The following is a 230,686-nucleotide window of genomic DNA, read 5'->3' on the forward strand; positions in this document are numbered from 1 at the left end:
GAGATACGGGGCGCTTTGTTGTTGCTGTTGTAATTGATGGTTATTTCAGCGTAATGCTGGTTTTGCCCATCGTATAACCGTCGGCATATAAAATAATAGTATAAGTGCCTTTTTGGAAGGGTAGTGGGTTAACCCAGTCAATAGTATACAAGCTACCATCATCGCGATAGTCAATGGCAGTCTTATAAGTGTATTGCAAATCCTGACTATCGGCATTAAAAGTGCCTGAATCCGTTTGTGTGATGAGGTTACCTGTTGGGTCTATCACACGTACATAAACATCGTGAAGGGCTTTTTCAGCAACAGCATTGGTCGCAACGGTGAAGTTTATTTTAAGTTTGGTAGCCTGCTTAGCTTTGGTAACGTCGCTTTCTTTACCACTGTTCTTCACTTTATAAGCTACTACTTCAGCAGTGGCTACCTTTATGGCTGATGCTACTTTTACTTTGTTATCCAGCTCCTGGTTTTTTTGTTCGAGCGCAGTAGCTTTCTGGCTAACGGTGGCCAGGTTGTTTTTCAAGGTATCGCGCTCGGTGGCTAAGGTGTTGTTTTGTTTTTTTAACTCCTCAATATCGGCAGTATACTTGGTTACAAAATAACGTAGCTGTTTAATATCTTCCTGGGCTTTGTTTAGTTCGGCTTTTGTCAGTTTTCCCTTAGCGAGTTCGCTGCGTAATACCCTAATCTTTAGCTGCAGCGAATCGTTTTTAGCCTGCATGGCTGCTGTCATTTTAGAACGACCAGCGTTTACCTGCTCAATTTGCGCCTCCAGGCTATCCAATTCAGTTTGTAGTCGTGTTCTCTCGTCATTTTGGTAAACGATCTTAATATCCGACTTGTTTTTTTGCATGTATAGGTAAACATCCGTACCTAAAAGTGCCACCACAACAGCTATCAAAAAATAAATAACGTTGGAGTTCTTCTTGGCAGATTGCCCCTGTTGGTTATTCTCTGGTTGGTTTTCCATAGTAATAGTTAAAGATTGATACAGCCTCTCCCGGCAATGCCAGCGAGACTATGGGCTTCAATAATATTAATAAATGCCGGTAAAAACTAAATAAACCTAAGTTTTACACGCCTTGTTTGCGTTTTACAGCACACAGGCTAAAATAAGTACAATATGATTAAAACACAAAACAGGCGTATTTATTATACCAATACTAAAACTGCTTAATGATGAGTTTATATCTTTGGGCACCAAATAAAACAACGCTTAATGCATTTATATAAATATATCCTGTCTGCTTTTCTTTGCGCGTTTCTTTACTCTTCTTTATCTGCACACCCTACAGCTGCACGTGATACTTCTACTCAAATATTGCTTGATACTATAAAGCAGCCAAAAAGGGAGTTCAGAGGTGTATGGATAGCTACGGTTGTAAATCTGGACTGGCCAACCAATGCGAGGGCAGGTGCAGAGGCGCAAAAGCGTGAGCTTGCCAGCGAAATGAATACTTTACAGCAAACCGGTATAAACGCGATAATGTTTCAGGTGCGGCCTGCTGCAGATGCATTTTATGCCCACAGCCGAGAGCCCTGGTCAAAATATCTTACAGGCAGGCAGGGGCAAAGCCCGGGCTATGATCCGCTGGACTTTGCGATAACAGAAGCGCACAAGCGCGGAATGGAACTGCATGCGTGGTTTAATCCGTACAGGGCAACGTTTGATGGCCGCTTTGCTATGCTTGCGCCAGAACACATTACCAGAGTTAAGCCCGAATGGTTTTTTATTTATGACGGAATAAAATTATTTAACCCCGGCATCCCTGAGGTTCGCGAATATATAGTACAAGTGGTGCTTGATGTGGTAAAGAACTATGATGTTGACGGGATACACATGGATGATTATTTTTATCCGTATCCGGTGCGTGGACAGGTGATCAATGATGTAGCCACGTTTGCACAGTATGGTGAAGGGTTTGATAACATACGCGACTGGCGCCGCAACAATGTAGATCAGCTTATACATATGCTGGCCGATAGCATACATAAATATAAGCCTCATATGAAATTTGGTATAAGCCCGTTCGGGATATGGGCCAACAAAAGCCAGCACCCTGATGGTTCGGCCACAAGCGGCGGATCTTCTTATGTTGAGAACTTTGCTGATACCCGCAAGTGGATGCAGGAGGGTTGGATAGACTATATCAATCCGCAGATATACTGGCAAATAGGTAACCGTTCGGCGGCTTTTGATGTTCTGCTGAATTGGTGGAGTAATAATACTTTTAACCGGCATTTATATGTTGGACAAGCGCCTTACAGGTTTTATGAGGCGCGTAGCCCCGCATTTAAAAACCCATCGGAAATTCCCAATCAATTAAGAATGATACGTGCTAACCCGAGAGCGCAGGGTAGTGTTTATTTTAGGGCGCAATCAATTATTGGCAATGCTAACCATATTGCCGATTCGCTCAGGCAGGATTTTTACAGGCATCCGGCCCTTCCGCCGGAGATGCTCTGGCTCGACTCTGTACCGCCTAATCCGGTACAAAATTTTACGGCGAGGCCGGAGAACAAGGGTATTATGTTAAAATGGGCAGCACCGTTACCCGCGAGTGATAATGAGCCTGTTTATGGCTATGTGATTTATCGTTTTCAGGGAAACGAAAAGTTTGATCTTGCTGACCCTAAAAATATTCTGCACATACAATACGATACAGAGGCTGCGTATTTTGACACTAATGTAAGGCCTGGTGCAACTTACTTTTATGTGGTTACCGCTCTTGATAGATTAAAGAACGAAAGTGAACGGTCGCCAACTATAGCCGTTACTCTCCCGTGATCCAGGATAGTAATCACAAAAAAAACCTTCGCGCTTTAGAGCGGAGGTTTTTTTATTTTAAAGCCTGTATATATTAACGGGAAGCTGTCTTATTACCAAGTGTAATGTAATCTGTCAGAACCTGGCCCGCTTCTTTTTGTAAAAAGTCAAGGTCTTCTTTCTTTGGTTTGGCTTCGCCTTTCTTAAGAGGGCGCAGGCCTAAGGCTACTCGCCTTAGGTTGTTTCGTTCAAAAGCTTTCTGCTCATCGGCGTCTCTTTCTTTTTTGAGCTCAGCCTCATTCAAAGTAATCGTCTTAACAGTGTCCTGCTTTCTGGCATCTTGTATATCCTCTAACAGGTATTTATAGCTAAGGCTGCTGTTCATTCTCTCATCGTGCAATTTACGCAGTTGCGGAATAACGGTTGAGAAATTGCCCACAACAGAAAAGTCTGTTTTAGGGATTATATCAAACGGCATAGCCGAAGGCTCTGTATCTTCTCCATACTTATCCAATGGAATAATGGATGGGAACTGAACATCCGGAATTACACCTTTATGCTGTGTTGAATTACCGCTGATGCGATAAAACTTAGCTATGGTAAGATTAAGCTGGCCAAATTTGTTCTGGCTGCCCGTTGCTACTGCTTTAGGCTTCCCTACCATTGCCATAAGCTTATCTTTCAACGTTGGTGATATGATCTTATCCAGGTCAATAGCGTTTTGAACAGACCCCTTTCCGTAGGTTTGGGTGCCGATGATAAGGCCGCGGCCATAATCCTGTATAGCGCCGGAGAAGATCTCTGAAGCTGACGCGCTGAATCTATCCACCAATACAGCAAATGGGCCTGAATAAGCAATGCCGTCATCCTCATCCTTGTCAACTTCTATCTGGTTGCGGGCATCACGAACCTGTACCACCGGGCCGTTTTTTATGAACAGGCCGGTAAGTTCAATAGCTTCCATTAACGAGCCGCCACCATTTTGGCGAAGGTCCATAATAACGCCATCAACATTTTCGCGTTTAAGGCTATCCAAAATAAGCTTAACATCGCGTGTTGTGCTTTTATAGTTAGGGTTGCCGGCTTTGTAATCGGCAAAGTCCAGGTAAAATGCAGGTACCGAGATAATACCTATCTTAATGGTTTTACCATTGCTGTTATACGTTCTGATATCTTTTTTTGCAGAAACATCCTTTAAGATGATTTTTTCGCGTACCAGCTCTATGATTCTTGGTTTTGATGTGGCTGCTGCTCCCTTTGCCAGCAATTGAAGCCTTACAGTAGTTCCTTTAGGGCCGCGTATTAAAGCTATAGCGTTATCAATGCGCCAGCCAACAATATCCTGCCACTCGCCGTTCTTTCCCTGCGCCACAGCAACTATCCGGTCCTCGGCATTTACCAGTTTACTCTTATCAGCCGGGCCGCCAGGAGTTACGCTCTTAATGGTTACATATTCGTTTTCAGTCATTAGCGACGCGCCAATTCCCTCAAGAGAACGCGACATGTCAATATTGAAATTAGCCGCGTTTGACGGATTGAAATAGTTGGTGTGCGGATCAATAGCTTCGGTAAATGAATCCATAAAAACCTGGAAAACATCCTGGCTCGACAATTTATTGGCCTGGGAAAGTACGCTGGTGTAGCGTTTCTTTAGCGTAACCTTATTGGCCGCATCGTCCTTACCGGTAAGCTTAAGGTTAAGCAGGTCATATTTGACGCGTTTTGACCAAATATCATGCAACTCGGCATCAGACTTGGCCCATGGTAAGCTGTCGCGGTCAAAAGTGAACATTTCATTTTTAGTGTAGTCGAAATTTTTGGAAAGTTCCGCTACAGAAAAGTTTACATATTCGGTATATCGTTTTTGAAAAACGTTAAAGATGTAAAATACATCATTCAGGTTTCCTGATTTTATATCGTCATCCAATACATTTCTGTACTGTTCAAAGTCTTTAATATCTCCTGCTGTTAGATAATTGTGGTTTTCGTCAAGTTTTTTTATGTACCTGTCAAAAATGATGCTCGATATCGAATCGTTAAGCGGCACTTTTTTATAGTTATAATCCGTAATCAGCTTGGCGACATAAGTAAGTACTACGCTTTGTTGTTCTTCTGGCTTTATATCATTGGGGCCAGCTTTTTTATAAGCTGGTCTTGAGGGTGACGCGTTGCAGGCAAGCGCGGCCGCTAAAACCAGCATTAAATATAATTTCTTAAACATATCTTTAACAGTATTTATACCCGGAACTTGTTGAAACATCAATACTTGTGCCTTTTACTTTTACATACAAAAAAAGACAGCAATAAAGCCGTCCCCTAAATGTATTGAATAAACAATATTACAATAATGTTTGGTTTGTTTTAAAGTAGGATGCCTGTTTTACGCAAAAGTTACAATAACAGGCTTTTATTTTGATTTTGCGGTAACTTCTGCAGCATCAGCGTAGCGCAATTCTGATTTAGGAAGCCAGTTTTTATTAGTTTGCAGAAACTTCATTTTTTCTTCAATAAATTTTATGTCCTGAGGGCGGCCGTTGGCGCGTGCCAGTTCACGGGCTTCGATAAGGTCCTGCTGCGCTTGGGTCATGTCTCCAAGGTCGGCTTTAACCATTGCCAGGTTAACCAGGTTGCTGATGGTGTGCTGATGATCGTTCTGTTGCCTTGATATGAGATTGCTTTGCAGGTAATACCATTTTGCTTCGGACAGGCGATTCTCTTTTACATAGATCTGTGCTAATTCACTAAAACGGTAGCTGGCAGGCCCATATTCACGGAAACGCATACTGTGCTGCGCGGCACGCATTACAATACGCTCGTTTACCTCTAACTGGTACTGGCTTTGTATGTAGGGAAGGTGGTCTATACAATCAATATTAACCGTATTGCTTGTGGCTTTCATCCTGGCCAGGCTGTTGTCTTTTACGCGCGAAATCATTGGGTACCGTGCATGCTTTTTAAAATCAAGGCGCCACCATTGTGCAGATGCAGTAAGGCTGTAAGCGCAAAGCATAACTAATACTAAAAAATATCTCATTTAAATTTAGCGGAGGGTGGTAAATAAATTTTAACCGTTATACAAACTTATAAATTAGTTTTCTGATATACAATAGCTTAATGCAATAACGCAGAACCTTTTATTTAAATACTATCCTATTATCCCAAGGGTGCTGTAGAAAATTACTGCCTTGTGTTTAATTTAAAGTTTCAAATGTTTCAAACGCAGGTTTTTAGGTATTATTATAATAAAAACCAGTTACTTTTTGCGCACGCTGAGATAAAAATGCCATAACAGCATACTGGCAATGGTTCGGTACGGTTTCCAATCATCTGCTATTAATAATAGCTGCTCTCGAGGCGTATCTTTAGATAAGGTCTTTAGGTTTTTAATGGCATTTACAATCGCCAGATCGCCTAAAGGCAAAATATCTGTGTGGTGCAGCACGAACATGAGGTAAACGTCAACAGTCCAGTTCCCTATTCCTTTTAGGGCGGTTAGTTGAGCGCGTATATCCTCGTCATTCATTTCTTCAAAGGCATTGAGGTTAATCGTTCCGGCTAATATGGCTTCTGCCAGGTACCTGATGTAGGTCGTTTTTTGTCTGCTGCAATAGCACTCGCGCATTTCGGCATCTGTTAGCAATAAAATCCGGGCAGGGGTAACCTCGCCAAGCCGGTCGCGCAGTTTATTTAGTGCCGATAATGCCGAAGCCAGCGATACCTGCTGTTCCAGAATAATATGTACAAGGCTTTCAAATGTATTGGGCCTGCTCCAATAGGGCGGGTATCCGTAAAGATGAATAATGTTTGCCAAGTCGGCATCCCGCAGGGCCAACTCGTCACATAGCTGGTGGTAATTATTTGTATTAAACTGTTGTGGCATTTCTGTTGTTGTAATATTACTAAGTTTTTTAGGATTTAGTGTTTCAATTGCTGAATTTTACCATATGAATAATTTGCCGCCCTTAGCCGAACGCATGCGCCCTGCCTCACTGGATGATTATGCAGGCCAGAAACACCTTGTAGGTAAAGGGGCAGTTTTGCGCAAAGCGATAGAAAGCGGAGCTTTGCCGTCCATGATATTTTGGGGGCCTCCGGGCGTCGGGAAAACTACACTGGCCTATATTATTTCCCAATCGCTTTTCAGGCCGTTTTTTTCACTTAGCGCCATCAACTCGGGTGTAAAAGATGTGCGGGAGGTAATTGAAAAGGCTACATTACTTAAAGAGCAAGGTGATGTGTTGCCGGTATTGTTTATTGATGAGATCCATCGTTTCTCCAAATCACAACAGGATTCGCTCCTTGGTGCGGTTGAGCGTGGGATTGTAACACTGATAGGTGCTACTACAGAAAACCCATCATTTGAGGTGATCTCCGCTTTGTTATCACGATGCCAGGTTTACATCCTGAAACCACTTGAGGAGCAAGACCTGCTCGACCTGCTCAACAAGGCAATGAAAGAGGATATTGTACTGCGTAAAAGGGATATTATCATAAAAGAGCATGAAGCACTTTTACGATTAAGCGGCGGCGATGCGCGCAAATTGCTTAATATTTTTGAGTTGTTGGTAAGCGCCATTGATGCTAAAAAAATTGTGCTTACCAATGATGTGGTACTGGAACATGTGCAGCAGAACATGGCCTTGTATGATAAGGCTGGTGAGCAGCATTATGATATTATTTCTGCATTTATTAAATCCATGCGGGGGAGCGACCCCAACGGCGCTGTTTATTGGCTGGCCCGTATGATAGCCGGAGGTGAAGACCCCTTGTTTATTGCCCGCCGCATGCTCATCCTCGCGTCAGAAGATATTGGCAATGCCAACCCTAACGCATTACTTCTGGCACAAAGCTGCTTTAATGCCGTGCAGGTAATAGGTATGCCCGAGTCGCAGCTTATACTTTCGCAAACCTGTATCTATCTGGCTACCTCGGCTAAAAGCAATTCTGCCACTACAGCCATTGGAACGGCTATGTCGCTGGTGCGCGAAAACGGCGACCTCCCGGTGCCTTTGCATTTACGAAATGCGCCAACCAAATTGATGAAGAACATAGGCTACGGAAAAAACTACAAATACGCCCACAGCTACGAAGGCAATTTCGCCGAACTCGATTTTCTTCCGGAGCAAATAGCCGGTACAAAAATTTATGAGCCGGGTAACAACGCGCGCGAAGCGGAGTCAAAAGAAAGGTTAAAAAAATTGTGGGGCAGCAGGTACAATTATTAGTATCTTAAGCACCGCAATCTAAACGTACTTTTCTTTACACTCAGCTGAATGATCTTAACCTTTTTCAACCATGAACTGAAAGCCTTTTGGCGTTCAAAAAATACCGGTAAAAGCATAGCGGTAAAAGTATTTCTTGGCCTCATGATGCTTTACCTGTTGGCCTGTGTATTGTTTTTGAGCTTTGTGCTCGATAAGCTATTGGGCGAGCTGTTTCCGAAAGATGATCTGGTGGTTGCCTTCTGCGGCATTTTACTGGTATACTTTTTATACGATATGGTAATGCGCCTGCAATTGCAGGAATTGCCAACTTTAAAAGTACAGCCATACCTGCATTTGCCGGTAAAGCGTAACACCATTATCAGCTATCTGGCCTTAACCGCTCTTTTCTCTTTTTTTAACCTTTGGCCAATTGTTCTTTTTACCCCTTTTATAGTAAAAATTATACTGCCTGAAAATGGAGCGTCAGTAGCCTCGGCCATATGGCTGTCCATCGTTGGTATTTCCGTATTTAATAATTATTTGGCCCTGTACATCAAAAGGAGGGCTAACCTAAATGGCTGGATTTTTCTGGCGGTTGGCGGTTTGCTATCGCTTATTGTGTGTGGCGACTATATTTGGCATCTATACTCCATACAAAAAGCCTCCAATCTGGTATTCGGTAATCTGTTAAAGACGCCGGTGTTGGTAATGGTGCCTTTGTTAATGGCAATAGCCATGTTTTACATCAACTTTTTTTACCTGAAGGATAACTTATACCTGGAAGAGTTAAGCTCTAAAAAGGCAGAAGACCGTAAAAGCAGCACCGAGATACCTTTGCTGGGTAGGTTTGGCCATATTGGCGATTTGGTAGCTAACGAGATAAAGCTGATATTAAGAAATAAGCGCCCAAGAAGCGCCCTGGTGATGGGTTTGTTCTTTTTGTTTTATGGGCTCATCTTTTACACCCAAAAAGTTTATGGCGAAGGCATGAAGGTTTTTGTGGGCATGTTCATGACCGGCTTCTTTATTATCAGCTATGGGCAGTTTATGTATAGCTGGCAGGCTGCGCATTTTGATGGTATATTGGTAAGTAAAGTTAAGTTCCGCGATTTTTTGCGAGCAAAGTACCTGCTGTTTGCCATGGTATCTACCGTAGCCTTTGTGTTAACCACACCTTATGCTTATTTTGGCTGGCGTACAGTAATGATACATTTTGTGATGTACCTGTGGAACATCGGTATCAATACTACCATAGTGCTTTGGTTTGCCAACTTTAATCAAAAACGTATTGATCTTACAAAGGGAGCTTCCTTTAACTGGGAGGGGGTGGGCGCCAGTCAGCTCCTGTTATCATTCCCGCTATTAATATGCCCATACCTCATTTATCTGCCATTCAGATACCTGCTGCACAGCAGCGACTGGGGCTTTGGCGCAATGGCTATTATAGCCGTTGTGGGCATTGCTACACGCGACTTTTGGATAAAACAGCTTGAGAGGGATTTTTACAACAAACGATATAAAATAGCCGAAGGCTTCAGGAATAAATAACATGATAGAGATTAAAAACCTAAAAAAAGTTTATAACGGGGTAACGGTTGTAAACATACCCGCTTTGCAGATACAGAAAGGCGAAAGCGTTGGTCTGGTAGGAAACAACGGCGCGGGTAAAACAACCTTGTTCCGTATGATACTGGATCTGATACGCCCGCAGGCAGGTGAGGTGCTTTCAAAAGGCGAAGTGGTAGCGGGCGGAGAAGCCTGGAAGCAATATACCGCAGCCTACCTTGATGAGGGCTTTTTAATAGATTACCTTACCCCCGAAGAGTACCTTTATTTTATTGGTGGCCTGCATCAGCAAAGTAAGGCGCAGGTAGACGAGGAGATGAATGCCCTGTCTGATTTTTTCAATGGGGAGATCATCAAAAAAGGTAAATATATACGTGATCTTTCAAAAGGTAACCAATGTAAGGTTGGTGTAGCCAGTTGCCTGCTGCAAAATCCCGAGCTATTGATGCTGGATGAACCCTTTGCCAATATTGACCCCAGTACACAGTTCAGGCTAAAAAACATACTGAAAGACCAGAACAAGAATAAAGGTGTAACCACCATCGTATCCAGCCATGACCTTAACCACGTTACGGACGTCTGTGACCGGATCCTGCTGATGGAAAAGGGTGTAGTCATTAAAGATATTGCTACCAGTTCATCCACCCTTGCGGAACTGGAAGAGTATTTTGGCGTTGGGCAAACCTCAGGCACGGTAAATTATACAGCGCCGGGCATCGATCAGGAAGAGAATCACTAATGCTATGCTGAAACCTTTATCCTTACTATTATCGCTACTCTTTACATCAGTTGTCTTGGCGCAACAACCAGGGGCGCCTGTTGATGTGCTTAAATACAGGTTTGCCATCACCCTTACTGATGCTAATAATGTTATAAAAGGGAAGGCTGCCATAAGTACTCGTGTTTTAAAGCCGGTAAAGCAGGTGGTGTTTGACCTTGTGGGTAAAAATACTTCGGGTAAAGGTATGCAGGTGACTACGGTTACCGAAAATGGGCGGCCGCTTAAATTTAATCAGGATAGCAGCAAGCTATTTATTAATACCGCGGCGCTGCAAGGAAGCACACATGTATATAATATTACTTACCAGGGCATACCTGCCGATGGCTTGATCATATCAACCAGTAAGTACGGCAAGCGCACTTTTTTTGGCGATAACTGGCCAACGAGGGCTCATAACTGGCTGCCTTGTGTTGATGACCCTGCCGATAAGGCTTCTGTTGAATTCGCGGTAACAGCTCCCGCTAAATATACCGTTGTAGCTAATGGCCTGAAAGTATTGGATAAAGCGCTTCCGGGCGGCCGACGATTTACCCTCTGGAAAGAAACAGTAAAGTTGCCAACAAAGGTAATGGTAATAGGTGTAGCAGAATTCGCCGTCGCGCAAGCAGGTACTCCGGAAAATATCCCGGTGAGCAGCTACGTATTCCCGGAAGATAAAGACGTGGGTTTAAAGGCTTATGCTGTTGCTGCTGAAATTTTACCCTGGTACACCAAACGGATAGGCCCGTTCCCTTATAGAAAGCTGGCCAATGTGCAATCAAAAACCATTTTTGGTGGCATGGAGAATGCCGGTGCTATATTTTACTTTGAAGAATCTGTACGGGACAAAGGCATTGAAGCATTAATGGCGCACGAAATAGCCCATCAATGGTTTGGCGATGCGGTGAGTGAAAAAAATTGGGCCAATCTATGGCTGAGTGAAGGGCTCGCCACTTACATGACCAACCTTTACCTGGAAGGCAAATATGGCGTTGACAGCCTGAACAAACGCCTGATAGCGGACCGGAAGGTAATATTCGATTTTGAGAAAAGCTATAATGCGCCTGTGGTGGATACAGCGTTTAAGGGGCCAATGATGCAATTGCTCAATGCCAACGCATACCAAAAAGGTGGTTGGTTTTTGCATATGTTACGCCGCCGTATTGGCAACAAGGCCTTTTGGACTGGGATTGCTGCATACTATAAGCAGTACAGCGGCGGTAATGCCAATACTAATGACCTGTGCTATCTAATGGAGAAAGCAAGCGGCATGAAATTAAGCGCCTTTTTTAACCAGTGGTTGCGCCAGGCAGGGCATCCGATTTTAAATGTGAAATGGGAATACCTGCCACAGAACAGGCAGGTAGTTATTCACGTTAACCAAATGCAGGTTAAGCCGTATCAGTTAAATTTAGAGATCATGGTAGACGGAAAATTATATCGGGCGGATATAAAAGATGTGGCAACTAATTTCACTTTTCCTGCTTTACATGATAAACCTGTCGTAAAAATCGATCCTAATATAAATCTGCTCGCCACGTATAACTTAGAAGGCGGCGATACCGGCAAATGAGAATTGCCCGTTTAATATAGTTCGGTCAATCTGATCCGTTTGTAAATTTTATTTCGAAAAAATAAATTTTACAAAACTTTATACTTTTTTGGTTTGTTTTACGTATAATTGAATAATAAGCCATACGGGCTTTTCTATTGTTACACCAACTAAAATTAACCATCATGACAAAAGCCTATCAATCCATTTATGTAGCGTTTTACAGGTGGAGTTTCAAAAATTTTGGTCAGGGTAGTTTACCCCAGTTTAAGTCGTTATTTAACGTGAGCTTTTTGCTGGTGGTATTGCTTACCAATGTGATGTTATTTACCAAGCTTATGTTAAAGGCTAATTGGCTCACTTTAAACATGGGTACTATGGTTATCATAACCGGCGGCGCTGTCTGCTTTTTATTAATGAGTCATTTTATTTTGCTTAACAACCGTATGCTTAAATCGCTTAACGCAAAGCTTGCCGTAGTGAGCAGACATAATAAAAATCGCTTTGGCGCTTTGCTGCTGCTTAATGTATTGTTCGCTTGCACCCTTTGTTTTATTTGAACTACCCTTTAATTATATTGAGGCTCCGTTTAGTTTTAATTGAACGGGGCTTTTGTTTTAAACTGGTTAATGAAACTTTTAAAATACTTTTTTATTTTATTGCTCTGCCTGTGGTTTACAGCTTGCCAGCATGGTCCCCAAAAGCGATTAGTGTCTTTATCGTTGTATAATGGGGGGCGGTCTGTTAAGTTTACGGGTTTAGAGCAATTGGTGATCAATGAAATTGCACGTGATACAAACAGGGAGGTTTGGCAGAGCCTGATACCGGTTTACAAGATGCCTGCCGATACCGACCTTAAAGGCTACCAGCCCCTGCAGCCGGGAAAATATGTTATCAAACAAAACTCGATCATCTTTACGCCCGACACGCCTTTCGTAAAGGGAAAGACGTATTTCGTTCGTAGCTATCAATTGGGGCAGGGTACTTCCTTTGCCGATTACCTGCAAGGACGCGCACAGTTGGGGAAATTAAAATTTATTGATTTGGTTTTTAAGCCCTAACCATTTGAATATCCGCAAAAAAGTATTTATATTTGCATTGAAAATTAAAAAAGAGGGGGCGGATAGTCCCCTCTTTTATTTTATCGATTAATTTTCCCCGCCGTAAAAACAGGAAGAAATTACAGATAATGAACATTGAAAAGCGAGTAACGGAATTAGTTGAGGAAAAAATCGCCGAAATGCCCCACCTGTTCCTGGTTGATGTTAAAATGCAGCCGAACGGCAAACTAATCATTTTAGTTGATGGCGATAACGGAGCAGGCATTGCTGACTGCGCTGCAATTAGCAGGCATGTAGGCTTTCATCTCGAAGAAGAAAATGTTATCGAGAACGCTTACAATTTGGAGGTATCATCGCCGGGTATTGATACCCCGCTGAAACTCAAAAGGCAATACGCCAAAAATATAGGCCGCAACCTAAGCATCAAGACGGATGATGGCGCCAAGAGGGAAGGGACGCTGTTAGCGGTTAACGAAGATGCCATACAAGTAGCTGAAACGATAAAAGAAAAAGGTAAAAAAGCGGAGATAGTGGAAAACACCATACCGTTTGATAAAATAACAGAAACAAAAGTTTTAATATCATTCAAGTAACAAAGAGAAGATGAGCAATATTAATTTAATTGATTCTTTTCAGGAGTTTAAAGACTTCAAGAATATTGACCGCCCAACCATGATGAGCGTGCTGGAAGACGTTTTCAGAAGCATGATCAGAAAAAAATATGGTACGGATGAGAACTGCGACGTAATTGTGAATACCGATAACGGTGACTTGGAGATATGGCGCACGCGTACCGTTATGGAAGACGGCTTTAGCGAGGATGATGACCTGGAAATTGAATTGGCAGAGGCTCACAAAGTAGACCCTGACCTGGAAGTTGGCGACGACTTTATAGAGCAGATTACTTTAGAAAGCTTTGGCCGCCGTGCTATTTTAGCGGCACGCCAAACATTGGTTTCAAAGATCCTTGAACTGGAAAAAGACGAGATCTTCAAAAAATATAAAGACCGCGTTGGTGAAATTGTTACCGGCGAGGTTTACCAGGTTTGGAAAAAAGAAACCCTGGTGCTGGATGATGAAGGTAACGAATTGTTGCTGCCAAAAACTGAGCAAATACCTGCCGATTACTTTAAAAAAGGCGACAGCGTACGTGCAGTAGTTTCTAAGGTAGATATGATGAACAGCAACCCTAAGATCATCATTTCGCGTACAGCCCCTGAGTTCTTACAACGTTTGTTTGAACTGGAAGTTCCGGAGATATTCGACGGGTTGATCACTATCAAAAAGATCGTTCGCGAACCGGGCGAGCGTGCAAAAGTTGCTGTTGAGTCTTATGACGACCGTATTGATCCTGTTGGTGCCTGCGTAGGTATGAAAGGTTCACGTATCCACGGTATCGTTCGTGAATTAAAGAACGAGAACATTGACGTAATTAACTACACTAACAACGTACAACTATACATACAGCGTGCATTGTCTCCGGCTAAGATCACTTCAATTAAGCTTGATGATGAGAAAAAAACCGCTGCTGTTTATTTAAAACCCGATCAGGTTTCTTTGGCTATCGGTCGTGGTGGCCATAACATAAAACTGGCAGGTAAATTGACGGGTTATGAAATTGATGTTTACCGTGAGGCTGATGAGCACGATGAGGATGTGGACATCGAAGAGTTCTCAGACGAAATAGACAGCTGGATATTGGACGAATTCAAACGTATTGGTTTGGATACGGCAAAATCAGTACTTGCACTGTCTGTTGGTGAGTTGGTAAAGCGTACCGATCTGGAAGAAGAAACGGTAAAAGAAGTTTTATCTATTCTGCAGGCGGAGTTTGAATAAAACCGAATAACAAATTAAAAATCGTATTTTTGCGATAATTAGAGAGAAAATTTAATAAATGTCAGAAGACAAATCCATAAAATTAATTAAAGCAGTAAAGGAATTGAACATTGGTATGGGTACCATTGTCGACTTTCTTGCGTCAAAAGGTTACAAAGTAGAAAAGCAACCTATGGCCAAGCTTGACGGCGAAATGTACAACGTACTATTGAAAGAATTTGCTGCTGATAAAGTTATTAAGGAGGAGGCCAAACAGATCAGCATCGGCAAGATCAGGAAGGAGGAAGCCCCCGTGGCTCCCGAGCAGCGCCCTGCAGAGCAGCGTCGCAACCGTGATTTTGAGAACGAAGAGATACTGATTAAAAATGTGGGCCAGTTTACTCCGGCACCGGCTGATAAGCCAAAGCCGGCCGAACAAGCTGCACCATCCAAAAATGACGAGCGCAGTGATGCGTTACCAGGTGTTAAAGTTGTGGGGAAAATAGACCTGGATAACCTTGGTAAACCGGCCCCGGCTACAAAACCAGCTCCTGAACCAACACCAGAGCCTCCTGCAAAAGAGCCGGAAGTGGTAAAACCAGAGCCAGTTATTGAAAAACCAGTAGCTGCAAAACCAGTTGTTGAAGAGCCAAAACCTGAACCGGTTGTTGAAAAGCCGGTTGTTGAAGCGCCAAAACCAGCAGCGCCGGTTGAAACACCTGTTGCTGAATCAGCTCCGGCTGCGAATGATAATGACGACCAGGATGAGGTTATACGTGCCAATGCCGAGCGCCTTTCAGGCCCTAAGATCATTGGTAAGATACAGTTGCCTGTTGAGCAGCCTAAACGTGGTGGCCCGGTAGCATCTTCATCAAATGCGGCCAATAATAATAATGCCGACCACAAACGTAAACGTAAACGTAAAGAGGGTGGTGGCCAGCAACCATTAACTGGCAACATTAACCCTAACCGTCCCGATTTCAGGAACCGCCCACCGCAACCGCAAGGTGGTCCGGGTGGCAACAACAATCGCCCTGATTTCAGAAATAATAGAAATAACCCGCCTGCAGGCCCTAAAGAGGAGCCCTCAGAAAAGGATATACAAGACCAAATTAAGGCTACCCTTGCTCGCTTAAGCGGTGCAGGTAAGTCTGGTAAGTTCTCACAGCGTGCTAAATTCCGTCGTCAGAAACGTGACGACGTAGCGGCAAGTGCTGAAGAGCTGGCAATGGAGCAGGAACTTCAATCAAAAATATTGAAGGTTACAGAGTTTGTTACGGCAAACGAGTTAGCATCCATGATGGATGTGCCGGTAACACAAATTATCGGTACCTGTATGAGCCTGGGTATGTTCGTGTCTATCAACCAGCGTTTAGATGCTGAGACGTTGAGCATTGTGGCCGATGAATTTGGCTACCAGGTGGAATTTGTTAAACCGCAGGACGAAGAAGCCAACCTTGACCAACCGGATGATCCGGCAGACCTGGTTCCGCGCTCGCCTATAGTTACCATCATGGGTCACGTTGACCATGGTAAAACATCATTGCTTGACTTTATCCGCAAAACCAACGTAATTGGCGGTGAGGCTGGTGGTATAACCCAGCACATTGGTGCTTACGAAGTTACATTGCCTGAGAATAAAGGAAAGATTACCTTCCTGGATACACCGGGCCACGAAGCGTTTACCGCTATGCGTGCCCGTGGTGCGCAGGTTACGGATATTGTTATCATCGTAATAGCAGCTGATGATAGTGTGATGCCGCAAACCCGTGAGGCGATAAACCACGCCCAGGCTGCCGGTGCACCCATCATCTTTGCATTCAACAAAATTGATAAACCGGGTGCAAATGCCGATAAGGTACGCGAGCAGCTGTCTGGTATGAACATACTGGTTGAAGAATGGGGTGGTAAATACCAAACCCAGGAAATATCAGCTAAAACAGGCTTAAATGTGGACCTTTTGTTAGAAAAGGTATTATTGGAGGCCGAATTGTTAGAGCTTAAAGCTAATCCTAACAAACGTGCCGTAGGTACAGTTATTGAAGCGGCGCTTGATAAAGGCCGTGGTATCGTTACCACTGTATTGGTACAGGCTGGTCGCTTAAAAGTTGGGGATCCTATATTAGCGGGTTGTTATAGCGGCCGTGTGAAGGCCTTAACCAACGAGCGTGGTCAACGCGTAGAATCGGCAGGCCCATCAACACCGGTACAGGTGTTGGGTATGCAGGGTGCGCCAACCGCGGGCGATAAATTTAACGCGCTGGAAAGTGAAGTTGAAGCGCGTGAAATTGCTAACAAGCGCCTGCAATTACAGCGCGAACAAGGCTTGCGTACGCAGAAACACATTACCCTTGATGAAATTGGTCGTCGTTTGGCAGTGGGTAACTTTAAGGAACTTAACGTTATTGTTAAAGGTGACGTGGATGGTTCTATTGAAGCGCTATCCGATTCATTGCTGAAATTATCAACCGAGCAGATACAGGTGAATATTATTTCGAAAGCTGTTGGTCAGATATCCGAATCGGATGTATTGCTGGCCTCTGCTTCTGATGCGATCATCATTGGTTTCCAGGTACGTCCGTCACAAAACGCGCGTAAACTGGCCGAGCAGGAACAGATCGACATCAGGCTGTACTCCATCATTTACGACGCGATCAACGAGATCAAAGCGGCGATGGAAGGTATGCTTGCGCCAACCTTTGAAGAGAAAATTGTTGCCAACGTTGAGATCCGCGAAACATTCAAGATCAGCAAGGTGGGTACCATTGCAGGTTGTATGGTGTTAGACGGTACGATCACGCGTAACAGTAAGATCCGCATCATTCGAGATGGTGTGGTAGTACATACCGGCGAGCTGGCTTCACTTAAACGCTTTAAAGACGATGTTAAAGAAGTTAAACAAGGCTACGAGTGCGGTTTAAATATTGCCAACTACAACAACATAGAAGTAGGCGACATTGTAGAAGCTTATGAAAACGTTGAGGTAAAACGTAAGCTGTAACGCTAATAAGCATATAGAAACAGGATGTTCATTAAATGGACGTCCTGTTTTTGTTTTATAGAGTTTCTTAAAATCCTTTTTTTCTCACTACGCCTGGTTTTCTTGAGCGGGGTTTAACCGGTTCGGGTACGTCATCAACCTCATACCTGCGGGCCATTTTAGCGATACGTTCTTCCATCGTTTCGGTGGTGAGGCGCTCCCTGCCCAGGCTATCAACCAGTATCGGAAACGCGAAAGGGGTGGGGCGCTCTATATTTTTCAGGATGATATTTTGCTTTGCTATGCGCTGCAGAGCCGCGCGCAGCCTGAACTCTTCCAACTGAAAAGCGAGCGCTTCATTATAAGATTGCCTTACCAATAGGTTATCGGGTTCGTACTCGTTAAATACTTCAAATAACAACGAAGTAGATGCTTGCAAGTGCTTGTTTTTAATTTGCTGGCCGGGGTAACCGGTAAAAACCAACCCCCCTATATGGGCAATATCCCTGAACCGCCGGCGGGCCATTTCGTTGGCATTCAAGCTGTGCTGTATGTCTTCAACCAGGTTTTCTATCGAAAAGAATGCCGCGTCTTCCAATGCTTCCTCAATAGGAATATCCTCATCAGCGAGCAGTTCAAACCCATAATCGTTCATAGCTATGGAGAAGCTTGCCGGCTTTATAGCCGATATTCGGTAAGCCAGCAGCGATGCCATCCCCTCATGCACCAGGCGCCCCTCGAAAGGGTAAAAAATCAAGTGATGGCCCTCTTTGGACTTGAAGGATTCAATCAGGAACTCGTGGCTTTGTGGTAAGTGCGACAAGCGCGCTTGCAGATCAAATAGGGGTTTAAGTGCTTTTACCTCAATATCCTGCTCTATGCCATGTGCCACCTCGTCCAGCTTATCCCTGAATACAGCCGATAGTTGCGACGACAAAGGCATGCGGCCGCCCGCCCAGCTGGGTATTAAACCTTTTGTGGCCTTTGATTTTTTTACATAGGCGGTCATGTCTTTTACCTTAACAAACTCCAGGCTTCGGCCGGCAAACCAAAATGTGTTACCTGGCTTTAGTTTGGATATAAAACCCTCCTCCAAAGTACCCAAACTGCCGCCGCTGAGCCATTTTACACGGATGCTCAGTTCGCTGGTAATGGTGCCGATGCTCAACCTGTGGCGCATAGCTACACGGCGGCTGTTCACCTTGTAAAGGCCGTTTTCAACTTCTACCTTTAAAAATTCGTCGTACTGGGCCAGTGTTTTACCGCCGCTAACAATAAAATCAAGCAACTGGTTAAACTCCTCACGGCGCAGATCGGCAAAAGCGAATGTTGATTTAACCTCTTCGAACAGATCATTAGCATAAAATCCGTCAGATACCGCGAGCGTTACCATGTATTGTATTAGCACATCGTAGGTAAGCAACATAGGGTCGCGGCTCTCAAATACTCCTTGTTTGATAGCGTTTTTTAGCGCGGCACCTTCCAGTAGCTCAAGAGAATGGGTAGGAACAAAATATGCTTTTGAAATAGCTCCGGGATGGTGGCCGCTACGCCCGGCGCGCTGCATAAAGCGGGCCACGCCTTTAGGGCTGCCTACCTGTATCACCGTGTCGACAGGCCTGAAATCGACGCCTAGATCAAGGCTTGATGTGCATACCACCAGTTTAAGTGCTTCGGCGTGCAGAGCCTGTTCTACCCAGTTACGCAGTTCGTTATCCAGCGAACCATGGTGCATGGCCATAATACCCGCATATTCAGGATAATTGTCAATTATAGCATGGTACCATATTTCGCTTTGCGACCGGGTATTGGTGAAAATAAGCGTGGTTTTACTCTTAGCCACAATTTCCATTACCTGTGGCAGCAGCTTAACGCCAATATGCCCGGCCCATGAGTAGTTCTCGATATTTTCGGGGATAACAGATTCTATGACGATACGCTTATCCACATTGGCCCTTACCATCCGCACATATTCAGGATCAAAACTGTTCCCTAACAAAACCTCCGCAGCCTGTTCAAGATTACCAATGGTTGCCGATATCCCCCATATTTTGAGTTTGCGTTTTGCAGTTGCCAGTTGGCTTTCTTCATCCTTTTCTGCAAACTGGCGAGAGCTAACTACAGCGAGAGCCTTTAACCGCGAGAGGCCTAATTCTACCTGTACGCCGCGTTTGGTACCCAATAATTCGTGCCACTCGTCACATACAAATACCTGAAGGTTTTTAAACACTTTAGCATATTCCTTTTGTGCCAGCATCAGATGCAGGCTTTCGGGGGTGGTGAGCAATACTTCAGGTAATTTCCGCTTTAAAGCAGCTTTGTCGGCAGATGAAGTATCGCCTGTGCGGGTCATAATTCGCCAGGGGAGGCCGAGATCGTCACATACCTCCTGCATGGCTTTCCGTATATCATTAGTGAGGGCTCGTAATGGCGTAATCCAGAGCATTAGCAGGCCATTATCTTTCCGTGTTTGGTAGTCGGTTGGGTGCTGGTTAATAAAACCCGCCAGGAAGGGCAAAAACAACGCGAATGTTTTACCACTGCCAGTAGGGGCATTAAGCAAACCGGAGTACCCGGAAAGGTAAACTTGTTCCATTTCTTTCTGAAACGGAAACTGGTGCCAGCTTTTTTTACTGTACCATTCCTTAATTACCTTTTGCCCCGGTGATATCATCGTTCAAACAACAAAATATATGGTTATTAGTTATAAGTAACAAAAAGTAAATACAACAATCGGTATTATATGAAATTAAGACACTATGTAGGCATACTGTGTGTTTGCGTGGCGGTAGCCTGTAAACAAAAAGCAGATACCAATGAAACAGACACCACAGCCACAGCTATCCAAAAGGAAGAGTCTGATACGCTAAAAGGGACCTCTGAAAGAAAAAGCGAACCGGTATCGTCCGACTGGTTGATTACACCTGGAATAGGCATAGGACAAACGGTTTTAAACGAAGCCGGTGAAAAAGTAATTGCCCGCCTGGGCAAGCCGGATGGCGGTGATGCCGCTATGGGTAAAAGCGTTTCGGTATGGTACGCTGACCATAACAAGCGGGGTTACGTAACGCAAGTATATTTTACAAAAAATATGGGAAATGACGACGCCGCGCGTGTTAAGGTGATCAGGGTGTCTTCCCCATCATTCAAGACAGATAAAGCGATATATACCGGCGTGCTACTAAAGGAAGCGGAAGCTCGCTTTCAGTTAAAAAAGATAGGCTCTTTTAAAGCGGAGCTATCCGATCGTAATATTTTTGACGACCAGGCTGCCGGTATTGCCTTTGATACTGATCGCAGCGGCACAATTACCGGTATAGCGGTGCATGAGAAAGGAGTGAGCGCTCTAAACGCTTACATGGCTTTCTTCAGTAATGTTAAGGCCGAATAAAAAATGCCCGCTAATTGCGGGGCATTTTTTATTATTTTTTCTCTGGCATCAGAATCACTTTTGCCAGGTTGGCTGTGTTAAGGTATTTATTAGCTGTTTCCTTAACACTTTGTATGGTTACATTATCCAGATCCTTAACATGAGATAGTATCTGTTCCGGATCCTCATTATTCTGAGCGGCCGATGATAAAATGCCCAGCCATGCTACATTTTGCTTTAACTGTACCTGTGTTGAGCGGGCTTCCTCGGCTTTAAATTTATCAATATCTGTTTGCTGCGCACCACTTTGCTTTATCTTGTTTATCTCGTCAAGCGTAGCGGCTATCAATTTATCCACGTTGGCCGAAGCACAGGTAAAGTTAATAGTAGCCGTATAGCGCGCCTCAGGGTTCTTGTTATAATTGATCTTTATGCCCGGCGAATAGATGCCGCTTTCCTGCTCACGAAGACGTTCGATCAGTTTAATGTTCAAGACCTCTTCGAGCGCGTCCAACTGCATGTTGTTGGCGTTATTATATGTATAGCTGCCACTAAATATAAGTTGTACTACTGCCTTATCGTCCATGCCTTTGTAAACCGTTTTATTGATTTGCCCGGCAGCCGGGTAAAGTTTAAGATTATTAAAGCTTTCCTTTTTATTAGTTACCGGTAGCGAGCCAAGGTAGGTTTCAAGTGTAGGGCGTATGAGTTCGGGATTAAAGCTACCTACCAGTACAAATGTGAAGTTGCTGGCATCGGCAAACCTGTTTTTATAAAAGGTATAAGCCTTATCTAAACTTGCAGCGTTAAGGCGGTCAACAGTGGCCGGCATACCTCTGAAATTATAATTGCTTAACACTGCCGATAAGGTATCCTGGTAAACGCTGCCCGGGTCAAGCCCGCGGTTAGCCAGCAGTGCCTTGGTTTGGTTAATGTTACCCTGCCATATGTCGGCATCTTTACGCGGTTGGGTAAAGTAAAGGTAAACCAACTGCATAGCGGTTTGCAGATCCCGGGGTGAGAAGCTGCCGCGTACACCTTCGGTTATTTCTGTAATATAAGGCGAAATATCGACATTTTTATCAGACAGCATCTTATCCAGCATACCCTGGTTAAACTCGGATAAACCACTGCTGCCAATAATAGCCGCGGCTAAACTGGCTGATGTATAATCATTGTCGCTGGCTAAAGAGGTGCCTCCCGGTGCAAAGCCATTCAGTAATATCTGGTCGTTTTTAAACTCGGTAGGTTTCAGGATAACTTTTATACCGTTGGAAAGGGTTAGCGTAGTAGTACCTAAAGCATCATTTTGCGTTTCAGATACTATTTTTCCTGGTTCCGGCGCTTTTTCCATCAGAGGCTTACTGGTCACATTATCAACATAAGCTGTTACGCCATTGCCTGCTGTGTTCACCCAATTTAAAATGGTTTTGTCATCAGGTAGTTTGTCCTTGTCCTTTTCAGGGCCTTCTACAATTATCACCCGATTTTGATCGGTAATTAACTTTTTGGCCATAGCGTTAACCTCTTCCAGGTTAACTTTATTCATGTTAGATACGTAGTAGTTGTATTCGTACTCAATACCAGGGATACCTTCGCCTTTCAGGAAATTTTGCTGATATTCCCTCACGTAATTAGCCGAATTGGTTTTGTCCCGCTCATAATAGGCGTTTTGTATGCCCACCAAAGCAGCCTGTTTGGCCCTTTCAAACTCTGTTGAGGTAAACCCGAATTTACGGGCACGTTCTGTTTCGGCAGCAACGGCTTTTACCGCTTTCTCAAATGCGTCGGGCTTGCCTACCACCACGGCTGTAAAGGCATCCATTTTACCTAAAAAGCCACCGTAATTTAAACGAGCGTATAAGAATGGAGGTTCGGGTTTTTGTTGCAGCTCGCTTATGCGTTGTGCCAGCATATAATTAAACAATTGCACACGCATACCTTGTAGCATACCCAGATCTGTTTTTATAACTATTTGTGGGTGCCGCACAATAATTTGAGCCAGCATGTAAGGAAACTCTTTGTCTGTAGCAACTTTTACCGCTGTACCGGGGCTTGGAGGCACCGTATATTCAGCGCGCGGTTTTTCAGGCGTTGGATTTTTGAGGTCGGAGAAGTTGGCTTTAATAAGCGCTTCTACCTTTTTTACATCAAAGTCGCCAACAGCTATCACGGCCTGCAGGTCGGGCCTGTACCAATCATGGTAAAAGCTTTTGATAGTTTCGGGGGTAAATGTTTTTAATATATCTTCTTTACCAATAGGCAGGCGGGTTGCATAGCGCGAGTTATTAAGCAAAGTAGGAAGCGTTTGCTGGCTCAGGCGCTCCTGGGCATTTTTGCCTCGCAGGCGCTCCTCCTCCAAAACCACACCGCGTTCTTTATCAATTTCCGAAGGATCGAAGGTTACACGACCGGCCCAGTTGGCCAGTATTTTAAAGCCGTTGGCAAAAACCGCGGCGCTGTCTGTAGGCAGGGGAAGCTGATATACCGTTTCGTCAAAAGAGGTGTACGCGTTAAGATCGGCACCAAAGCGTACGCCTGATTTTTGCAGGTAATTGATCAAATCGTTCTTAGGGAAATCGCGCGTGCCGTTAAAGGCCATGTGTTCTGTAAAGTGCGCCAGTCCCTGTTGCGCGTCTGTTTCAAGGATCGATCCAACTTTATTCACCAAATAAAGCTCGGCACGGTTCTGTGGCTGCTCGTTGTGCCTGATGTAATAGGTTAAACCATTAGGTAATTTCCCAATAATTACATCTTTATCAACAGGTAGTGGATTGGCTCCTAACTGTGCCAGAGCGGAAACAGGTCTATTGCGGGGAGAGGTTTGCGGACGCTTTTTTATTTGCGCATCTGCATGTCCGTAAGCAATTACCAGTGCCAGGGCGGCTACTGATAAGGTCTTGTTAAAATTCATAGTTTAATTAGGGAATAGTCTACTAAGATGATAAACGAATATCTTAGTTACAAATTGTTATTGCTGTTCTTTAAATGCGTCCTGCAGCATTTGCTGGAGCTCTACCTGGTGGCTCTGTACCATTTGCTGCCCCAAAACCATAGATCTTTGCATGATAACAGGCTGTTTCGCATTGAGCTTTTTGCCTAAGGGCGTTCTGTAAAAAGCTGTGATCTGCTTAAGCTCCTGCTCGGTAAACTCAGCGGCGTATATGGCTGCCAGTTGGTCCTTCAACAGGTCCCAACTGATGTATTTAGCAAAGAAGCTATTCATTACCTCCATAAATTTTTCTCGTTTATCTGCAGGTATGTTGGCGCTGCTTTGTTTAAGTGATAACTGCATACTGCTTTTAAAAAGCGAATCGGCACCCGAGATCTTCAGTAATTCATCCGCAGCTTTTAAGTGCGATGGTGTAATGTTAGGAGTATTTTGCGCTTTCACCGTAATACCGAACAGCAGCGCGATGATTAGAAGTTTTAGTTTCATTGCTGGTTTAGATGATGTTCTAAAATCGGCCTTAAGTTAAGTAAAAAAGGGCGGCTGTATCAAATGCGTCATTATTTAATTTAAAGCAGGTAGCGCATTAAATTGTTGAGGCAGCCATTTTGTAATGAACTGGTTAATAACGTATATTTGTTATATGATGAGAAAAGCGGGAATATTAATGTTGGTTTTGCTGTATACAGTTACAGCATCCGGCTTTAACCTGCATTTACATTATTGCGGCAACCGTGTTGCTGATGTGCAGATAAATGCCCCCGCCAAAAGCTGCGTTAAGCCAATGGCGAAAAGCAAAATGAAGTGCTGCAAGGATTCGAAACTGGATGTTAAAGTTAAAGACAGCCACGAGCTTCAGCAGTACAATGCACCCAAGGCCCCGTCGCCTGTACAGTTGCCCCATGTTTCATTTAATGATTTTTTCCTGCCGGTACAGCAGGCCATTATTGAGACACTGTTTGACAGAGGGCCGCCCAATGTACCCCGAACAACGGGAGCTATCTTTATTAAAAATTGCATGCTGAGGATTTGATGACAGGTTTACGCAACCTTATCCAGTCAAATTCAGGAATTACACATGCAAAATTTAATAAAATGAAATCTCTAAAAATCTTCATCATTATACTAATCGCCTCCGCTACTTTCGCAAAGGCGCAATCAACCAAGGCTGAACTTCAGGTTAGTGGCCTTACCTGCTCTTTGTGTGCTAAAACAACAGAGAAGTCGCTCAAGTCTTTACCCTTTATCAGCGAGATAAAGCCCGATCTGATGCGCAATGTGTATAACATCACTTTCAAGGATGGCGTACCGATGGACCTGGCACAGATCAGCAAAAAAGTAAAAGACTCGGGCTTTTCAGTAAGTTACTTTAAAACTACGCTCAATTTTGACGATATTAAAGTGGCCGATAATACCTTTACTTATGGCGGCAACACCTTTAAACTCATCAATGCTCAAAAACCGCTGAGTGGCCCGGTTGCATTAACCATTGTAGACAAAGGTTTTGCGCCAGGCTCCGTTACCAAAAAGCACCTGGGAAAACTGAATGAGGAGAGTGGCGCAACAAGCGGCCCGGTTTACCACGTAATTATTTAAGCAGTTGTTCATGAAAACGAGCTTACTGGCATTATGCCTTATGGCGTGCTGCTGCGTTGCTTTTGGGCAGGAGTTGTATATAAATACCGAGCCTGCCAGCAACATGGCAGCCCGTTCACTGGGTATACGTATGGAAAACCAAGGGTTTTTCGATCCGGAGTTTAAGAACCGTACTACATTGGAGGCTATGTATGGCGCCAGCGGAAAGCTTATGCTACATGGCGCCGCATACCTGTCCGACTTTTATCAGCCCCGGCAGCGTTTTGAGGGGGGGAGCTTTTATGCTAAATACCGTTTCCTTTCTGTTGATGATGTGCAGCGGCATTTTAGGGGTGCTGTTTTTGGCAAGCTGGCGGGTAGCCGCAATCCCTACGCGGTACAGGAACTGGCCCTTGAAGGGGATAATTCCGGCGTGCAGAGTGGTTTAGTGTTTACCCAACTGTTGCATAAACTGGCCCTGTCGGCATCGGGCAGTTATATACGCGGGCTGAATAGTGATAACGCATCGGGGCGTATTACCGGCGCCAAAGAAGCTTTAGGCTATACCCTCTCAGCCGGTTACCTGTTATTTCCTAAAAACTACAGGAGTTATGACCAGGTCAATGTAAACCTTTACGCCGAGTTATTAGGAAAAACCAACCCGGGTTATGGGCAAAGCTATCTTGATGCAGCGCCCGCTATCCAGTTTATTTTTAACAGTGTGTGCCGGCTCGACTTCTCGTACCGCGCACCATTATACAATAACATGTTACGTAACAGTGCCAATATGTATCTGCTGCGTTTCGAGTATAATTTTTTCGAACTATGAAATATCTGCCTTTTATAATCATTAATTTACTGTGCTTTGCTGCAACAGCTCAGGAGCATCCTATGCATCATATGCAAAAGGATAGTACAGTACAGAAATCCATGCATGCTCAGCATATGCAAATGATGCCCAATATGCAGCATGATACCATGAAATATATGATGAGCAGCCAGTTCTCCCGCGATTTACCGATGAACCGTGATGGTTCCGGAACTTCATGGGTGCCCGATGAAACCCCTATGTATATGTATATGGTGCATGGTAAAAACTGGATGCACATGTTTCATGGCAGCGTGTTTATGCGCTACAACAAGCAGGACCTGTTTAACCGGGGATCGCGGGGCGGCAGCCAGTTTGACGCGCCCAACTGGTTTATGTACATGGCCCAGAGAAAAGTAGGTAAAAACGGCCTTTTTGCTATCAATACCATGTTTTCATTTGACCCTTTCACAGTTGGTCCGGGTGGCTACCCGTTGCTTTATCAAACCGGGGAATCATACAAAGGCGCTAAGCTGGTAGATAAGCAACATCCACACGATCTGTTTGCAGAGTTAAGTGTGGCTTACACCCAACGGGTAGCGAAAAATACCGATGTATATCTATCGGTGGGTATGCCGGGCGAACCTGCGCTTGGCCCCCCGGTATTTATGCACCGCCTTTCGGCCATGAACAACCCAGATGCCCCGCTAACGCATCATTACGCCGATGCTACACACATTACCTTTGGTACGGCAACATTGGGTTTCAGGTATAAAAATGTAAAGCTGGAAGGCTCGGTATTTACCGGCCGCGAGCCTGACGAATACCGGTATAATTTTGATAAACCTAAGTTCGACTCCTATTCACTGCGCCTGTCCGTAAATCCTTCAAAGGAATGGGCCTTACAGGTATCTAACGGGTGGTTAAAGAGCCCCGAGGAGGCCGAACCTAACGATAATGTTAACCGCTTTACGGCCTCGGCCATACATACTAAAATGCTGGGCGACGACAGCTACGTAGCTACCACTTTAGTTTATGGCCAAAACCGGCATCATGGCGTAACGCAGCCATCTGTGCTGTTAGAGAATAGCTTACAGCTGCACAAAACCGCTATTTACGGGCGGTATGAATTTGTACAGAAAGATGCCGACGAGCTGGACCTGGAAACGATGTTCCCTGCTAATCCTAATTTTAATATCAACGCGGTAACGCTTGGTGTGAATCATGTTTTGACCACACTAAAGCAAACCAATTTAACAGCGGGTGTTCAAACAACGCTCAATGTGTCACCACGGGCATTACAAACTTTATATGGTAGTAGCCCGGTTGGCTTTCAGGTATATTTGCGAATAACACCCGCGTTAATGAAAATGGGTAGTTCCAAAAGTAGGCATCATTCCATGATGAATATGTAATTGTAAAACGGGGCGAAAAGCCCCGCTTTACTTTCGTACAAGCGCTAAAGACGTGTATATTGCAGCATTAACCAAACTTAAGCATGCAAAAAGCCGGTGTAATAGGGATTGATATGGGCGCCACTAATATGAAGGGCGCTGTGGTAAGTAACAGTGTATTATCAGCAATAACCACTATACCTGTTAACCGCCAAAGCAATGCCGGTGAAGTACTTGCAGATGTGTATAAACTGGTTGATGGGCTTTTACAAATCGGCAATGTTGCTGCCATTGGTATAGGGGTCCCCAGCATAGTTGATGTGCATGAGGGAATTGTATACGATGTGGTAAACATTCCCGCGTGGAAAGAAGTGCCTTTAAAAAGGCTATTAGAACAACGTTTTGGGTTGCCGGTGTATGTGAATAATGATGCAAACTGTTTTGCCGCCGGTGAATATTACTATGGTAAGGGCGTTGGATTTAGTTCAATGGTAGGGCTAACACTTGGTACCGGCCTGGGTGCGGGCGTTATTATAAATAAGCAATTGTACGAGGGCTATAACTGTGGCGCAGGTGAGTTTGGCTTGCTGCCTTATGCCGATAGTGTGCTTGATGAATACGCCAGCGGCACGTTCTTTACATTGAAAAACGGTATTGACGGAAAGCTGGCATACGAGCGGGCTTATGCAGGAGACAGGCAGACACTGGAGCTATATCAGCAATTTGGAAAGAATCTCGGGCATGCGGTTAAAATGGTCATGTACACGGTTGATCCTGAGCTTATCGTACTGGGTGGCTCCGTACGTGTTGCCTATGATTATTTTAAAGACAGCATGTGGGGGGAGATAGAGACCTCGGTTTACCCTGCCGCGGTTAAACGTTTAAAGATAGAAGTATCCGCTTTAGAAAACAGCGGTATATTAGGTGCCGCCGCCTTGCCTTTGATAAAGTAAATAATAAATATGGACGAAAGAGAAAAGATCATCTCAAATTACATTAATGCCTATAACGCATTTGATACTGACGGAATGGCAGTTGACATGGCTGAAGATATATATTTTGAAAACATTTCTAACGGGGAGCCGACAATGGTTTTAAACGGGATAGCAGCCTTTAAAGAACAGGCCAACCAGGCTAAAAGTTATTTTACTGAGCGTGAGCAAACCATCAACTCAATTAAACATCATGGAAATGAAAGTGATGTTTCCATTAGTTATCATGCGGTTTTAGCCATTGATATACCCGGCGGACCTCAAAAAGGAGCGGTTTTGGAGCTTTCCGGTAGGTCGGTGTTTGTATTTAACGGCAATAAGATCGTTAGGTTAACAGATATCAGTTAAGGCCTCACTTAAGCAGAGGTGAGAAGAACTGCAGCTTGATTTCAGCATTCCTGAAACCACCTTATCGCATACTGGAATACTTTTTGAAACGGGATAAATATAACTATTGAAAGATATGATGAGTTTATTATTCATTCCGTATAATTCTGCATGGCTGCTCATGATTGTGATAGCCCTTGGCAGTTTTGTTGTACAGTGGCGTTTCAGAAATAAATTTAAGGAGTATGCGGAGATGCCGTTACTTTCGGGCATGTCTGGCCGCGAGGTGGCCGAGCGGATGCTTCAAGACCACGGTATTTATGATGTGCAGGTAATTTCTGTTGAAGGCCAGCTAACCGACCATTACAACCCGGAAAATAAAACGGTAAACCTTAGTCCGGATGTGTATAACAGCCGTAGCGTGGCCGCGGCGGCGGTTGCCGCTCACGAGTGTGGCCATGCCGTACAACACGCGCGGGCCTACAGCTGGCTTAGTTTCCGCTCGGCTATGGTACCGGTGGTAAATGTAGCATCAACCCTTACGCAATGGACATTGATGATAGGCATTATGCTGTTGTTTTTTACCCATAACCCTTTTGTGTTAGCGATAGGGGTAGGTGCCCTGGCGTTGGTAACGTTGTTCAGCTTTATTACCCTGCCTGTAGAGTTTGATGCCAGTAACAGGGCCTTAGCCTGGCTGAATAACAACTATTCTGTAATGCAAACGCGCGAAGAACATGAGCAGGCTAAGGACGCGCTTTGGTGGGCAGCCATGACCTACGTGGTAGCCGCGCTTAGTGCATTGGCTACTCTTGTTTATTACGCTTCGTTCCTGTTTAACAGGCGTAACTAAACATAGGTGTATTTAATTATAGCATCTAATAACGATACATAGTATAACAATAAAAGCCTCCGAGGAGGCTTTTATTGTTATACAGATTTTATCAGCTGCGCTGAAATACTTTGACTAATAGAATACTAATTATTTCAGTGCTTTGCTGCTATAAATGTGATACTCGCCCGGAGCATATATTGTTGTGAACGGCGTAGTAATGCTTACGGTGCTGCCTGACATGTAATCATACCAGGTGCCAGCACTTGGAAAGGCGATTGTAGCTCCCTGGCTGTTTACATCAAAATTACCTGCTACAACCACATTTGTACCATCGGCACCTGTGAGGCTGGCGGTTTTAATAGAGCCCGACGAGCTATAAGTAATATTTGATGTTGCAAATACCGGGTTATTGATCTTCATCCGGATCAGCTTGGCAAAAGTAGCATAAAGTTTATGGCGTAAAGGATCATTATTATATTCCCAATGAAGCGGTTTTTCGCCGGTGCGGCCATTCACATCAATAGAGATGTCATAACCCACTTCGCCAAACTGCCAAACCATTTTTGGGCCCGGTGCGGTAAATAAAAAGGCGGCAGCGGCTTCCTGGCGGGCCAGGGCTGTAGCGAGTGTTTTAACATTATACCCATTGGCACCACTGCTGTTACCATAAGTAATATTTTTAAACATCAGGCGCTCCTCATCGTGGCTTTCCATATAGCTCACAATATTATCAGGCTGGGTAAAGCCGGTATGATTGCTAAAGTATAGCCGCGAGAAATTTGAAGTAGGTACATAACCCATTGTTGCCTCGTTAAAATTATAATTAATGTTATTCCACAGCATCATGCCATTATCTGAGAGCTCTTTCTCTTCGCGGTCGCCGCCAAAAAACTCCAGGATGGTGTAAAAGTTATTGTTGTCTATGCTATTGATAAAGTTCTTATAATCGTTCCAGATGGCTACGCGGCTGGCATCGTAGGCGGCAAAGGAAGCGTCATCCGTGCTTAGTGTTTGGGTAAAACCTTTGGCAAGGTCAAAGCGGTAGCCATCAATATGGTACTGCTGCATATAAAACTTCATTACGTTTTTGGCGAAGTATTTTGTGGCCGCGCTTTGGTGGTTAAAATCGTAACCTACATTGTATGGGTGCCTTGGGTCAACATTAAACCAGGGATTGGTACTTAAAGGCTTCTGGGTTGTTTTATCGAAGTACAATTGTACCATAGGAGACTGACCGAAAGAATGGTTAAGTACCATATCCAATATCACGGCCATACCGCGGGCATGGCAGGCATCTATCAGTGCTTTGAGGTCGTTTTTGGTGCCATAGTATTTATCAACCGCAAAGTAGAACGAAGGATTATAGCCCCACGATGAATTGCCTTCAAACTCGTTTACAGGCATCAGTTCAACCGCGTTTACGCCTAAATTGCTCAGGTAATTAAGCGTATCAGCAATGGTTTTGTAAGAGTGGGTGCCCACAAAGTCGCGCACATGTAATTCATATATCACCAGCTTATTTTTATCCGGCCGGGTAAAGTTAGGGTACTTCCAGGTGTAAGTTGGTTGGTTTGCCTGCATCACGCTAACAATACCTGTTTGGCCAGCTGGGTAAGCTTTTAAGTTAGGGTAAACTGATGCCGGTATGTACTTATCATTATCAGGGTCGAGGACTTTCTCGCAATACGGGTCGGCTACTTTTAAAGTGCCATCCGCAAGGTATTGGTAAGCGTATTCTTTGTTAGGGTCCAGGTTATCTATTTGTACCCACCAATTATTTCCATCTGGTGTAACGGTCATGGCTGTTGGTGCCCAGTTATTAAACTCGCCAATTACCGCCATGGATGTTTTGCCCGGCGCGTAAATATTAAAAATGGCTGATGTCCCTGAGTTAATATACGTAACGCCGTCCCCTGCACCTGATGGTAATGGTTTGCCGTTAGGTACAGTAACCCCACCGCCACCGCCTGTATTGGTAGGTGTTGAGGGATCAATGTTTTTTTTGCTGCAACTTGCCGTTCCTAACAGCAGGGCAATGATCCCGGTAAATAAAATGATTCTTCTCATGTCCTGGTTATGTTTTTTAGCGTGATGTTTCTCTATAAATTTTTACTGATATAAAATATACGCGGTAGTTGCAGGTACACTAATGGTTTGCGTGCTGGTACCCAACCCAAGTTCGTTCACCTTATCGCCGTTTGCAGCTATTGTCCATTTGCCTCCGGGTAGATTAATTTCACAGGCAGAAGTATTTCCGTTCAGTATCACCAAGATGTTTTTCCATCTATCGCCATTAGCATTCCCTGTTAAGCTAAAGGCGATCAGGTCGTTATCGTTAGTTTGGTTAAACTTCAAATGCTGCTGAACCATTTCGGCAGTAGGCATCCTAAACGCCGGATGATTTTTGCGTAGCGCAATTAGCCCTTTGTAATAATTGTAAACTTGCCTGTATTGCGCCTTGCGGTGCCAACCTATCTGGTTAATACTATCCGGTGACTTGTATGAATTAGCGACACCCTTTTTAGTGCGTAAAAATTCGGCACCCGAATGTAAAAACGCAACGCCCTGGGCGGTAAGCACCGCTGTTTGGCTTAGTTTGTCCATTTTAATGAGCTGCTCTTCTGTAGCATAGGGGTTGGCAATTTTCAGGCGGTCAAACAAGGTATTATCATCATGGCACGATACATAATCAATGGCTTGTGATGGTTGTGCCGCCCACGGGGCTTTTGAATAGTTTACCTCCGTATAATTGATCTGCGGATGCTGTACGGCACCGGCAATGCCAAATTTTACGCTTTCGGCCGTTCCCGGCTGTCCGCTTACAAATCCTTTTGATTTTACATCGCTGAAACCACCTTTTAAACCATCGCGCATATCGTCGCCAAACGCGGCTATTTGATGCAGTTGATTGGTGTGGGCTTTTGTGGCACGCAGGGTTTCAGGCAAAGCGCTTTCGCCCGCTGTCCAGCCCTCTCCGTAGATAAATATCGATGGGTCGTATTTGTGCAGGGCATCGCTCAGGGCGTTCATCGTAGCTATATCGTGTATACCCATCAAGTCAAACCTAAAACCATCTATATGATATTCCTTAGCCCAGTACAATACTGACTCTATCATAAATTTACGCATCATAGGCTGCTCTGAGGCTGTTTCGTTGCCGCAGCCTGTACCGTTTGCATACTGGCCCGAAGCCGTTTTACGATAAAAATAGCCGGGTACAAACTGGTTAAATACGGAGTTTTCGGTGTCGCTGGTATGGTTATATACTACATCAAGCACCACGCGCAAGCCGTTGGCGTGCATAGCCTGTACCATTTGCTTAAACTCGCGGATGCGTACATTACCGTCATACGCGTTAGTAGCATAGCTACCTTCCGGAACGTTGTAGTTTTGTGGGTCGTAGCCCCAGTTATATTGGCCGTTGGACGGTTTGGTTTCATCAATGGATGCAAAGTCAAAAGAAGGCAGCAAATGCACATGCGTTGCACCCAGTTCTTTAATATGGCTAAGCCCGGTGGTTAAACCGTCGGCGCTTTTGGTGCCAACTTCTGCAAGGCCCAGGAACTTTCCTTTATGTGTAATGCCGGAGTTGGGATCTACAGAAATATCGCGTACATGCGTTTCATATATAACGATATCTGTAAAATTTTTTAAGGGGGGCTTTTTATCATTTGCCCAGCCGCCGGGATTGGTTTGTGCAAGGTTAACTACCATGCCTCTTTTGCCGTTTACACCAACCGCTTTAGCATACATATCCGGAGTCTCCTGCAGCCATTTGCCATCCTGCATTACCTGGAAGGTATAATACCGGTTTTTAATATTCCCGGGGATGCTAATGGCCCAGGTTCCATTATCCTTCCTGGTCAGATCGATAGTCTGTAAGGCAGTGTCGCCTTCCCCATTGGCATATAAACGTAACTTAACAGCAGACGCGCCGGGTGCCCAAACTTTAAATAAGGTTTTGGCAGGCGAGTAAGTAACGCCAAGGTCGGTGCCGTTATATACAGGATAAACAGTACCAGTCTCCGCAACAGAAGCAGCCCCGATCATAAATAATAATAACGCGCTATAAAATTTCATCCCTCTCATCTATAATTTCCTCATCTACTTTTTGGCGTATGTATATTTTTACCATCCTGAACATAAATCACCGAGATGGCCGCACATAGCATAAAAATACCTGCAAGTACAAGGGCATATATAGCCTGACCGCCAAACAGGTTTTTTACTACCCATCCGCCAAAAAAGCCATTTACTATTTGCGGAAATGTGATAAAGAAGTTGAAGATGCCCATGTAAACGCCCATCTTTTTAGCCGGAATAGAACCCGAAAGGATAGCGTAAGGCATGGCCAGTATACTTGCCCATGCTAAGCCTATACCTACCATACTTAAGATGAGCATATTGGGGTTTTGAATAAAGAAGATGGATATTAAGCCAATACCCCCTGCAATTAATGAAAAAGAGTGCGCCAGCTTGCGGCTGGTTGCCCGCGCAATGGCCGATAGAAAAAGCGCATAAATAGCCGATACGCCATTGTAAATACCAAACATCAGGGTAACCCAGTCACCCGCTTTTGCGGCGTTTACGGAGGTGGTATCTTTTAAATCTACGTGGAATATGTGCGTGGCAATAGCCGGTGATGCAAAAACCCACATGGAGAATAATGCAAACCAGGAGAAGAACTGTACCAGGCCCAACTGGCGCATGGCCATTGGCATGTTTTTAAAGTCGTGAAATATCTGGCCCAAACCGCGTTTGGGTTCTGCTTCGTCTTCTTCGGGATGAAATTTAGCGTACTCTGCCGGTGAGTATTCTTTGGTTCGTAAAACGGTCCACAACAAGCAAATAATCATCACCAGCGCGCCTACGTAAAAAGAATAGGTAACATTCGGCTGCACATGGCCCGGCTGCGCTGTTTGTGTACCTATAAAGTAACTAATTACCCAGGGGAGTACCGAGCCGGTGACCGCTCCAATACCTATGAGAAAGGTTTGTACGGAAAAACCCAGACTGCGCTGGCTATCGGGCAGGTTGTCGCCAATAAGTGCGCGGAAAGGTTCCATGGCCACGTTAAAAGAGGCATCCATGATCATTAAAATACCCGCGCCCACCATTACCGGCGGTAAAAACATCAATACTGCCGAATTGGGAAGGAAAAAAAGCGCAAGCGCAGATAAAATACCCCCTGTTAGGAAGTATGGTTTACGCCGGCCAAGGCGGTTCCAGGTACGGTCGCTATAATGGCCTATGATGGGCTGCACGATCATGCCGGTGATGGGTGCCGCCAACCAAAACAGCGACAAATGTTCCACATCGGCCCCAAAGCTTTGTAGTATACGCGAAGCATTGCCGTTTTGTAAAGCAAAGCCAAACTGTATACCCAAAAAGCCAAAGCTCATGTTAAAGATCTGCCAAAAGGTAAGCTTTGGCTTTTCCACAGCTTTTCGCGTATCTGCTAAAGGCTGTGTGGTGTTTTTATGTTCAGCGGCGATCATTTGCTTAATTCAATTATAAGGGTGGTTTTTGCAGGAATAAGCAATTGTTTGATGTTGCTTATTTTTTGCCCGGTAATTACATCTATGCCGCTGCTGAAGCCCGCCATACGTTCAGTAAAGTAATCAGTATCTAAAGCGGATTCCTTTTCGCTGCCGTTGTAGGCTATCATAACGGTTTTCTTGTCATCATACCTGAAATAGGTATAGATGCCATTACGTGGAATGTACTGCATAAGCTTACCGGTTTGTAAGGCGGTTGTTTTTTTACGGTAATTAGCCAGAGTGCGTATGTAGTTAAAGGCTTCGTTCTCTTTTTTATCGCGACCGGCGGCGGTAAATTTGTCCTTTTTATCGCCATCCCAGCCACCCGGGAAATCCTCGCGAACCAAACCGTCGGGATTGGAATAACCTTTAAGTAATATTTCATCGCCGTAATACATTTGCGGCACTCCGCGCATAGTAAGCAACATCGCCATACCCGATTTAAACTTGGTAAAGTCTTCATTTACTATCGAGTAAAAGCGGCTCATGTCATGGTTATCCAGGAATATGGTATTACGTGTCGGGTCTTGGTACATAAAGTCCTGCGCCACAACGTTATATATCCTGTTTACGCCATCAGTCCAGCCTTCTTTGCCATTGAGCGCTTCCGCAATGGCATCTTTTATCTGGGCGTCGGTTATGCCTGGCAGCTGTGTGTCAAACCCACGGTTCACAGTATTTCCCTGGGTAAAGAATGACTGGTTAGCTACAGACCACACCAGCGTTTCGCCAAAGATGGACAGGTTCGGAAACTCCGCTTTTACTTTTTTTGCCCAGTCGGCCATGTAAACAGCGTCGTTGTATGGGTAAGTATCTAAACGCAGGCCGTCTATCCCCGCGTATTCTATCCACCAGATATGGTTCTGGGTGAGGTAATTTTGCACGTACGGGTTGTTTTGGTTCAGATCGGCCATACGCTTATCAAACCAGCCGTCGAGCATTTGTTTTTTATCTGCCGCGGCACCATGCGGGTCCATCACCGCTGCATCACGGAAATTAGAGTTGGTATATTTAGGCCACTGGTGTACCCAGCTTTTCATGGGCATGTCCTGTATCAGCCAGCTTTCGGTACCAATATGGTTATGCACCAAATCTTTAATTACCTTCAAACCCATGGCATGGCATTTAGCCACATAGCTTTTAAATAGCTCGTTTGTACCATAGCGAGGGTCAATTTTATAGTAATCGGTAACCGCGTAGCCGTGATAAGAGGCGTGCGGCTCGTTATTCTCTATTTCGGGCGTCATCCATATGGCGGTTACTCCCAGGTCTTTTAAATAGTTGAGATGGTTGATCACCCCCTGTATATCGCCACCGTGGCGTGAATACATGGAATCGCGGTGTAAACCGGTTTCAAGCATACCTTTAACCACATCGTTAGACGGGTCGCCGTTTGAAAAACGATCCGGCATTAGCAGGTAGATCAGATCTTTGTTGGTTACGCCCTGCGCACCCTGCGCTGTGTTGCGCTGTTTAAGTTCATAATTATAAACCAGGTCTTTTTTACCGGTCTGTTTAAACGTAATAGGAAATTTCCCTGGCCGTGCAGCAGCGCTGATAGTGAGGTCAAGAAATAAGTAGTTGCTGTTTTCTACCTTATGTACTGCTGTTAACTTCACGCCGGGATAATTTAAGCTCGCATGGCTTGCCCCAATTTTATCGCCGTGAACAATGAGTTGTACTTTAGGGTTCTTGAACCCTACCCACCAAAATGCAGGTTCTACTCTTTCTAAAGCCGGTAGTTGTGCCAGCACGCATTGTGATAACAGCAAAAGGGCCAGGGTAATTTTTAGCTTCGGTCTTGTCATTTTTAATTCGTCTCTACCAATGATACCCGGAACGGGTGTAAAAAAGTAGGGGGGGGATAAAAAGAAGCCGGTATGCCAACGCATACCGGCTGTAGTATATATCACTGTTTAACTACGGTGTATTTAGCCGTAAGCGATCTGTCGATTTTACCCAATTTGCTTATATCAGTGCTAAAATCGCTGTACACAGTGGTGATGCTCACCTTGTAATTTCCAGCTGCAGAGATCGGCAGGTTGTTATTGTCGGTATTGTTTAGGAAAGTACCATCGGCACCGGTTTTAGGTATGCCGTAGCTGTTGTCCCAGGCATGGTTCATCCTGAATTTAAATTCGCCTGCAACCATTGGTACAACACCTTCCCATGCCAGGGTGCCGTTATTGTACTTCAAATCAATATCGGCACTCCAGTTACTTCCTACGGGGGCATTACCAATAACAGACATATAATCTGCAGGTACCATTACCAATGTACCGGCGTTTAGATCAACCTTGAGGTAATATTGGCCTGCCGCGGGAGCTTTAATGTTACCGCCGCTTGTGCCAATAGTGCCGCTACCGGTGGTTCCGTAAGCTACATCCCATTTCTTTTGAGGTGTGATCTTAAACTCAAGGTTACCCGCTGTGAAGTTGATGATACCAGTGTATACACCATTTCCGGTAGGCGACTGTAAGCTATCCGCAGTTGGCGGGTTCCAGCCCTGGTATGCGCCCGGTACGTATATGTATGATACTAAAGCAAACGGCGTAGCAGTTACTGTAACCACGTTTGAATAAGCAGTACCTTCGGTAGCCGATGAACTAAGTGAACTCTTCAGCCTCATCTCTAATTGAGCTGGTGTACCTGTTGGCAAATTCATAGATAATAACAGGTTATTAAAGTCCTGTACATTATAGCTTTTGGTAAACACACCAACAGGTAGCGTAACCTCGGTCGGCGTAGCGAAATTGGTTCCTTTAACGGCTATTTGAAAGGTGTAGGTTGGTGCCGCGCTGTATCCGTATGACTGTGCAGTGCCGGTTAAGGTGATGGCATTAGCGCTAAGGTTAGACTTTGTTAAAGCTGGAGTGGTAGTTGATACCGTTAACGAGCCGCCTTTGGCAGGCTGCGCTACTGTACGTACCTCATCTTTTTTGCAAGATGCCAGTACCACAATGGCCAGGCAGCTGAACGCTAAAAATTTAGTAATAAATTTTTTCATGTTATTATTTGTTAAAACACGTTTATGATTTGGTATAGCAGGAGCTGCATACACAGCTCCCGCTGATTTAGTTTTTTAGTAACCCGGATTTTGTTTTAGCGTAGGGTTAGCTGTAATATCATCTGCAGGGATAGGGTAAATATTTCTGTAATCCTCTACAGCCCTGCCACCGGCAACACCGCCTTTAAACGGCCATACATAAGCGGCTGTGGTAAACCTGCCATAACGTACAAGGTCTGTACGGCGGAAACCTTCCCAGTAAAGCTCGCGTGCCCTTTCGTCCAGAATAAAGTCGAGGTTAATAGTAGCCACGTTACCGCTGGCATTGCCATAGGCACGGGTACGTATCCTGTTCACATAATCTATAGCTGTAGCCAGGTTGCCACCTGCGCCGCCGCGTAAAACCGCTTCGGCATAGATCAGGTACATCTCCGGCAGGCGGAACAATGGAAAGTCAACGTCCGCATAGTCGAGGCTTTGGCCCGGTGCGCCTGCGCGGGTTACATTACGGTATTTGGTTACGGCAAAGCCATCGGTAAACACCGTTTGGTCTTTTATCTCCAGGTTTTGGCCGTTGGTATAAAACTGTGACCTTTTATCTGCAGTACCGGTATAATCAGGGAACAGGTTAGGCAGATTCTTGGTAGTACGTGCGCCACCCCAGCCGCCATTAATACCGAAATAGCTTGCCGACTCTGAACCACCAACCGGTGCGTGAGTTAAAAATGTAGTACCACCATAGCTTTGTGTGCGTAGGCCATCATAGTTAATGGTAAGTATATTTTCGCTGGTATTTTGCTGATTGTCAGCAAGCATTAACCACTGGTAGTTGCTGATAAGCGAATAGCCGGCATTGATCACTTTATTTGAATAAACAATGGCGTCGTCGTATCTTTTTGTCCCGGTGTATACTTCGGCGTTCAGGTATAGCCTTGCCAGTAACGCCCACTCTGCTGCCTGGTCTGCACGGCCATACTCATTTGTTTTTGGCGCGGCAAGCGTCGGCTCAATCGCTTTCAATTCCGATTCAACATAGTTGAACAAGGTTTTACGATCTGCTTGTTTTGGCACCGTTTTGCCTATCACATCATTTTCAGTTACCAGCGGAACGTTTCCGTAAAGATCTAATAACACCCAGTATTGGTAGGCACGTATGAAGCGAGCTTCTGCACGGAAGCGACGGATAGCGTCAGCATCAGCCCCTGAAATACCACGGCTGCTCAGTTCAGCGTCAGACGATTGCCTTATAAAGTCGTTCGCCAGTGTAACCTGGTATAAACTGCGGTAGTATAAGCCTTTTAAGAAAGGGTTGGCAGCAGACCAGTTCATGTTGTGGAAATCCTGTATACCGGCGTCGCCCCAGGCAATAACTGCTTCATCGGTACTTAGTTCCTGGGCCTTCCAGTAAAGGCGTAAAAAATCTGAGGTACCCTCATCAATGCCTTGCACGTCGCCATTACCTGCAGGGCCCTGGTTGCCGGTAAGCGCATATGCGCCATACACTTTTGCAAAAGCCTGTTTGTAACCGGCCGGCGTAGCGTATACAGTAGCCGCTGTAATATCATTGGTAGGCAGTAAGTCCAGCTTTTTGGTGCAGGCTGTTAAACTGCCTGCAAGCAGTACTACAGTTGCTGCCTTTATCATCAAGTTCTTTTTCATATCGCTTTATTATTAGCTGTATGTATATGTTAGTATACTATTGAATTAAAATTTAAGGTTTAAGCCTAATACATAGGTACGCGGGCGTGGGTAGAGATTATTATCAATACCGCCGTTCACCTCGGGGTCAACACCTTTGTATTTGGTAATCACAAAAACGTTCTGCACGTTTCCGCTAACGCTTAACTGTGCTTTACCGCGTAGTATTTTACCAAAGTTGTAACCAAGACTCGCGTTATCCATTTTCAGGAACGACGCGTTCTGTACATAGTAATCTGATAGTACGTTTTTGTCGTTAGCGCCAATTAAACCGCTTTCTAATGCGTTGGTAGAACCATTGTTAAGGTACTGGAGCGGGTTGATGATGTTATTCCTTGTGCCGGTGTTGGAGAACACGTTATTGTAAGCATAGTTACCCAGGTTGGCACGCATCACTACTGCCAGATTAAAGTTTTTGTAAGTAACATTACTTGAGAAACCGAAAATGTATTTTGGATCGGGCTGTTTGTACAGATAGCGATCTTTATCATTGATGACGCCATCATTATTACGGTCCACATAAACATTGTCCAGTGGTTTTCCGTCGCTGCCGTAAACCTGCTGGTATACATAGAATACACCGCGTGGCTGGCCTACATAGAAGCGCTCTACGTTGTTTCCTGTACCGCCTGATATACCGCCTGTGGCGATACCTGTAGAATTTGGATCGTTTACGAAAGTTAACTTGGTTACCTTGTTTACGTTATAAGTGGCGTTTAAGGCTACATCCCAGGTAACGCTGTTGCTGCGTACAATTTGCGCGTTGATAGTTGCCTCTATACCCTTATTGGTCATGCTGCCTACGTTGGTAACAATCACATTAGAAAAGCCTGCACCTGCCGAAACGTTAACCGGGGCAATAAGATCCTTGGTTGTTTTATAATAAGCATCTATACTACCGCTGATACGACCGTTAAGGAAGCCATAGTCGATACCCGCGTTGGTGGTGGCACTTTGTTCCCACTTGCGGTTAGGGTCATAAGCCGATGGGCGGTATAACTGGTAAAAGCTGTTACCCAACTGGTATGATGCTGTTTGAGTGCTTAACGCATAATATGAAGTGTAAGCATAGTTATCTATCGCGTCCTGCTGGCCGGTAACACCATAACCTACACGTAATTTCAGGTCTGATAATACCTTGTTATCTTTCAGGAAAGATTCTTCCTTGATCTTCCACGCGAAAGCTCCTGAAGGGAACACGGCATAACGGTTGGTTGGGCTAAACCTTGATGAACCATCACGACGGATAGTACCTGTTAATAAATATTTATCGTCAAACGTGTAGTTTAAACGGGCGTAGTAAGACAACAGCCTGTGCTGTGGCTTATCAAACGGAAAGTTAGGCTGGCTTACAACTGTACCATTACCGTCTGAAGTAATATCAGGGAAATTGTAGTTTTTAGTAGAATAATCATAATAAGCATAACCCGCAACCGCGTCAATGCGGCTGTTGATAGACTTAATATCCTTGGCATAATTTAAATAAGCCTCAAAAGTGGTGTTCAGGATGTTGGTACGATACTGGTTGTTCACACCGCTGTGTAAAACATTATCAGCGTCTTTAAAACGATAATAGCTGGCTGCCGCGGTTGGCGGGATATAGATGGTTCCTTTACCCTGTGATACATCGTAGCCAAAGTTTACGTTGGCGTGCAGATCCGGCAGGAAGTGGAATTTATAATCTAACTGGGCATTACCAATGCTTCTTTGCACCTGGCTTTTATCAAATTTCTGCTGAAGCAAGCCAACGGGGTTGCGTGGCGCCAATGCTTTTAAGCCTGATGCTGAGCTTGGGTCAAGGTACTCGAAGTAACCACCAAAATTATTATTGCCTGAAAATACCGGTTTGGTTGGGTCAAAAGTAACGGCCGCGCCAATAGCATCCTGATTGGCAAAGCGAGCCCTGCTGTCAGATCCTTTTAAATTAATGTCGATCTTTAAATGGTTATCAAACAACCTTGGCGACAAGTTAACCGCTGCCGAAGCCCTTTGCAGATAGCCGGTTTTTAGGATACCTTTTTGATCCAGGTAACCTGCCGATACACGGTAAGGCATATTTTTTAAACCACCGCTTACACTTACGTTATTATCGGTACTTACCGCAGTTTGGTAAATCTCTTTTTGCCAGTCGGTATTGGCATTGCCCAATAATGCCTGGAAGGCAGCGCTGCCGTTAGCCTTAACATAGGCACGTAGCTGGTCGCCGGTAAAAACAGGTACTTCTTTAGATAGGGTGGATACCGATACCTGCGAATTGATGTTTACAACAGGTTTGCCCACCACGCCTTTTTTAGTGGTGATAATGATAACACCGTTTGAAGCCCTTGAACCGTAAATAGCGGTAGCCGACGCGTCTTTTAAAACGCTGAAGGTTTCAATGTCGTTAGGGTTGATGAGTGTTAACGGGCTTGGAGAGCCTGGTATACCATCATTACTTAACTGTACACCATCTACCACAATAAGGGGATCATTACTTGCGCTTAAAGACGCACCGCCGCGGATGCGGATAGTACTTCCGGCGCCCGGAGCACCACCATTAGAAACGATGGATACACCGGCTACTTTACCCGCAATTAATTGCTCTGGTGAAGTAATGTTACCGGTTTGAAAATCCTTTGAGCTTACCGTAGTGATAGAGCCTGTTAAGTCTTTCTTTTTAACGGTACCGTAACCAATCACCACAATTTCGTTGAGTGATTTTGACGACGGCTGCATATTGAAGTTTACCGTTACACTGCCCGCGCCTACCGTAACCGTTTTGGGTTGTGATGTGTAACCAATAAAACTGGCCGTTAAGGTATAGGTGCCGGCTTTAACGCCGTTTATACGGTAAACACCATTAGCATCAGCCGAACCGGCTATGGTGGTGCCTGATATCAAGACCGTTGCGCCGGGTAACGACTGGTTGTTGTCGTCGACCACTTTACCGGTAATGCTGCCTGATTGTGCGAATATCACCTGCGATATCAACAGCACTGCAAAAAGGAGCACAAACTTTTTAAAGTAATTGTTTCTCATTTAAAATTTGATTTTGAATTAATTAGTTAAGATGGTGTGTTTAAATGTTAATCATTTGGCCGCTATTGATAGGTACGTATCTGCGTGAGGTGCAACCATAGCAAGAGAGATCAGGACCTTCATCAATTTGAGTCGTTAAAATTTAATTGAGCCAGCCACAAAAAACCGCATTGCGCTCACGCGAAACGGCAGATAAATTGAGGCATGAAAAAATTATAATTGGTTTTTGTGAAGTGTAAGCGTTGGTTAAGCAGCTCGTTATCTTCAACAATACAAATTTCCTGAGCTAAAAAACCGTAACCTATTTTTTTACATAAAATTTAATAAAATTGAGATTTATTTAAATTTTAGCCGTTGATAATCAGATTATTAAAATAAATTAAAATCAAAAAATTTAACGCACATAGCATCATTTCAATACACTAAGCGTATAATTTACACTATTAAAGTGGGCGTTTTTATGAGGTGTTTTCAACGTGAAATTTTCCTGACTGATCTCGGCCTCAAGCGTTGTTGTGCATGACATTGATGGCAACAATGGCCTTAGTAGCAGCATTGCCGCTGTTTGGCAATAAAGTATAAGTGTATGGGGTTGGCATCCAAAAGGGTTTTCTGTTTACCCTCTCAGTAATGCGTGTTTCAGGAAGAGTAGAGAATGATCAGTCAGCGTACACTAAGCTTTTTTGCCGTTGGTATCAACCGCTTTAATGGCCATAACGCGCTGGTCAAATTCATCGCCGTGAATAAGCGCCTTGGCTTTGATGCGCATTTTGTAAACGTAAATGGTTTTTTCAGAATACTCTAATATCTTGGCAATGGTTTCGGTATCGGTAATACCCATCCGCATCAGGGCGAATATGCGCAGGTCGGTAGTGAGTACCTCGTTTTCTTTAGGCCATATCTGGTTCTCTTTTGTGAATAGTTTATTAAACTCTTCCACAAAATTAGGGAATATCTTAATGAACACCTGGTCAAAGGTGTTGAACAGCGTTTCCCGCTCTTTTTTAATGTTGATGTTGTTGGCCATCAACTGGATGTCCTCATATTTTTTGGCGGGTAGTTTAGTATCAACAGACCGCTTGATGCGCTCTAACTGGAGGATGTAGCCCGAGATAATATTGAAAAAGTAACCTATGTAGTCTTCTTTGATCTTGGTGCCTTCCATCAGTTTCTCGTTCACCCTTTCAATGATCTTTTCTTTCGACTTCAGCTTTTTATTGCGCTTATACAGCAGTATAGATACCACAATAATTACCGCTGCCAGTACCGTTATCAGGCTAAGGCTTCTTATGTAAAGTTTTTCCTCGCGTTCTATAAACAACAATTTCTCCGAAGCCACAATAGGCAGGAGCGAAGCTATCTGCACTTTACGCTGCCTCGCGCCATAAAACTCAGCATCGTCAAGCGCGTGTTCGAGGGCTAAATAGGCGTTTTTAATATCGCCTTTTTTGTACAATATCTCTGCCAACCAAAATAAGGCGATAGTTTCTTTAGTAGACGAGCGAATATCGCTTATGGTAGCTTTAACAAGCAGGCCTATGCTTTTATCAGGCTGCCCCATACTTTGATAAACGTTGCTCAGGGTTGATTGCACTATCGCGTCCTGGTGCTCGGTCAATTTCTTTGAATCCAGAAGCCGGTTAAATAATACAGCGGCAGAATCATTCGCGCCATTCTTGTATTCTTTATAACCGGTAAGGTAGATATTATCATATGAGCCAGGGCTGCTGATGGCAATGGCCGAATCAATGTAGTTATTGGCCTGGCGGGTGTAAACGGGCGTAAAATGCCGGTCGTTATTATAGGCTGCTAAATCATAATAGGCCCTCATGGTAATGGAGTAATACTCCAACTTTACAGGGTTTTGCAGGCTTTGTACATTAATGCCCCGCATACTTTCAAAGGTTTCTTTAAACATTCCTGAAGAAAGCAGGATGAAGCCCATTTTTATCTTACTGAAATCTTCTTTAGGCTTGTCCTTAAGGGTTTGGCTTATGAGTAATAATTTATTGGCATAAACGTAAGCCGAATCGTACTGATAGGATTTATACTCATCATACAATTTATTACAAACTTCAAACTGGTTTTGCAGGTCGGTGGGGGCAAGGCGTCGCAGCTTTGATTTTAAAGCTTTTATCTGCGCTTCTTTTTGATGGTCGTAGAATCCTTTTTTAGAAAATTCCGCTTTCAGCTGTTCAAACAAGTCGCCGTTTGAGGCAGCGGCAGGCAATGTAATCGGCAATAAAATAAAAATAAGGAACAAAACCCTTCTCATAATCAACAGTTATCCACTATCGCCTGTGCAGAAACAAGCTTGCACTAAATTAGTAACTTTCAACAGAATAAAATCCGGTTAGTCAGAAAAGAAATAAGTTAAACAAATTAAGCATATAGTTTAACGGTAGTTAAATAAGGCAAATGCCTAAGTAACAAAAAGCCTCTCAGATTTCTGTAAGAGGCATTTTGTTTTTTCGGTAGAGGGAGCGGGACTCGAACCTACGACCATTTACCACTTCATCAGGCACTTAGAAATCTTTTTAATCACTATATACCTTATTGTGTACCGGGATGCTATTAATGAAAGTGCCATCTTCACTGAAATCCTAAAAAGTAACGAAGACAAGTAGCTTGCAAAACTCAACTCAGAAAAAGTTAAGATTTCTTGTTTATAGGGGTAGACAAAATCCTGAATTGGAAACTTTAATAGGAACATTTTACAGTAAGGACATACGCCCTTTGATAATATCTGTCCAAATGATTATTGTTGATTCGGTGTGCCCAACATTGTCATATCAATGATTTTTGATAATACCGGAGGCCCTACTATTCAATCGACGACATGATTGAATAGCAGGGCGATTCTATCCCATTTAAACATACCATAACACATCTCCTTGCCCAAAATCAGTCTAATAATAATGATATACATATAAAATTAATTAAACATGGCTTCAATTTCTGGTTATAAGTTGCTTGAGATAATACAACTATAGCTTAATAGTTATAATTTTAATTAGCGTTAAGAAAATATTCATAGATTTGCCGCACAAATAGGATAAAACACTACACGTGCAATTAATAATTGCGTGTTTGTGTGATATTCTAATAATAAAATCTAAATCAATCACAAAAAATGAAAAAAGTATTACTTATTATTCCGCTCATCGGAATGTTGTGGTCATGCAAAAAAAATGACCAACTCTCAAAATCAATTTCCATTACAAAGCAGCCCCGCTTAGAGACCAAAGCAGCACGCGACGGTGTATATGATGTGCTAGGATATGGCTACAATGTTGGTGGCTCAAGCCCATATGCTGTGACAAGTGCGACAACGCTTCCCGTAATCAACGTGGCGGCATTTGTTGCTGCGCAGCCAACTTTGTATACATACAATCAAAACACGGTTAATAGCACTAAGTTTGCATATGGCGAAAATGCGGAGAGTTATTCTAAAAAGTTCACAGCTAACCTAAACGTCACTGGTGGTTTTGCACTTTTTAAGGGAAATCTAACGTCGAGTTACAGTTCTTCAGATGCCTGGAATTCAAAATATATGTATGGGAGCTTTGAACAGATCGTTCAGGAAAAGAATTTAAGGATGACCAATGATCCTAGTATCTTACGGAATTACTTATCACCAGGATTTGTGAGTGCCATTGCGAATAGTACGCCGCAGTCCATCATTGAAAATTTTGGGCCGTACGTTCTTACAAATATTAATTTAGGAGCAAAGCTTGTAGTTATGTATCAGGGCCAAACTACTGCTGACAACAGAAGCGAAACCGTTGCAGCATCGCTCAACGTTAGTGTTTCGTCATTTATCAGCGTCGATGCAAAAATCACCAATGATAATACGGCAAGCAAAAATGCTTCTAATACCTATTTGCATTATGCAAGTTATGGAGGTGATCCGACCAAGAGTCTCACTCCGACAACAATCTCTTGGAGCCCTTCAACTGCACCGCTTGATTATGGTAACTGGATTAACAGCGTGACCCCCGCAAATGCCGAGTTCATTGGCATTGGTGATAATGGTCTCGTTGCAATTTGGGATTTGATTGCCGATCCGGCAAAAGCACAAGCGGTACATGACTATTATACTAACGTATATGTTCCAGCTAATCAAGTTTCTACGATATGGCAAACAGCTACATTGTATAGATGCTTAAACACTTCAACTGGTGATTATTTATTAACGACGTCACCATCTGAAGTGTCTGGTCAAAGCAATTGGAGAGTTGAGGGTGCACTGGGAAAAGTATTTGTTGACGAAGGACATCCTAATACAGCACAGTTTTTCAGATGGTTTTTGAAAAATGGCGGTACCCACTTTTTTACTGCCGATCCAAACGAAATCCCAAGTAATGCAACTTTTGAGGGACGTTGCGGATATATCACCACAACCGCTACTGCAGGATATAATGCTATATATCGGTATTCGAAAAAGACCGGAAACGGAGCTCATTTTTACTCTAATAGCTATAATGAACTTGGTGCGGGAAATGGTACCTGGAAGTACGACGGCATCGCCGGTTATTTGCAACCAGCAAATTAATTTTGACTTTAAAGAGAGTGGCCTCATTGATTACTCTCTTTTTTATGTAAACAAAAAAGCCTCTCAGATTTCTCTAAGAGGCTTTTTTGTTTTCAGGTAGCGGGAGCAGGACTCGAACCTACGACCTTCGGGTTATGAGCCCGACGAGCTACCAACTGCTCCATCCCGCACTATCTTGTTGGTATTATACATAACGGGCATAACTCCGAAATGTTTGCTCCAATTGTCAAAAAAGCAATTTGCTCTCCGTTTTAATTGGACTGCAAAGATATAATTCGTTTCTTTGCAGTCCAAATAATATTTTAAAATAATTTTTATGTCGCACAAAGCAGGTTTCGTAAGTATCATTGGTAAGCCTAATGCAGGCAAGTCAACCCTTATGAACGCGCTGGTTGGCGAAAAAATGTCTATCATCACCCCCAAGGCCCAAACCACGCGTCACCGCATATTGGGTATCGTTAATGATGAGGACTACCAGATCGTTTTTTCTGATACCCCCGGCATTATTAAACCGCATTACGCCCTGCACGAGAGCATGATGCACCAGGTTGAAGGCTCTATTGTTGATGCCGACCTGATACTGCTGGTTACCGATATTAAAGAAGAGTACGATGAGCAGGATGTGCTTAAAAAGCTTGAAAAGAGCGATGCGCCACTTGCGGTATTGATCAACAAGATAGACCTCAGCAACGAGGAAGAAGTACGTGCCAAAGCTGCTTACTGGCAGGAAAAACTGAATCCGAAAGCGGTTTTTGCGGTATCTGCCCTTCATGATCATAACATTAAAGGTATCTTTGATTTCGTGCTGGAGAACCTGCCTGAGCATCCACCTTATTATGAGAAAGATGCCTTGACTGACCGAAACGACCGCTTCTTCGCATCAGAAATGATACGTGCGCAGGTATTTAAACAGTATAAAAAAGAAATACCCTACAGCACCGAGGTGATTGTTACGGCCTTTAAGGAAGACCCTAAGATCTATCGCATCAGTGCAGAGATCATTGTGGAGCGCGAGTCGCAAAAAAACATCATCATAGGTAACAAAGGCGAGATGCTGAAAATTGTAGGCACTTATGCCCGCCGGGACATGGAAGAATTTTTTCAGCGCAAAATATTCCTGGAGATGTTTGTAAAGGTGATCCCCGACTGGCGCAGCAAAAAAAATTACCTGAAGAAATTCGGGTACGAATAATTCGAATTACGATTTACGAATTACGATTTTAGATTTTTGCTTATCGGGTTTGTAAATTTGCATGGATTTAGCGTTAACGGTTTCAAATCGTAACTCAAGAATCTAAAATCTAAAATCAAAAATGAGTAACATAGTAGCTATAGTAGGCCGCCCTAACGTTGGCAAAAGCACATTATATAATCGTTTAACCGAAAGCCGCAAGGCCATTGTTGACGACTTTAGCGGCGTTACCCGCGACAGGCATTACGGCGCTTCCGAGTGGACCAACCACCAGTTTACCGTAGTTGATACCGGCGGCTACGTGGCCAATTCTGCCGATGTTTTTGAAGCCGCCATCCGCGAGCAGGTGATCATTGCTATTGAGGAGGCTACTGCTATCCTTTTTGTAGTTGATGTTACGACAGGTATCACCGATCTGGATGATGAGATTGCTACCCTTTTACGTAAAGGTAACAAGCCTGTATTTGTGGTGGTGAACAAGGTCGATAACACATCCCAGGTTGCTGATGCCAGCGAGTTTTACAGCCTTGGCCTGGGCGAGATATACACCATCTCTTCTATGACCGGCTCGGGTACCGGCGAATTGCTTGATGAAGTGGTAAAACATTTTGAGGATGTTCCGCTGGAAGAGAATACCCGCCCTAAGTATGCCATTGTTGGTCGCCCTAACGTAGGTAAATCATCTATCATCAACGCTTTAATAGGTAAAGACCGCAACATCGTAACGCCAATTGCCGGCACCACGCGCGATTCTATACACATCCACTACAACCAGTACGGGCATGATTTTATGCTGATAGATACTGCGGGGATGCGTAAAAAAACCAAGGTGAAAGAAAACATTGAGTTCTATTCGGTGATGCGTACCATCAAGGCTTTGGAAGAGGCGGATGTGATTATTCTGATGGTTGACGCGGTTGAAGGTGTCGAGTCGCAGGATATCAATATTTTCCACCTGGCCGAAAAGAATAAAAAAGGCGTTGTTATTGTAGTGAACAAGTGGGACCTGATTGAAAAGAACAGCAAAACCATCAAGGTATTTGAAGAGCAGATACGCCAGAAGATAGCGCCGTTTACAGATGTGCCTATCGTATTTACTTCGGTATTGGAAAAACAGCGTGTTTTGAAGGTGATTGATGTGGCCAATAAGGTTTATGAGAACAGGGCCCGCAAAATCCCTACTTCAAAGCTGAATGAGGTGATGTTGCCAATCATTGAGAAATACCCTCCGCCATCAATTAAGGGTAAATATGTCAAGATAAAATATATTACGCAGATAGCCGGCGCTACGCCAATGTTCGCTTTCTTCTGTAACCTGCCGCAATACATTAAAGACCCTTACTACCGCTTTATAGAAAATCAGCTTCGCGAGAATTTTGAATTTAACGGTGCGCCTATTCAGGTTTGGTTCAGGCAAAAGTAATAGCTTTTTCCACCCGGGAGCTGATTAGTAAGGGTGTACCGGAAGCGTAAAGTAAAACCGGCTGCCTTGGTTAACCTGGCTTTCTACGCCAATTTGGCCGTTTTGGGCAGTAATAAAATCTTTCGCGATGGCGAGCCCCAAGCCGGTGCCTGATACATTGGAGTCTTCGCCTGGCACTTTAAAATAACGCTCAAATAATCGCGAAAGATAACTTTCTTTGATGCCTTCTCCGTGGTCTGTTACAGAAAATTCAAGCACGTAATCGGCAATACGGTTTACTGTTACCTCAACTATACCATTGTCTGGGCTGTATTTAATGGCATTGGTAAGCAAGTTAATTAATACCCATGCGGTTTTGTCAGGGTCAGCCCATATTTCGGGCAGGTCTTCTGCACAACCTATCTGTAAGGAAATGCCCTTTTGGTCTGCCAATACCTTTATACTTTTTTGAGCATAGCTCACAATGCTAATGGGTTTTGTCGCGGTAAAGTTGAGCAGTAGCTTTCCGGTTTGTACCTGGCCCATGTCAAGCAGTTCAGAGGTGATCCTGAGCAGCCTGTCGCTGTCTTCCTCAATATTATCTATCAATTCCTGCTGAAATTCGGTAATAGCGCCGTACCGTTCATTTTGTAACAGCGCGGTACTCATTTTAATGGAACCTATAGGCGTCTTTAGTTCATGCGATATGGTGGCTATAAAGTTAGTTTTCGCTTCATCCAGGTGGTAAAACCTGGTGATGTTTTTGAGCAATACAAAGTGGCCTATCTTGCTTTCGCCAGATTTATTTGAAGGCAGGTGTATCTCAAAAAACTCTCTGGTAAAATAAGTTTGTTCTCCGTCCAGATCAAGCTTCAGGTCATAAATAGCGTTTTCTGATTGGATAAGTTTAGAGATCACATAGTTCCAGGCGGCAATTTCTTTAAGCTTTCTGCCTTTTATTTCATCCTCGGCAACCCCCAGTATTTTAAGAGCCATAGGGTTAGCAAAAATTATACGTTCGTTTCCATCGAAGCCAATAATAGCGTCAGTAACGTTTTGCACAAGGGTTTCAACCCGTAATCGTTCAAATCTGATACTTTGCAGGTTCCCATCCTCGTAGTCGCGCAGTTTATGTACCATCTCATTAAACGAGCGGCCAAGGCTTTGGAACTCGCTATTCTCGGGAAAACGGACATTCACTTCATAGTTCTTTTTTGATATCTCACCAAAAGCCGATATAAACCGCTTGATGGGAGCGCTGATGTAATTGGGGAACTTAAAAAGGAATAGAAGGGTAATTAATAAACTAATTAGTCCGAGCATGCTCATATTCAGCATGGCCCGGTTTACGCCGATATTGGCTTTCGCGTTACGCTCATAAATGGCTTTTAGGTTAACGGTTGAAATACGATATACGGCATCCTTCATCCTGGCACGGAAAACCGCTCTTTTAAGCGGATCGTTGCTGTACTGCTTAAATTTTATAAAGTTTGCGAACAGGGTGTCGGTATATTCCTGTTCATGCGGTTCGGTAATGTTTTTTTCCTCTTTGGTGATATTTTGCTGAATGATCTGCTGTTGCACATCATTTGGGATGTCGGGCATATCAAGTGCTTCATTAATATTTTTAATGAATATAAGCGATTCGTAATTGTCGCGCAGAATGGCCTTGTCATCCCGTGCTATTCTATGCAGGTTAACAATGGCCAATGCTGAAATAAGCGACGTAAGCGCGAATAATACACCAAACCCTATACGTAGTAAATTTTTAATGGTCATTTGAACCTTAATTAGCTGTAGCTGCTGAGCCTACACAATGGCAATGCCATTGCATTTATGATAAGAGCCATGCGGCTCAAAACAGGCTTATAAACGATATAATTATTTTTAGTCCTCAAAATGCTATGTTATTCCGGGCCGTATATGTTTTCATTTTGAAAATATGCTTTCCCAAAATGACAAGGCGGAGTTTATATACAGATATGAATAAGTCGCCTATACGTGCCTATGAATGGGTAATAATGGCTCACAATGAAAACGGGCATGTTTTTAGCAGTGCGCGCGAATTGTATGATAGCAGGAAATATTTTGATTATAGAAGATGAAGGCAAGTTCAGGGATTTGCTTTCACGAATAATAGAGAACGAAGAGTTTAACGTATTTAAAGCACCAAACGCGGCCGCTGGTTTAAAACTGCTTGGAGAGAACGAGATAGCAGTGGTGATTAGTGATGTAAAACTGCCCGACGCGAACGGGGTTGAACTGGTTAAAAAGATAAAAGACCGCTTTGAGAAAGTAGAGGTGGTGGTACTAACCGCCTTTGGGTCTATTAAGGATTGCGTAAAAGCGGTAAAGAACGGCGCCTTTGATTATATTATGAAAGGCGATGACAACGCGCGTATTGTACCCATTGTTAAAAGTGCCGCCGAAAAAGCCCGGTTAGGCATGCAAGTAAAAGCTTTAAGAAAGCATATCCCGCATGAATACAGTTTTGATTACATCATTGGAAACTCGCCGGTAACTAAACAAGCAGTTGCCATGGCGCAGCAAGTAGCCGATACGGATACTACCGTATTGCTTCTCGGGGAAACCGGGACCGGTAAAGAGGTGTTTGCACAGGCGCTACATAAGGCAAGCGCAAGGCGCGATAAACCGTTTGTTGCCGTTAACTGTAGCTCTTTCTCAGGCGATCTGTTAAAAAGTGAGCTGTTTGGGCATGTGGCCGGTTCGTTTACCGGTGCCTTAAAAGATAAAAAGGGCCTTTTTGAAGAGGCTGATGGCGGTACACTTTTTCTGGACGAGATAGGTGAAATGAATATTGAACTACAGGCACAACTGCTACGCGTGTTGGAGAACGGTGTTTTTAACCGTGTAGGCGAGGCCCGTACCACGCGTGTAAATACCCGCATTGTGGCTGCCACCAACAGAAAACTTAAAAGCGAGGCCATTAATGGCAAATTCCGCCTGGACCTGTATTACCGGCTTGCTGTTTACACTATACCGCTCCCGCCTTTGCGCAAGCGTAGCGATGACATACAAGCCCTTGCCGGGCATTTTGCATTAGTGTTTGCTAAACAGTTTAATAAACCGGTGCCCGCTATTAACCCCGAACTGTTAAAATGTTTGCGGGAACATCAGTGGCCGGGGAATATCCGTGAGTTACGAAACCTGATGGAGCGCCTGTTGATCATCAATTGCGGTGAAGATTTGACCATTGCTTCGCTTCCCGCCGATTTTTTTGAAGATACTTTTGCAGAACAAGGTGATTCTTTTGATCTGAGCGACCTGGAAACCCGTTACATTCGCAGGGCCTTACACCAGGCTAACGGTAATAAACGCGAAGCAGCACAAATGCTGGGGATCAGCCTGTCAACCTTGTATCGCAAGATGGAAGAATACCATATCTGATATTCTCAATCTGACAACTATTTTCCTATTCTAAAAATAATATGGCTGCTATATTGAATGTGTTTTGTTATAAAATGCTGATAAGCAGCTATTTATTTATTGCTTAAAATTTGGCATCTGTGTGGTATACGCCAATCGGATAGTTGATCTATCCCAAATAAACAGAAGTAAAATTTAAGCAAGTAAACATGAAAAAAATCTTTACCGCACTAACCTTCGCGCTCGCCTGCAGCACCATCACGGGTATGGCCCAAACGGCTACTGCACTTAAGCCTGGGCAGGATTCCACCAAAAAGAAATTCGAGATACCTAAGGATGCAGAGCCGCTAAGCTATGCTGATTTCTCGTGGATAAACGGCCAGAACCGCCAAACATCAAAACTACTGGATAATAAATACTTTACCGGCGACTTTACGTTCGACATGAACTATACCCGCTCTAACCATAACCCTATTGATAATACGGTAACGGGTTCAACAGCGCTTGCGCGGAACGGTGAGGTGGCTGTATCATTTGTAGGTATTGGCGGCGATTTCCATTACGACAATGTGCGCGGCCGTATCATGACGCAGTTTGGTACCCGCTCAACCGTTGTGCCGCGTAATGATTACAGCGGTTACAAGGGGCAGTATGACCTGCCCGACGCTTACCGATACCTTAGTGAAGCCTATGGTGGTTACCACTTTAACGCATGGCATGGTATCAACGTGGATATGGGTATCTTCATGTCATATATAGGTATGTACTCGTATAATAACTTCGAGAACTGGAGCTACCAGCCATCTTATACCTCTGATAATACCCCATGGTTTTTTAATGGTATAAGGGTACAGGCTTTCCCATCGGTAACTACCAAAGTGGAGTTATGGATCATTAACGGCTGGCAGTCTTACGGCGTGTTTAACAAAATGCCGGGGTTCGGTTTTTCGGTTAATACCAGGCCAAGCCCAACCTTTTCTTTTGTAAGTAATAACTATTTTGGTACAGACGTAGCCGGCGCGCCCGGAGTAAAAAGATACCATACAGATAACTCTATACAGCATTTATATTTTGATGCGGCAAACAAGAGCACATCGGGTATAAAACGTGCCGCTTTCACACTTACTGCTGATTTTGGTTTTCAGAATGGTACAGCGCCGGGCAATGTGGTTTATTCGGCATTTGGCAAAAACGCCTCAAACTTTATCAGCGCGATGGCCTATAACCGTTTGTGGTTTGGTAAGGAAATGAAATGGGGATGGACCCTCGGTGGGGGCTTTATGAGCAACCCAAGCCGCTACCTGGCATTAGTACCCCCCGGCCAGGCAACAGATTCGTTCCTGGCAGCATCAACGCCCGGTTCTAAAATGGCCGGCTGGGATGGGTCAACCTGTTTGGACTATAATCCTAACCAATTCCTTACTGTACGTTTTGAGTTAGTACACCGGTTTATGAACGTTCCGTATTTTAACGGTAATGGTGGGGTTACCAGCGCATCAGGTTACCAAACCAACCCGGCAACATCATTCAACCCTAACTCATACATACCGGCCGACCCATCTTTTACGCCCGACCTTGTAAAATCAGAGAACAGGTTTGTCATCGCTTTAATGACTCGTTTTTAATTAAACTTTTCAGTAAGATCATGAAACAATCATTCAGAATTTATGGTATCGCATCCTTATTTGTTGCGACCATGCTGCTAACCATAACAGTGAAAGCACAATCATCATCCGGCATTTACCTGTCTGCGGATGACTTTATTAATCACAAATTAAGCTATACAGCCGAAGCAGAAGCCGGGCAAATCCGTTTTAACGGACTGTTTGACTGGGCTAATGTAAAAATAAAGCAAGGTGCCTCACCCGTTTATCTGCGCAAGGACAAAATCTTTGGCTACAGGCTAAAAGGTGCCGATTATCGCTACTTTAAAAACACGGCGTACAAGATCATAGCTGAAAAGGGTATTTATCTGTATTCTGCTTACCAGTTGGAGCCTAATACGAGGGGCGTTAAAAGGGTAGAAGATTTCTATTTTAGCCAAAAACCTGATACAGCCATAAAAGCGCTTACTATGAATAATTTAGAGGCCGTGTTTCAAAACGATACGCAGTTTTTGTATGCTGTTGAAGGCTTTTTTAGGTCTGACAGGCAACTGGCCGATTATGATAGTAAGCTCAAAGAATATAAGCTGGAATATATTTATGCGCAAACCGTGAAGTAAACCGGCTCCAATCACCGGATTATACGACCATAATCAAAAGCCCCGATCATAACAAAGTGATCGGGGCTTTTCTTTTTGTAGGATTAATAGGGTTATGACTGATTGGCATCGGGTTTAGTTTCGCTTTCCCTTTGCAGTTTTTTCAGCATTTCGTTACCTATCAGGGCATCTATCATGCCGTTGCTGCCGCCGTCTCTACCGCTTACCAGTATTTCAGGCACCAGTTTTATGCCGTTGCTGGCCAGGGCTTCCGCTACGCGAACTATAGCATATTGTTCGGTACCCATTGCTTCGGTTTTTTGCTTGGTAACTTCTGCTTCTGCCAAACCTATCGCTTTAATTTTTCCGGCATCGGCATTACCGTTTACTTCCGTAGCTGCGGCATCGGCTTTGGCATTAATGGTTTTGGCCTCTGCATCTGCTTTTGCGGTAATGGTTTTATTTTCCGCATCTGCTTTGGCGTTGATAATGCGAGATTCGGCATCACCTTTAGCAGCGGCAACCTTTGAGGCGGCCAGTTGCGTATTGATCTCCACCTGCCGGGTTGATTTTACCACCTCGGGCTGCATGTCGGCACCGGCTTTAGCGCTTTCAAACTCTTTACGTTCTATTTGCGCGCTTTTCTGTATCTCGTAGGTAACACGTTCCTGCTCGGCTATCTTACGGTCGGTAAGGGTTTTCATCAGCGCTTCCGGCGGTACGATGTCACCAATTAAGGTATCTACGCCCTCCACATTATAAGCGGCGAGTACTTTGCTTATTTGCTGGCGGGCATCTTCCTGCCGTTGCGAACGATTGGTCAGGAACTCTATCACACCGCTTTTTTGTGCCGAGTTACGGAAGTAGTTGGCGATGGTTGGTTCCAATACCTGTGATACCAGGTTTTTCATATTACCAAAGCGGGCAATCACTTTAGGCGCCTCATTACGCGGTATGTGGATGATCTGCGAAACATCAAGGTTAAAGGTAAAACCATCTGATGAACGCACGCTTATGGTGCACAGGTTCTTATCCAACTCGTGCGATTCGGTGCGGCTGTTTGCCCAGTTCAACACAATGTTGGTTGTAGGCACTATCTCTACCGCATGGGTGTAGATGTTGATGGGGTGTTTACCCGGGTCAAGCGGTTCGTCCCAAACACCTTTCTCGTTTTTAGCTACGATGTTGCCATGGGTAAAGCCAACGCCGCTGGTGTCGAGCCCTTCGGGGCCTACGAAAGAGTTTACCACACCCACATAACCTATATGGATATGTATCATATCTACCTGCTCCACAATGGCAAACCAGGGGTTTAGGTAGTAAGTACCTGCGAGGATCACGTCCTCCTGCAAACCTTTTTTACCGCCGGCTTTAATAAAGGCCATGGGGTCCTGGTAGTTACGGTGCCCTTCAACCGAGCCGCCGGCAATTTCGCCTTTATCCAAAGGCTCCCCGTCCAGCGTGGTCACAATGCCCACTTTGTTTTCCTGTATACGGGTGATGGGCACCATCACAATTTCGAACAGGAAGGTGTTGATACGGTAACTACCCGGCGTAAGGAATGCAGCCTGCGGGCCTTTTTGCCCGTTGTTTTCTAAAAAGGCACGCCCATCCTGAAACTTGTCGCAATCAACCGGTTTGCCCAATACACGACCGGTATCCATTGGCGCACCGTCTTTGGCTTTTACGAGGCCCAGCTTATCCTGTGGGATAATGGTAAACTGCTCCATGGTAATGGCATACTGCCATGGCCACATGCGCCAGTACAGGCCCGGCGCAAGCGGCGCCGCCTGCATACCGGCTTCGCCTTTTGTGGCAATAATGCGCCCATCGGGCAGTCGCGTATCGCCATAAAGCGTAAATTTTTTAACAACTAAACCAATACGGTCATCCGGAACGATGATCATACCAAAGAAAACACGCAGTACAAATTTGTACAGCAGAACAGCAGCTACCAGCGGAAATACCCACCAGAACTGGATCAATAAATTTTCAGACATTTTGTTTAAGTGATTTATTTAACGGAACCCTTAAGGTGCGGGCCCTCACAATAACTTGCAGCTTTATGAGACCTTGGCTGCATAGCGATTATAAGATGCTGCTGTATTACGCTTGTTACACAAAATTTTGAAAATATTTTAGATAGCGGCACCCAATGCCCTGGGTTTACTCACCCCGACATCGCTGCGCTCGTCGACCCTCTCTGCTAAGCAAAGAGGGTGTTAAGAGAGAATCCTTTTTACAGAGTAGAAAGAGGAAAGGATGAGTCTAAACTAATCTCCCCCTTGCGTAGCAGAGAGGGGCAGGGGGGAGTCCACAAACGATTTAATTATAAGCCTTTTATATATTTAAAATTAATTATACCTTTGCGTCCCCGCAGAAAGAACTCCGGGGGTAATGTTGAATACATAAAAAACAAAGAATGGCAACTAAGATCAGATTGCAAAGACACGGTAAAAAAGGAAAACCTTTTTACTACATCGTAGTAGCAGATGCCCGTGCACCAAGGGATGGTAGGTTTATTGAGCGTATTGGCTCTTATAACCCAAACACTAACCCGGCTACAATTGACATCAATTTTGATAAAACTTTTGAGTGGGTTAACAATGGCGCACAGCCAACTGATACCTGCCGTGCAATACTTTCTTACAAAGGGGTATTATACAAAAAACACTTACAGGGTGGCGTTACTAAAGGTGCTTTAACCCAAGAGCAGGCAGATGAAAAATTTGCTGCATGGTTAGAGCAAAAAGACGGTAAAATAACCGGTAAGAAATCAAACCTGGCATCAGCTAAGGAAGAGGCCCGCAAAGCTGCTTTAATTGCTGAAGCTAAAAAGAAAGAAGATAAAGCCGCTGCTATTGCTGCTAAAAACACGCCTCCGGCTGAAGAAGTTGCAGAAGAAACTACTGCTGCTGAAGAAGGTGCTGCAACTGAAGAAGCTGCAGAAAGCGCTGAGTAATTTATTAAGAGAGGAAGGACATCAGTTCTTGAATCTTACAAATGGCGAAGGACGTATGTTCTTCGCCATTATTGTTTTGGTGATACACTAAGTCCCGTGTTCCGGTTAGAATATATGGCGTTGGTGGTACGGTGGTAATGCCCTGGTTGATAGCTGGTTGAGGCTGACAATTTTTTGTCAGTAAAATGATGCGTTTTGATATTAAAATGCTGACAATCAATTAAATGGAATTTCCCTTAGGTGTTCCGCGCGGAACGCTTTTGGAAACTAAGAACGGTACACTTAGCCCTGCTTAAAACAAGGAGCTTAAACAGATATTTGCAAATGAAAACAGAAGAACATTTCCGGATAGGGAGTATATTAAAAACCAAGGGCCTGAAAGGCGAAATGGTGATGTATACCGATTTTGACGGTATTGAGCAGATCAAATTCAACTCGGTGTTTATTGAGATAGCCGGTAAACTGGTGCCGTACTTCATTAGCTCAATTAAATACCTGCAAAACAACCAGGCTTACCTTAACCTGGAGGATGTAGATACCGTTGAGAAAGCGGCCTTACTGGCTAAAAAGGATATCTACCTGCCCAACAAACTAAAGCCCAAAAAGAAAAAAGAAGAGTTTACATTAAAAGACCTAAAAGGCTTTTTGGTGGTGGATGAAAAGCAGGGCGAGCTTGGCGAGATAGACAGTGTTATGGAATATCCGCAGCAGTTGATCGCCTCGGTGTATTTTAATAACAAGGAAGTGCTTTTCCCGCTCAACGTGGAAATTATTAAAGGCATTGATGTGGAAGGCGAAGAAGTATACGTTGACCTCCCGGAAGGCCTGCTGGATATTTACTTAGAAGGTTGATAACCAAATGTTATTGCCTAACTTAGGTATATGGCAAACCAGGTTTTCGCACCAATGCTGATTATTCCCAACGGGCTTAAAGAAGTGAGTTTTTATAACGACGCTTTCGGTGCAAAAGAAATACGTCGGTTCAGTAATGATGATGGCAGCATCCATGTGCTGGAACTGAGTTTGAACGGCGCGATATTTCACCTGCACGAGCAGTGGGAAACAAAGTTGATCAGTCCGGAAAAGGCTGGTGCCAGCACCGTATCAGTCAATATATTTGTTGATGATGTGGATGCGGTAGTAGCAAGCGCCGTTGCGGCCGGCGCGAAAGTCACCTCTCCCGCGCGGGATTACGACTACGGCTACCGCCAGGCCGATATTACAGACCCATACGGCCACTGCTGGCAAATACAGAAAGAGATATAAGACATTAGAGTCAAGAACCAAGAGTCAAGAATTTGGAATTAAGTTGTATAGCTCTTGTTTCTTGATTCTTGGCTCTTGCCTCTATTAAAAGTATCTTTGCCCCATGCGTTTTGATATTATTTCGGTATTGCCGGGTTTGCTGGAGAGCCCTTTTGCCCATTCTATTTTGCAGCGTGCCCAAAAAAAGGGCATCAGCGAGATTGTGGTGCATAACCTGCGCGATTACTCTACCAACAAACATAAAAGCGTGGATGATTACCCATACGGCGGTGGCAGTGGCATGGTGATGGCCATACAGCCTTTTGCCGCCTGTATTGAAAAGCTGAAAAGTGAACGCGAGTACGACGAGGTGATTTTTATGACACCCGATGGCGAAACCTTAAACCAGGGTATTGCCAACCAGCTATCCATCAAAAAAAACATCATTGTGCTTTGCGGTCATTATAAAGGGATCGACCAGCGCATACGCGATATTTATGTAACCCGCGAAATTTCCATAGGAGACTACGTACTATCCGGCGGTGAACTGCCCGCGGCTGTTTTGGTAGATGCCGTGGTAAGATTGATACCGGGCGTTTTGAGCGATGAGACCTCGGCCTTGTCTGACTCTTTTCAGGATGATATGCTGGACGCGCCCATTTATACCCGTCCGGCAGACTGGAATGGCCATAAAGTGCCGGATGTTTTACTGAGCGGCCATGCAGGCGATATAGAAAAATGGCGTTTTGAACAGGCGCTGGAACGTACCAAACAACGCCGGCCTGACCTGTTGGAGTAAATGCCCCCTAACCCCCTGAAGGGAGAATAGAATGTGTAAGGTGGGTCGGTAGGCTGTTTCTTAACCATTCACGTAATCAACCAGTTCACCCAATCGCCAACTAAAATTGTTAACAACAAATATTTTGTGGAAATTTTTTAAAAGTGTTTTCTAATTAAAACATTTTCCGTATTATTGCACTCCGATTTTTACGGGTTAAAAATCGGTTTTAAGAGCTAAAAATCATGGATTTAGTAAAATTTGTAGAAGAGCAATCAGTAGTTAAAAATACCTTCCCCGCTTTTAAAGCCGGTGACACTGTAAGCGTACATTATAAAATCAGAGAAGGTAACAAAGAGCGTATCCAGGTTTACCAAGGTGTTGTATTACAACGTAACAGCGTTGGTAACAGCGAAACCTTCACTGTACGTAAAGTTTCTAATGGTATTGGTGTTGAGCGTATCTTCCCTTTTAACTCTCCAAACATTGATAAAATTGAAGTAAACAATGTTGGTAAAGTGCGCCGTGCTAAATTGTACTACCTGCGTGCCCTTACCGGTAAAGCTGCCCGTATCAAATCAAAACGAGTTTAATTACTATCGCTTAATCAGCGATTGCTTTATAAAATCATTCAAAAAACCTGCGTTTTTCAACGCAGGTTTTTTGTTTTGTCGTGATGGCAATCTCACTGGTAGGCGAATATTTGTTTGTCCTCTGAGGTTGCCGCGCTTCGCTCGCAATGACATAGTTTAACCTTGGTGCAATACAGTAGAACATTGAGTTTTGCTGACGGAAAAGTATTTGTTGTCATTCTGAGCGGTAGCGAAGAATCTAATGTGCTTCAAGTTCTATAATAGATGCTTTGTACCTCGGCATGAACTGTGTATAACCAAAGCACAGACAGAACCACACCGAACAAATGCGACATGGTGTAACGTACGGGTACCACAGGCGTTGCCTTAGCATTGGCATTGTAGTACGTTACCAAGTCGCGAGTTTTCTTTGGTTACTTTCTTTTGCGGAAAAAGAAAGTAACATCCAGTGGCTTTCATAAGGCATTACCATTACTAACGAAGAACTGCCTATGAAATTGCCACGTCGCTAACGCTCCCCGCAATGACATGTAGAAGTATAAAACAAAAGCCCCGGCAGAAAAACTACCGGGGCTTAAATATTTTCAGTGTAGAAGTTTAATTCAATCGGTAAGGGGCTATCAGGTAAAACTCTGGTATTTTTACGTTAAAGGTTGAGCTATCCAGCAGGCGCTCCATCAGGTACTCGCCTTTCATGCTGCCCATGTCGGTCTTTAAGTTACAGCCGCTCACATATTCGTGGCTGTTGCCCGGCTCTATAATAGGTTGTACACCTACTACACCTTCACCTTCAACCTCGCGTTTAGCGCCGTTTGAATCAAAAATATACCAATGCCTGCTAATTAAACGTACCGCGTAATTACCCATGTTCTCAATACTCACGCGGTAAGCGAACATAAAGTGGTCGTTAGCCGGGTTTGAGTACTCTGGCTGGTAAATGGTTTCAACCGAAACCTTAACACCCTCAGTAATAGTAGTAGCCATGTTATTATCTTGATCTCCTTATTCAAATATATCGGTTGTAATTCAAAAATTAAGCCATCTCCAGGCTATATTTTTTATCAACCTGTTCCAATATATCCATTATCTCTTCAACGGATGAGGCAACAACAAGTTTCATTCTAAATTCCTTAAAATCAGGCAACCCCTTAAAATAGTTGCTGTAATGGCGACGCATCTCAAAAATCCCCGTTTTGGGGCCTTTCCACTCCATTGATTTAAGCAGGTGTGTTTTACAAACATCAATGCGCTCGGCAATGGTTGGCTTATCCAGATGCTCGCCGGTAGCAAAAAAATGTTTCACCTCGCGGAATATCCAGGGGTAGCCAATAGCCGCACGGCCTATCATCATACCGTCAACCCCGTATTCCAGCCGCCAGTTGGCCGCCTTTTCGGGCGAGTCGATATCGCCGTTGCCAAATATGGGGATTTTTATACGCGGGTTCTTTTTTATTTCACGTATCAGCGTCCAGTCGGCAACGCCTTTATACATCTGCGCGCGTGTGCGGCCATGTATGGTTAGTGCCTTAATACCTACATCCTGCAGGCGTTCGGCCACCTCGTAAATGTTTTTGGTATTATCGTCCCAGCCCAGGCGGGTCTTCACCGTAACGGGCAGGTGGGTAGCTTCCACCACGGCTTTGGTCATGGCTACCATTTTGTCAATATCCTGCAAAAGGCTGGCACCCGCGCCACGGCAAGCCACATTTTTTACCGGGCAGCCATAGTTAATATCCATCAGGTCGGGGCCTGCCTGTGTAGCTATCTCGGTAGCTTCGCGCATGTGCTCAATGTCGCTCCCGAAGATCTGGATGCCGATAGGGCGCTCATATTCAAAAATATCCAGCTTCTGGCGACTTTTGGCCGCGTCGCGTATCAAACCTTCTGATGAGATGAACTCCGTGTACATAATATCGGCCCCGTTTTGCTTACACACATAACGGAAAGGCGGATCGCTCACATCTTCCATCGGCGCCAGCAGCAACGGAAATTCCCCTAAATCTATGTTCCCTATTTGTACAGACATGATTATATTTACGCTGCAAATTTACGCAATTTGAGCTATATGACGAAAGCGCCTGTAAATCAAACATCTGCAAGAAGGCAATTCTTTTACTTTTTAGTGATATGTGCAGGGCTTTGGGTAATCATGAACGTGGTGGCCGTTATTGGATTGTTGGTGTACGATAGTCAACTTGTTAAAGATATAGCTACTGTAAATACTGATAACCCCAAAGTTATACCCGCGCTTTATTTTTTGCAGTTGGTAACCATGACCATCCCTCTTTTTGCCGGGCCGGTAATATTTGCCGCATGGGTAATGCGTAAACCAGCTGAATATCTGAAAACAACCTGGCGCTTTACACCCATACTTTTTGTGGTGGTATTTTTTGTTATGATGGTTTCATCGCCTTTGATAGAACTATTGAGTAACATTAACCATCAAATGGTTTTGCCTTCATGGCTAAAGTGGTTGGAGGATTGGATGAAGCAAAGCGAAGAAAATGCTAAACAGCTTACCACGGCTCTTTTGCAGATGAACAGCCTGTGGGATTGCATTAAGAATGTATTATTGGTAGGCCTGTTCACCGCCATTGCCGAAGAGTTCCTGTTCAGAGGGGGGATGCAAACCATATTGTTGAAATGGACTAAGAACAAGCATACCGCTATTTGGGTAACGGCGGCTATTTTCAGCGCTTTTCATTTGGAGTTTTACGGCTTTTTGCCACGTATGCTGCTTGGCGCGCTGTTCGGTTACTTTGTGGTTTACAGCGGTAGCATATGGCCCGCGGTTTGGGGCCACTTTTTAAACAATGGTACAGCGGTGGTGGCCACTTACCTGTACCAGAATAAACGTATAAAACTTAACCCCGACGACCAGCATATATTTACTTTTTGGCAGTATGCTTTTAGCCTGATAATTATTATAATTTTGCTGCTGGTTTACAAAAAAATAGCCGGGGGTAAAAACAGTCCCGAATTAAATGGAGAAAAACTGGGTTAAAGTATTTACGTCTTCCAATTACTATCAGTCGGAAATTGTTAAGCAAATGCTTACCGGGAACCATATTAACGCTGTTTTACTCAACAGGCAGGCATCATCCCATCAAAACTTTGGCGAAGTGGAAGTTTATGTGCACCAGGATAATTTTAGCCGGGCTATTGAGATGATGATCCTGAACCAGATAACATTATGAAAACACGCGCCATAACCGGCTTCTTCTTTTTAATTGTAATGATCGGCTCGCTGCTACTGGGGCCGCAGGTGTTTATGGGTTTTTACCTGTTGCTTACCCTGTTGTGCCTGCACGAGTTTTACGGCCTCATTATTAAGAGCGGTATTACGGTAAACCGTGGCACCGGGTTTATAAACGCGGTTGCCATATTTGTGTTGTTTGGCCTCATCAACTATCACGATGAACCTGTTTATCATCAACTGCTGTTTTTGCTAACGCTTACGCTGGCCGCCGTATTTATACAGGAGCTCTACAAAATATCCGTATCGCCCTTCGCCAACATTGGCTTTACCTTGTTAGGCCTGGTGTTCACGGTAATTCCGTTTACTTTTTTTCATGCGCTCGCTTACGTCAAGGGCGCTTATAATTTCCATTTCCCGCTGGCGTTTCTGCTGATGCTTTGGAGCAATGATACCGGCGCGTACCTTACGGGGCGTGCATTTGGGCGTACCAAATTGTTTGAACGCCATTCGCCCAAAAAAACCTGGGAGGGCTTCATTGGCGGGGTGCTTATTGCCGCCGGTGTGGCATTTGTTATCAGCCACTATTATACCGACCTCGACTGGAAGCACTGGGTAAGCATGGCTATTATTATAGGGGTAATCGGTACCACCGGCGACCTGATAGAATCTATGTTTAAGCGCAGTATAAATGTAAAGGACTCGGGTGGTTTATTGCCTGGCCACGGTGGCGTGCTTGACCGCTTTGACGGGCTATTGTTTGCCGCGCCGGTTGTATATACCTATCTGCACTTTATTTTAAATGCTTAGTTTTGTAATAAATACCATATAATAATGAGATTTCATAAAGAAGGATATACCTCCCTTGCACTTTGCATCCTGTTTATTTTTGTGATAAACGCGCTGATGCAATTTTATTTCCCCGAAGCGCTTGTGGTAAAGTGGATCGTGTATATCCTGTCGTTCCTGCTGTTTGTAATTATTGTTCAGTTTTTCCGTAGCCCGGTATTTGATATTGAGGTGAACGAAACCCAGGTACTTTGCCCAGCCGACGGCAAAGTGGTAGTGATTGAGGAAACCGACGAGCCGGAATTTTTAAAAGACCGCCGCATACAGCTGTCGGTATTTATGTCGCCAGTAAATGTGCATGTTAACCGTAACCCTATCAGCGGGTTCATTAAATATTTTAAATATCACCCCGGCAAATATTTGGTAGCGTGGCATCCAAAATCATCTACCGAAAATGAGCGTACCACCATTGTAACAGAAAATAGCGATGGCGTGCAGGTACTGTTCAGGCAGATAGCCGGCGCACTGGCCCGCCGCATTGTATGGTATGTAAAAGAAGGCGATGTGGTAAAGCAGGGCGACCAGTTTGGGTTTATCAAATTCGGCTCGCGCGTAGATGTTTTTTTACCCCTTGGCACCAAAATAAACGTGGAGCTTAACCAGGTGGTTAAAGGCGGTCGCACCGTTCTGGCGGAACTGGTGAGTCCAAAAAAAGCTTCGACTAAAGCCACCGCTACAGTGCCCGACCGCCAGGAGCCGCTTTCTGACGAGCAAGCCGAGCCTACCTTGGTAATTACTCATGATGCCCCCGAAGCGCATACTGATACCCCTAAAGAGGAAATTAAGAAACCGGCAAAACCCCGCCCGGCAAAAAAACCTGCAGGAGAGAAAGCCCCAGCTCCTAAAAAAGCTAAGGAATAACATACAAAGAGAAGCGCCGGTAAACCTATCGGCGCTTTTTTAGTTTTATATCTGAGTATAGGAAAAGATACCGACGATCACTGTGTTTAAAATTTGAGCCGTACACGCCTGATAATTGAGCCGTACACGAAACTTAAAAGCCATTTTTAGAATGATCTTTGTGTATGAAAAACATGGAAAAAATTCAGTTGGGCCATAATGGCCCTTATGTATCACGGCTTGGCTTAGGCTGTATGCGTATGTCATCTATATGGGGAGGCTCCACACCTGATGAAACCGAAAGCATAGCCACGATCAACCAGGCGTTAGATGAAGGCATCAACTTTTTAAACACCGGCGATTTTTATGGCGCCGGGCATAATGAGATGCTAATAGGCAGGGCCATTAAAAACCGAAGAGATGATGCATTTATCAGCGTAAAGTTTGGCGCCATATTCCACAACGGGCACTGGCTGGGGCTTGATCTGCGGCCTTTATCTATTAAAAATTTTATCAACTACTCGTTAACCCGCCTGGGTGTTGAAACCATAGACCTGTACCAACCCAGCCGCATGGATGGCAGCGTGCCGGTAGAGGATATTATTGGTACCGTTGCCGATCTGGTTAAAGAGGGCAAGGTAAGATACATTGGCGTATCAGAAATAACGGCAGATCAGCTGCGCCAGGCAAACAGCGTTCATCCCATCAGCGCGCTGGAGATAGGCTACTCACTGGCTGATCGACAGATTGAGAAAGACCTGTTACCGGCCGCCAAAGAGTTGGGCATTGGTGTTGTGGCATTCGCCAATACCGCCGAGGGTTTACTAACCGGCGACTTGAAAGCTCCGCTTCCGGAAAATGATTATCGTAATGCTTTTACCCGTTTCAAGGGTGAGAACCTTATTCATAACTTGGAGAAGGTAGAGGTGCTTAAGCAGCTGGCCGGCGATAAAAATTGCACGCCAACACAGCTGGCCATTGCATGGGTAAAGGAGCAGGGCGAACATATAATGCCTTTGGTAAGTATGAGCCGCCGCACCCGCCTGCCCGAAAACCTGGCCGCCATGGATATAACCTTTACTCCCGATGAGATAAACACTTTGAACACTACTTTTGCTCCCGGTGCCATAACCGGTGATACCTACTTGCAGCGCTCATAAATGATCAGTCCAGAAGAGATTCTTCCCGGTGTGTTATTTTATTCGTACCTCTCTACAGCGTGTAAAGAGAAGGTGTGCCTGTGGAACTACCATACGCTGGTGATGCAGTTGTCTGGCACTTTAACGCTGCAAACCGCCACGCAGCGGATCTCCATATCCGCGGGAGAAACATTGCTGATCGCGAAGAATCAGGTAGGTACACTTAGTAAACAACCGCCACCCGGCGGGCAATATGAAACTATTGTGATATCCCTGCAGGAAGACCTGTTGCGCAGAATAGCATTAGAGGAAAAAATAGCGGCAAACGGGAAATATACCGGCCCGTTAAACCGGCTGGTCCCCGCTAATGAATTTCTGCAGGGGTATTTTAAATCGGTGGTTCCGTACGCGCGCGAATCAGGGGTGGAGATGACTGACAAGCTGGGCATCCTGAAAGTGAAAGAGGGAGTTACCTTACTCATTGATGCATTGCCCGCACTGCGCGACCTTTTCTTCGACTTTTCCGAGCCGCATAAGATCGACCTGCAAAAGTTTATGCTCCATAATTTTCATTTTAATATTCCTGTTGAGCAATTCGCGCTTTTAACCGGCCGCAGCCTGGCTGGTTTTAAACGCGATTTCCAAAAAACCTTCCAATCGCCGCCCCGGCAATGGCTGCAAGGTAAACGGCTGGAAACAGCCAGGTACCTTATTGAACATGAACGGAAAAAGCCCTCGGCCATTTATCTCGACCTGGGCTTTAAAAGCTTATCGCATTTTTCTTATTCCTTTAAAGAAAAGTATGGCGTATCGCCTAACCAACTTACTTCGTAGCTGGCAGTTGGGTATTTGTTCCGGCAGAGCTATCAAACGCGGGCAAAAGCCGGGTTTAGCTGTAACGATAATTAAATGTCGTGTTTTTTCACGATGGTTTATCAATAATTATCATTTATGAAGGTTAAAGTTTGACATATTATTCTAATCTCCTTAAAATAAGATATATAGCATTGTAATTTAACATATAGTTTATATCTTATATAACTTTTCGCGAAAGGTAAAGGAGCATGCACTTTGGTAATACATGCGGCCAATTGCAGGGTTCGTCTGCAACAAAAGATAAATACGATTATGAAAAAATTTGCTAAATTAACCAGAACAGAAATGAAAGATGTTTTAGGTGGCACAGGAAATCCAAATTGTGCGGGCTCAACAGGTACAAGCACCTGGTACTGTTGCGCTGCGGCCGGCGGTGTTGCACACACCTATGAAAATGTTACATGTGAATCAGCTTCGGCAAGTTGTGGTGCCGGAATGATAACAAATGATAAAAGTCGTTGTGGGGCGGTGACACCTCCACCCCCACCGCCTGCTGTTTAAAATAAATATACCCTTATGGTTATTTACCGGAGGGGTATTTGTCACTTAACACTCAAATGAAACCTAATCTTATTATTACTATTCTTTTAGGTGTACTTATCAATAGCTCATGTAGCAATAAGGCAACTATTACTATTACAGGCTTAATTGATAGCTCAAGCGGTACAACGGTTAAGCTTGAAAGCTACCATCCTAAAACCTTTTATGACTCAACGCTAATACACAATGGCAGATTTAAGTTCTCGATAACCTTACCTGAAGAGGGTTTTTACCATGTTTCATTCAATACGCCGAGTAAAGACTATGGCATAATTTCGCGATACTTATTGATATATGCCGAAAACGGGCAATCTTATCATATTTCAGCAAAGGGGCTCAACACTATTTATGCAAATGATAGCATCCGGTCAACATCCTATCATCAGCATAAATTAAACGAGTACCAGCATATGGCAAATACGGAAAGAGACAAACTCCTACACAAAAAGAAATATTTTTTGACGGAAGCTGACAAGGCTTTGAATGCCGCTAACAACAAATTATATAGCGCGTATCTTGATTCTGTGAGTCAGGTTGATAATGACATCACAAACGTCTATTTATTTGCACGGCACCGTTTTATTCGCAATAACCCCAACACTATTGTTACTCCGTTTTTGATATCGGATGTGCCCGATATGTTTGAGAATTATCAATTATATAAAAAGGCACTTGATGGACTTAGCCCGGATATTAAAAAGAGCAAATATTACAAGGAATCGGCAGCCCTATTGTCGGCTGTGAGCAAAATAAACATTGGTACGCGGGCGCCTTTACCGGTCGGCAGCCAGCCCGATGGAACAGAATTAAGGTTAAATTATCGGGGCAAAAAAATTATTCTGTTAGATTTTTGGGCCTCCTATTGTATCCCCTGCCGGGAGCAGGTGCCGCAGCTTAAGCAATTGTATCAAAAATATCGTCAAAAAGGATTTGAAATTGTTTCCATTTCTATAGATGAGGATAAAGCTAAGTGGAAAAGGGCGCTTACACAGGATGCGCCAACCTGGCCAAATATCGCGGAATGCGTAGATCAGGCCAATTCAAAGAACATCAGGAACTTTGTGATAAAGGTTATCCCAGCTAATTATATCTTAAATAGTAAGGGCGAGCTTATAGCTCGTGATGTTGACATGGCTACATTGGAAACTATGCTTAAAAAGCTGTGATATTTCCTGCCTTTGATAGCACAATCCTTTTACACAAGCATAAGGTCTCAAACTTATGCGTTGATTATATTTCCGGCATTGAGTATTTGTTTCCACAGTAAAATTTGGCCGGCTTAACCCTTTGCTTAGTTAAATTACGGGCATGGATTTTGCCTAAAACGCAAAAAACAAATTATCTGAATAAAATTTTACTTTCTTAATGAAACCTTATCTTAAAATTGCCCTGCCATTATTAGCGTTTGTTATATTGCTAAACGCCTCATGTAAAAAAAATGATGTAGCGGTAAATAAAAAGCCAGCTATTGATACCGCGTTAATGGCTAAAAGCTGCGACTTTGTACTGAATTTTAACAAGTCATTCCAAAAAAGCCTTTCTAATACTCCGGAGAATGCTTCCAAAACCAGCAATGGTGTAAATACCGTACGCGTTTTTGACGCTCAAAACCCATGCGGTTCATCGGTGGTTAAGAAAACCAATTATACCAATGTTATTGGTGGTGATATTTATAGCTATGTGGGCAATTCTGTTTTTACCTACCTGTGTAATGGTGCTTTTAATAATGGGTACAATGTAGATGCTTACGCGTTAAAGGACACCTTATCAGTTTATGGCGGCGGCCCGGAATCTCCCAATAGCGAATACACTGCTTTTAACTATGTAGTTAAAGCGGCAGATACCCTTTACCAAACCATTACCATCAGTGGTTCGCAGGCGCATAAAACTACCCGTATACAAATTGGCTTCGGTATTAATGAAAAAACAGACGAAGCTTATGAGTGGCAGAATGTTTTCGCGAAGCGTACAGACAAGAACCCTATTATTGTATCGGGGACCATTACTTTCAATATCAGCTATGCCAACTATTTTATGGGTAAAGGTGATGTTGGGGATCTGATCGGTACCATGGAATACCTGCCTAATGATCTTATCCGTGTTAGTATATACAAATCGGGCACTGTTAACCAGGTTTATTACATTAACAGGACCACCGGCAAGATCACCCAGTAGTAAACAATAATTTGTGCAAGTTAAAGAAGAAATCCCGCCCTCAAGGTGGGGTTTCTTGTTTCCGGCCATTGGGCTTATCAAACTAAACCGCGTTTTATTGCGTTCCTAACACATGAAGCGGTTAATGTTTATACTGTTAGTGATGCTGGCGTTTGCAACTCGCCTTTCAGCACAGAACCGCCCGGTAATGGCCTTTGCCAGCGATACACAGGAACCCATGTGGGTAGAGAAGATCTTCCTGCGATCAAACCATAACCTGCAAGCCACTAAGATGATATTTAAGGATGTGGACAGCCTGCGGCCAAAAGCGTTTTTTATACTGGGCGATGTGGTATCACTCGGCAAGAGCAAAAAAGCCTGGAAAAACATCGACCGTTACCTGGAGCAAACGGTTAAAGATTCCATCCCTGTTTATGCTACGCTGGGTAACCATGAGGTAATGTTTAATACCGATAAGGGTACCGTTAATTTCCGTAAGCGTTTCCCGGCTTATGACCCTTCCGGTTATGCCGTTGTGATTGATTCTGTCGCGGTAGTGTTGCTTAACTCCAACTTTGGGCAAATGCCGGTAGAAGCTATTGTAAAACAGGATAAGTGGTATACCGCCAAATTGGAAGCCCTGGATGCCGACCCGGCGGTTAAGCTGGTTGTTGTAGGCTGCCATCATTCGCCCTATACCAACAGTAAAATTGTAAGCCCATCCACAGCGGTGCGCGACAATTTTGTGCCGCAGTTTATTAAATCAAAAAAGGCTGTGCTATTCCTTTCGGGGCATTCGCATAATTTTGAGCGTTACCAAATGCAGGGCAAAACCTTTTTGGTAATAGGCGGGGGCGGGGGGCTGCACCAGCCTTTAAAAGCTAATAACGCGGCAATGAATGATATGGCTATTCAATACAAGCCCGAGTTCCATTACCTGCAAATTACCCGCTCAGGCGAAAAGCTCGATATCACTTCGCGCAGGCTAAAACCCGATTTTTCCGCTTTCGATGATGGATATCACCTGCAGGTTGGGCAGTAGCGTTACAGTTGGCAGTTCCCGGTTGGCAGTTCCCAATTGGCAGTTTGCATAAAAATGTAATGACAAATGCTTGCTGCTAACTTCCTACTGCTAACTGCCAACTATCATTGCCTCTTTACCATTTCGTTTATCCAAATTGGCGCGAAGGGCGAAACACAACCTTTTGATACCGGGTAGTCGCGGTAAATGCCCAGCCGTTCGCCGATCTGTAGCGCACGCTCCCGGTAGGCAGCGTGGTGTATACCAATATTGGCTAAGGCGTAATTCATGGTCCACTGTACATTTGGCGGGGCTATGGGCATTTCATTTTCCAGTTGGGTAAGTATGGCCCCGAGGTCCATGTCGCCTGCATCGCGTACAATACGGCTGCTGGTAAGGCTCCAGGCCAGGCGGTTAAGCATGGGGTGTTTATCGGCCATCCATTTTATCCTCAGTTCTTCCTTATCCGGGCGGTCTTTAATGAGATTAGTGTACAGCCAGTCGATCACGTGCGTAAACTGCTCCGAGCGGGCCATGTCGCTTAATTCGTCAGCGGTAAGTTTTTGAGGATCCATGATCAGGCAGGCTACAAAGCGCGCGTCAACATTGCCGGTTGCCCATAGGGCTTTTCCCAACTCATGGTCGGCTTTGATTTTTTTGCCCATCGCCCTTATATCCCCCATTTTAACACCGAACTGGTTATCGCCGGCGCCGAATTTGCTATTGTGCGTGCGCACCTTTTGGTTGCCGAGGGCCTCTAAACTGCTTAATATTTCTGCTGCGTTCATGTGGTTGAATAATTAGGTAGGGGTTACCCTAAAATAGCGATTATTTTAAGGCCTGCAAGTTTGCGCATTCGGCCAAATTTAATATGTTTGGCACTGTGAACCAGCAAGCTGCACCCGCTAACCCGGTTGGCCGTATACTTACCGCCAGCCTTATTGGCACCACTATAGAGTTTTTTGATTTTTACATTTACGCCACCGCCGCGGTACTGGTGTTCCCTAAATTGTTTTTTTCGAGCTCCGATCCGGCGTCGGCCACGCTGGAATCACTGGCTACGTTCGCGCTGGCGTTCCTGGCCCGGCCGCTGGGGGCCGCTATATTTGGCCACTTTGGCGACAGGAAGGGGCGCAAAGCCACACTTGTGGCCGCTTTAATGACCATGGGGCCATCAACCGTGGCCATAGGGCTTTTGCCCGGCTATCATACCATCGGCATATGGGCACCGGTATTGCTGGCGCTGTTCCGCTTTGGGCAGGGGCTTGGCCTCGGCGGTGAGTGGGGCGGCGCCGTGTTGCTGGCCACAGAGAACGCGCCGGCACATAAAAAAGCCTGGTACGGCATGTTTCCGCAGTTAGGCGCGCCGATAGGTTTCCTGCTGTCAACCGGTACATTTTTTATATTGAGCAAAGTAATGAGCGAGGCTGCCTTTATCAGCTACGGCTGGCGTTTCCCTTTTATTGCCAGTGCCCTTTTGGTATGGCTGGGGCTGTATGTACGCCTTAAAATTGCCGAAACGCCCGAGTTTGTGAAGGTGATAGACAACAACGAGCGCTCTAATGTGCCCTTCGCCGATGTGTTTACCAAACATACCAAAGCCATTACGTTAGGGACGATAGTGACCATCACCACGTTCTTGCTGTTCTACCTCATGACGGTGTTTACACTCAGTTGGGGTACTTCGGCGCTTAAGTATACCAAAAGCTCGTTTCTTATCCTTCAAATGATCTCTATGCTGGCCTTCGCCCTGGGAATACCCCTGTCTGCCAAATTAGCGGATAAATACGGGCAAAGCCGTATGCTGATGGCTTCGCTACTGCTGATAGGCATTTTTGGCTTAACATTCGCCGCTTTTTTTACCTCTGGCGGGATGGTTACTACCGGACTGTTCCTATCGGCCGGGATGTTTTTAATGGGGATCAATTATGGCCCTATCGGCACGGCGCTGGCTGGGATATTTCCGCCCGCGGTACGCTACACCGGGGCTTCACTGGCTTTTACGCTCGCGGGCATATTCGGTGCCTCGCTTACGCCATATCTGGCTACTATGCTGGCCACCCATTACGGGCTGGCTTATGTAGGTTATTATTTAACAGCAGCCGCCATCGCCTCACTTTTGGCCTTGCTGGGTTCGCGTAAAATGATGTCGGGGAAATTATAATTATTTTTAAAGCAATTGCGCCAGCCGCTCCAGCGCCATACCTCTTGATCCTTTAATTAATATAGTGGCATTAATAAATGAACTTTGTTGTATAGCAGCAATAGCATCTTCGGCGGTTAGGTAAAACGTGGCGCAGGTTTTTTCGTCGTCTTGTACAGCATCCTGCTGGCTGTAAAAATCCTTACCAATAAATATCCGTTGGTCAACGCTGGCATCCATCGCTTTTTTAATTACCGCGTGATGTTCTGCCGCGGATTCATCGCCCATTTCAAACATATCGCCAAGGATCATGATCTTGTTAGCGGCTTTCAGTTTATCCATATTATCAATGGCCACAAACATGCTGCTGGGGTTGGCATTATAAAAATCGCAAATGAGTGTGTTATGCGCCGTTCTCATGATCTGCGACCGGTTGTTTTTTGGCTGATAACCTTCTATACCTGCGTTGATCTCATCAGACTCGAGCCCGAAGAAAGAACCGATACAAGCGGCAGCCAGTATATTATCAAGGTTGTATGAGCCGGTGAGCTGCGTTTTAACATTGTACGACGAGCTGTCGCGGTTGTTCCATTTGAGGCTCAATAAAGGGCCACTGTCAATGGCTTTCCCGCTTACCAGGTTGTCAGGATTGGTGTTTTTGCCGTAGTACACCACATTAGGCAGGTTCCTGTTGCGCTGCATTTCCATTAATACCTTGTCATCGCTGTTAATGAAAGCTACACGGCCTGCCTCGTCATGCAGGAAGTCGTAAAGTTCGCCCTTGCCCTTTTTTACCCCTTCAACGCCGCCAAAGCCTTCCAGGTGCGCCTTGCCCACATTGGTAATAAGGCCGTGTGAGGGTTGGGCGATACTGCAAAGCAACGCTATTTCCTTTTGGTGATTAGCGCCCATTTCAATAACCGCCATCTGGTGCGATGCATTGACGCTCAGGATGGTTAAAGGCACCCCTATATGATTATTAAGATTACCCTGTGTGGCCAGGGTGTTAAAACGCTGTGATAATACCGCGTTGATGAGCTCTTTGGTAGTGGTTTTACCGTTGGTACCGGTAAGGCCTATCACAGGAATGGTCAATTGCCTGCGGTGATGCCTTGCCAGGTCTTGCAATGCACTCAGCACATCTTCTACCAGTAGAAATTTATCGCCTTTTGCAAATTCAGGGTTATCAATAATGGCGTAAGCCGCTCCGGCCTCTATAGCTTTTTCGGCAAAGGTGTTGGCATCAAATTTTTCTCCCTTCAGGGCAAAGAACAGGCTGCCGGGCGCAATATTTCGTGTATCGGTACTGATAACCGGGTGCTGCAGGTATAGCGGGTAAATTTCTTCGGTAGTGATCATGGTATACGAATATATAAAACGGCTTTGAGCTTTTATGTGTTTGCCCGCTGCATAAAATTTATCCAGGCAACAACGGCTTTTATCTCGCCATAGCTGTAAGCTTCGCCCAAAACTTCCTTAAGCGGGGCCAGGCGTTCCGCTCCGTAGCTCTCTATGGCGTTCTGTATAGCGGGTATCTTATCGGCAGAAACAAATGCACTTACATCCAGTTCGTCGGTCTGGATAAACGCGGTCAAATGGCCTTCAATGGTAACAGGAGATAAGCCCCGTTCATGAGCGATCTCTGCTACTGATAAGCCTTGCCGGAATAGCTCCAGGCTGACTTTATTGGTGTCAGACGTTTTGGCCCTTTTAGGTTTCCGTTCGCGCCTGGCTGACTTTAATTTAATGCGGGATGCTAGGCCTTTAGTCTTACTGTAATTAACAATGATCTCCAAAAACTCACGGCCATAACGCGCCAGTTTTACATCACCAAAGCCCGAGATGAGCCTTAGCTCATCCATTTTTTGGGGCAGGTAGGTAGCCATTTCCTGCAGGGTGGCATCAGATAAGATGATATAAGCCGGTAAATTTTCGCTTTCAGCAAAATCATGGCGGCGCTGGCGTAAGGCGTTCAATAATTCCGCTTCGTAAGCCGGCGTTTCCTGTTCCTGCTCTTCCATTACGTGGTGCGCTATCAGCTCAACTTTTTGTTCACCTTTGAGTACCGCCTCACTTTTTGGAGTAAGTTTAAGGGTTGGATAACCATTTTCATCCACCTGTTGCAGGAAGCCCTGCGCGGTAAGCTCGCGCAGGTAGCGCTGCCAGTCGGCTTTGCTGATATCGGCCCCGGCACCATAGGTTTTAAGCGCCTTATGGTCGGCCCAGATCTTTTCACTTTTTGATCCGCGCAGAAAATCAACCACGTAATTAGCGCCAAAGCGTTCCTTTAAACGCGCTACTGCCGAAAGTGCTTTCTGCGCGATAAGCGTGCCATCAAACCGGGTGAACTCGCTTAAACAAAAATCGCACGAGCCGCAATGGTCGGGATACTCCTCGTCGAAATAGTTCATGAGGTATTGGCGGCGGCAGGCATGCAGCTGGCAATAATTCACCATATCGTCAAGCTTTTTAAGCATGATGGCGCTTTGCCCGGCATTGTTCTCTACCATGGCAAAGCCGCGGAGCTTAATGGCATCGCCGGGCGAGTACAGCAGCATGGCATCAGATGGTAGGCCGTCGCGCCCGGCACGGCCGGTTTCCTGGTAGTAGCCCTCTATGTTTTTGGGCAGGTCCATGTGTACCACATAACGCACGTTTGATTTATTGATGCCCATCCCAAAAGCAATGGTGGCCACCATGATCTTCACATCATCGCGCAGAAAAGCCTCCTGGTTTTGGGCTTTAACCTCATTACTTAAACCGGCATGATAAGCTTCAACAGCATAGCCTTCTTCTTTCAGGTCGGCAGCTAAAGCTTCGGTTGATTTGCGTGACAGGCAATAAATAATGCCCGATTGGTCCTTACGTTGCTCGAGGAAGTCCAGCAATTGATCTAAACCCTTACGCCTCGGCACTACCCTGTAGGTAATGTTGGCCCGGTTAAAAGAGGAAACAAAAACCGAGGGTTGTTGCAGGTTCAGCTTTTCTAAAATGTCTTTTTGGGTAAGCTTATCTGCGGTAGCAGTTAGAGCGATCACAGGTACACCCGGAAATTCTTTTTTTAACCCGGCAAGCATCAGGTATTCAGGCCTGAAATCGTGCCCCCATTGCGAGATACAATGTGCCTCGTCAATGGCAAACTGCACTACAGGCAGCGTTTTCAGGAAAGCCATCATCCGGTTATCCGGCGCGAATAAACGCTCGGGCGCTATGTAGAGCAGGCGCAGCTGATTATTCTGTAGCTGAATGGCAATGTCCTTTTGTTCTTCGGCAGATTGGCTGGAGTTGAGATAGGCCGCCGGGACGCCGCTTAGGTTAAGGCTATCTACCTGGTCCTTCATCAGGGCTATCAGGGGCGATATTACTATGGTTAAGCCATTCAGCAAAACCGCGGGCAACTGGTAGCATAACGATTTACCACCGCCGGTGGGCATCAGCACCATTACATCCTGCTTGTTTAAAACAGTATTAATAATAGCTTCCTGCGAGTGCCGGAACTCCGAATAACCAAAATACTTTTGAAGAGCTTGCAAGGGTGTCATCACTGCAGCAAAGGTGCAGATTTGAAATTGCAGCCCCATGTGTATCAGCAAAAAAATATCCTTAGATTAGCTTTATTGATGCAACCACCGCACATGATAAAAAAACTAATTACTACTTTTATAGCTTCCTTTTGCATTGCGGCAACATTCGCCCAACAATTGCAAACCCCCGAACAGTTCCTTGGGTACAAGCTGGGAGAGCACTTTACGCCGCATTACCGCATTGTTGAGTACTTTAAGTATGTGGCATCCGCAGCTAAAAATATTAAACTGCAACAATTTGGTACTACCAATGAAGGCCGCCCGCAAATAGCGGCATTTATCGCGTCGGCAGATAATATTAACCGGCTGGATGAGATAAGGCATAATAACCTGCGACTGGCCGGTATAGAAAGTGGAACCGCATCTGCAAACGCACCGGCAATAACTTATTTAAGTTATAATGTTCATGGTAACGAGCCCGCATCAAGCGAGGCCGCCATGTGGACACTTTATGACCTGGTTGACCCTAACAACACCAAAGCGCAGGCCGAATTAAAGAACATGGTGGTGATCATTGACCCATGTTTAAACCCGGACGGTCGCGAACGATATGTTAATTTCTATAATTCGGTTGTTGGTGCCGCGCCAAACGCCAACTCCACGGCGCGAGAGCACCTGGAGCCTTGGCCAGGCGGCAGGGTAAACCATTACTACTTTGACCTTAACCGCGATTGGGCATGGCAGGCACAAAAAGAAACGCAGGCCAGGGTAGCCTTATACAATCAATGGCTGCCGCAAATACATGTTGATTTTCATGAGCAGGGTTACAATAACCCTTATTATTTTGCCCCAGCCGCCGAGCCTTACCACAAGGACATTACCCAATGGCAGCGCGATTTCCAGGTGACCATTGGAAAGAACAACGCAAAACATTTTGATGCCAATGGCTGGATGTATTTTACCAAGCAAGAGTTTGATTTACTATACCCTTCTTATGGCGATACCTATCCGCTTTACAATGGCTCCATCGGCATGACCTATGAGCAGGGTGGCATAGGCGCGGGCCTGGCCGTGGTTACCGCCACCGGAGATACGCTTACGCTTGCCCAACGTATAGCGCACCACCATGAAACCAGCATGGCTACCATTGAGGTGGTTGCCGCAAACAGCCAGCGTGTGGTAAACGAGTTTAAAAAGTTTTATGATATCAGCCGCCAAAACCCGCCCGGGCAGTTTAAAACCTATGTGATAAAGAACGATAACAACGAAAAGGTTGAGCAATTGGCCAAACTGCTCAACCGTAACGGCATAAAGTTCGGCTATGGACTAGCTAATAAGTCGGTAACCGGATATAATTATTTTAGCGGCGCGGACGAGCGTTATAATGTTGGTACTAATGACCTGGTGGTGAATGCTTATCAACCCAAATCGGTACTGCTTCATGTTTTGCTGGAACCGAAAACTTTTATCCCCGATTCGGCAACGTATGATATAACCGCCTGGTCGTTACCTTATGCTTATGGTTTAAAAGCTTATGGTTTAAAGGAATCGTATCAGCCGGCTAATGCCAGCTGGAGCGTGGTAAAGCCAGCGGCATTGAGTAATACCAAAGCTTACGCGTATGTATCTGCCTGGCAATCTATTGCTGATGTAAGGTTTCTCTCCGCATTGTTAAAACAGGGCGTTAAGGTGCGGTATTCCCAGGAACCTTTTGAAGCTGGCGGCAAAAAGTTTACGGCAGGATCTTTATTAATTACGCGCGCCGGGAATGACAGGCCCGACTTTGACCGGATGATCACGCAGATCGCGGCTGATCTGGGGCATGAGATCACTCCGCTTTCAACCGGGTTTGTGGATAAAGGATCAGATATCGGCTCGTTCGATATACGATACATTAAAAAGCCGCGTATGGCATTGGTATCAGGTGATGGCATCAACGCGGAGGCCATGGGCGAGGTTTGGCATTTTATGGAACAGCAGATCGGTTACCCGGTTACCCTTATCAGGTACCAGGACCTTAATCGCTTAAAACTTGCGGATTACGATGTGATTATTTTGCCCGATGGCCGCTATAATGACCTGGCAACGGATAACCTGCAAAAGTGGGTAAGCGACGGCGGTAAACTTATCGCTATGGAAAATGCCGTGGCATCGTTGGTGGATAAAAAAGGGTTTGATATTAAGGCCAAAGAAGATAAGAAAAGCGATAAGCCGGATGCTAAAGCGAAACCGCAAAAACGTATTTATGCTGATCGCAATCGCGACGCATTACGTTCAAGTATCCCGGGTGCCATATTTAAGGTAAATATGGATAACACCCACCCACTGGGCTATGGTTTCCCTAAATATTACTATACCCTAAAACTCAGCGAGGATATTTATGAACCGCTTGGCGAAGATGACTGGAGCGTAGGCACCATTGATAATAAAGCTTATGTAGCGGGCTTCGCGGGTTTTCTTACTAAACAGAAATTAACCAGTGGCATGCTCATGGGCGTGCAGGGCCTTGGCCGGGGCTCGGTAGTTTACCTGGCCGACGATCCGCTGTTCCGCAGTTTCTGGGAAAACGGCAAGCTGTTATTCAGCAACGCGCTGTTTATGGTCGGGCAGTGACCCCCCAAGCCCCTGAAGGGGGAGCTTTTGAAAAGCATAACGCCCGTTCATGTTTTTATGAACGGGCGTTACATTAATGCTTAATATCGAATGGTAAAGAAATAATTCTACTCCCCCTTCAGGGGGCTTGGGGGGTTAATTCCCGCTTTTCACACGGCCTTTTTCATCGTCGGCGCCGCTTTGGTGCTGGCGAATTTTGATCTTGCTGTTACCGAAATTATAGGTAAGCGTTAAACGCGCCAAACGTGTCTCGTTTTTCTGGCGAACATCCAGGTTTACGTTCTGGTAATGGCTGCTCACGTTGTTACGGCGGGTATCAAAAATATCGCTCACGCTGAATTTAATGTTCAGTTTTTTCTGGGCAAAAGAGCGGCTCACACCGGCATCAACAGAATACTGCGGTTTAATATCAAACAAACCATATCTTAAAGAAGACTGGTAATTGCCCGATACCTCTGCCTTAAGGCCTGCAAACAGAAAGTTTTGCGTTAAGCGTGCCTGATAAGCAAACTTGCCCGCGTTTAATTGCCCGCCTAATAACGAGTCTGATTTAAACTTTTGGTAGAAAGCCGTAGCGTTTATGTTACCTGTCCACCATTTGGTAATAGTGAAGGGGCTGTTGATGTTGGCGTTGTAAGAATCCTGCGAGTTTAAATTCAGGTTGGTTTGGTAGGTGGCCTTAGTAATAGTGTCAGTAAGCACAACCTGTGTGTTTACATCTGTTGTATGGCTGTATCCTAATGTTAAGTTTATTGTTTTATTATAGGTATAGCTTAACTCAAACGAGTTGGTATACTGCGGCCTCAGGAATGGGTTACCTTGTTCGTAAGTATACTGGTCAAGGTAAAACCTGAAAGGGTTGAGGTTATCATAATTTGGCCTGTCTATACGGCGGCTGTAGCTAAAACCGATCTCGTTTTTATCTGATAGGGTGTGGTTAATAAATAAGCTCGGGAACAGGTTGAGGTAATTACGCTTAACCACCTGGTTGTAAGTGACCAGGTTGCCGGTTGATGAGGTATTCTCGGCCCTTAAACCTAATTGTACCGATGTTTTGGCGAAAGTTTTACCCAAATTAACGTAACCTGCGGCAATCCGCTCATCGTAAATGAAGCGATTGGTGCGGGTGGGGTCGTTAACAAACTGGTGATTATTAACTGTACCGGTACTATCCACCTGTGCTTGCAGATCATTATCTGTTTTTACAGAGCTGAATTTTGCACCGGCCTCAAACTTAAGTGTTTTGCTCAGCGGCAAGGTATAGTCAACTTTTTGCGTCCATATGGTTATGGTAGAAGGTGTCTGGTTGGCTATAAATAAAGGGCGCCTCTGTGTAGTACCATCCGGGCGGAAAAAGTAAGTATCATATATCGCATCAGAGTTATTGCGATATTTAGAGTAGTCAGCATCCACGCTTATTTCCTGCCCAAGCGTATCTATCTGGTATTTATCGTTAAGGTTTGCTGAGAAGCTGCGATAGGTTTGCTTCATGTCAGCAATAGTGGTTTGGTAAGAGTCGGCGGCGGCAGGTGTTACACCCAGTCGGGTAATGCCTGTATTGTCATTATACTCATTAGTATAATCGCCATTGATCACAAAGCCCAGTGTGTTCTTTTTTGATGTAGCATAGTCGGCCCCGAAGCGATAATTATTATAGTGGATATGATTAAGCATATTGGTTTGCTGCTTAAAGTAGGTGCTTTTAGAAGCGCTATCCACACGGCGATCAATTTGAATCATATTCTCGCGGTTAATATCTCCGCGAGTAAGCGTAGCAAATACATTAAGATTGCCGTTTTTATGGTTAAGCGTAAGGCTGGTGTTGTCGCGGAAGTTTTTGCCATAAGCTCCGTTTACGGTTAAGCTGCCATTGGTCCCTATCATCTTATTTTTTTTAAGCTTGATATTGATGATACCCGAGTTGCCTGCCGCGTCATATTTGGATGATGGGTTGGTAATGAGTTCTATAGATTGGATGTTAGAGCCATCGGTAGAGCGTAGGTAAGTAGTTAATTGCTGTGCCGACATGTAAGTAAGCTTGTCGTTTATCATCACGGTTACACCCTGTTTACCTTTAAGGCTGATGTTGTCGTCTTTATCAATGGTAACACCAGGGGCGCGTTCCAATATTTCCAGGGCGTTGTTGCCTGCGGCCAATACACTGTTTTCCACGTTCATCACGGTGCGGTCGAGTTTGCGCTCGATAAGCGGTTTACTGGCTACTATATTAACACCCTGTAAACTGCGGCTTGCCGATGTCATGTTAAGCACAGGCGCGGTAACAGAAGTTTGTCCGTTGACAACATCAAATGCCGCAGTAAATGCCGGCTGGTAGCCAACGCTTGTACCTTTAATAATATATTTTCCTTCGGTTATCTTATCAAAAATGTATCGGCCTGCATCGTTGGTTAAAGTGCCTTTTACAACGGTGGAGTCTTTTGCTCTCAATAAGGTTACAGTTGCATAATCAACCGGTTTGGTTTGGTCGTTAACAAAGGTACCGGTTATAGTGGCACGTGGTGGTGAGGTGGTTTGTGCATTTAAGCGCCCGCCGGCAAAAGCCAGGGCAGCCATCAGTAATATGCTGGTTAATTGTTTCATGGTTTAAAAGTTTGGGCAATACAAATCCACGGGACGCTGGCCCCCGATTTTTTTTGCCGGTAAAAAATTAGTGTTTGCGGTTACCCGCTTAGGTTAGATGTAGTTTAAGCTTTGTAGTTGTTTCCCATATGTTAGATACCCTCGTCGTGTTCGTCCCGGCTTGCCGGATGTTCTGTTAATAAGATGCAGGTATGGGGGTAAAGGTTACAAGAAAAGTTTAAAATTTTAATGCAGGGGCAATAAATTCAATGATCTGGGCTGGGCTAAAATATGTCGGGGCCGTGGCGGCAGGTGCCGGAGCGGCAGATGCCGGAGCCTTTATTATGGCAGGGCTTTTTACAGTGCCGCTAAGGTGAATACAAAAGGGTAATATAAGCCCGCTGAAAACCAGCAGGCTTATATATTTTATTAATGCGTTCATTTTTTAGTGGTATCAGTTTTAAGGCTGTCTGTTTTTAGCTTAGAGGGCGTTGTTACCAGCGTATCAATTTTGCACTGCAGGCCGTTATCCGTCATAATAAAATTGGCGAACGGGGCATTCTCCTGTTTGTTATCGCTTTTACAATTATAAACGCTGATGCCGTTTAACATGCCGTCCATATTGTCGTCAATAACCAGCTTGCTGTTCATCGGTATTTTCAGCGTGAGATATACCCTTTGATTGCGCCAAGGATGATCGGCGTCTTTCTGGAAGCGGCGATTAAATTTTAAAAGGTTACCGGTTTGCTCAAAGTGATAGGTGGTGCCGCGCGCGTTATCCAGGGCATCCTCGTAATCGGCACCGCGTGAGCTGAACGACTCGATGAGCACAGGCTGGGCAACATCGCTGCGCTCTACATTAATAGATACTTCAGCATCTGGCATCTCAAAATTTTCTTCATTATCATCGAGTATGATGCCGCCCTTAAAGTTTTTGATGTTATAACGAGCGCTGTCTTCGGCGGTCAGGAATTTAATATCGTTACGGGTTAAATGATAGGTACTGTCTTTTGATGGCGTAATGTTGATGGTACGGCTGTAACTGGCGCCTGACCTGAACTGGCTGCTCAATTTTACCGCATAAAATATAACCACACATAACGATACGACCCAGCATAATAGCAAGGCCGAGCCCACTGTACGGCCTATGTTCTTTGTGTTGAACACGTAGCTAAGTATGGCAAAAATAATGGCCAGGAGTGGGATAATTGCCAACAATACGGCCGATATCAGGAAAATGTTGTTAAAGGCGCTGCTGGTCATGCTGAAAGGGAAAAGATGATAAATGGTAGGATGGCCGGTAGCCAGTGCCACTATTACCGTTCCAACAATAGCGATGATGCCACCAAAGCAGGATAATAATACGAGTATGGCAATCAGTTTAAAGATGAGTTTACCGGTGGTACCTAAAAAGTTGGCGAAATGGCTAAAGAAATCGCCGGCGAAATCGCGGGTTTTGTAGATGAAGGGGCGGGCTTCGTTGCTGAAGCTGGAAAGATTGTTTCGCAAGCCGCTCATTTCCTCTTCAAAATTAGTTTTAAAGCCTTGCAGGTCCAGGCGCTGGCCTTTCATAGCCATACGGTCGGCCCGGGTAACCGCTTTGGGTACCACTATCCATAATATAATATAAAGGATAAGGCCGGTACCGCCAAAGGCAACCATTATGGCAAATAGTAAGCGCACCCATACGGCGTTAAAATCAAAGTAGTTGGCTATGCCCGAGCAAACGCCGGCTACAAGATGGTCATCCGGGTCGCGGAAAAGGCGGCGGGGCTCGCTGCCGCTGTTAAAGGCCTGTTGGCCAGCAGGGCCTGCGTTGTCTTCAACGGTTTCAAAGTCTTTAACCGAGCCCATTTGCTCAAGAACGGAATTAACATCTTGCTCCACAATTACCTGTTTGCCTTCTTTGAGTAATATCTCATTAAACATTTCGGCAATGCGGTTTTCAATGTCGGTAGTGATTTCAAGGCTGTCGGCCGATCCCATGAAGTGGCGCTGCACTTCGGTCATGTAGTTTTTAAGGATCTCGTACGCGGTTTCCTCTATATGGAAAACGATGCCGTTTATATTGATGATAATAGTTTTATTCATGATGATAGTGATGTGAGATTATTGGTTATTGGTGTTATTGCGGTTGCCTATGGATGTTTGCACGGCAAAGGCAAGTTCCTGCCAGGTGCTGTCGAGCTGTTCAAGCACTTTTCGACCTTCGTCAGAAAGTACATAATACTTGCGTGGCGGCCCGGATGTAGACTCTACCCAGTTGTAGGCAAGCAGTCCATTATTCTTCAGTCGGGTAAGCAGGGGGTAAAGCGTTCCCTCTACTACCAGTAGCCGGGCTTTCTTTAATTCAGCAATAATATCTGACGCATATATCTCACCCTTAGCTATAATAGAAAGGATGCAATACTCCAGTATGCCCTTCCTCATTTGGGTTTGTGTGTTTTCAACAATCATAATACAAAGATATATGCTTTGGAATGTATTATGCAATACATAGTACTAAATATTTTTACTTTTTTTAAAATTTTTATGAAAAAGCTTCTTTTTTCACTTTTTAATTTGATTTATTGATAACTGAACATTACTTTTATGATTAATTAACTATTAACTGATCTTATTATTAACAAACATGAAAAAACTTCTACTAGTAAGTTTGTGTTTCCTGTCGTTGTTTGTAACGCAGGTTTATGCACAAAATCGTACGATTACCGGTACAGTAGTAGCGAAGGATGACGGTCTTCCGATTCCAGGTGTTACTGTGAAGGTTAAAGGTACCACAATTGGTACTCAGACCTCTCCGTCCGGAAAGTATTCATTAAGTGTTCCGGCCAATTCCACTCTCGTGGTTTCATTTATTGGCTACAATGCACAGGAAATTAAAGTAGGCGGCAGTAGCGTGGTGAATGTTACGCTTGAGCCTTCTGTAAACCAGATAGGCGAGGTGTTGGTTACCGGCGCGCTGGGTATTAAAAAGGCAAAAAGGGAAACAGCCTTTGCCACTACCAACGTAAGTGGAAAGGATATTAACCAAACTAACGTAACCAACTTTGCAAACGGTTTAACTGCTAAGGTTGCGGGTTTGGCTATCCAAACTGTTGATAACAGTATTGACCCTAACGTAACTATCAAACTGCGTGGTAACCGTTCAATTGCGGGTAACAACAATGCGTTGATCGTTATTGACGGTATTCCTGCTCCTTACGGTGCTATTAACTCTATTAACCCTGATGACATTGCTGAAACCCAAATACTGAAAGGTGCCGGTGCGGCAGCTATCTACGGTTCTGAGGCATCAAACGGTGCGGTATTGATTACCACCAAAAGAGGTGCAAGCAACGGTAAACCCGTTATTAGCTACAACAACTCTTTCCAGCTTCAGCAGGTAGGTTTCTTCCCTAAATTCCAGAATACTTATGGTATGTATGGTGGTGAGGGCGATCCATACATCGATCCTCTAACCGGCGGCGCTTTGTATGTGCCTTACGAGAACCAGTTGTACGGACCAGCTTATGACCCAACAGGTAACACCAAAGTACAGGTAGGTTACCCTGCGGGTAGCGCTACCGGCCCAACCCTGGTTGTTCCTTACAAAGCACTTAAGAAAAACCCTATCGAATCATTCTTCAATACAGGTATTGTTGAGCAGAACGAGGTTTCGGTGCAGCAGGGAGATGCCAACAACTCTTTTTACCTTTCTGCACAGAACGTATACTCTAAAGGCGTAGTTCCGAATGATAAGAACCTGCGTACCAGCGTAAGTTCACGCGGTGCAAGAACTTTGGGTATGTTTAAAGCCGATTACTCTGTAAGCTATACTAAAACTGATGTTAGTACTTATGGTACAGGTTATAACGGATCAATACTGTATACAAACTTAATGCAGTGGCCTGCGTTCCTTGATATTAAACAGTTCAGGAACTCAAATAGCGGTACTTTCTCAAATCCGAGCGACTTTTACGACGCTTACGCGATCAATCCTTATTGGATTGTGGATAACTCAAGATACAATACTTCAAGAGATGTATTCTTGTCAAATCTGAAGTTAAGTTTAACGCCAACCAAGTGGATGGATCTGGCTTATCACGTGTCATACAATTTTGGTATCAACCAGCGTCGTTTTACCCGTAAACAGGTTACTTTTACACCTTACGGCGTAAGTGACCCTTACGGAGCGAGCAGTGTACAGGCCTCATTTAAAAATACTTTATTAGCTCCTGGTCAGGTAGAGGACGTTTATCAGTTTGGTGACGGCACCTTAAACGGATATCCGGGTGGTTATGCAAGGTTACAGGGCGATGCGACTGTTAACTTGCACCACACCTTCTTCAATGATTTTAAAACAAGCTTATTATTAGGTAATACCGTATGGCAGCAACGTTATAAAACTCAAACAACCTCAAGCAACAGCTTGTTAGTACCTGATGTTTATAACGTAGCGTTTATTGGTGGTATACCTACAGCAAGCGAGTCTGAATCAAAAATCCGCCAGATCGCATTCTTTGCTGACCTGAACATCGGTTACAAAAACTACGCGTTTTTTGAAGGTACTTTAAGAAATGACCGCGACTCAAGGCTGCCATCTAAAAATCGTTCTTTCTACTACCCATCTGGTAAACTTTCATTTGTACCAACAGACGCGTTCTCATTCATGAAAGACAACAAGGTGTTGAATTACTTGAAACTTTACGGATCATTAAGCCGTGTAGGTAATATCTCTATCGGGTCTTACCAAATCAATAACATCTACGGTGTTACCTCTGGTTTCCCTTACGGTTCTTTAGGAGGCTTATCTGCTGGTACCACTAACTATAGTCCGGATTTGAAACCTGAGCAGATCACTGAAATTGAAACAGGTTTTGAAGCGGCGTTATTCAACAGCCGTTTAAATGTAAACGCTACTTACTATAAACAAAATAGTAAAAACCAAACCCTTAGGGTTCAAACATCCGCGGCTACCGGTTATAACTTTTCATTACTTAACGTAGGTGAGGTACAATCATCAGGTTTTGAGTTCGAGGCAAACGGCGACATTTTAACTAAAGCCGCCAACAACTTTGGCTGGAGATTGGGTGGTAACTTCTCTATCAACGATTCAAAAGTTATCTCTCTGATCCCTGGTGTAAATACTTTTGACGTACTTACTTTTGGTACTGCTTCTGTATCTGCAAAAGTTGGCCAGCCATTCCCGTTATTGAGAGGTACCGATCTTAACCGTGACCCACAAGGACGTGTGATTGTAGATGCCAAAACAGGCTTACCATCTACAAACCAGGCTCCTATTGATTTCGGCAGAACAACACCTAAATATATCTTAGGCGTAACCTCTGCATGGAGTTACAAATTTGTGACCTTAAACGCGGTTGCTGAATACAGAGGTGGTTACGTGATCTATAACCAGGTAGGTAGCACCATGAACTTCGGTGGTTCATCATATGTATCCGCTTCTGCCGGTCGTTCACGTTTTATCTTCCCTAATTCAGTTATTAACACTGGTACTGCTGCCAACCCTGTGTATACGCCAAACACTTCAGTATCAATACAGGATGGTAACTACGGTTTCTGGCAGAGCTCACCGTACAACACCGCTAACTCTCCGCTGGTGTCAAGCGCGGCATTCTGGAAACTTCGTGAGGTATCATTAAACTTCGATCTTAGCCAGTTTATCAAACGCACAGGCTTTATTAAAGGCTTAAATTTTGCGTTAACCGGCCGTAACCTTGCTTTATGGAAACCAAAAAGCAACCCATGGACCGACCCAGAGTTTGCTGATACCAGCGGTAATGGCGTAGGTACTACCAGTGCGGCCCAAACCCCTGCTACACGTATTTATGGTGCAGACCTTAAAGTAACATTTTAATTAACAGACGACAATGAAAAAGAATATAATTACCATAGCTCTTTTAACGCTCGGGTTAACCGCGTGTAAAAAGGACTTCCTAAGTTTGGAAACGAACCCGAACTCGCCGTCATCAACAACCCCCCAGTTTACTTTGGCCGGAGCACTAAAAACAGCTGCGGATATCGCTATCACGAGCGGCCAGTATAACGCGTATGCAACCTGGGCAGGTCAATGGGCGCCAAGCGGTAACTATGTACCAAGTGTACCGTTACAGCAATACAACTTTGATAATACCGCTTACCAAACATGGAGCAACTTATATCAGAATGCTACCAACTTTAACAACCTGGTTAAATTTGGCACAGCCGATGCCTCATTGGCCAAATTCCAGGCTATAGGTATGATCATGAAGGTGTACGATTTCCAGCAATTGGTGGATAGCTACAACAACGTGCCTTACACAGACGCATTTAAAGCACCCGACGTACTTTTCCCTAAATATGACAACGGTGCCGATATCTACAAGGATTTGGTAACCAAATTGGATGATGCTATAAAACTGATCAACGCGAGCGGCTCGGCAACTGATCCGGGCAGTTCAGACATCATGTTCAAAGGCGACATGACCAAATGGAAAAAATTCGCGAACACCTTAAAATTACGTCTGGCCATCCGCCAAAGTAATTTAGATGGTGGTACGGCGAAAGCTGCTTTAGCTGCTACAGCAGGCGAAGGTTACATTGATGATACTTTCCAGGCTTCTTTAAACCCGGGTTACACCAATAGCGACGCTTTCGGTGGCCAGGCCAGCCCTTTCTGGAGAGTTTACGGTTTTGACCAAAATGGTAACCTGATAGGTGGCTCAAATGACTATTGGAGAGCCAACGCTTTTGAAGTTAACCTGTTAAAATCATTAAACGACGACAGGTTATCACGCATATACGCGCCGATCACTTCTGATGCATCAGGCAACACTTACACTGGTATTGTTTTTGGTTCTTCTACAGCTGCTCCAAATCCAAATACAAGCGGCATCGGCCCGGGCTTGCTTAAGTCTCCTACAATGGACGCAATTATATTATCGTCGGCACAATCATTGTTCTTACAAGCAGAAGCCGCGGCACGTGGTTACATTACCGGTGATGCCGCAACGCTTTACAACAAGGCGATAACCGCTTCTTATGTAAACTTCGGCGTGGCGAATGCAACTGCGTTAGCAACAGCATACTACACTCAGGCATCGGTTGCTTATCCTGTAGCAGGCACCTTAGATGATAAAGTGAAGGCTATCATCACTCAAAAGTACATCGCTGTTACAGGTTATGAAAGAAGCGAAGCATTCTATGAGTTTAAAAGAACAGGTTATCCTACCGGTGTTCCTCGTTCTGTGGATCCTAAAGCTTTAGGTACAACTATACCTAATCGTGTATACTATCCACAATCTGAATATTCTCAAAATGCTAACCAGGTAGCCACTCAAGGAAAGATCGATATTTTTTCATCACAAATATTCTGGGCCAAGAAAAGCAATTAATTATACATTGACATGAAAAGAAATCTTAAAATCAAATCATATATCATGCTCGGGGTAACGGCTCTCTTAGGCCTTAGCTCATGTTTAAAAGACAGCAGATATATTGATTTCAGCAAAAATGAGCCATTGGTTGAGTTTCCTCTGGCCGCTAACGCGGGAGTATTACAGTCCGCAGCTTTTGATATCAGCAATAACCCAAGCAACCTGCAGGTAGCGGTAAATGTTGCTTCTCCTGCTCCGTTAACATCTGCATTAGATGTTACTGTGGGTGTTCAGAATCAAGCCGCGCTGGATGCTTTTAATACAGCGAATGGTACAACTTATACTTTGCTGCCAGCTGCCGCTTATTCTTTACCTGCTAAAGTAACTGTACCTGCCAATCAACGTATTGGTATATTAAATGTTACTATCAACAGCAGTAAGATAGACCCATCTGGTAATTATGCCCTGCCATTGATCATTACTGATGCCAGCGGCAAAAAAATCAGTAATTACAACACCATCGTTTACGGCGTTTCGGTAAAGAACCAGTATGACGGTGTTTACACCAGTACAGGTACAAGGGTTCACCCAACTTTAGGTCCGTTCCCTTTCAACTACACTGTAACTATGTCTACAGCAGGTGCTACTTCAATTACCGGTGGTGCTTTGGCCGACTTACGTTCAGATCTGAAAATTACAGTTAACGCTGATAATTCAGTTTCTCTGTCAAGTAATGCTCAGCCAAGTGTTACGTTAACTCCGGGTGGTGTTAACAAGTATGACCCAGCAACCAAAACATTCACGCTGACTTATTACTACAACACTGCAGCTCCGCGTACCATTACGCAGGTATTGAAGAAACAGTAAATAATTAACTTAAATAATTAAATAAGCCGCCTCGTAATTAAACTATGAGGCGGCTTTTTTGTCTAAATACTAAAATTATCACACTATGAAAACATCTATCATTCTTTTTTCGGGCTTGTTAATTTCTTTATCAGCTGCTGCTCAAAAGTCAGTATTAGTAAAAGGTAATATCGTTGATAAACAAAGCCAAGGTGTGCCCTACGCCTTTGTAAGATCAATAGGAAGTACCAATGCTGTTTATGCTGATTCTACCGGAGCTTTCTCCATTAAGGCCGACCCCTCTTCTAAATTGCAGGTGAGCGTAAATAACCAGGTGGTTAAAACTGTACCTGCAAACCAAGGTAACATTACGCTCGATATAGATGCATCTGCCTTGCCTAAAGCCTCAGCAGGTTCTGACAAAGGCATTTTTAGTGTACACAAAGATGCAGCGACAACACGTTTCGCCGGCGTTATCAGTACACAGTCAAAAGAGGTAAAGGGTAAGCGGTTTGTATCAGAAAATTGGCTGAGGGGCTATGTTGTAGATAAACAGGATTCTGTACTAAGCGATGCCGGCTATTACTTCAATTATGATATGCTGGATGGTGATATGGTTTATACTACAGACAAAAATAATGTAAGCAAAATTGCCAAAGACGAGTACAAAAAGATCGTATTATTTGATAATGCCGGTAAGCAATACGCTTTTGCTTATGTACCCTCTATAGACAATTCACATTTTGTTATGGTGGTTGCCGACGGTAAAAAGTATAAAGTATATAAGAAAATGTATGTTAAGTTTGTTAAAGCTACTTTCCAAACAAATGGTATTGCTTCAACCGGTAACAATTATGATGAATACCAGGAGGATGACACCTATTTTCTTGTAAAGGACGGAGCCGCGCCTCTAAAGCTTAATTTAAAGAAGAAAGCCCTTAAAGAAGCATTTGGATTAACCGATGATCAATTAAATAAATATATGCCGTCATCGAATAAGATAGATGATGCTTATGTTGACGAGCTGGTTGCGAAAATAGAAGGTAATTAAAAAAATAGGCTAAAGAAATTTAGCCTATTTTTTATCCACACTATATCTTCCCGGGCCAATAAACAATAAACCCGCAAATATGAGCGCGTCGTCAATAGCGTGAGAGGCGCCCATGAGGCCGTCGCCGCTGCCGAGGTGGCTGGCTGCCGCTACGATCATGTTAATGATGAGTAGCAAACATACCGGGCGAAAGACTAACCCTACAATTAATAAAAAGCCACCGAGCGCTTCAACAATGGCTGCCATAAAACCCCAGAATACCGGCGCAAAGGTAATGCCCACATATTTGGTTGCCGAGCCTATCTCGCCCCATAAATGAGGGCCGCCCATCAGTTTAGGGTAGCCATGATAGATAAACATGGCGCCGAGGCCAACACGGGTAATAAGTAAGCCAAAATCTTTATACTGGTTTAATTTGCTTAGGTATGCCATGGTATATGGTTTAGTAATTAATGATCGTTTGGTTTTCCTGCACATCTAAATATACGGATTGCCCCAATATTAAACTGCAGTTATTGGAAATATGCCCGGCTGGGAAATCAAAGCACACCGGGTAATGATAGTCTTTTACTATATCCATCACTATTTCGGGGAGCGTTTGCCCGAAGGGGATGTCGTTATCTTTCAAATCAGTAAACCCGCCGATGATGAACCCAGCTAAATGCTCCAGCTTACCCGCTCTTTTAAGGCAGCGCAGCATACGGTCAACCGCGTATAGGTACTCGCCAACATCTTCCAGGAATAGTATTTTACCTGTGTAATCCACATCGCTCGCCGAGCCGGATATAGCTACCATTAACGACAGGTTGCCACCAACCAATATGCCGTTGGCTTTGCCCTGGCGGTTACAGGTGTTTGCCGGCAACGTGTATCTTAACTCCTCACCAAATAAGGCCATCCTGAGGGTTTCCAGCGAGTATTTGGAAGCATCGGGAATGTTGAGGGGCATTTGCCCGTGTATGCAAGCGATACCATAGTTGCTAATGATATGCGCGTGCAGCAGCGTAATGTCACTAAAGCCGATGAGCCATTTGGGCTTGTCCGTTAACCCGCCGAAGTTGACCAGGTCAACCATGCGGATGGTGCCATAACCACCGCGTGCGCAAATGATGGCCTTTATGCTGTCATCGTCAATAAAACGTTGCAGATCTGCGGTCCTGAAAGCGTCATCCCCTGCAAACTGGTGATAGGACGCGTTTACAGTATCGCCGAGTACCACCTCAAGGCCCCAGCTGGTAAGGAGTTGTGCGGCATCCGTCATGGGGATGGGCAACTTTTTAGCCGGGCAGGTAATGGCTACCTTGTCGCCTTTTTTTAAATATGGGGGTATAATGGTCGGCAATCCGTTAGTCGGCATAAGTCCGTAAGATTAGGATAAGATCAAAAAAGCATATTCTGTCATCCGGTCTTACAGACTTCCCGTCTTTCCGGACTTTCTGACTTAAAAGATTTATCTTTGCAAATTAATAAACATCCGCATTAATGTCGCAACTTAACAAATATAAACGCTTTACCATTACATCCGCGCTGCCTTATGCCAACGGGCCTTTGCATATAGGTCACCTGGCCGGCGCCTACCTCCCTGCCGATATTTTTGTGCGCTACCTGCGGGTGCTGAAGAAAGACGTAGTATACATTTGCGGCTCTGATGAGCATGGTGCCGCCATTACCATAAAAGCCAAAAAAGAGGGGACAACACCACAGGCTATTATTGATAAATACCATAAGCAAATAAAGGATAGCTTTGAGGAGTTTGGTGTGTCGTTCGATATTTACCACCGCACGTCATCGGCTATCCATCACGATCTGTCGCAGGAGTTTTTCCTGAACCTGTACGAGAAGGGCGAGTTTGTAGAAAAGTTCTCGGAGCAATACTATGATGAAGACTTTGACCAGTTCCTGGCTGATCGTTACATTACCGGTACCTGCCCCGTTTGCAGCAACGACCGCGCTTATGGCGATCAGTGCGAAAACTGCGGAACATCACTCAACCCTACCGACCTCATCAACCCGGTATCTACCTTAAGCGGAAAAGCACCTGTATTAAAGCCTACCAAACACTGGTACCTGCCGTTAGACAAATATCAGCCCTGGCTCGAAAAATGGATAGACGAGAAAGAAGGGGAGTGGAAGGTAAACGTGTTTGGGCAGTGCCGCTCATGGCTCAAATCGGGTTTGCAACCCCGCTCCATGACCCGCGACCTCGACTGGGGGATTGACGTGCCGCTTGAAGAAGCTAAAGGCAAAAAGCTATATGTTTGGATGGACGCGCCTATAGGCTATATCTCTGCTACCAAGCAATGGGCTATTGATAACCAGAAGGACTGGCAGCAGTACTGGAAAAAACAGGCGGATGATGCCGATGATACCTGCCTCATCCATTTCATAGGTAAGGATAACATTGTGTTCCACTGTATCATCTTCCCGGCGATATTGAAGGCGCATGGCGAATACGTGTTGCCGCAAAATGTGCCGGCGAACGAGTTCCTGAACCTGGAGGGCGATAAACTCTCTACCTCGCGTAACCATGCGGTATGGCTGCACGAGTACCTGGAAGAATTTCCGGGTAAGCAGGATGAACTGCGCTATGTGCTTACCTCTATATTACCTGAAACGGCCGACAGCGAGTTTACCTGGAAGGATTACCAAGCCCGCGTAAATAACGAATTGGTAGCCATATTAGGCAACTATGTTAACCGGGTAATGATACTGATGCATAAGTTTTTTGACGGCAAGGTAGAAAGCGAAGGTGGCAATATAACATTTACCGATAGCGAACTGAACGCGGAGGTTGGCCGGTACTACGATGAGTTGGGCAAAAACCTCGAAAGTTACCGTTTCCGCCAGGCCTTACAGAATGTAATGGATATGGCCCGTTTGGGTAACCGTTATTTAACTGAACAGGAGCCCTGGAAATCCATTAAAACCGATGCAGCAGCGGCTAAAAATGCCCTGCACAACAGCCTGGTATTGATAGGCCATCTAGCTACCTGCCTGCAGCCATTTCTGCCGCGCACCGCCGAAAAGATTTTTGGTATGCTTAACGTTGCCCCGGTAGCGTTTGATGAAGAAATTACCTTTGCCAACGGCCACCAATTGAATGCCTCCTCGTTACTGTTTGAGAAAATTGAGGATGAGGCCATAGAAAAGCAGGTGCAAAAACTGGCAGACAAAAAAGCTGCTGCAGCCGCGGCGCCTAAGCTGGCACCGGTTGCTCCGGCCAAGGCTAATATCAGTTTTGATGATTTTTCGGGTATGGATATCCGCACGGGTACTATCCTTACCGCCGAAAAGGTGGCCAAAACCAAAAAACTGTTAAAGCTCACTATTGATACCGGTATAGACCAGCGCACCGTAGTATCGGGCATTGCCGAGCACTACGAGCCGGAAGCGATCATTGGGCAGCAGGTGAGCATATTAGTTAACCTGGAGCCTCGCGAAATAAAAGGTATTATGTCGCAGGGGATGATCCTGATGGCCGAGAATGCCGAAGGTAAGCTATGTTTTGTATCGCCTACAGGCGCCATGCCGAACGGATCGGTTATCCGATAGATTTTTTCTGCAAAAAAGTAATATAGCGTTAAACTTAAGCTAAGGGTTAAAGTCATAGCTTTAAACAAAAACTTTAACCTATTTCATAATGAAAAAGCTTTTACTCCCCGCTGTATTACTTTTTACTATCGCGTTGGCTTCCTGCAGCCGTTACCAGGTAAACGTGATCAGTAGTACCAATTCGCGCCAAAACCAGGAATCGGGCGATTTTGAGTTTGAGAACGATTCTGTAAAAATATCTTATTCCTTTTACGGCAGCGATGCCCCGGTACAAGTTACCGTATATAACAAGCTGGATAAGCCGCAGTATGTAGACTGGCAAAAGTCGGCGGTAATTGTGGGTAATGAAGCTATCAGTTACACGCCTGATAAAATAAATATCAACGGCAACGTCGCCGCTCAAACCAATACTTATAAAGCATTTAGTACGCCGGTTACCGGTACGCCGTCGTATACGTCGGGTAATATCAATGCCGTAGCCAGCCTGCCACAATCAACAACATTTTTGCCGCCGCATACGCAAAGTACGATGGCTACCGTGCGCCTGGCCAATGGCTTTTTGCCGGTGCCTGATAGCGCTTATAAGAAAGTGCGTATGCTGCATAGTGGCTACGATCCTAACGGCTTTACTAAAGTAAACACCGCGTACTTTGAGCAGGTTAATTCTCCGCTGGCCTTTAAAAGCTATTTAACCTTTTATACGGTTGATGGTAGCCAGACCAGCCCGGTAGTATATCAGCAAAGTTTTTATGTATCTAAAACGTTTACCACGCTTATGTCGCCCACAAATTTCGCGGGCTTTGAACAAAAACGAGGCTATTATTTTGTAACCTCAAAAGCTACGGGATATGCCAAAACCATGACGGTGGTTGGCGCGGCAGCCCTTATAGGCGGCGCGGCGGCCGTTGCTGATAAAAACCACGAGGGCAGTAGATAAATAGCCGTTTAAAAATTTAAAGGGTAATTGCGGGGCTCATGTAAAATTTGCACATTTGCATTTCCAAATTACTGGCCCTGTAGTTCAACGGATAGAATAGAAGTTTCCTAAACTTTAGATATGAGTTCGATTCTCGTCGGGGCTACTGAAATAGCCGCCTTTATGTTATGTAGAGGCGGCTATTGTATTTATAGGTTTAGCTATGTACGTATAATTTACTTCAGGCTAAATTATACGAGAATTAGTATTCATGTGAATTATTATTTTTGAGAGATTTACTCATAATGTCGGGGTATAACTAAATTGGTCTGGTATATCGTCCAGTTTTTTTTGTATAATTTTGTATTCTTCTTTGGTTAAATTTGGCGATAAATCTTGGTGGATTTTACCTTTTTCTGCATCCCATATTTCTAAACCAGATAAGATTTCATTTTTGACTTTCACTAAAATCAACTTTTCGATAACAGTCCGATTGCGAGTTTTAATCTGAATGCTATAAGATGCATCAGTGTCGTTAATAACGTAGCTATTGGGATAAACTGTTTCTTTTGCCATGTTCGGCAGCATCCAGCGCATTACCTCCGCAGCCCTTACATCATCATTCCTAACATAATCGACATTATCATTTGGTCTTCTGTAAAATTTGGAACTAAGTTTCTTGTAGTCAGTAATAATTACTAACAGGTCAAAAATTGGATGCTTGTTCTTATTATGTAAATCGAATGCTAATGCCGAATTACCATTCCCTACATCTCTCAATTCTCTTGGTATTACAATAGGATATCCATCACCGCCAGTAACATTAAGCGTAATGAACTTAGCCTGATTTGAAAGGTCTTTATTAAGAGCTATAATTTGATCCGTCTGTTTTGCAAGTGCATCTTGCTGTTCCTGTATTTGTTTATAGCTTTTTGAAAGATTTGAATTTAATTGAATATTGTCATTTTGTACAGATGTGAGTTGAGTTCGTAATCGTAAGTTTTCTTGCTTTGTTGTGTCAATTATATCAGCCTTGTCTTGTGCGGATCCACGGGTTTGAGCAATCGATAAAAGAATTCCACCTACGCCACCCATAAATATTAAGAAAAGAGAAATATTTTGTAATGTGAACATCTTCATCATTTAGGTTTAGATTACATACGAATATACCTTTGAAATAAAGCAATTTACAAAAGTAACGCGTCAGTTTTAGTAACTACTTTTAAACAAATCCGAGACGTTGTATTAAGCTTAATTAGAATTTCTGCATTTGTTGCTGAAAAGTGATCACGATAAACTCTGCCGGCCTTACAACAGCTAATTTAACCACAACCAGCATTTTACCATCAAGGACATCTGTCGGGGTCATGGTTGTGCCTAAACCGATTTGGACGTCAAAAGCATCCTCGGGAGCGGCACCGGCCAACGCGCCTTGTTTCCAAAGGTTGGTCAGGAAGTTAACGATCATGGTTTTAACGGTTACCCAGGTGTTTTCGTTATTAGGTTCAAATACATAAGCGCGGCAGCCCAGCTTAATGGATTCTTCCAGCATCATCATCGTACGCCGAACATTGATATAGCGCCAATCCTGGCTATTACCATCCAAAGTGCGGGCTCCCCAAACCAGTGTACCCATACCTACGAAAGAGCGGATCACGTTGATAGATTTACCTGAAACGGCATCTACATTAAGCTGTTCTTGCTCATCATTTGATATGTTGATAGCCGGCGCGTTCACCATTTTTAGCGCTACGTTTGCAGGGGCTTTCCATACCCCGCGGGTTTTATCTACCATGGTATAAATACCCGCCATAGCGCCACTTGGCGGCAACACGTTTTCTCTATTCAGCAGCTCATTCAAAAGTTTTACATAGGTATTGCTGGCAGTTTTTAAAGAAAGGTGAAAGTTTTTCTTATCGCCGTCGGTTGGTTGGGCTATCGCTTTAAATTGTGTTATTATTTCTCTGGCTGCGCTTTCGGGTAATAATTTGGCAAGATCAACGCTGACATCAATATTTTCAAAACTGATTTCATCAGGCTGTATTACGGTAGTTTTTAACCAGGGATAATAAGCGGCGCCATAGTTAAGCCCATAGTTACCGATCTGATCTCTGAAAGCCGCCACGATCTGCTCTGTTGAGGCAGCTGGCGACTGTTTTACCAGGTCGAATATGCCGAAGCGGCTTTGCGTTTCGGCACAATGCTGCAGAACAGCGGTGTAGATTTGGTTGTAGCAGGCTTCGCCAAGGGCAATAGCGTCCGGGATAACCACCAGTGTTGGCTCCTGCTCTCGCTTAAGCACATCTATAGCGCTCACGATATCAGCAGCGTTTATTGCAATGCCCTCCGGTTTATCTTCATACGTACCAACAGACAGAATGTAAGCCACGCCGCCACCATTAGCGTAAAAAAGACGGATGGAATTATACAGATAAAAGGTGTGGTTATCCGCTATATTTAATAGCTTCCTTTTGCCGTCCATTGTAAAAGCGTCCTTGTCGGCATCGGTGGCATCTGCAATGGTATACCTGGGTTTAAAGCCTGCGCCGAAATAAGCCACGTATTGTGCCAGTGAGGTGATACGCACAGGTTGCCTTAGCACCGGGTAGCCATTGCTTACAGCTTTAGCGGTATAGCCAATAAAAACCGGTACATCCGTAGCCACCGCGATCATTGAGCTGGGAAAGCTGTTCTTTTCTTCTATATAAACACCCGGGGTGGTATAAGCTTTTGCCATGATTTTGTGATTGGGTTTAGGTAAGTATTGGTAAAGGATTTATGTGATGTTTGAATATTCGTAAAAGTCTACCTCACTTCGTTCTTATCGCAAACTTTGCGTGCTGTTCATCTACAGGCGACATCCATTTGATCTGCCCGCGTTTCAAGGCATCATTAAGCTGGTTGGCAGCGACTATCTTATCGTCAACCCTCACTTTGTCGTCTGCTGAATTGAGTTTGATCCAGCCGCTATTGCTTAGCAGGTAGGCGGCATCATCCAGTTGTATAAATACCTTTTGGTTACCCTGGCGGGCATGGGCAAGCTGGGTTTCCAGCACGCGACTTTCTCTCACCTTAATAAAACCCTGCAAAACCTGCTCGTAGGTGATGCCATTGCCTTTATCGCCCAATGAGGAAAACGCGGGCGCGGCACCTAACTTTTGCTGTAAACCAAAGTACATGAGGCTCGCAGCGCCATTGGACAGGTTACCCCAGTGTTCGGTTTGCGTAAAGGCTTTGTAGCCGCTTTTTACTACCCGAAGTTTAAAGCGGATATCGCTAGGTTTGTTATAGTTAATGCTGATGTGATAATACCCTTCTGTATTGGTGCTGCCGATCAGTCGGTGTGTTTCATCGTCATAAATATCGGCGGTGGATATAGGGTTAAGCGTTTGGCTGTCCACCACCAGTCCGGCAAGTTGGATGGTTCTGGCCTGGGCGCTTAAATGCAGCAGGCTGGTACAGATCAGTAACAGCAGGCCGATAGCTTTCTTTGTCATATCAGGAGGGATTGAGGTTTAATGGCCTAATTTAAGCAATAGCCCGGTTTGGTGGGCATACATTTACATTTTATTCCGCTAATTTTGCAGGATAGTAAGCCCTTGAGCACATGAACGACAAACCCGCAACGCCCGCCGATAAGAAAAGTACCCTGCATCCCCGAAATCCGCATACTGGGCGGTATGATCTGGACGCGCTGGCGAAAGCCTCGCCCGCATTGGCTGCCTACCTTTTTGTGAATGAGCACGGGCTCAAAACTATCGACTTTACCGATAATGAAGCTGTAAAGGCACTCAATAAAGCCATCCTAAAACAGCAATACGGCATCAGTGAGTGGGATATACCCAAGGGTTTCCTGTGCCCGCCCATACCCGGCCGGGCCGATTATATCCATTATATAGCCGATGTGCTGGCAGGCGATAATGGTGGCGTGGTACCCACGGGCAATAATGTAAAAGTGTTGGATGTTGGCGTTGGCGCCAACTGCATTTACCCGCTTATAGGGCATAAGAGCTATGGCTGGAGCTTTGTGGGCAGCGAGGTGGATTACGTTGCCGTCGGTTCGGCACGGAAGATAGTGGAGGCGAATAATTTAGGCGGAGCTATAGAAATACGTACGCAAAGTTCTTACGAGCATATCTTTTCGGGAATTATTAAACCCGGTGAACGTTTTGATATCACTATGTGCAACCCGCCGTTCCATGCCTCGGCCAAGGAGGTAAATGCCAGCGCGCAGCGCAAATGGAAAAACCTGCAGCAGGATAAAGGCGCTGAGCTGAATTTTGGCGGCCGCAATACCGAACTATGGTGCGAGGGCGGCGAGCCCCGTTTCCTGAATAAACTGATCACGGAAAGCAAGCAGTTTGCCCGCTCATGCAAATGGTTTACTTCGCTTATCTCCCAGAAACGCACGTTGGATGGCTGCTATAAATCGTTGGATTACCATAAGGCTGCAGAGGTAAAAACCATTACCATGTCGCAGGGACAAAAAACCAGCCGCATACTGGTATGGCGCTTTTAATGCTATCTCCCAATAAATAAAAAAGCCGGAAGCTGAAAGCTACCGGCCTCATTATAAGTGTTCAATCAATAGTTTACACGTGGAAGCCCTGGGCTTTAATGTAGTTGTAGCTTTTGGTAATGCTTACAAACGGGTCGCCGGGGCAAATATCCTGCTCGTTAAAGAAGTATTTTAAGCCTGCGGTTTTAGCATGGGCAAATATGTTCTTGAAAGGGATAACGCCATTGCCTACCTCGGTAAACATTTGTTTAGGCGTGTTATCCATATCTTTCACATGCCATAGAGGGAAACGGCCCGGATGTTTCTTGAACATCGCGATCGGGTCCTGCTTGGCGCGGTACATCCAGTAAATATCCATTTCCATTTTTACCAGTTCGGGGTCCGTAGCGGTTAGCAATACATCATACGGGTATTTGCCATCCTGTGAAGCAAACTCAAAATCGTGGTTATGGTAACACAATTGTATGCCTGCTTTTTTGGCAACTTCACCTGCTTTATTCAGTTTTTCGGCGGTTTCTTTATAGTGGTCAAGCGTTCCGCGTTCAGCATCGAGCAGGTAAGCGCACACCATGTATTTGAGGCCAACGGCAGCGGCGTCGTCAACGGCTTTTTGCCAGTCGTTGCTAATAGTGCCTTTAACGTTAGGCATGCCCTCGCCCAGCATGTAGTGACCGCTTGGCATAATGAGGCCGTTATCGCTCAATACTTTTTTAAACTCGGCCGGTTCCATTCCGTAGAATTTCTCAGTGCCGGTATAGGTAGCCCCCTCAACAGAGTTAAAGCCTACTTTAGCTACCCTGGCTAACGCGGCAACCGGGTCTTTGGCCATGGCGTCGCGTACGGTATACAACTGCAGGCCTATATACCTGTTCTTTTTGGCGGCAAACAATTCAGGCGCCATAAGCAAACCAGCCGATAGCATGGCACTGCTTTTCAGGAACGAACGTCTTGATGTCATTATTTAGTTTTATTGGTTGTGTAAATGTAACGCATTGGCGTTTTAAAACAAATAGACGCCGCAAAAATTAAATGGTTTAACTATAGCCTTAAGCGCTTTTGTTATCGCCACCAGCAGGCCTGGTATGTTTCTTTTTACCATACCTGCGGTCGTTACGCCGTCCACCTTTTTTATGGTCGCCGCCACTGCGTTCGGGCCGATCTTCCTTCACTGGCGCAATGCCTTTAATGTCTTCGGGCAGTTCCTTCTCGTTAATGGGCCGCTCAATAAGTTGCTCAATGGTTTTTAAACGGCGTAGGTCGCGATTGTTTACAAAGGTAATGGCTGTGCCGGTTGTGGCGGCACGGGCAGTACGGCCAATGCGGTGTACATAATCTTCAGGGTCGGGTGGTACATCGTAGTTCACTACCAAGTCAATCCCTTCCACATCGATCCCGCGCGACAGCGCATCGGTACCAATAATTACCGGCAGCTGCCTGTTCTTAAAGCGGAGCAATATTTCCTCGCGTTCTTTTTGCTCCAGATCCGAGTGGAACGCCGCGGTATTTACATGGGCCGCTTTCAACTCCTTGTAAAGAGATTTTACGATCTCCTTACGCGAAGCGAAAACAATGGCGCTTTGATAGCCCTGTTTAAGGATATGTTTAAGTAGCGGCGTTTTTTGCTGGTCGTGCAGGCGGTAGATCTGCTGGTCGATACCGGCGGCAGGCTGCGAAATAGCTATATTTATTTGCTGTGGGTTATGCAATATGGCATTGGCCAGTTTGCGTATGCGTTGCGGCATAGTAGCCGAGAAAAGTAAGGTTTGGCGTTTTTTAGGCAGATAGCCTACAATACGCATAATATCATCATGGAAACCCATGTCCAGCATGCGGTCGGCTTCGTCCAGCACCAGGTGGGTGATGTGGTTAAGCTTTAATACACCCGAGGTAAGGTGCGCTATCAGGCGGCCGGGAGTGGCAATAAGTATATTTACATTGTTTTGTATACCCCGGCGTTGCTGCTCGTAAGCCATGCCGTCGCCGCCGCCAAACACGGCCTGCGAGCTCACGCCCGAAAAATACGCCAGGCCCTCTACCTGCTGGTCTATCTGCTGGGCCAGTTCGCGGGTAGGCGCCAATACCAGCGCGGTGGTATGGTGGTTGTGGGTTTTGCAAATATTATCTAAAACCGGCAGCAGGTACGATGCCGTTTTGCCTGTGCCTGTTTGCGCGCAGGCAATCAGGTCGTCGCCATTCATAATGGCGGGGATGGCTAATGATTGTATAGGGGTGGGGGTATTATACCCCATGCTTAAAACACCTTCTAAAAGCTGTTCGTCGAAATTAAAATCCTGAAATGTCACTATATTGTTAAACGTATGCCTGCAAGGTACTAAATTTTATGCTTTTGCGGCGGTGCAGTACAACTATGTTACAGTAAGCTTTATTTTTGGCGCATACAAACAGATAATTAAACCGGCAAGCGGCGCAACACCTTCATATGATAAAACTCTTACGTATTTACCTGATATTTTTTTTGCCGGTGATGTTTTATCCGGCGTTGGCCGCAAAAGCAGCTGATATACCTGCCGACACTTCCATCGTAGCTCCGCGTGTCGACAGCTTAAAAATTGCCAAACGCATCATTAACCGCGATTTTAACAAGATCTATACACAAAACCTCGCCCCGGCATTTTTTGGGCAGGAGTTTTTTCAGCCGCATAAGACTTTGCTGGTTGGCGATATCAATACCCACTTTGTATTGCTCAATTCGCCGCGCTCACGTTTCTTTTTTGATGTTTCGGCCAGGGTGAAGGTGAGGCTGCTTAAACAATATGGCAACCCGGTAAAATCGCCCAGCTATATGCCCAGCGCTAATTTGTATTACCGTTTAAATGATGATGCTTACCATCCGCAATATTTGTCGGCCTCCTATACCCACCATTCAAACGGTATCCGCGGGCCATCCGTGGAGCCCGATGGCAGTATAAATGTAGACAGCGGCAAGTTCAGTACGGATTTTGTGCAGCTAAATTATACCCTCGGTAAACGGCTCGACGGGCCAAACACCATCCTGAGCCAGTTCGGTACGCTGGGTATTGAACTGCACCGCACGCTTTTTAACAGTAACGGCGGCGGTGCGTCGCTCGGTCTGCCGGGCAGGTATGGGTTTGTGCGGGTGAATGGTACTTACGTCTATAATCTGGCTAAACGTTACCAGGATGATATTGAGCCCAATAAATCAGACTTCAGAAACTGGCAAAGGCTACAATTTGATTTTACCTACATCGCCGGGAAAACGCCTTATAGCGCTGCCGACCTGGGAAGGCGGCTCAATGCCAGCTTAAAATATTACTACCAGTTTCCGTTTATGCATGCTGCCGCATTTGTGGTAGGGGCAGGCTACCGCGGGCAGGACGATTATAACATCTATTTCCAGGACCATTACTTTTATATGCAATTGGGTATCGCTTCGGGGCTGAATTTTCTGTTCAGCAAGTGATCTTTAGTTTGCAGCAGGCGGTTAGCAGTTTGCAGGACGGTAAAAACCCCATGTTTTTAAGAAGCAGACGCGCATTTAGACAAAATCTAAACTGTAAAAATTTTGATTGACAAAATGCGTTTTCATGGCATCCGGCAAAATAAATGTTAGCTTTACCCTCATTAAAATATAAACCGGCGGCTATACCATGCGCCGCTACAATCTGCATTTGAACATGAAAAAACTAATCTTGAGCACTCTTGCTGTAGCAGCGTTACAGTATGCAACGTTTGCGCAGGCAAAAAAAGGCTGGCATAATTTGTTTGACGGCAAAACCACCAACGGCTGGCATGCCTATCTTAAACAAGAGGCGGGCCCATGGAGTGTGGTTGACGGCGCCTTACAATTAGACCCGAAAGCACCTAACCAGGCCGACCTGGTTACTGATGGCGAATACGAAAACTATGAGCTTTCCCTGGATTGGAAAATTGCAGAAGGCGGCAACAGCGGTATCATTTTCGGTGTGCATGAAGATCCTGCATTGGGTGCTACCTACCTGTCTGGTATAGAAATGCAGGTGCTGGACAACCAAAAAGCCGAAGATAACAAGAAAGCCAACCACCTGGCGGGCTCGTTATATGATATGAAAGCCGCTCCGGCTGATGCTGCAAAACCTGCCGGGCAGTGGAACGCGGTGAAGATACGCAAGGATAAAGGCCACCTTACTTTCTGGCTGAACGGTAAAGAAGTAATTAACGTACAAATGGGCAGCCCGGAGTGGGAAGAATTACTAAATAACAGTAAATTTAAAACCTGGAAAGATTTCGCGAAATATCCTAAGGGACACATCGCTTTACAATCACACGGTGCTATAGTGGCTTATAAAAACATTAAATTAAAAGAGTTATAATTATCCTGCATTTAAATTTATAGTTCGACATATAAATGGAAGATATACAAATTAAAAAAACCGGTACCGTTTATGACGCTATTGTTGTAGGCTCGGGTGCCGGTGGGGGTATGGCCGGTTACGTTTTGGCACATGCCGGGTTAAAGGTACTGATGCTGGAAGCCGGTGCTTACTTTGACCCTAAAACAGATTCGCAGCAGCTGAAATGGGCATGGGAATCGGCCCGCCGCGGCGCTGGTACTACACGCCCCTTCGGCGATTTTGATGCCGCTTACGGTGGCTGGGAGCTGGATGGCGAGCCTTATACCACTAAAGACGGTACCGAATTCTCATGGTTCCGTGCGCGTATGCTGGGCGGCCGTACCAATCACTGGGGCCGTATCTCATTACGTATGGGGCCTGATGACTTTAAGCCTAAAGATGGTTTAACCGACCCGTGGCCTATTACCTATAACGACCTTAAACCTTTTTATGATAAGGTTGACCGCATGATAGGTGTTTACGGCACCGTTGAAAATATTGAGAGCGAACCTGACGGTATATTTTTACCACCGCCAAAACCACGCTTAAATGAGTTATTTATTAAGCAGGGCGCAACCAAGGCGGGTGTTAAAGTAATTACCGGCCGTGGTTCGGTGTTAACTGAGGCTTTGAAAGATAATAAAGACCGTGGCGCTTGTTTCTTTTGCGGGCAATGCGGCCGCAGCTGTAAAGTTTACGGCGACTTCTCTGCATCATCATGTCTGGTTATCCCGGCGTTAAAAACAGGCAATCTGAAATTGATTACCAACGCTATGGTGCGTGAGGTATTAACTGATAAGGAAGGCAAAGCTACCGGCGTATCATACGTTAACCGTGAGGATATGCAGGAATACCAGGTAAACGCCAAAATAGTTATCCTGGGAGCCAGCGCGGGCGAGTCTGCACGTTTATTGCTTAACTCCAAATCTTCGGCGCATCCCGGTGGTTTGGCTAACAGCAGTGGTGTTGTTGGTAAATATATTCATGATAGTACAGGCTCTGGCGCGGGTGGTTTCCTTCCGCAGTTGATGGATCGTAAACGCTATAATGAAGATGGTGTAGGTAGCGTGCACATCTACTCACCATGGTGGTTAGATAACAAGAAACTGAACTTCCCGCGTGGTTACCACATTGAATACGGTGGCGGTATGCACATGCCATCATACGGTTTTGGCTGGGGCATACAGGATATGAACGGCGCTGTACCGGGCCGCGATGGTAAAAAGAAACCGGGTGGTGGCTACGGGGCGTCGCTAAAAGATGATTACCGCCGTTTCTACGGTACACAGGTGGGCATGGCCGGCCGTGGTACCGCTATTGCCCGTGCGGATAACTATTGCGAAATAGACCCGGATGGTGTAGTTGATAAATATGGTATCCCGGTACTGCGTTTCCATTATAAATGGACCAACGACGAGATCAACCAGGCCAAGCACATGCAGGAAACCTTTGAAGAGATCTTACATAATATGGGTGCCATTTATGGCAAAATGCAGGGCCCCGAAACCAATTATGGTTTAGAGGCTCCGGGTAAGATCATCCATGAGGTAGGTACCGTACGTATGGGCGACGATCCAAAAAAATCGGCCCTAAACAAATATTGCCAGGCGCATGATTGTAACAACCTGTTTGTGGTTGATGCCGCTCCGTTTGTTCAGCAAGGCGATAAAAACGCTACCTGGACTATCCTGGCGCTGAGCATGCGTACTGCCGAATACATTTTATCACAACGTAAAAAACTAAACGTATAAGCCTTATGAACAGAAGAGAATCCCTTAAAGCCATAGGTTTAGGAACCCTTACTACCGGGTTTTTAGTTGGCGTTGGCTGCAAAACCGGCGACAAGAAAGAACCTGAAACGGCAGAGGCCGGCAAGCAGGAAGCGGTGCCGGGCCGCCAGCCGGAAGAGGTAGAGCGTGAAAATAAACTAAAAGCCGAAAAATATTTTGATGAGCATGAGATGGCTACCATCACCGTGCTTGCTGATCTGATTATCCCTAAGGATGAACACTCAGGCAGCGCATCTGACGCTAAAGTGCCGGAGTTTATAGAGTTTATTGTGAAGGATATCCCATCACATAAATTGCCTATGCGCGGTGGTTTAAAATGGATAGATATTTATTGCCTTAACCACTACGGTAACCCGTTTATCAAATGCAGCGCTAAACAACAAACCGAGCTACTTGACCAGATCGCTTACCCTTATGTTGCCAAGCCAGAAATGGCACAGGGTGTAAAGTTCTTTAGCCTGATGCGCGACCTTACAGCATCCGGTTTCTGGAGCAGTGAGATGGGTACCAAGGACATTGGTTACGCGGGTAACGCGCCTAACAAATGGACAGGCGTACCTGCCGACGTTTTAAAGCAATACGGCATGGAAAACGTAAAAATATAATGCTGATGCCCCTGTAAAGGGGCATTTTTGTTTTAATTGAACCAGCCGTGATGCGTGGCTACCTTAATAGCCGATGCTTTGTTGGATACATGCAGCTTATCGTAAATATTGGCGATATGCTTGCGAACGGTGTGCGGGCTGATGAACAAGCGTTCGCCTATTTCCTGGTAGTTATGCCCATCAACAATATGGTTGAGTATTTCCATTTCGCGGGCCGATAGGGCATATTCGTTATCCGCGGGAGGGTTTGTTTTAACGGGTTCAATCGTTTCCGGGTTGTTACGCAGCAGCTTTAATACTTTGTGGGCTATACGGGGCGACATCGGCACACCGCCTTCATATACAATGTCAGTAATGGCTTTTACAATGTTGGCTATTTTTTCATCCTTTAAAAGGTAACCATCGGCGCCGGCTTTAATGGCTTCAAACAATTTGTTTTCATCATCAAAAACCGTAAGCATGAGAAAATGCATACCGGGGTATTTGCACTTGGCTATGGTTACGGCTTCAATGCCATTCATTACGGGCATCTCAATATCCATTAATACCACTGAGGGCCATAGTTCGGGGGCAAGCTTCTCCAGTTGGTTCAGGAAGTCTAATCCGTTTTGCGCCTGCAATACAATATTAATTTCGGTGTAAGCGGCAAAATTGCTCATTAGTGCTTCTCTAAGCAGGGGCTTATCATCTACAATGGCAACTTTAATGCAACTCATTTTTTAGGGGAAGTGGATATAAATATAGCTGATTAGTTATAAATATTACCCGTTGGCTACGTTTAAATAACCTACAAAAAAACACCAATCCGCTATAATCGGCAATACTGCATATGCGGTATTGTTAGTGCATGCACAATAAGCGTTAACAGCGCAGGTAAAAAATGCTAATTTGCTGCCATTATGTATTTTGTACTTTCTAAGGTGCTTGTTGGCTTCGCGATGCCGTTATTTTGGGTGGTGGCTGTTTTGATATACGCCGCGTTTATTGGCAATAACAGGCGCAGGAAACAGGCGGTTATCGTTGGGCTTATTGTACTGTACTTCTTTTCGGTAAAGATTACTGCCGACATGTTCGCGCGCTTATGGGATACACCACCATACATACCGCATAACCAAACTTACAGCGCGGTTGTAATACTGGGTGGCATGGTTAGCGAGGACCGGCAGGGCAATAGTTATTTTAACAACGCTGCCGACCGTTATTATAAGGGGCTGATGCTGTACCGCGCCGGAGTAGCTAAAAAAATAGTATTTACAGGAGGCAATGCTTCGCTTAACCCGGGTAAGTTTACCGAGGCCGCTTTTGTGCACTCGGAATTGTTAAAGGCAGGCGTTGCCGATAGTTCCATTATCCTGGAGAGTAAGGCAAGGAATACCATGGAAAACGCCGCATTTACCAAACCACTTTTACAAAAAAATCATTTGAAACCACCATATTTATTAGTTACTTCGGCTTCGCATATGCCAAGGGCGAAGCTCCTTTTTAAAAAAGCCGGTATTGATATTGTGGCCTACCCCTGCCAGTATCAGGAATCGGCGGAGCTGAGCTTTTTTGATTTTTTACCCGATACGGAGTCAATGGAACAATGGAATACCTACGTAAAGGAAGTAATAGGTTACGTGATTGCCCTATGCAGATAAATTTATGAAAAAAGCGTTATTAGCATTATTGGTCATAGCCGGCTATGTACAGCCGCTGCTGGCCCAGAAAAAAACATCAGGGAACCCTATATTCCAGGGCTGGTATGCCGACCCGGAAGCGGCCATTTTTGGGAAAGAGTATTGGGTATATCCAACCTACTCGGCACCATATAACCAGCAGGTGCATTTTGATGCCTTTTCATCTACAGACCTGGTGAACTGGACCAAGCATGATAATGTACTGGATTCATCTAACGTGAAATGGGCTAAACGCGCCATGTGGGCGCCGGCAATAGTAAAAAAGCAGGGAAAGTATTACTTCTTTTTCGGCGCTAATGATATACAGAATAACGAAGCGACAGGCGGTATAGGTGTTGCCATTGCTGATAAGCCTGAAGGCCCTTTTAAAGACTACCTGGGGAAACCTTTGATAGATAAAATAGTGAATGGTGCGCAGCCTATTGATCAGTTTGTTTTTAGGGATAAGGACGGCCAGTATTATATAATTTATGGCGGCTGGGGGCATTGCAATATTGCCAGGCTTAAAGATGATTTTACCGGGCTGGTACCTTTTGCCGATGGTACTACCTATCGCGAAATTACCCCAAAGGGTTATGTGGAAGGCCCGGTGATGTTTATACGTAAGGGTAAATATTATTTTATGTGGAGCGAGGGTGGCTGGACCGGCCCGGACTACCGCGTAGCCTATGCCGTCGGTAATAGTATAAATGGTCCGTTTAAGAAAGTCGGCGTTGTGCTGCAACAGGATGCTGCCATAGCTACTGGCGCGGGCCATCATTCCGTTATTCAAATACCCGGTACCGACGAGTGGTACATTATTTATCACCGCAGGCCGTTAACCGAGACCGATGGCAACCATCGTGTTACCTGTATTGATAAAATGGAGTTCGACAAAAACGGCTTGATTAAACCCGTTAAGATCACTAACGAAGGGGTAAGTGCAAGACGCATCAAATAAACAAAACGGGCTGTTGAATATTCAACAGCCCGTTTTGTTTATATCTATCCCGGTGTTTAAACGATCCGCATATTTTCGGCATCCCATTTAATTACTTTATTCTGGAAATAGCTGTCGTTACAGGCCAGCGCGGGCGCTGCCGCCCTAAAACCGAAAACGGCATCTTCAACCACTGGTTTACCGGTACGTATGGCATCAAAAAAGTTGGCAAAGTGATCATTGGAGGCATTGTATCCCTCCGGAGCACGGTATACTATCGGGTCAAACGAAGGCGTTTCCTGTTGCGCTTTGGTCCAGCGGGCATTGTAAGCATCCATCAGTTTTTTCTGCTCGGCCTGGGTAAAGGTCCCGAACGAATCCCATCCGCCAATACCCGGTGCTTCGGGCATTTTATTTTTGCGGATGGTAAAGGCCTCTTCGTCGTTAAGGTCAATAACACCTTCGGAACCTACGATCTTGGTAGTACCATGGTCGCCCTCGCCGCTAATAAAATTCACCCTCAATAACACCTGGAAGGCGGGGTGCTCCTTGGTATCGCCGTAATGGATAACGGCGCTCATGGTATCGGGTACGTTCCGGCCATCTTTCCAGTAAACCAGGTCGCCAATAGAATAAATGCTTTCCGGGCCTTTTGAGCCGGTAATGAAATGTATACCACTCAACAAATGCACAAACAGGTCGCCTGCCACGCCTGTGCCATACTCACGGTAGTTCCTCCACCTGAAAAATCTTTTCGCATCAAAATCATGCTTAACATCAGCATTAGCCTGGTATCTTGCCCAATCCACGTTTTGTAGGTTGGCATCGGTAGGTATGGTATATTGCCATGCCCCCAAAGCGCTTTGCCGGTTAAATGATGCCTCTATGGAGTTAATTTTCCCTATGGCTCCGGCTTCGTACATCTCTTTTGCCTTACGATAGGCAATACTGCTCACCCGCTGGCTACCGACCTGGAATACCGCTTTGGTTGCTTTTTGCACGCGTATCTCCTCCAACCCCTGGCTTATTTTATGCACCATAGGCTTTTCGCTGTATACCGCTTTGCCTTTATGCATGGCGTCTATGGCTATCTGGCTGTGCCAGTTGTCGCTTGTGGCTATTATTACCGCGTCAATATCTTTACGTTCGAGTATCTCCCGGTGGTCCATTGTGGTGAAGAGGTTTTGCCCGTAAACTTCTTTGGCATGGGCCAGGCGGCCTTTGTACAGGTCGCAAACCCCAACCAGTTCTACACCGGGTACGGTTAAAGCCGCTTTGGTATCGGCAAAGCCCATAATACCCATACCAATAGTGGCAATGCGTACCTTATCATTCGGGCTTACCCTTTTTTCAGCTTTAAGTATGCGCGTTTCGTGTTCTTCTTTTGCCGCCCAGCTGTTGAGCGAGGCCGATGTAAGCAAAACGGATGTTCCCAGGTGCTTTAAAAACTTTCTGCGATCGGTTGACATATTGTAGATATTAATTGGTTATGCCGCTGGCGCGGACGGTTAAAGTTGAATTGGCAATTTAATAAAAAAACAGGTCGGGATAAGCCTTGTTAATTTAATATCAATCGTTTGCGTGCAAAAAAAACTTTTTAATATTATTTAAAAAGTTATAAATTGCAATCATCCAATTAAAATTACGCCAAACCATTATGAAAAAACTTTCCTTGTTTGTGTTATGCTGTTTAGCAGGTATGAGCGCTTTTGCCCAGGCCGATAAAGGCATCGCCATTATTCCTGAACCGGTAAGCATGGTGCAGCACACCGGCCAGTACGTGCTCCCGGTAGCCATTACCGTGCAGGCGCCCTTAACACAGCCCATGACACCGGTGCTCGACCTGATCAAAAATAAGTTCTCCACTGCTACCGGTAAAATGGTACATTTGAAAGCAAGTGCGCCAACCGCGGCCATTAAACTCATCCTGAACAAGGTTGCCGATAACACTATTGGCAAGGAAGGATACTACCTGTCGGCTAAAGCTAACGGGGTAACCATTAAAGCCAATACCGAAGCCGGGTTGTACTATGGTATGCAAACACTCTTCCAGTTACTGCCAAAAGAAATTGAGAGCAAAGAGGTGGTTAAGAATGTAAAATGGACCATACCAGCGGTTGATATTACCGATTACCCCAGATTTGCATGGCGCGGCTTAATGCTGGATGTATCAAGGCATTTCTTCACTAAAAAAGAGGTGATGAGCTATATTGATAATATGGCTAAATACAAGCTTAACCTGTTTCACTGGCATTTGACCGATGATGAAGGCTGGCGTGTTGAAATTAAGAGCTATCCAAAACTGACTACCGTGGGCGCTTACAACGTTAAACGCGAAGGCGAGTTTGGCAACTTTACCCCACCCAAGCCCGATGAGCCACGTAACTATGGTGGTTTTTATACCCAGGATGATATCCGTGAAGTGGTGAAATACGCCCAGGAACGTTTTGTAAACATCCTGCCGGAGATTGATGTGCCCGGCCATAGTTTGGCCGCAGTAGCTGCTTATCCCGAGCTATCTGCTACTCCCGGTGCTGATAAATATGTAGTACGCTCGGGCGAGCGGATAATGGACTGGACAAAACCGGGCCACCCTGCTTTGGTGGATAATACGTTAAACCCTGCCGGAGAATTTACTTACCAGTTCCTGGATAAAGTGGTTGGCGAAGTAGCGCAGCTGTTCCCGTTCGGTTACATACACATGGGTGGCGACGAATGTGCCAAAAATTTCTGGGAACAGAGTGCCGAGGTAAAGGCATTAATGGCTAAAGAGAACCTGAAAACACAGGAAGAAGTACAAAGCTATTTTGAAAAACGATTAGAGAAGATCGTTGAATCAAAAGGGAAAAAATTTATGGGTTGGGATGAGATACTCGAGGGCGGTTTGGGCCCTAACGCGGCAGTGATGAGCTGGCGCGGTGTGCAAGGCGGTATAGAGGCTGCCAAGCTGGGCCACGAGGTAGTGATGAGCCCTACCACTTTCGTTTACCTGGACTATATGCAGAGCGACCCCATTATGGAGCCGCATGTTTATGCTACCCTGCGTTTAAGCAAAACCTATGAGTTTGACCCTGTGCCAGAAGGTGTAAACGCCAAATTAATAAAAGGCGGGCAGGCCAATTTGTGGACCGAACAGGTGTACAACATCAGACAAGCCGAATACATGACCTGGCCACGTGGCTTTGCTTTGGCCGAATGTGTTTGGTCGCCGAAGGCAAAAAAGAACTTTAACGACTTCTTTAACCGGGTAGAAAAGCATTTTGCCCGTTTTGATGAGGCCGAGATCAAGTATGCGCCAAGCGTTTACGACCCAATATTTAAAGCAGGCTTTAACCCTGATAGCACGCTTAACGTAACCCTTACTACCGAGGTGCCCGGGCTGGATATCTATTACAGCTTTGATAACTCATACCCGGATAGGTTTTACCCTAAATATACCGGTGTGCTTAACGTACCTATTGATGCTACCCAGCTACGTGTAATTACTTACCGTGGTAAAAAGCCTGTAGGCCGTATGGTTACCATGCCTATAACTGAATTACGGAAGAGGATAAAGTAGTTTTCCGTATTAAAACAAAGAAGCCGGCGCTAAACGCCGGCTTCTTTGTTTTATAATGTATGGCTTTACGGCAGGTGTATTATGCCTGTTTTTCCAATACGTTTTTCAGGTTGTTCAAACTTTCCTCCATATCGCGGCCAAGCATTTTTTCTATGTTGATGAACAGGAGCATGATGTTCATGGGCATAGGCATCTTGCTGGAGAAAGACCAGGTTACTTCAGTAACATCATTGCTTATCGCTTGCGTTGCCATATATACATCCGCCACGCCGGCAAAAGGTTTTATAAATACAACTCTTGTGTCTAATCTTTCGCCCTCTATGATGTTCGTTATAGTATGGTTGCCTTTACCTACCTGTTTTACATCACTATCCCAGGCCGAATTAAATCCAACAGTGCCGTCTGCCCCTATGTCGGTTATTCGCTTATTGGGATCAAGCATCACCCATTTGCTGTAATTGTCCTGATTGCGCAGGTATTTGATGTAATTAAAGACCTGCATCACCGGGCGGTTGATCACAATTTTTCGTTGTATAGTGTAGCTTTTGGGTGCAATAAGGCTTAGTGCAAGCACTGCTACCACTATTCCTGCTATGATGCCAATTATAGTTAATAAGGTGTCCATATAGGTTGGGGTTGGTTATCGAGTTTGTTCTTTGCAATATATCAATTAAACGGCAACCTCAGCAGGCTGCAGCGCAATAGCTTTTATCTATTTGAAAAAATAGATCTATAATTATTTCCTATTCTTTTTCTTCAGTGAATATTCCCCAGCGTACACCATATTTATCAACCACGTTACCCATTGAGCCTGCAAAGAAAGTCATGATTGGATGTACGGTTTTGCCACCTTCGCTTAGCCTGGCAAACTTGTTTCGCATGTCCTCCAGATTAGGGCAATTAAGGGTAATGGATACAATGCCGTTTGTTGCCTCCACGTCCGGATTGGCAATGTCGGTTCCCTGAATGGTAAAGTCGTCGCCTGTAAGATCAGCATGCAGGATGTTGATACCGTCCGGAAAAGCATCTTCCATTGGCGAGCCTTTCACACTCATTACATTAAGGTTCCCGCCCAAGATGCTCTGGTAAAACTCCATCGCCCCAAGGCATTCATTGTTTTTAAAGTTGATATAAGTGTTTAGTTTTATCATGTCATTTAATTGTTTAATACTTCGCAGTAGTGTCCGTAAGTCCTTAGTAACTCAATTGTACTCTCAGGGCATATTGCTGGTCCTTCGATTCGCAATACCTTGTCGCAATCCTCCAGATCAAAATTAACCCGACTGCCGGGGAATTTTTCAAGAAGTCTTTTTAACAAGATGCGGGCGGCTCCCTTTCGCTTTACATTAGTTTTAAACACCTCGATCATATCCTAAATTTACACAAATATGTGTTGTTTTTATTGCGCCCCGTAAGGTGTAAATACGACAATGTGAGGGAGCTAAAGCGACCATTAAAGGAAAACTAACTGATTAACATTTTTTTAAAAATACCTATTTCCTGCTGACATACGGTTGTCATTGGTGGGTGGTTATTTTGTGGTACCAACTTTAAAACATATGAACACAACAGTAAACACACCGGTAATTACGGCAGATGGACTTTTAAAAAACTGGCAGGGCCATCGTGGCTTAAGTCGCAGGGTATTGGAAGCCTTCCCCGAAAAAGAACTCTTTGAATTTTCTATAGGCGGCATGCGTACATACGCTCAGCTTGCCGGAGAAATGCTTGGCCTTGCAAGCGCCGGTATTAATGGGATTGTTACCGGGAAGTGGGAAACCAGGCCCGAGTGGAACCCGTTTAGCGAAACCTTAGCTATAAAAACTAAAGCGGAATTCCTGGCCGCATGGGATAGTGTTACCGAACAAATTAATGAGCTTTGGCCGCAAATACCGGCGGAACATTTTAATGAAACCGTAAATGCTTATGGGTTATACAGCAATACCGTAACCAATACCATTGTTTACCTTTCGGATAATGAGGTACATCACCGCGGGCAGGGTTATGTTTATTTGCGTGCCCTGGGTATTGAACCTCCGGCTTTTTGGGAGAGATAGAATTTATCAATATCATGAAAAGCCGGCAGGATAAACCCCTGCCGGCTTTTGTTATGAATATCGTGTTGTGCGGTACAGCTTTTAAGTATAAATTAGCCCTATGGAGCACCCCGTAGAAAACCCATGGAAAACCTTGTCGGCTAAGGAGATTTATAATAACCCCTGGATCAACGTTACCGAATACCAGGTGATCAACCCATCCGGTAACCCGGGCATTTATGGTAAAGTACATTATAAGAACATCGCTATTGGCATATTGCCGCTGGATGAGGAGATGAATACTTACCTGGTTGGCCAATATCGTTTCACGCTTAACCAATATAGCTGGGAAATTCCGGAGGGTGGTGGGCCTTTAGGTATAGATCCGCTGGAGTCGGCCAAACGGGAGTTATTAGAGGAAACAGGGTTAAAGGCTACTGAGTGGACAGAGATACAGCGTATGCATTTATCCAACTCCATTACTGATGAACTCTGTATCCTCTACCTGGCTAAAGGGCTGCAACAATTTGAGGCTGAACCCGAAGAAACGGAGCAACTGATAGTAAATAAACTTCCATTTGATGAGGTTTACCGAATGGTATGCGACGGACTGATCACCGATTGCCTCGCAGTGGCCGCTATACTAAAAGTGAAGCTGATGCTCCTGGAGAACACTTTATAAATTAAACAGTTAGCAAATACCAAAAAACTTTAAATTTGCAGGTTTAATTATGAGAAAGTTTTTAGGGTATATCCTGTCGCCCATTGCTATCGCTGTGTTTTTTATATTTCTGCTCATTTTCCACCCTCTGCAATGGCTTTGCCTGCATTTGGGCGGCTACTCCGCGCATAAACGTTGTGTAGATATCCTTAACTTTTTCCTTATTACCGCTGTTTACTTTTTGGGTAATACGGTTACCTTTATTAACCGGCAGGACCTGCCTGTTGGCCGCCCTATTATTTTTATGGCCAACCATCAGAGTTTGCTGGATATCCCCCCGATGATCTATTTTCTGCGGAAATATCATGCGAAATTTATCTCGAAAGTAGAGCTTACCAAAGGTATCCCTTCCATATCCTATAACTTAAAGCATGGCGGTGGCGCTAATATTGACAGGAAAGACCCGCGCCAATCAATTATGGAACTTTCCAGATTTGCCACCCGGATGAAAGAGAATAACTGGGGGGCGATGATATTTCCGGAAGGTACCCGCTCAAAAGATGGAAGGGTAAAACCATTTCAATCTGCCGGGGTAGCTACACTATTAAAAAAATGCCCTAACGCCTTGCTGGTTCCCGTAGCTATCACGGATAGCTGGAAAATGATCAGGTACGGATTGTACCCGCTCAACACGTTTACACCCATGAAATGGGAAGTATTGGAGCCTATTGAACCCGGTACCGGCACGGTTGACGAACTGGTGAAATTAGCCGAAGACAGGATAAGAGCTAAGGTTGAAAAATAGTTATTCCAGGTCGGCCGCCGCAAAGGTATTACCCTGCTTAGGGTCGCCGGTTTCGTAACCTTTTTTAAACCAATACATTCGCTGGGCGCTGGTACCATGCGTAAAACTATCCGGGTGTACTTCTCCCTGAAACTCTTTCTGCAAACGGTCGTCTCCTATCTGGCGGGCAGCGTTCAAAGCTTCCTCAATATCGCCGGGGTCAAGAACATTTTTCATGTTCTTTTGGTAATAAGCCCAAACGCCGGCATAAAAGTCCGCCTGTAGTTCCAGTTTCACCGAAAGCTTATTGTATTCCTCTTTGCTTAGTTGCTGCCTTGCCTGGTCCATTTTCTGCGATACGCCTAACAGATATTGTACATGGTGCCCAACTTCATGTGCTATCACGTAAGCCTGGGCAAAATCGCCCGCCGCGCCGAACTTATCTGACAATTCCTTGAAGAACGAAAGATCAAGATACACCCTTTGATCGCCGGGGCAATAGAATGGGCCAACTTCGGCACCCGCAGTACCGCAGGCGGTATTCACTGCTTCCTGGTAAAAATGCAGGATAGGCTTTTCATAGGTGCGGCCCATATCGCTGAACAGTTTATTCCACACATCTTCGGTATCCGCGAAAACTACTTTAGCGAATTTTTTCTCCTTGGTATCGGCCACAACCTCCGTGTTGTTGCCCTGCTGGCCTCCGCCTTGCTGGAAGCCATTAAGAACGGCAGAAGGATCTATACCGGTAAAATAATATATCGCTGCCGCTATGATGCCTATTACGCCGCCGCCAAGGGCTATTCCCCTGCCACCGATCGCGCTGCCATCTTCCGTGTTACTGCTTTCGCGCCTGCCAAACCATTGCATAGTTGAGTGTTTTAGTTTGATTTTAAACGCCGAAGCCCAAACGATTGTTTGGGCTTCGGTAGCAGTATGTTATTGCTGATTAATTTTCGAGTTTGGGGATACGGGTAGGCGTATCCTTACCTGATACAATGGTGCGCGAGCTTAACGCAATGGCGCGTATGGTAGCGGTAATATTCTTTACATCCAGCGTACTCAACTCGTCCTTAACGGTGTGATAAAATTTATCGGTTGGTATCTGGTCTGTTGAAATGGTATGTGCCGGTACGCCAACAGCTGCAAGGGAAGCGTTATCGCTACGATAAAACAAGTTTTGCTCCGGATATGGGTCGGGGTAAAACTTAAAGGCGGTACCCTCGAGGTTACGCTGGAGGATAGGCCCAAAATCAGACCGCTCAAAGCCGGTAATGAAAGCCGAGTTCTCCCCAAATTTTGATGGCTTGCCGATCATCTCTATGTTAAACAGGGCCACCACCTGGTCGGGGTTTACTTTGGTAGCAAAATATCTGGAACCAAACCCACCGATCTCTTCGGCAGTAAAGGCTACAAATACCAGCGTACGATCGTTGTTATTGAGCTTTTTATAGTATTTAGCCAGCTCTATTACCGCGGTAGTGCCCGATGCGTCATCATCGGCGCCATTGGCAATACTATCACCCTCCATCGGTTTAATGATACCCAGGTGGTCGTAATGTCCGCCGAATACTACATACTCGTTCGGCTTGGTTTTGCCGGGGATAACGCCTACGATGTTGCTCAACGATAATTTTTCTTCTTTTACCTCGCAGCTGGCCTCAAAGTTTTTAGGCTCGGTTACATCTAAAACGTAAACAATTTGCTGTGCCGGCATACCATCACTTATCATACCCTTTACGGCCCTGTCCCTTATCCTTTTAAATACATCAGCCAGTGAGGCATCAAATATCACCAGCAACTTTTTACCGCTGCGCATGGCAGTACCCAATTGCTTCCTGAAGCTGTTTTGGTCGGTAAGTTTAGTAACCTTTATGGTAGTGTCACCACTTTTCCAGTTAAACGCCGTGTTGGTGTTAACCGCTACCTTGTCGTCGGGTATTGCTGTGCCATCAAACACCACCTTTGCGTTAACCGGCTTAACCCGTGTTTGAAAAAAGGTTTGCCTGTAGCCCTGGTTGCCTTCCATGGGTTTTAGTCCGGCAACTTTAAATTCACCTTCAATAAACGCGGCGGCCTTTTCAATGCCCGGCGTAAAAGTACCCCGGCCCTGCATGTCATCAGCACTCAGGGTTTTAATTACCCGCTGTACGTCGTCTTCCTTAATTAATTTGTTTACGTCCTGGCAAATGCCTGATAACGGTAACGTAAGTACCGTGGCGGCTGCCAGCCATATTTTTAATTTCATACTATTTTACTTTTGATGATAACCAGGCTGCCCTGAAATCTTTTTGTTGTTGAGTTAATTCTTTATTCGCTTTTTCATAGGTAAGCACCTGCAAGGCCGGGCTTTCCTCTAAAATAACGGTTGCTTCATGGTCGCCGGTGCGGTTGTGGTAGCTGATGATTACCTTATCGCCAGGCTTCTTGTCTTTTACCGCATCAGTTAACGCGGAAAGTTCTTTAGCGTCTTTGCCATCAACTTTTAATATCAGGTCGTCGGCATCCAGCCCGGCTTTGTATATAGGAGTGTTAGAAGCGGTAGCGCTCACTATTTGTAAACCACCGTTAGCAGGCCTTGCGGCAACACGGCCCATCCAGCCTTTTCCTGGCGCGGCTTTTTGCAGTATAAGCCCTGCTTTTGATAGCAGCTCGGCATAGTCGTTCTTTTTTATACCATAGATATAATCGTCAAAAAAGGCTTTGGCAAATTTAGGATTGGTTAGTTTGGCCAGCACGTTTTGTAACTCAGGTATGGTATAAGGTTTTTCGGGTTTGCCGTAAGCCAACCATACCTGGCGCATATAATCATCAAGCGTAAGCTTAAACTCGCTGCGCAAGCGCAGGTCAAGCGCGAGGGCCGTAGCACCGCCATAAACGTAATAGCTGGTGAACATGTTGGTGTAATTAGTAGCATCAACAGACACACCGGCATCAACAAATACCGCGTAGCGGCTCATTTGTGTTGGCGGAAATTTGGCTGGCGCCGGGTTGGCCAGTACAGAGTTAACCAGGCCGGCTATAGTGCCGGTATAATCATCAACAGAATTGAAGCCGGCACGTACCAGCAGCATTTCGCCGTAGTATTGCGTAAAGCCCTCGGCAAACCAAAGCTCGTTGCTCATGTTGGCATGCTCGAAATTAAAGGGCTCCAATGATTTAGGGCGGATGCGCTCCACATTCCAGCTATGGAAAAACTCATGAGCATAAGTACCCAGCAGATCGTTCTCGTTGCCGCCAACTTTGGCAGAGCGGTCAACAATACAGGTAGAGTTACGGTGCTCCATACCATCGCCAAAATTGGCCGGGTATACATCATCCAGGAAGGTGTAACTGCCAAAATCGTAGTTAGGCTGTTCGCCAAATACGGCTTTTTCTTCCAATACCAGCTTTTGCACCATTTTGGCGAAATTGTCAATAGTGGCCTGGTCATCATCAGAATGTACTGCTATGGACATTTTTTGTTTTTTGCCATTGGTATTTACCACATCCCAGCTGCTTACCTTTACATTGGCCAGCTCGGTGGGGCTATCCATCATGTATTGCAAGTCGGGCGCGCTATATACGTTATCGCCCTCGTGCTTAAGTTGTGTCGCTACTTTCCAGCCGTATTTATCCAGGTCGTTAAACTCAAACTTTAAAGGGCGCTTATCCATGCCCAAAACCCACATAAATGAAGCGGGCATGTTTAAATGCGCGTGGCTGGCATCAATACCAACATAGGTACCATCGGTATGGTTGCCAAAAAGGGTGTAGCTAATTTTTACGACGTCCGGATGTTCCGCTATCTCATAAACATCACCCTCTACCTGCTCAATTTTCAAAGGGGCGCCGGTGGCATCAGTAGCTTTTACATTATAAATGTTTTTACCAAACTCATGAGTGGCGTAACGGCCGGGTGAGGAGCGGCTCATGCGTACTTTCAGCTTTCCTCCGGGCGCGTCAGGCAAGGTCATGGTAATTTCGGCCTCGTGGTGGACAGCGTTGGGGAAAGAAACGCTGTAATAAATAGGTTTTATTTTGCCGCTTTGTGCCGATGCAGAAAAAGCACAGAAGGCAGCTGTAGCCAGGGTAATAAATTTCTTCATGTAATGTGGTATGTTCAGGCTTTGAAGTTACTATATCTGCAGCAATAGTTATATATCAATGTTATTACGAATTAATAGCCCCGGTACTGTAAATCATAATCAAATGAATCAATCATACGTTTGCCTGCCCAAATCATATTCAGATTGTGCCGTTATGATCTGCTTTCGCCGTTCGATGTCAGCGTGAAGATGGTGATCGTAAGTTTGATCTGTTACGGTGATGTCACGCTCTTTATCGCGCTCGGCAAAATGAATGTTGGCTTCGGCCAGCTTGGCAATGGCGGTATCATAAGGCCCTTTCGGCGACATCAGTTTTACAAAAACAGGCAGGCATTCAAACAGGATGAAAAGGTACCCGATGAACGAGATGGCCATGTAAGTGTCCAGGTCGCGCGAGCCATCCACATTATAAGAGAGCTGACCAAGCGCCCAGTTGCGGTCGGCAAAACCCGCAATGTTGGCCAGGCTGTCCAGTTGCCTGTCGTTAAACAGGCGGGTGGCATTTACTCCCTCGAAATCCTTGCGCCGACCAAGATAGTCCTCATTTTGGTTAAGGTTATCGGTAACGGTTTTAAGCCTGTCCTGCTTTTCTTTCAACACTTCTTCCTTTCGTTTGGCGTAGGTGCCGTAGCCAACAATGCCCGAAGTTTGGTTGGTTTTGTCGCCAAAAACCTCTTGGTTAAGCTCATAACGTGAACGGTTGATATCCCGCTCCAGCGAATCCTTTTCTTTCTTAAGGTCTTTTTCCTTACCCAGTTCCTGGGCGTATTTCTGGTTGTAGGTACGCTGCAGGCTGTCAATTTTAGTGTGCTGCCCTTTCAGGTAGGCGGTTTTTAATTTCTCGCGGATCTCTTTATCAAATATCTTTAGCTCAAGCGGGCGCGATATCACCAGGCCTATCATAATGGCTAAAAGGATACGGGGCGTAGCCTGTAATATTTGCTGGTTAACGCTGCCCTCTTTGTTAATGCTCGATACAATGTAGCGGTCCATGTTAAATATGGCGGTACCCCATAACAGGCCGAACAGGATAGCGAAGCCAACAGCAAACGCGTTGCCGCTGAAAACAAAATACATGGCATACCCTCCCGAGAGAGCGGCAAACAAGGCGGTGAAGAATATGGTGGCGCCAATGCCCACATATTTATTATGTTCTATAGGGTATTTTTTCAGTGTGTCCACATGGGCGCCGGAACAGAACCAAAAAAATCTGGTGACTTTTTTCATTAAACTAACACCGTAAATGTATACGTTATTAATAAAACGCTCGGCAATAACGTTTGTTACAAAACGCTTATAAATATTTGATACAGAAAACCCTACCTTTGGCTATTAAAATTACATTTTACATGAAAGAAATAAGCGTACAGGAATTAAAAGAAAAGCTGGATAAAGGTGAAGACTTTCAACTGATAGATGTTCGTGAAGATTTTGAGTACGAAACCTCAAACCTGGGTGGCCAGCTTATCCCTCTGGGTGGAATTTTAATTGAAACCGATAAGATATCGCATGATAAGCCAGTTGTTGTAATGTGCCGTAGTGGCAAGCGCAGCGCCATGGCTATTATGCAGCTTGAACAACATGGCTACACTAACCTTTACAACCTGCAAGGGGGTATACTGGGTTGGAAAGCAGAAATAGACCCTGAACTTAACGTGTACTAACAATGGGTAAAAAATTAGCCTTAAACGTTTTTTATACCGTAATCATCATTGTTTGCGGTTTTGGAGCGTACACGTCTTTACAAAACGAGCGCTGGATATGGCTGGTCAGCTTTTTAATGCTGGGCGCTTTGTTCGTAATTGCCAAAATACGGTTAATGAAAGAAGTGCGGGCGATGGAAGACCCCCGGATCAAAAAATGAAACCCCTCAACCTTATCCAACATGTTTTTAGCTGTTATTGGTGTTATTATACTCGTAGCAAGTATAACACTTAAGCGCTCAAACGTTGCCGCGTCGCGTTTTAGCGGCATGGCACGTATAATCGGTATAGCCATTATCGCTATTGGTTTACTGCTTTCTGTTTTCAAAGTAATTGATCCGGGTAAGGTTGGCGTACAGGTGCTGTATGGCAAGGTGCAGGATGATGTTTTGGAAAGCGGCCTGCATGTGATCAATCCCCTGGTTAATGTTGCCGATTTTAACGTGCAAACCCAAAATTACACCATGAGCGCCACCCACAGCGAGGGCGAAGTGCAGGGTGACGACGCGATAAGGGTACTCTCTTCCGATGGTTTGGAAGTAACCGTTGACCTGACCGTACTTTACAAAGTTGACCCTAAGAAGGCGCCCTTTATATTGCAGAACATAGGGATGGATTATGTAGATAAGATCGTTCGTACGGTATCGCGCACCGCTATACGTGATAACGCTGTGGCTTATCCCGCCGTTGATCTTTATTCTGTTAAACGCCAGGAATTTCAGGATAAGATCAACAGGACCATCTCGGCAAGTTTCGCTAAAAACGGACTAATGCTTCAGCAGATATTGGTAAGGAACATTTCACTGCCTGCTTCGGTAAGGGCCAGTATTGAATCGAAGATACAAGCAGAGCAGGACGCGCAAAAGATGACCTTCGTACTCCAAAAGGAACGGCAGGAAGCTGACCGTAAAAGGGTTGAAGCGCAAGGTATCGCCGACTATCAGCGCATCCTATCGACCGGATTGTCTGATAAGCAATTACAATACGAAAGCATTAAAGCCCAAAAAGAGATCGCATTATCACCCAATACCAAGATCATCATTATGGGCAACGGCAAAACGCCGGTAATGCTCAGCGACAAATAAAAGAGAAAGGCCACCCAAGCAGGGTGGCCTTTCTCTTTCATGGAAGTGCAGGTTATTTAGTTGTTGCTTTTAAACCAAGCGCTTCTATGTATCCTTTTTGAGGAGTGCAGTTGGCAAATTTGCTGTTCTCAAGAAACGCCCACAGTATCTTCTTTATCTTTTCCCTGTCGGCAGGTGCGGCTTTGCGGATTTCCTCAAAGCTTCCGCGTGGTTTTTCGGTGTATTCAATAATCTCGTCATACCCCTCAGGCGCCTTAAAGCTCATAAAGCCTTTGGTGTTATCGGCTTTTTTATAAGGCCAGTAATGCCAGCCAATGTTATTCTTTTCGCATAACAGCCTAAAATCATTCACCCACTGGTCGGTATTTTCGCCGGTTTCTCCTACGTAAATGGGTGCATTGTATTTATTGCGATAGTCTATATATTCCTGTATCACGTCCTGCTTAACATCTGTCCAGTACTTGTGGAAGGTATAAACACTTTTGTTATCGAATGGCGGGCCAAACACCTTAAAGTTGCTGTCCCACTGCGCTCCGCCTATAAATACAATATGGTTCTTATCAACAGAACGCACAGCCGCTGTTATTTGCTTGTAAGTGGGTTCCAAAAGTGGGTTTAGGCTTTTTACATCAAAATAGTGGGCTATGGGCTCGTTCAGCAGGTCGTACCCCATTACCGTGGTTTCATTCTTATAGTGGTCGGCAATTTTGCGCCATATATCGGCGGTGAGTTTGCGGCTTGCGGCACTGGTAAACAGGAAAGGGTAGCCATCGCCATCGTCGATATTGTCGCCGGTTTGCCCTCCCGGGGCGCAATGCATATCTAAAATTACGTATAGGTTGGCCTTTTTACACCAGCCTATTACCTTGTCCAACAGTTCAAAGCCGCGGTTAGGGTTGTTTTGCCCCATATAGGTTTCTTTGGTGAACAGCCTGTAATTAAATGGTATGCGCAGCGAGTTAATGCCGGTAGATTTAAGGTACTGTATATCCGCTTCGGTAATGTAAGTATCCTGGAAGGTTTTCCAGAAAAGTTTTACATCCTCCGGACCGATTAATTCTGTTAGCGCCTGGTTAATGAGCCGGGGCGAGTTGGTCTTTTTAAACTTGAACATATAGCCCTCGGGTACCAGCCAGTTGCCCAGGTTGGTCCCTCTTATTAGGAATGGCTTGCCGTTGGTGCCGATTATTTCTTTACCCTTTACGCCGATGAATTTTTGAGCATAAAGGGTCGAACTTACTGCTGCTGCGAGCAGTAAAGATGCGATCAGTTTTTTCATATGGATGCGGTAAAAGTTTATTTTGGTTAGCTATTTAACAAATGTATGCGATAGGGTAGTGCGGTGCAAGTAATAACCGACTTACATTACAAGGGATTGTGTGTGGCTGTATGGAAATTCCATCTCAAATTCATTTACCTTAGGGGCATGTTTGATAAAAGCTTTTACGAAGGGGAGGTTTTTGAGAAACTCCAATATCCGGGAGTTAAGGCTCAGCGGATAGAGTATGAGAATTGCACTTTTAAACAATGCGATCTTAGCGAAGCCGACTTTAGCCGCTGTAAGTTTATGGATTGTGTGTTTGAAGACTGCAACCTTTCTGTAGATAACCTTGACGGCGCTATGCTAAACGATGTACGTTTTAAGGCCTGTAAAATACTGGGCGTGAACTTCAGTAAGTGTGATGATTTCCTTTTCGGTGTGGCTTTTGATGGGTGCTTGATGGATTATGCCTCTTTCGCCGGTAAAAAATTGGTAAAGACCGCTTTTGTTAAATGCTCATTAAAAGAGGTAAGTTTTACCGATGCCATATTAACCAACTCGGTATTTACAGATTGCGACCTGGATAACGCCGTGTTCAACCATACCGACCTTTCGGGAGTTAACTTTTCCACGGCTTATAATTTTATCATCGACCCCGAACTTAACACGCTGAGGAAGGCACTGTTTGATGTAAGCGGTTTGCCCAATTTATTAACCCGCCATGGTATTAAGGTAGTTTAACTATTAATCCAGCCCTGGAGCGGTTAGTTTGGGGTTAACACTCCCACTGTTGGCCTGTGTTATTTTATGCAGGTTGTAGCGTTTAGGCTGAACTTCTTCATTTACGGTTACCATGCCGTTCTTATACCACAACTCCAATAGCTCGCAGGCATGTTCGCGTTCTATCTCGCTTTGTCCGCCTGATAGCTTCTGAAGGTGCGCAATCACCTCATCGGCTGTGCCTTCGCCAAGGTCGGCCAGTGCAAAAGCAAGATTTTCCTTTAACGTCGCATTGGCGTCGTAATGGGCGGGTACATGCAAAGGCTGATGCTGTTCTCTAAATTCCTCGTCGTTCATACAGATGGTTTTCTATAACTACAAATATTTAAAAGTTTTGTTGGTATGCTACACTTCGCCGGGTTGTGGGCGTTGCTTCTTTTTAATGTAATCAGAAAGGTTAACCAACAATATACCGGTTAATATCAGCAGCAGGCTTACAAGTTGAGCGCCGTTTACCTGTTCGTTAGCCAGTATCCAGCCTAAAAATACTGCTACAACCGGGTTAACATAGGTATGCGTACTTACCACGGCGGGCGGTTTGATATGGATAAGCCAGATAAAAGAAAGGTAAGCCGCTAATGAACCCATTATTATTAAAAACAGCAGTCCGCCCCAGCTATCTAAACTTACATGGGTAAAGGAAAAGCCGGTGTACTCACCTTTAATGAGAACTACTATACCGCAGGCCAGGCCAGCAGCCAAGAGTTGTACTGCCGCGTTCATCATGGTGGAGCTGCTGCCTTTGGCATTTTTGGCGGTAAGCGATCCTGTTACCCAGGCTAATGCGCTAAGGATAACCGCCACGCTGGCTACTAAGCTCATTGATGATGAACGCCCGCCCGAGGCGCCCATTTTCAGGAACATGAAGATGCCTGCAAAACCAATGGCCAGTCCGCTTAAGATATACTTATTAGAGAAATACTGCGACCAGCGGCTTCTGTCTACTAATAGAAAAAGCAGCGGTTCGGTAGCCACCAATATGGCTGCCTGCCCCGAACTGATGTATTGCTCGGCCCAGGCGATCATACCCGTGCCGCCAACCAGCATGAGGGTGCCGCTTAATGCCTGGCGCCAGAGGTATTTCCATTCGGGTAACTTTTCTTTTTTGAGCATGGCAATAGCCAGCAAAACCAATCCGGCAATGCTATATCTTAAGCCTACCAATATAAATGGCGGTATGGTTTTTAACCCGTATATAACTGCCAGGTAAGTGGCTCCCCAAACAATGTAAATGTTAAAGAAGGCAAATGCTACCCATAAGGCTGAAGGTTTTTTATGCGTTGTGGCCATGGTTAAACGGGTAATAAGAAAGGCGTACCGTTAACTGGTACGCCTTTTAATTTATTCGGTATTAGCGTTTATAAAGCAAAGGCGCTCTTAACTTTCTCTACATAATCAAGTTTTTCCCAGGTAAATAGTTCTACCTCGCGGGTTACCACGCTGCCATCATGCGCGTTGAACGATTTGGTAACCGTTTCGCTTGGGCGCCCAAAGTGGCCATAGGCAGCAGTTTCGCTATAAATTGGGTTACGCAATTTAAAACGTGTTTCAATAGCGTAAGGGGTCATGTCAAAGATGGCTTCAACCTTTTTAGCGATCTCGCCATCGGTTAAACCTACCTTAGCGGTACCGTAAGTATTTACATAAATACCCATTGGTTGTGCTACACCTATAGCGTATGATACCTGCACCAGTACTTCACTGCAAATACCGGCAGCAACCAGGTTTTTAGCAATGTGGCGGGTAGCATAAGCGGCTGAGCGGTCGACTTTTGATGGGTCTTTACCTGAGAACGCACCACCACCGTGCGCGCCTTTACCACCGTAAGTATCTACAATAATTTTGCGGCCGGTTAAGCCTGTATCGCCATGCGGGCCGCCGATCACAAACTTACCGGTTGGGTTAATGTGGTATTTAATATCGTTGTTAAAGAAGTGCGCGTATTTAGGGTATTTAGCTTTAACACGCGGGATCAGGATGCTGATGATATCATTTTTGATCTTTTCCAGCATCTCTTTTTCCTCAGCAAAATCATCATGCTGTGTCGAGATAACAATTGCATCTATACGTTGCGGCTGGTTATCATCATTATACTCTAACGTAACCTGCGATTTTGCATCCGGACGCAAATATTTAATGTCGGTATTTTCGCGGCGGATGGCGGCAAGCTCGCGCAATAGCGCGTGAGCAATGTCTAAAGCAAGCGGCATGTAATTATCCGTTTCGCTGGTGGCATAGCCAAACATCATCCCTTGGTCGCCGGCGCCTTGCTCTTCTTTGCTTTGGCGGTCAACCCCCTGGTTAATATCCGGCGATTGCTCATGGATGGCCGAAAGTACACCGCATGAGTTACCATCAAACATATATTCACCTTTGGTATAACCTATACGGTTAATTACATCGCGGGCAATTTTTTGAACGTCTAAATAGGTTTTTGATTTCACTTCGCCGGCAAGTACTACCTGGCCGGTAGTTACTAACGTTTCACAGGCTACTTTTGATTCCGGGTCGAACGCCAGAAAGTTATCAATTAACGCGTCAGATATCTGGTCGGCAACTTTATCCGGATGTCCTTCTGAAACAGACTCCGATGTAAATAAATATGACATATAATAATGTATAAAACGTTAAAGCCGAAAGGTAAGAGATTTATTTGAAACGCTGTAAAAAGGAGAGCAGGGTTAGCACTTTTTTACGTGGTTGCAATCCAGCATTTGCAAAGCAGCAAAGGCATTAAATCAGTCCACTTTCGGGAGGTAAAAATAAAACAATTTTCCTTAAAGCCGAAAAACATTTACTTTTGCCCGCTCAAACATAGATAGTTGAAAAGGAAAGCTTTATTTATCATCAACCCCGTATCAGGAGGAAAGAAAAAGGATAACGTGCCGGGGATCGTAAAGGAGCACCTTGATCCGGCTGTGTTTGAATATGACTTTGAATTTACTACCGGTATATTCCACGCGCATGACCTGGCCGTGGCAGCCGTAGGCGAATATGATACTATTGTAGCCGTTGGCGGCGATGGTACCGTAAACGAAATAGCATCGGGCATTGCAGAAACCGAAACCGAACTGGCTGTGATTCCATTCGGATCTGGGAATGGGTTGGCCCGCTTCCTGGGCATACCTATGGATACCGTAGGCGCCATCAAAAACATGAATACCGGCCGCAGCATTGTAATAGATGCCGGCAAAATGAACGACCAGTGGTTTTTTAATATGGCCGGAATGGGCTTTGATGCCCACATCAGCCATGTTTTTGCGCAGGGCGGCGATAAACGGGGTTTTGTTAACTACTTTAAATCGTCATTACAGGAAATTGCCAACTACCGTTCGCAGGAATACCATATTGAGGTTGACGGCCAGGCGTTGGATAGAGAAGCTTTTATGCTGAGCATTGCCAACTCATCACAATATGGTAACAACGCGCATGTATCGCCCACGGCGTCGGTACAGGATGGTTTGCTGGATGTATGCGTAATAAAGCCTTTTCCGCTATGGAGATTCCCGGAGATGGGCCTGAGGATGTTTACCAAAACGGCAGACAAATCCAAATACGTTGAGATCATTAAAGGGAAGCACGTGCATATTACACGTGTAAAGCCCGGCCCAATACACCTGGATGGCGAACCGCAGTCGGCTGATATGGATATCAGGATAGATGTGGTCCCGTCGGCACTAAAAGTTATAGTGGGTAGTTCATATCATAACAACTAAGCAGCTATGGCAAAGAAAAACTACACCGGCATCATGTATTCAACCGATCCGGGCTTCCAATACCAGGAAGAAGGAAGCGGGCAACAGGAAACTTTGCCGCCTCAGCAACAAAATCTCAAAATATTTTTAGACCGTATAAAGGGCAATAAGCTGGTAACCCGTGTCAACGGCTTTGTTGGTACGAATGCCGACCTGGAAGCAATAGGCAAGCAACTCAAAAGCAAATGTGGGGTAGGAGGCACCGTAAAAGATGGTGAAATACTACTGCAGGGCGATTTTAGAGATAAAGTGCTGGCTATGCTGCAAACAGATGGTTACAAGGCTAAAAAAGCCGGAGGATAGTGTATTGAGATAATTTTTATTTTATTCTTAATTTACTGTTTATTAACTATTTACATGATGTGTAAAAAATACATCATGTAAAAAAATATAATTAAGCTCTTGTGTGCTGCCTTGCTAAAGGCCTAAGTTTGGATAAATCAATCGTCTGAAAAATTTACCCTTACATGGAAAGCATCATGAAAAGCAGTTCGCCTCTACGCTACCTCGGCCTTTACAATCCTAATATTCAATATCAGTTAACCCAGCATCAACTTGTTGACTGTGCCCTGGAACGCAATGAAGGCAGCCTTGCGGATAGCGGAGCGCTGGCAGTGGATACCGGCAAATTCACCGGGCGTTCGCCAAAGGACAGGTTTATTGTTGACGATCACATTAGCCATGATCAGGTTTGGTGGGGTAATATCAACTACAAGCTTGATGGCGGCCGGTTTATGGCTTTATGCCGTAAAATGCAAGCGTACCTAAATAAGCTTGATGTATTGTTTGTGCGCGATTGCCGGGTTTGTGCCGATGAGCAATACCATATGGATGTGCGGGTGATTACCGAAACCGCTTACCAGAACCTGTTTGCACACCACTTATTTATACGCCCGGAAAAGGCCGATATCTCTCAAAGACCCGGTTGGACCGTTGTTGCCGCCCCCGGTTTTGAGGCCGACCCGGAAACCGACGGCACCCGTCAAAAGAATTTCACCATCATCAGCTTTAGCAAAAAGGTTATTCTTATAGGCGGTACCGGTTATACCGGCGAAATTAAAAAGAGTATTTTTTCGGTACTTAACTTTATTCTGCCGCATGATCATGGGGTGCTGCCTATGCATTGCTCCGCCAATGTCGGCGAAAAAGGAGATACCGCGATTTTCTTCGGGCTTTCAGGCACGGGTAAAACCACGCTTTCTGCCGATGCAGGCAGGAAATTGATTGGCGATGATGAGCATGGATGGAGCGACAACGGTATTTTTAATTTTGAAGGCGGCTGTTATGCCAAGTGCGCCGGCCTTTCCATAGATAAAGAACCGCAGATATATCATGCTATTAAACCTGGTGCCCTGCTGGAAAACATTAATTATATAGCAGGTACTACCAGGGTAGACTTTGATAATATAGCTAAAACGGAGAATACCAGGGTAGCCTACCCGGTAGAGAATATAGCAAACGCGTTGATGCCAACAGTAGCTGGTGTGCCCCAAAATATTTTCTTTTTAACGGCCGACGCGTTTGGCGTTTTACCTCCCATAGCCAAACTTACTGCTGAACAGGCTATGTATCATTTTGTGTCCGGATATACGGCAAAGGTAGCGGGTACAGAGAACGGTATAAACGAACCTAAACTTACCTTTTCGGCCTGCTTTGGCGAGGCCTTCCTGCCTTTAAACCCCATAGTTTACGCGGAGATGCTTGGAGAAAAGATCAGGAAATACCATGTAAATGTGTGGCTGGTAAATACCGGCTGGACGGGTGGCCCTTATGGTGTGGGGCAAAGGATGCGATTGAGTTATACGCGCGCTATGGTAACTGCTGCCCTAAACGGCGGGCTGGATCATGTGGGTTACCGCCCACATCCGGTATTTAATGTAATGATGCCTGAAAGTTGCCCCGGCGTACCTGACAGTGTGTTGGATCCGCAGGCTACCTGGGCCAGTGCATCGCAATATGAGGAGCAGGCACACCAACTGGCGGCTGCGTTTATTAAAAACTTTGATAAATATGCGGCTTACGGTACCGAAAAGCTTACAAATGCCGGCCCAAGAGCAGTTGAAACAGTATAGTTAGACCTGATTATATCAGTTTAGTTACACATTTTTTATGTGTTATAACTTGCTATTTTTAAAAATTATAGGTTTAATTGTAAAAAATTGTCTACGCGATAGACAATTTTTGTGTTTTATAGCGTTATGTAAAAACCAATTTGCAAACGCTTTTTGCTGAATATTAAATTATTATAAACAAATGCAGAAATAGTTTTTTTATTTCATAGAAATTCTAATTTTGTTTCTCGCTTATTGCGCACACATTTTATTAACTTTTATAAACAACAAAACAAAAACTAAAAATTAAAAAGTAATGGCAAACGCACCAACAAAACCAACTACTCCTGTAAAAAAAGAAAGCTCAAGTGCATCGGGCGCATTTGCGACTTTGACTATTCCAATTTGTATTGCTGTGGCGATATGCATTTTCATTTTCATTTTAGGTCACCCAAGTCACTATAAAGGCGGCGACCCGGAAAACGAGCCCGTAGATTTATTCGGTACCGTACACAAAGGTGGTATTATCGTACCTATCATCATGTCATACCTGTTAATGGTTATCGTTTTCTCTTTAGAGCGGTTCGTAGTAATTGGTAAAGCATCTGGTACAGGTAACGTTGATACTTTTGTAAGAAAAGTACAATCAGCCTTAAACGCAGGTAACATTGACGCCGCTAACGCTGAGTGCGACAAACAAAAAGGTTCTGTGGCCAACGTAATTAAATCAGGTTTGAAAAAATACCGCGAAATGGAAATTGAGCCAAACCTTGACGTTGACCAGAAAACTTTAGCTATCCAGAAAGATATCGAAGAAGCAACTGCTTTGGAAATGCCAATGTTAGAGCAAAACTTAACCATCATCGCTACTTTAGTATCTATCGGTACATTAACCGGTCTGTTAGGTACGGTAATCGGTATGATCAAGGCCTTCGGTGCGTTAGCAACTTCAGGTGCTCCTAACCAGGCTGCATTATCAAGCAGTATCTCTGAGGCACTTATCAATACCGCATTAGGTATCGGTACTTCAGCTGTATCAATTGTAATGTACAACGTATTTACATCAAAAATCGATAAGTTGACTTACGCTATTGACGAAACTGGTTTCAGCATCGTTCAAACATTCGCGGCATCACACAAAAACAGATAATTGTAAAATAAAGTTCTTATATAACCATTTTTATCAAAATTAAATTTGGTTATTTAATTAATAGTCTTTAATTTTACATTATCATAAACAAAGGAAAAAAATGCCAAGAGTAAAAGTCGCAAGAAAGAGCACCTCGATAGATATGACCGCCATGTGCGACGTAGCTTTCCTGCTGCTTACTTTCTTCATATTAACTGCAAAGCCAAGGACAGAGGATCCGGTGCCGGTTGATATTCCTGCCTCTTCTGTAGAGCAGCCTATTCCTGACGATAACACATTGTTGTTAACTGTTGGTCAGAATAAGGTTTTCTTTGGAGTGGATGGTAATGATATCCGTAAGCAAACACTTATCCAAATGGGCGAAAAATATAAAATAAATTTCACCCCTGAGGAGCAAACCAAGTTTGCGGCCCTTCCAACATTTGGCGTGCCTATTAAACAATTGCAAGGTTTTCTGGCACTTGAGCCTACACAACGTAAAGAGTTTAAGCAACCTGGCATCCCGCGCGATACTACCAACAACAATGAGTTGTCTGACTGGATCCGTGAGGCCCGTAGAGCTGACGTTGCTTTACATAACAAGGCTTTGCGCATCGCTATAAAAGGCGATAGCAAGGAAGAGTATCCGGTAATCGGTCAGCTGATCGCTTTGTTGCAGAAACAAAAAATTAACAAATTTAATTTTATCACTTCGCTGCGTGCTGCGCCTAAAACAACTAAATAAAGATGGCAGAATTAGACACCTCCTCCGGCGGGGGGAAAAAAGGCGGGAAAGTAAGAAGTAAAAAGGCTTCAACACGTGTTGACTTAACAGCGATGGTTGACCTTGCGTTCTTATTGATCACCTTCTTCATGTTCACTACCACCCTGTCGAAACCAAAGGCTATGGACGTAACCATGCCTGATAAGGATGATCAGAATAAAGACCAGTTGGCGGTTGCTGCATCACGTTCTATGACGTTGCTGCTTGGCGCTAACGATAAGGTAGAATGGTTTGTAGGTGAGCCGGGAAAAACGCCACCAGAAACTACAGGCTATGGTAAAGACGGTTTACGTAAAGTACTCATCGAAAACGGAGAGAAGATACAACAAACCACCGGTAAGTATATGACCGTGCTGATCAAACCAAGTGATAAATCAAACTACAAAAACGTAGTTGATGCTTTGGACGAAATGAAGATCACTGGTGTGCAGTCATTTGCTATTGTAGATATTACACCGGCAGAGCTTGGCCTGTTGAAACGTGACGGCAACTACTAATTGATAATTAACAGAAGAAAACTAACGCTATAACAATGCTCGGATCAAAATTAGACATACTAAACCAGCAATGGATAGACGTTGTATTTAGAGGGCGTAACAAAGCATACGGTGCATACGAACTAAGAAAAGACAACTCCCGTAATACTAACCGGGCGCTTTTAATTGGTGTTGTACTGTTTGTTTTCCTTATCTCTTTAAAAACAATCTTAAACGCCATTGAGGGTTTCATACCGAAGGCACCTGAAAAAGTGAAGGTGACCGAGGTGGTTTTACCGCCACCACCGGTGAATGAACAACAGAAACCACCACCACCGCCACCAGAACCACCTAAACCCAAGGTTGACCAGGTGCGTTTCCCACCTCCGGTAGTAAAGCCGGATAACGAGGTGCGTGAAAAAGAACCTCCAACTGTAAAAGAACTGGAAGTTGCTGATCCTGGTCCGAAAGACCAGAAAGGTGACCCTAACCAGGACATCAGGATCGAGGAACCGGTGGGTAACGCTGACGTTAAACAGGTAGTGGAAGAAAACACTAACCAAATTTTTACCGCGGTAGAGAAATCACCAAGCTTCCCTGGCGGCGAAGGTGCTTTTGGTAAATACCTGGGTAAAAACATCAAGTATCCGGCTGTTGCCCGTGAGAACAATGTTCAGGGACGTGTAATCTTAACCTTCGTGGTTGAGCGCGACGGTTCTCTAACTGATATTAAAGTGGTTAGAGGTATCGGCAGCGGTTGCGACGAAGAAGCTATACGCGTATTAAAGGCTTCTCCGAAATGGACTCCTGGTATACAAAACGGTCGTCCGGTGCGTGTACAATACAGCATACCTGTAAACTTTGCACTGGCCGAAGAATAAAAACTAATGTCAGAAGATAATCAAGAACAGCAAAAATCGCCCAAAAGGCGGTTTTTGCTTATTTTAGGCGTTACCGCATTTACATGTTTTATTGTTTTAGGGCTGCTCATTATATTTTGGGATAAATTTCCATTAGAAATGCCTCAAACCCGGAGAACAATTTTTGGCTCTATTATCTTATTATACGCGGTACTGCGTTTCTCACGATATTTAAGAAAAGACCCCAATGAGAGGTAACCTGTTATTCGTATTTGGTGCTTTAGCCGTTATATTGGCAGTGCAGGGATGCGGCCAGTCTGGCAGTGGTAACAAAAAAGCGCAACAACCCATGGATGGCTTTACTTCAGGTATAGCTCAATTCTCTGCTGATGAATCTTTTTCTCCTATTATCGACGAAGAACTGTTTGTATTTAAAAGCGCTTTCCAGGATGCTAAACCGGTAATTACTTATAAACCGGAAACCGGCGTGATCTCTGATCTGCTGAATGATAAAACAAGGATAATTATTACCTCCCGGTTGTTGGATACCATGGAAACGGGCGTATTAAAGCGCAGGGCGTTAACACCTGAGGTAAACAAATTTGCTACCGACGCGGTAGCCATTATTATTAACCGGGCATCTAATGATACGACAACATCTGTAAGCGAGATCAAGCAAATGCTGAATGGAAAGGCTAAAACAGATAAAAGCATTGTTTTTGACAATCCAAACTCGAGCCTGGTGAGATATTTGAAAACATTATCGGGTAATAACGAGTTAAAACAAAAAAATATTTATGCCTTGAGCTCTAATAAGGAGGTTATCAAGTACGTGAGTACACACCCCAATGCTATAGGCATTACCGGCTTCAGCTGGCTAAACGACCCGGATAAAGACTATGCGGACGCTGTTGAAAAGGTTAAAATCGTAGGCGTTAAGGACGATAATAGTAAAACCGCCACTAATGAATACTTTAAACCATCGCAAACAACACTTGTCCAACATACGTATCCGCTAAGCCGGTCGTTGTATATTATCGATTGTACAGGCCGTAAAGGTTTGGGAGCCGGGTTCGCTTCATTTTTGGCAAGCGAGCGCGGGCAGCGTATCATACTTAAATCGGGCTTATTGCCTGAGGTGATCCCGCAAAGGGAAATTAATATTGTACACTAACTATACATTCATATAATAAACTAAGATGAAAATGATCAGTAAAATAAGTAAGCTCGTACTGGCGCTGAGTGTTGTGGGGTCGTCGGCTTTTGCACAAAGTTTAGCTGATGCTAAAAAAGCGATTGACGCGGAGCAGTATCAGAAGGCTAAATCGATGCTGAAGAATTTGACCGTTACCCAGGCTAATAAAGATGAGAACTATTTTTATTACGGATGGGTATATATACTGCAGGATTACCCTGATTCGGCTAAAGCGATATTTCAAAAAGGGATAGCCGTAAACCCTAAGTCGGCTTTAAACTACGCCGGTTTAGGCGCTGTTGCCTTTGTTGATAAAGACAGGAATACCGCTACCACCAATTTTAACCAGGCTGTTGCCCTGGCAGGTAAAGACAGCAAACCTTATTTATATGTAGGCCGTTCTTACCTTTTAAATGATGTAGACGGTAAAGTACCCGCGGCTGATGCTAATGCGGCTATCGCTATCTTAAATAAAGGTAAAGCTGTAAACCCTAAAGATGCTGAGATATTATTAGCATTAGGTGATGCCTACCGTACTCAATTAAAAAACACTGACGCTTTAGGCAGTTACCAGGCCGCTTTGGATATTGATCCTAAGCTGGCTCATGCTAAAGTGGCAACCGGTGTTATATGGAAATACGCTAATAACTTTGAGGCTTCTGAAAATGAATATAAAGCCGCTTTAGCGATTGACCCGAACTATGGTCCGGCTTACCGTGAGTGGGCTGAAACTGATGTACGCTGGGCCTTTAACGACCCAAGAATGGCATCAGCTAAAATTAAAGAAGCAACAGACCAATATAAAAAATACTTGTCGCTAACAGACCTTTCTTTGGATTCGCGCTTACGTTATGCCGACTTCTTACTGTTATCAGGTGATTACAAAACCCTGCAAACAGAAGCCGCTGCTTTGTCAAAAGATGCAGCTAATAACCTGAAAGTATACCGTTACCTGGCTTATGCCGCATACGAAAACAAGGACTATGCTGCAGGTTTACAGGCCATGAATACCTGGATCACCAAGGCTGATCCTAAACGTATCATTCCTCGTGACTACCTGTACCTGGGCCGTTTACAGATCGCTTCAAAACAGGATTCATTAGGTATTGCGTCATTGCGTAAAGCCGCGACGTTAGATACGACCCAGGCTGACGTATACTCTGAAATTGGTAAAACACTGTTTGGCCAGAAGAAATATCTGGAGGCAGCTCAGGCTTATGGTACTTATACTCAAAAAAGCCGTAACGCCAAGTTGTTAGATCACTTTTACGAAGGTTTGAGCTACTACTATGGTTTCCAGGATCAGTATTTCTCTAAAGATAAAAGTGTAAAAGCTGATACATCTTTACTGGCAAAAGCAGATTCGGCATTTAGCTATGTAGCACAAAAAAGCCCTACCACAGCCGATTCTTACTTATTTCGTGCACGTGTAAACGATTACCGTGAAAAAGACCGGAATAATATTGTGGGTTATGCCAAACCGTATTACGAGAAATTTATAGAGGTATCACTGGCAAAAGGTGCTCCTTCTGATAAGGTTAAAAAAGACCTGGCAGAAGCTTATGTATACTTAGGCACTTATGCGGAGTTTAAGGAAAAAGACACCGCTAAAGCTACTGACTACTTCACCAAAGCAAGAGATATGGACCCTACTAATAAGCAAGTAGTATCCTTCTTTGCTAAAAAAGGTGGTGCAGGCGCCAGAGGTAAATAAAGCTTAATTTCAATTAATTATATACAAAGCCCCTCTAAAAAAGGGGCTTTGTTATTGTAAGTGCATTTGTATATTTGCAGCATGGAAACACAAAGTTTACCCATTAATTACCTACCCATCATCTTCCAGATGCTGGTAGCCATTGGCTTTGTGGTTACAACAATGTTTGTAACCCACAAAATTGGCCCTAAGCGTAAAACAAAAGATAAACTTACCCCATTTGAATCGGGTATCGAGGTGGTAGGTAATGCCCGCACGCCGGCATCTATCAAATACTTCCTGGTGGCTATCCTGTTTGTGTTGTTTGATGTGGAAGTAATTTTTATGTACCCATGGGCCGTAAACTTTAAGGATATGGGTAAAACCGGGATGATAGAGATGTTCATCTTTATGGCCACACTGCTCGCGGGCTTTATTTACGTAATCAAAAAGAAAGCGCTCGACTGGGATTAGTTTAGACTGATTCTAAATATATTGCGTGGACGGCCACAGTGTATTTGTTACAGCACATTTGTTGTAAATTTGTCTTGTCAGTTTAGCTGATATTAATTTCATTACAAAATAATGAGTGATATACAAATAGTTGATGCCCCTGCGGGAGTTGAAGGATCGGGGTTTTTCGCTACTTCTCTTGATAAGGCTATAGGTTTGGCACGTGCCAATTCACTATGGCCGCTTCCATTTGCTACATCATGCTGTGGTATTGAGTTTATGGCTACCATGGGCTCGCATTATGACCTTTCGCGTTTTGGTGCCGAGCGTTTGAGCTTTTCGCCACGCCAGGCCGACCTGCTGATGGTAATGGGTACGATATCTAAAAAGATGGCCCCTGTGCTTCGCCAGGTGTACCTGCAAATGGCCGAGCCCCGCTGGGTAATGGCTGTAGGCGCTTGCGCATCAAGTGGTGGTATATTTGATACTTACTCGGTTTTACAGGGCATTGACGAGGTAATACCCGTTGATGTTTATGTACCCGGTTGCCCGCCACGCCCCGAAGCTATTATAGATGGCTTTATGGGTATACAACAATTGGTAAAAACAGAATCGTTACGCCGCCGTAACGAACCTAAATACCAGGAATTACTGGCTAAATACGGAATACAATAATGGGTAAGATAACTAACGAGGAACTTTTAAGAAGGCTCGATGAAAAATTTGGCGGTACGGTGGTACAAACCGGCGCCGATTTTGGTTTACTTACTGTAGAAACCAGTGTTGATGCCATTATTGATGTTTTGAGCTTCCTGAAAAATGATGAAGCGCTAAGGTTTATCTTTTTAACAGATATTACCGCTATACATTATCCGGAAAGTGAAAAACCTATCGGCGTGATCTATCACCTGCATAGCCTCACCACCAATACCCGTATCCGCGTTAAAGTTTTTATGCCCCTGGATAACGTGCATATCCCTACCGCTACAACCCTTTGGGATGGCGCCAATTGGATGGAGCGTGAAACCTACGACTTTTTCGGGGTGATATTTGACGGGCACCCGGACCTGCGCCGGATACTGAATGTGGATGACATGACCGTATTCCCAATGCGCCGCGAGTACCCGCTGGAAGACCCTAACCGCGTTGATAAAAAAGACTACTTTTTCGGAAGATAACATATGCAGAACCATCCCGTATATACAGATACCGATCCGCAGAGTGAATACTCTACGCTAAACCTGGGCCCAACCCACCCTGCAACCCATGGTGTGTTCCAGAACGTTTTGCAATTGGATGGCGAGCGTATTGTAAGCGGTGTATCAACCATAGGTTACATACACCGTGCATTTGAAAAAATCGCTGAGCATCGTCCGTTTTACCAGATAACACCGCTTACCGACCGTTTAAACTATTGTTCGTCACCCATTAACAACATGGGCTGGCACATGACGGTTGAAAAACTTTTAAATATTACTACCCCTAAGCGTGTTGATTACATGCGCATCATTATTATGGAACTGGCACGTATTGCCGACCATATTATTTGTAACGGGGTTTTGGGTGTAGATACAGGCGCTTTTACCGGCTTCCTGTACATGATGGAGTACCGCGAGGAGATCTACGAGATTTATGAGGAGATCTGCGGCTCGCGTTTAACCACCAACATTGGTCGTATAGGCGGTTTCGAGCGTAATTTTAACCAAATCGCTTTTGATAAGATCAGGAACTTTGTAAAGAAGTTCCCGGCTGTATTAAAAGAGTTTGAAGCGCTGTTTAACCGTAACCGCATATTTGTTGACCGTACAAGAGGTGTGGCCCCTGTTAGTGCCGAAACCGCTTTAAGCTATAGCTGGAGTGGCCCTTTACTGCGTGCCGCCGGTGTAGATTATGACGTACGCGCAATGGAGCCTTATTCATCATATGATGAGTTTGACTTTGAGGTGCCTGTAGGCGATAATGGTGATGTTTACAGCCGTTTCCTGGTGCGTAACGAGGAAATGTGGCAAAGCCTTCGCTTAATTGAGCAAGCACTGAATAAAATTGAAAAAGAGCCATCGGATATTTTCCATGCCGATGTGCCTGAATTTTACCTGCCTCCAAAAGAGGAAGTGTACAATAACATGGAAGCATTGATCTATCACTTTAAAATAGTGATGGGCGAGGTAGATACCCCTCGTGCTGAAGTGTACCACGCTGTTGAGGCTACAAACGGCGAATTAGGTTTTTACCTGGTTAATGATGGTGGCCGTTCGCCTTATCGTTTGCATTTCCGCAGGCCAAGCTTCATCAATTACCAGATGTATGCGCCAATGAGCCGTGGTATGCTGCTGTCTGACGCGATTATTAACATGAGTAGCTTAAACATTATAGCGGGAGAATTAGATGCTTAGTGTACAAAATACCGATGCACCGGTAACCTTTACGCCGGAGCTGCTGGGCAAATTTGCCGAAATTGTTGCCCGTTATCCTGAAGGAAAACAGAAATCGGCGCTATTGCCGATTCTGCACCTGGTGCAGGCCGAGTTTGGCTGGGTAAGCGCGCCTGCTATGGATAAGGTTGCTGAATACCTGGACATACAACCTATTGAGGTTTACGAGGTGGCAACGTTTTATACCATGTATTTTTTAAAGCCGCAAGGCAAATACATGTTAGAGGTTTGCCGTACAGGCCCATGTGAAATTGTTGGCGCTACGCCGATAATGGAACATATAGAAAAAACTCTTGGCGTTAAAGAAGGTGATGTTACTCCCGATGGCTTATTTAGCTGGAGAGGTGTAGAGTGCCTTGCTGCCTGCGGTTATGGCCCTGTATTGCAAATTGGCCCTGAATATACTTTCTACGAAAATTTAACAACCGAATCGGTTGATAAACTGATAAGTGATTTAAAAGGAAAGGCGAACAATTAAAATGGGACGCAAACTTTTACTTGAACATATAAATGTACCCGGCATCAATACCTTTGATGTATACCGTTCAAAAGGCGGCTATGCATCGGTAGAAAAGGCCCTTAAAACTCTTTCGCCTGATGATGTGGTAGAAGAGGTAAAAAAGTCGGGCTTGCGCGGCCGTGGTGGCGCGGGTTTCCCTACGGGTATGAAATGGAGCTTTTTGGCCAAGCCTGAAGGCGTACCTCGTTACCTGGTTTGCAATGGCGACGAGTCTGAACCCGGTACTTTCAAAGACCGTTATTTAATGACCCACATCCCTCACTTATTGATTGAGGGGATGATCGTAGCCAGCTACGCTTTAGGTGCGAATACGTCATACATCTACCTGCGAGGTGAGATGATGCCGCAGATCCGCATACTGGAAAGAGCTATCGCGGAAGCTAAGAATGCGGGCTTTTTGGGTAAAAACATTTTAGGCACCGGTTACGATCTGGAACTATATGTGCAGCCGGGTGGCGGTGCTTACATATGTGGTGAAGAAACCGCCTTGTTAGAATCGTTGGAAGGTAAACGTGGTAACCCACGTATTAAACCACCATTCCCGGCTATTGCGGGTTTATATGGCTGCCCTACAGTGGTAAACAACGTTGAATCGATAGCGGCTGTAGTGCCGATCATTAACCACGGTGGCGATGAATACGCTAAAATAGGCATCGGCCGTAGTACAGGTACCAAGCTCATTTCTGCTGGTGGTAACCTAAAGCGCCCGGGTGTTTACGAGATAGAATTAGGTGTTACTGTTGAGGATTTTATCTATGGCGATGATTATTGCCAGGGTATTGCCAACGGCAAACGTTTAAAAGCGGTTGTTGCCGGTGGTTCATCAGTACCTATCCTGCCTGCTAACCTCATCTTGAAGACCATTAACAACGAAGCCCGTTTAATGACTTACGAGTCGTTGTCTGATGGTGGTTTCGCAACCGGTACCATGTTAGGCTCGGGTGGTTTTATCGCTTATGACGAAGACCAGTGTATTGTTCGTAACACCTGGAACTTTGCCCGTTTCTATCACCACGAAAGCTGTGGGCAGTGTTCGCCATGCCGCGAGGGTACAGGATGGATGGAAAAAGTATTGCACCGCCTGGAATTTGGTCACGGTAAAATGAGCGACATGGACCTGCTGGTTGATGTAAGCAAGAAAATAGAAGGTAATACGATTTGTCCGCTGGGTGACGCGGCAGCATGGCCTGTAGCCAGTGCCATACGCCACTTTAGGGACGAGTTTGAGTGGCACGTAACTAATCCGTCTGTAGCTTTAACAAGCAATTACGGTTTGGCACATTACGCGGATCCGCTGCCGGTATTGGAGAAAGCGGAAGTTTAATTGTAAGTCAAAATTCAAAAGTAAAAATTCAAAATAGGAAAGCAACTTGAGCGAAAAGCCGTATGACATCAAACAGCGATGTTACCAGTTCTCAAAAGAGATCATGCTTTTTATCTCAAATGCCAGGTATGACAGAATTTACTTTTCAGTATTTGATCAGTTACTAAGAAGCGGTACCTCAATTGGTGCCAATATAATTGAAGCGAAATCTGGTAGTTCGACGAAAGATTTTAGGAACTTTTATAACATAGCTCTTAAATCGGCGAACGAAACAAAGTACTGGATATGTTTGATAAGGGACACGATCTTATTAGACGAGAAGGAGAAGCTAAACAAGTTGTTGAACGAAGCCGATGAGATTTCAAAGATCATCGCTTCGATAATCATCAACCTTAAGTAATAAAGGAATTATAAAAAGGATGAGAGTTTTTGACTTTTGACTTTTTAATTTTGAATTTCAAATGAAGGTTACAATTGATAACATATCAATAGAAGTAGAAGCCGGGACCACCATCCTTAATGCCGCAAGGATGATAGGTGGTGACATTGTTCCGCCTGCTATGTGCTATTACTCAAAACTGCAGGGGAGTGGTGGTAAATGCCGCACCTGTTTGGTAAAAGTGAGCCAGGGTTCAGAGAAAGACCCGCGCCCTATGCCTAAACTGGTGGCCAGCTGCCGTACTACCGTAATGGATGGTATGGTGGTGCAAAACATTACTTCGCCTGAAGTAATTGAGGCACGTAAAGGCGTTGTGGAAATGCTTTTGATCAATCACCCGCTGGATTGCCCTGTGTGCGACCAGGCCGGCGAATGCCACCTGCAAGACCTAGGCTACGAGCACGGTGCCGCAAAAACCCGATACGAGTTTGACCGACGCACATTTGAAAAGATAGACATTGGCGATAAGATACAACTGCACATGACGCGTTGTATACTTTGCTACCGTTGTGTTTTCACTGCCGATCAGATCACCGATCACCGTATCCATGGTATTTTAAACCGTGGCGATCATTCAGAAATATCAACCTACATCCAAAAAGCCGTTGATAACGACTTTAGCGGTAACGTAATTGACGTTTGCCCGGTAGGAGCGTTAACTGATAAAACTTTCCGCTTTAAAAATCGTGTTTGGTTCACAAAACCGGTTGAAGCACACCGCGATTGCGAAACAGAAGGCTGCTGCGGTAAAGTTACCCTTTGGTACAAAGGTGAGGATGTTATCCGCGTAACCGGCCGCAAAGATGAGTATGGCGAAGTAGAAGAATTTATCTGCAACACCTGCCGCTTTGATAAAAAGAAAACTGCTGATTGGGTAATTGAAGGCCCGCGCAAGGTTTCAAACAAATCGGTTATCAGCGCTAACCACTACGAAACGCTAAAACCGCTTCCGGTTGTTAAAACCAACCCGCTGTTGCAGGAAGCAAATAAAGAACAATTTGAAAGGGAGACACGCCTGTAATGGAACTGATAGACCTGCTAATTAAGATCGCACTCATCATTGTAATATTTGTGATAAGCCTGGTAGTAGCCATGTACTCTACCTATGCTGAGCGTAAGATCGCGGCATTTTTCCAGGATAGGGTTGGCCCTAACCGTGCAGGCCCATGGGGTATTTTACAACCCCTTGCCGATGGTGGTAAAATGTTCCTGAAAGAAGAGATCATCCCAACCAACGCTACAGGTTTCCTGTTCATTGTAGGCCCTTCGCTGGCTATATTAACAGCATGTATCGGTTCGGCAGTTATTCCATGGGGGCAAAACCTGGAGATTGGCGGCCGTGTGATCCCGCTGCAGGTTACCGATATCAACGTAGGCATCCTCTACATCTTTGGTGTAGTATCATTAGGTGTTTACGGCATCATGATTGGTGGCTGGGCATCAAATAACAAATACTCGTTGTTAGGCGCTATTCGCGCTGCATCACAAAACATCAGCTACGAAATTTCAATGGGCCTTTCTATCATCGCTTTGCTGATGGTAACAGGCACTTTAAGCCTTGGCGAAATTGCTAAACAACAGCACGGTTTCTGGGCTGATGGTTATTTCAGTTGGAACGTATTTAAACAACCTTTGGGCTTCCTGCTGTTCATTGTGTGTGCCTTTGCGGAAACCAACCGTTCACCTTTCGACTTACCCGAGTGTGAGACCGAGCTGGTGGGTGGTTACCACACCGAGTACTCGTCAATGAAGTTGGGTTTCTACCTGTTTGCAGAGTATATCAACATGTTCATTTCATCGGCAGTTATGGCTACGCTTTACTTTGGCGGTTATAACTTCCCTTTTATGGATCTGATACACTCGCCAAACCTGGTTGCCATATTGGGCGTGGTTGCATTGTTCATTAAAATATTCATGTTCATCTTCTTCTTTATGTGGGTACGCTGGACCCTTCCGCGTTTCCGCTATGACCAGTTGATGGACTTGGGCTGGAAAACACTTATTCCGCTGGCTATCGCCAACATTGTGTTGACCGGTATATTTATGACATTTTTTAAATAGAGAAGGATTTTAATTAATGGAATCATTAAGTAATAAAAAGAAGCAATTAGAGATAAAGCCGCTTAATTTTTGGGAGCGTGCTTACCTGCCTGCTATCGCAAAAGGGCTCTCTATCACCATGAGCCACTTTTTTAAAAAGCCGGTGACCATTAAGTATCCCGAAGAAAAGCGTGAGTTCTCTGAAAACTTCCGTGGCATGCACTCGCTTAAACGTGATGAGCAGGGCCGCGAACGTTGTACGGCTTGCGGTCTTTGCGCACTATCGTGCCCGGCAGAGGCGATAACCATGACGGCTGCTGAGCGCCAGAAAGGCGAAGAACATTTATATCGCGAAGAAAAGTATGCCGCGGTTTACGAGATAAACATGCTGCGCTGCATCTTCTGCGGATTATGTGAAGAGGCATGCCCAAAAGAGGCGATCTATCTGGACGGCGATATTGTACCATCAGATTACCTGCGTAAGGATTTTATATACGGTAAAGACAAATTAGTAGAAGCACCTTTAAATCAATAACCAAAGTTTTATACCTTTGCCCAGCTTTTACGGGCAAAAGGTATTTGTAAATATCAACCATGAGTACATTTTACTTCATTGCGTTTTTATCCATATTTTTTTCAATACTGGTTATTTCTGCAAAAAACCCGGTACATAGCATCCTGTACCTGGTGCTTACCTTTTTTACTTTTACCATTCATTATATTTTACTGAACGCCCAGTTCCTGGCTGTGGTAAACTTTATTGTTTACATGGGCGCTATATTGGTGTTGTTCCTGTATACACTCATGCTCATCAACTTGAATAAGGAGGCTGAGCCGGTTAAACCTTTCATGGTGAAGATAGCGGCGGTTTTTGGTGGTGGTATACTGGCGGTTGCGTTGGTATCGTCATTAAAGTTATTAGGCGTATCAGACCCCGTAGTGCTAAAGAACCCTGATCTCGGCCTGGTAAAAAACCTGGGGAAAGTATTATTTAACGAATTTTTACTGCCTTTTGAAATATCATCCGTACTGCTGCTATCAGCAATGGTAGGCGCGGTATTGCTGGCAACTAAAGAGAAAGAACCTAAAGCAACCATCTGATGGAAAGTTTAACCCGTACCATTCAAGCGGTTCCGCTTAATCACTACATATTTTTAAGCGCTATCATTTTTTCGATAGGTGTTATGGGCGTATTGCTGCGTCGTAACGCTATTGTGATATTCATGTCGGTTGAGCTAATGCTTAACTCGGTTAACCTGTTGCTTACCGCTTTCTCAGTTTACCGCGGCGATGCGGCGGGTCAGGTTTTTGTATTTTTTATTATGGCGCTTGCCGCTGCCGAAGTTGCAGTAGGCCTGGCTATTATAGTAATGATATACCGTAACACCAATTCAATAGATATCAACGTACTGAACAGGTTGAAATGGTAGAAGCCCCCAGCTCCCTAAAGGGGGAGTAGGAGAGCAACAATAAATAACGAACAACAAACTTCTGTTCCCCCTTTAGGGGGTTAGGGGGCATTAGACTTATATGGACAAAATTATCTGGCTTATTCCTGTACTACCCTTAGCCGGTTTTATTATCAACGGCCTTGGTCGCAACGCTTTGTCAAAAGGTGTTATTGGCACCATTGGTAGTTTGCTTGTACTGGCATCATTTGGTATAAGCGTTGCTACATTTTTCCAGGTTAAATCAACCGGTGTACCTGTAAACGTTCAGCTTTTTGATTGGATTAGCGTTGGTACGTTTCACATCCAGATGGCTTTCCTGATAGATCAGTTGAGTGCCATTATGCTGCTGATCATCACAGGTGTTGGTTTCCTGATCCACCTGTATTCGGTAGGTTACATGCATGACGATGCTGGCTTTGGTAAGTTCTTTGCTTATTTAAACCTGTTCGTATTCTTTATGCTGCTGCTGGTGATGGGCAGCAACTACGTAGTTATGTTCATTGGCTGGGAAGGCGTAGGTTTATGTTCATACTTGCTGATCGGTTTCTGGTATACCAACCCAAGTTATGCAGATGCGGCCAAGAAAGCCTTTATCATGAACCGTATAGGCGACTTAGGTTTCCTTTTAGGTATATTCCTGCTGATGGATCAGTTTGGCAGTGTTGCTTATGCTGACATTTTCCCTAAAGCGGCAGGTGCTGTAGCGCACGGTGCTCCAATAGTACTCATCACCATGTTATTGTTTGTGGGCGCGGTAGGTAAATCGGCACAGTTGCCATTATTTACCTGGCTGCCCGATGCGATGGCCGGCCCAACCCCGGTATCTGCTTTGATACACGCCGCAACCATGGTTACCGCTGGTATCTATATGATAGCACGCTCAAACATCCTGTTTACGCTGGCCCCAACAACCATGGAAGTTATTGCCATTGTTGGGTTGGCTACGGCAGCATTCGCGGCATTAATCGCGTTAACACAAACGGATATAAAAAAGGTACTGGCTTACTCAACCGTTTCTCAGTTGGGTTACATGTTTTTGGGTTTAGGCGTTGGTGCTTACACCGGAGCATTCTTCCACGTATTAACGCATGCGTTCTTTAAAGCGTTACTGTTCTTGGGTGCAGGTTCTGTTATCCATGCCATGAGTGGTGAGCAGGATATGCGTAAAATGGGCGGTTTAAAAGGTAAGATCAAAACTACCTTTATCACTATGTTGATTGGTACTATTGCCATAGCGGGTATTCCGCCATTCTCGGGCTTTTTCTCTAAAGACGAAATTTTAGCTGCCGCATTCGCGCACAGCACCGTATTTTATGTAATAGGTGTTATCACCGCAGGTTTAACCTCATTCTATATGTTCAGGATGATGTACCTGACCTTCTGGGGTAAGTTCCGCGGTACACACGAGCAGGAACACCACCTGCACGAGTCGCCTGCTAACATGACCATCCCCTTGATCATATTAGCCATCCTTTCGGCTATCGCCGGAGTTATTGGTGTACCTGCCGTATTGGGTGGCCATCACGAATTAGGCGCTTTCCTTGCACCGGTATTCGAGGGCTCTACCAAATTATTAGGCGAGCACGAGCTAAGCCACAACACCGAGTGGATATTGATGGGCACATCGGTATTGATCGCTTTGGCGGCAATGGGATATGCCTATAGCAAATATGTTTCTGGCGCGCAGGTGCCGGTAGCTGATGAAGAAGAACGCCCGGCGTTAACCAACCTGTCATACCACAAATTTTACGTTGATGAACTGTATGATAAATTGATACGCAAGCCGCTTGATTCGCTTTCAGTATTCTTACACCGCGTGGTTGAACAGTTGGGTATTGATGGTTTTGTAAATGGTTTGGGTAAAGGCACATTAGAAACCAGCAAGGGCTTGCGTTTGCTGCAAACAGGGAACGTAGGTTTCTATATATTCATGATGGTGATAGGCATCATCGGTATTTTGGTTTATAGTTTAGTTAAAATATAAGCGCATAGCGTTTAACATACAAAATGACGGTTAGCATTTTAATATTTTTACCGATAGTAGCAGCAATACTAACGCTGTTTTTTAAGAATGAGGCAGCTAAGCATGCCGCTTTATTTTTCTCGGTGGTTGAGCTGGGCATAGTTGCTTACTTTGTTTCAGGGTTTGTACCTAACGCAACGGTACAATACGTGATTGATACTCCATGGATCCCGCAGATGGGGGTATACTTTAGTGCCGGTATTGACGGGATAAGTATGGTGATGGTATTGCTCACCACCATATTGGTACCGCTGATCATCCTGAGTACATATCAGCATGAGTATAAAAACGCTAAAGCTATCTACGCGCTCATCTTATTTATGCAGGCCGGTTTGTTAACCGTATTTACCGCGCTTGATGGCTTCTTGTTCTACGTTGGCTGGGAAGCTGCGCTGATCCCTATCTATTTTATCTGCGCGCTTTGGGGCGGCGAGAACCGTATACGTGTAAACATCAAATTCTTTATCTATACGTTTGCCGGTTCGTTATTTATGCTGCTGGCTATCATTTACCTGTACCTGCAAACCCCAAATAAGGTTTACGATGTACATGCTTTTTATGAACTGAGCCTCAATATGAAACAACAGACCTGGATATTCTGGGGCTTTTTTATCGCATTTGCTATTAAAATGCCGGTATTCCCTTTCCATACCTGGCAACCTGATACTTATACTGAAGCACCTACCGCAGGTACTATGATGCTTTCGGGCATTATGCTAAAAATGGGTATTTACGGTGTAATACGCTGGTTAATACCTAATGCTCCAATTGGCTTTTTGAAAATGGAATACGTGGTATTGTTGTTATCGGTAGCCGGCATTGTTTACGCTTCAATTATCGCGTTTAAGCAAAAAGATGGCAAACGCCTGGTAGCTTATTCGTCTATAGCACACGTTGGCCTTATCGCGGCCGGTATATTTGCCTGGAGCATCCAGGGGTTACAGGGCGCCATGATACAAATGGTTAGTCATGGTATTAACGTAGTGGGCATGTTCTTCATTTGGGATATTATCAGCAGGCGTTTAGGTACGCGCGACATGAGTCAGCTGGGCGGTATCGCTAAAGTAGCTCCTCAATTTTCTATCGCTTTCCTTATTATCGTTTTAGGTACAGTAGCATTACCATTAACCAATGGCTTTGTAGGCGAATTCCTGTTATTAAAAGGAGTATACAACTACACTATCGTATTTGCGACGGTGGCGGGCTTAACCATTATATTCGGTGCGGTTTACATGCTGCGCATGTACAAACAGGTTATGCAGGGGGAACTGAATGAGCTAACAGCTACTTTTACAGATATAAAAGGATCAGAGAAGCTGGTGCTGGGCATTATCTGCGCGTTAATAATTGTTATTGGTGTTTATCCGCAACCATTGCTGCATCTTTCTGAGGCATCGGTTACTAATTTGTTTCAAACAGTTTCGGCGAAATTTACAGCGGCGAAGTTTTAATATAGATACATGACTTCTATAATTATTATATCTATTTTACCCATTGTACTTCTGTACCTGGGTTTATATAAAGCGCAGAAAGCCTTATTACCTGTTGCTGTACTTGGTTTGCTGGCGGCGCTGGTTACCTCTGTTATGCAGTGGAAAACCAACGCGGTACCCGAGTTTAACGGCATGTTGTTGTATGATAATTTTTCGGTTGCTTTCTCGGTGATCAGTATCATTACTACTATCCTTATACTACTGCTATCCAAGGGTTATTTTGAGCGCATAAGTAACCATATTGCTGAGTATTATGCTATCATTCTGTTCTCGTTGGCTGGTATACTGGTAATGGTATCATACCATAACATTACCATGTTATTTATTGGTATCGAGATCATGTCAGTAAGTTTATACATATTGGCCGGTATCCGTAAAAATGATTTCGCTTCTAACGAAGCTGCTCTCAAATATTTTCTGATGGGAGCTTTCTCAACAGGTTTCCTTTTATTTGGTATAGCATTAATTTACGGTTCTACTGGTACGTTCGACCTGGATGGCATACGCGACTGGGTGCTCATGAGCCCCCGCAAAATTGACCCGATGTTTTATACCGGCATTATGCTAATTATTGTTGGTTTGTGCTTTAAGGTTGGTGCCGCGCCGTTTCACTTCTGGACGCCCGATGTATATGAAGGCGCTCCTTCGTTGATTACGCTTTTCATGTCGACAGTGGTAAAGGTGGCTGGCTTTGCCGCGTTCCTGCGTTTATTTTCGGCTTGTTTCCTGCCAATAGCTCAATTCTGGACGCCGGTTCTGCTGGTGATCACAACGCTAACGTTATTTATCGGTAACATCACCGCGCTATATCAGCAAAGCTTTAAACGTATGCTGGCTTTTTCCAGTATTTCTCATGCAGGCTATTTGCTTTTCGCGATTGTGGCTATTGGAGCAGGTTCTGCCAATTCCATATTTGTATATGCTACAGCTTATTCCATAGCTTCAGTTATCGCGTTTGGCGCACTTATACTGGTAAGACAGCAAAGTGGCACAGATAATTTTGAAGGCTTTAACGGTTTGGCGGCACGCAATCCGTTCCTGGCTCTGGTACTTACAATAAGCATGCTGTCATTGGCAGGTATACCGCTTACCGCCGGTTTCATAGGTAAATTTTACATGTTCTCAGGCGCGTTGTCGCAATACAGGGTTTGGCTTGTGGTGGTAGCTATCGTTAATGCCATTATAAGTATCTTCTATTACTTCCGCGTTATTATTGCCATGTACTTCCGCAGTGCCGAGCGTGAGCAGGTGGAGATACCGGCTTACTACAAACTCGTTTTAGGGTTTTCTGCGCTGGTAACTATCGTTATCGGGGTATATCCGGCAATTGTATCCGGCCTAATTTAGGCTGTATAACGCTGCAAATTAATTTAATATTTGTAGTTTTACGGATATCGGTTTCATGGAAAACTTTTGGGAATACCTGCATAATCTCACAGACGCTAACTCTATTTTAAGTAATGGTGGCTTTATAGTGTTGATTGTAGTTATTTACGCGGAAACAGGATTGTTTTTTGGGTTTTTCCTACCCGGCGATTATCTGCTGTTTTTGGCCGGGTTGTTAACGGCTGCGGGCATTATTCATGTACCGGTTTATTTATTAGTCCCTTCACTTATATTAGCTGCTGTTTTAGGTAATTACACGGGGTACTGGTTTGGGTACCGCACAGGGCCGGTGCTGTTTAGTAAGAACGATTCGTTATTTTTCAAAAAGAGATACATTTCTGTAGCGGAGGAATTTTACGCCAAGCATGGCGGCATGGCACTTATTTTAGGCAGATTTTTCCCGATAGTTAGGACATTTGCCCCTATATTTGCAGGTATTGTAAAGGTCGACTTAAAAAAATTCAGCCTTTACAATATTGTTGGGGCAATAGCTTGGGTAACCACGTTAACCCTTGCAGGTTATTTTTTAGGCAGGCGTTTCCCGCAATTGAAGGATAATTTACAATACATCATACTTGGATTAATAATTATTACAACAATTCCGCTTGTTTTTGCTTATGTGAAAAGACGCATGCATAGTCAAAAGGAAAATTAAATATATATACATAATAAATGAGCACACAGCATCCCTGGCACCAGGTTTCACCGGGCGATAATACACCCGAGATAGTAAATGCGATAATCGAGATCCCTAAAGGATCAAAAGGAAAATACGAAATAGATAAAGAATCGGGCCTTTTAAAGCTCGATCGTGTATTGTTCTCTTCAGTAATGTACCCGGCCAATTATGGCTTTATCCCGCAAACTTATTGTGATGACAAAGACCCGCTGGATATATTAGTACTTTGTTCTACAGATGTTTACCCGATGTCGATCATCGAGGCTAAAGTAGTAGGTGTAATGCACATGGTTGATAATGGCGAGCAGGACGATAAAATTATCGCGGTAGCTAAAAACGACATGTCGGTAAATTACATTAACGATCTTAACGAGTTGCCGCCGCATTTTATGAAAGAAATTGTACGTTTCTTTAGCGATTATAAAGTACTTGAAGGTAAAAATGTTACTATCGAACACCTGTTGGGTTTACGTTACGCGCACAAGGTTATTGAGGAAAGCCTTGAGCTGTATAAAACAACTTTTCCTGCTCACCAATAAACTATAAATGGACCCCGGGAGTTACGAAATAAACGCTTTTTACATATTTGCAACCATTTTCCTGGTATTGCTGAACGGCTTTTTTGTTGCCGCGGAATTTGCTATGGTGAGGGTGAGGGGCTCGCAGATTGAAATAAAAGCCAAATCGGGCAGCGGGGTTGCTAAAATAGCACGCGGCATACTGCACAATCTTGATGGTTACCTGGCTGCTACGCAGCTGGGTATTACCATTGCTTCGCTGGCACTTGGTGTGGTGGGCGAGGAGGTGGTAACCAGTATTGTGGTACGCGCCTTTATGTCTGTTGGCATCACATTAAGCCCGGGCTTTATTACCACGGCTCACATCCTGTCTTTCGTGGTGATCACCGTATTACACATCGTTTTTGGAGAGCTGGCGCCAAAATCACTGGCCATCCAAAAATCAGTACGTACGGTGCTGGCGGTATCATGGCCATTGCGTTTTTTCTTTGTGGTATTTAAGCCATTTATATGGGTGCTTAACGGCTTCGCCAATTTTATACTCAAGCTTATTGGTATCACCAACGTAGAGGGTAGCGAAACGCACCACTCGTCAGAAGAGCTGCAGTACTTGCTTGAGCAGGGTAAGGAAACCGGCGCGCTTGATTCAAACGAGCATGAGCTGATACAGAACGTGTTTGATTTTAATGAGCGTGTAGTAAAAAATATCATGGTGCCCCGTACCAAGATACAGGGTATTGAGATTGATGCAACCAAAGAAGAGTTGCTGGATACCTTGATAGAAGAAGGTTACTCGCGTATGCCGGTGTATGATGAGGTGATCGACAAGATCATCGGTATTGTACATGCCAAGGATATTTTACCATTACTGGCCCGTGGGCAGGAGGTGGTGCTAAAGGATATTATCCGTAAGCCTTACTTTGTGCCGGAGACCAAGAAGATCAATGATCTGATGGCCGAGTTGCAGCAAAAGCGTATACAGATAGCCATTGTATCCGACGAGTTTGGCGGTACTGCCGGTATGGTAACGCTTGAGGATATTGTGGAAGAATTGGTAGGTGAGATACAGGACGAGTACGACGAGGAAAAACCTATTGTAGAGAAATTGAATGACCGTGAGTTTGTGGTAAACGCGCTTGCGCCTATTTATGATGTGAACGAGCACCTGCCTCATGACCTGCCCGAAGATGGCGACTTTGATACTGTATCTGGCTGGTTAGGCCACATATTTGGAAAAATACCGGATGTAGGTGAGCAAAAAGAAAGCAACGGCTACAATATTACCGTACTCAAAAAATCAGACCAGAACATTGAAGCGGTAAAGCTGGAACTGTTGATCAATGAAGAAGACGCGGTAGACTTACATTAGCCGTTAGTATCAAGTATCAAGTAAGCAGTATAAAAATATGTTCTGCTACTGTTAAGTAATCTCGATACTTGATACCAGTTACTTGATACTAAAAAACCATGCAGCTTTTTTATACGCCCGATATAGACCCGAAACTATCTCAATACTTTTTGAGCGAGGAAGAGAGCAAACATGCTGTGCGTGTTTTGCGGCTTGCCGTTGGCGATGAAGTAACATTGATTGACGGCAAAGGCGGCCTGTATAAAGCTGAAATTATCGATGCGCATCCTAAGCGGACCATATTGCAAATAAACTCTGTTACTGAGGAGTATCAAAAGCGCAACCATTACCTGCACATTGCTATTGCACCTACAAAAAACCTGGATAGGATAGAGTGGTTCCTGGAGAAAGCTACCGAAATAGGGATTGATGAAATATCTCTGGTGATCTGCCAGCGGTCAGAGCGTAAAGAAGCTAAGATAGAGCGCCTCGATAAGATCATCACATCCGCTATCAAGCAATCTATAAAAGCGTATCACCCTAAACTGAATGCCCCTGTCGCTTTCCATCAATTTATTCAGCAAGGGTTTGAGGGAGATAAATATATTGCCCATTGTGCCGATGGTGAAAAAGCTGATCTGACACAATCTTTTAAAAAGCATGGGCGTTATCTGATCATGATCGGTCCCGAAGGTGACTTTACCCCGGCAGAGGTGGAGATGGCCGCTAAAAGCAGCTACCGTGCGCTTACTCTTGGCGAGAGCCGCCTGCGTACCGAAACGGCAGCTTTAGAAGCATGTTTTGAAGTGAATTTTTTAAACCGCTGACATGAGGAAGCTGGTAGTTATCGCGGTAACTTTAGTAACGTTGGTTGGGATAAGCAGCTTCGCGCCGCCATCATACAAAATGGCAAGGCTTAAATATAACGGTGGCGGCGATTGGTACGGCGACCGCACCGCGCTCATCAACCTCATTAAATTTTGCAACCAAAACCTGAAAACCAGTTTCGAGCCCGAAGAGGATGTGGTTGAGGTGGGCAGCGAGCAACTGTTCAATTACCCATTTGTTTTTATGACCGGGCACGGCAACGTAATCTTTAGCGATCAGGAGGCACGTAACCTGCGTAAATACCTTACAGGCGGTGGGTTCTTGCATATTGATGATAATTACGGCCTTGATCAATTCATTCGCCCGCAGATGAAAAAGGTATTCCCGGAGCTTGATTTTGTGGAGCTGCCCGTCAACTATGCTATCTATCATCAGAAATATGATTTCCCCAATGGCCTTCCCAAGATACATGAACATGATGGCAAGCGCCCGCAAGGATTTGGGCTGATCTATAAAGGGCGATTGGTTTGCTTTTACACCTATGAGTGCGACCTGGGAAACGGCTGGGAAGATTATGGCACCTACGCCGGCGACACGCAGGAAAGCCGCTTGAAGGCGCTTAAAATGGGCGCCAATCTGGTGCAGTATGTCTTTACTAAATAGTATTTCCTATATTCGTTAAAAACCACATATATGTATAAGATAAAGGTTGGTGCGGAAGAGTTTGAATTACAACGCGATGGTGCAGATCTGCTGCTGAACGGAAAAGCGGTACCTGCGGATGTAAAGCAACTGAATGATCGCCTTTATCATATCATCAGTAACCATGCTTCTTACAACGCTGAAGTGGTGAGTTTTGACGCGCAGGCCAAAACGGCTCAAATAAAAGTAAACAACAACCTATATACGATTAGCGCCAAGGATCAGTTTGATATGCTGCTGGATAAAATGGGCCTGAGCAACCTCATGACGGCCAAGGTAAGCGACATTAAAGCACCCATGCCCGGTTTGGTTTTAAAAATACTGGTTGAGGAAGGCGCCGAGGTTAATAAGGGCGACAACCTGTTTATCCTCGAGGCCATGAAGATGGAAAACATCATTAAAGCTCCCGCTGATGTTACCATCCGTTCAATTAAAATGCAACCCGGCGACAAGGTTGAAAAAGGCCAGGTGCTGATGGTATTTTAAAGCTCTCCCAGCTTCATTAAAGCATAGAACAGCCCGGTGCAATGTAATGCTTGTGCTATTTTATTATCCGCGAGTAACTGCTTTACTTCGGCGATGGTGTATTGCTCAACTACAATGTTTTCATGTTCATCCAGGTCTTGCTCCTGCACTTTTACGCCACCTTTGGCCAGGTAGCAAAAGGTTTTGTTATTGGCCGTAGATGGGTTGGCATATACCGTGTTTAATAACTCTATATCATCAAACCGGTAACCGGTTTCCTCCAGTAATTCCCGGCGCATGGCTTGTAAAGGTTCTTCCCCATCATCAATTACACCGCCTGGTATCTCGAGCGATACAATATTAGCCGCATGCCGGTACTGGCGCACCATTAACACCTTGCCCTCATCGGTAATGGCAACCGCGTTAACCCAGTTAGGGTATTCCAGCACATAATAATCTTCAACTATGCGGCCATCCGGCATTTCGCATCTGTCGGTACGAAGCGTGGCCCAGGGGCCTTTATGTATGTAAGTGGAAGAGCAGGTTTTCCAGGTAAGTTCTGTCATGGTGCAAATATAGGTCTAACAATAAAAAGAGACGCATCACATGCGTCTCTCTAAATAAATTCTTAAGGCTTTCAGCTTTACCTTTCACCTCAAAAACTACCAGCTGCCGCTGCTGCCGCCGCCGCCGCCGCTACCGCCGCCAAACCCACCGAAGCCGCCGCCTCCACCGCCCCAGTCGCTGCCACCACCGGAGAAACCTCCCCAGTCGCTACCGCTGCTACGGCCGCTGTTGCCCAGCATATTACCGGCCAGGAACCACCAGAAAGGATCGGCGCCGCCACGGCTGCCAATAATGCGCCGGCCACCGCCGCCACCGCCACGGTTCTTAAAGATGATAATGAGTATGATGACCACGATGATAATAACAAATATCACTGAACCGCCGTCTTTTTTTCCGGCCTTCTTATCTGCCTTGTACTCACCGCGCATCGCTTTGATGATATCATCAGTAGCGGCATTTAACCCGCCGTAATAATCATTCTCACGGAAGCGGGGTTTCATATCGTTCTGGATAATTTGCTGCGTAACAATATCCGGAAGCGAACCCTCGGCGCCATAACCTGTAGAAATAGCCATCTTACGGTCCTTCATGGCTACCAGTATCAGCACACCGTTGTTTTTTTCTTTGGAGCCAATGCCCCATTTACGTAAAAGCGCTGTGGCGTACTGGTTAATATCATAATCGCCGGTCGACTGCATCATCACTATCGCTATTTGCGTAGAGGTGGAGTCGTTATAGGCAACCAATTTGTTCTCCAGGTTTTGTTTGTCGGTTTCCGATAGGGTGTTGGTATAGTCGGTAACCAACTTATCAGAGCGTTGCGGAATGTCCTGGGCAAAGGAAACGCTTGCAATTAGCAGCAGGCCCAGGAATAAATAAAGCTTTTTAAACATTGGTATGATGATTAGTTACCATCCATAAAGGCAATATCGTCAGATAGTTCGTTAGTGTCGCCTGCCTGGTGCGGAAAATATTGTTTTAACTGTTCGCCGGCTTTAGCAATGCCGGTTACAATGCCCTCAACCAGATTGCCGTATTTAAACTGACTCAGCATATCTTCTTTTGTGCTGTCCCAAAAATCATCAGGCACTACCTGGTTTATACCGGCATCGCCAATAATGGCAAATTTGCGGTCTACAGTAGCTACATATATCAAAACACCGTTACGTAGCTTGGTCTTATGCATTTCCAGCTGCGCGAAATATTTGGCGGCCCGGTTAAGCGGCTCGTCGCTGCATGTTTTTTCTATGCACACCCTTATTTCGCCCGAGGTGTTCTTTTCAGCGTCAGCTACAGCTTTTTGTATACGTTGCTGCTCCTCGTCAGTAAATACAGCCATATTTTATAAATTACACTGATTTTTGGTATGATTTCACCGATCGTATATCTATCGGTGAAATCAAAAGATAATTAAAATTGTACTTTAGGTGCTTTTTCCGCGCCGGCTTCGCTCTTGAAATAGCCCTTTTCGCTAAACCCGAACATTTTGGCGGTAATATTGGCAGGGAAAGCGCGTATCTTGCTGTTATATGCTTGTACGGCTTCGTTAAAATCGCGGCGAGCCACAGAAATACGGTTCTCGGTGCCTTCCAACTGTACCTGCAAGCCCCTGAATGCTTCGTTGGCCTTTAGGTTAGGGTAGTTTTCTGAAGCAACTAATAAGCGGCCAAGCGCTGTACTTAACTGGCCTTGTGCCTGCTGGTATTGCTGTATAGCCTCTGGTGTAAGTTTGGTAGGGTCAACCTGGATAGAAGTAGCTTTAGCACGGGCTTCGGTAACCTCGGTGATAGTGGTTTTCTCAAAGTTAGCTTCGCCTTTTACGGTTGATACCAAATTAGGGATCAAATCGCTGCGGCGCTGATACTGGGTTTCTACCTCGCCCCATTTGCCTTTAACATTCTCGTCAGACTTTACCATCCCGTTATAACTGCAACCGCCTATCATGGCAATCAATACTACCACTACGATTACGATAATCAGATTTTTCATGTGTTTGTTGTTGTTTTTAGTTTTTGAGGTATTGTGTATTTTATAGTTTAGATACAAATCGCATACCGATGTTACATTTTGTAACATTTACGACATATTGGCAATAATTATCTGTATAAATGTAATTAAATATCAATAAGCTATACACCAATTTTATATTTGCTGTTTCAAAAAAGGCATATTAATTACATAAATCATTTATGAGGAAAATATTTATCGCTATGCTACTTTGCACGGGCGTGAAGGCTTTTGCACAGAAAGGCCACGACAACCTGGTGCAATATGTTAAGCCTATCATTGGAACGCAGCGTATGGGTCATACTTATCCCGGTGCTACCGTGCCTTTCGGTATGGTGCAGCTAAGCCCGGAAACTGATACAGCAAGCTACGATCTTAATGGCAAATACAACCCTAAGGTTTATGAATATTGCGCAGGTTATCAGTATGAGGATAAAACCATTGTCGGCTTTAGTCACACACACTTTAGCGGTACCGGCCACTCTGATCTGGGCGATTTCCTGATCATGCCAACGGTAGGTGAACTTAAACTAAACCCCGGTGTGGCAGATAAACCCGGCAGCGGCTATCGCTCGGCTTTCTCACATGCTAACGAGGTGAGTGCGGCCAACTATTACAAAGTAAAGCTGGATGCGTCAAACATTACAGCGGAAATGACGACCAGTACACGGGTGGGTTTCCATCAGTATACTTTCCCTAAATCAGACAAAGCGCACATCATTCTTGACCTGATGGCGGGCATATACAACTATCCTGGCAAAAATGTATGGACCTATGTGAGGTTAATTAATGATAGCACTGTAGTGGGCTACCGCTCCACAAACGGATGGGCACGTACCCGCAACCTGTATTTTGCTATGAAGTTTTCTAAGCCATTTATGCAGCACGGCTTTAAGAAATACGACCAGCGAGAAGTTTACGGCGGTTTCTGGGGCAAGTTCAACCAAAGCAAAAACTTCCCTGAAATAGCGGGTAAGCAAATTCGCGCCTATTTCGATTTCAATACTGAAGAAGGTGAAAAGATCAAGATCAAATTTGCCTTATCGCCGGTGAGCATGGATGGTGCTTTAGCCAACATGCAGGCTGAGGTGCCTGGCTGGGATTTTGAGAAGGTAAAGAATGACGGGCAGGCGCAATGGGAGAAAGAACTGGAGAAGATCACGATCACAGGTAATGTAGAGAAGAAGCAAAACTTCTATACTTCCATGTACCATACCATGATCAACCCGACTATCTACATGGATGTGGATGGCCAGTACAAAGGGCTCGATCAAAATGTGCATAAGGCTGATGGCTTTACTAACTATACTACCTTCTCTCTTTGGGATACCTATCGTGCCTTGCACCCGCTGTTTAACATCATTCAGCCACAGCGTAATGCTGATATGGTGCGGTCGATGCTGGTGCATTTTGACCAAAGTCCGGAAGGGATGCTGCCGGTTTGGAGCAATTCCGCAAACGAGAACTGGTGTATGAGCGGTTACCACAGCGTGGCCGTTTTGGCAGACGCGGTTGTCAAGGGCAACGCGCCGTTTGATGCTAATAAGGCTTTAGAGGCTTGCATAGCCACCGCGCGTAAACGCAGCTACGAAGGTATTGGCGAATACATGGATAAAGGTTACGTGCCGGATGAAAAGAGCGGCACATCGGTATCTAACACTTTAGAGTATGCTTATGATGATTGGGCTATTGCACAAATGGCTAAAAAATTGGGCAAAACTGATATCTATAACGAATTCATCAAACGCTCAGAAAACTATAAAAACGTTTATGACCCAACCGTAGGGTTTATGCGCCCTAAAAAGGCCGATGGTACTTTCCGTGCAAAATTTGACCCATTGAGTACCATTAATGAAGGGTTTATTGAAGGTAACTCCTGGAACTACACGCTATTTGCCCCGCAAGACCCCAAAGGCTTAATAGCACTGATGGGCGGCAATACGCGTTTTGTACGCTACCTGGATTCGTTATTTACCATGAACCTGCCCGATAAGTATTTTGCTGAAACGGAAGATATTACCCGTGATGGCATCATCGGTAATTATGTACATGGCAATGAGCCATCGCACCATGTGGCCTACCTGTACAACTGGACGGATAAACCCTGGAAAACCCAGGAACGTATCCGCATGATATTGCCGCGCATGTACAAACCAACCCCTGACGGCTTGGGCGGTAACGATGATACCGGCCAGATGAGCGCCTGGTACATATTTAGTTCAATTGGCTTCTATCCGGTAGCGCCGGGTTCGGTTGATTACGCCATCGGCAGCCCTTCGGTAAACAGCGCGGTGATACAGGTGGGCAACGGTAAAACCTTTAATATTATGGTTAAAAACCAGGGCGATAAAAACGTTTACGTGCAAAAGATCATGTTAAACGGCAAACCACTAAACGGCCTCACCATCACCCACGACCAACTCATGGCCGGCGGCGACATGGTGTTCTTTATGAGCAGTAAACACAAGTAGAGATTAGTGGTTGGAGATTAGAGATTAGGTGTTCGATGAAGATTGATGAATTTCGAACACTGAATTTTGAATACGAATTTCGAAATCACATAAAACAGAAAGGTGTGCAACGATAGTTGCTCACCTTTTTTGTTATTGATTTATTGGAAAAAAATGTGTTCATCTCCCTTTACTCCTGAGAGGGCCGGGGTGAGGCATTATCCCGCCAAGCAGTGGCGCTCCCTTATGGCCAGCTTCACCAGTTTTTCTTTCAGAATAGTGCGTGCGCGGTAAAGAGTTGTGCGTGATAAAAGCTCTGTCATGCCCAATTTGTTGCCTATCTCCTGGTGCGAATAACCCTCTATGGCGTATAGGTTAAACACAGAACGGTAAGTATCCGGTAACTCCTGTACCATGGTCATCAGTTCATTGGTTTCCAGATTATTGCCGTTTTGGCTGGTGCTAACGGGAATATTTTGCTCACTAAAGTCATCCACCAATATGGTGCTTTTTGCTTTGCGGTAACGTGATATGGCGCTATGCACCATAATACGGCGGATCCAACCCTCCAAACTTCCCTCGCCGCGGTAATTGCCCATGTTTTTAAACATCTTGATAAAACCTTCCTGCAGGATATCCTGCGCTTCGTCTTTATCATGGGCATATCGCATACACACGGCAAGCATTTTAGGAGCCAATAACTTATATAATAGTTCCTGCTGTTTGCGGTCGTTGCGAAGGCAGCCTTCCCAAAGAGTTTGTATGCGGTTGTCAACTGAAGTTGTCATGGTGGTAATGTTTATTGATAGCACTTATGCCAAAACCCAACCTATTTTATAATGTATTGATAATGAATTATTTAAATTTTAAATTGGTTTTTAAAACGTTCACTATCGTACAGTTGTCGTCCGCTTGTAACACTAAATGTGTTATTGCGAGCGATAGCGCGGCAATCCTATTGCCTCACCCTGCCCTCTCCAAAGGAGAGGGTTTTAAAACCCGTTACTTTTAAGTCCTCTCCTTTGGAGAGGATTTAGGTGAGGTATTTTCCGCATAATGATGATAAACAGGGGTTAGTTTAAGTCCTCTCCTTTGGAGAGCGTTGGGTAAGCCTTTTTCCTTATCTTTGTATTATCCGGGATAAAAACCCGGCAATTATTATGATAAAGGAAGCAGAAATTGTATGCCCGCCCGGGCAGCAGGATGACGAGAACGTTTTAAAAACACTGGCATCCGCAGCTATCAATGTCCCCCAAAAACGTATTACCGGTGTTAAAGTAGTTAAACGCTCTATTGATGCGCGCGGCCGCAAGGTAGTGTACCGTGTGCAGGTACAGGTTTTTGTGGATGAGCCTTTTAAAGTTGAGCATTATAACCACCAATATCAGAACGTTAATGATGCCAAACGGGTGATCATCGTAGGTGCTGGTCCGGCCGGATTGTTTGCTGCTTTGCAATGTATCGATAAAGGACTGAAGCCAATTGTACTGGAGCGCGGTAAAGATGTTAAGCAACGCCGCCGCGATCTGGCTAATATCAATAAACAGGGCTTGGTTAACCCGGAATCGAACTATTGCTTCGGCGAGGGTGGTGCAGGTACTTATTCAGATGGTAAGCTTTACACGCGCTCAACCAAACGCGGCGATGTAAAGGGCGTGCTGGAAACCTTTGTGGACCACGGCGCTACCGAAGATATTTTAGTTGATGCCCGTCCGCACATAGGCACCAATAAGCTGCCGCAGATCATCACCGCTATGCGCGAAAGCATACAGAATGCCGGCGGCGAGGTGATATTTGATGCAAAGGTAACTTCGCTTATAGTTGAATTTGGTAAGATAAAGGGTGTGCAATTAGCTAACGGTGAAAAGCTTTTGGCTGATGCCGTGATACTGGCAACCGGCCATTCGGCGCGTGATGTATTTGAGATGCTGCACCGCCAGGGTATTTTGATAGAAGCCAAGCCTTTTGCCTTGGGTGTGCGTATTGAGCATCCGCAGGAAATTATTGACAGGGCGCAATACCACTGTGAATTCCGCGGGCCCGACCTGCCACCTTCCTATTATAGTTTAGTCGAACAGGTTGATGCACGAGGAGTGTTCTCATTCTGTATGTGTCCGGGCGGTATTATTGCCCCTTGTGCTACGGATGTAGATGAGATAGTAGTGAACGGTTGGAGCCCGTCTAAACGGAACAACCCGTATGCAAACAGCGGTACGGTGGTGCAGATCAACATGGAAGATATTAAAGGCGACATGAACGACCCGTTTCGCATGCTAAACTTTCAGCAGGAAGTGGAGCGCGTAGCCTTTAAAGCAGGCGGTGGCAACCTGGTTGCACCGGCGCAGCGCATGGTTGATTATGTGGAGGGCCGACTTTCGCGCGACCTGCCTGATAACTCTTACCTGCCCGGCTGCAAAAGCATCGAATTAAAGGAAGTTTTACCCAGTTGGATTGGCGAGCGCCTGCGCAAGGCCCTGCCTGCCTTCGGGCGCAAGATGAAAGGCTACTATACCAATGAGGCTATTTTGGTCGGTGTGGAGTCGCGCACTTCATCGCCTGTAAAAATCCCTCGTGATAGGGAAACCTATCAACACCCGCAGGTAGCCGGTTTATTCCCTTGCGGTGAGGGTGCGGGCTACGCAGGTGGTATTATTTCAGCAGCAATCGACGGCGTTAACTGCGCCGATGGCGCGGCAAAATATTTAGGCTAAGAAGCCATTGCGGCAGCGTTGCTGCAACTTATATTTACTAAAACTATGCAATCTCCACTCAATAAATATAACGAGAAGTTTAATGCAGCGCTGGCGGGTTTAAATCCCGAACAGTTAGCCGCTGTAAATAAAATGGATGGCCCCGTGCTGGTGGTTGCCGGACCGGGTACGGGTAAAACACAGATACTGGCCGCGCGTATCGGTAAGATTTTGACCGATACCGATGCCCAGCCTAACGAGATATTGTGTCTTACCTATACCGATGCAGGCGCGGTTGCCATGCGTAAGCGCTTATTTGAATTCATCGGGCCCGATGCCTATCGAATTAACATTTACACCTTCCACGCTTTTTGTAACGAGATCATCCAGGAGAACCTGGAGTATTTCGGCAAGTTAAACCTTGAGGCCCTTTCTGATCTGGAATCGGCGATGTTGTTTCGCGAATTAGTAGATGAATTTGGAAACGATCATTTACTAAAACGCTTTACCGGCGATATTTACTTTGACGCCCCAAGGCTTAAAAAGCTGTTCTCTACCATGAAGACCGAGAACTGGTCGGAGGAGTTTGTGGTGAAAGCGGTACAAGATTACCTGGCCGATCTGCCAAATCGCGACGAGTTTATTTACAAACGGGCTAATCCAAAAGCGGGCATCAAAATAGGCGATCCGAAGCAGAAGGATATTGACAAGGTAACGGAAACCATGCAGAAGCTACTGGCGGCTGTTAGCGAGTACAAAAACTACGATGCCAAGATGAAAAGTCGCGGCCGCTATGATTATGACGACATGATCATGTGGGTGCTGAAGGCTTTCCGTGAGAACGACGAGATCTTGCGCCGTTACCAGGAGCGTTACCAATATATTCTGGTAGATGAGTTCCAGGATACCAGCGGTTCGCAAAACGAGTTGCTCCGGTTCTTGCTTAATTATTGGGATACGCCAAACGTATTTGTGGTGGGCGATGATGATCAATCGATCTTCAAGTTCCAGGGGGCGAACATGAAGAACATCCTGGATTTTGCCGGCGACTATGTGGATACGCTTTACACGGTTGTGCTCAAACATAACTATCGCTCAAACCAACACATATTGGATATTTCGCGCGCGCTCATTAACAATAACCGCGAACGCCTGACTGCCCAGCTAAACCTGGATAAAAATCTGCAGGCTTCGCACCCGCGTTTTAGCAGCGATGTGGTTGTGCCATCCATAAAAGAATACGAGAACCCTAACCAGGAACTGGTTGATGTGGCTATGCAGATAAAACGCTTGGTGGCACAAGGCACGCCACCGGGCGAAATAGCGGTGATCTACCGCAACCACAGCCAGGTGGACGACCTGCTGCACTTCCTGGAAACACAAAACATAGCCGTTAACACCAAACGCAAGATAGATGTGCTCACCATGCCTTTCGGCGAAAAGATCATCAACATTCTACGTTACCTGGCCATGGAGCTGGATTCGCCTTACAGTGGTGATGAACTGTTGTTTGAGATATTACATTACGACTTCTTCGAAATACCACCAATTGAAATAGCCAAGGCCAGCATCGCGGTATCAAAAGAGAACTTCGCTACGGCAAGTAACAACCAGCCAAAAACCTCGCTTCGCCGCTATATTCATGAGATAAAAGTACCCGCGCAAACCGACTTGTTCAGTAAGCCGGTAGGAACCAACATGAAGTTCCTGATCAACGATATTGATGAGTTGCTGACAGGTGCCGTAAGTATTACCCTACAGCAGTTGTTCCAGTCGGTAATTGCTAAGATGGGTATCCTTAAATACATCATGCAGCAGCAGGACAAGGGTACTTACATGCAGGTGCTCACCAGTTTCTTTGATTTTTTAAAGGACGAGAGCCGCAAGAATCCGGAGATCAAATTATCCGATCTGATCAACACCATCGATCTGATGCGTAAGAACGGCATCCGCATGGAGCTGAACAAGGTGATCTTCTCGGAGAATGGCATCAATTTCCTTACCGCGCACGGTTCAAAAGGGTTAGAGTTTGAGCACGTATTCTTTATCGGTTGTGATAAAAAAACATGGGATGCCAAAGGGCGCAACAGTGGGTTCAGCTACCCGGATACTTTAACACAGGCGGCATCGGAAGATATTGCGCTGAAAGAAGAATCGCGCAGGTTGTTTTATGTGGCGCTTACACGTGCCAAGCAATGCCTAAATGCATCTTATGCTGCTAAAGATAAGAACGGTAAAGACCAGGAGCCATCGCAGTTTATTGGGGAGATATTGGCCGATACCCATTTGCAGGTGAGCTATCCTAAGGTAAGCAGTGATGATATGATAGAATTCATCGCTACGCAATTTAACGAGGCTGATAAGCCGGTTGTGGAACTGCTGGACAGAAACTACATCAATCAGCTTCTGCAAAATTATACGCTATCGGTAACTCACCTCAACAACTACCTGGATTGCCCGCTGAGATTTTATTTCCAGTGTTTGATACGTGTACCTTCGGGTAAAAGTCCGTCGGCTACTTTTGGGCAGGCAGTGCACTGGGCGCTTAATAAAGCTTTTCGCAGACGGAAAGATTTCGGTGATGAGTTTATGCCTACCGAGGAATTTATGAAGGAGTTCCGTTGGTACATGTACCGCAACCGCGACTCGTTCACGAAAGAAGACTTTAAACTACGTGTAGCCTATGGCGAAAAGATATTGCCGCCGTACTACGAACAAAATGTACTCACCTGGAATAAGGTAACCCGCACCGAGCACAGCATCAAAAATATTGAGGTACAAGGCGTGCCGATAAAAGGTAACCTGGATAAGATAGAATTTAACGGCAAACAGGTAACTGTTGTGGACTACAAGACCGGCCGCGTGCGCAACGCCAAACCCAAACTGGAGCGCCCAACCAACGAGCAGCCAAACGGCGGCGACTACTGGCGCCAGGCGGTTTTCTACAAAATACTGGTGGATAACGACCGCACGAACGATTGGGAAGTGGTGGATACCATCTTTGATTTTGTAGAACCCGAGAAGGACAATGAATATTACAAAGCCAAGGTGGTGATAACGCCGGAGGATATAGAAGAAGTGACCAGCCAGATCACTTCGACCTATCAAAAGATCATGAACCATGAGTTCAGCACCGGCTGCGGTAAAAAAGAATGTGATTGGTGCCACTTTGTAAAAAGCAATTTTAAACAACCGGAGGGATTGTTAGAAGTTGCGGAGGGGGATGATGTGATTGAATAATAGAATTTGTTATTGCGAGCGATAACGGGGCAATCTTATAAGCAGGTTAGTGCTTCTGAAATTGCCACGTCGCTAAACTTCTCGCAATGATAAATGCGTAATCCGCCGCCATTCGTCTAAAAATTCATCAAACCCCTGAGCGCTTTATTTAGCAGCAATTATTTGTAACTTGCTCATACCAATTACTACTATATGAAAACATTGTTAATCGCGCTAATGCTGGCTGGTGCCTCAGTGACAGCGTTTGCCCAACAGTCGCCAATGCCTTTATATCCTAATGGTGTACCCAACGCAAAGCCGACACCGGCTACTTATGTGGAAAACACCAACGAAACCGCCTGGATCACTAAGGTAAGCGTACCCACGATTACGCCTTACTGGCCTGCTAAGGGCACAGCAAATGGCACTGCCGTAGTGGTTTGCCCCGGTGGTGGTTACGCGGGCCTGGCATCGGCGCATGAGGGTGTGGCTATAGCGCAGGCGTTTAATAAAATAGGGGTAACCGCTTTTGTGTTAAAATACCGCTTGCCCAGTGATAGCATCATGACGGATAAGAGCATAGCCCCTTTGCAGGATGCGCAGCGTGCCATTCAAATAATAAGGCAAAACGCGGCCAAATGGAATATTAACCCTAACCGTATTGGCATTATCGGTTTTTCGGCTGGCGGGCACCTGGCCTCAACAGCAGGGACACACTTTGATAAACCGGTGATCGACAATAAAGATAATATCAGTGTGCGCCCCGATTTTATGATGCTTATTTACCCGGTGATCACTTTCAGCGAAAAAACACACGCCGGCTCACGGGAAAACCTTATCGGTAAGAACCCATCGCAACAGCAGATCGATCTTTATTCGAACGAAAAGCAGGTAACCGCGGCCACGCCACCCACCTTTATTGTACATGCCGAAGACGACGATGTGGTACCGGTTGAAAATGCCCTAATGATGTACCAGTCGCTACTGCAAAACAAAGTGCCTGCGGAAATGCATCTGTTCCCCAAAGGTGGCCACGGCTTTGGCTTAAATAACCCAAGAAGCAAGGCTAAATGGTTCGACTGGGCAAAAATCTGGATGGATGATAACGGCTGGCTGATAAAGTAATAGAGAAGGTGGGGCTAAAACATTAATTTCATGACCCGGTTATTCGGCATCCGCCGAAGTAACGATGTTGAGTAACTCGTTCAACTCATCTACCTTGTCTGACGAGCCCAGGTGCTCATACGCGCTGATAAGGTTACGGATTACGCGTTTGATGATATCCGTATTGGAGCAGGGTTCGTAAAACTGCTTATCGTATTGCAGGTTAAGCTGTTTCAGGAACATGTCCACATCACGGCGGCCAAATATCATCCCTTTGTTAAATGCATTGATATAGAATAATATTCCACCATCAAATTCCGTTTCGCGACTTTCATCAAGGTAGGCTAATATGAAATGCTGGGGCAGGTTTACGCCATATACCGGTATGTCCAGCTTTTGTGCAATAATAGAGTAGATGATAGCCAGCGATATCTGGTTTCCCTTTTTAGTTTCCAGTACCTGGCTGATATAGCTGTTCTGCGGGTCGCGGTGATTGGTGGTATTGCCGCTAAATCCGTGTATGCTATACAGGATATGGTTAACAAGCTTTATCTGCTCTACGGGGCTACCTTCGTTGTTCATTTGTATCCATATATCCCTTTTAATGGCCTCTATCTGGTTGATCACTTTTTGCTCATCCAGGTCGGGGTATTGGTAACGGTTAATGATAAGAATACCCCTAAGCAGATCGAAAGAGCCGCCATGGTACCACAGTTCCAGGTCTTTTTTTAGCGTGGTAAATTGTATCTCGTGTACCAGGTTGGCAATACGCTCCTGTTGTATGGCGTCAAAAGCTTCTGTAAAAGCAGTTTCCAGATATTCTATCGCTTCCGTACCGTATGAAAACAACTTTTCATGCACATGATTGTATATCTCTGCATCAGGGTCGTCGAGAAGGCGGATAAGGGATTTTACTTCCGTAGGATCAATCATATCTCTCTATACTAAAATACTAAACCTTTTGATATTTTTACAGCTATGTTCAATATAACGTTTGCAAAGGATTTTCTGTTGCACCGCCTCACGTCAAAAAACCGTCATGGTTTGCATTCACCATTCATCTATAAACTGGTTGATGAGGTGATCTACGATAAAACAGAAAAGCCCGCTTACCATAAAATTGAACAGGAACGTGATAAACTGCTCATTAACGATAGTTTTATAACGGTTACTGATCTGGGCGCGGGCTCGCATGTGAACAATAACAAGCAAAAAAAGATAAGCGATATTACCCTTAACGCCCTTAAACCGCCGAGCCTTGCCAAGCTGCTATACCGCTTAACCGCTTCTGTTAAGCCTGATAATATTGTAGAGCTGGGTACCTGCCTGGGTATCACCACTCTTTATTTAAACGCCGCCGCGCCAAACGCTAAGATATACACCCTTGAAGGTTGCCCTCAAACGGCGGGCGTGGCTAAAAAAGTTTTTGAAGAAGCAGGTGTAAAACATATCAATGTAATTACCGGTAATTTTGACGATACCCTGCCGGGAATATTGGACGGCCACGAAAAGCTGGACTTTGTTTACATCGACGGAAATCACCAATACGAAGCCACTGTGCGCTATTTTAACTGGTGCCTCCCCAAGGTGCATGAAGGCAGCATGCTTATTTTTGATGACATCTACTGGAGCCCGGGTATGAAAAAGGCTTGGGCTGAGATAAAAGCTCACCCATCTGTTACCGCAACGGTTGATCTGTTCTGGATCGGGTTGGTGTTTTTTAAACCGGGACAAGCCAAAGAGCATTTTAAGATCAGGTTTTAACGGCTTCAAGTATCATTACAGGAGGCGTAAGCGGCATTTTGGAGGTTGTTTGCGACATAAGCTTGACGTGCTTGATTATCCCTGCTATATTGCATCTAATAATTAGCAGCAACCATGAAACATGTTTCCATACTCATTATCAATGAGGCGGTTTTAGCCAGCATTGCCGACCCTCGAATCATATTCACCGGGGTAAACGATTTTTTACAGGCAGCAGGTAAACCACCAGCATTTAAGGTGCAACTGATAGGTTTGGAAAGAGAAGTGCATTTGCATGGCGGGTTATTCACGGTTCATACAGATGCCCTGATCAATGAGGTAAAACATACTGATCTCATCATTATTCCCGCCATATCGGGTGATATAGAAACTACGCTGCAGCTCAACGAGCCATTTGTACCCTGGATAATTGAGCAGCATAAAAAAGGTGCCGAGGTGGCAAGCCTTTGTATCGGTGCCTTTTTGCTGGCCGCTACCGGTTTGCTTGACGGAAAGGAGTGTAGCAGCCATTGGCTTACTGCCCCGCAGTTCAGGGCGATGTTCCCGAAGGTGACGTTGGTTGACGATCGCATTGTTACAGAGCAGAACGGGCTGTACAGCAGCGGGGGTGCCACGTCCTACTGGAACTTGTTATTATACCTGGTTGAGAAATGCGCGGGGCGCGATATGGCCATTATGGCGGCCAAGGTTTATGCCTTGGAGATAGAGCGCAAAAGCCAGTCGCCGTTTATTATGTTCAACGGCCAAAAAGCGCATGAAGACGAGCCGATAAAAAAAGCACAGGAGTTTATTGAAGCCAACATTGCCGACCGTATATCCGTAGAGGACCTGGCCATGCGTTACGCCATAGGCAAACGCCAGTTTGAGCGCCGCTTTAAAAAAGCCACCAACAACAGCCCGCTGGAATATATACAGCGCGTTAAAATAGAGGCTGCCAAAAAGCAGCTGGAAAGCAGCCGTAAAAACGTTAACGAAGTAATGTATGGCGTTGGCTACGCCGATACCAAGGCGTTCCGTACGGTATTTAAAAAGATAACCGGCCTTTCGCCAATTGAATATAAAAGCAAGTACAGCCAGATAAATTAACCGGCGTATTAATGCCGGCCAATATTATTTTTTGCTAAAACTTACCTGGAATAGTTTATTCCATTTTTTGCCGGTAACGAAGATGCGTTTGGTGGCTTTATCATAAGCGATACCGTTAAGTACATCGGCCTCGGTATTACGCTGGCTTTTCGGATACAGGCTGCTCATGTCTGCACGCTGCACCACCGCCCCTGTTTTGGGGTCAATTACCAATATGTTATCGGTATTGTAAACGTTGGCGTACAGCTTGCCATCAATATATTCCAGCTCATTTATTTCGTTTACAGGGCCTTTGTCATCATACACGTCAATGTAACCGGTTTGCTGGTAGGTATCCTTATTCAGGAACCAAATGCGGTTGGTGCTGTCATCCATGTAGATTTTGTTACCATCATAGGTTACGCCCCAGCCTTCTACACCAACATTGTTATTAAAGGTGTTCTTCAGTTCGAAGGTCTTGCGGTCGAAAACGTAGCCTATTTTATCTTTCCAGGTAAGCATCATTATCTTATCGCCAATTACCGCTATACCTTCCGCGAAAACTTTCGGATTGATCAGTTTTTGTTGTAAGATTTTGCCGGTTTGCAGGTTGGTGCGCACCAGTTTAGATTGCCCATCGGCGGGGATACCCGGTGGAGGATCTAAATAACCGCCGCTGCTTTCGTAAAAGCCATTGTCGTTATAAATAAGGCCTTCCGTATACAGGCTGATATCATGCGGGAATACTTTTTGTACTTTGAAGCTTAGTTCTTCAGGGGCCTTGGCAGGCAGCAGCACAATGTTGGTAGTAACATCCTGTATCTTACCTGCCTGGTAAACATGCGCGGTGATCATTCTTGCGCCAAGGGGCAGGCTATCTGTTTTCAGGCTGATGGCTGATGAATCCTTTTTCGAAGCTATCCGTGTCGAATCAAGCATGTAAACCACCGAATCAACCTTGGCATCCTTGGGGAAGGCCAATTTAATGGCAACGGCATCTCCTGTTTTGTAGGTGGTGCCTGCATCGGGTGTAATGGTAAAATCCTGCTGGTTATCTTTATCGCCGTGGCAGCCCCAGGCAAATAACAAAGCAAAGGCTGATAAAAGAACTAATTTTTTTTTCATGGTATCAGGTGGCAGTGGGCCAAAAGGCATCTTCTATATGTTTTATGGTATGCGTATTATTACGGTTAAAAAGCACAGATATTATATCAAACCGAACTTCGCCGGTATGGTTCATTAAATAAATGTATTCGTCGGCTGCCTGTGCCATCAGGCGTTGCTTGCGGTTGTCAACAAAATCTTCGGGCAGGCCAAAGCCGGTACCGCTGCGCGTTTTTACCTCGGTAAATATAATTACCTTGTCGTGATAAGCAATCAGATCTATCTCGGCTTTTCCGAATACCCAGTTTTCGTCCAGTATCTCGTAACCGGCGGCTTCTAAAAACGCTTTAGCCAGCGCTTCGCCTTGTTTACCGAGATCGTTATGGGTAGCCATTATTTGAGGATAACGGATCCTAAGTAATCGGATATATGCTTTTCCACCTTTTTCATGTGCATATATTGGTTCAGCAGTATCTCCTGGTCGGCGGCTTCGGTAGTAGTTTGCAGTTGCTTACGCAGATTCTCGAGTATCTTGCCCACTTTTTGCTTTTTCAAATGGAAAATGGCTCCCAATATGGTGGCCTTCATGTTGGCTTGTTCATCGGGCACCATAATTTTGTGCATCTCGTACCAGTTTTCGCTTAACGCATATTTAGTGGCCAATAAGGTAACGGTTAAATCAACAATGCCTTTATCGGGGTAATGGATAAAATGCTGGTCCTCGGGCAAAACACCATTTTCCAGTTCCTGGCAGTATATTTCTATAAATTGCTTACAAACAGGCTGGTCAAACTCCACGTCGCTCAGTTCGGCAATCATAAAAGGCCCTATGTAGGTGTTGGCGATGCCATCCCAGTCAATCATCTTATTACCGTACAGGAGAAGCAGGCGAACAATTTCTTTTTCCTGGGCGTCCGACTCCCTGACCACTTTTTCCTGCGGTTCATCAAAAAACTGCGGTTCATCGGGCGCGGCAGGCTCGGTGCGAAAGTTTTTGTCGCCATCTTTCTTAGCCTTTGCCTGGCGCATTTTGTTCAGCTCAGATAACAGGGCACGTTCATCTATCTGTAACTGGTTGCTGCACTCTTTAATAAAAACCGATGCCTTTATAGAGTCCGGTATTTTGGAAATGCTTTCCACGATCTCCCTAATAACTTCTGCCTTTTTTATAGGGTCGTTTCCGGCATCTTTTAGCAGGATATCCGTTTTATAAAGGATAAAATCCTTTTTGTTATCCTCTATGTGCTTTTTAAATACGCTGGTACCAAAAGTTTGTACAAACGAATCGGGGTCGTGCCCGTCAGGGAAGAGCACCACTTTTACGTTGAGGCCTTCTTCCAGTATCATATCCAGCCCGCGCAGTGATGCTTTAATGCCCGCCGCGTCGCCATCGTATAAAATAGTAATATTTTTGGTTAAGCGGCCAATCAGGCGTATCTGTTCAACGGTGAGCGATGTGCCCGATGAAGCCACTACGTTCTCTATGCCGGCCTGGTGTACCGATATCACATCCGCGTAACCCTCTACCAGGTAGCAGTTATCCTCCTCGCGAATGGCGCGTTTGGCAAAGTACAGCCCGTAAAGTACGTTTGATTTGTGATAGATCTCCGACTCCGGCGAGTTGACGTATTTAGGTACGTTCTTATCCTTCTTAAGTGTACGCCCGCCAAAGGCGATCACCCTGCCGGTGAAGCTATGGATGGGGAACATGACTCGACCCCGGTAGCGGTCGTACAGCGAGCCATTGTCGCGCTTTACGGATAAGCCGCTGTTCACCAGAAACTCTTCCTGGTAACCATCTTTAAGGGCCTGCCCGGTAAAGGCCTCCCATTGGTCGGGCGAGTAGCCTAACTCAAATTTTTTAATGGTATCGGCGCTAAAGCCACGTTCCTTGAAATAACTTAGGCCAATGCTTTTGCCTTCATCTGTTTCCAGCAAGCTTTCATGGAAAAATTTAGCCGCGTAGCCCGATACGATTATTAAACTCTCGCGCCGGTTATCTTCTTCGCGGTTCTCTTTGTGTTCAACCGTTTCCTCTACCTCAATGCTATACTTTTTAGCCAGCCATTTTAAAGCCTCAGGGTAGGTGAACTTTTCCAGCTCCATTAAAAATGTTACGGCACTGCCGCCTTTTCCGGATGAAAAGTCTTTAAAAATACCCTTGGCCGGAGATACCGTGAACGATGGTGTTTTCTCGTTTACGAAAGGAGATAGTCCTATAAAATTGGCGCCGCGTTTTTTTAGCTGTACAAACTCGCCTATCACCTCCACAATATCTGTGGCTTCCATTATGCGGTCGATAGTTGGCTTGGTGATCATGCGTGGCTAAAAAATGCGGGCTGCAAAATTAGTGTTTTGCGGCTTTTATAAAGGTATGAAATTCTAATTAAATGGCTTTATCGGGCGTGATGTAACCCAATCAATCACCTAATTCAGCGTAAAAAGATTGTAAGGGAGAAGCTTAGCGGTAGCTTTTACAAATTTCCTGTATGGTTGCGCTGATGGGCCTGAACTGATGGTTAACGGACTTCCTGATCTTACTGTTGTCGAACTCACGCGTTACAGATGCCGCCCTGGCGCTAACTTTATCTATGGCCGGGCTGCTGCCGGTAACCGCTCCCCAAAGTGCCGCGGCACGCCAGGCAACCTCCATCATCCAGGGGCGGGCAAGTTTCACTGGCGCCTTAACAGCCATACATTCGGCAATTTCTGTAAAAAGTTGTTTGTAGGCACGGTTTTCTCCGTTAATGATAAACCGTTCGGCGGTAATATCGCTTTCCATTAACGCGATCATGCATTTGGCTACATCACCTACATCCACAAAGCCCATGGTGCCTTCGGTATAATATTTTAGACCATTATGTACGGTTTCGAATATCTGACCGCTGCCTTCTTTGCCGGCGCTGGCACCAATAATAATGGTAGGGTTTACAATAACGGCATCCAACCCTTCGGCTATGCCTCGCCAAACTTCCATTTCGCTTTCCAGTTTAGATAGCGCGTAACCATCGGTTTCGGTAGTGGGGTCGAGATGGTGTTTCTCGCTGATCTTCTCACCCTCCGGCGCCTCGCCAACAGCCGCTACCGAGCTGGTATGTACCATCCGGATGTTGTACAGGTTGCAAAGGTTAACCAGGTTGGCCGTTCCGATGATGTTGGTATGGATCATGGCCTCCTTATCAGCTTGCCGTAAGGAAACAAACGCGGCGCAATTGTACACTTTTGTTACCCCGGTTAAGGCTTCTTCCATCGCGTCCGCATCCAGAAGATCGGCAGTTACCCATTCAATCCTATCACCAAAGGGCTGCAAGATAGCGGGAATGGCAGATGAGGTCCTCTTGCTGCAACGGATGCTATTGCCACGCAGCACCAGCTCTTTTGCCAGTTCTGCACCTAAAAAACCTGTTGCGCCGGTAACGAGAATCATGCTTCAAATATGCGATATTTTTAGATGTGCAGATATGCAAATGGTAGATTAGCCTGCAGTTTGTATCTGAGATTGCTTTTTAAAGTCATTTGCATATTCGCACATTTGCACATCTGCACATCTTTTTTTTCTGCACATTTGCACATCCACATATCTGCACATCCATACCATGTCTTTAGCTGATTTTTTTTCGCCCATAGACCTAAAGAAGATAGTCCCTCAAAACGGTTATTACACCAGCCAGTTGGGGAGTAAAATAGAGCACTATTCTGTTGATTTCCCTTCGATGGAAGACAAGGTGGATATTGCCATTATCGGTGTGCTTGATGATCGTAATGCCGTTAATAACCACGGCTGCGCCCTTGCGCCCGACTACGTGCGCGAAAAGCTTTACCAGCTTTATGAGGGTAGTTACAACACCAAAATAATAGACCTTGGCAATATTGCCCGCGGCGAAACTGTGGTAGATACCTATTACGCGCTAAAAACCGTAGTTGAGGAACTGATGAAGAAAGATATCGTCCCCCTTATTATTGGCGGCGGGCAGGACCTTACTTATGCGCAGTACCTGGGCTACGAGCACTTGGAGCAAAAGGTTGACCTGCTGGTGGTAGATGCACAATTTGACCTGGAGGATGACAGCCATCCGGAAACCATTGAGGCAACTTCTACATCATACCTCAGCAAAATTTTCCTGCACGAGCCTAATTACCTGTTCAATTACAGCAATATGGGTTACCAAACCTATTTTGCCAGTCAGGATAGTTTACGGGTGATGGAGAAATTGTATTTTGATGTACACCGCCTGGGTGAGCTTACACAAAACATAGCTGTATCCGAACCCATTATCCGCAATGCTAATATGCTGAGTTTTGATATGGGCGCCATCCGCTCATCAGACGCGGCAGCCAACGCCAATGCCAAACCAAACGGCTTTTACGGCGAGGAAGCCTGCCAGATATGCCGCTATGCCGGTTTTAGCGATAAGCTGAGCTCAATAGGTTTTTACGAGTTTAACCCGGCGTATGATACCAACGGACAAACGGCCATGCTGCTGTCGCAGATGATATGGTATTTTATTGATGGCTTTTATAACCGAAAGAAAGATTTCCCGCTGAACCCAAGATCGCAATACCTTATCTATAAAACCAGCCTGAAGCATGACGACCACGAATTGGTATTTGTAAAAAGTAAAAAAAGTGATCGGTGGTGGATGCAGGTTCCTTATCCAACGGGAGGGTCAAAAAACGAACGCTTTCACCTGGTGCCATGCCGTTATGAGGATTACCGCACCGCGGTTTCCGGCGAGATGCCGGACCTGTGGTGGCGGACATACCAGAAATTGAACTAAAGGCAATTTAACCAGGCGCTTATCCGTTATAAGTACTTTAATTAATTTAATGAAAAAACTATTGTTCTCTGTGTTGGCGTGCTTACCGGCATTGTCATACGCGCAAACGGCTAAAGATTTTACCATCGATGGTAAAGTAGCTAATGGGCCAATGCCTGCGAAAATTTACCTGGTTTACCGCGTTGGCGATAACAACATTACCGACTCTGCTACCGTGGCAAATGGTACGTTTAACTTTAAGGGTGCTGTTGCAGAACCCATTACTGCCAGCCTTTTTCTCGACCGTAAAAACCTGGGCTTTTCAAAATATATTGATACCAATTTCCCCGATGGGAAGCCCTCAGCAACAGCCGATGGTTTAATGTTTTTTCTGGAACAGGGTGGTATCAACATCAATGTAAAAGACTCTATATCAAAGGCTGATATAACAGGGTCTAAACTCAACGAAGAAAATAAGGAACTCAAAGGCCTGTTGCAGACCATAACCAATAAAGCACAGTCCCTTGCCAATGAGGCCCAAAAGGCTACCGAAACGCAGCAACGCTCGGCAGCTTTTCAGAATAATATGCAGGCCAGGTACAAGGCCCTGCAAGACGAGCAAAAGAATATATTAAAAAACTTTATTAACAGTCACCCTGATAGCTATCTGAGTCTGCTCGCGCTATCCAGCTATGCAGGCCCGTCTCCTGATGTTAATGAGATAGAACCTTTATTTGAGTCGTTATCAGACAAAGTGAAAAAAACTGATGGTGGCATAGCCATGAGGAATGGTATTGAAGGCTTCAAGATAACGGCAATAGGTGCGGTAGCGCCTGATTTTACACAGAATGATGTAAACGGAAAGCCGGTTAGCTTATCATCATTCAGGGGTAAATATGTGTTGCTTGACTTCTGGGCTTCATGGTGCCCGCCATGCCGCCAGGAGAACCCTAATGTGGTTAAGCTGTACAACAAATACCGGGGCAAAAACTTTACGGTATTAGGGGTGTCTTTAGACAAAAACACCGGTAAAGAGGCCTGGCTGGCCGCTATCAAAAGTGATGGGCTTACCTGGACACAGGTATCAGACCTGCAATACTGGAACAACATGGCGGCTAAACTTTATAACGTACAATCCATCCCTTCAAACTTTTTGATCGATCCGCAGGGGAAGATCGTTGCCAAAAACCTTCGCGGTGATGATCTGGATGCTGCATTAGAGAAATATTTAGGTAAGATTTGATTTTAGCGGTTTTTACCGCATATTGCAGCAATAACTAAACTAAAACATGAAAAAATTAATATTCGGAGCTTTGGCTATACTCCCGGCTATCGCTTCGGCACAAACCGGAAAATTTACTATACAAGGCAAGTTAGGCCACATCAGCGCGCCTGCTAAAGCTTATCTGCAATACCGTAAGGATGGTAACATAGCCGTTGATTCGGCCGTGTTACAAGATGGAAAATTCACTTTTACAGGCGATGCCGGTACCGTGCCCATGAGCGGTTATTTGTTGCTGAACAAAAAAGGCGATGGCATGCGTAAATCACGCGACTACCATTCGGTTTTTATTGAACCTGGAACCATTACCGTCACATCGGCTGATACCTTGAAGAGTGCTGTTATTACCGGTACCAAAACCAACAAGGAAAGCGCAGAACTACAGGTTGCATTAAAACCCGTAAACGACGCCTATACAGCTTTGGAAGAAAAACAGAAAAATGCTACTGACGTTCAGAAAGAGGCTTTAGCTAAGCAGGAAAAAGCTATCGAGAAGCAGGAGGCGGCCATTAATAAGAAGTTTATTAAAGAACATCCCGGCTCTTACCTTAGCCTTAGCGCCCTGCAGTCATTCGCTTACAGTGCCGATTATACCGAACTGGCTCCATTATATGAGGGTTTATCACCAGAGATAAAGGCCTCAACCGGTGGTAAAGAGTTTGGCGAGCTTTTACCTAAGCTAAAAGCGGTAGCTTTAGGTGCTACCGCGCCTGAGTTTACCGAAACAGATACGGCAGGTAAAGCAGTGGCTCTTTCGTCTTTCCGTGGTAAATACCTGCTGGTTGATTTTTGGGCTTCATGGTGCGGCCCATGCCGTATGGAAAACCCAAATGTGGTAAAAGCTTATAACAAGTATAAAAACAAGAATTTCACTATCCTGGGTGTGTCTTTAGACCGTCCAAATGCTAAAGCGGCATGGTTAGGAGCCATCCATAAAGATGGATTAACCTGGACACAGGTATCTGACTTGCAATTCTGGAACAGCAAGGCTGCCGCGTTGTACGGTGTACGTGCCATACCGCAAAATTTCCTGATCGACCCGAATGGAAAGATCATCGGTAAAAACCTTACCGGCGGAGATCTGGAAAACAAGCTGGAAGAACTATTTGGGAAAATATAATTGAGTCATTATGCTTCGCGTCATTGAGTCATTGTATTGACGCGCCGAAATTGAGTAATTATAAAACAAAAGGGCGGAATTGTTTATGCAACTCAGCCCTTTTGTTTTCTGAACTATTCCAATGACTCAATGACCTAATGATCAATGACTTCCTAAAGGAGATCAAACCCGATATCTTTTCTAAAATAAATACCATCGTAATAGATACGTGCGGCGTCGGCAGTGGCTTGTTGCAGGGCGTTAAACATATTATCCTGTAAGCTGCTGATGGCTAACACCCGGCCGCCGGTTGCCTGCACTTCATCGCCAACCTGCGTGGTGCCGGCATGGAATACATGCGAATCGCGCACATTTTCCATACCGGTGATGGTTTTATTTTTCAGGTATTCGCCAGGATAGCCACCGGCAACGCATACTACGGTCGCGGCGGTTTTTGGAGAGATAACCAGTTCTTTCTCGTGCAGGTTGCCTTCGGCTACACCTTGTAGTAAGTCAATAAAATCACTTTCTATGCGCAGCATTACGCTTTCGGTTTCCGGGTCGCCCATGCGGCAATTGTATTCTATCACCCAGGGCTCGCCGTGAGTATTCATCAGGCCAATAAAGATAAATCCTTTATAAGGGATGCCCTCTTTTTTCAAACCCTCAATAGTAGGGATAATTACCTTTTGCTCAACCTTCTGCATAAATGCTTCGTCGGCAAATGGTACCGGTGAAATAGAACCCATACCGCCTGTATTGAGGCCGGTATCGCCTTCGCCTATGCGTTTGTAATCTTTAGCTTCCGGCAATATTTTATAGCTGTTGCCATCTGTCATCACAAAAACCGAGAGTTCAATACCTTGTAAAAACTGTTCTACAACCACCTTTGAGCTGGCATCGCCAAATTTGGCTTCGGTAAGCATAGCGTTCAGTTCCTGCTTGGCTTCTTCAAGGCTAAGGCATATCAGTACACCTTTACCTGCGGCAAGCCCGTCGGCTTTTAAAACGATGGGTAAACCGGCAGTTGCCAGGTAATCCATACCTTCCTGTAAAGTATCGCGGGTAAAGGTTTTTGAGGCAGCGGTAGGCACGCCGTTACGCTGCATAAATTCTTTCGAGAAATCCTTACTTCCCTCAAGCTGCGCCGCCTCTTGCTGCGGGCCAACTACGGGGATGTTCTTTAATTGCTCATCAGCCAAAAAGAAATCATGAATACCTTTTACCAGCGGCTCCTCGGGGCCAACCAGCACCAGGTTAATATCATTAGCCAAAGCAAATGTCTTAATACCTTCAAAATCGGTAACTTTAAGGTTTACGTTTGTACCATAAGCGCCGGTGCCCGCATTGCCCGGAGCAATATACAGATTGGTGCATTTGGGGCTTTGGGCAATCTTCCAGGCGAAGGCACTTTCCCTTCCACCCGAACCAAGGATGAGGATATTCATGCGGGCAAATGTACGATTTGATGTGCAAATATGCAGATGTGCAAATGTGCAGGTGAATTTTAATAATGCAGGCAGCATGCCATATTAACCATCTGCATATTAAACACATGCTAATAAATCTGCACATCTGCATATTTGCACACCTGCACATCAGATAATTCGCCTCAAAACCTTACCTTTGCCTGTCAAAATGACTTTATAATTGCATTGGCTTAATTGTTGAGTTGGGTGCACCATATATAAATTAATATGTTAGATTTTTTCAGTAAGCTTTTCGGAAGCAAATCAGAGCGCGATGTTAAAGGGATAACGCCTATAGTTGAGAAAATAAAGGCCGCTTATGCCCAACTTGACCAGCTGAGCAACGATGAGCTTCGGGCTAAAACCATAGGATTTAAAGAAACCATTGCTGCCGGCCTTTCCGGTATCGATAGCGAAATAAAAGCGATAAAAGACCGCACCGAAAACGAGCCCGAAATGGACGTAAACGAGAAAGTAAACTTGTTTACTCAATTGGATAAGTTGGAGAAAGACCGCAACAAAGAGCTGGAAGAAATTTTAATGAATATCCTTCCTGAGGCTTTTGCGGTGGTTAAAGAAACTGCCCGTCGTTTTAGCGGTAACCCAACTATTGAGGTTACGGCAACTGAGTTTGACCGCCAGTTAGCTGCACGCAAAAACAACGTTATTATTAAGGGAGATAAAGCCATTCACCATAATACCTGGCTTGCTGCCGGTAATGAGGTTACCTGGAACATGGTACATTATGATGTGCAGCTGATAGGCGGTATTGTATTGCACCAGGGTAAAATTGCCGAGATGGCAACCGGTGAAGGTAAAACATTGGTAGCCACGCTGCCTGCATACCTTAATGCATTGGCCGGCCAGGGTGTACACATTGTAACCGTGAACGATTACCTTGCCCGTCGCGATAGCGAGTGGATGGGCCCGTTGTATGAGTTCCACGGTTTATCTGTTGATTGTATTGATAAGCACGAGCCAAACTCTGAAGAGCGCCGCCAGGCTTATTTAGCTGATATTACTTTTGGTACCAACAACGAGTTTGGTTTCGACTACCTGCGTGACAACATGACACGTAGCCCGGAAGAACTGGTACAACGCAAGCTGCACTACGCCATGGTGGATGAGGTTGACTCCGTATTAGTGGATGATGCCCGTACGCCGTTGATCATCTCCGGCCCCATCCCACGTGGTGATGAGCATGAGTTTTATGAGTTAAAACCACGCATTGAGCGTTTGGTTAACGCACAAAAGGCGTATGTAAATACCGTACTGAACGAAGCTAAGAAAGCCATTAACGAAGGCAAGACCGGTGTTGATGAAGGTGGTTTGGCTTTGATACGTGCACACCGTGCCCTGCCTAAGAATAAGGCATTGATCAAGTTCCTGAGCGAAGGCGCTAACCGTACCGTACTACAAAAAACTGAGAACTACTACATGCAAGACCAGGGCAAAGAAATGCCTAAGGTTGACTCTGAATTGTTCTTTATTATTGATGAAAAGAGCAACTCGGTAGAATTATCAGAAAAAGGTATTGAGTTGATCACCGCATCAGGCGAGGATCCAAACTTCTTTGTGATGCCTGATGTAGGTACCGAGATAGCCAAGATTGAAAAATCAGACCTTCCTGCCGAAGAAAAACTGGCTAAGAAAGACGAACTGATGCGCGATTTCTCTATCAAATCAGAACGTATCCACTCGGTTAACCAGTTATTAAAAGCGTATACTTTATTCGAAAAAGATACCGAATACATTCTTGATGAAGGTAAAGTTAAGATAGTTGACGAGCAAACAGGCCGTGTATTGGATGGCCGCCGATACTCTGATGGGTTACACCAGGCTATTGAGGCTAAAGAGAACGTTAAGGTTGAGGATGCTACCCAAACTTTTGCAACTATTACCCTGCAAAACTATTTCAGGATGTACCACAAGCTTTGCGGTATGACCGGTACCGCAGTTACCGAGGCTGGTGAGTTTTGGCAGATATACAAGCTGGATGTGGTTGAAATACCAACCAACACCCCAACCGCACGCGAGGATAAACAAGACCTGGTTTACCGTACCGTTCGCGAAAAGTACAACGCTGTTGCCGCCGAGATAGAGGAATTGACTAAAGCAGGTCGCCCGGTGCTGGTGGGTACAACATCAGTAGAGATCTCAGAATTACTAAGCCGTATGCTTAAGCTGCGCGGCATTAAACATAACGTACTGAATGCCAAGTTGCACCAGCGCGAAGCCGATATTGTGGCCGAAGCTGGTAAAGCAGGTACCGTAACCATTGCTACCAATATGGCTGGCCGTGGTACGGATATCAAATTAGGCCCAGGCGTTAAAGAAGCCGGCGGTTTAGCCATCATCGGTACCGAGCGCCATGAGTCGCGCCGTGTTGACAGGCAGTTGCGTGGTCGTGCGGGTCGCCAGGGTGATACAGGTTCTTCACAGTTTTTTGTATCGCTTGAGGATAACCTGATGCGTTTATTTGGTTCGGAGCGTATCTCTAACCTGATGGTACGTATGGGTATTGAAGATGGTGAAGTGATCCAACACTCCATGATCTCAAAATCAATTGAGCGTGCACAGAAAAAGGTAGAAGAGAACAACTTTGGTATACGTAAACGCTTGCTGGAGTATGACGACGTGATGAACTCGCAGCGTACAGTTATCTACGCTAAACGTAAGAACGCGCTGTTCGGCGATCGTTTGGATGTGGATATCAGCAACACAATTTTCGATGTTATTGAAGATATCGTAACGGAATATAAAGAAGGTAACAACTTTGAAGGCTTCCAGTTAGAGATCATCCGTATCTTCTCTGTTGATACAGAGATAACCGCTGAAGAATTTGCGAATACCCCGCTGCCAAAACTGGTAGATAGTACCTTTATTGAAGTAAGCGAGTTCTACAAACGCAAAGCTGAAACAATAGCGCAGCAAGCTTATCCTGTTTTAAAAGATGTTTACGAAACCCGCGGGCAGTACGTAGAGAGCATTGTTGTTCCGTTTACGGATGGCGTACATGGCATGCAGGTAGCTGTGCCGTTGAAAAAGGCGGTAGAAAACCACGGCCAGGAAGTATTTAAATCTTTCGAGAAAAACGTAACCCTTTCATTGATTGACGATGCCTGGAAAGAGCACCTGCGTGAGATGGATGAGTTGAAACAATCGGTACAGAACGCCGTTTACGAGCAAAAGGATCCGCTTTTGGTATACAAGTTTGAAGCATTTGAACTTTTCCGCCAGATGCTGGCCAGCGTAAATAAAGAGTTGATGAGCTTCCTGTTCAGAGGTGGTATCGCGGTACAGCAGGCACCAGAGCAGGTTCGCGAAGCGGCACCGGCACCTAAAACAGATATGCGCCAGATGCGCACCTCAAAACCTGAGATGGTAGACCAAAGCGGTTTACCGATGGAGGAGATGCAGCAGGAGATACAAAAGCCCAGCCCGGTAAAGGCTGAGCAAAAGATAGGCAGGAACGACCCTTGCCCATGCGGTAGCGGCAAAAAATACAAAAACTGCCACGGCATAGGGCAGAATTAAGGAAGGCCCAAAACCGTCGTAAGTGTCAGTCTGAGCTTGTCGAAGACTTAACACCAGATGGTTCGAGAGGCTCACCATGACAATTTAAAATAACCACGCGTCATTGCGAGGAACGAAGCAATCTCCATACTACGCTTCGCTTCTCGCATTGACGGTTTAAAGGAACAATACTATGAAGAAAGCAATATTTGATCATAAAGCTATCCCGGCAGGTATCAAATATTGCTTTTTGCTTTTACTGCTTTTTGCATCTGTAAAAGGCTTTGGGCAAACCAGGGGCAAGGTACAGGTAGTGGCACCTCCATTATTTGATACCCTGCTGGCCAAACGCGCCACGCTGAATAGCGGTAAGGCTTTGTCAGGTAATGGTGGCTATTCTTCTTCTTACGGGTACCGGGTGCAGATTTATAGCGGGAGGAACCGCACTGCTGCTTTTAACGCGCAGGCCAAATGTAACCGTGAACTTCCAGAGATGCGTACTTATATCAGCTACCGCGAGCCTAATTTTAAAGTACTTGCCGGAGACTTCCGTACAAGGCTCGAAGCAGAGCGTATGAAACAGCAGCTACTCGCGTTGTTCCCAACCATATTTATAATTCCGGGGAAAATTAATCCACCAAAAACAGTTGTCACCAATGATTAAAGAGAAGATACAGCAATTAGCTAAAGAGATATTTGATGATGTTGTTGCTAACCGCAGGCATTTGCATGCCCACCCGGAGCTGTCTTTCCATGAGGTGGAAACTTCTGTTTTTGTGGCCCGCAAGCTGGAAGAACTGGGTATTGAATATCACAAAATGGCTGATACCGGTTTAGTCGCCCTCATTAAAGGCGATAAACCGGGCGACAAAGTAGTTGCCCTGCGTGCAGATATGGACGCGCTGCCAATTTTAGAGGCTAATGATGTTTCCTATAAATCGCAAAATGAGGGCGTAATGCACGCTTGCGGACATGATGTACATACTTCATCATTGTTAGGTGTTGCCAAAATACTTACCGAGATTAAAAGCGAATTTGGTGGCACGGTAAAATTCATCTTTCAACCGGCGGAAGAAAAGCTTCCGGGAGGCGCCAGCCTCATGATCAAGGAAGGTGTGCTGGAAAATCCAAAGCCATCAGCTGTTATTGGTCAGCACGTAATGCCGCTGATAGATGCGGGCAAAGTAGGTTTCCGCGCGGGCAAGTACATGGCCAGCACCGATGAATTATATGTTACCGTAAAAGGTAAAGGCGGCCATGGTGCGCAACCACAACAGAATGTAGACCCGGTAATTATTACTGCGCATATATTAACGGCCCTGCAGCAGGTAGTGAGCCGTTTTGCCGATCCTAAAAGCCCTTCGGTGCTATCATTCGGTAAGGTTATCGCCAACGGGGCAACCAACGTTATCCCGAACGAGGTTTATCTGGAAGGTACCTTCCGTACCATGGATGAACAATGGCGTAATGACGCACATGTGAAGATGAAAAAAATGGCCGAAGGTATTGCCGAAAGTATGGGCGGCAGCTGCGATTTCAAAATCATGAAAGGTTATCCATTTCTCATTAACGAAGAGAAATTGACCGCGCAGGTACGTGGCTTTGCCGAAGATTTCTTAGGCAAAGAGAACGTCCTCGACCTGGATATATGGATGGCTGCTGAAGATTTTGCCTACTATTCTCAAGTGGCAAACTCCTGCTTCTACCGCTTAGGCACACGGAACGAGGCTCGTGGCATCACCTCATCGGTACATACTCCAACCTTTGATATTGAGGAAAGCGCATTGGAGCAAAGCGTTGGCCTGATGGCTTACATTGCCGTTAAGCAGTTAGGGAATTAATTAGTTCATAGGCCATGGTTGATAGTCCATGGAAAACTGTGCATCAAACACTATGGTCTATTGACCATCGACTATGGACTTCTATATGAACAAAAAAGCACTCATCGCCCTCTGCCTCATACTTTCCGCTTTTACCTTAAAGGCACAGCAGATACAGCGCTTTAACCCCGATACCATTCGTACCATCGTGATCGATTCTGCAGTGAACATTGTTTCACACCGGTTAAACGCGCAGGATTTTATTGACGCTGTTGTACATGATACCAGCTTTTACAAGGCTTTCCAAAATATGAAGCGGTACGCCTTTACTGCCGAGAACCGCATTTACACCTATGATAAACAGAATAAGGTAAACGGTAAGATCTACCGGAAAATAAGGCACGATTTTGTGAACGGCAAGCGCCAAACCACTTACCTTATTAACCAGGATGAGGGAGCCGTTAAAAAGAAGAACGGTAAATATGAGTTGTATACCGTTGAGATGTTCGATTACATCTTTATGAATGCCTACAACTCTGATTTCAGCAGTGGTTCGCCATCATCCGCCCCGGGCAAGGGGAAAAACGCTGGTTACAAAGCCAAGTTAAAAGCGTTGGTATTTACACCCGGCAGGCGCATATCTGGCATACCATTTATCAGCAGCAAAACAGAAATTTTTGGACCGGAATTGCGACAATACTATAATTACGAATTTGCCCGGGGAACCTATATGGATAGCATCCCGGTTTATCGTTTTAAGGTGATCAAAAAGCCCAGTACGGCCGATGATGATACCATGATCAAAGAGATGACGACCATCTTTGATATGAATACTTTCCAGATATTGGGACGGTATATTGACATGAAGTTCAGCAATATGTTTGTGGATTTCAATGTGCAAATGGATATTGAGCTAAACCGCTTTGACGGAGAATTACTACCAACAAAAATTACTTATCAAGGTAATTGGGATATTCCTTTCCATAAAGAGGAACGCGCCAGCTTTTTGATCGTGCAGAAGGATTACAACAAAGCCCCCTAAAGAAAAACGACGTCATCCTGAACTTGTTTCAGGATCCCACACGCTTAGACCTACTTGTGGGATGCCGAAATAAATTCGGCATAACGATCAGTTTATCTATCACCCCATTGAAATATTAACGTTCAGAGATACTTCTCGCACCTGGTAATACTTCTATCCTGAATTAAGTTTCTAATTTTGCGCTCCATCAAAAGGAGCATAGCAAATGAGACGTGTTACAGACGGCAACCGGAATATCAGCGCCATATTGGCGTTCATCCTTATTCCTATATCGGGGTTCGCGATGGACGTTTATGTGCCATCGTTCCCGGCTATGGTGCATGATCTGGGTACATCGGTATCTAATGTGCGCCTCACCATGACCATTTTTCTCATTAGCTACGGTGTATCGCAGTTATTCGTGGGCAGTATTATTGACAGCTATGGGCGTTACAAGCTTGGCCTGGCATCGCTTGCCGCGTTTATTGTTACTAACCTGGTTATTGTAAGCACTCATAGCATCGAGCTGATATTTGTGATGCGGGCTTTGCAGGGATTCCTAATCTCTATCATCATGGTTTCAAAGCGCTCCCTGTTTATAGATGTATTTGAGGGAGATAAACAAAAGCATTATACCAGCCTGTTATCTGTAGTTTGGTCGGCCGCGCCGGTGATAGCACCTTTTTTGGGCGGATACCTGCAACATGTTTTCGCATGGCGGGCAAATTTCTACTTCCTGGCTATTTATACCTTTGTAATGTTGCTGTTAGAGCTGAGTTATAGCGGAGAAACTTTAGCCCGTACCAAGCCCTTCCATTTAGCGTCGGTTGTAAACACCTATAAAAAGATGATCACCGCGCCCGATTTTGCATATGGCATAGTAGTGCTTGGGCTTAGCTATTCTATGGCCATTATCTTTGGTATGTCGGCCCCTTTCTTTATCGAGAACGTATTTCATTATTCGCCGGTTGTTACCGGTTATGCGGCGCTAAGCTCGGGCGTGGCTTTGCTGCTTGGTGGTATGCTGAGCAAATCTATGATAGCCCGTAATTTCATGGCTAAGTTGATTATAGCTAATTTACTACAAGCCGTGTTTGCAATAGCTATGTTTGTTACGGCAGGTTGGTTCAGCAGCATTTACGCCATCATGTTCTTTGTAATAAGCCTGCATTTTTTGATGGGTTTTATGTACAATATTTATTTTACCTACTGCCTAACGCGCTTTCCGGAAAATGCCGGTGTTTCCGGCGGGATAACCAGTGGTGGCGGTTACATCGTAACATCGTTTTTCAGTTATCTACTGGCCAACACCCTTAACATACATAACCAGCAAACCTTTGCTATCAGTTATATAGTTCTCATCATATTAATTGGCGTAATGCTGTTACTGCTCAGGCGGTATTTAAACAGCAAAAAGATATATCAGCAGGTTGCCGGGAATATGTAGCGGTCTGGGATGGTATAAAAAAACGCCCCTGTTAAGGAGCGTTTTTTTATGATCTTTTTTGCAGGGCGCTTGCTGCCGGCTCATCCAGGAACCATTGAATATCGGCGCTCCTAATTAACTGCGCCGGGTATTCCTCAATGTTGGTGTCATCTTCCAGAATGTGTTTAACGGCCTCGGCTTTGCCCTGGCCGTAAACCAAGAAGGCAATGTGCTGTGCATTGTTTATCAAAGGAGCAGTGAATGTTATGCGGTTCATTTTTACCTCATCAATATATAATGCCTGTACCGATGCGCTTTCGTCATGCAATACACTGGTATGCGGGAATAGCGAAGCGGTATGCGAATTATCTCCCAAACCCAAAATGATAAGGTCAAATTCAGCTTTTTCGCCATCAAAGAAATCCGCGATCTTTTCGGTGTACTCTTTGGCTGCCTCTTCGGCGCCAAGATCAGTCTGCATCGGAAAAACATGCGAAGGATCAATCCCCAGTGGATCAAATAAGGTTTGTTTGGCCATGAGATAATTGCTCTGCGAGTCGGTTAAAGGGACATCGCGCTCATCGCCAAAAAAGAAGAACACTTTATTCCATTCTATCTTATCGCGGTATTCGCTGGCCAGCAGCTCATGCAGTTTCTTTGGTGAACTACCACCGCTAAGGGCGACCGCAAAACGGTCGTTAGCTTCAATTGCTTCCTTGGCACGTTCTGCGAAGTAGGCAGCTAATGCGGCTAAAACTTCGGTATCTGTTTTAAAAACGTTCAGTCTCATGAGCTTATTTTTTACCGTTAACCGGCAGGGTGAACCAATTGAAGCCATCGCGGGCAATTAAAGCTTCTGCAGATTCCGGGCCCCAAGAGTCGGCGCTATAGTTAGGGAAATTAAGGCTTTTTTTGTTTTGCCATGTATTCAAAATAGGCATAACCAATTCCCATGCAGCTTCCACCTGGTCGCCACGCATAAACAGCGTTTGGTCGCCCAGCATGGTATCCAAAATCAAAGTTTCATAAGCTTCGGGTGCCTGGTTAGTGTAAGTCCCTTTGTAATCGAATACCATATCAACGGCATTCAGCACCATATCAATACCCGGGCGTTTAGCCTGTACCTGTAAACGGATACTCATTTCCGGCTGTATGCTGATAATGAGCCTGTTCTGTTGCCAGCTTTCGGCAGCCTCGGTTGGGAATATCAAGTGCGGTACATCCTTAAACTGAATGGTTATTACCGATGACGACTGGTGCATACGTTTACCTGTACGCAGGTAGAACGGCACACCTTGCCAACGCCAGTTATCTATAAAGAACTTGATAGCGGCGAAAGTTTCGGTGTTTGATTGCGGATCTACCTTCGGCTCGTCGCGGTAGCCCGGTACTTCCTGGCCTTTCATCCAGCCGCTTCCATATTGGCCACGCACGGCCGAGTTACGCACATCTTCAGGGGTAAACCTACGCATAGCACGTAAAACATCCACCTTACGGTCGCGCACCTCATCGGCGTTAAAGCTAACCGGCGGCTCCATGGCTATGTGGCAAAGTAATTGCAGCAGGTGATTCTGGATCATATCGCGCATAGCGCCGGATCCATCGTAATAATCGCCACGTTCTTCAACACCCAGTTGCTCGGTAACCGAAATTTGCACATGCTCTATGTAGTTACGGTTCCAAAGCGGTTCCATAATAGAGTTGGCAAAGCGGAAAGCCATAATATTTTGTACGGTCTCTTTACCAAGATAATGGTCAATGCGATAGATCTGGCACTCATCAAAAATACCTTTTAGCAACTCGTTAAGGTCTTTGGCTGATTCCAGGTCGTGGCCGAAAGGTTTCTCAATGATAATGCGTACGCGGTTTTTATCTTCAGCAAGTTTGGCTTTAGATATGTTTGACGCGATAATAGGGAAGAAGTTTGGCGCTACTGCAAGGTAAAATAACACATTTGCGGTTGTTTTCCACTCTTTGTTATGCTGCTCAATACGTTTACCAAACTCTTTGTAGGTTTCGGCATTAGTTGCATCAGATACCTGGTAGTATATGTTTGCTGAGAATTCGGCCCATTGCTTTTCATCGGCCTTGCCGCTGCGCGAGAACTGGTTGATATCCTTATAAAGGTTATCGCGGAACTGCTCATCTGTAAGTTTGGTACGGCCGGTACCGATTATGGAAAATTGCTTGGGCATCCAACCATCCAAAAACAGGTTGTATAGTGCAGGTGCAATTTTGCGTGCATTAAGGTCGCCGGTGCCGCCAAAGATGATAAATATGGTAGGATCGGCCTTTGCGTTGTTGTTGCTCATTGTTGTGTTTTTTGGAGAGTCAAGAATTAAGAGTCAAGAATCAAGACAGAACTTGATCGATGCTTTTATCTTGTCTCTTGATTCTTATCTCTTGACTCTGGTCTCTCTTATTTCTCCGGTGCCCATTGTGTGTGGAACGTGCCTTCTTTACCTATCAGCTCATAAGTATGCGCACCAAAGTAGTCGCGCTGTGCCTGGGTAAGGTTTGATGGTAAACGCTCTGTACGGAAGGCATCAAAATAGCTTAGTGATGCCGCGTAGCCCGGCGCAGCAATACCTGCATTAACGGCTGCTGATACTACCTTGCGGATGCCCGCTAAAGTACCCTCAACCAGTTTGGCTACCTCGGCGTCAAGCAACAGATGCTTCAGGTTTTTATCCTTACCGTAGGCGTTGTAAATATTCTCCAGGAATTTAGAGCGGATGATACAGCCACCTCTCCAGATCTTAGCGATCTCATCCAAATGAAGATCATACTGGTACTCCTCAGACGCTCTGGACAGCATGTGCATGCCTTGCGCATAGCTGATGATCATGGTGAAATAGAAAGCGTTTTCTAAAGCATCTAAAAGCTCTTGGTTATCGCCTTCAATTTGCTGATGATCGTTCTTGCTGTAAATGCCGGCTGCCTGGGTACGTAATTCTTTGTATTTAGACAGATCGCGCATAGATACGGCAACGTCTACCGTTGGGATAGGTGCCTGCAGGTCCATAGCGCTTTGTGAGGTCCATTTGCCGGTACCTTTGGCGCGGGCTTCGTCTTTAATATCATCCAGCAGCAAGTGATCGGTACCAGGTGCTTTGTATTTGAAAATATCTTTGGTGATATCCAAAAGGAATGATTGCGCACGGCCTTCGTTCCAATCTGCGAATACTTTACCAATAGCCTCGTTATCCATTTTAAGACCTTTTTGCATGATCTCGTAGGTTTCGGCTATGAGTTCCATAATACCGTATTCGATGCCGTTGTGCACCATCTTCACGAAGTGGCCTGATGCGCCCGGGCCAATGTAAGTAACACATGGCTCGCCGTTTACTTTAGCCGCGATGGCTTCAAAAATCGGCTTCATTACCGCATAGGCATCTTTATCGCCACCCGGCATCATACTTGGGCCACGGCGTGCGCCTTCTTCGCCACCCGATACACCCATGCCGAAGAAATGCAGTCCTTTGGCTTCCAGTTCTTCTACACGGCGGTTGGTATCAGTAAAATGCGAGTTACCGCCATCTATTAAAATATCGCCTTTATCAAGCAATGGTGTAAGTTCTTCAATAACGCTGTCAACAGGTTTACCTGCAGGTACCAGCATCATAATGGCGCGCGGTGTTTTCAGGTTCAGGATAAATTCCTTTACATCTAAAAAACCCTTAACTTGAAGGTCGCCGCCTTCTTTATTTAATGAATCTACCTTTCCGGCATCTTTATCGTGCCCGGCAACGGCAAAACCGTGGTCAGCCATGTTAAGCAGCAAGCTGCGGCCCATTACACCAAGGCCTATCATGCCAAAAGCATATTTATCTGTTGTGCTCATTTCTTGTTGTGTTGAATTTCTTGTTTTAAATCTTCAAGTATCTTTTTGGTTGTTTCGAAACCGGTATGCTGGTAAGCCCGCATGCCCAATTTGCCTGCGGCTAAAGCAAACATCTTCCTGTCGTCAAAGTAAACACACTCTGAGGGTTGCGCCATAGCCACGCCCATTGCCAATTTAAAAATAGCAGGGTCGGGTTTGCGGATGCCTACTTCGCATGAGGAGATAAAGGCATCAAACACCTCGTGCAGTTTGAACTTTTTGATACGATAATCATTCAGTTCCTTACCCTCGTTATTGATGGCCATGATCTTAAAGCCGGATGTTTTTTTCCATTCCTTAAGCCAGGCAAGCATATCAGGCAGTTCCTTTGATTGCTCAAACATGAAGTTCTTAAAATCCTCACGGGTAAAATCGCGCGGATGGTTAAAAACTACGGTATCCAGGTAATCGTCAAGGTCTACACCGGCAGCCTCATACACGTTAAAGATAAACGTGTGCAGCTCTTTCACCTCGTTATAATCGAGGCCGAATTTGCGTGCAGCTTCCTCGCGCGACTCATGGCCCCAGCCATTGGTAAGCAAAACCCCGCCGATATCGAAAAACAGGAATTTAACAGATGTTGCTTCCATCGGTTTATTACTTGTTTTTCTGATCTTCTATGGCTTTCAAAAGTTTCTCGAAAGGCTTGTTGAATTTATCAATACCCTCGTCTTCCAGTTTCTGGGTAATCTCGTCGATGTTAATGCCTGCTGCTTTAACGCGTTGCAATGTCTCAGTAGCTTGTTCTAAACCTAACATTAAGGTGTCGGCAGCAATACCGTGGTCGCGGAAAGCTTCAATGGTTTCCAATGGCACTGTATCAACAGTATCAGGACCGATAAGGGCTTCAACGTATTTAGTGTCTTTAAAAGCAGGGTTTTTGCTGCTGGTACTTGCCCAAAGTAAACGCTGTGGTTTTGCACCTTTAGCTTCCAAAGCTTTCCAGCGCTCTGTGCTAAATACGCGTTTGTATATCTCGTAAGCTTTTTTAGCAGATGCGATAGCCACCTCACCTTTTAAATCGCCAAGGCCTTTTTCATCTAACAGTGGGTCAACCATCACATCAATACGGCTTAAGAAGAAGCTGGCTACTGATGAAATGTGCTCAATGTTATGGCCGGCCGCCAGGTGGTCTTCCAAACCTGAAATGTAGGCTTCGGTAACTTCCTCGTAACGTTGTAAGCCAAACAGCAAAGTAACGTTTACGTTGATACCTTTTGCGATGGTTTCGCGGATAGCCTGCAGGCCCGGTTTGGTACCAGGGATCTTGATCATTACGTTTTTGCGATCAACTTTTTTCCAAAGCTCTTCTGCTTGTTTGGCAGTGCCTTCAGCATCTAAAGCCAGGAAAGGAGATACTTCAAGGCTCACATAACCATCTGCACCAACCACACCTTCGTTATAAAGCGGATTGAAAAGATCGGCAGCTGCCTGTATATCTTTAATGGCTAACTCAAAAAACAAATCCTCTGTTTTTTCGACCGTTTTACCTAACTCTTTTATATCAGCATCATAATCTGAACTGCTAGATATTGCTTTCTCGAATATGGCCGGGTTGGAGGTTACACCTCTAATACCATCCTCATCAATCAACTTTTGCAGTTTACCTGATGAAATGATCTCGCGGTCGATAAAATCAAGCCAGATGCTCTGACCGAACTCGTGAATTTGCTTTACTTTATTTGCCATGATATAATGTATCTGTGTGGTTTTTAAATCGTTATTTATTGTAAGTATAACACTTAGAACAGCCAAATGTGCTGATTAATGTGCTTTATATTGTAATGCTAATCTCCTTATTACGTTTACGGCGTGTCAATTAGCTGTTTAAACTCATGCTTTTATAATTTCTACCGGGTAACCGATAAATAATCCACTCTCTATCACGCCGGTTATTGATTTAATATCGCGCTCAAGTGTTTGGCTTACGTTATCAAAATGGCAATCCAATATCAGGTTATTATTCTCAGTAATTACCGGGCCATCTTTACCTTTTGCGGGGCGTAACACAATGCTGGTTGCCCCCAACTCTTCCAACTTTTGCCCTACCGATACCAATGCCTGTGGGAAAACTTCAACCGGTATTGGAAAATGCGTACATAGCTTATCCACCATCTTTGAATCGTCTACAATAATGTAACTCACAGGGCTTACACTAATCAACAATTTCTCTTTAAACATGGCACCGCCACGTCCTTTTATCAACGAGTGTTTTGGATCAACTTCGTCGGCACCGTCAAATAACCAGGTAGGTTTATGTTCATAAAGGCTGGTAAGCGGGATACCCAGTTTGCTGCAGAACATGGAGATCTCCAGCGAGGTAGGGATGGCTTTGATATTTAATTTTTCGGTTTTAAGGCGTTCGGCAATGGCAAGCAGGGCCATATAAACTGTAGAACCCGAGCCAACGCCAAGGATATCGCCGTCCTTAACCTTTTGGGCAATAAGGCGGGCTACCTTTTGCTTAGCCTCCGGGTTGATGATCTCAGATGACCACTGGAGCCGTTCAATTAAACTATCCATAGTGTATCAAGTAGTTAGTATCAGGTAGCAAGATGATATGTCTGCCCCAGTTACAAACATCTTTATCGGTATTAGGTAGAAAGCATCAAGTAGCAAGCAAACAGTTACCTGTCTATATACTTGCTACTTGATACTATGATTTTATTTTAAAAGCGCTTTCGCTTTAGCTACAACGTTATCAACGGTGAAGCCGAAATGTTTGTACAAGTCGTCAGCCGGTGCAGATTCACCGAAGGTGGTCATACACAAGGTATCACCCTCGTCGGTGGTGTATTTGTGCCAGCCCTGCGGTGATGCCATTTCAATAGCTAAACGTTTTCTGCTTGCTTTAGGCAATACGCTTTCTTTATAGGCCGCGTCCTGTGCCTCAAATAATTCCCATGATGGCATGCTTACCACACGGGTTGAGATGCCTTCTGCTTCCAGTTTTTCCTGTGCCTGCAAGGCCAGGGCAACTTCAGAGCCGGTTGCTAATAATAGCAGATCAGCGTTGCCGCTTTCTTTAGAAACTACATAAGCGCCTTTTTCAAGCTCAGATGCTTTACCGTATTTATCCTGATCAAGAATTGGCAATGCCTGACGGGTGAACACCAGTACAGTTGGGCCACCTTTTTTCTCAACGGCAACTTTCCAGGCGTAAGTGGTTTCGTTGGCATCAGCCGGGCGGATAACAGTTACGTTAGGGATAGCACGCAGAGAGGCCAAATGCTCTATAGGCTGGTGGGTTGTACCATCCTCGCCTAAGCCAATACTATCATGCGTGTATACAAATATCGGGCTGATCTTCATGATGGCCGCCAAACGGATAGGAGGGCGCATGTAATCTGCAAATTGCAGGAATGTTGCACCAAAAGGAATTAAACCCTTTGTAAGCGACATGCCATTTAACGCCGAACCCATAGCATGCTCACGAATACCAAAGTGGAAGTTGCGGCCTGCACGGTTCTCAGACGTAAATGAGAAATCCTCTTTAAGGTTAGTTTCGGTTGATGGTGCCAAATCGGCCGCGCCACCTAACAGGTTAGGCAATGCACTTGCAATGGCGTTCAACACCTTACCTGATGCCTGGCGGGTAGCCATTTTAGGATCAGATGCTTTAAAGGTTGGCAATTTATCAGTCCAGCCTTGCGGAAGCTCGCCTTTAAATGCGGTTTCAAACTCAGCAGCTAATTCAGGATATTTCTCCTTGTATTTAGCAAAAAGCTCGTTCCATTTTTCTTCTTTTTTAACACCACGTTCGCCTTTTTCGCGGTAGTATTTCAATACCTCATCAGGTACGTTAAATGATTTCTCAGGGTCGAAGCCAAAAAATTCTTTTACCAGTTTCACCTCATCAGGGCCGAGCGGTGAACCGTGTGAACCTGCAGTACCAGATTTGTTAGGGCTACCGTAAGCGATCAATGAGCGTACACGGATCAATGATGGTTTTTGAGATTCGGCTTTGGCATTGATCAGGGCTAATTCCAAAGCGTGGGTATCATTAACATCATTAACCTCCTGTACATGCCAGCCATAAGCGCGGAAGCGTGCACTTACATCTTCGTTAAAGGCAATATCAGTGCTACCTTCAATAGAAATGTGGTTATCATCGTACAAATAGATCAGGTTACCTAACTCCAAGTGGCCTGCCAGTGAAGCGGCTTCAGAAGTTACACCTTCCATCATGTCGCCATCACTTACTATCGAGTAAATTTTGTAGTCAAAAAGATCAAAACCCGGTTTATTGTAACGCGCTGCTAAGTGTTTTTGCGCTATAGCAAAACCAACACCGTTGGCAAAGCCCTGGCCAAGCGGTCCGGTAGTTACATCAACGCCAGGTGCCAAACCGTATTCCGGGTGACCGGCAGTTTTGCTGTTTAACTGGCGGAAGTTTTTAATATCATCTAAAGAAAGATCATAACCGGTTAAATACAAAAAGCTGTATTGTAAGATACATGCGTGACCGGCTGATAGAATAAACCTGTCGCGGTTGGCGAAATCAGGGTTATGCGGGTTATAGTTTAAAAACTTGGTCCACAGTACATGTCCCATCGGGGCCAAAGCCATTGCTGTGCCGGGGTGGCCAGAGTTTGCTTTTTGTACTGCATCTGCTGATAATATCCTAACGGTATTTATCGCTAATTCCTCAAGTTTTTCGTTCGGTTTTTCCATTGTTGTAAGTAAAAAAAGATAGCGTAATTATTTAGTTGGGGTTGCCATTGCAACGTGAGTAACCGGGTGTTTATCCTCCTGCCACAATCTCGCCCCGCCTTTTATTCCGTCGGCATTGGTAACAATTTTCATGTTCTTGTCCAGCTTAAAATCAAGCAGGTCTGAGTTACCGCCGCCTATATATAAGTAATCGTAGTTGAATACAGTTTTTAATATTTTAAAAACTTTACGGATACGGCGGTTCCATTTTTTTTCGCCTATCTCGTCAAGTGCCTTATCGCCAATATATTGGTCGTAGTCGCGGCCCTTTGATACCGGGTGGTGCGAAACCTCCAGGTGCGGCAGCAAATGCCCGTCCATCAACAAGGCGGTACCAAAGCCGGTGCCAAGGGTAATCACCATTTCGAGGCCTTCGCCTTTAACAACACCCAAGCCCTGCATATCGGCATCATTTACCACCTGTGTATCTTGCCCAAGTGATTCGGTCAGCGTTTTTCTAAAATCGAAATCAGCCCAGAAATCTGTACCTAAATTAGGCGCGGTCTTCACTATACCATTGCGCACATACCCTGGAAAACCGACTGAAACACGGTTATACTCGGGATAATTCTTAACCAGCGTTTTAATAGCTTTGATCACATTATCGGGATTGGCCGGTTTAGGAGTGGCAATTTTTTCATAATCCATAGTCAGGTTTCCTTTGCTATCCAAAATGGTAGCCTTTATGCTGGAGCCGCCAATGTCAATAGATAGGATCCTGAGCTGGGAAGGTGTAGTTTTCATGTACCGGTAATTTAGATGTATAACGGGTTTATACCGTAAATATCATATTTTTAAATAATAAACATTATTATTTAGTTGAGATATTCATGCCAAATAAAAGGCAATTTGCGTATAATAATGTAATCTGTATGTTACTTTATTTGCAAGTGCTTAACATAGAGCTTACAACAGCTTTTAAAAATGCAGCTTGTAAAGCGTTTAAAGGCTAAAGGTATTCTCCCCGGCTTTTAAATAATAGCTTTTCCCTTTCCATAAAAATACACCATCTGTACGCACAGGTAATTGTATAGCTATTAGCCATTTGTTGCCTGTTTTTTGATAATTCACCTTTACCATCCCATTGGGATGCGGTACTTCACCACCTGCGTTTTGCAGTTTGCCCAGGTGCGGCTCTATTTTTATTTTGCTAAAGCCCGGCGCGTAACTATCCACCCCAAGTATGGTGCGGAAGAACTCGATATTCGGGCTTGCTCCCCAGGCATGGCAGTCAGACCGGTCGTGCTCCAGGTCTGATATCTCCGCCCAGGTGGTAAGGCCCATTTTGATGTTATTGCGCCAGATATCCAGCCAGTTTAGATAATTATTACCCAGGCCAGCCTTTATCATAGCCTGGTGTACGTAATATTTAAAATAAATGGTGGCAGGAACAAGTGTAACATCCGTTTGCAGTTTTTGAGCAATGGCAGATAGCTGCTGTTTTTGCGCTGCTCCGCTTAGTATGGCTAAGGCGTTAGCATGCTGCGACCAGGTACTTTTATCCGCATTATCCGCATAAAGCCCTTTTCGGGCATCCCAGTATTTTTGCCGGATGGTTTTCTCGAGTTGCACAGCACGGGCGGTATAGTTGGCCGCGAAAGCGGGCATACCCATCTTGCTCTCCATTTCGGCGGCCTGGCGGTATGTCCATAACACTTGCATATCCAAAACGGCGGAGTTGCCTTCCTTACCCTTCGGCGGCTGACCAAAATCCCAGCCCCCGGTTCTTATCCAGTCGACAAAGTTCCAGTAGGGTACATTTTTTAGTGAACCATCGGGCTGTTGGTAACGGTTAAAGAAACCCAGTACCTGTCGCGTCCCTTCCAGTTTGCTTTTTACAAAAGCGGCATCGTTACGATACATCCAGTAATCGTGTAGCATGCCAATGTACCAAAGTGAAAAGGTAGAGATGATCTGCGGGCTGTATGATGGATGCCTGCTTAGCGTAACACCCTCTGCCACCCGCGAATGGTCCATCTGGTTAATGGCATTGCGGGCGAGGCGGTCATCGCCGGCGTTGTAGTAAGACACCATAGCTTGTATACGCCCATCGCCTATGTATTGCAACTGCTCATAATAAGGGCAGTCATAATAGGTTTCACCGGCGCATAACCTTGCAGTGCGCCAGCCAATATCCAGTATCTGCTGCATTTGTGGATCGGAACTTACCAGTTTGGCCTGCCGTTTAAACGGGAAACCGGTAAAGGTGCCGTAGATATCTTTGATAGTCAGCGGCTGCTCATGGGTAGTAATATTTACCAATATATACCTATAGGTACGGAAAGCCATTGAGGCAAACTGCTGATCGGGTGAACCATCGGCTATCAGGCTGTCTTTCCGGCCGGTAAAGCGATAGCCATCTACATTATTTCGGTTAGGCTTTACGATCTGCCATTTGTTAGGCGTGTATGCCATCGGCGATTCGCAGTAGGTTAATGATATCCCTGCGTTATTGCCGCCGCTCATGTTTAAGCTCACATAAGCGTTGGTGAGAAAGCCCTGGTCCAAGAGCAGCGAGGCGGTGGTGTTGGAGGGGATGGTGAAGCTTTCTGCCTTAGCAGGGAATGCTGCCGGTGCTGAAACACCTTTAGCGTAACGCAGCTTGTTGATGCGTTGGGTGGTTAACTCCATTTGTGGGATAGATGAGGGTACCAGCATCCAGCCAAAGGCGTTAGGGATACCTTTAGGGTTGCCATTATCCAGTTCCTGCGCATGCAGCCATTCGCCATCATCAGTATCCGCGGCCTGCCAGTTTTTTACCCGCTTGTGCATATCCACCATTTCGCCAGGGCCTGCTACATAGTAGGCCGGATAACCCAATTTAACATTAAGCGGCGAAAAGGCGTTATCGCGTATGCAAAGCCAGCTTTTATTGGAATTGACAATTTCTTCGGCAGGAGTGTCGCCCTGAAGGATAAAAGCGGTGTATAGCGATATCTGTGCTTCAGGCCGGTCTTCGCCATCGTTCCACACCAGTGCCGAGATGGTGTTTTTGCCGCCGGTAAGGTGTGGGGCAATATCAACCGTTTCGTAATTCCAGTAATAGGTATCGCCACGCGCAGGGCCTAAAGATACCAGTGTGCCGTTCACATAAAGTTTATACCGGTTATCAGCCGATACATGTATCACGAATTTCGCCGGTTTGGTAGCCAGCTCAAAGGTTTTCCGGAAATGGTAAACGCCGTAGGTTTTATCAGGCTCGTTAGGCAGAAATATCCAGCGCGCCTTCCACTGTTTCGAAAGCAGTTCGGGATTGATATTTTGCGCCCTTACAGCCCTTAAAAAGCTTATAAACAATAAAGTGAAAAGTATTAACCGGGCAAAAGCTTTCATGGGGTAACAGGTTTTACCCGGTAATATTAAGCAATTTAACTATATACGTAGAAATTGACTTACCTGCTTTTAACTTTCAATATAAAGTCGAGTGCTGCTTTATCTTCCAGAGAACGCGCCCGCGGGTTTTCGCCTAAATACATGGTTTGGCTGCGGTGTGCATTGTAAACCGGCCATGCAGTTAAGCCTTTGCCGTTCGGGTTGCCTTTTTTTACAAAATTTACCCAGTAGGATGATATTTCATCTGCCAGGTGCTGGTCAACTTGCTCAAAAGGGCGGTTTACAAAGCGGAGGTTATTAAAAGCGTAAGGTACTTCTGCGGTGTGAAAGGCGCCATATTTTACAAAGTCGCCCGTGGCCGGCATACGCCTTGTAAACCGGTACAGGAATACTTTTTTACCTTTCCCGGCTTGTACATTGGCCCAGGTATAGTTTTGTATGCCAAAGGTTAAATCACGTGAAATGTTGATCTGCGACCGCTCCGCCTGTTCGTCGGTATTGCCTGGAAAGTACTTCAACCATTGCTCATAATCGTCCGGGTGTTTCGCTTTTAAGTCTGCCCGGTAATCTGCGGCATTCAATAAATTGCCTACAAAAGCGTCGTCCTCGTTCCAACCGGTTAGTAAAGTTACCGGGTTTTCTTGCCCGGCGGCAAATAGGTCAGTTATGCTTTTCGGTAATACATAACCATCAACAATAGGCCTGCCGCCAAACTGTTTCAGCAATTCATCAGCAGGTAAATTACGTAACTCCTTCAGTGAATGCGCGCCAAATTTTTCAGCGGTTTTTAGGCCTGCTTCTTCTGCCTGGGCCAGCGTTGTGCTGCTATAAGGCCCGGAAATAAAACTTGCACCGCTTTCGGCTATGGCGTTCCTGAACAATCCTTTCGCCAGGGGCGATGCCACCAGGCTGTTCACACTCATAGAACCGGCCGACTGCCCCGCGATAGTTACCTTATCAGGGTCGCCGCCAAAAGCGGCAATGTTTTCCTTTACCCATTTAAGCGCGGCTATCTGGTCCATCAACCCATAATTGCCGGAAGCATTATGCCCGGATTCCTTGCTCAGCTCCGGGTGAGCAAAAAAGCCAAGGATGCCTACGCGGTAGGTGATACTCACCAGTATAATGCCTTTACGGGCCAGGGCCTCTCCATCATAAATAGGCACGTTGGTGCCTCCGCTAACAAAGCCCCCGCCATATATCCATACCATAACGGCACGTTTCTCTTTTGATGATCTTGCCCCGGTCCAAACGTTGAGGTACAGGCAATCTTCGCTTAAAGGTTCATCCTTTATCAGGAACTCGCGGGTGTATACGCCAAACTCGTTAGGTTTTGCCTGTATGGGGCTTTGCGCAAACTCGGTACAAGCTTTTACGCCCTGCCATGGTTTTACCGGCTGAGGGGCTTTCCACCGCAGATCGCCAACGGGTGGCGCAGCGAAGGGAATGCCTTTAAAAATATGTATGCTGTTATCTTTACTAACCGTTCCGGATATTTTCCCGGCTTGGGTTTGTACCACCTTCAGGTTGCTCTGCGCTATGGCATTAAACGCACCTAAACACGAAATGATTAAGATAAGTAAGCGTGTCATACTTTTCAAATTTGATCAAAAGGCGTAAATCAATTGTCCTTTACATACACTTAGGGTCTTACACCGGTTTTAGTGTATTTAATGGTTCGGGCGTCTTTAATAACGCCTTTCCAATTTAGGCCGTAACCAAAATCATACACATGCCCCTCAGAATCTGTGTAGCATTTCATATCCAGCGGTACATCTTCAAACTGCTTTTCTACGGCCTGCATATCAACCGGCATTTGGAGGGGTAATAACGCGGAAGGCTCGACCTTGCCTGTCATAATATCCAGGCTGGCCTGGCCCTGTACGCCAAAATCAGCTATGATAGCGGTCGCGTTCGTCTCAAACTCGCCAAAAACCATCGGGTTATTAATGTTTACCGATACAATAACCGGCTTACCCTTCATCTTCGCGTAGGTGTCATTCACCATGGCGAGGTCGGTAACGTTGGTGGTATGCTCTGTTTTGCCTTTGTAGCTGCGGTTGGTGGTTTTTTCTAATGGGTCGCCTCCGGCAATACTCGTTGCGCGCGCATCGGTAGCTATATAGGGCTGGTATTGCAGCGATATAGGCAAATAACCATTGCCGCCGCTTTTCGCGTCGTCTTCGCTGTAGCCAACGTGGCCTATAGGGCTGCTGATGAATACGAGCGCATAGTCGGCCTCATCCGGGTTGTCGGTAACCTTAAAGTACTTTTTAACAATATCCATGTTCACAGGATATTCCAGTTTCTCGGGATAAGGAATCCCCAGGAAGTTTTTACCGGCCGGAGTGAATTTTTTAGGGACATAAACAGTTTTGCCGGTTTGCAGTGGCAATACATTTCCCTTATTCTTCAGCATTACAATTGATTTTAGCTGCGCCTGGTAACCAGCATCCATAAATTCCGGCTTACCTACTGTCGCTTTGGTTTTTTCAGGGTCGAGGTAAGGGTTTTCAAACAAGCCGGTACGGAAGCTGCCTCGCAGTAAACGTACTGCCGATTGCTCGAAGCGCTCACGCATCCATTTTTCGCCATGTTCCTTAACGCCCATTTTGTAGGCTTCCAACACAGGGGCCATGTCATTATTACCACCAAACTGGTCAACGCCGGCCATCAGTATTTTGTAATGACGTTCGGCTAAGGTTGCTTTTTCCATCCCCCATGATTTACCGGAAAGAAAGCTGTTGATCACTGTTTCATCGCCGGTTACCAGCCAGTCGGTACAAACTACGCCATCGTAATGGTACTTGTTACGCAGCAGGTCGGTAATGATGTATTTGTTGTAATTATTGGCCACGTTCTCGTGGTTTTTCTTATCCTGGTTAAAGCTGATGGTGTAATAGGGCATTACCGCCGCGGCCATGCTGGTTTTGCCATTCAGTTTAAAGGCACCATCAGTAAAGGGAATAAGGTGCTGGTTGAAATTATTGCCGGGATAAACCGCGTACTTCCCAAAGCCATAATGCGCGTCGCGACCGCCCTCGCCTGCACCGCCGCCCGGCCAGTGCTTCACCATGGCGTTTACGCTGCTGTAGCCCCAGCCATCTTTTATTTCTTTATCACCAGTTGATGTTTGGAAACCATCGATATAAGCGCGGGCCATATCGGCAGCCAACCATGGGTTCTCACCAAATGTGCCGCTTACGCGATTCCAGCGCGGGTCGCTGGCCATATCTACTTGTGGCGATAGAGCGGTGGCAATACCCAGTGCACGATATTCCTGCGCGGCAACATGCCCGAAATTTTGCGTAACCGATGGGTCAAACGTAGCCGCGAGGCCTAATGAGCCCGGCCACATAGAGATTGCCCCGCCGGCGCCTCCGTTATATTCCGCAGTGGCTATGGTGCCATTACGCGGGTCCGAGCTGTTGTTGGCTGGTATGCCAAAGCCGATGCCTTCCACAAAAGCCTGTACATTATTGCTCCATTTGGCGGCTACTTCGGGGCTTTGTACCGAGGTGATCAGTACGTGGCGCACGTTATCTTCTTTTAAAAATTTCTTTTGCTGGTCAGACAGGTCATACGGAGTTGCACCACTTTCCGTGAACGGTTTACCGTTGTAGGTGCCCGCGAAAGGGCCAACCGGTATGGTCGGGATCATCTGGTGGCGGCTGTAAAGCATCAGCCCGGCTATTTGTTCAACACTTAGTTTTGAAGCGAGGTCTTTTGCCCTTACATCAACCGGTAGCCGCCAGTCTTCATATTTGTCCAGTTTGCCGTTTTTATTCAGGTCCTTAAATGCATAGCCATCTATGGTAAGTATTTTAACACCCGATGTAGTAGTATAGCCGAGTGTTTGCCCACCCTTATTGGCTACGGTGGCTATTTCTCCATTTCTGGTTTCAGTCCATTTGGTTTGGGCGTAGGCATAGGTTTGCAGCAATGCAAAAAGCAGCAGGTAACTCTTTTTCATGAGCGGTAATAGTTAAACGGTTTGGCTAATTGGTTTTCAGCGCATTGGGTTTTCAATGCGTCATTAATACACAATGCTAACTATTAAATTTTACAAATACAAACGTTAAATATCCGCGTTCCTAAATATCCGGTAAGTAGTAAAGCCTATTTATGGAATGAGATATAAAAAGTAGTGCCTTTACCCAGTTCGCTGTCGACCCATATTTTACCGCGGTGTTTTTCAATAATGCGTTTTACAATAGCCAGGCCTACACCGGTACCTTCTATATCGCCTACATTATCCATGCGGTTGAAAAGTTCAAATATGCGAGGTAGCTGTTTGATATCAATACCCAGCCCATTATCGGTAACGGTATAAACTACTTCCTGCTCGTTCTCCGTAGCATCAATGGTAACGCGCTGATCGGGCGATGAGCGCGAATATTTTATGGCGTTACTGATGATGTTGGCGAATACCTGCGATATCATTACCCGGTCGCCCTGTATGGCTGGCGTATTGCCTATGGTTACCACAGTGGGGTCTACCTCATAAATAAGGGCTATCTCACGTGCATGTTCTTCTATCATCGTCCTGGTTTCTACCTCGGTGAATACCAGGTCGGCCCTGCCAATGCGTGAGTAGTCTAACACCTCGCCTATCATGCTGTTCATTTTATCGGCCCCGGCATTGATCCTTGAAAGCGCTTTGAGTGCCTGAGGAGAAAGCGTTTTATCTCTCATTAAGATCTGCGCATAACTTTTTACAGCAGTGAGCGGATTTTTGAGGTCGTGAGAGATTGTATAACTAAACGTATCGAGCTCCTCATAAGCCTGTTTTAATTTTTCATTAAGCAGGCGTATTGCTCCGGCTTTCTGGTTAAGCGCGTAGGCAATTTCGCTACGGAGGCGAATGACTGATTTTACCTCCTCATTGCTCCAATCTACAGAAGTAGAAGCAACCGTTTCTGACCATACTTCAAACGAGTTTCGCGGAGATAGTATACGTTCGCCTTCAGGGCTTAATTCAACAGGCTTATTAGGGTTGCCGGCCCAGTTAACCGTTTTTACCTGCTCATGCTTAAACCAGAATACATATTCGTCCAGCTCGCGTGACAGGGTAGAAACCATAAGCCCGGAAACAGTGTTTTTATATGGAGCTGCCTGAGGGTAGACCGCCGAGAGATTGGAAGTATAGTAAAGCGAATCAACAATGTTATTCTTTACCCATGATAAAAGGTCTTTCAGTTGGTCATCATCGGGCGTTTCGCCTAACCTGATGGTATGGTTCTCCAACATCAGCACAGCACCATCGGCATTAACCACATCCATCAGAGAGGGTGAGTGTGAAGTTAACGCGTCCTCAATACGATCATCCTTGAGCATGTAACGGCTTAACTGATCAACGGCGTTTTTATAACGCTCCATGGTTTGCTGGTTCTCTTCGTCCTGTCTGAACTCCAATGCCGACGACAGGATCTGCCCGATAAGTTTTGCCGACTCCCTCGAGCGGTAATCAATAAACCTGGGTGTATAGTTATGGCAGGCAATAAGTCCCCACAGCTCTTGTTTGTATAGGAGAGATATGCTGAAACTCGACTGCACACCCATGTTTTTAAGATACTGGATATGTACAGGAGATACCGCTCTTAAATGAGAACAAGTAAGGTCAAGAGGTGTAGCAGCTTGCGTGGCCGATGTAATGATGGCGCTTGGCAACACATTTACGTTTGCAATAAGGCGCGTAAGATTTTTTTTATACAGTTCGCGGGCCTGTTTAGGAATGTCTGATGCGGGATAATGTAAACCAAGCCACGATGGCAGGTTATCATTTTTCGCCTCAGCAATTACTTCGCCATGGCCATCAGGTGCAAAACGGTATACCATTACCCTGTCAAAGCCTATTACATTCTTTACTTGTACCGCGCTATTGTTTAACAAGCTTTGCAGATTCTTATCGGCCAGCATTTCTGAAATTGACCGGCCGATAGTTTTTTGTATATCATTGTTGTGATCAGAAGCGGCTGGTTCAAATTCAAGCAGGTAGTTGTCGTCTGATATGGAAATGATGAGATGAAAGGGCTGCCCCTGTATATGAATGATAAAAGGATTGATTTGCTCGAAGCCGCTTACCTTACCAATAGTGATGAGCTGACCAATAAAACTTACCGGCTCCTGCTGATCAAAATAGGGTTCAATGATCTTAACATCTTCTCCCAACAGATTTGCAGGGGCACCTTTTAAATATGCATTAACATTATCGCTATGATAGGTAATGTGGCATTTATGATCAATGGCAATAAGAAAGCCATGCGATTGAATGCCTCCGGGTATGTGGATAGGCTCTCTGTCGCAATTGGTTAAATCAATAATCAAAGGATATGTATTAATGGTAAAATAATTAATCAAATATGAAAAAATATCCGATTTGTACAATCACTCATAGTATATTTATTCAGTTATAAATACAACTATTAATAACTGCTTGTAACTAAACAATAAGCCTGCCAACCAAAAAATGTTTAAAATTTTTGCCGATGATAAAACCTGTAGATACCAACGCCTATATCGCCTCGTTTCCTGATGATATCCGGATGAAGCTTGAAGAGCTGCGGAATGCTATTATACAAGCCGCGCCGCACGCAACCGAAACGATCAGTTATGGTATGCCTGCGTATAAGCAGCATGGTATCCTTGTTTATTTTGCAGCACAAAGTAAGCATATTGGCTTTTATCCCGGTGCAAAAGCCATTGAAGTTTTTGCAAATGAATTAACACCTTACGATACGTCCAAAGGTACAATCAGGTTTCTTATCGACGCGCCTTTACCGCTTGACCTTGTTGCCCGAATTACCCAATTCAGGGTGAAAGATGACCAGGCGTTGTTTGAGCTTAAACAGATCAAAAAGAGAAAAAAATAATATTGGCAACTGCTAACTGAAGTTATCAGCGAGCCTTATCACCATACCATTTTATCACCATGGTTTCTTCCGACCCAATGCTGACGTAATGGCTGCCTGTTTTGCCGCCACCATCCGCAAATAATACCGATGGTTGCAAGGTCTCGTTGGCAGGTATAATTTTAAATTCACGGTGGCTGCCTGATTTATTAACGATGATGGTAACATAAGCGTTTACGCTTTTTAATGTTTTCATAACCAGGCCCGGCTGTGGTTGCTCAAACCGGAAAGGGCAGCGGTTAATTATGTCAGCAAAGGCATTAGCTATAAAGTTATTCAGTTCGGAGTAGTTATTATATATACGACTGCCCAGTCCAGCAAGCGTAGGGATATACCAGGCTGTACCTTTGCCGTAAGAGTTTTTTGTGGCGTAAATTACTCCGTTGCTTTCGCCTATAACTTCGGCATTAATGGGCTTTAACTGCCCGATCCATTGATATGCCGGCAGGTTAGCGTTATCAACCAAGATCTCCTGCATATCGTCAATGGCCTTATACTCCAAAATATCAGCGCCTAAAACATCACTTAGTGGGAAACCAAGCCGGGTGGTGGCTACCGCGTTTTCGTCATAGTAAGCGGATAAACCTTCTAACAACAACTTGCCGCCGTGCTGTACAAAGTGATGAAGAAAGGGCCAGTATTTGGAAGGTATGGCTATCTGGTGTGCCAGGATAATGGCAGTACCGCTGTAATCGTCCCTGCTAAAATCAAATTCGCTTATTTCCTTAAAGTTTGCCTGTAGGCCGGCTTCGCTCAAGGCTTCAAAATAAGCTATGGCTGATTTCATTACCCCACCTACATCCCGGCCTTCATAGCTCTTACCGCCCATTTGCAGGGTTTTCTCTACCCATAATGATTCGCGGGTGTAAAGAATATGTATGCCCGATTCTACCTCGCGGGCAGCGTCAAAGAAAGCTTGCTCATGGTTAACTACATCTATCACGCGGGTTGCCGCAGTAAAACGGTCTGATGGTTCGTTGTAATAATTGAGCATAGCCCATTCACCGGCTTCGATGCCGGAAGAGCGCGGGTTTAGGCACCAGAAGATAGCGCCACGGCTCTCGCTGCCGATAGCTATCCACAGCCACTGGGCAATTTCATGAGCTGTAGGGCACAGCGCCAGAAAGCCGCTGTAAGTATTATTACCACCCTGCAGTTCGGTCATAAACCAGGGGATTTCACCAGCGCCTGATCGTATGATCTCGCAGTTTGCCGCTACGGCAAGCGCGTATTTTTCTCGTGTAAAGTACTCAAAATGCCAGCTGGCGTGTGCCGAGCCGCCTAAGCTGGTGAGGAAGCGACGCCATGCCGGGAAATCATATTCGGCCACGTTTTTAAAAATAGCATGATTGTTTACGTGAATAATGCTATCAGGGTGGTGTTTGTAAATTTCGTCGCGCAGCCAGTTCAGGAACCAGGTATTGTAGTAAAGATGGAAGCGTTCGTCGGCGAAGTCAAAATGATCGTACCCGCCACTGTTGTACGCCACCTGTTGTTGCATATCGGCCCATTCCTTGTACTTATCCGTAGCATATTGCTCCTGAGGAAAGTGCCCTACTCCGGGTTCGTTTACCGGTACCCAGCCGTAGCACGACGGCAAGTGTTTGAAGTGGTTAACTACCTTATCAATGTATCGTTCAATGGCGCTGAGATGGTCGGCGTCTTTCGGAAATTTTAAGCCGCCAAGGTCGGTAAATGCTGTGCGGGGGAACAGGTTACCGTAAACTTTTATGCCGTATTTTCCGGCTGCTTCATAGGCGGTATCAAACAGCGAAAAATCCCAGGTGCCATCACTGCGGAGCATATAGTTTTCAAACAGGCGTACACGTGTAACCTGCATGCCGGCCTCATATAACCTGCGGAACCAAATATCTATCTCCTCCGCGGTTTGTCCGGGTTCAATAAATACCTCGGCGCCAAATAAAATAGGGGCAGCCTGCTGTTTTAAATGATCATCCATTACGTAAAAAGGGTTAGTCCCCGGTTAATAATAACCTGTTATTACGTCAATGGTTTGCTATTGCAGCCGGTTACGACTGTATGTAGCTGTGCAGTTGTTCAATGGTTTCTTTTTGGGAATGTATGGTTTCATACACCACATCATTAATGGAGATGATGCCGCATAGGCGCTGTTCGCGGTCAAAAACAGGAAGGTAACGAATATTTCGCTCACTCATGATGAGCATGCAATCGTCCACAGATGATTCGGGGGTAATATGCGGGAGGCCGTTGCTCATGATCTCACCGGCAGTGGTATCATCAGAGTGTTTACCCATTAATATGATCTTTCGGGCATAGTCGCGTTCGGTTACCAAGCCGGCATATTCGCCATTTTGTGTTACCACTACCGAGCCGATATTTTTATCAGCCATCAGTTTTAAAACATTTAAAACGGTGGTTTCGGCAGCAACGGCAATAACATTGCTGCCTTTACGGGCAAGTATGTGCTTTACGCTCTTCATAACAAAAGATTAATTGATTACCTTAAGTTACAAATAACTAATAGAAAAACAAGTACTTATGTTTTTTATTGTGACTTATCAGCCAATGGCAATTACCTTATCTTTCAGAACGCCAAAGATACGGTCGGTTTTGTGGCTTAATATGGCCACCTTGCCGGTAAATTTACCGAATGATGGTAGTATGGCCTGGTTTTTACCAAAAGCGAAACAAGGCAGGGTTATACTTTGCCTGCCACGGCCAACCAGGTTTACGCCGGGGTGTATGTGCCCACATAATACATAACCGCCATCTGCCTTTTTAGTAGCATCAGGCAGGGGGTGGTGCAGCATTAGGAAAGGGCCCACCGTTAATTCCTTGTATAGCGTTACGCCCAGCTTAAGGTAATGCTGATCGCTGATAATGTCGTGATTGCCTTTTATAAGAATGATCTCCAGTTTTGGAAACTGACTGCGCCATAGCACAAACCAATCCCAGTCGTTATTCATATCGCTGTGAAAAAGGTCGCCAAGGAAATAGACCCTTTCGGGTCGGTGTTCATAGATCAGGTCCGACAGCGCGGCCAGGTCGTCCTGCTCCATATTGCGGGGTATGGCAATACCGGCTTTACGGAAATGCCCTACCTTGCCAAAATGTACATCGGCGGCAATCAAAGCGTTTTGCTGTTTCCAGTAAATGGCTTTTTGTGGTAGCAATAAAAGGTCCTGATCTAAAAATTGGAAAGTTGTACCCGCACTTATCATAATCAAATGCAAAGATAAAGGTTTAAGCTAACTGCTCCTTTTCCTTCTCTTTTTCGTTAATGGCCAATTGCCCGCAAGCCGCATCAATATCTTTGCCACGGCTGCGGCGTATATTGGTGGTAATGCCTTGTTTGCGCAGGTAATCGGCAAAAGCTTCAATGCGGTCTTCCCCGGCGTTTAAGAAGCTGGCAAATGAGATAGGGTTGTACTCAATAATATTTACCTTGCAGGGCAGGTGCCTACAGAACCGCGCCAGTTCTTCGGCATCTTTCAGCGTGTCGTTCACACCATCAAAAACAATGTATTCGTAGGTAACCGGGTTTTTGGTTTTGGCGAAATAATACTTTAAAGCATCGGCCAAGGCTTTTAGTGAGTTTTGCTCGTTAATGGGCATAATGGCATTTCGCTTTTCGTCATTAGCGGCATGCAGGGAAAGGGCCAGGTTAAATTTCACTTTATCATCGCCCAGTTTACGTATCATTTTGGCAATGCCCGCGGTTGATACGGTAATGCGCTTAGCTGCCATATTAAGGCCATCATCAGCGGTAATGCGTTCTATTGATTTTAAAACGTTGGCATAATTAAGCAGGGGCTCGCCCATACCCATATAAACAATATTGGAGAGCGGGATGCCATAGTTTTCACGTGCCTGCTGGTCAATCAAAACCACCTGGTCGTAAATTTCATCTGGGTTAAGGTTGCGTTTGCGTTCCATATAACCGGTAGCGCAAAATTTACAGGTAAGGCTACAGCCTACCTGTGATGAAACGCAGGCCGTCATACGGTCGGGCGTAGGTATCAAAACCCCCTCAATTAAATGGCTATCGTGTAATATAAAAGAATTTTTTATAGTTTTATCAGCACTAATTTGCGATGAATTTACCTGTACGTTATTAATTGTAAAGGTTTCGTTAAGTTTGGTGCGAAGTTCTTTCGAAATATTGCTCATGTGATCAAAAGATATGCACGATTTTTTCCATAGCCATTCGTACACTTGCTTTGCGCGGAAAGGTTTCTCATCCAGGGCAATAAAGTGTTTTTGCAGACTCTCGAGGGTCAGGCTGCGGATGTCTATTTTATCTTTTTTGTTGTTCACATTACAAAAGTACTTAAATTTAAAAAATCTGTTCTTAATTTAAAGTCATTCTTTTTTCAGATTAAAAACAATAACTAAAGGTTAATTGTAATTTTGGGAAAGTGAGTTTAAGGAGACATTGCTGATGCCAAGTTTTATTTGATGAAAAGTTTTAAAGCCGATTACATTTTCCCTGTTTGTGCCGATCCCGTAAAGAATGGAATTGTTACTGTGGATGACTATGGGAAAGTCATCTCCATTACTGATGAAAATAACCCGCCGGCTCCTGGTGCCCATATTGAGCATGTAAATGGCGTTATAGTGCCGGGTTTCATCAATACACATTGCCATACCGAGCTTTCACACCTCCGCGGCAGAATTGCTCAGGGCGATGGCTTGATCAGTTTTATTAAAGACATCCTCGCGCTGCGTGAAATGCGCAGGGAAGATATCCTGGAAGCAGCTAAAGCCGCCGACCAGGAAATGTACGATAACGGCATTGTAGCAGTAGGCGATATTTCAAATACCGTAAATACGGTTGATATAAAAGCCGCCAGCAAGCTGTACTACCACACTTTTGTAGAAATATTGGGATTTTTACCCGAACGTGCTGAAGCGGTTTTTAACCAGGCGCTTGAAACTTTAGAACAGTTTAAACCTCAGCCATCATCCGTAACCGCGCATGCGCCCTACACGGTTTCGAAGGAATTATTTAAGCTGATCAAAAAATACAGTGATACCGGCCATAACCTGCTGAGCATACATAACCAGGAGTGCGAGGATGAGAATAAATTTTATCGATATAAACTTGGCGGATTTATCGACTTATACAAACACCTCAATTTAAATATCGATTTCTTTAAGCCGCAGGCGCGTAACTCCTTACAGAGCATCATTCCGTTGCTTACTAACCGGCAAAAAATATTAATGGTGCATAATACCTGCACCAACTTAAAGGATATTTATTTCATAAAACGTTTCGACAGGAATATTAACTGGTGTTTTTGCCCCAATGCTAACTTGTATATTGAAAAGCGGCTGCCCAAAGTAGAGCTTTTTGTGAACCAGGGCCTGAACATCACACTGGGTACCGATAGCCTGGCATCAAACAATAAGTTGTGCATCCTGAGTGAAATGCGTATCCTTCAGCAAAATTTCCCTTCCTTATCGCTTCATACCTTACTGGAGTGGGCTACTATAAACGGAGCTCAATTTTTGGGTGTTGATGACCGCATGGGTACCATAGAGGCGGGTAAAACGCCCGGCCTTAACCTGCTAACCGGGCTTGATGGTTTTAAAATAACCGACGAAACCAAGGTGAAAAAACTGGTATAATTTATTTGATCTGCTGATTTTTTTGGCTGCCTGTTGCGTTTAAAGAATGGGTTGTGCATTTTTGGAGTAATTCTCAAATCTAAAATTGCTACATGAAACACCTGGATATTGTTGTTAAGGGTAAAGTGCAGGGCGTGTTCTTCCGCAAATCAACCAAGGCCGTTGCCGACCAATTGGGGGTGCGTGGTTTTGTGCGCAATGAGGCCAACGGTGATGTGTTTATTGCCGCCGAAGCCGATGAAGCCATTATGGAGATGTTCCTGGAATGGTGTAACGAAGGCCCGGAGGACGCCGATGTAACCACCGTTGAAGCCCATGAGGGCGAATTAAAAAACTATCGTAATTTTGAGGTAGTTAAAAAGTAGTCATCATTACAACTATCCAATTTGTCAACCGCTAAAAAATTTGCCGGGCAAACGGCTCTTTACGGGCTTAGTACTATTGCTTCGCGCACGCTGAGTTTCTTTCTAACACCTATATATACATCTACGCTCTCGGGCGGGTCGTACGGGGTGCTTACCATCATGTTCAGCTACGTATCCATCCTCAATGCGGTAATGGCTTTTGGGATGGAGACCACCTTTTTCAGGTATCTGAATAAATATGCCGATAAGGCCCGGCAGGTTTACAACAATACCTTCGCGGTAATATTTGCCATTACTATATTATTCGTGATGGTTACTTTTCCGTTTGCCGGCCATATTGCGGAGCTCATACGCTCGGGCGATAAAATATCGGTGCAGGAATACGCCACCTACATCAGGCTGTTTGTAGGGGTTTTGGTAGTTGATGCCTGGTGTGTGATACCATTTGCCAAACTACGTGCCGATGGCAGGCCCGCGCGTTACGGCATGATCAAGTTTGTCAACATCGCCGTATTTATTACCCTTAACCTTACCTTCTTACTCATACTTCCATGGTGGACAGCCCACCACATGGCAGGTACCGCCTTTATTGATCAATGGTTTGTAAAAGGCTGGGTAGGTTATATCTTTCTATCAAATTTGGTAGCCAGCATCGTATCGTTTATCCAGTTATTGCCCGAGGTATTAAAGCTAAGTGCTGACTTTGACAAGCCAATGCTCAAGGAAATGTTCAGTTATAGCTGGCCGGTATTGATAGCCAACCTGTCTTTCCTGGTGAATGAAAACCTGGATAAGCTTCTGCTGAGCAAAATGCTGCCGCAAAATATAAGCGTGCGCGAGGTAGGCATCTACGGGGCTTGTGCCAAGATATCCATCTTCCTGAGCATATTTGTACAAGCCTTCCGCCTGGGAGCCGAGCCTTTCTTTTTTAACCACGCCAAAAACAAAAATGCAGGCCAAACCTACGCCCGCATTATGGATTATTTTGTGATCGTGGTGGCCATAATTTTTGTAGCGTTGGTGGCCAATATAGAGATCCTAAAATACTTTGTGCGAAACCGGAGCTTTTGGGTTGGCTTAAATGTGGTGCCACCTTTAGTATTTGGGTACGTTTGCCTGGGTATTTACATGAACTTATCGGTGTGGTATAAACTGTCAGACCAAACACGCTATGGCTTGTACATATCAGGTATCGGGGCTATTCTTACCATCATATTAAATGTGGTATTTATTCCTAAATACAGTTATATGGCATCCGCCTGGATATCACTTGCCGCCTATGCCACCATGATGGTGCTATCTTATTTGTGGGGGCAAAAGAATTACCCCATACCCTACAACCTTAAAAAGAACCTGGTATACATCATTATATCCATCATACTGGTATATTTATCATTCACGGTTTTCCACCGGAATATATTTATAGGTAACGGTTTATTGATACTGTTTGGATTGGGCGCTTTATACACAGAGCGTAATGAATTAAAAGCGATATTAAAGAAATGAACGTAAGGATAATCAATAAGTCTGCTAACATATTGCCTGCTTATGAAACGCTGCATTCCGCCGGGATGGACCTTCGTGCCAGCCTGGAAAGTACGGTGATTTTAAAACCGCTGGAGCGTAAGCTGATACCTACCGGTTTGCATATAGAGCTGCCCGAAGGCTACGAGGCGCAGATAAGGCCGCGCAGCGGCCTGGCGTTTAAGCATGGTATTGGTATTGTTAACTCGCCGGGAACTATTGATGCTGACTATCGCGGTGAGATCAAGGTTTTGCTGGTCAATCTTTCCGATCAGGACTTTGAGATCAATACGGGCGACCGTATCGCGCAAATGGTAGTAGCCCGGCACGAGCGCGTTAATTGGGTAGAAGCTAATGAACTGGGCGAAACCGCCAGGGGATATGGCGGTTATGGACATACCGGAATAGGTTAATTTAAGCAGGGATGAAATTTGCAGCGTCGCTTATACTGCTGGCGGGCCTAAACACCGTGTGCGTGGGCCAGGCTAAAAAGCCACCGGGCAACAAAGCTGTTGCCGCACAATCATTATCAGCAGCGGATAGCGGCATGGTGAAGCAGCTCTTTTTTTCGGCCCTGCGCGAAAAAACACTGGACAACAAGAAAGCCGCGGCAGAGCTGTTTAACCGGGTGTTGCAAATAGATGCTAAAAATGACGCCAGCCTTTATGAACTGGCTAACATAGAGCAGGCCCAAAACAATTTGGCCGAATCCCGGCAATACCTTGAACGGGCAGTTGCCATTGATCGTGATAACGAATGGTACTGGAACGCCCTGGCATCGCTATATGAAAAATCCAATGACCTGCCTAAGCTAAACGCCGTTTTTGACGAATTGATAAGGCTTAATCCCGATAAGTCTGACTATTATTATGATAAGGCGAACGCCCTTTATCTGCAAAAACGTTACAACGAAGCCTTAAAATTATATGATAAGGTAGAAGCGCTGGCCGGCCCGAGCGAGGAGCTACTGTTGAGCAAGCAAAAGGTTTATCTGAGGCAAAATGATGTTAAAAAAGCCGCATCGCTGCTTGACGCGCTTATAGAGCAGAACCCCACACAAACGCGATACTATTTAGCTAAGGCTGAAATATTTAGCACCAATAAGCAATACGATAGTGCAATTGCCATTTTGCGTAAGGCAATAGCTATTGACCCGTCTAACGGGCTGCTTCATCTGGCCCTTGCCGATATTTTTCGCGAGCAAAATAAACCCGCGGCAAGTTACGACGAACTGGAAGCCGCCTTTGCAGATAGCAACCTTGATATCGACCAAAAATTGCGAATCCTTTTAGGCTACCTGCCCCGGCTAAAAGAGCCTGACGCACGTGCGAGTGCATTGCAGTTAAGCAAAGTGCTGGTGCAGGCCCATCCTGATAACAGCAGGGCCTACGCTCTTTATGGCGATCTGTTATTGCAGAGCAACCAGGTTAAAGAAGCAAAGGAAGCCTACAAAAAATCCATCAGCCTGGATAAGCAGGCTTATGGTGTGCAGGAGCAACTGGTACGTATTGAGTTTAGTGAAAACAATATGGATGCCGTAATTTACGATGGTGAAAAGGCTCTTGAACTGTTTCCTAACCAGGCGTGGATGAACTATATGGTAGGAGTGGCCTGGCTGGAGAAAAAAAATTATGTAAAGTCCATTAGCTATCTTAAAAACACGGTGATGCTGGCCGCTGATGATAAAAACCTGCTTACCCAATCCTATTCCGGGCTGGGTGATGCCTATCATGCCACGGGCGATAGGAAAAGCTCTGACGATGCTTACGAAAAAGCCTTAGAGGCCGACCCCGATAATGCCTACACGCTGAACAATTATGCTTACTATTTGTCGTTAAGGAACGAACAGTTGGAGAAGGCGGCGCAAATGTCTAAGCACAGCAACAGTTTGGCGCCTGAAAACGCGTCGTTTGAAGATACGTATGCCTGGATATTGTTTAAACAGAAAAAATACGCGGAAGCTAAACTCTGGGCAGAGAAATCGCTCCAACATGATAAGAGTGCCAGTGCTACTAAAACGGAGCACTATGGCGATATTTTATATTTTTTAGGCGATGTAACCGGCGCGGTGCAAAACTGGCAGAAAGCTAAAGCACTTGGAGCCTCGTCGCCGGTGTTAGAACGTAAGATAAATGAGAAGAAATATTCTGAATAAAATAGCCATTGTTTGCTGCCTTGTAGCCTTTGCGGCGTGTAAGTCGAAAAAGCTTACAGTTGTTAAGCGCCCCACCACTGCAGATTCTGCAGCTGCCGCACGTTTAAATTCTACCCGGGAAAAACTTTCGGCTATACAGGCCAACCAGGTGATGTTCAACACATTTACCGGAAAAGCGAAAACCAAGCTGGATATCAATGGTAAAAGCAATGATGTGACACTAAATATCCGCATTAACCGCGATCAGAAAATATGGATATCTATTACCGCTATAGCAGGTATAGAGGTGGCGCGCGCACAGATCACGCCGGATAGTGTGCAGGTAATTAACCGCCTGCAAAGCGTTTACCTGAAAAAGCCATTTAGCTACATTAATAATTTTGCCGGTAAACAGGTTAATTTTAAAACCGTACAAGCACTGTTAGTGGGTAATGCTATTCCCGAGCTGCTTAATGAGCATGCTACCATTACCAACGAAGGCAGCAATACCCTACTAAGTGGTAATATGCAGGATGTAATGTACAAGTTGCTGTTAGGCGCTGATCTTAAAGTTACGCAAACCAACCTGTCAAACCAGTTGGCCCGGCAAACATTGCAGGTAGCCAATAATGTATTTATTAAAGAAGGCCGCCGTGTTATCCCGTCGCAAATAGATATCAGTTCAACCGCTGGTGATAAGCGTATACAAGCCAACCTGCGTTACAACACGGTTGAATTTGATAAGCCGCTTGAATATCCTTTTAGTATCCCAAAAAGTTACGAACCTGCTAATTAAATTATATTTTTGGTGGATGAAACTTTTTAAAGCCGCAATTTTTCTTGCTTGCATGTTGGTTGCTGCCGGAGCGTTCGCACAGAGCAGTGCCGAACTTAAACGCCGGCGCGAAAAACTATCTGATGAGCTGGAGCAACTTAACCGGGAGTACCAGGAAACCGCCAGCAATAAAAAAGTATCATTAAAGCAGCTGAATATCCTGAAAGCACAGATCAATCTTCGGGAAGAAAAGATAGCCAATATCAACTCTGAGGTAAGAAATTTAGATAACCAAATCTCTGAAAGCAATAATACCGTACGTAACCTTCAAAGCCAGTTAGACCAGTTAAAGAAAGAGTACGCGGGCATGGTGCTGTTTGCTTATCGTAACCAAAGCGCCTACAATAAGCTCATGTTTATTTTCGCCGCTAAAGATTTTAACCAGGCTTACCGGCGCTTAAAATACCTGCAGCAGTTTGGTACCTACAGGGAGCGACAGGCGGGTTACATACAGGGAACGCAGCGGGACCTGCATGTAAAGATCAACGAACTGGATAAGGACAAACGCGAAAAGAGCAATTTGCTGGCCAACCAGGAGAAAGAAAAGATAGAGCTGGGTAAAGCAAAAAATAACCAGGTAAAGGTTATCACCGACCTTTCAAAACAACAGGGGGCAATTAAGCAGCAACAGCGGGATATCCGCAAGAGAATAGCGCAAACTAACCGGGCCATTACAGCGGCAATTAGCCGGGAAATTGAAATAGCCAGGCGCGAGGCGGAAGAAAAGGCACGGGCCGAAGCGCGCGCGGCGGCGGCAAGGGCAAAGGCGGAGAACAGGGAAGTGGCGGTAACCAAGCCAACCATTACCAAGTCATCAACCAATAGCCAGGTGCTTAATGCCACGCCGGAGGCGGCAAGGCTGTCGAACGATTTCCTGGGCAACAGGGGCCGTTTGCCTTGGCCGGTAGCCAACGGGCAGTTATTACATGGGTTTGGCACCTATACCGATGCGGACGGCATCAGGAATGAAAGCAGCGGATACGAGATACGTACAGCAGCCAACGCCACAATAAGGGCGGTATTTGATGGCGAGGTACGGCGGGTTATCGACGTAGCGGGTTCTTACACCGTGATATTGAAACATGGTGAGTACTTTACATCATACTCTAACCTCAAATCGGTATCAGTAGGCGTGGGGCAGCATATCTCAACTAAACAGGCTATAGGCACGGTAGCGGTTGACCCGTCAACAGGCGATCCTACGGTTTCCTTTACTTTAAATAAAGGTAAGGAGTTCCTGAACCCAAAATCTTGGCTGGCTGATAATTAGTTTTTGTTTAATGCGTTAAGCTGTATAGTACTAATTGTATATTTGTAAACTTAAATGATATAAAATGTTAAGTTCGGTTTTGTTATTCTTAAATATCGGTACTCCAGAAATGATACTGATATTATTTGTAGCCCTTATGCTTTTCGGTGGTAACAAGCTGCCCGAACTTGCACGCGGTTTAGGAAAGGGTATCCGCGAGTTTAAAGACGCTTCTGAAGATGTTAAACGTGAGATCAATAACCAGATCAACAATTACGAGGACAGAAAGACTCCGGAGAAACCCGTAGAAACCCCGGCCGAAACCAAGACAGAAACGCCAACTTACGAGCCTGTTGCCGGTACAGTATCAGCATATACGGGCCATTCGGCTACCGATGCCATTGAGGAACACACGGCGACTGAGGCTTCGACTCATGCTGCCGACGCCACCTTTGAGAACGAAACTACCGTTAAACCGGCTGGTGAAGAAACTCATGTTGCGGAGCATCATGCTGCAGGCACGGAGCATGCAAATACTGTACACACAACAACTGAAAATAAGCATGCCGAATAAGCGGTATGAAGTAAAAATATTTATACATAAAACTTAAAATCATGGGATTAGGCGCACCAGAAATTATTCTGATCATCATTGCAATATTGCTTTTGTTTGGCGGTAAAAAAGTACCTGAATTAATGCGTGGACTTGGTAAAGGCGTAAAAGAATTTAAAGACGCTCAAAACGGCGAAAGTTCAAGCTCATCGGCAAACACCAGCAGCACCGAAGATAAACCTAAGGTTTAATTTCCCTGCAACATTATTGGCGCGGTAAAAAAGCCGCATTTAAAACTTATCAGTTGAAATAGTTTAAGCTTCAACAGATAAGTTTTTTTATTTTAGGCCCCATGACTAATAACTATCACTCGTATAGTGAGCTAAAAAGCGGGTTGGAAAATGGCGACACTACTGTAGAGAAACTGGTGAACGGTTACCTGCAGCAGATACAGGCCAATGCACAACTTAACGCTTTTAACGAGGTGTTTGCAGATGAAGCTCTTGAGCAGGCACGCGTGCTGGATAAGCGTATGCAAAGTGGCGAGCCGGTAGGTAAACTGGCTGGTATGGTGGTTGGCATTAAAGACAATATTTCTTACAAAGGCCACAAGGTTACGGCATCATCAAAAATGCTGGAGAACTTTACCGCCATATATTCCGCTACTATTGTAGAACGTTTGCTGGCCGAAGATGCCATCATCATAGGGCGTTGCAACTGCGACGAATTTGCTATGGGCGCGGCTAATGAAAATTCGTTTTTTGGCCCTGTAAAGAATCACGCGGATCAAACACGTGTATCCGGAGGGTCATCGGGTGGTTCAGCGGTGGCTGTGCAAGCTGGCATGTGCCATGCCGCTATCGGCACAGATACCGGTGGGTCTGTTAGGCAACCGGCCGCTTTTTGCGGTGTAGTGGGTTTAAAACCTACTTACGGGCGTATATCACGCTATGGTATCATTAGTTATGCTTCGTCATTTGACCAGGTTGGGCCCATCACCCGTTCTGTAGAGGATGCCGCTTTATTACTGGAAGTAATGGCCGGACCGGATGAATACGACAGCACCCTTGCCCGCAAACCAGTGCCACAGGTTGCCGATCTGAAAAAAGAAAGTGGAAAAAAGCGGATCGCTTACATGCAGGAAGCTTTATCCAGCCCGGGTGTGGATGCTGATGTAAAAGCCACGCTTGCTGCTTATATTGATAAACTACGCGCGGATGGCCATATCGTAAAGCCTATATCGTTTGAATTACTGGAGTACCTGGTGCCTACCTATTACATACTGGCTATGGCCGAGGCCTCATCCAACCTTGCACGGTATGATGGTGTGCATTATGGCTATCGCAGCCCTAACGCTGTTGATCTTACCTCAACCTATAAAAAATCCCGCTCGGAAGGTTTTGGCAAAGAGGTACAGCGCCGCATTATGCTGGGTACCTTTGTATTGAGCGCCGGTTATTACGATGCCTATTATGCCAAAGCGCAGCGTGTACGCCGCCTTATCCAAAATAAAACCAACGAGATACTCCAGGAGTACGACTTCATATTGGCGCCAACCGCCCCCGAACCGGCTTTTGCTTTAGGGTTAAAGGAGAAGGATCCGGTGGTTACTTACCTTTATGATATTTTTACCGTGCAGGCTTCACTTGCAGGTGTGCCGGCAATATCCTTACCTGCAGGCAATAATGGCAAAGGTTTACCGTTAGGCTTACAATTGATAGCTAAAAGTTTTAACGAACAGGAATTGTTAAATTTCTCCGAATATTTCCTTCAGCTATAAAAAGTTAATATATTAGTAAATAATTCTCATGGTTCTCCATGCGGGTTACCCTAAAGTATGAAGAGACTATTTACTTTGCTCGCCTGCACGCTTATTTTGCAGGTGGTTAAAGCTGATGCAAAAAAAACTTTTACAGCCCTTGCTCTACAATCTTTACAGCAAGACACCAACATACTGGCCCCAGAGCCGCAGGCGCCGGTATCTGTTTACAACAACGTTATTTTTAAACGCCGCTTAGATTCTATCCAGCGCGAGGTACCGCTTGACTACAATGGCTATGTACAGGCTTATATTGATTTGTACAGTCGACGTAAGGATGAGATGGGCCGGATGATCGGTTTATCCAGGTATTATTTCCCTATTTATGAGAAAGCCTTCGCGCAGGCCGGTATTCCTGATGAAATTAAATATCTTTCTATTGTAGAGTCGGCACTAAACCCTAATGCTATATCCAGGGTAGGTGCTGCCGGTCCATGGCAGTTCATGTCAGAAACAGCTAAAATATACGGCCTGGCCATGACAGACTATGTAGATGAACGCCGCGATCCGGTACAGGCCAGTAATGCCGCCGCCGCATACCTTAAAGATGCCTACCTGCAATTTGGCGACTGGCTATTGGCCATTGCCTCATACAATTGCGGCAAGAGCAATGTTGAACACGCCCTTGAGCGTTCGGGCGCGCATGATTACTGGTCCATAAGGGATATGCTCCCACCCGAAACACGAGGTTATGTACCGGCATTTATCGCCGTAAATTACATGATGCGGTACCACCGTTATCATTCCATTACACCACAAACAGCAAGCCTGGCCATTGTTACCGATACGGTAATGGTAAATAAATTTATACCACTTAGTAGGGTAGCGCAAGCCTTGGGTATGCCACTTAAAGACCTCTCTTCGCTTAACCCGGCTTATCGCCAGAAAATTATTAATGGTACTGCAGCTGCGCCACGCTGTTTGGTAGTGCCTAAGCTGGATAAGCAACAAAGTGAAATACTGCGTACAGCTGTTAATGATGTTACAACCCCGGTACGCCCCATAAGGCCGGTACAATACGTAGCTATTGCGCCTCCTCCTCCGCAAGTAACTCCGTACAGGCGATTAGCTGTGGAGGGCGTGCCACAACCGGTTAGCGGTAATGCAAGCCCGGTTACGCCAACTACTCATATCACTAAACGTGGTGAAACACTAAACACCATAGCTACGCAATACGGGGTTAAGGTAGAGCAACTCATGCAATGGAACAGGCAGTTGGGTACTAACGTTAATTTGCCTTTATTGGCCGGGCTATCGGTAAATATTGGCCATAGCTAACGCTGGCTCTCTATCGTATTTTTGTGTAAACAGCTTCGTAATGTGCTTTTTATTGGGGCTTCAGGAAAAGTAATCGTAATTTTGGGCGCTTTAATTAAAGGGAAATTCAATGAACAAACCAAATCGTAAGCAGGATGCTCTTAATTACCATGCTAAGGGCAGGCCCGGTAAAATACAGGTAGTACCTACCAAACCCACCAACTCTCAGCGCGACCTTACTTTAGCCTATTCGCCCGGAGTTGCCGAGCCCTGCCGTGAAATAGCCAACAACGTTGAAGATGTTTATAAATATACCGCGAAAGGTAACCTTGTAGCAGTTATCAGTAATGGTACCGCCGTACTTGGCCTTGGAAATATTGGCCCCGAAGCCAGCAAGCCGGTAATGGAAGGTAAAGGCCTCCTGTTTAAAATATATGCCGATATTGATGTGTTTGACCTGGAGGTTAACGCTAAATCAGTAGATGAATTTGTTAATATCGTTAAGGCGCTTGAGCCAACTTTTGGCGGCGTAAACCTCGAAGATATTTCCGCGCCTACCTGTTTTGAAATTGAACGCAGGCTTAAAGCCGAAATGAATATCCCTGTAATGCACGACGACCAGCATGGCACGGCCATTATCTCGGGTGCGGCCCTGATGAACGCCTGCGAGATACAGGGGAAAAAATTAGATAAGATAAAACTGGTAGTGAACGGTGCCGGCGCCGCGGCGGTATCATGTACTAAAATGTACCTGTCATTAGGGGTTAAGAAAGAAAACCTGGTAATGTTTGACATTAACGGATTGCTTACTCCTGACCGTACCGACCTGGATGATATCCGCATGGAGTTTGCTACCCAGCGCAAAGATATTACTACCCTGGCCGATGCCATGAAAGGCGCCGACGTTTTTGTGGGTCTTTCTGCCGGTAATGTGGTAACGCCCGCAATGCTGGTGAGCATGGCTAAAAACCCTATTGTTTTTGCTATGGCCAACCCTGAGCCGGAAATAAGTTACGACCTGGCTATTGCCGCCCGTAAGGATATTATTATGGCTACCGGCCGGTCCGACTTTCCTAACCAGGTGAACAACGTATTGGGCTTCCCTTATATTTTCCGTGGTGCGCTTGATGTAAGGGCGACTGCCATTAACGAGGAAATGAAGATTGCTGCTACAAAGGCTATCGCCGAAATGGCGAAAAAGCCGGTACCGGAAGCGGTGAACTTGGCTTACAACATTACTAACCTTAAATTTGGCAGGGATTATATTATCCCTAAACCAATGGATCAGCGCCTGATTACAGAGGTTTCGGCAGCGGTAGCAAAAGCGGCTATTGACTCTGGTGTAGCACGTAAAATTATTACTGATTGGGATGCCTACCGCGAAGAATTGATGACCCGCCTGGGCACCAACAACAAAATACTGCGCGACATCACCAACCAGGCTAAACAAAACCCTAAACGGGTAGTATTTGCCGAGGCTGATAACTACAAAATATTACGTGCCGCGCAGATTGTAAAGGAAGAAAAGATAGCCACGCCGATATTATTGGGTGATGAAACCCGCATCCGCGAGATCATGCGCGAAACGGAGCTTGACCTGGGCGATGTAGAGATCATTGATCCTAAAAAGCAAACCAACCGCTCGGAAGAGTATACACAGTTCCTGTTCAAGAAACGCCAGCGCAGAGGAGTAACCTTGTTTGAAGCCAAAAAAATGATCACCGACCGTAATTACTACGGTGCTTGCATGGTGGAGTTTGGCGAGGCCGACGCGCTGATTTCGGGGTTAACCAAGAATTACGCCTCAACCGTTAAGCCTGCCTTACAAATTATCGGTATTGAAGAAGGTATTAGCCGCGTAGCGGGTATGTACCTCATGATCACACCAAAGGGGCCATTCTTTTTTGGTGATACCACAGTAAACATAAATCCTACGGCCCAGGAACTCGTAGACATAACCGTATTGATAGAAAAGTCGGTTAGGCAATTGAATATCCAGCCCCGCGTAGCGGTGCTGTCTTATTCAAACTTTGGCTCAAATGATGGTGAGCTGCCGGAGAAAACCCGTGAAGCGGTTAAAATACTACATGAGAAGTATCCGGATATGATTGTTGATGGCGAAATGCAGGCTAACTTTGCCCTTAACCCGGCATTGCTGGCAGATAATTTTCCATTCTCAACGTTAAATGGCAAGCCGGCTAATACACTGATATTCCCTACATTAGAATCTGGTAATATTGCTTACAAGCTGATGCAGGAAATTGGTGGCGCGGAAGCTGTTGGCCCTATTCTTTTAGGGTTAAAGAAACCGGTGCATGTATTGCAGTTAGGCAGTTCGGTACGCGAGATTGTGAACATGGTAACCATAGCCGTTATTGACGCGCAGATAAAATGCGCCCGCGACAGCCAGGCTAAAACAAAAAAGAAATAATCTGAAGAAACATGTACGACTATATTGATGGTAAACTGGCGTTCAAGAGCGCCGCTTATGTGGTGATAGATGCAGGAGGCGTTGGTTACCAGATCAATATATCGTTAAATACCTATTCGCAGATAGGTGATCACGAACGTTGCAAGCTGTACACATGGCTGCACGTTAAAGAAGATGCACATACACTTTATGGTTTTGCCGATGCAGGAGAGCGCAAGCTCTTCCTGCATTTGGTATCCATATCGGGCATTGGCCCAAACACTGCCCGCATGATGCTGTCGTCCATTACCCCTGCCGAAATACAGGCGGCCATTGTACAAGGCAATGTGGCGCTTATTAAAAGTATAAAAGGCATAGGCCCAAAATCGGCGCAGCGTATTATCTTAGAGTTACAGGACAAGCTTAAAAAAGAAGGACCGGATACATTAACTTCGGTACCAACAGGGTTAAAAACGGCAAAAGAAGAGGCGCTTTCCGCCCTTGTTATGCTGGGCTTTGTTCGTAACGTTGCAGAGAAAGTTCTGGATCAGGAAATAAGCAAAAATACCGGTGTTTTAACTGTAGAACAGCTGGTTAAATTCGCCCTTAAGAACTTATAATTACTTGAATTTAATAGATTAACTTGGTAAAAACTTTTACTACTAAGCTTTTTGTAGTGATACTTTTTGTATCTGCTTTAAGCGGAGCGGGGAAACTTTATGCCAGGCAAACGCAACAAAACCAGGTCCCTAACCAACAACCTAACCAGTACCCCGCATCGCAGGGGCAGCAGCAATATCCAACACAACAGGGGCAGCAGTTCCCTAACAGGCAGCAACAATATCCAAACCAGCAATCGCCTAACCAGCCACAGCAGCAACCTTTTAACCAGCAGGCAAGGCCGGGGCAACTACCGGCAAGCAACCAGCTACCTGTAGCACCATCCGGCTCGGCAACTGCCCGTGCCGATACGGGCTTTAAACCGGGGCCAATTAAGCTGCGCGAGCCTACTACAAAAAGGGAACGTTCGGGTTTGTTTTTTAAGGACCCGCCCGGATTAGTACGCACCATTGAGTATGACCCGCTTACCAACCGCTATATCTTATATGAGCGCTTAGGTAACCTCAACTACAGGCCGCCACAGTATTTAACGTTTAGCCAATATCTGCAATTGCAGCAGCGCAGCCTGCGGCGCGATTACTTTCAGCAGCTTTCAGATAACTATGCGTTTGAGTCGCAGCAGCCGGGCTTTATCCCGCAAATAAAGGTGCGCAGCAAAACCTTTGAGCAAATATTCGGCAACTCAAATATCAACATAAGGCCACAGGGTTCGGCGGAAGTGATACTGGCCGGGCAGATCAATAAGAATGAGAACCCGCTATTTAATACCCGGCAGCGTAACCAGTTCAATTTTAATTTCGACCAACGCATACAGCTCAATGTTACCGGCGATATTGGTGATAAGCTAAAGATCACTACCAATTATAATACGCAGGCGCAGTTCCAGTTTGAGAACCAGATAAAGCTTGATTATACCGGCCATGCCGATGAGATCATCCAAAAAATAGAGGCCGGTACAGTAAGTATGCCACTCAATACTACGCTTATCACCGGCAGCCAGGCGTTATTCGGTGTAAAAACCAAGCTGCGTTTTGGCCGGCTGGATGTAACCAGTATTTTTTCGCAACAGCGTTCGCAGGCAAAGAATATTACCATAACCAATGGCTCGCAGCAGGGTAATATCTCTATCACCGCGGCAGATTACGAGGCCAATAAGCACTACTTTTTATCGCAGTATTTCCGCAATAATTATAACCGAGCACTGGCGAATATTCCCATTATCAGCTCAAACATCACCATTACCAAAATTGAGGTTTGGACCACTAACCGTACCAACGTAACCGATAACTCGCGGGATATACTGGCATTTATGGACCTGGGGGAGAACAAGCCGCATAACCCCTTGATACAAGGCGGGTCGGCTTACAGCGGTTATCCCGCGGGTTTCCAGGGACCGGGTTTTCCGCAGCAGTCCAACTCGCTTTTAGCCAACCTGCCTGCTGGTGCCCGCAATACCAACTCTAATGATGTGGCTAATTATTTCAGGGCAAGCGGCGGTACCGATAACTATGCTAAGCTTACTTACGCGCGCAAATTAAAGGATAACGAATTTACACTGCATCCTCAACTGGGTTATATCTCCCTTAATTACCCGCTCAATAATGATGAGGTACTGGCGGTGGCCTATCAGTATACCGTAAATGGCGTGCAATACCAGGTAGGGGAGTTTAGCAGCGACAGGGCTGTTAACAACGCAACACCAACGGTACTATATACCAAATTGCTAAAGAACGAACTGCTAAAAACCAACCTCCCTACGTGGGACCTGATGATGAAGAACATCTATTCATTGGGAGCTTACCAGATCAGTCCTACTAATTTCAGGCTGAACATCTCCCGGCTCGATGATAAAACCGGCATCGAAAAAACAATAATGGATGAGGGTAACAACCTTAAGGAGAAAAGATGGTTGCAGATAACCGGGCTGGATAACCTTAATCAGCAGAATGATAAATCGCCTGATGGCTACTTCGATTTCCTGGAGGGTATCACCATTGATTCGCAGAACGGGCGGATCATGTTTCCCACGATCGAGCCTTTCGGCAGCGACCTTGAAAGGCAGTTCACTTCGGCGGAAGGCGACCTTAAAGGCCGTTATGTGTACCAACCTTTGTATGATTCAACTAAAACCATTGCACAGCAGTTATTCCCTAAGCTTAACCGCTACCTTATCAAAGGGACTTACACCGGCCAGAATGGGTCGGAGTACCAGCTCAACGCGGTAAATATCCCGCAGGGCTCTGTGGTAGTAACGGCCGGAAACCTTAAATTGCAGGAAGGGACAGATTATACGATTGATTATAGCGCCGGGCGGCTGCGTATGCTTAACCAGGCTCTTTTACAATCGGGGCAACCTATTAACATTAAGCTGGAAAACAACGAGCTGTTTGGGGTGCAGCAAAAATCGTTATGGGGTACAAGGCTTGATTATCGGGTAAATCCTAAACTGGCCCTCGGTGCCACTATTATGCACCTTACGGAGCAGCCCATTACGCAAAACGAAATAGTGGGCGAAGAATCCATATCCAACACTATTTGGGGTTTCGATGCCAATTACAGTACCGAGTCGAGGTTTTTGACCCGGCTGGTAGATAAGATACCCTTTATCAATACCAAAGCACCCTCTACCATCAATTTCAGCGGTGAGTTCGCCCAACTGATGCCCGGAAGTCCCGGCGCGCTAAACTTCGCGGGTTCACGTAACGGTACCTCATACCTGGACGATTTTGAAAACAGCCGCTCGGTAATTGACATCAAAAGCGCCATTAACTGGCAGCTTTCGGGTACGCCGCAACTGTTCCCCGAGTCGCAAACCTTTAATGATCTGAGTTACGGGTTTAACCGTGCACGACTGGCCTTTTATAATATCGATCCTATATTTTATACCAATTCGGGCAACATACCGGTTTCCAGGAATGATTTGTCTAACCATTACGTGAGGCAAGTGCTGGAACAGGAGGTTTTCCCATACAAGCAATCAACCACCGGGCAGCCGCTAAGCCTGGCCACGCTTAACCTTGCTTTTTACCCTACCGTGCGCGGCCCATATAACTATACTACAACCGGTGTAAATACTGATGGTACTTTGCAGAACCCCCGCAACCGTTGGGGCGGTATTTTCCGTAAGCTGGAAACCAATGATTTTGAATCACTCAATGTAGGGTATATTGAGTTTTGGGTGCTCGATCCATTTATTTATAAACCTAACTCGACTGGTGGCGACCTGTATTTTAACCTCGGCAGTGTATCTGAAGATATATTGAAAGATGGACGTAAGAGCCTGGAGAACGCCCTGCCGGTAGATGGTATTACGTCGGATAAAGTTGATGAAACCGCCTGGGGCCGTGTATCCAGATTGCAGCCGGTAGTGAACGCCTTTGACAACAACCCGGATAACCGCCGCCTGCAGGATGTGGGTTTAGATGGCTTGAATGACGCGGACGAGAAAACAAAGTTCGCGCCTTTTTTGCAGCAAACGCAGGGCGTATTAAACCCGCAGGCTGTAGCTGCCCTTAATGCCGACCCATCGTCTGACGATTATCGCTACTATCAGGGGCAGGCGCTTGACCAGGCCGGAGCTGGTATCCTGGAGCGCTACAGCCGTTATAATGGTACCGAAGGCAACTCCAAAACGGCTGAACAATCACAGGCGGAGCTGGGCATACAAACATCGGCATCCACCTCCCTGCCTGATGGAGAGGATATCAACCGGGATAATAATATGAGCCAAACGGATGAGTACTTCCAGTACCGTGTTTCTATCCGCCCGCAGGATATGGTTGTTGGTCAGAATTATATTAACGATAAGATCACGGCCAATGTAAAGCTTCCAAACGGTACTACGCAGTCAGTTACCTGGTACCAGTTTAGGGTGCCCATAACTGATTATACCAGTAAAGTAGGCAACATACAGGATTTTAAGGCCATACGGTTTATGCGTATGTTCATGACCAACTTTGCTGATACCGCCGTACTACGCTTTGCTACCCTGCAATTGGCCCGCAGCGAGTGGCGCACCTTCAATGCTGAAAATAACCCTATAAACATCATTGCTGATCCTGCTATACAAAGCCCGGTAAATGATGGTTCTACACTGGATGTACAAGCGGTAAATATTGAGGAGAACGGTAACCGGACACCTATACCTTACGTGGTACCGCCGGGTATTAACCGCCAGCGTAACTATAATAATTTACAAACCGATACCAAACTGAATGAGCAGTCGCTGTCTTTGAACGTAACCAATCTGCGCGATGGTTACTCGAGGGCCGCTTTCCGTACGTTCTTTAATGACCTGCGCGCCTACAAACGCGTGCAAATGTTTATACATGCCGAGGGCGACCAGCTAAAGGATAACGACCTTAACGCCTTTATTCGCCTGGGGGTAGATTACCAGGATAACTATTATGAATATGAGGTGCCACTGGCCATAACCCAACCCGGCACCCGCGACCCGGGCGCGATATGGCCCGCTGTAAATGAACTGAATTTACAGCTGTCTATTTTG

194 protein-coding genes, 2 tRNA genes and 1 pseudogene (1 of these 197 cut by a window edge) are annotated in these 230,686 nt (G+C 45.1%); 123 read left to right on the top strand and 74 right to left on the bottom strand.

Annotation, left to right across the window (positions count from 1 at the left end; translation table 11 throughout):
* Positions 1-40 precede the first annotated feature (40 nt).
* Positions 41-967, bottom strand: coding sequence for a hypothetical protein (locus tag CKK33_RS04570; protein ID WP_095702975.1), 927 nt, complete (start codon positions 965-967; stop codon positions 41-43).
* Between the two features lie 249 nt (positions 968-1,216).
* On the opposite strand from CKK33_RS04570, the gene CKK33_RS04575 reads away from it, so the two are divergent.
* Positions 1,217-2,785, top strand: coding sequence for a glycoside hydrolase family 10 protein (locus CKK33_RS04575; protein WP_095702976.1), 1,569 nt, complete (start codon positions 1,217-1,219; stop codon positions 2,783-2,785).
* Between the two features lie 73 nt (positions 2,786-2,858).
* Here the strand turns inward: CKK33_RS04575 and CKK33_RS04580 are convergent, their stop codons facing one another.
* The 3 genes from CKK33_RS04580 to CKK33_RS04590 form a co-directional block, all read right to left on the bottom strand.
* On the bottom strand, positions 2,859-4,985 hold the full coding sequence (locus tag CKK33_RS04580) for a carboxy terminal-processing peptidase (RefSeq protein WP_095705746.1): 2,127 nt from the start codon (positions 4,983-4,985) through the stop codon (positions 2,859-2,861).
* A gap of 186 nt (positions 4,986-5,171) precedes the next feature.
* Positions 5,172-5,798, bottom strand: coding sequence for a hypothetical protein (locus tag CKK33_RS04585; RefSeq protein ID WP_095702977.1), 627 nt, complete (start codon positions 5,796-5,798; stop codon positions 5,172-5,174).
* Between the two features lie 219 nt (positions 5,799-6,017).
* Positions 6,018-6,644: a DNA-3-methyladenine glycosylase gene (locus CKK33_RS04590; RefSeq protein ID WP_095702978.1), complete on the bottom strand. Its 627-nt coding sequence runs from the start codon at positions 6,642-6,644 to the stop codon at positions 6,018-6,020.
* Positions 6,645-6,708: 64 nt separating this feature from the next.
* Here CKK33_RS04590 and CKK33_RS04595 point away from each other — a divergent pair, with 64 nt between their 5' ends.
* From CKK33_RS04595 to infB, 9 genes are all read left to right on the top strand, one after another.
* Positions 6,709-7,989, top strand: a complete 1,281-nt coding sequence (locus tag CKK33_RS04595) for a replication-associated recombination protein A (protein ID WP_095702979.1) — start codon at positions 6,709-6,711, stop codon at positions 7,987-7,989.
* A gap of 48 nt (positions 7,990-8,037) precedes the next feature.
* Positions 8,038-9,516, top strand: a complete 1,479-nt coding sequence (locus CKK33_RS04600; protein WP_095702980.1) for a DUF5687 family protein — start codon at positions 8,038-8,040, stop codon at positions 9,514-9,516.
* A gap of 1 nt (position 9,517) precedes the next feature.
* Complete coding sequence (locus CKK33_RS04605; protein ID WP_095702981.1) at positions 9,518-10,273, top strand: ABC transporter ATP-binding protein; 756 nt, start codon at positions 9,518-9,520, stop codon at positions 10,271-10,273.
* Between the two features lie 55 nt (positions 10,274-10,328).
* Positions 10,329-11,867 (top strand): M1 family metallopeptidase, encoded by a 1,539-nt coding sequence (locus CKK33_RS04610; RefSeq protein WP_198952439.1) that lies wholly within the window; start codon positions 10,329-10,331, stop codon positions 11,865-11,867.
* A 164-nt stretch (positions 11,868-12,031) separates the two neighbouring features.
* A complete protein-coding gene (locus CKK33_RS04615; RefSeq protein WP_095702983.1) occupies positions 12,032-12,406 on the top strand; it encodes a hypothetical protein in 375 nt (124 codons plus the stop codon).
* Positions 12,407-12,475: 69 nt separating this feature from the next.
* The gene (locus CKK33_RS04625; protein ID WP_143822897.1) at positions 12,476-12,907 is read left to right on the top strand and encodes a hypothetical protein; all 432 of its coding nucleotides are present in this window, start codon (positions 12,476-12,478) and stop codon (positions 12,905-12,907) included.
* A gap of 128 nt (positions 12,908-13,035) precedes the next feature.
* Positions 13,036-13,500 (top strand): ribosome assembly cofactor RimP, encoded by a 465-nt coding sequence (rimP, locus tag CKK33_RS04630; RefSeq protein ID WP_095702986.1) that lies wholly within the window; start codon positions 13,036-13,038, stop codon positions 13,498-13,500.
* Between the two features lie 10 nt (positions 13,501-13,510).
* On the top strand, positions 13,511-14,746 hold the full coding sequence (gene nusA, locus CKK33_RS04635) for a transcription termination factor NusA (RefSeq protein WP_095702987.1): 1,236 nt from the start codon (positions 13,511-13,513) through the stop codon (positions 14,744-14,746).
* Between the two features lie 58 nt (positions 14,747-14,804).
* Positions 14,805-17,726, top strand: coding sequence for a translation initiation factor IF-2 (gene infB, locus CKK33_RS04640; protein ID WP_095702988.1), 2,922 nt, complete (start codon positions 14,805-14,807; stop codon positions 17,724-17,726).
* 67 nt (positions 17,727-17,793) lie between these two features.
* Here infB and CKK33_RS04645 read toward each other — a convergent pair whose 3' ends face one another.
* A complete protein-coding gene (locus tag CKK33_RS04645; protein WP_095702989.1) occupies positions 17,794-20,379 on the bottom strand; it encodes a ligase-associated DNA damage response DEXH box helicase in 2,586 nt (861 codons plus the stop codon).
* 69 nt (positions 20,380-20,448) lie between these two features.
* On the opposite strand from CKK33_RS04645, the gene CKK33_RS04650 reads away from it, so the two are divergent.
* Complete coding sequence (locus CKK33_RS04650) at positions 20,449-21,096, top strand: hypothetical protein (protein ID WP_095702990.1); 648 nt, start codon at positions 20,449-20,451, stop codon at positions 21,094-21,096.
* Between the two features lie 31 nt (positions 21,097-21,127).
* On the opposite strand, the gene CKK33_RS04655 is transcribed toward CKK33_RS04650, so the two are convergent.
* Both CKK33_RS04655 and CKK33_RS04660 read right to left on the bottom strand, forming a co-directional pair.
* Positions 21,128-23,989, bottom strand: coding sequence for a pitrilysin family protein (locus CKK33_RS04655; protein ID WP_095702991.1), 2,862 nt, complete (start codon positions 23,987-23,989; stop codon positions 21,128-21,130).
* A gap of 57 nt (positions 23,990-24,046) precedes the next feature.
* Positions 24,047-24,514 carry a DUF2059 domain-containing protein gene (locus tag CKK33_RS04660; RefSeq protein WP_095702992.1) on the bottom strand — a complete coding sequence of 156 codons (468 nt, stop codon included), beginning with the start codon at positions 24,512-24,514 and terminating at the stop codon, positions 24,047-24,049.
* 154 nt (positions 24,515-24,668) lie between these two features.
* Here CKK33_RS04660 and CKK33_RS04665 point away from each other — a divergent pair, with 154 nt between their 5' ends.
* The 7 genes from CKK33_RS04665 (at position 24,669) to CKK33_RS04695 (ending at position 29,974) form a co-directional block, all read left to right on the top strand.
* Positions 24,669-25,058 (top strand): hypothetical protein, encoded by a 390-nt coding sequence (locus tag CKK33_RS04665; RefSeq protein WP_143822898.1) that lies wholly within the window; start codon positions 24,669-24,671, stop codon positions 25,056-25,058.
* A gap of 62 nt (positions 25,059-25,120) precedes the next feature.
* Positions 25,121-25,621, top strand: coding sequence for a heavy-metal-associated domain-containing protein (locus tag CKK33_RS04670; protein WP_158223395.1), 501 nt, complete (start codon positions 25,121-25,123; stop codon positions 25,619-25,621).
* A gap of 10 nt (positions 25,622-25,631) precedes the next feature.
* Positions 25,632-26,429, top strand: coding sequence for a hypothetical protein (locus tag CKK33_RS04675; RefSeq protein ID WP_095702995.1), 798 nt, complete (start codon positions 25,632-25,634; stop codon positions 26,427-26,429).
* Entirely contained in the window at positions 26,426-27,823 is a 1,398-nt protein-coding gene (locus CKK33_RS04680) for a hypothetical protein (RefSeq protein WP_095702996.1), read from the top strand. The genes CKK33_RS04675 and CKK33_RS04680 overlap by 4 nt, the downstream gene beginning before the upstream one ends.
* 83 nt (positions 27,824-27,906) lie before the next feature.
* Positions 27,907-28,755, top strand: coding sequence for an ROK family protein (locus CKK33_RS04685; protein ID WP_095702997.1), 849 nt, complete (start codon positions 27,907-27,909; stop codon positions 28,753-28,755).
* Positions 28,756-28,764: 9 nt separating this feature from the next.
* Complete coding sequence (locus CKK33_RS04690) at positions 28,765-29,142, top strand: nuclear transport factor 2 family protein (protein ID WP_095702998.1); 378 nt, start codon at positions 28,765-28,767, stop codon at positions 29,140-29,142.
* Between the two features lie 115 nt (positions 29,143-29,257).
* Positions 29,258-29,974 carry a zinc metallopeptidase gene (locus tag CKK33_RS04695; protein WP_233138146.1) on the top strand — a complete coding sequence of 239 codons (717 nt, stop codon included), beginning with the start codon at positions 29,258-29,260 and terminating at the stop codon, positions 29,972-29,974.
* A 129-nt stretch (positions 29,975-30,103) separates the two neighbouring features.
* Here the strand turns inward: CKK33_RS04695 and CKK33_RS04700 are convergent, their stop codons facing one another.
* The 8 genes from CKK33_RS04700 to CKK33_RS04735 all read right to left on the bottom strand — a co-directional run bounded on the left by CKK33_RS04700 (position 30,104) and on the right by CKK33_RS04735 (position 45,494).
* A complete protein-coding gene (locus CKK33_RS04700) occupies positions 30,104-32,023 on the bottom strand; it encodes an alpha-amylase family glycosyl hydrolase (RefSeq protein WP_095703000.1) in 1,920 nt (639 codons plus the stop codon).
* Positions 32,024-32,065: 42 nt separating this feature from the next.
* Positions 32,066-34,036: a type I pullulanase gene (gene pulA / locus CKK33_RS04705; RefSeq protein WP_198952440.1), complete on the bottom strand. Its 1,971-nt coding sequence runs from the start codon at positions 34,034-34,036 to the stop codon at positions 32,066-32,068.
* 20 nt (positions 34,037-34,056) lie between these two features.
* Positions 34,057-35,454, bottom strand: a complete 1,398-nt coding sequence (locus tag CKK33_RS04710; protein WP_095703001.1) for an MFS transporter — start codon at positions 35,452-35,454, stop codon at positions 34,057-34,059.
* Complete coding sequence (locus tag CKK33_RS04715; protein ID WP_095705748.1) at positions 35,451-37,304, bottom strand: glycoside hydrolase family 13 protein; 1,854 nt, start codon at positions 37,302-37,304, stop codon at positions 35,451-35,453. The genes CKK33_RS04710 and CKK33_RS04715 overlap by 4 nt, the downstream gene beginning before the upstream one ends.
* Before the next feature lie 101 nt (positions 37,305-37,405).
* Positions 37,406-38,503: a SusE domain-containing protein gene (locus tag CKK33_RS04720; RefSeq protein ID WP_095703002.1), complete on the bottom strand. Its 1,098-nt coding sequence runs from the start codon at positions 38,501-38,503 to the stop codon at positions 37,406-37,408.
* A gap of 75 nt (positions 38,504-38,578) precedes the next feature.
* Positions 38,579-40,162, bottom strand: a complete 1,584-nt coding sequence (locus CKK33_RS04725) for a RagB/SusD family nutrient uptake outer membrane protein (RefSeq protein WP_095703003.1) — start codon at positions 40,160-40,162, stop codon at positions 38,579-38,581.
* A gap of 45 nt (positions 40,163-40,207) precedes the next feature.
* Positions 40,208-43,219 carry a TonB-dependent receptor gene (locus CKK33_RS04730; protein ID WP_095703004.1) on the bottom strand — a complete coding sequence of 1,004 codons (3,012 nt, stop codon included), beginning with the start codon at positions 43,217-43,219 and terminating at the stop codon, positions 40,208-40,210.
* 673 nt (positions 43,220-43,892) lie between these two features.
* Complete coding sequence (locus CKK33_RS04735) at positions 43,893-45,494, bottom strand: DUF6377 domain-containing protein (protein ID WP_095703005.1); 1,602 nt, start codon at positions 45,492-45,494, stop codon at positions 43,893-43,895.
* An 858-nt stretch (positions 45,495-46,352) separates the two neighbouring features.
* Here CKK33_RS04735 and CKK33_RS04740 point away from each other — a divergent pair.
* Positions 46,353-47,774: an MAC/perforin domain-containing protein gene (locus tag CKK33_RS04740; RefSeq protein ID WP_095703006.1), complete on the top strand. Its 1,422-nt coding sequence runs from the start codon at positions 46,353-46,355 to the stop codon at positions 47,772-47,774.
* 97 nt (positions 47,775-47,871) lie between these two features.
* Here CKK33_RS04740 and CKK33_RS04745 read toward each other — a convergent pair.
* Positions 47,872-47,944: transfer RNA gene (locus CKK33_RS04745), tRNA-Met, on the bottom strand.
* 146 nt (positions 47,945-48,090) lie between these two features.
* Here CKK33_RS04745 and era point away from each other — a divergent pair.
* A complete protein-coding gene (gene era, locus CKK33_RS04750; protein ID WP_095703007.1) occupies positions 48,091-48,966 on the top strand; it encodes a GTPase Era in 876 nt (291 codons plus the stop codon).
* A 121-nt stretch (positions 48,967-49,087) separates the two neighbouring features.
* On the top strand, positions 49,088-50,389 hold the full coding sequence (gene der / locus CKK33_RS04755; protein ID WP_095703008.1) for a ribosome biogenesis GTPase Der: 1,302 nt from the start codon (positions 49,088-49,090) through the stop codon (positions 50,387-50,389).
* Positions 50,390-50,413: 24 nt separating this feature from the next.
* Here der and CKK33_RS04760 read toward each other — a convergent pair whose 3' ends face one another.
* Positions 50,414-52,147: an ATP-binding protein gene (locus tag CKK33_RS04760; RefSeq protein WP_095703009.1), complete on the bottom strand. Its 1,734-nt coding sequence runs from the start codon at positions 52,145-52,147 to the stop codon at positions 50,414-50,416.
* 264 nt (positions 52,148-52,411) lie between these two features.
* Between CKK33_RS04760 and CKK33_RS04765 the strand changes: the two genes are divergently transcribed.
* From CKK33_RS04765 to CKK33_RS04775, 3 genes are all read left to right on the top strand, one after another.
* Entirely contained in the window at positions 52,412-53,776 is a 1,365-nt protein-coding gene (locus CKK33_RS04765; protein ID WP_233138147.1) for a sigma-54 dependent transcriptional regulator, read from the top strand.
* Between the two features lie 188 nt (positions 53,777-53,964).
* On the top strand, positions 53,965-55,380 hold the full coding sequence (locus CKK33_RS04770; RefSeq protein WP_095703010.1) for an outer membrane beta-barrel protein: 1,416 nt from the start codon (positions 53,965-53,967) through the stop codon (positions 55,378-55,380).
* Positions 55,381-55,400: 20 nt separating this feature from the next.
* Positions 55,401-55,979 (top strand): hypothetical protein, encoded by a 579-nt coding sequence (locus CKK33_RS04775; protein WP_095703011.1) that lies wholly within the window; start codon positions 55,401-55,403, stop codon positions 55,977-55,979.
* A 92-nt stretch (positions 55,980-56,071) separates the two neighbouring features.
* On the opposite strand, the gene CKK33_RS04780 is transcribed toward CKK33_RS04775, so the two are convergent.
* Positions 56,072-57,958 carry an SPFH domain-containing protein gene (locus CKK33_RS04780; protein WP_095703012.1) on the bottom strand — a complete coding sequence of 629 codons (1,887 nt, stop codon included), beginning with the start codon at positions 57,956-57,958 and terminating at the stop codon, positions 56,072-56,074.
* Between the two features lie 422 nt (positions 57,959-58,380).
* On the opposite strand from CKK33_RS04780, the gene CKK33_RS04785 reads away from it, so the two are divergent.
* The 5 genes from CKK33_RS04785 to rplS all read left to right on the top strand — a co-directional run bounded on the left by CKK33_RS04785 (position 58,381) and on the right by rplS (position 61,536).
* Positions 58,381-58,920, top strand: coding sequence for a 30S ribosomal protein S16 (locus tag CKK33_RS04785; protein WP_095703013.1), 540 nt, complete (start codon positions 58,381-58,383; stop codon positions 58,918-58,920).
* Between the two features lie 324 nt (positions 58,921-59,244).
* Positions 59,245-59,772: a ribosome maturation factor RimM gene (rimM, locus tag CKK33_RS04790; protein WP_095703014.1), complete on the top strand. Its 528-nt coding sequence runs from the start codon at positions 59,245-59,247 to the stop codon at positions 59,770-59,772.
* Positions 59,773-59,802: 30 nt separating this feature from the next.
* Positions 59,803-60,186 carry a VOC family protein gene (locus CKK33_RS04795; RefSeq protein WP_095703015.1) on the top strand — a complete coding sequence of 128 codons (384 nt, stop codon included), beginning with the start codon at positions 59,803-59,805 and terminating at the stop codon, positions 60,184-60,186.
* Positions 60,187-60,289: 103 nt separating this feature from the next.
* Positions 60,290-60,964: a tRNA (guanosine(37)-N1)-methyltransferase TrmD gene (gene trmD / locus CKK33_RS04800; RefSeq protein ID WP_095703016.1), complete on the top strand. Its 675-nt coding sequence runs from the start codon at positions 60,290-60,292 to the stop codon at positions 60,962-60,964.
* A 224-nt stretch (positions 60,965-61,188) separates the two neighbouring features.
* Positions 61,189-61,536: a 50S ribosomal protein L19 gene (gene rplS / locus CKK33_RS04805; RefSeq protein WP_095703017.1), complete on the top strand. Its 348-nt coding sequence runs from the start codon at positions 61,189-61,191 to the stop codon at positions 61,534-61,536.
* Between the two features lie 248 nt (positions 61,537-61,784).
* On the opposite strand, the gene CKK33_RS19695 is transcribed toward rplS, so the two are convergent.
* The 3 genes from CKK33_RS19695 to dusB all read right to left on the bottom strand — a co-directional run bounded on the left by CKK33_RS19695 (position 61,785) and on the right by dusB (position 63,562).
* Entirely contained in the window at positions 61,785-61,931 is a 147-nt protein-coding gene (locus CKK33_RS19695; RefSeq protein ID WP_233138148.1) for a hypothetical protein, read from the bottom strand.
* 202 nt (positions 61,932-62,133) lie between these two features.
* A complete protein-coding gene (gene apaG, locus CKK33_RS04810; protein ID WP_095703018.1) occupies positions 62,134-62,520 on the bottom strand; it encodes a Co2+/Mg2+ efflux protein ApaG in 387 nt (128 codons plus the stop codon).
* 49 nt (positions 62,521-62,569) lie between these two features.
* Positions 62,570-63,562: a tRNA dihydrouridine synthase DusB gene (gene dusB / locus CKK33_RS04815; RefSeq protein WP_095703019.1), complete on the bottom strand. Its 993-nt coding sequence runs from the start codon at positions 63,560-63,562 to the stop codon at positions 62,570-62,572.
* A gap of 39 nt (positions 63,563-63,601) precedes the next feature.
* On the opposite strand from dusB, the gene CKK33_RS04820 reads away from it, so the two are divergent.
* The 10 genes and pseudogenes from CKK33_RS04820 to CKK33_RS04860 all read left to right on the top strand — a co-directional run bounded on the left by CKK33_RS04820 (position 63,602) and on the right by CKK33_RS04860 (position 72,172).
* Entirely contained in the window at positions 63,602-64,540 is a 939-nt protein-coding gene (locus CKK33_RS04820; protein WP_095703020.1) for a CPBP family intramembrane glutamic endopeptidase, read from the top strand.
* Positions 64,521-64,733: a DUF2007 domain-containing protein gene (locus CKK33_RS04825; RefSeq protein ID WP_095703021.1), complete on the top strand. Its 213-nt coding sequence runs from the start codon at positions 64,521-64,523 to the stop codon at positions 64,731-64,733. The genes CKK33_RS04820 and CKK33_RS04825 overlap by 20 nt, the downstream gene beginning before the upstream one ends.
* The gene (locus CKK33_RS04830; protein WP_095703022.1) at positions 64,730-65,542 is read left to right on the top strand and encodes a phosphatidate cytidylyltransferase; all 813 of its coding nucleotides are present in this window, start codon (positions 64,730-64,732) and stop codon (positions 65,540-65,542) included. Before CKK33_RS04825 ends, CKK33_RS04830 begins: the two co-directional genes overlap by 4 nt.
* 24 nt (positions 65,543-65,566) lie before the next feature.
* A pseudogene (locus CKK33_RS04835) lies at positions 65,567-66,220 on the top strand (phosphatidylserine decarboxylase family protein); the annotation flags it as partial.
* 386 nt (positions 66,221-66,606) lie between these two features.
* Positions 66,607-67,581, top strand: a complete 975-nt coding sequence (locus tag CKK33_RS04840) for an aldo/keto reductase (protein WP_095703023.1) — start codon at positions 66,607-66,609, stop codon at positions 67,579-67,581.
* A complete protein-coding gene (locus CKK33_RS04845) occupies positions 67,582-68,394 on the top strand; it encodes an AraC family transcriptional regulator (protein WP_095703024.1) in 813 nt (270 codons plus the stop codon).
* A gap of 294 nt (positions 68,395-68,688) precedes the next feature.
* Positions 68,689-68,937, top strand: coding sequence for a hypothetical protein (locus CKK33_RS19390; protein WP_143822899.1), 249 nt, complete (start codon positions 68,689-68,691; stop codon positions 68,935-68,937).
* A gap of 56 nt (positions 68,938-68,993) precedes the next feature.
* The gene (locus tag CKK33_RS04850) at positions 68,994-70,142 is read left to right on the top strand and encodes a TlpA disulfide reductase family protein (RefSeq protein WP_095703025.1); all 1,149 of its coding nucleotides are present in this window, start codon (positions 68,994-68,996) and stop codon (positions 70,140-70,142) included.
* Between the two features lie 199 nt (positions 70,143-70,341).
* Positions 70,342-71,151, top strand: coding sequence for a hypothetical protein (locus tag CKK33_RS04855; protein WP_095703026.1), 810 nt, complete (start codon positions 70,342-70,344; stop codon positions 71,149-71,151).
* Positions 71,152-71,275: 124 nt separating this feature from the next.
* Entirely contained in the window at positions 71,276-72,172 is an 897-nt protein-coding gene (locus tag CKK33_RS04860) for a metallophosphoesterase (protein ID WP_198952441.1), read from the top strand.
* A gap of 104 nt (positions 72,173-72,276) precedes the next feature.
* On the opposite strand, the gene CKK33_RS04865 is transcribed toward CKK33_RS04860, so the two are convergent.
* On the bottom strand, positions 72,277-72,939 hold the full coding sequence (locus CKK33_RS04865; RefSeq protein WP_095703027.1) for a DNA alkylation repair protein: 663 nt from the start codon (positions 72,937-72,939) through the stop codon (positions 72,277-72,279).
* 95 nt (positions 72,940-73,034) lie between these two features.
* Here CKK33_RS04865 and CKK33_RS04870 point away from each other — a divergent pair, with 95 nt between their 5' ends.
* Positions 73,035-74,315, top strand: coding sequence for an MFS transporter (locus CKK33_RS04870; protein ID WP_233138149.1), 1,281 nt, complete (start codon positions 73,035-73,037; stop codon positions 74,313-74,315).
* A 6-nt stretch (positions 74,316-74,321) separates the two neighbouring features.
* Here CKK33_RS04870 and murF read toward each other — a convergent pair whose 3' ends face one another.
* Together murF and recQ are read right to left on the bottom strand one after the other, a co-directional pair.
* Positions 74,322-75,653: a UDP-N-acetylmuramoyl-tripeptide--D-alanyl-D-alanine ligase gene (gene murF / locus CKK33_RS04875; protein WP_369803534.1), complete on the bottom strand. Its 1,332-nt coding sequence runs from the start codon at positions 75,651-75,653 to the stop codon at positions 74,322-74,324.
* 32 nt (positions 75,654-75,685) lie between these two features.
* Positions 75,686-77,836 carry a DNA helicase RecQ gene (gene recQ / locus CKK33_RS04880; protein WP_095705752.1) on the bottom strand — a complete coding sequence of 717 codons (2,151 nt, stop codon included), beginning with the start codon at positions 77,834-77,836 and terminating at the stop codon, positions 75,686-75,688.
* 93 nt (positions 77,837-77,929) lie between these two features.
* Here recQ and CKK33_RS04885 point away from each other — a divergent pair, with 93 nt between their 5' ends.
* Positions 77,930-80,431: a M14 family metallopeptidase gene (locus CKK33_RS04885; protein ID WP_095705753.1), complete on the top strand. Its 2,502-nt coding sequence runs from the start codon at positions 77,930-77,932 to the stop codon at positions 80,429-80,431.
* 135 nt (positions 80,432-80,566) lie between these two features.
* Here the strand turns inward: CKK33_RS04885 and CKK33_RS04890 are convergent, their stop codons facing one another.
* The 4 genes from CKK33_RS04890 to CKK33_RS04905 form a co-directional block, all read right to left on the bottom strand.
* Positions 80,567-83,032, bottom strand: a complete 2,466-nt coding sequence (locus tag CKK33_RS04890; protein ID WP_095703029.1) for an outer membrane beta-barrel family protein — start codon at positions 83,030-83,032, stop codon at positions 80,567-80,569.
* A 217-nt stretch (positions 83,033-83,249) separates the two neighbouring features.
* Positions 83,250-83,453 carry a hypothetical protein gene (locus CKK33_RS04895; RefSeq protein WP_095703030.1) on the bottom strand — a complete coding sequence of 68 codons (204 nt, stop codon included), beginning with the start codon at positions 83,451-83,453 and terminating at the stop codon, positions 83,250-83,252.
* Positions 83,450-85,102: a PspC domain-containing protein gene (locus CKK33_RS04900; RefSeq protein WP_095703031.1), complete on the bottom strand. Its 1,653-nt coding sequence runs from the start codon at positions 85,100-85,102 to the stop codon at positions 83,450-83,452. Before CKK33_RS04900 ends, CKK33_RS04895 begins: the two co-directional genes overlap by 4 nt.
* Positions 85,103-85,120: 18 nt before the next feature.
* Positions 85,121-85,468: a PadR family transcriptional regulator gene (locus CKK33_RS04905; RefSeq protein ID WP_095703032.1), complete on the bottom strand. Its 348-nt coding sequence runs from the start codon at positions 85,466-85,468 to the stop codon at positions 85,121-85,123.
* A 175-nt stretch (positions 85,469-85,643) separates the two neighbouring features.
* On the opposite strand from CKK33_RS04905, the gene CKK33_RS04910 reads away from it, so the two are divergent.
* From CKK33_RS04910 to CKK33_RS04925, 4 genes are all read left to right on the top strand, one after another.
* The gene (locus CKK33_RS04910; protein WP_095703033.1) at positions 85,644-88,871 is read left to right on the top strand and encodes a SusC/RagA family TonB-linked outer membrane protein; all 3,228 of its coding nucleotides are present in this window, start codon (positions 85,644-85,646) and stop codon (positions 88,869-88,871) included.
* A gap of 13 nt (positions 88,872-88,884) precedes the next feature.
* Positions 88,885-90,387, top strand: coding sequence for a SusD/RagB family nutrient-binding outer membrane lipoprotein (locus CKK33_RS04915; protein WP_095703034.1), 1,503 nt, complete (start codon positions 88,885-88,887; stop codon positions 90,385-90,387).
* A gap of 12 nt (positions 90,388-90,399) precedes the next feature.
* Positions 90,400-91,236 carry a BT_3987 domain-containing protein gene (locus tag CKK33_RS04920; RefSeq protein ID WP_095703035.1) on the top strand — a complete coding sequence of 279 codons (837 nt, stop codon included), beginning with the start codon at positions 90,400-90,402 and terminating at the stop codon, positions 91,234-91,236.
* 85 nt (positions 91,237-91,321) lie between these two features.
* Positions 91,322-92,266 carry a hypothetical protein gene (locus CKK33_RS04925; RefSeq protein ID WP_095703036.1) on the top strand — a complete coding sequence of 315 codons (945 nt, stop codon included), beginning with the start codon at positions 91,322-91,324 and terminating at the stop codon, positions 92,264-92,266.
* 24 nt (positions 92,267-92,290) lie between these two features.
* Here the strand turns inward: CKK33_RS04925 and CKK33_RS04930 are convergent, their stop codons facing one another.
* Together CKK33_RS04930 and CKK33_RS04935 are read right to left on the bottom strand one after the other, a co-directional pair.
* Entirely contained in the window at positions 92,291-92,698 is a 408-nt protein-coding gene (locus CKK33_RS04930) for a DoxX family protein (protein WP_095705754.1), read from the bottom strand.
* A 10-nt stretch (positions 92,699-92,708) separates the two neighbouring features.
* Positions 92,709-93,623, bottom strand: coding sequence for an LD-carboxypeptidase (locus CKK33_RS04935; RefSeq protein ID WP_095703037.1), 915 nt, complete (start codon positions 93,621-93,623; stop codon positions 92,709-92,711).
* 125 nt (positions 93,624-93,748) lie between these two features.
* Between CKK33_RS04935 and metG the strand changes: the two genes are divergently transcribed.
* The 3 genes from metG to CKK33_RS04950 all read left to right on the top strand — a co-directional run bounded on the left by metG (position 93,749) and on the right by CKK33_RS04950 (position 96,900).
* A complete protein-coding gene (metG, locus tag CKK33_RS04940; RefSeq protein WP_095703038.1) occupies positions 93,749-95,818 on the top strand; it encodes a methionine--tRNA ligase in 2,070 nt (689 codons plus the stop codon).
* Between the two features lie 88 nt (positions 95,819-95,906).
* Positions 95,907-96,755 (top strand): hypothetical protein, encoded by an 849-nt coding sequence (locus CKK33_RS04945; RefSeq protein WP_095703039.1) that lies wholly within the window; start codon positions 95,907-95,909, stop codon positions 96,753-96,755.
* A 73-nt stretch (positions 96,756-96,828) separates the two neighbouring features.
* Positions 96,829-96,900, top strand: a tRNA-Arg gene (locus CKK33_RS04950).
* A 134-nt stretch (positions 96,901-97,034) separates the two neighbouring features.
* Here CKK33_RS04950 and CKK33_RS04955 read toward each other — a convergent pair.
* From CKK33_RS04955 to CKK33_RS04965, 3 genes are all read right to left on the bottom strand, one after another.
* The gene (locus CKK33_RS04955) at positions 97,035-97,877 is read right to left on the bottom strand and encodes a hypothetical protein (protein WP_095703040.1); all 843 of its coding nucleotides are present in this window, start codon (positions 97,875-97,877) and stop codon (positions 97,035-97,037) included.
* Between the two features lie 112 nt (positions 97,878-97,989).
* Positions 97,990-99,471, bottom strand: coding sequence for a phage tail sheath C-terminal domain-containing protein (locus CKK33_RS04960; protein WP_095703041.1), 1,482 nt, complete (start codon positions 99,469-99,471; stop codon positions 97,990-97,992).
* Between the two features lie 73 nt (positions 99,472-99,544).
* The gene (locus tag CKK33_RS04965; RefSeq protein ID WP_095703042.1) at positions 99,545-100,231 is read right to left on the bottom strand and encodes a hypothetical protein; all 687 of its coding nucleotides are present in this window, start codon (positions 100,229-100,231) and stop codon (positions 99,545-99,547) included.
* Positions 100,232-100,341: 110 nt separating this feature from the next.
* Between CKK33_RS04965 and rlmF the strand changes: the two genes are divergently transcribed.
* Positions 100,342-101,253, top strand: coding sequence for a 23S rRNA (adenine(1618)-N(6))-methyltransferase RlmF (rlmF, locus tag CKK33_RS04970; protein ID WP_095703043.1), 912 nt, complete (start codon positions 100,342-100,344; stop codon positions 101,251-101,253).
* Positions 101,254-101,326: 73 nt separating this feature from the next.
* Here rlmF and CKK33_RS04975 read toward each other — a convergent pair whose 3' ends face one another.
* Positions 101,327-102,211 (bottom strand): TIM barrel protein, encoded by an 885-nt coding sequence (locus CKK33_RS04975; protein WP_095703044.1) that lies wholly within the window; start codon positions 102,209-102,211, stop codon positions 101,327-101,329.
* Between the two features lie 88 nt (positions 102,212-102,299).
* Positions 102,300-103,556, bottom strand: coding sequence for a DEAD/DEAH box helicase (locus CKK33_RS04980; protein ID WP_198952442.1), 1,257 nt, complete (start codon positions 103,554-103,556; stop codon positions 102,300-102,302).
* Positions 103,557-103,693: 137 nt separating this feature from the next.
* Between CKK33_RS04980 and CKK33_RS04990 the strand changes: the two genes are divergently transcribed.
* The 4 genes from CKK33_RS04990 to CKK33_RS05005 all read left to right on the top strand — a co-directional run bounded on the left by CKK33_RS04990 (position 103,694) and on the right by CKK33_RS05005 (position 108,000).
* A complete protein-coding gene (locus CKK33_RS04990; RefSeq protein ID WP_143822900.1) occupies positions 103,694-104,695 on the top strand; it encodes a hypothetical protein in 1,002 nt (333 codons plus the stop codon).
* Between the two features lie 214 nt (positions 104,696-104,909).
* The gene (locus CKK33_RS04995) at positions 104,910-105,584 is read left to right on the top strand and encodes a DUF1080 domain-containing protein (RefSeq protein ID WP_095705756.1); all 675 of its coding nucleotides are present in this window, start codon (positions 104,910-104,912) and stop codon (positions 105,582-105,584) included.
* 35 nt (positions 105,585-105,619) lie between these two features.
* A complete protein-coding gene (locus tag CKK33_RS05000) occupies positions 105,620-107,356 on the top strand; it encodes a GMC oxidoreductase (protein WP_095703047.1) in 1,737 nt (578 codons plus the stop codon).
* A 5-nt stretch (positions 107,357-107,361) separates the two neighbouring features.
* Complete coding sequence (locus tag CKK33_RS05005; RefSeq protein WP_095703048.1) at positions 107,362-108,000, top strand: gluconate 2-dehydrogenase subunit 3 family protein; 639 nt, start codon at positions 107,362-107,364, stop codon at positions 107,998-108,000.
* A gap of 32 nt (positions 108,001-108,032) precedes the next feature.
* On the opposite strand, the gene CKK33_RS05010 is transcribed toward CKK33_RS05005, so the two are convergent.
* A complete protein-coding gene (locus tag CKK33_RS05010) occupies positions 108,033-108,716 on the bottom strand; it encodes a response regulator transcription factor (protein ID WP_095703049.1) in 684 nt (227 codons plus the stop codon).
* Between the two features lie 183 nt (positions 108,717-108,899).
* On the opposite strand from CKK33_RS05010, the gene CKK33_RS05015 reads away from it, so the two are divergent.
* Both CKK33_RS05015 and CKK33_RS05020 read left to right on the top strand, forming a co-directional pair.
* Positions 108,900-109,640, top strand: coding sequence for a YdcF family protein (locus CKK33_RS05015; protein WP_095703050.1), 741 nt, complete (start codon positions 108,900-108,902; stop codon positions 109,638-109,640).
* A gap of 4 nt (positions 109,641-109,644) precedes the next feature.
* Complete coding sequence (locus CKK33_RS05020; RefSeq protein WP_095703051.1) at positions 109,645-110,619, top strand: glycoside hydrolase family 43 protein; 975 nt, start codon at positions 109,645-109,647, stop codon at positions 110,617-110,619.
* Between the two features lie 56 nt (positions 110,620-110,675).
* Here the strand turns inward: CKK33_RS05020 and CKK33_RS05025 are convergent, their stop codons facing one another.
* Entirely contained in the window at positions 110,676-112,067 is a 1,392-nt protein-coding gene (locus CKK33_RS05025; protein ID WP_095703052.1) for a Gfo/Idh/MocA family protein, read from the bottom strand.
* Between the two features lie 188 nt (positions 112,068-112,255).
* Between CKK33_RS05025 and CKK33_RS05030 the strand changes: the two genes are divergently transcribed.
* Positions 112,256-114,157: a beta-N-acetylhexosaminidase gene (locus CKK33_RS05030; protein ID WP_095703053.1), complete on the top strand. Its 1,902-nt coding sequence runs from the start codon at positions 112,256-112,258 to the stop codon at positions 114,155-114,157.
* 79 nt (positions 114,158-114,236) lie between these two features.
* Here the strand turns inward: CKK33_RS05030 and CKK33_RS05035 are convergent, their stop codons facing one another.
* Together CKK33_RS05035 and CKK33_RS05040 are read right to left on the bottom strand one after the other, a co-directional pair.
* Complete coding sequence (locus tag CKK33_RS05035) at positions 114,237-114,782, bottom strand: SRPBCC family protein (protein ID WP_095703054.1); 546 nt, start codon at positions 114,780-114,782, stop codon at positions 114,237-114,239.
* A 118-nt stretch (positions 114,783-114,900) separates the two neighbouring features.
* Positions 114,901-115,308, bottom strand: coding sequence for a VOC family protein (locus CKK33_RS05040; protein ID WP_095703055.1), 408 nt, complete (start codon positions 115,306-115,308; stop codon positions 114,901-114,903).
* 408 nt (positions 115,309-115,716) lie between these two features.
* Between CKK33_RS05040 and CKK33_RS05050 the strand changes: the two genes are divergently transcribed.
* From CKK33_RS05050 to CKK33_RS05060, 3 genes are all read left to right on the top strand, one after another.
* Entirely contained in the window at positions 115,717-116,214 is a 498-nt protein-coding gene (locus tag CKK33_RS05050) for a DinB family protein (RefSeq protein ID WP_095705757.1), read from the top strand.
* A 100-nt stretch (positions 116,215-116,314) separates the two neighbouring features.
* Entirely contained in the window at positions 116,315-116,875 is a 561-nt protein-coding gene (locus CKK33_RS05055) for an NUDIX hydrolase (RefSeq protein WP_095703057.1), read from the top strand.
* Between the two features lie 49 nt (positions 116,876-116,924).
* Positions 116,925-117,659: a 1-acyl-sn-glycerol-3-phosphate acyltransferase gene (locus CKK33_RS05060; protein ID WP_095703058.1), complete on the top strand. Its 735-nt coding sequence runs from the start codon at positions 116,925-116,927 to the stop codon at positions 117,657-117,659.
* Here CKK33_RS05060 and CKK33_RS05065 read toward each other — a convergent pair whose 3' ends face one another.
* The 4 genes from CKK33_RS05065 to CKK33_RS05080 all read right to left on the bottom strand — a co-directional run bounded on the left by CKK33_RS05065 (position 117,660) and on the right by CKK33_RS05080 (position 122,953).
* The gene (locus CKK33_RS05065; RefSeq protein ID WP_095703059.1) at positions 117,660-118,508 is read right to left on the bottom strand and encodes a neutral zinc metallopeptidase; all 849 of its coding nucleotides are present in this window, start codon (positions 118,506-118,508) and stop codon (positions 117,660-117,662) included. It abuts the gene before it with no gap.
* A 79-nt stretch (positions 118,509-118,587) separates the two neighbouring features.
* Positions 118,588-119,886, bottom strand: coding sequence for a M28 family metallopeptidase (locus CKK33_RS05070; protein WP_095703060.1), 1,299 nt, complete (start codon positions 119,884-119,886; stop codon positions 118,588-118,590).
* A gap of 1 nt (position 119,887) precedes the next feature.
* Entirely contained in the window at positions 119,888-121,726 is a 1,839-nt protein-coding gene (locus CKK33_RS05075; protein ID WP_095703061.1) for a M61 family metallopeptidase, read from the bottom strand.
* Positions 121,727-121,834: 108 nt separating this feature from the next.
* Positions 121,835-122,953, bottom strand: a complete 1,119-nt coding sequence (locus tag CKK33_RS05080; RefSeq protein ID WP_095703062.1) for a DUF4407 domain-containing protein — start codon at positions 122,951-122,953, stop codon at positions 121,835-121,837.
* Between the two features lie 122 nt (positions 122,954-123,075).
* Here CKK33_RS05080 and CKK33_RS05085 point away from each other — a divergent pair, with 122 nt between their 5' ends.
* Genes CKK33_RS05085 through CKK33_RS05095 form a run of 3 tightly spaced genes read left to right on the top strand, consistent with a single transcriptional unit; the run spans position 123,076 to position 124,514 of the window.
* Positions 123,076-123,390: a rhodanese-like domain-containing protein gene (locus CKK33_RS05085; RefSeq protein WP_095705758.1), complete on the top strand. Its 315-nt coding sequence runs from the start codon at positions 123,076-123,078 to the stop codon at positions 123,388-123,390.
* Positions 123,391-123,392: 2 nt separating this feature from the next.
* Positions 123,393-123,590: a DUF6358 family protein gene (locus tag CKK33_RS05090; protein ID WP_095703063.1), complete on the top strand. Its 198-nt coding sequence runs from the start codon at positions 123,393-123,395 to the stop codon at positions 123,588-123,590.
* 21 nt (positions 123,591-123,611) lie between these two features.
* A complete protein-coding gene (locus tag CKK33_RS05095; protein WP_095703064.1) occupies positions 123,612-124,514 on the top strand; it encodes a prohibitin family protein in 903 nt (300 codons plus the stop codon).
* A 52-nt stretch (positions 124,515-124,566) separates the two neighbouring features.
* Here CKK33_RS05095 and CKK33_RS05100 read toward each other — a convergent pair whose 3' ends face one another.
* On the bottom strand, positions 124,567-125,793 hold the full coding sequence (locus CKK33_RS05100; RefSeq protein WP_095703065.1) for a glycoside hydrolase family 5 protein: 1,227 nt from the start codon (positions 125,791-125,793) through the stop codon (positions 124,567-124,569).
* A 147-nt stretch (positions 125,794-125,940) separates the two neighbouring features.
* On the opposite strand from CKK33_RS05100, the gene CKK33_RS05105 reads away from it, so the two are divergent.
* Positions 125,941-126,516, top strand: a complete 576-nt coding sequence (locus CKK33_RS05105) for a pentapeptide repeat-containing protein (protein WP_095703066.1) — start codon at positions 125,941-125,943, stop codon at positions 126,514-126,516.
* A gap of 3 nt (positions 126,517-126,519) precedes the next feature.
* Here CKK33_RS05105 and CKK33_RS05110 read toward each other — a convergent pair whose 3' ends face one another.
* The 3 genes from CKK33_RS05110 to metK form a co-directional block, all read right to left on the bottom strand.
* Positions 126,520-126,852 (bottom strand): hypothetical protein, encoded by a 333-nt coding sequence (locus tag CKK33_RS05110; RefSeq protein WP_095703067.1) that lies wholly within the window; start codon positions 126,850-126,852, stop codon positions 126,520-126,522.
* 48 nt (positions 126,853-126,900) lie between these two features.
* On the bottom strand, positions 126,901-127,845 hold the full coding sequence (locus CKK33_RS05115; RefSeq protein ID WP_095703068.1) for an EamA family transporter: 945 nt from the start codon (positions 127,843-127,845) through the stop codon (positions 126,901-126,903).
* Between the two features lie 68 nt (positions 127,846-127,913).
* A complete protein-coding gene (gene metK / locus CKK33_RS05120) occupies positions 127,914-129,164 on the bottom strand; it encodes a methionine adenosyltransferase (protein WP_095703069.1) in 1,251 nt (416 codons plus the stop codon).
* A gap of 213 nt (positions 129,165-129,377) precedes the next feature.
* On the opposite strand from metK, the gene CKK33_RS05125 reads away from it, so the two are divergent.
* The 31 genes from CKK33_RS05125 to CKK33_RS05275 all read left to right on the top strand — a co-directional run bounded on the left by CKK33_RS05125 (position 129,378) and on the right by CKK33_RS05275 (position 156,620).
* A complete protein-coding gene (locus tag CKK33_RS05125; protein WP_095703070.1) occupies positions 129,378-130,271 on the top strand; it encodes a diacylglycerol kinase family protein in 894 nt (297 codons plus the stop codon).
* A gap of 6 nt (positions 130,272-130,277) precedes the next feature.
* On the top strand, positions 130,278-130,613 hold the full coding sequence (locus CKK33_RS05130; RefSeq protein WP_095703071.1) for a translation initiation factor: 336 nt from the start codon (positions 130,278-130,280) through the stop codon (positions 130,611-130,613).
* A gap of 176 nt (positions 130,614-130,789) precedes the next feature.
* Complete coding sequence (gene pckA, locus CKK33_RS05135; RefSeq protein ID WP_233138150.1) at positions 130,790-132,382, top strand: phosphoenolpyruvate carboxykinase (ATP); 1,593 nt, start codon at positions 130,790-130,792, stop codon at positions 132,380-132,382.
* A 295-nt stretch (positions 132,383-132,677) separates the two neighbouring features.
* The gene (locus tag CKK33_RS05140) at positions 132,678-133,511 is read left to right on the top strand and encodes a MotA/TolQ/ExbB proton channel family protein (RefSeq protein WP_095703073.1); all 834 of its coding nucleotides are present in this window, start codon (positions 132,678-132,680) and stop codon (positions 133,509-133,511) included.
* 100 nt (positions 133,512-133,611) lie between these two features.
* Positions 133,612-134,235, top strand: coding sequence for a biopolymer transporter ExbD (locus CKK33_RS05145; RefSeq protein WP_095703074.1), 624 nt, complete (start codon positions 133,612-133,614; stop codon positions 134,233-134,235).
* Positions 134,236-134,237: 2 nt separating this feature from the next.
* Complete coding sequence (locus tag CKK33_RS05150) at positions 134,238-134,771, top strand: biopolymer transporter ExbD (protein WP_095703075.1); 534 nt, start codon at positions 134,238-134,240, stop codon at positions 134,769-134,771.
* A gap of 35 nt (positions 134,772-134,806) precedes the next feature.
* Positions 134,807-135,631, top strand: coding sequence for an energy transducer TonB (locus CKK33_RS05155; protein ID WP_095703076.1), 825 nt, complete (start codon positions 134,807-134,809; stop codon positions 135,629-135,631).
* A 6-nt stretch (positions 135,632-135,637) separates the two neighbouring features.
* Positions 135,638-135,868, top strand: coding sequence for a hypothetical protein (locus tag CKK33_RS05160; protein ID WP_095703077.1), 231 nt, complete (start codon positions 135,638-135,640; stop codon positions 135,866-135,868).
* A complete protein-coding gene (locus CKK33_RS05165; protein WP_095703078.1) occupies positions 135,858-136,784 on the top strand; it encodes a PstS family phosphate ABC transporter substrate-binding protein in 927 nt (308 codons plus the stop codon). Before CKK33_RS05160 ends, CKK33_RS05165 begins: the two co-directional genes overlap by 11 nt.
* Before the next feature lie 25 nt (positions 136,785-136,809).
* Positions 136,810-138,519 (top strand): tetratricopeptide repeat protein, encoded by a 1,710-nt coding sequence (locus CKK33_RS05170; RefSeq protein WP_095703079.1) that lies wholly within the window; start codon positions 136,810-136,812, stop codon positions 138,517-138,519.
* Positions 138,520-138,600: 81 nt separating this feature from the next.
* Positions 138,601-138,972 carry an NADH-quinone oxidoreductase subunit A gene (locus tag CKK33_RS05175; protein ID WP_095703080.1) on the top strand — a complete coding sequence of 124 codons (372 nt, stop codon included), beginning with the start codon at positions 138,601-138,603 and terminating at the stop codon, positions 138,970-138,972.
* A 111-nt stretch (positions 138,973-139,083) separates the two neighbouring features.
* Positions 139,084-139,626, top strand: a complete 543-nt coding sequence (locus CKK33_RS05180; RefSeq protein WP_095703081.1) for an NADH-quinone oxidoreductase subunit B — start codon at positions 139,084-139,086, stop codon at positions 139,624-139,626.
* Positions 139,626-140,129 carry an NADH-quinone oxidoreductase subunit C gene (locus CKK33_RS05185; protein ID WP_095703082.1) on the top strand — a complete coding sequence of 168 codons (504 nt, stop codon included), beginning with the start codon at positions 139,626-139,628 and terminating at the stop codon, positions 140,127-140,129. Before CKK33_RS05180 ends, CKK33_RS05185 begins: the two co-directional genes overlap by 1 nt.
* A gap of 3 nt (positions 140,130-140,132) precedes the next feature.
* Positions 140,133-141,344, top strand: coding sequence for an NADH-quinone oxidoreductase subunit D (locus CKK33_RS05190; RefSeq protein ID WP_095703083.1), 1,212 nt, complete (start codon positions 140,133-140,135; stop codon positions 141,342-141,344).
* Positions 141,337-141,861, top strand: a complete 525-nt coding sequence (gene nuoE / locus CKK33_RS05195) for an NAD(P)H-dependent oxidoreductase subunit E (RefSeq protein WP_095703084.1) — start codon at positions 141,337-141,339, stop codon at positions 141,859-141,861. The genes CKK33_RS05190 and nuoE overlap by 8 nt, the downstream gene beginning before the upstream one ends.
* 1 nt (position 141,862) lies before the next feature.
* Positions 141,863-143,227: an NADH-quinone oxidoreductase subunit NuoF gene (gene nuoF, locus CKK33_RS05200; RefSeq protein WP_095703085.1), complete on the top strand. Its 1,365-nt coding sequence runs from the start codon at positions 141,863-141,865 to the stop codon at positions 143,225-143,227.
* A 46-nt stretch (positions 143,228-143,273) separates the two neighbouring features.
* Positions 143,274-143,627, top strand: a complete 354-nt coding sequence (locus CKK33_RS05205; protein WP_198952443.1) for a four helix bundle protein — start codon at positions 143,274-143,276, stop codon at positions 143,625-143,627.
* A 61-nt stretch (positions 143,628-143,688) separates the two neighbouring features.
* Complete coding sequence (locus CKK33_RS05210; protein ID WP_095703087.1) at positions 143,689-144,687, top strand: 2Fe-2S iron-sulfur cluster-binding protein; 999 nt, start codon at positions 143,689-143,691, stop codon at positions 144,685-144,687.
* Entirely contained in the window at positions 144,687-145,727 is a 1,041-nt protein-coding gene (nuoH, locus tag CKK33_RS05215; protein WP_095703088.1) for an NADH-quinone oxidoreductase subunit NuoH, read from the top strand. Before CKK33_RS05210 ends, nuoH begins: the two co-directional genes overlap by 1 nt.
* A 16-nt stretch (positions 145,728-145,743) precedes the next feature.
* Entirely contained in the window at positions 145,744-146,241 is a 498-nt protein-coding gene (locus tag CKK33_RS05220; protein WP_095703089.1) for an NADH-quinone oxidoreductase subunit I, read from the top strand.
* A 59-nt stretch (positions 146,242-146,300) separates the two neighbouring features.
* On the top strand, positions 146,301-146,807 hold the full coding sequence (locus CKK33_RS05225) for an NADH-quinone oxidoreductase subunit J (protein ID WP_095703090.1): 507 nt from the start codon (positions 146,301-146,303) through the stop codon (positions 146,805-146,807).
* On the top strand, positions 146,807-147,136 hold the full coding sequence (gene nuoK, locus CKK33_RS05230) for an NADH-quinone oxidoreductase subunit NuoK (RefSeq protein ID WP_095703091.1): 330 nt from the start codon (positions 146,807-146,809) through the stop codon (positions 147,134-147,136). Before CKK33_RS05225 ends, nuoK begins: the two co-directional genes overlap by 1 nt.
* Positions 147,137-147,236: 100 nt before the next feature.
* On the top strand, positions 147,237-149,141 hold the full coding sequence (nuoL, locus tag CKK33_RS05235; protein WP_095703092.1) for an NADH-quinone oxidoreductase subunit L: 1,905 nt from the start codon (positions 147,237-147,239) through the stop codon (positions 149,139-149,141).
* Between the two features lie 23 nt (positions 149,142-149,164).
* Positions 149,165-150,631, top strand: coding sequence for a NuoM family protein (locus CKK33_RS05240; RefSeq protein WP_095703093.1), 1,467 nt, complete (start codon positions 149,165-149,167; stop codon positions 150,629-150,631).
* A gap of 9 nt (positions 150,632-150,640) precedes the next feature.
* On the top strand, positions 150,641-152,020 hold the full coding sequence (locus CKK33_RS05245; protein WP_095703094.1) for an NADH-quinone oxidoreductase subunit N: 1,380 nt from the start codon (positions 150,641-150,643) through the stop codon (positions 152,018-152,020).
* A 55-nt stretch (positions 152,021-152,075) separates the two neighbouring features.
* Positions 152,076-152,714, top strand: a complete 639-nt coding sequence (locus CKK33_RS05250) for a DedA family protein (RefSeq protein ID WP_095703095.1) — start codon at positions 152,076-152,078, stop codon at positions 152,712-152,714.
* Positions 152,715-152,731: 17 nt separating this feature from the next.
* Positions 152,732-153,277, top strand: coding sequence for an inorganic diphosphatase (locus CKK33_RS05255; protein WP_095703096.1), 546 nt, complete (start codon positions 152,732-152,734; stop codon positions 153,275-153,277).
* Between the two features lie 7 nt (positions 153,278-153,284).
* Entirely contained in the window at positions 153,285-154,625 is a 1,341-nt protein-coding gene (locus CKK33_RS05260; RefSeq protein WP_095703097.1) for a hemolysin family protein, read from the top strand.
* Positions 154,626-154,723: 98 nt separating this feature from the next.
* Entirely contained in the window at positions 154,724-155,431 is a 708-nt protein-coding gene (locus tag CKK33_RS05265) for a 16S rRNA (uracil(1498)-N(3))-methyltransferase (protein ID WP_095703098.1), read from the top strand.
* Position 155,432: 1 nt separating this feature from the next.
* A complete protein-coding gene (locus tag CKK33_RS05270) occupies positions 155,433-156,095 on the top strand; it encodes a DUF4159 domain-containing protein (RefSeq protein ID WP_095703099.1) in 663 nt (220 codons plus the stop codon).
* A 30-nt stretch (positions 156,096-156,125) separates the two neighbouring features.
* A complete protein-coding gene (locus CKK33_RS05275) occupies positions 156,126-156,620 on the top strand; it encodes an acetyl-CoA carboxylase biotin carboxyl carrier protein subunit (protein ID WP_095703100.1) in 495 nt (164 codons plus the stop codon).
* Here CKK33_RS05275 and CKK33_RS05280 read toward each other — a convergent pair.
* The 4 genes from CKK33_RS05280 to CKK33_RS05295 all read right to left on the bottom strand — a co-directional run bounded on the left by CKK33_RS05280 (position 156,617) and on the right by CKK33_RS05295 (position 159,155).
* Complete coding sequence (locus CKK33_RS05280) at positions 156,617-157,165, bottom strand: NUDIX hydrolase (RefSeq protein WP_095703101.1); 549 nt, start codon at positions 157,163-157,165, stop codon at positions 156,617-156,619. The two genes, CKK33_RS05275 and CKK33_RS05280, sit on opposite strands and share 4 nt — an antisense overlap.
* Positions 157,166-157,261: 96 nt before the next feature.
* Positions 157,262-158,059, bottom strand: coding sequence for a YgcG family protein (locus CKK33_RS05285; RefSeq protein ID WP_095703102.1), 798 nt, complete (start codon positions 158,057-158,059; stop codon positions 157,262-157,264).
* Between the two features lie 11 nt (positions 158,060-158,070).
* Positions 158,071-158,505: a TPM domain-containing protein gene (locus tag CKK33_RS05290; protein ID WP_095703103.1), complete on the bottom strand. Its 435-nt coding sequence runs from the start codon at positions 158,503-158,505 to the stop codon at positions 158,071-158,073.
* Between the two features lie 71 nt (positions 158,506-158,576).
* Positions 158,577-159,155 carry a LemA family protein gene (locus tag CKK33_RS05295; protein WP_095705759.1) on the bottom strand — a complete coding sequence of 193 codons (579 nt, stop codon included), beginning with the start codon at positions 159,153-159,155 and terminating at the stop codon, positions 158,577-158,579.
* A 200-nt stretch (positions 159,156-159,355) separates the two neighbouring features.
* Between CKK33_RS05295 and CKK33_RS05300 the strand changes: the two genes are divergently transcribed.
* On the top strand, positions 159,356-161,644 hold the full coding sequence (locus CKK33_RS05300) for a GH92 family glycosyl hydrolase (RefSeq protein WP_095703104.1): 2,289 nt from the start codon (positions 159,356-159,358) through the stop codon (positions 161,642-161,644).
* A gap of 197 nt (positions 161,645-161,841) precedes the next feature.
* Here CKK33_RS05300 and CKK33_RS05305 read toward each other — a convergent pair whose 3' ends face one another.
* Positions 161,842-162,411 (bottom strand): RNA polymerase sigma factor, encoded by a 570-nt coding sequence (locus CKK33_RS05305; protein ID WP_095703105.1) that lies wholly within the window; start codon positions 162,409-162,411, stop codon positions 161,842-161,844.
* A gap of 372 nt (positions 162,412-162,783) precedes the next feature.
* On the opposite strand from CKK33_RS05305, the gene CKK33_RS05310 reads away from it, so the two are divergent.
* From CKK33_RS05310 to CKK33_RS05320, 3 genes are all read left to right on the top strand, one after another.
* Positions 162,784-164,334, top strand: coding sequence for an NAD(P)/FAD-dependent oxidoreductase (locus CKK33_RS05310; RefSeq protein ID WP_095703106.1), 1,551 nt, complete (start codon positions 162,784-162,786; stop codon positions 164,332-164,334).
* A gap of 45 nt (positions 164,335-164,379) precedes the next feature.
* Positions 164,380-167,553: an ATP-dependent DNA helicase gene (locus CKK33_RS05315; protein WP_095703107.1), complete on the top strand. Its 3,174-nt coding sequence runs from the start codon at positions 164,380-164,382 to the stop codon at positions 167,551-167,553.
* Between the two features lie 192 nt (positions 167,554-167,745).
* A complete protein-coding gene (locus tag CKK33_RS05320) occupies positions 167,746-168,657 on the top strand; it encodes an alpha/beta hydrolase (RefSeq protein WP_095703108.1) in 912 nt (303 codons plus the stop codon).
* 39 nt (positions 168,658-168,696) lie between these two features.
* Here CKK33_RS05320 and CKK33_RS05325 read toward each other — a convergent pair whose 3' ends face one another.
* Positions 168,697-169,569: a transglutaminase-like domain-containing protein gene (locus CKK33_RS05325; RefSeq protein WP_095703109.1), complete on the bottom strand. Its 873-nt coding sequence runs from the start codon at positions 169,567-169,569 to the stop codon at positions 168,697-168,699.
* A gap of 45 nt (positions 169,570-169,614) precedes the next feature.
* Here CKK33_RS05325 and CKK33_RS05330 point away from each other — a divergent pair, with 45 nt between their 5' ends.
* Positions 169,615-170,400 carry an O-methyltransferase gene (locus CKK33_RS05330; RefSeq protein WP_095703110.1) on the top strand — a complete coding sequence of 262 codons (786 nt, stop codon included), beginning with the start codon at positions 169,615-169,617 and terminating at the stop codon, positions 170,398-170,400.
* 114 nt (positions 170,401-170,514) lie between these two features.
* Entirely contained in the window at positions 170,515-171,486 is a 972-nt protein-coding gene (locus CKK33_RS05335; RefSeq protein ID WP_095703111.1) for a GlxA family transcriptional regulator, read from the top strand.
* Positions 171,487-171,510: 24 nt separating this feature from the next.
* On the opposite strand, the gene CKK33_RS05340 is transcribed toward CKK33_RS05335, so the two are convergent.
* The 4 genes from CKK33_RS05340 to CKK33_RS05355 form a co-directional block, all read right to left on the bottom strand.
* On the bottom strand, positions 171,511-172,590 hold the full coding sequence (locus tag CKK33_RS05340) for a glutaminyl-peptide cyclotransferase (protein ID WP_158223396.1): 1,080 nt from the start codon (positions 172,588-172,590) through the stop codon (positions 171,511-171,513).
* Positions 172,591-172,594: 4 nt separating this feature from the next.
* The gene (locus CKK33_RS05345; RefSeq protein ID WP_095703113.1) at positions 172,595-172,963 is read right to left on the bottom strand and encodes a YraN family protein; all 369 of its coding nucleotides are present in this window, start codon (positions 172,961-172,963) and stop codon (positions 172,595-172,597) included.
* Positions 172,963-174,888, bottom strand: a complete 1,926-nt coding sequence (dnaG, locus tag CKK33_RS05350; RefSeq protein ID WP_095703114.1) for a DNA primase — start codon at positions 174,886-174,888, stop codon at positions 172,963-172,965. The genes CKK33_RS05345 and dnaG overlap by 1 nt, the downstream gene beginning before the upstream one ends.
* A gap of 142 nt (positions 174,889-175,030) precedes the next feature.
* Positions 175,031-175,996, bottom strand: coding sequence for an NAD-dependent epimerase/dehydratase family protein (locus CKK33_RS05355; protein ID WP_095703115.1), 966 nt, complete (start codon positions 175,994-175,996; stop codon positions 175,031-175,033).
* A gap of 169 nt (positions 175,997-176,165) precedes the next feature.
* Here CKK33_RS05355 and CKK33_RS05360 point away from each other — a divergent pair, with 169 nt between their 5' ends.
* Genes CKK33_RS05360 through CKK33_RS05370 form a run of 3 tightly spaced genes read left to right on the top strand, consistent with a single transcriptional unit; the run spans position 176,166 to position 179,728 of the window.
* The gene (locus CKK33_RS05360; RefSeq protein ID WP_095703116.1) at positions 176,166-177,347 is read left to right on the top strand and encodes a formimidoylglutamase; all 1,182 of its coding nucleotides are present in this window, start codon (positions 176,166-176,168) and stop codon (positions 177,345-177,347) included.
* Between the two features lie 49 nt (positions 177,348-177,396).
* Positions 177,397-178,569: a TlpA disulfide reductase family protein gene (locus tag CKK33_RS05365; protein WP_095703117.1), complete on the top strand. Its 1,173-nt coding sequence runs from the start codon at positions 177,397-177,399 to the stop codon at positions 178,567-178,569.
* A gap of 46 nt (positions 178,570-178,615) precedes the next feature.
* Positions 178,616-179,728 carry a TlpA disulfide reductase family protein gene (locus CKK33_RS05370; RefSeq protein WP_095703118.1) on the top strand — a complete coding sequence of 371 codons (1,113 nt, stop codon included), beginning with the start codon at positions 178,616-178,618 and terminating at the stop codon, positions 179,726-179,728.
* 152 nt (positions 179,729-179,880) lie between these two features.
* On the opposite strand, the gene purD is transcribed toward CKK33_RS05370, so the two are convergent.
* On the bottom strand, positions 179,881-181,155 hold the full coding sequence (gene purD, locus CKK33_RS05375; protein ID WP_095705760.1) for a phosphoribosylamine--glycine ligase: 1,275 nt from the start codon (positions 181,153-181,155) through the stop codon (positions 179,881-179,883).
* Positions 181,156-181,404: 249 nt separating this feature from the next.
* Here purD and secA point away from each other — a divergent pair, with 249 nt between their 5' ends.
* The 5 genes from secA (at position 181,405) to CKK33_RS05400 (ending at position 188,980) form a co-directional block, all read left to right on the top strand.
* Positions 181,405-184,713, top strand: coding sequence for a preprotein translocase subunit SecA (gene secA, locus CKK33_RS05380; protein ID WP_095703119.1), 3,309 nt, complete (start codon positions 181,405-181,407; stop codon positions 184,711-184,713).
* Positions 184,714-184,885: 172 nt separating this feature from the next.
* Entirely contained in the window at positions 184,886-185,356 is a 471-nt protein-coding gene (locus tag CKK33_RS05385) for an SPOR domain-containing protein (protein ID WP_095703120.1), read from the top strand.
* Positions 185,349-186,533 (top strand): M20 family metallopeptidase, encoded by a 1,185-nt coding sequence (locus tag CKK33_RS05390; protein ID WP_095703121.1) that lies wholly within the window; start codon positions 185,349-185,351, stop codon positions 186,531-186,533. Before CKK33_RS05385 ends, CKK33_RS05390 begins: the two co-directional genes overlap by 8 nt.
* 85 nt (positions 186,534-186,618) lie before the next feature.
* Positions 186,619-187,554 (top strand): hypothetical protein, encoded by a 936-nt coding sequence (locus CKK33_RS05395; protein ID WP_095703122.1) that lies wholly within the window; start codon positions 186,619-186,621, stop codon positions 187,552-187,554.
* 205 nt (positions 187,555-187,759) lie between these two features.
* Positions 187,760-188,980, top strand: a complete 1,221-nt coding sequence (locus tag CKK33_RS05400; protein WP_095703123.1) for an MFS transporter — start codon at positions 187,760-187,762, stop codon at positions 188,978-188,980.
* Between the two features lie 46 nt (positions 188,981-189,026).
* On the opposite strand, the gene pgl is transcribed toward CKK33_RS05400, so the two are convergent.
* The 12 genes from pgl to CKK33_RS05460 all read right to left on the bottom strand — a co-directional run bounded on the left by pgl (position 189,027) and on the right by CKK33_RS05460 (position 207,215).
* Entirely contained in the window at positions 189,027-189,749 is a 723-nt protein-coding gene (pgl, locus tag CKK33_RS05405; protein ID WP_095705761.1) for a 6-phosphogluconolactonase, read from the bottom strand.
* Between the two features lie 4 nt (positions 189,750-189,753).
* Positions 189,754-191,271, bottom strand: coding sequence for a glucose-6-phosphate dehydrogenase (gene zwf, locus CKK33_RS05410; protein WP_095703124.1), 1,518 nt, complete (start codon positions 191,269-191,271; stop codon positions 189,754-189,756).
* Between the two features lie 107 nt (positions 191,272-191,378).
* Positions 191,379-192,803, bottom strand: coding sequence for an NADP-dependent phosphogluconate dehydrogenase (gene gndA, locus CKK33_RS05415; protein ID WP_095703125.1), 1,425 nt, complete (start codon positions 192,801-192,803; stop codon positions 191,379-191,381).
* Positions 192,800-193,432, bottom strand: a complete 633-nt coding sequence (locus CKK33_RS05420) for an HAD family hydrolase (protein ID WP_095703126.1) — start codon at positions 193,430-193,432, stop codon at positions 192,800-192,802. The genes gndA and CKK33_RS05420 overlap by 4 nt, the downstream gene beginning before the upstream one ends.
* A gap of 7 nt (positions 193,433-193,439) precedes the next feature.
* On the bottom strand, positions 193,440-194,531 hold the full coding sequence (gene tal, locus CKK33_RS05425) for a transaldolase (protein ID WP_095703127.1): 1,092 nt from the start codon (positions 194,529-194,531) through the stop codon (positions 193,440-193,442).
* Positions 194,532-194,675: 144 nt separating this feature from the next.
* Positions 194,676-195,365, bottom strand: coding sequence for a ribose 5-phosphate isomerase A (gene rpiA / locus CKK33_RS05430; protein WP_095703128.1), 690 nt, complete (start codon positions 195,363-195,365; stop codon positions 194,676-194,678).
* A 141-nt stretch (positions 195,366-195,506) separates the two neighbouring features.
* Positions 195,507-197,516: a transketolase gene (gene tkt, locus CKK33_RS05435; protein ID WP_095703129.1), complete on the bottom strand. Its 2,010-nt coding sequence runs from the start codon at positions 197,514-197,516 to the stop codon at positions 195,507-195,509.
* Between the two features lie 27 nt (positions 197,517-197,543).
* The gene (locus CKK33_RS05440; RefSeq protein ID WP_095703130.1) at positions 197,544-198,299 is read right to left on the bottom strand and encodes an ROK family protein; all 756 of its coding nucleotides are present in this window, start codon (positions 198,297-198,299) and stop codon (positions 197,544-197,546) included.
* Positions 198,300-198,497: 198 nt separating this feature from the next.
* Complete coding sequence (locus CKK33_RS05445) at positions 198,498-200,888, bottom strand: alpha-L-rhamnosidase C-terminal domain-containing protein (protein ID WP_095703131.1); 2,391 nt, start codon at positions 200,886-200,888, stop codon at positions 198,498-198,500.
* Positions 200,889-200,947: 59 nt separating this feature from the next.
* Positions 200,948-202,480, bottom strand: coding sequence for a carboxylesterase/lipase family protein (locus tag CKK33_RS05450; RefSeq protein ID WP_095703132.1), 1,533 nt, complete (start codon positions 202,478-202,480; stop codon positions 200,948-200,950).
* A gap of 50 nt (positions 202,481-202,530) precedes the next feature.
* A complete protein-coding gene (locus CKK33_RS05455) occupies positions 202,531-204,861 on the bottom strand; it encodes a glycoside hydrolase family 3 N-terminal domain-containing protein (protein WP_095703133.1) in 2,331 nt (776 codons plus the stop codon).
* A 146-nt stretch (positions 204,862-205,007) separates the two neighbouring features.
* Complete coding sequence (locus CKK33_RS05460) at positions 205,008-207,215, bottom strand: ATP-binding protein (protein ID WP_095705762.1); 2,208 nt, start codon at positions 207,213-207,215, stop codon at positions 205,008-205,010.
* A gap of 161 nt (positions 207,216-207,376) precedes the next feature.
* On the opposite strand from CKK33_RS05460, the gene CKK33_RS05465 reads away from it, so the two are divergent.
* On the top strand, positions 207,377-207,760 hold the full coding sequence (locus CKK33_RS05465; RefSeq protein WP_095703134.1) for an iron chaperone: 384 nt from the start codon (positions 207,377-207,379) through the stop codon (positions 207,758-207,760).
* 25 nt (positions 207,761-207,785) lie between these two features.
* Here CKK33_RS05465 and CKK33_RS05470 read toward each other — a convergent pair whose 3' ends face one another.
* The 4 genes from CKK33_RS05470 to rlmN form a co-directional block, all read right to left on the bottom strand.
* The gene (locus tag CKK33_RS05470) at positions 207,786-209,759 is read right to left on the bottom strand and encodes a beta-galactosidase trimerization domain-containing protein (RefSeq protein ID WP_095703135.1); all 1,974 of its coding nucleotides are present in this window, start codon (positions 209,757-209,759) and stop codon (positions 207,786-207,788) included.
* 70 nt (positions 209,760-209,829) lie between these two features.
* On the bottom strand, positions 209,830-210,261 hold the full coding sequence (locus CKK33_RS05475) for a CBS domain-containing protein (protein WP_095703136.1): 432 nt from the start codon (positions 210,259-210,261) through the stop codon (positions 209,830-209,832).
* A gap of 78 nt (positions 210,262-210,339) precedes the next feature.
* Positions 210,340-211,002 (bottom strand): ligase-associated DNA damage response endonuclease PdeM, encoded by a 663-nt coding sequence (pdeM, locus tag CKK33_RS05480; RefSeq protein WP_095703137.1) that lies wholly within the window; start codon positions 211,000-211,002, stop codon positions 210,340-210,342.
* A 22-nt stretch (positions 211,003-211,024) separates the two neighbouring features.
* On the bottom strand, positions 211,025-212,098 hold the full coding sequence (gene rlmN / locus CKK33_RS05485; protein WP_095703138.1) for a 23S rRNA (adenine(2503)-C(2))-methyltransferase RlmN: 1,074 nt from the start codon (positions 212,096-212,098) through the stop codon (positions 211,025-211,027).
* A 141-nt stretch (positions 212,099-212,239) separates the two neighbouring features.
* On the opposite strand from rlmN, the gene CKK33_RS05490 reads away from it, so the two are divergent.
* The 14 genes from CKK33_RS05490 to sprA form a co-directional block, all read left to right on the top strand.
* Positions 212,240-213,412 (top strand): amidohydrolase family protein, encoded by a 1,173-nt coding sequence (locus CKK33_RS05490; protein WP_095703139.1) that lies wholly within the window; start codon positions 212,240-212,242, stop codon positions 213,410-213,412.
* 92 nt (positions 213,413-213,504) lie between these two features.
* On the top strand, positions 213,505-213,777 hold the full coding sequence (locus tag CKK33_RS05495; RefSeq protein WP_095703140.1) for an acylphosphatase: 273 nt from the start codon (positions 213,505-213,507) through the stop codon (positions 213,775-213,777).
* A gap of 21 nt (positions 213,778-213,798) precedes the next feature.
* Positions 213,799-215,283 carry a lipopolysaccharide biosynthesis protein gene (locus tag CKK33_RS05500; RefSeq protein ID WP_095703141.1) on the top strand — a complete coding sequence of 495 codons (1,485 nt, stop codon included), beginning with the start codon at positions 213,799-213,801 and terminating at the stop codon, positions 215,281-215,283.
* Positions 215,280-215,714, top strand: a complete 435-nt coding sequence (dut, locus tag CKK33_RS05505) for a dUTP diphosphatase (protein ID WP_095703142.1) — start codon at positions 215,280-215,282, stop codon at positions 215,712-215,714. Before CKK33_RS05500 ends, dut begins: the two co-directional genes overlap by 4 nt.
* 11 nt (positions 215,715-215,725) lie before the next feature.
* Positions 215,726-217,456 (top strand): tetratricopeptide repeat protein, encoded by a 1,731-nt coding sequence (locus tag CKK33_RS05510; protein WP_095703143.1) that lies wholly within the window; start codon positions 215,726-215,728, stop codon positions 217,454-217,456.
* On the top strand, positions 217,434-218,231 hold the full coding sequence (locus CKK33_RS05515) for a DUF4292 domain-containing protein (protein ID WP_095703144.1): 798 nt from the start codon (positions 217,434-217,436) through the stop codon (positions 218,229-218,231). The genes CKK33_RS05510 and CKK33_RS05515 overlap by 23 nt, the downstream gene beginning before the upstream one ends.
* 16 nt (positions 218,232-218,247) lie before the next feature.
* Complete coding sequence (locus CKK33_RS05520; protein ID WP_095703145.1) at positions 218,248-219,540, top strand: murein hydrolase activator EnvC; 1,293 nt, start codon at positions 218,248-218,250, stop codon at positions 219,538-219,540.
* 64 nt (positions 219,541-219,604) lie between these two features.
* Positions 219,605-220,093, top strand: coding sequence for a twin-arginine translocase TatA/TatE family subunit (locus CKK33_RS05525; protein WP_095703146.1), 489 nt, complete (start codon positions 219,605-219,607; stop codon positions 220,091-220,093).
* 41 nt (positions 220,094-220,134) lie between these two features.
* Positions 220,135-220,323, top strand: a complete 189-nt coding sequence (gene tatA / locus CKK33_RS05530; protein WP_095703147.1) for a twin-arginine translocase TatA/TatE family subunit — start codon at positions 220,135-220,137, stop codon at positions 220,321-220,323.
* A gap of 101 nt (positions 220,324-220,424) precedes the next feature.
* Positions 220,425-221,852 (top strand): Asp-tRNA(Asn)/Glu-tRNA(Gln) amidotransferase subunit GatA, encoded by a 1,428-nt coding sequence (gene gatA, locus CKK33_RS05535; RefSeq protein ID WP_095703148.1) that lies wholly within the window; start codon positions 220,425-220,427, stop codon positions 221,850-221,852.
* A 57-nt stretch (positions 221,853-221,909) separates the two neighbouring features.
* Complete coding sequence (locus CKK33_RS05540; protein WP_095703149.1) at positions 221,910-223,169, top strand: lytic transglycosylase domain-containing protein; 1,260 nt, start codon at positions 221,910-221,912, stop codon at positions 223,167-223,169.
* Positions 223,170-223,278: 109 nt separating this feature from the next.
* Positions 223,279-225,579: an NADP-dependent malic enzyme gene (locus CKK33_RS05545; RefSeq protein ID WP_095703150.1), complete on the top strand. Its 2,301-nt coding sequence runs from the start codon at positions 223,279-223,281 to the stop codon at positions 225,577-225,579.
* An 11-nt stretch (positions 225,580-225,590) separates the two neighbouring features.
* Complete coding sequence (gene ruvA, locus CKK33_RS05550; RefSeq protein ID WP_095703151.1) at positions 225,591-226,178, top strand: Holliday junction branch migration protein RuvA; 588 nt, start codon at positions 225,591-225,593, stop codon at positions 226,176-226,178.
* A gap of 23 nt (positions 226,179-226,201) precedes the next feature.
* Positions 226,202-230,686, top strand: the 5' portion of a protein-coding gene (gene sprA, locus CKK33_RS05555) for a cell surface protein SprA (RefSeq protein ID WP_233138152.1). Its footprint extends 2,769 nt past the window's final position; only the first 4,485 of its 7,254 coding nucleotides appear in the window; the start codon lies at positions 226,202-226,204; the stop codon falls past the right edge of the window.

The organism is Mucilaginibacter sp. MD40 (genome assembly GCF_002288635.1).
Classification (GTDB): Bacteria; Bacteroidota; Bacteroidia; order Sphingobacteriales; family Sphingobacteriaceae; genus Mucilaginibacter.

Excerpts from the sequence above, each read along its gene's own strand:
- CKK33_RS05040 (WP_095703055.1), bottom strand. The coding sequence starts at position 115,308 with ATGATAAAACTAAACACTTATATCAACTTTAAAAACAATGAATGCCTT.
- CKK33_RS05385 (WP_095703120.1), top strand. The coding sequence starts at position 184,886 with ATGAAGAAAGCAATATTTGATCATAAAGCTATCCCGGCAGGTATCAAA.
- CKK33_RS04700 (WP_095703000.1), bottom strand. The coding sequence starts at position 32,023 with ATGAGAAGAATCATTTTATTTACCGGGATCATTGCCCTGCTGTTAGGA.
- CKK33_RS05145 (WP_095703074.1), top strand. The coding sequence starts at position 133,612 with ATGCCAAGAGTAAAAGTCGCAAGAAAGAGCACCTCGATAGATATGACC.
- CKK33_RS05285 (WP_095703102.1), bottom strand. The coding sequence starts at position 158,059 with ATGTTTAAAAAGCTTTATTTATTCCTGGGCCTGCTGCTAATTGCAAGC.
- tal (WP_095703127.1), bottom strand. The coding sequence starts at position 194,531 with ATGGCAAATAAAGTAAAGCAAATTCACGAGTTCGGTCAGAGCATCTGG.
- CKK33_RS04965 (WP_095703042.1), bottom strand. The coding sequence starts at position 100,231 with ATGACAAAGAAAGCTATCGGCCTGCTGTTACTGATCTGTACCAGCCTG.
- CKK33_RS05330 (WP_095703110.1), top strand. The coding sequence starts at position 169,615 with ATGTTCAATATAACGTTTGCAAAGGATTTTCTGTTGCACCGCCTCACG.
- recQ (WP_095705752.1), bottom strand. The coding sequence starts at position 77,836 with ATGACACCCTTGCAAGCTCTTCAAAAGTATTTTGGTTATTCGGAGTTC.
- CKK33_RS05310 (WP_095703106.1), top strand. The coding sequence starts at position 162,784 with ATGATAAAGGAAGCAGAAATTGTATGCCCGCCCGGGCAGCAGGATGAC.
- CKK33_RS04675 (WP_095702995.1), top strand. The coding sequence starts at position 25,632 with ATGAAAACGAGCTTACTGGCATTATGCCTTATGGCGTGCTGCTGCGTT.
- CKK33_RS04915 (WP_095703034.1), top strand. The coding sequence starts at position 88,885 with ATGAAAAAGAATATAATTACCATAGCTCTTTTAACGCTCGGGTTAACC.
- pgl (WP_095705761.1), bottom strand. The coding sequence starts at position 189,749 with ATGAGACTGAACGTTTTTAAAACAGATACCGAAGTTTTAGCCGCATTA.
- CKK33_RS05100 (WP_095703065.1), bottom strand. The coding sequence starts at position 125,793 with ATGAAAAAACTGATCGCATCTTTACTGCTCGCAGCAGCAGTAAGTTCG.
- CKK33_RS05365 (WP_095703117.1), top strand. The coding sequence starts at position 177,397 with ATGAAAAAACTATTGTTCTCTGTGTTGGCGTGCTTACCGGCATTGTCA.
- CKK33_RS04860 (WP_198952441.1), top strand. The coding sequence starts at position 71,276 with ATGTTTATACTGTTAGTGATGCTGGCGTTTGCAACTCGCCTTTCAGCA.
- CKK33_RS05065 (WP_095703059.1), bottom strand. The coding sequence starts at position 118,508 with ATGCAATGGTTTGGCAGGCGCGAAAGCAGTAACACGGAAGATGGCAGC.
- CKK33_RS05265 (WP_095703098.1), top strand. The coding sequence starts at position 154,724 with ATGCAGCTTTTTTATACGCCCGATATAGACCCGAAACTATCTCAATAC.
- dnaG (WP_095703114.1), bottom strand. The coding sequence starts at position 174,888 with ATGATCACCAAGCCAACTATCGACCGCATAATGGAAGCCACAGATATT.
- CKK33_RS04740 (WP_095703006.1), top strand. The coding sequence starts at position 46,353 with ATGAAAAAAGTATTACTTATTATTCCGCTCATCGGAATGTTGTGGTCA.
- CKK33_RS04885 (WP_095705753.1), top strand. The coding sequence starts at position 77,930 with ATGATAAAAAAACTAATTACTACTTTTATAGCTTCCTTTTGCATTGCG.
- zwf (WP_095703124.1), bottom strand. The coding sequence starts at position 191,271 with ATGAGCAACAACAACGCAAAGGCCGATCCTACCATATTTATCATCTTT.
- rplS (WP_095703017.1), top strand. The coding sequence starts at position 61,189 with ATGGATTTAGTAAAATTTGTAGAAGAGCAATCAGTAGTTAAAAATACC.
- CKK33_RS04820 (WP_095703020.1), top strand. The coding sequence starts at position 63,602 with ATGACGAAAGCGCCTGTAAATCAAACATCTGCAAGAAGGCAATTCTTT.
- CKK33_RS04690 (WP_095702998.1), top strand. The coding sequence starts at position 28,765 with ATGGACGAAAGAGAAAAGATCATCTCAAATTACATTAATGCCTATAAC.
- CKK33_RS05335 (WP_095703111.1), top strand. The coding sequence starts at position 170,515 with ATGAAACATGTTTCCATACTCATTATCAATGAGGCGGTTTTAGCCAGC.
- CKK33_RS05450 (WP_095703132.1), bottom strand. The coding sequence starts at position 202,480 with ATGACACGCTTACTTATCTTAATCATTTCGTGTTTAGGTGCGTTTAAT.
- CKK33_RS05475 (WP_095703136.1), bottom strand. The coding sequence starts at position 210,261 with ATGAAGAGCGTAAAGCACATACTTGCCCGTAAAGGCAGCAATGTTATT.
- gndA (WP_095703125.1), bottom strand. The coding sequence starts at position 192,803 with ATGAGCACAACAGATAAATATGCTTTTGGCATGATAGGCCTTGGTGTA.
- CKK33_RS05355 (WP_095703115.1), bottom strand. The coding sequence starts at position 175,996 with ATGATTCTCGTTACCGGCGCAACAGGTTTTTTAGGTGCAGAACTGGCA.
- CKK33_RS05070 (WP_095703060.1), bottom strand. The coding sequence starts at position 119,886 with ATGAAATTAAAAATATGGCTGGCAGCCGCCACGGTACTTACGTTACCG.
- CKK33_RS05470 (WP_095703135.1), bottom strand. The coding sequence starts at position 209,759 with ATGGATGATCATTTAAAACAGCAGGCTGCCCCTATTTTATTTGGCGCC.
- CKK33_RS04720 (WP_095703002.1), bottom strand. The coding sequence starts at position 38,503 with ATGAAAAAATTTATTACTAAATTTTTAGCGTTCAGCTGCCTGGCCATT.
- CKK33_RS05525 (WP_095703146.1), top strand. The coding sequence starts at position 219,605 with ATGTTAAGTTCGGTTTTGTTATTCTTAAATATCGGTACTCCAGAAATG.
- CKK33_RS04685 (WP_095702997.1), top strand. The coding sequence starts at position 27,907 with ATGCAAAAAGCCGGTGTAATAGGGATTGATATGGGCGCCACTAATATG.
- CKK33_RS04665 (WP_143822898.1), top strand. The coding sequence starts at position 24,669 with ATGATGAGAAAAGCGGGAATATTAATGTTGGTTTTGCTGTATACAGTT.
- CKK33_RS04580 (WP_095705746.1), bottom strand. The coding sequence starts at position 4,985 with ATGTTTAAGAAATTATATTTAATGCTGGTTTTAGCGGCCGCGCTTGCC.
- CKK33_RS05115 (WP_095703068.1), bottom strand. The coding sequence starts at position 127,845 with ATGGCCACAACGCATAAAAAACCTTCAGCCTTATGGGTAGCATTTGCC.
- CKK33_RS05210 (WP_095703087.1), top strand. The coding sequence starts at position 143,689 with ATGAAGGTTACAATTGATAACATATCAATAGAAGTAGAAGCCGGGACC.
- secA (WP_095703119.1), top strand. The coding sequence starts at position 181,405 with ATGTTAGATTTTTTCAGTAAGCTTTTCGGAAGCAAATCAGAGCGCGAT.
- CKK33_RS05175 (WP_095703080.1), top strand. The coding sequence starts at position 138,601 with ATGGAAACACAAAGTTTACCCATTAATTACCTACCCATCATCTTCCAG.
- nuoE (WP_095703084.1), top strand. The coding sequence starts at position 141,337 with ATGCTTAGTGTACAAAATACCGATGCACCGGTAACCTTTACGCCGGAG.
- CKK33_RS05060 (WP_095703058.1), top strand. The coding sequence starts at position 116,925 with ATGAGAAAGTTTTTAGGGTATATCCTGTCGCCCATTGCTATCGCTGTG.
- CKK33_RS05445 (WP_095703131.1), bottom strand. The coding sequence starts at position 200,888 with ATGAAAGCTTTTGCCCGGTTAATACTTTTCACTTTATTGTTTATAAGC.
- CKK33_RS05025 (WP_095703052.1), bottom strand. The coding sequence starts at position 112,067 with ATGTCAACCGATCGCAGAAAGTTTTTAAAGCACCTGGGAACATCCGTT.
- CKK33_RS04645 (WP_095702989.1), bottom strand. The coding sequence starts at position 20,379 with ATGATATCACCGGGGCAAAAGGTAATTAAGGAATGGTACAGTAAAAAA.
- gatA (WP_095703148.1), top strand. The coding sequence starts at position 220,425 with ATGACTAATAACTATCACTCGTATAGTGAGCTAAAAAGCGGGTTGGAA.
- apaG (WP_095703018.1), bottom strand. The coding sequence starts at position 62,520 with ATGGCTACTACTATTACTGAGGGTGTTAAGGTTTCGGTTGAAACCATT.
- metK (WP_095703069.1), bottom strand. The coding sequence starts at position 129,164 with ATGTCATATTTATTTACATCGGAGTCTGTTTCAGAAGGACATCCGGAT.
- CKK33_RS05275 (WP_095703100.1), top strand. The coding sequence starts at position 156,126 with ATGTATAAGATAAAGGTTGGTGCGGAAGAGTTTGAATTACAACGCGAT.
- CKK33_RS05155 (WP_095703076.1), top strand. The coding sequence starts at position 134,807 with ATGCTCGGATCAAAATTAGACATACTAAACCAGCAATGGATAGACGTT.
- CKK33_RS04850 (WP_095703025.1), top strand. The coding sequence starts at position 68,994 with ATGAAACCTAATCTTATTATTACTATTCTTTTAGGTGTACTTATCAAT.
- CKK33_RS04995 (WP_095705756.1), top strand. The coding sequence starts at position 104,910 with ATGAAAAAACTAATCTTGAGCACTCTTGCTGTAGCAGCGTTACAGTAT.
- CKK33_RS04845 (WP_095703024.1), top strand. The coding sequence starts at position 67,582 with ATGATCAGTCCAGAAGAGATTCTTCCCGGTGTGTTATTTTATTCGTAC.
- CKK33_RS05165 (WP_095703078.1), top strand. The coding sequence starts at position 135,858 with ATGAGAGGTAACCTGTTATTCGTATTTGGTGCTTTAGCCGTTATATTG.
- tkt (WP_095703129.1), bottom strand. The coding sequence starts at position 197,516 with ATGGAAAAACCGAACGAAAAACTTGAGGAATTAGCGATAAATACCGTT.
- CKK33_RS04920 (WP_095703035.1), top strand. The coding sequence starts at position 90,400 with ATGAAAAGAAATCTTAAAATCAAATCATATATCATGCTCGGGGTAACG.
- CKK33_RS04760 (WP_095703009.1), bottom strand. The coding sequence starts at position 52,147 with ATGACCATTAAAAATTTACTACGTATAGGGTTTGGTGTATTATTCGCG.
- CKK33_RS05520 (WP_095703145.1), top strand. The coding sequence starts at position 218,248 with ATGAAACTTTTTAAAGCCGCAATTTTTCTTGCTTGCATGTTGGTTGCT.
- infB (WP_095702988.1), top strand. The coding sequence starts at position 14,805 with ATGTCAGAAGACAAATCCATAAAATTAATTAAAGCAGTAAAGGAATTG.
- era (WP_095703007.1), top strand. The coding sequence starts at position 48,091 with ATGTCGCACAAAGCAGGTTTCGTAAGTATCATTGGTAAGCCTAATGCA.
- CKK33_RS04925 (WP_095703036.1), top strand. The coding sequence starts at position 91,322 with ATGAAAACATCTATCATTCTTTTTTCGGGCTTGTTAATTTCTTTATCA.
- nuoK (WP_095703091.1), top strand. The coding sequence starts at position 146,807 with ATGGAAAGTTTAACCCGTACCATTCAAGCGGTTCCGCTTAATCACTAC.
- CKK33_RS04670 (WP_158223395.1), top strand. The coding sequence starts at position 25,121 with ATGAAATCTCTAAAAATCTTCATCATTATACTAATCGCCTCCGCTACT.
- CKK33_RS04910 (WP_095703033.1), top strand. The coding sequence starts at position 85,644 with ATGAAAAAACTTCTACTAGTAAGTTTGTGTTTCCTGTCGTTGTTTGTA.
- CKK33_RS05080 (WP_095703062.1), bottom strand. The coding sequence starts at position 122,953 with ATGAAAAAAGTCACCAGATTTTTTTGGTTCTGTTCCGGCGCCCATGTG.
- CKK33_RS04660 (WP_095702992.1), bottom strand. The coding sequence starts at position 24,514 with ATGAAACTAAAACTTCTAATCATCGCGCTGCTGTTCGGTATTACGGTG.
- CKK33_RS04680 (WP_095702996.1), top strand. The coding sequence starts at position 26,426 with ATGAAATATCTGCCTTTTATAATCATTAATTTACTGTGCTTTGCTGCA.
- CKK33_RS04855 (WP_095703026.1), top strand. The coding sequence starts at position 70,342 with ATGAAACCTTATCTTAAAATTGCCCTGCCATTATTAGCGTTTGTTATA.
- CKK33_RS04735 (WP_095703005.1), bottom strand. The coding sequence starts at position 45,494 with ATGAGAAGGGTTTTGTTCCTTATTTTTATTTTATTGCCGATTACATTG.
- CKK33_RS05255 (WP_095703096.1), top strand. The coding sequence starts at position 152,732 with ATGAGCACACAGCATCCCTGGCACCAGGTTTCACCGGGCGATAATACA.
- CKK33_RS04575 (WP_095702976.1), top strand. The coding sequence starts at position 1,217 with ATGCATTTATATAAATATATCCTGTCTGCTTTTCTTTGCGCGTTTCTT.
- CKK33_RS04780 (WP_095703012.1), bottom strand. The coding sequence starts at position 57,958 with ATGTCTGAAAATTTATTGATCCAGTTCTGGTGGGTATTTCCGCTGGTA.
- CKK33_RS05325 (WP_095703109.1), bottom strand. The coding sequence starts at position 169,569 with ATGATTGATCCTACGGAAGTAAAATCCCTTATCCGCCTTCTCGACGAC.
- CKK33_RS04765 (WP_233138147.1), top strand. The coding sequence starts at position 52,412 with ATGTTTTTAGCAGTGCGCGCGAATTGTATGATAGCAGGAAATATTTTG.
- CKK33_RS04590 (WP_095702978.1), bottom strand. The coding sequence starts at position 6,644 with ATGCCACAACAGTTTAATACAAATAATTACCACCAGCTATGTGACGAG.
- pdeM (WP_095703137.1), bottom strand. The coding sequence starts at position 211,002 with ATGATAAGTGCGGGTACAACTTTCCAATTTTTAGATCAGGACCTTTTA.
- CKK33_RS05245 (WP_095703094.1), top strand. The coding sequence starts at position 150,641 with ATGACTTCTATAATTATTATATCTATTTTACCCATTGTACTTCTGTAC.
- tatA (WP_095703147.1), top strand. The coding sequence starts at position 220,135 with ATGGGATTAGGCGCACCAGAAATTATTCTGATCATCATTGCAATATTG.
- rpiA (WP_095703128.1), bottom strand. The coding sequence starts at position 195,365 with ATGGATAGTTTAATTGAACGGCTCCAGTGGTCATCTGAGATCATCAAC.
- CKK33_RS05300 (WP_095703104.1), top strand. The coding sequence starts at position 159,356 with ATGAGGAAAATATTTATCGCTATGCTACTTTGCACGGGCGTGAAGGCT.
- CKK33_RS05490 (WP_095703139.1), top strand. The coding sequence starts at position 212,240 with ATGAAAAGTTTTAAAGCCGATTACATTTTCCCTGTTTGTGCCGATCCC.
- ruvA (WP_095703151.1), top strand. The coding sequence starts at position 225,591 with ATGTACGACTATATTGATGGTAAACTGGCGTTCAAGAGCGCCGCTTAT.
- CKK33_RS04895 (WP_095703030.1), bottom strand. The coding sequence starts at position 83,453 with ATGAACGCATTAATAAAATATATAAGCCTGCTGGTTTTCAGCGGGCTT.
- CKK33_RS04605 (WP_095702981.1), top strand. The coding sequence starts at position 9,518 with ATGATAGAGATTAAAAACCTAAAAAAAGTTTATAACGGGGTAACGGTT.
- CKK33_RS05130 (WP_095703071.1), top strand. The coding sequence starts at position 130,278 with ATGGCAAAGAAAAACTACACCGGCATCATGTATTCAACCGATCCGGGC.
- CKK33_RS05220 (WP_095703089.1), top strand. The coding sequence starts at position 145,744 with ATGGAATCATTAAGTAATAAAAAGAAGCAATTAGAGATAAAGCCGCTT.
- CKK33_RS04625 (WP_143822897.1), top strand. The coding sequence starts at position 12,476 with ATGAAACTTTTAAAATACTTTTTTATTTTATTGCTCTGCCTGTGGTTT.
- CKK33_RS04890 (WP_095703029.1), bottom strand. The coding sequence starts at position 83,032 with ATGAAACAATTAACCAGCATATTACTGATGGCTGCCCTGGCTTTTGCC.
- CKK33_RS05020 (WP_095703051.1), top strand. The coding sequence starts at position 109,645 with ATGAAAAAAGCGTTATTAGCATTATTGGTCATAGCCGGCTATGTACAG.
- rimM (WP_095703014.1), top strand. The coding sequence starts at position 59,245 with ATGAAAACAGAAGAACATTTCCGGATAGGGAGTATATTAAAAACCAAG.
- nusA (WP_095702987.1), top strand. The coding sequence starts at position 13,511 with ATGAGCAATATTAATTTAATTGATTCTTTTCAGGAGTTTAAAGACTTC.
- nuoF (WP_095703085.1), top strand. The coding sequence starts at position 141,863 with ATGGGACGCAAACTTTTACTTGAACATATAAATGTACCCGGCATCAAT.
- CKK33_RS05260 (WP_095703097.1), top strand. The coding sequence starts at position 153,285 with ATGGACCCCGGGAGTTACGAAATAAACGCTTTTTACATATTTGCAACC.
- CKK33_RS05110 (WP_095703067.1), bottom strand. The coding sequence starts at position 126,852 with ATGAACGACGAGGAATTTAGAGAACAGCATCAGCCTTTGCATGTACCC.
- CKK33_RS05340 (WP_158223396.1), bottom strand. The coding sequence starts at position 172,590 with ATGAAAAAAAAATTAGTTCTTTTATCAGCCTTTGCTTTGTTATTTGCC.
- rlmF (WP_095703043.1), top strand. The coding sequence starts at position 100,342 with ATGAACGACAAACCCGCAACGCCCGCCGATAAGAAAAGTACCCTGCAT.
- CKK33_RS04695 (WP_233138146.1), top strand. The coding sequence starts at position 29,258 with ATGATGAGTTTATTATTCATTCCGTATAATTCTGCATGGCTGCTCATG.
- CKK33_RS05515 (WP_095703144.1), top strand. The coding sequence starts at position 217,434 with ATGAGAAGAAATATTCTGAATAAAATAGCCATTGTTTGCTGCCTTGTA.
- CKK33_RS04785 (WP_095703013.1), top strand. The coding sequence starts at position 58,381 with ATGGCAACTAAGATCAGATTGCAAAGACACGGTAAAAAAGGAAAACCT.
- CKK33_RS04900 (WP_095703031.1), bottom strand. The coding sequence starts at position 85,102 with ATGAATAAAACTATTATCATCAATATAAACGGCATCGTTTTCCATATA.
- CKK33_RS05390 (WP_095703121.1), top strand. The coding sequence starts at position 185,349 with ATGATTAAAGAGAAGATACAGCAATTAGCTAAAGAGATATTTGATGAT.
- CKK33_RS05170 (WP_095703079.1), top strand. The coding sequence starts at position 136,810 with ATGAAAATGATCAGTAAAATAAGTAAGCTCGTACTGGCGCTGAGTGTT.
- CKK33_RS04600 (WP_095702980.1), top strand. The coding sequence starts at position 8,038 with ATGATCTTAACCTTTTTCAACCATGAACTGAAAGCCTTTTGGCGTTCA.
- CKK33_RS05190 (WP_095703083.1), top strand. The coding sequence starts at position 140,133 with ATGCAGAACCATCCCGTATATACAGATACCGATCCGCAGAGTGAATAC.
- CKK33_RS04865 (WP_095703027.1), bottom strand. The coding sequence starts at position 72,939 with ATGAACGCAGCAGAAATATTAAGCAGTTTAGAGGCCCTCGGCAACCAA.
- CKK33_RS05185 (WP_095703082.1), top strand. The coding sequence starts at position 139,626 with ATGGGTAAGATAACTAACGAGGAACTTTTAAGAAGGCTCGATGAAAAA.
- CKK33_RS05395 (WP_095703122.1), top strand. The coding sequence starts at position 186,619 with ATGAACAAAAAAGCACTCATCGCCCTCTGCCTCATACTTTCCGCTTTT.
- rimP (WP_095702986.1), top strand. The coding sequence starts at position 13,036 with ATGAACATTGAAAAGCGAGTAACGGAATTAGTTGAGGAAAAAATCGCC.
- metG (WP_095703038.1), top strand. The coding sequence starts at position 93,749 with ATGTCGCAACTTAACAAATATAAACGCTTTACCATTACATCCGCGCTG.
- CKK33_RS05250 (WP_095703095.1), top strand. The coding sequence starts at position 152,076 with ATGGAAAACTTTTGGGAATACCTGCATAATCTCACAGACGCTAACTCT.
- CKK33_RS04595 (WP_095702979.1), top strand. The coding sequence starts at position 6,709 with ATGAATAATTTGCCGCCCTTAGCCGAACGCATGCGCCCTGCCTCACTG.
- CKK33_RS05305 (WP_095703105.1), bottom strand. The coding sequence starts at position 162,411 with ATGACAACTTCAGTTGACAACCGCATACAAACTCTTTGGGAAGGCTGC.
- CKK33_RS05540 (WP_095703149.1), top strand. The coding sequence starts at position 221,910 with ATGAAGAGACTATTTACTTTGCTCGCCTGCACGCTTATTTTGCAGGTG.
- murF (WP_369803534.1), bottom strand. The coding sequence starts at position 75,653 with ATGATCACTACCGAAGAAATTTACCCGCTATACCTGCAGCACCCGGTT.
- CKK33_RS05000 (WP_095703047.1), top strand. The coding sequence starts at position 105,620 with ATGGAAGATATACAAATTAAAAAAACCGGTACCGTTTATGACGCTATT.
- CKK33_RS04905 (WP_095703032.1), bottom strand. The coding sequence starts at position 85,468 with ATGATTGTTGAAAACACACAAACCCAAATGAGGAAGGGCATACTGGAG.
- CKK33_RS05400 (WP_095703123.1), top strand. The coding sequence starts at position 187,760 with ATGAGACGTGTTACAGACGGCAACCGGAATATCAGCGCCATATTGGCG.
- CKK33_RS05095 (WP_095703064.1), top strand. The coding sequence starts at position 123,612 with ATGTTTTTAGCTGTTATTGGTGTTATTATACTCGTAGCAAGTATAACA.
- CKK33_RS05225 (WP_095703090.1), top strand. The coding sequence starts at position 146,301 with ATGAGTACATTTTACTTCATTGCGTTTTTATCCATATTTTTTTCAATA.
- pulA (WP_198952440.1), bottom strand. The coding sequence starts at position 34,036 with ATGAAATTTTATAGCGCGTTATTATTATTTATGATCGGGGCTGCTTCT.
- CKK33_RS05085 (WP_095705758.1), top strand. The coding sequence starts at position 123,076 with ATGAAAGAAATAAGCGTACAGGAATTAAAAGAAAAGCTGGATAAAGGT.
- CKK33_RS05105 (WP_095703066.1), top strand. The coding sequence starts at position 125,941 with ATGTTTGATAAAAGCTTTTACGAAGGGGAGGTTTTTGAGAAACTCCAA.
- CKK33_RS05370 (WP_095703118.1), top strand. The coding sequence starts at position 178,616 with ATGAAAAAATTAATATTCGGAGCTTTGGCTATACTCCCGGCTATCGCT.
- CKK33_RS05510 (WP_095703143.1), top strand. The coding sequence starts at position 215,726 with ATGAAATTTGCAGCGTCGCTTATACTGCTGGCGGGCCTAAACACCGTG.
- CKK33_RS05420 (WP_095703126.1), bottom strand. The coding sequence starts at position 193,432 with ATGGAAGCAACATCTGTTAAATTCCTGTTTTTCGATATCGGCGGGGTT.
- nuoH (WP_095703088.1), top strand. The coding sequence starts at position 144,687 with ATGGAACTGATAGACCTGCTAATTAAGATCGCACTCATCATTGTAATA.
- CKK33_RS05295 (WP_095705759.1), bottom strand. The coding sequence starts at position 159,155 with ATGAAAAATCTGATTATCGTAATCGTAGTGGTAGTATTGATTGCCATG.
- CKK33_RS05270 (WP_095703099.1), top strand. The coding sequence starts at position 155,433 with ATGAGGAAGCTGGTAGTTATCGCGGTAACTTTAGTAACGTTGGTTGGG.
- der (WP_095703008.1), top strand. The coding sequence starts at position 49,088 with ATGAGTAACATAGTAGCTATAGTAGGCCGCCCTAACGTTGGCAAAAGC.
- CKK33_RS04825 (WP_095703021.1), top strand. The coding sequence starts at position 64,521 with ATGGAGAAAAACTGGGTTAAAGTATTTACGTCTTCCAATTACTATCAG.
- CKK33_RS05015 (WP_095703050.1), top strand. The coding sequence starts at position 108,900 with ATGTATTTTGTACTTTCTAAGGTGCTTGTTGGCTTCGCGATGCCGTTA.
- dusB (WP_095703019.1), bottom strand. The coding sequence starts at position 63,562 with ATGTCTGTACAAATAGGGAACATAGATTTAGGGGAATTTCCGTTGCTG.
- CKK33_RS04710 (WP_095703001.1), bottom strand. The coding sequence starts at position 35,454 with ATGATCGCCGCTGAACATAAAAACACCACACAGCCTTTAGCAGATACG.
- CKK33_RS05545 (WP_095703150.1), top strand. The coding sequence starts at position 223,279 with ATGAACAAACCAAATCGTAAGCAGGATGCTCTTAATTACCATGCTAAG.
- CKK33_RS05455 (WP_095703133.1), bottom strand. The coding sequence starts at position 204,861 with ATGAAAAAGAGTTACCTGCTGCTTTTTGCATTGCTGCAAACCTATGCC.
- CKK33_RS04960 (WP_095703041.1), bottom strand. The coding sequence starts at position 99,471 with ATGGCAAAAGCTTATACCACCCCGGGTGTTTATATAGAAGAAAAGAAC.
- CKK33_RS05010 (WP_095703049.1), bottom strand. The coding sequence starts at position 108,716 with ATGAGTTGCATTAAAGTTGCCATTGTAGATGATAAGCCCCTGCTTAGA.
- CKK33_RS04990 (WP_143822900.1), top strand. The coding sequence starts at position 103,694 with ATGATAAAACTCTTACGTATTTACCTGATATTTTTTTTGCCGGTGATG.
- CKK33_RS05320 (WP_095703108.1), top strand. The coding sequence starts at position 167,746 with ATGAAAACATTGTTAATCGCGCTAATGCTGGCTGGTGCCTCAGTGACA.
- CKK33_RS05050 (WP_095705757.1), top strand. The coding sequence starts at position 115,717 with ATGAACACAACAGTAAACACACCGGTAATTACGGCAGATGGACTTTTA.
- CKK33_RS05030 (WP_095703053.1), top strand. The coding sequence starts at position 112,256 with ATGAAAAAACTTTCCTTGTTTGTGTTATGCTGTTTAGCAGGTATGAGC.
- CKK33_RS05495 (WP_095703140.1), top strand. The coding sequence starts at position 213,505 with ATGAAACACCTGGATATTGTTGTTAAGGGTAAAGTGCAGGGCGTGTTC.
- CKK33_RS05345 (WP_095703113.1), bottom strand. The coding sequence starts at position 172,963 with ATGGCTACCCATAACGATCTCGGTAAACAAGGCGAAGCGCTGGCTAAA.
- CKK33_RS04585 (WP_095702977.1), bottom strand. The coding sequence starts at position 5,798 with ATGAGATATTTTTTAGTATTAGTTATGCTTTGCGCTTACAGCCTTACT.
- CKK33_RS04840 (WP_095703023.1), top strand. The coding sequence starts at position 66,607 with ATGAAAAACATGGAAAAAATTCAGTTGGGCCATAATGGCCCTTATGTA.
- CKK33_RS05290 (WP_095703103.1), bottom strand. The coding sequence starts at position 158,505 with ATGGCTGTATTTACTGACGAGGAGCAGCAACGTATACAAAAAGCTGTA.
- CKK33_RS04775 (WP_095703011.1), top strand. The coding sequence starts at position 55,401 with ATGAAACAATCATTCAGAATTTATGGTATCGCATCCTTATTTGTTGCG.
- CKK33_RS04945 (WP_095703039.1), top strand. The coding sequence starts at position 95,907 with ATGAAAAAGCTTTTACTCCCCGCTGTATTACTTTTTACTATCGCGTTG.
- CKK33_RS04830 (WP_095703022.1), top strand. The coding sequence starts at position 64,730 with ATGAAAACACGCGCCATAACCGGCTTCTTCTTTTTAATTGTAATGATC.
- CKK33_RS04730 (WP_095703004.1), bottom strand. The coding sequence starts at position 43,219 with ATGAGAAACAATTACTTTAAAAAGTTTGTGCTCCTTTTTGCAGTGCTG.
- CKK33_RS05315 (WP_095703107.1), top strand. The coding sequence starts at position 164,380 with ATGCAATCTCCACTCAATAAATATAACGAGAAGTTTAATGCAGCGCTG.
- CKK33_RS04615 (WP_095702983.1), top strand. The coding sequence starts at position 12,032 with ATGACAAAAGCCTATCAATCCATTTATGTAGCGTTTTACAGGTGGAGT.
- CKK33_RS05075 (WP_095703061.1), bottom strand. The coding sequence starts at position 121,726 with ATGAAGAAATTTATTACCCTGGCTACAGCTGCCTTCTGTGCTTTTTCT.
- CKK33_RS04715 (WP_095705748.1), bottom strand. The coding sequence starts at position 37,304 with ATGACAAGACCGAAGCTAAAAATTACCCTGGCCCTTTTGCTGTTATCA.
- CKK33_RS05140 (WP_095703073.1), top strand. The coding sequence starts at position 132,678 with ATGGCAAACGCACCAACAAAACCAACTACTCCTGTAAAAAAAGAAAGC.
- CKK33_RS04770 (WP_095703010.1), top strand. The coding sequence starts at position 53,965 with ATGAAAAAAATCTTTACCGCACTAACCTTCGCGCTCGCCTGCAGCACC.
- nuoL (WP_095703092.1), top strand. The coding sequence starts at position 147,237 with ATGGACAAAATTATCTGGCTTATTCCTGTACTACCCTTAGCCGGTTTT.
- CKK33_RS04655 (WP_095702991.1), bottom strand. The coding sequence starts at position 23,989 with ATGAATTTTAACAAGACCTTATCAGTAGCCGCCCTGGCACTGGTAATT.
- CKK33_RS04955 (WP_095703040.1), bottom strand. The coding sequence starts at position 97,877 with ATGATGAAGATGTTCACATTACAAAATATTTCTCTTTTCTTAATATTT.
- CKK33_RS05150 (WP_095703075.1), top strand. The coding sequence starts at position 134,238 with ATGGCAGAATTAGACACCTCCTCCGGCGGGGGGAAAAAAGGCGGGAAA.
- pckA (WP_233138150.1), top strand. The coding sequence starts at position 130,790 with ATGAAAAGCAGTTCGCCTCTACGCTACCTCGGCCTTTACAATCCTAAT.
- CKK33_RS05005 (WP_095703048.1), top strand. The coding sequence starts at position 107,362 with ATGAACAGAAGAGAATCCCTTAAAGCCATAGGTTTAGGAACCCTTACT.
- CKK33_RS05280 (WP_095703101.1), bottom strand. The coding sequence starts at position 157,165 with ATGACAGAACTTACCTGGAAAACCTGCTCTTCCACTTACATACATAAA.
- CKK33_RS04935 (WP_095703037.1), bottom strand. The coding sequence starts at position 93,623 with ATGCCGACTAACGGATTGCCGACCATTATACCCCCATATTTAAAAAAA.
- CKK33_RS05035 (WP_095703054.1), bottom strand. The coding sequence starts at position 114,782 with ATGGACACCTTATTAACTATAATTGGCATCATAGCAGGAATAGTGGTA.
- CKK33_RS04725 (WP_095703003.1), bottom strand. The coding sequence starts at position 40,162 with ATGAAAAAGAACTTGATGATAAAGGCAGCAACTGTAGTACTGCTTGCA.
- CKK33_RS04795 (WP_095703015.1), top strand. The coding sequence starts at position 59,803 with ATGGCAAACCAGGTTTTCGCACCAATGCTGATTATTCCCAACGGGCTT.
- CKK33_RS04650 (WP_095702990.1), top strand. The coding sequence starts at position 20,449 with ATGAAATTAAGACACTATGTAGGCATACTGTGTGTTTGCGTGGCGGTA.
- CKK33_RS04975 (WP_095703044.1), bottom strand. The coding sequence starts at position 102,211 with ATGACATCAAGACGTTCGTTCCTGAAAAGCAGTGCCATGCTATCGGCT.
- CKK33_RS05440 (WP_095703130.1), bottom strand. The coding sequence starts at position 198,299 with ATGAAAACTACACCTTCCCAGCTCAGGATCCTATCTATTGACATTGGC.
- CKK33_RS05160 (WP_095703077.1), top strand. The coding sequence starts at position 135,638 with ATGTCAGAAGATAATCAAGAACAGCAAAAATCGCCCAAAAGGCGGTTT.
- CKK33_RS05240 (WP_095703093.1), top strand. The coding sequence starts at position 149,165 with ATGACGGTTAGCATTTTAATATTTTTACCGATAGTAGCAGCAATACTA.
- CKK33_RS05465 (WP_095703134.1), top strand. The coding sequence starts at position 207,377 with ATGATAAAACCTGTAGATACCAACGCCTATATCGCCTCGTTTCCTGAT.
- CKK33_RS05180 (WP_095703081.1), top strand. The coding sequence starts at position 139,084 with ATGAGTGATATACAAATAGTTGATGCCCCTGCGGGAGTTGAAGGATCG.
- CKK33_RS04930 (WP_095705754.1), bottom strand. The coding sequence starts at position 92,698 with ATGGCATACCTAAGCAAATTAAACCAGTATAAAGATTTTGGCTTACTT.
- CKK33_RS19390 (WP_143822899.1), top strand. The coding sequence starts at position 68,689 with ATGAAAAAATTTGCTAAATTAACCAGAACAGAAATGAAAGATGTTTTA.
- CKK33_RS05360 (WP_095703116.1), top strand. The coding sequence starts at position 176,166 with ATGTCTTTAGCTGATTTTTTTTCGCCCATAGACCTAAAGAAGATAGTC.
- CKK33_RS04570 (WP_095702975.1), bottom strand. The coding sequence starts at position 967 with ATGGAAAACCAACCAGAGAATAACCAACAGGGGCAATCTGCCAAGAAG.
- trmD (WP_095703016.1), top strand. The coding sequence starts at position 60,290 with ATGCGTTTTGATATTATTTCGGTATTGCCGGGTTTGCTGGAGAGCCCT.
- CKK33_RS05090 (WP_095703063.1), top strand. The coding sequence starts at position 123,393 with ATGGGTAAAAAATTAGCCTTAAACGTTTTTTATACCGTAATCATCATT.
- CKK33_RS05055 (WP_095703057.1), top strand. The coding sequence starts at position 116,315 with ATGGAGCACCCCGTAGAAAACCCATGGAAAACCTTGTCGGCTAAGGAG.
- dut (WP_095703142.1), top strand. The coding sequence starts at position 215,280 with ATGAACGTAAGGATAATCAATAAGTCTGCTAACATATTGCCTGCTTAT.
- purD (WP_095705760.1), bottom strand. The coding sequence starts at position 181,155 with ATGAATATCCTCATCCTTGGTTCGGGTGGAAGGGAAAGTGCCTTCGCC.